The organism is Flavobacterium reichenbachii (genome assembly GCF_002217435.1).
Lineage (GTDB): Bacteria > Bacteroidota > Bacteroidia > Flavobacteriales > Flavobacteriaceae > Flavobacterium > Flavobacterium reichenbachii.
In genome coordinates this window covers 1-230,686 of sequence record NZ_MUHF01000002.1, presented here as the reverse complement: position 1 = coordinate 230,686, position 230,686 = coordinate 1, and the positions used below count along the sequence as shown (strand labels likewise).

The following is a 230,686-nucleotide window of genomic DNA, read 5'->3' as shown; positions in this document are numbered from 1 at the left end:
TTTAGAATATGTGATTGCAATATTCAAAAATAGTATCCTTTATCCAAATCCGAACAATGCTGTTATTTTTAACTTAGATGGAAGTTTTAAGAAGGTTATTCGAATCCCTAATTTTAAATCTGAAATCATATTACAAGAAATAAAAAGAGGTAAAAAATCAAATCCTCCTTTAGATAATGATGAATTATATTTTTCTAAATACAGCCGGCATATTGATAAAGAAGGTATTGAAATCGATATTTTAGATATTAATTACTCTTTAGAATACAGCGAATCACAAATTCTGGATTCTGAAACTTTAGAATTAACTGATTTTTTAAAAAGTCGTTTCGACCGTAATTATTACTGGAATGACAACTACAAACCATAAAAAAACCTGGCAATAAAAATTGCCAGGTTCATAATGCATTCCTCAAAGTGAAAACCAAATAACAAATCACCTCGATTCAAAGCATTTATTCGAAATAAAAATTAGATTAAAAAATAAATAACCAAACTCAATTTTAACCCTCCCACCTTTTTATTTCTAAATTTTTAATCCTTATATTAATTTAAAAAGTTCATTACTTTGACCGATTTTTTGTTTCCTGCTTTGTCTGTTACGACCACTAAAAACAATTGTTTAGAAGAAAAACTGTGATGCTGCAACAGCACTTCTTTATTGTTCTGAACATTTCTGTGACTTACCAGATTTTGTCCCATAAAGTTGAATACCTCAACCTGAGCGACATCTTGGTTATCATTTGTAACTGACAATGTATTATTTGTAAAATACGCCATGACTACATTGTTTTTTGAAGAAATAGTATCGGCAGCTAATGTTTTTGCTGCAGACTGCGATGCAAAATAAGCGGCGTAAGCTTTAGATAATTCAGATGAATTACCACAAGAAGATGCATCCCAGTTTACAGACCAAGTCATTAAACCTCTTAAAGAAGGATATGGTCCGCCTGGCTGCATAGTGTATGTTCTTCCTGAAAAAGTGGTTCCGGTTCTTAAATAATGCATAGCACTAACTCCTTCTGCCGGTGTTATATAACCGCTTCCTGCTGCACTTGGACAAGCTGGTAATGCAATAAGAACTTTTGAAGGCGGTAAACCATCAAAATGCATTCCTGTTGTAGCAATATTATACCCTTTTATTATCATATCGGTTAGGGCTGTTACCATGTTTGCTCTCTTAGCTGAACCATAATACTGACTATCTAGTCCATTTTCTCCTCCTGTATTATACAATTGTACAGCTAACAAATCTAATTCATTACGCAAGTTTTGAATGATTGGAAGGAAGGAACCAAAAGTATCTGTATAGGTAGAATATCCTCCTTGTACGTATTGTGTTTCCGGAGCTGCAGTTAATAAAAATCCAGGGCCGTAGTAAGCTTTTAATTCTTTGAAAGCATCTACTACGTTTTTTAATCTTGGATAAGCAGAAATACCCGCATAAGAAATATCTCTTAAACCTCCTGCACTAAAATTCATCGATCCGCCTTCAAAATCAATATCAACTCCATCAAATTGATACTCGTCGATAATTGCTTTTAGACCATTAACAAAAATATTTTTTTGAGTTACATTGTCTAAAACAACATGACCATTTTGACCTCCGATAGAAACTATAACCGGAACACCGCTATCTCTTAAGGATTTTATATCATTTTTCAACAATTGTTTATTGAAGACTCCATTGGTCAAATATCTAGTGTCATTTGTAGTTAATACTGGTGTATAACCATCACGATTAACTGTTTCTACAAAAGAATAATCCACTACGTTAAACTTACTTCCCACCATTTGAGAAAAATATAAAAATGGAGCTGCAGTATTTTCCCAAGAGTGTGCATATCCTAAAATAATTTTAGATGGAAGCGGAATGAATCTATTAGTGCTCACTGGAGCAATTTTAATTGTATTGTTTAATGTAGTTACAGCAGCTTTATTATCGGTTGCTTTAATTACAACTGGATAATCCTGATAAGCAGATGGTGTAAAATTATACGTATAGGTATTATTTGCGGCGGCTGTCATATTAAATGTACCTCCGTTTATTGTAATAGTAACACCTGAAACTGATCCGTCACTATCAACAGCTGAAACTGAAATTGGCACTACTTGAAAAGAACTTTGGTTTACAGTAGTATTCGATGGTGAATTCCAAGTAATTACAGGCAATGAATTTGGACAGTTTGCTCCTGAACAACTTAATGTAAAACTATATGTTTTTACATCTGTTGTTCCGTTTGATGCAGTAGCTGTAACGGTTAACGTATGTGTAAGCGAAAACTGATTTGCTGCTGGTGTCCAAATCGCTGTATAAGTTCCCGAAGAATTGGAAGCAGTCAAGCTTTGTCCATCTAAACTAAATACAACAGATGAGATTGTAGTAGCATCAGAAGCACTTAATCCAACAGTTGCAACAAAGTTAATTGCTGCTCCTAAATTTATAGCAATTGCCGAAGCTGTTGGCGCTGTAATAGCAACCACTGGCTTAGTTGCAACCACCGCTTGTCTATTAAAATCATAAACCGTTGGCGTTGTTGGCACTGCAAAGTTTGTCAGGTTATTTGGAAAATAAGCTGCTTCTCCATTCTCCCATGAGTTTAATTTTAAACTTAAAATCTGGGTATAACCAGCTACAACTGAATTATCGAAAGTATAATTTCCTTGTGCATCTGTTGTTGCCAAAACACTTTTCCAGTTGTGTGTATTATCTGTCCAAGGTAAAACTATTTCAACTTTGGCACCAGAAACCGGAGTTGTTCCATTTTTAACTGTTCCGCTGATTAAGTTTGCAGCTAAGATTTTTGCAGTTTTTGCTGCAGCGTTTGTATTAAAATCATAAACAGCCGGGTTTGCAGGAACTGCAAAGTTTGCCAGATTATTTGGAAAATAAGCTACTTCCCCATTTTCCCAAGAATTTAATTTCAAACTTGTGACTGTTGTATATCCTGCTACAACTGAATTATCAAAACTATATTTTCCCTGCGCATCTGTTATTGCAATTACACTTTTCCAGTTATGTGTGTTATCTGTCCAAGGTAAAACTATTTCGACTTTGGCACCAGAAACCGGAGTTGTTCCATTTTTAACTGTTCCGCTGATTTTACTTGCACTAACAGCTGTATTCTGTGCGAAGTTTAAGGTTTTATCTGCATTCAAATTAGAATAAACTGTTGAGGCTGGAGTAAAAGTTTGTCCTGTTAATGCAGCGGTTACAGTATAATTGCCTCCGGAAGGTAAACTCAGCGAGTATGTTCCGCTTGTATTTGTAACTGCTGTAAAGTTTCCTGCTGATGAAGATGCTGTAACTGTTACACCAGAAACCGGAGCTGCATTATTTAAGATTGTTCCGCTTACTGTGTAATTAACAACTGCTGCTCCCTGAATGAAATTCAACGTTTTACTGGCATCAATTGCGTTGTACACTGTTGAAGCCGGAGTATAAGAAAATCCGGTTTTTGCTGCAGTAACCGTAAAATTCAGGCCAGCAGTTAAACCTGCAACGCTGTAAAGACCGCTTGCATTAGAAACTGCTGTTAAAACTGTTGATCCTGCTGTCGCTGTAACAGTTACACCAGAAACTGGAGTCGTTCCGTTAAGAACTGTTCCGCTTACTGTGTACGTTGGCTGCGTCCCGTTAATAACAACTGCTGTTTGATTTACTGTTACGTTTGATAATGTTACGGGTGTAAATGTATAAGTTGCTTTTAAAGCTGTTAATGTATAATTTTGTCCTGAAGTTAAGTTACTGAATGTAAAATTACCCGTTGTAGAAACAACGGTTTGCAAAACAACGTTGCTCGCATTGCGCAATTCTACTGTAACATCTGAAACTAAAGCTGATCCATTTTTTACAGAACCGGCAATGCTGACAGTTCCGACAACAATGCTTCCGAAAGAGGTATCTACCTGATTTAGTAATGCATTAGGGACAGAACCTCTTGTATCCTGAGATAATTCCCAAATCATTCCACCGGCCAGATTTTTTGATTTAATATATTGAACTTTTAAATCCATAGATTGTTTATCTTCATAACTGATAAACTGTTTTAAAGTCGAATTGTATAAATAAGGCACTTTGGTTGTATTGTCAAAATAACGAACCCATCCTGCCGAAGCTGCTGCTGGTGTTACCTGCATTGTATTTGGATCTAAATAAGCGTGCGAATTGGTAACAGGATTACCTACTAAATCGCAGATCTCTATACTTCCTGAACGTTCGCATGCTCCCGAACCATCCCATGTACCTATTGGATTTTGCGGATTTGTACATCCTGGAACAATATCTCGTGGTGCCGAAACGAATAATCCTGGTAAATTTGGATTTGTTCCGTTGTTGGCTACGTGATCGAATTTTTTTCCGTAGAAAGGCAATCCCATGATTAATTTATTGGCAGGAAAACCAATAACATTCAAGTACTGATTCGTTAATTCATCTAATGATTCAGATTGAGCTGCACCATACAGCGGATCGTTTGTATTACCGCTTGCATATAATGGAGCATTGTAACAGGTTTTATCGTACCAGTTTCCGCCAAAATCATATCCGAAATAGGTGATATAATCGCAATAAGTCGAGATATCTTCTGCCATGCCATATTGGGCTCTGTTATTTGGTCCTAAATATTGTTTAGAAACATTTCTAACATTGTTTCCGGCAGCAATTGTAACTAATTTATTTGGCATCGCCTGACGCATGGCTTTTAGTAAATAAACCAAATTTTTATTATCATCAGGGCTGTACTTTTGTGGAGGAACCGGAGAACCGTTTACCACTTCTGTTCCGTCAGTTCCGCCAGAAAGAGGATATTCCCAATCGATATCAAAGCCATCAATAAAAGGATAAGTTGTAATAAAGTTGGCCATGTCTGCAGCCAAAGCAGCTCTTGCTACAGGACTTGCAGCAATTGGAGAAAGATCCTGGCCTTTTGTCCATCCTCCAACAGATATTAAGATTTTTAGGTGAGGATACTTTTCTTTTAATTTCTTCAAATCATAAAAGTTTCCTTTTATCGGAGCATCCCATGGGATTCCGCCTTCCATATGCTCAAAATCAGCATAGGTGTCCAAACAATGTAATTTGGTATTCTCCGGATGGGCAGGATCAAAAGTTGTCCCATAAAAAGAATAATTCAAATGCGTCAACTTACTTCCATCAATTTTAGGAACATTAAAGTCCCTTGCATAAATAGACCATTGTGCATAATACCCCACTACTTTCTTTCCGTGAGCCAGCTGGGCAGACACGAGTAGAGGAAACAATAACAAAAAGAGTAATCTGTAATAATGTTTCATAATTAATAAATATTGGTTAATAGAAAATAAATAATTACCTGCAGTGTCATAAAGACACATGAGTTTCGCTTAACTACAAGTTGGAAGCCTGCAGTCAATTTGAAATAAATTAGATTCTATAGATAAATATTACCATTACTAATTAGTCCATAATCAGTAGTAAGCAGTGATTGATATTTATTTATAATTTCAAAAAAAATTAATCTTAAATACAAATGATAAATTTGGGACGACTCATCAATCTATACTCTGTTTGTCATGTTTTATTCTATTCTTTTATTTGGTTTTTAAAGGTTAATACTGTGGTTATTTTTAATCAGTGCAACATATATTTTTGAAGGTTTTGAAATTTGCTTTTTTTCTCGCCAGAATTATCTCTATCAGAATTCTCCAATAGAGATAAAAATATTATTAACTCTAAATAACAATATAATGGCGATTCAACTATTCAACATAAATTCAAACCTAATTTTAAATCAATTTCTTTAAACTTTCATACACTGCTAACTCAACATCAGCGTCTTCTTTTGTATTGCAGTCTTCTATTATTCTTTTTAAATCATCTTTTTTCAGTGTCGACTTATTATCTAAAACAAGCAGCAAAGCCTGAGAGGCATCATTTAACTTTTTCGACAAAGGTAAAATTGGCTGTACAAGAGGTGCATTGGCGCTAAGCTCTATTAAGCCTTTATTTACTGCTATCCATTTATTAAGATATGCAGTGACTTTTGCCTTATTCTCTGGGGTTTTACCTGCTAAATATTGATTTACTACAGCATCAAAACCTAAAGCATCTTTTGCGTCTGATGTACAGGCATCTGCAAACAAGGTAAACGGAGAATACATTTGATATTCTGTTCCGCCTTTGTTGCGCGTATATCCTTTTAACGGCTCGCAGACATTGGTAAATTCGTTAAGCGATTTTATATTCTGATTATTTGCAATATTTCTTAAGATGACTGCTTTATTCCTGATATGTGTTAATCCTAACTCTTCCAGCCTAAAAGAAATTACATCGAGACGTTTGCGCATACTAGCCAAATCTGTAACCTCTTCTGCAGACCAAAGTCGTTCTGCGATTGCAGCAGTTCTGGGCCAAATTCTGGAATCTATAGTTGATGCTGTTGCCAGTTCTGACCACATTGTTGCTTCTCCGCCTAAAATTCTGGCTTTTTCGTCGGCTGTTAGTGTGGCATCTTTTGGCATTGGATCATTCAGATAATGACTTCCTACAGGATACATTAAATCAATATAATAACCGTTTGACAAAACTGTTTTATATCCTTTTTTTACCGCATCTACTAATGACTGCCCGGCGACCATGCCTTCGTTTGGACCTCTCCAGGAATGAATGATCGCATCTTTAGACATATTTTTGGTCATAATTTCTTCCCAGCCCATCAATTGCTTGCCGTGTTTTTTAAGCATCGGAACCAACTGCATCGTAAAGTAAGTCTGTAATTCGTGATTGGTTGCCAGTTTATTTTTCTTTTTAAATTCCTGTATTTTTGGATTTGCATCCCAGTCTTTGCCTTCATTTTCATCTCCCCCGATATGAAAATAAGCTCCAGGAAACAAAGGACAAACCTCATCAAAAATTTCGCTTAGCAATTGATAGGTTTTAGGATTTGAAGGATCTAATGTCGGCGAGAAAATACCTGCATTCCTTTCGATTCCGTAAGTTGCAATCGCAGAACCCTGAATGTTGTTTTCTGCAGTTCCTCCTTTGAGCGTGATTACCTTACTTCCTATTTCCGGGTAAGCCGTTAAAATAGCAGATCCGTGACCGGGAACATCAATTTCCGGAACTATCAAAATACCTCTTTCATCTGCGTATTTTACAATATTTTTAATTTCTTCCTGTGTATAATAAAGTCCGTCCGAAGCTAATTCTATTAGTTTTGGGTGTTTTTTCATTTCGATTCTCCAGCCTTGATCGTCTACCAAATGCCAGTGAAAAACATTCATTTTCATGGCTGCCAATCCGTCAATATTTCTTTTGATTACATCAATAGGCTGAAAATGCCTCGCTGCATCTATCATTAAACCTCTCCAAGTAAATCTTGGGAAATCTGAAATTTGTGCTGCCGGAAAATAAAATGAAGTGCTTGTATTCTGGAGCATTTGCAGCAAAGTTTCAAGTCCGTGTAAAGCCCCCAAATCACTAACGGCATTTATTGTAATCTGATTTTGTTTAATATCCAGATGATAACTTTCATCTTCATACAAGCCTATTTTACCGCTCTTTGTACAGTTTATTTGCAATTGTGCAGTCGGAACTTCATTTAATCTTGAAATAAAACCCTGCTCGAAAAACATTCCTGTTCTACCATCCAGCCGGCGCAAAAAACGAGTTACTCCTCCAAAAATTCTTGGATTGGGATTTCCGACAATGTTTACTTTAAAATCTCTCTTTAAGGTAAAAATTCCCTCGTTTACAGCAACAGTTTGTGGCCATGGCATTAGGTTTAGCTCTTCTTTTTTGATTTGAGCACCAGCTGTCAGACCTGCTAATAGTAGTACAAATAGATATTTCATTTTTAATGGCGTTGAAAAATATTATCACTGATAATATTAAATTTATAAAAAGACAAAAATTCAGAAGATCTGCTGCTTCTCACTAATCGCTGTAAATTATCTGAATCCTGTCATTTGATTTGGTTTAAAACAAATCGTAGAAAGTAATTTTAATAATCAAAACGTTTAAAGGCTTCGATTGCTTCATATTCAGCCAAACCTAAATCATCGTATAGGATGGCTGTATTTTTATTGCGGTCTTCTGCCCTCACCCAAAATTCGCGAGAATCATTTCCCTGAAACATTACTCTGTCTTTTTGAGATTGATGGTATAAGATCGCGTGTCGTTTTAATAATACTTCTGAGGGACTCAGCGGTACGGCCATGTCTATTTCGTGAATGTCCCATTCGTGCCACGCACCTCTGTACAGCCACAGCCAGCAATCGTCCATATAGGGTTCTGATTTCAGCTCTTTTAGTGCCGCAAATATGGCATTCAGACAAACTTCGTGCGTACCGTGCGGATCTGCTAAATCTCCTGCTGCAAAAACCTGATGCGGTTTTATTTTTGCTATAATATCTTTTACAATCGCAATATCTTCTGCGCCCAGCGGGTTTTTCTTTATCTGCCCTGTTTCATAAAAAGGCAGATCTAAGAAGTGCGTATTTTCGTCTTTAAGACCAATATATCGGGTTGCTGCATAGGATTCTCTTCTTCTTATGAGTCCTTTTAGTTTTCGAACTTCTAAGGAATCTATTTGATTTTCTGATTTATTATTCAAAAATTCAATTACAGCTTTAAAATTTATAGAATTTGCGCCGGCGTTTGTAAAGTCACTGCCTACTTCGGCAAATTTTAGAGCTTCATCATCGGTTACGGCAATATTTCCTGAGGTTTGATATACTACATGTACATCGTGGCCTTGTTTTATCAATTTTGAAAAAGTCCCGCCCATAGAAATGACATCATCATCTGGGTGCGGACTAAAAAGAATGACTCTTTTTTTTGCCGGATTGGCTCTTTCTGGACGAAAAGAATCGTCTGTATTGGGTTTTCCTCCCGGCCATCCGGTAATGGTATGCTGCAGGATATTAAACATATTAATGTTAAGATCGTAAGCAGAACCTTCTTGTGCCAAAAGATCAGACATTCCGTTATTGTTATAATCTCTGTCTGTTAATTTTAAAATCGATTGTTTTGTTTTCTGGCATAACCAAACAATTGCTTTACTTTTTAATTCTTGTGTCCATAAACATTCTCCAACGAGCCACGGAGTTTTAAAACGCGATAATTCTACTGCTGCAGATTGGTCTAAAACAAAAGTTGCATTGGGATGATTTTGCAAAAATGTTGCGGGAACTTCTGAGCTTATATCTCCCTGAATGGTTCTTTTGATGATATCGGCTTTATTTTGCCCCCAAGCCATCAGTACGATTCGTTTTGATCTCATAATAGTCGAAACTCCCATTGTAATGGCCCTTTTAGGCACATTATCAATTCCGTTAAAATCGGATGAAGCATCTATTCTGGTAATATGATCGAGTGTAATAATTCTTGTGCCGGAATTAATGTGAGATCCGGGTTCGTTAAAACCAACGTGACCTGTACGTCCAATTCCTAATAATTGAAAATCAAGTCCGCCTGCATTTTTAATATTCATTTCGTAATCAATACAGTATTGATTTAATTCTTCAATAGCAATAGTACCGTCCGGAATATTAACATTCTCTGGTTTGATGTCAATATGATTAAAAAGATGCTGGTGCATGAAATAGTAATAGCTTCGATTATCCTCTTTTGTCATCGGATAATATTCATCGAGATTAAAAGTCACTACATTCTTAAAGCTTAATCCTTCTTCTTTGTGCATTCTTACTAATTCTTCGTATACTTTTATCGGAGAAGAACCAGTTGCTAAACCTAATACACAAGATTTGCCTTTTTCTTGTTTAGATCTGATTAATTGAGCGATTTCCTGTGCTGCTATTACCGAAGCTTCAGTAGAACTTTTGAAGATTTCGTTATGTATTTTTTCAAATCTTGTTTCTTCAAATTTTCCGGCGCTCTTATAACTGATATCTGGTTTTATTTCTAAAGCACTTTTCATTTCTTATCTTTTTATAGTATTTACCCTTTTGGTTTTTGAAATGGTACAAGCAGCTTTCGCCATTTGTACCATTTACTAACCAAACTTATATTTTCTTAATCTTTATTTTTTAGAAATTGGCAGCAGCAGTGTCCCACCAAAGTCTGGTTCCGCCAGTATCAGGACCGCCAAGTTTGGCTATTCCTGAATCTACACCTCCTTTATTTAGAGATATTTCAGATTGTACAAAATTGATTCTTCGTACACCTAATAAAGTACTTATTTTACCACCACTTGTATTCTTAAGCACCGGAAACAACTTTGGATATCCTGTTCTTCTGTAATCAGACCATGCTTCTTGTCCTTCAGGAAAACCAGCAATCCATTTTTGGGTGATGATTTTTTGTAATTTAACTTCATTGGTTGCCGCAGCATCCCAAGCAATAGTAACATTATTTACTGCTGCAGCATTATTTACCGGAAAATTAGGATCAACATATGCTTTAGCTGTTTTTACATTATCTGTAATATAAGCAGCGGCTCCAGAAGCACCACGCTGATCAAATGAAGTTGTAATTCCAGCTTCATATAATGCTTTTGCATCTCCATTCATATTCCATCCTCTTAATGCTCCTTCTGCTCTTAAAAAATAAGCCTCTGCAGCAGTCATTAGAACGATATTTTTAGATCTTACAACAGCTCCGATACCTGAAAAATCCTGGTGATCTCCTTTGGCTGTAATTTCGATACCTGTACGAATACCTTTGTATTCCCCTGGAAATTGAGCAGATGTATCAAAATATGTTGCAATACGTGGATCATTATAACCTCCTAAAATTGATTCCATATCTGCCCCCATACGAATATCTAACCAAGAACCACTAATTGTAGCAATAGGGTTTGTATTTACAGGAGATTGAATCTGAAATAAATCAGCATTTGTTTTCATTACTCCAAATTTTTGAGCAACTGCTTTTTCAGCTTGAGTTTTAGCCAATGCTGGATCTACTTTTACAATACGCATCGCTAATCTTAAACGTAATGTATTAGCAAACTTAATCCATTGTTCAAATTTCCCTGCGTAACCTGATAAATCCGTTTTACCAAAAGAAGCAGTTCCATCATCACCAGAGTCAACTCTTTTTGTTAATTCGGTAACAGCAACATCTAATTCAGAAAACATCTGATTGTAAATATTTTGCTGAGAATCATATTCAATTGTAGCGTCAGTTGTTCCATATTTCGAATATATAATAGGTCCAAAAGTATCTGTTACTCTGTGCATTCCTTCAACTTTTAATATTAAAGCTAATGCGTAAAACTGATCATATTTGCCCTTTGCTAACTGTTCAATATTATATGCATTATACATAACATTTGAATATGCAATACTCCAAACAAAGCCATTCCAGTTATCATTTAAATTATAAGTTGTGTTGTTTGACCCTCCAAAAGGTGTTGGTGTAGCCATATATCCAGACCAAATATCACTATTCAACCCTTGCTGCAATTGATATTGCCACTCTAATTGACTTGTTATAGTTTGAATATTATTAAAAATTGGCGCAAAACCACCTTTGATATGATTAAAATCCTGTTGAAATAATTCAGGCGTAATACCATTATTATTGGTATTGATATCTTCAAAATTATCTGTACAACCTACTGTTGCAAGTAATGATAAGCAGATAGCTGTTTTTGTTATTTTATTTAGTTTCATGTTTTTAATTTTAGAAAGTTACATTTAAATTAAGACCGATACTTCTAGTAGATGGTAAACCATAAATATCTACTCCTTGTAAACCTTGACCTGTACTTAATGCAATATTCGGATCAAATGGTGCATCTTTATAAATAAAGAATAAATTTCTAGCTATTAACGAAATAGAAGCTGATTGAATAAATGGTAAGTTTTTTGGACTAAAATTATAGCCTATAGAAATCTCTCTTACACTTACATTTGTTGCGTCATACATATATTCTCCGGTTGCACCTTCTCTACCTGCCACACCTTGAGTAAAATAATATGATTTAGCATCCATTGTGGTTACAGCAGTACCGTCGGGCATAACGGCATTTACTTTAACACCGCCTGCATTTCTTGCATCTCCTGTTGCTTTAGAAACTCCGAAAAAATCATTCTGAGATTCTGTCAAACTCATTACTTCACCGCCAAAACGTCCGTCAATTAATACATTTGCAAAGAAAGATCCTATTTTGAATGAGTTTGAAAAACCTAGCATAAAGTCAGGGTTGGCATTTCCAATTTCTTGAAAACCTGTTTTTTGAATTTTCCCATCTGCATCTAATAAAATTCTACCTTGATCATCTTTCAATATATTTTTACCTTCAATTACTCCAAATGGTCTTCCTTCAATAACAGCATATTGATAGCTGTTTACACCCGGATCAGTAAGGTTTACTCTTCCTCCTAATTCTTCTGGAATTTCTTTTACTTTGTTTTTATTTTGTGAGAAGTTAATTGCCGAATCCCAAGAAAATTTATCTCCTCTAAAAATACCCGCATTTAAAACAAGTTCAAAACCTTTGTTCTCAATACTTCCTGCATTAATTCCGTAGAAGCTGTATCCATTCACATTTCCTTCAAGTGCTTTTACCTGTATATATTGGTTTTTAGTTTCAGAACTATAATAAGACACTTCAAAACCTAATCTATTATTAAACATTCTCCACTCTGTACCAAATTCAATTTCGCTCTTTAATTCTGGTTTTAATGTTTCTCCTGGTTTTGGTCCAACAGATGGTTTTGGATCTTCAAATCCTGGTCTGTAATAGTATGTAGGAGAGGTTATAAAAGGATAAATATCATTACCAACCTGAGCATAAGTTGCTCTTACTTTACCAAAGTTAATCCAGTCTGGCAATGTTGCCATTTCACTAATAAGAGCTGTTAAACCAACAGAAGGATAAAAATATCCTGATTTATCAGTATTAACTAATGTAGATGACCAGTCGTTTCTGGCAGCAACATCTAAAAACAACATATCTTTATATCCAAATGTTGTAGCAGCAAATACAGATTGTACTTCTTTTTGAGAATCTACAGTTTGATAATTACCTGAATTAGAATTGAAGTTATGCAATGTAAACCAGTTTGCATATTGCAGACCTGTACCAATTCCTGAATCTAAAATTGTTTTTTGATTACTCAGCGTATTCGTTATACTTGTACCAATGTTAGCTGTAAAATTAAAATCAGTACTAATGTTTGTATTGATTGTAGCTATTAAATCAGCGTAACGTTGTGTACTTAAAGCGCTCTCGTTTATATATCTACCATTTATGTGAGATAAAGTTCCTTGTGTTGTAGCATATATTTTTTTATCAAAATTGCTTTCAACTCTATTGTAGCTATATCTTGACGCAATACTTAACCAATTATTAGCTTTGTAAGATACTGCCAGAGCACCATTAAAATAATTATTTTTATCTTCAGATTTATTTCTATTAATTGCCCAATATGGATTTTGCATAATATCTCTATTAGTCATCCAGTTTTGAGCCATTAAGTTTCTATTTGGATCAAAAACCTCGTAATTATTTTTGTAATAATCAAAGTCATTTCCTCTTGGCATCAAATAAACTCCTGTTAATGGATTAAAATAAAGACCATTAACTGGTTTGTTAATAATATTTTGGCTTGTATAGTTTGCATTTGCAGCGATGCTTAATTTATTATCAAAAAACTTAGCTGTCTGACGAATACCAAAATTATTTTTCTTAATACTATTTCCTGGCATAATTCCAGAACCAGAAGTATTAGCATACGAAAGCGAAGTAGATGAATTTTCAGATCCAGCAGAATAGCCTAAAGATGTAATTTGTGTTGTACCTGTATTAAAGAAATCCTTTACGTGATCCTTTGTTTTTCCAGCAGCTCCCCAAGTTTCATCAGCTCCCGCATCAGCAATATAATCACTTTGAAATTTTGGTAAATAAGCAGCTGTTTCAAAAGTAGTTACTGATGATGCTGAAATATTAGATTTACCAGTTTTAGCTTTTTTAGATGAAAGCAAAATTACTCCATTAGCTCCCTGACTACCATATAATACAGAGGCTGCAGCACCTTTAAGAACTGTCATTCCTTCATAATCATCTGGGTTAATTAAGGAAACAACATCACCACCGTCACGGTTACCTCCAGATAAACTACCAAAAGTTTCATTTGGCTGTCCTGAACCTGCGTTCAACATCGGGATACCATCAATAACGTACAATGGCTGGCTGTTTAACAAAGATGAATTACCACGAATAACCACTTTTGTAGATCCGCCAGTTCCACCAGAACTCTTTGTTACGGCAACACCGGCTATTTTACCAGCAATTGTATTGATAAGGTTAGCATCTTTTACACGAGTTAATTCTTCTCCTTTTAGCTCCTGTGCTGCATACGTTAAAGATTTTCTTGTTTTCTTGATACCTAATGAAGTTACAACAACTTCATTTAATGCATTAGATTGCGCTTGTCCCATTTTTACATTAATAGTAGCGGCATCTCCTACCACTATACTTTGCGATTCAAGACCAACATAGCTAAAAACTAATGTTTGTCCTTTTGACGCCTCAATTGAGTACAATCCATCAAAATCGGTAGTAGAACCTCTTTGACCGCCTTGTACAGCAACAGATGCCCCTGGTAACGGCATCCCATCAGAATCTGTAATCACACCTTTAATACTTTTTACCTGGGCAAGAGATACTTGCGCAGTAAAAGCAATCATAAAGATTAAGAAAATTTTTTTCATGTTTATATATTTTGTTAGTTATGAGGTAAAATTATTCTTAACGTATTGTTAAAAAAAATAATTTAAACCAACAACTCTAAACTTTAAACAAACGACATAAAACATTCAATAATGGGTTTTACGAAAACGTTCTATCTCATAAATAAATTACCATTTTATATTTTTTATAAAATTTTATTCAAAAAAATTGTCATTTACCAAGTAATTGTTTAAAGTTGCAGAATATTATTATAGCCCTAAGATTCCAAAATCACTTTAATTGAAAGAAATTCAGAAATTAAAATTTAACATAAAACTTCAAAATCACTTTTGGTTTTGGGGAAGCTATTTTACTCTTAATTTTTTAAGATGGGGTGCTTATTTTAATGATTATCCGTATTCATTCAAGTCCAATTTAATAGAGTTTTCACTGCATATTCCGCTAGTCTATTTTAATCTTTTTGTTTTAGTTCCAAAATTCGTTTTAAAACAGAAATACATTCAATTTACCTTTGCACTTCTGGCAAGTTTGTTTGGAATTTATTTACTAAAAACTGCACTCACATACTATATTATATCTGAAAATATCTGGCCGGAAGCCAATAGAGAATATCATCCGTTCGAAATTAATCACATCGTCGCAGTATGTATCGGAGAATTGTACGTACTTGCAATGGCTTCTTCTGTTTATCTCACACTGACCTGGCTTCGAGAACGAGAAAGAAACCGCTCCTTAAGAGAAAATCAATTTAAGATAAAATTGAAATATCTGGAGAACCAGATTCAGCCGCATTTTTTCTTTAATACCTTAAATAATTTATATGCCCTTTCATTAGAATCTTCAAACAAAGTTCCCGATGTAATAATCAAGTTGTCTTATTTGATGGAATATGTTTTATATGATGTAAAAGGCACCAAATATGTCCCGTTGATCAAGGAAATAGATTATATTCAGAATTATATTGAGATTGAAAAACTTCGTTTTAATAATGTAGAAGTGACCATAAATCTCGAATCGAATATAGAAGATGTTGTAGTGCCGCCGCTAATATTTATTTCACTCGTAGAGAATGCCTTTAAACATGGCGGTTTAAATAATCCAAACCTAAAAATCAAAATCAATTGTAAGATTACAGACAATAAATTACTGGATTTTGTAATCCTAAATAATTTTGTAAATTCACAAAATCTTAATCACAAAGGCGGTATAGGATTATTGAATACCAAAAAAAGATTAAAGTTAATTTACAAAAACAATTTCAGTTTAAAATACTCAACAAAATTTAACTACTATATAATCCGTTTACAAATACCTATTGATAATGAAGATTAAATGCGTGTTGATTGATGATGAGCCGTTAGCTATCAAAGTCCTGCAAAATTATTTTACTAATTTTACCGACTTTGAAGTAGCCGCTACATTCAATAATTCTTTAGAAGCGCTTGATTTTTTAAACAGCACTCCGGTAGATGCTGTTTTCTTAGATATCAATATGCCTATGATGACCGGTTTTGAATTAATTAGTTTAATCGAAAACAAAACCAAGGTCATTATTACAACTGCATTTAGAGAATTTGCTGCAGAAAGCTATGATCTTGATGTTTTAGATTATTTAGTAAAGCCGATCCCGCTTCCGAGATTTATAAAATGTATCAATAAAATCACAACCGAATACAATTTAAAAAACAATATAAAAGTAGAAACGGCAAAAGGCGATTCTCATATTTTTATTAAAGTTGATAAAAAAATGATGAAAATTAATATTGAAGAAATATTATTCATCGAAGGAATGAAGGAATATATTAAAGTCGTAACCCCCGAGAAAACCTATATTACGCATAAATCACTCACTTCTTTATCGGAAGAATTACCTGCAGATCGCTTTCTGCGAATTCATAAATCTTATGTAATTGCGCTAAATAAGGTCAAATCTATAGAAGGAAACCGCATTCAGATACAATCTTACACGATTCCTATTGGCAGAAACTACAGCAAAGAGGTGAAAAATAAGATTTTAGAATAAAATGCAATTATAAACTTCGTTTTTTAAAGCCTTAAAAATTAACACATTGTTGAAAAAATAGTGCCGTTGGTTTAAATTTAACATTATTTATGTCTAATAATTTTTTTTTGATACCTCTAACAAATATATTTACGGTCTTCAAAAAACATTATTTTTAAAAAAAAATTAACCTTACTCCACTATTATGAGTTCAGAAAATGTACAAACCAAATGGGGACAGTTTATCTCTTTGATAATCGTCTTCTTTTTTTGGGGATTTGTCGGGTCAGCCAATGACATCCTAATCCCTGTTTTCAAAAAAGTATTTACTTTATCACAAGTTCAATCACAATTAGTGGCGTGGGCTTTTTATGCTGCATACTTTGTAGGATCAATTATCTTCTTTTTAGTATCACTAAAATCAGATGTTTTACAAAAATTTGGGTATAAGAAAACATTATCAGCCGGATTAATTCTTTCTGCAGTTGGTTCATTTTTGTTTGTTCCTGCCGCAACAATGCAAAGTTTTCCTTTCTTCTTAACAGCTCTATTTACAGTTGGTTTAGGATTTTCTATTCAGCAGATTGTTGCAAACCCGCTTGCCATCAAAATGGGAAGTCCGCAAACTGGTGCACATAGACTAACATTAGCTGGAGGTGTAAACTCTTTTGGTACTACAATTGGTGCAATCTTGTTAGGAATCGCATTATTTGGAATGGGAGATAACAAAAAAACAAATCTTTCTTTAGAAGATATCAAATTACCATTCATCATCTTAGGTATTGCCTTTATTGCTGTGGCTATCTTTATGTATTTTTCTAAAATTGAAGATCCTGCAAAAATAGAAGAAGCTGCAATCGAAAATAAACATGCCAAATTCAACATTCTGGATTATCCGCAATTGTATTTAGGAATGTTAGCAATCTTTATTTATGTAGGAACAGAAGTTACCATAATTAGTAACTTACCTGCATTACTTCATACTAACGAATTCGGGAAAATTCTCGAAGATGCTGTTGCTCCTTTTATCGCATTATACTGGGGAAGTTTAATGATCGGCCGTTGGAATGGCGGGGCGAATGTTTTCAACACATCAAACCTAATGAATATTGCACTTAAATTTATTGTGCCAGCTTTAGGATTTGCTGTTATTATTGGAGCAAACATCTTTGCTGCACACGATGTTTCATCATTTTACATCTATCCATTCTGGATTTTACTTTTTATAGCGGTAAGTTTTGTAGGTGGTAAAAACGCAGGAAAAACATTAATGCTTTTCGGAATCTCAGGTTTACTTATGATGGCATTAGGATTAGCATGGCCAGATCCGGAAATTGCAAAATTCTTCTTCATCTCAGGAGGTTTATTCTTATCTATCATGTGGCCGTCAATCTTCGATTTAGCAATTGCAGGTTTAGGAACAAACACAGGAAAAGCATCTTCATTCTTAATTATGATGATTTTAGGTGGTGGTGTAATTCCATTAGTACAAGGAAGTATTTGTGATTTAGACGCTGCAAATCCAAACGGAATATTTGGTATTACATACACTCACTTCTCGTATATTGTACCGCTTATCGGTTTTGCTTATTTAGCATTTTACGGTTTCTACTGCCCTAAAATTTTAAAGAAACAAGGAGTAAGCCACGTAATCAGCGAAGGTGGCGGACACTAAATCTTTATAAAAATTTTAAATTTTAAAATCCAAATTCCAATGATATCAATAATTGGAATTTGGATTTTTTTTATTGCTATCTTAATTCTATTTAGCCGTCATCACAGCTTTTAAGTTCTTTTTAAAAACAGCCTTATTTTGATCAGACAAAGTATACACTACATCTTTATCAGCATGAACGATTATTTTATCAATATGAGCTTTTAAAAGCGTTTCAGGATCTTTTATTCTCAAAGTACACGCACCATCAAAAAAGCCATCATCTTCAATTACCTTTTTTGATTTCAAAACAGTTCCGTCACTTAATACCGCAGAAATCGTCATCTCCTTATTAAGTGTTTTCGAATAAAAACCATCCATTACCAAAAGAATCCGATAAGAATTTCTCATCTCAGGCCCTCTAAACTCGTGTCTGGTAATATTATACCGTAAACCTTTTGCCAACGTCTGAAACTTAACCGAACAATCCAGTTCATAAGTTGCTACATCTCCAGCCTCATTTACGCTCGTTATTACTTTAGCTTGCGAATTGATCTGCGAAACAGCCGAAAAAAACATCAAAAAAATTAATAACTTTTTCATATACAGAGTTTTACAACTATAAAAATAAAAAAAATCGCCGTCTTTCTAATGAAAAACAGCGATTATTATATTATTTTATGTAAAAACTACTTGTTACCTTTCTCAAAATCAGCAATAAACTGCGCCAATCCGATATCTGTCAATGGATGTTTCAACAAACCGTAAATTGCAGAAAGAGGTCCAGTCATAACATCAGCACCAATTTTAGCACAATTTACAATATGCATCGTGTGACGAACAGAAGCCGCTAAGATTTGAGTTTCATAACCATAGTTATCATAGATTTCTCTAATTTCCTGAATAAGGTTTAAACCATCTGTAGAAACATCATCTAAACGCCCGATAAACGGAGAAACGTAAGTTGCTCCAGCTTTTGCAGCCAATAAAGCCTGACCAGCAGAAAACACAAGAGTAACGTTAGTTTTAATTCCTTTATCAGAAAAATATTTAGCAGCCATAACACCTTCTTTTGTCATTGGCAGTTTTACTACGATTTGTTCGTGTAACTCAGCAAGCTCTTCACCTTCTTTAACCATTCCGTCAAAATCCAAAGCATTAACTTCAGCACTCACATCACCTTCTACAAGATTACAAATATCAACGTAATGCTTCAAAATATTGTTTTTTCCGGTAATACCTTCTTTCGCCATCAAAGACGGATTTGTAGTTACACCATCCAAAACACCTAAAGCTTGTGCCTCTTTAATCTGAGCTAAATTAGCTGTGTCAATAAAAAATTTCATATTTATTTATATTTAATTGTGTTATTATCTGGGCGTGACCCCATTTACAAAAGGCGCACTCACCAAGCCGCACATACGCGCCTTTTACAAATGCGGTCGGGCTATACACACTACTTCGGTAGTTTGCTCCTATCCCTCACGCAAATCCAGCTGCAAAATTACAACTTATAATTTTTCTAAAATTAAAATCTAAAAAATAATTACAGTCCGTAAGCGCATTCTTAGCCAATAATTACAATAAAGCATAAAAAAGTTGTAATTTTAAAAAATAAAAATACCCTGTCTAAGTGCTACAAGAAAACTTTAAACAAGACATACTTAACATTGAAAAAATTTCAATTATTCCCAATTTACTCAATGTAATATGCCAAACTACTGGAATGGGTTTTGCCGCAATAGCCAGAGTAACAGAGGACCGATGGATCACTTGCAGCGCCGTTGACAACTTACAATTCGGCTTAAAAGTTGGCGATGAATTAGAAGTAAAAACAACACTTTGCGACGACATAAGAAAAAATCCAAGAGCTATTATAATTGACAATGTGAGTGAAGATCCCGAATATCACAATCATCATACTCCAAGAATTTACAAGCTTAAGAGTTACATATCTATCCCAATTATTCGTAGAGACGGAACTTTCTTTGGTACTTTGTGTGCCATTGATCCCAACCCAAACAGTTTAAAAGAATTTAAAGTTCAAGAAATGTTCCGTTTATTTGCCGAACTAATTTCTTTTCATTTAGAAACAATCGAACAGGCACAAGCAGACAAAATACTTTTAGAAAAAAAGAATAGTCTTATTGAAGAAAAAGAGGTTGAAAAAAATGAAGCCTATAAAATACTTTCTGAAACCGAGAAAAAACTGATCGAAAAAAACATTTCGCTTGAAAAAATGAATCACGAATTGGAGGCATTCAATTACATTTCAAGTCACGATCTTCAGGAACCACTGCGAAAAATTCAGTTTTTCACAGATATAATTGAGCGAGAGGAAGAAAATAAACTTTCAGACAAAGCCAAAACTGCGTTTACTAAAATTCGAAGTTCAGCATTTCGAATGCAAAATTTGATTAACGACCTACTCGCTTATTCGAGAACAAAATTTGACGAAAGAAAATTTGAGAAAAAAGATCTCAATATCATAACAAAAGAAATTATTGAAGATCTTGTTGAAGAGACAGAAAACAAAAATGCACAGTTTGACTTGCTAGATTTGGGAAAATTATCAATAATAGAATTTCAGTTCAGACAATTGCTCTACAATCTGATGTCAAATTCTTTAAAGTTTGCCAATCCAGAACGACAATTAGTTATAAAATTATCTTCTGAAATTATAGTCGGATCAAAATCAGAACACGAAAAACTATCTAGTGATAAGAATTATAGTAAGATAACAATTGCAGATAACGGAATTGGATTTGATCAAATGTACAGCGAAAAAATATTTGGGCTTTTTCAGTCCCTGCATACCAAAACGCTAAAAAGCACAGGTATCGGACTTACAATTGTGAAAAAAATTGTAGAAAATCACAATGGGTTTATCAAAGCAGAAGGAATATTAAATCAAGGAGCAAAGTTTGAAATTTTCATTCCAGTCGAATAATTTCAACTTTGCCTCTATACTTCTAAAAATGACAGCTATTAATTAGACGAATTCTTTCTGTTTAATTCTTTCAATTCATTTCTAATTTCTTCCAAAACTTTTAAAGTATCTTCTTTATAAACTTCTGCATTATTTATTTTATCACTTATCGATGCAAGAATTCTGCGAATTACAAACCAAATAATAAGCAAAAACAAAACACCAAAAATAGGAGGCAAAAACTCAGAAAACTTATCCATAATTTTATAATTTATAATGGTTCATAAGCATCTTCTCGTAAACGGTGTCCGGAAGAATTCGTTTTAATACAATTGAAAATTTCTGCATAAACACACCAACTTTGTAATGCACATTGGGCTTCTTGGTCTCAATAATTTTGTAAATAGCTTCTGCCATTTCATTCGGGTTACTTCCCGCATCTACATGTTCGTTCATCGTAGACAAAGTATCTCCGTAAACTTTTTCATAAGCAGAACCTGAAATTACAGGCGCATGATAACGTCCGGCTGCAATATTGGTTGCAAAATCTCCTGGCGCTACATTGGTGATATTTATTCCGAAAGACTTCACTTCCATACGTAAAGCTTCTGTTACCAGCTCTAAAGCTCCTTTTGAAGCCGAATAAACACTTCTGTACGGCAGTCCCATATATCCAGCAATAGAAGTAATATTAATAATTAATCCCGTTTTCTGATCCCGCATTTGCGGCAGAACCGCTTTCATAACCTCGATTGGACCAAAGAAATTAGTTTCAAAATTATTTTTTATTTCTTCCATCGGAATCTCTTCCAAAGGTCCGGTAATACCAACTCCGGCATTGTTTATCACAACATCAAGCCGACCAGTTATTTCAATAATTTTATTTACAGCAGTTTTAATTGACTCAGTATTACGAACATCTAAAGCCACTAAAGGAAAAACAGAATTCAGTACTTTTTCTGGATTTCTACTTGTTCCGTATACTACGAAACCTTTTTTATGCAAAAATTCTCCAATAGATTTTCCAATCCCTGATGATCCTCCGGTAATTAAAACGACTTTATTCATTTTTACGTTAAATGTGATTAAGTTAAATGGTATCAATACTAAAACCTGTGGAGTTATAATAATTTTAACCGCAAAGTGCGCTAAGGTTTAATTTTACTTTACGTATCGAAAACACATCCCGAAGTCTCGGGACGCAAAGCTAGATCAAGACAAAGCTTTGCGTCCCGAGACTTCGGGATGTGTTTTTTTTTAAAACCACTCCTATAAAAAATCTTAGCGCACTTTGCGGTTAAATTCACAGTTTTTTGTATTAATCCGTTAAATGTGATTGTCTACGATTAGATTGGATGTATAAGTTTTAAACTTCTAACCTCTTATATCTAACAGGGGTAAAAATAAAAAAATCTTCCATAAGGAAGATTACAAATTAAATTTATTCTAAAAAAAAAAAAAAAAAAATGGCAAGCGACCTACATCGCACCGCTCAACCACGTACCCTTGCTATGTTCCCATCCTGGGGGAGTCTGCAGGAGCTGGTCGTGTAGGACTTGCCGGTGCAAATATACAATCTTTTTATATTTTTGCAAGAGCTTTGCTGCTATAAAAATATCATCGTATATTGGCTTATTCAAATTTTTAACTATGAAAAAATATAACTTCCTAACATTCATTTTATTAGGAATCACATTAATCGGATGTAACGGAGCAAAAAAAGGTGAAAATTCTTTATTTAACATTGATGATTCTGCTTTTCCAGCACATTTTACATCAAAAGAAGCAGTTTCTTTCAACATTTCAAACCCAAATTCGAAAGAAATTGACAGCATTGCTTACTTTGTAAACGACAAAAAAGTAGGGAGTACAAAAGGAACCGAAAAATTCAAATTTGAATTAAAAGATCAAAAATTAGGATACCAATACCTAAAAGCAACTATTTATTTTGGTTCAGATTCATCTGATGCAACCAAAAGAATAGAATTGGTTTCTAATGTTGAACCGAAAGCATTAAAGTTTAAAATTGTAAATACATATCCGCACGATACCAAATCATTTACCGAAGGTTTAGAATTTCACGATGGCGTTTTATACGAAAGTACAGGACAAAAAGGAGATTCTTACATTAGAGAAATCGATTATAAAACCGGAAAAGTACTGAAACAAGTAGATCTGGATCAAAAGTATTTTGGTGAAGGAATTACTTTTATCAACGGAAAATTATTTCAATTGTCCTGGCAGGAAAAAACAGGTTTTATATACGATGCCAAAACCTTAAAACTGGAAAAAACTTTTAAATACGACAAAGAAATCGAAGGCTGGGGAATGACAAATGACGGAAAATATATTTATCAGTCAGACGGTACAGAAAAAATCTGGAAAGTAGATCCGGCAGATCAAAAACATATAGACTACATTAATGTATATTCTGGAAATTCAAAAATAAAAGCTATAAATGAGCTGGAGTTAATTAATGGAAAATTCTATGCAAATGTTTTTCAAAAAGATGCAATTGCTATTATAGATCCTAATTCTGGTGCTGTAGAAGGAATTTTGAATATGGCAGAATTACGTAAACAATTAAAATTTGCAGAACCTGACGTATTAAACGGAATTGCTTATAACCCAGCAACAAAAACTATTTTTGTAACCGGTAAATACTGGGATAAAATGTTTGAAATAACTGTATCAGAATAAATAAAGAGAAAAGATATCTCATAATCACGAATTTCACAAATTCTCACGAATTATATCGTGAGAATTTGTGTTTTAAAACATCCCATATGGTAACATTAATTACAAATATAAAAGAGTTATTACAGGTTCGTGAAACTGAAATTTTAAAAGTTTCGGGTACAGAAATGGCAGTGCTTCCTACCATAAAAAATGCTTTCTTACTTATAAAAGATAATCTTATTGCAGATTTCGGACAGATGAATGAACTGCCGGAACTTAAAGCAGATAAAATTATAGACGCGACAGGAAGAATTATTTTACCTTCCTGGTGCGACAGCCACACACATATTGTGTATGCAGGCAATCGCGAGCAGGAATTTGTAGACAGGATTAATGGGCTTTCGTACGAGGAAATTGCCAATCGTGGCGGCGGTATTTTAAATTCGGCAAAAAAACTTAACGAAACTTCTGAAGAAGAAATTTACGAACAGTCAAAACTGCGTTTAGAAGAAGTAATGCATTTAGGAACCGGAGCAGTAGAAATAAAATCAGGTTACGGCCTTACAGTCGAAGGAGAATTAAAAATGCTTCGTGTTATTAAAAAACTGGCAGAAAATTATCCTATTACCATAAAAGCAACCTTTTTAGGCGCACACGCTTTTCCTTCTCATTTTAAAGAAAACAAAGCAGGTTATATTGAAGAAATTATAACTAAAATGCTGCCGGAAATCGCCAAAAACAAACTGGCTGATTATATTGATGTTTTTTGCGAAACAGGATATTTTTCTGTTGAAGAAACTGAAAAAATCATGGAAGCCGGAATACAATACGGTTTAATTCCTAAAATTCACGTTAACCAGTTTAATTCTATTGGCGGCATTCAAGCCGGAATCAAATTTAAGGCACTTTCTGTTGATCATCTTGAAATAATGACCCCAGAAGATATTGACGCTCTAAAAGACAGCGAGACAATGCCTGTAGCACTGCCTTCTTGTTCTTATTTTTTGAGTATTCCTTATACACCTGCAAGAGAAATGATAAAAGCAGGTTTACCAATTGCGCTGGCAACCGATTTTAACCCCGGCTCTACTCCATCTGGAAATATGAATTTTGTAGTCGCTACAGCCTGCATCAAAATGAAAATGACTCCGGAAGAGGCAATAAATGCAGCTACAATAAACGGCGCATACGCGATGGGAATTTCTAAAACTCACGGAAGTATTACAAAAGGTAAAAAAGCGAATTTTATACTAACAAAACCAATCTCATCTTATTATCAGATTCCGTATGCTTTTGGCAGTAATTTAATCGAAAGTGTTTTTGCCGAAGGTGAAATTCTGACATAAAACTAAGTTAACATTTTAGATATAAAAAAAGGGCTGTGAAATTTATTCACAGCCCTTTTTTAGTGGTATTTTTTTTAAAGTCTTATCTTAAAGAAAAACTAGTTTTAGAAACTAATTCATCATTATCAAAAACATTGATAAAATAAGTTCCTTTTGCAAAATCTTTACCTGGAAGATCTTGTACTACATTTACAGATTTGTTTTCGTACTGAACAGTAGTTTTAAAGCTGTAAGTTAGTGTATTCTCACCAAAGCTTTCTGTTTTCTTATCACCTAAAACATTGCTTTTAGCATCAATAACCTGCACATAATATGTTTTATCTCCAGATTTTGCAATTTGATTTTCAGCAATTGTAAAACTAATTTTTAAAACATCCGCGCGGCTTGCTTTGTCAGTCTCAACTTGTTTACCTGAGCTTCTTAATTTGTAAGCTGCAGTTTTTGTATTCAAAATTGATAATTTAGAACCTTTTTCAACAGTTTTAGCCAATTCTTCGTTTTGACCAACTAAAACCTCATTGAATTTTTTAGACTCTCCCAAAACGACTATTGTGCTATCTCTCTGAACTGTTAAAACACCATTTTGTTTTTTCAATTCATCGTTTTCAGCAACTAAAGTTTTCATTTTACCCTGCATCGCCTGAACCTGAGATCTGTATTTAGATACATCTCCTTTAGATTTATTCAAATCATCCATTAGAGCTACTACTTTATCTCTTTCCTGAATTAATTCATCAGACATTGAAGTGTTTTCAGCGATTGCAGCATCATAAGTAGCTTTTAATTCCTGCAAATCTTTCATTACAGATTCTTTTTCTGTTAGTGATGATGTAAGTTCTGTTTTAACTACATCTGAATCAGAAGAAAGTTTAAAAATGTAGACTAAGCTACCAATCAATAGGACTGCTAAAACTGCGATTACCGCTTTTAGACTTGAGTTGTTGTTCTTTGGGTTTTCCATATTTAAAAAAATTTTTCTTTAAAACAAATTTAAGAATTAATATAAGCTTATAACGTAACTTAGTACAATTATATTATTTTTGGAAAATATTTTTTTACATGGAGAAGTTAATCCCTTTTACTGTTAACGATTTAGCAAAAGTCACAAATCATCGCAGCGGTGAAATAAAGTTTGGAGAAAAAATGATTATCATTCCTAAAGGAGTTGATAAAGTCACTTTTTTGACAGAAAGCGAAGCCAGATATGTTCTTTTGGGGATTCCGGAAGATATTGGCGTGCGTGCCAATTACGGAAGACCAGGCGCAGCATCTGCTTGGGGAAGCGCCATAAAAAGTATTGCTAATATCCAGCATAACCGTTTTTCTAAAGGAAGCCAGATTATTGTCTTGGGCCAGATTGATGTTGCGGAAGAAATGCGTGATGTAGAAAACCTTGATTTTAATGATATTGACGACCGTTCTAAATTGAGCCAGCTGGTAGAAAAAATAGACAAAGAGGTTTCGCATATTATTTTTACTATCATAAAAGCCGGAAAAACTCCAATAATTATTGGAGGTGGCCACAACAATGCTTACGGAAATATCAAAGGAGCTGCTTTAGCAAATGGTAAACCCGTAAATGCCATAAATTTTGATGCTCATTCTGATTTTAGAATTTTAGAAGGACGCCACAGCGGCAATGGTTTTTCTTATGCTTACGAAGAAGGATTCTTAAAAAAGTATTTCATCTTTGGCTTACACGAAAACTATACTTCTAAAAGTGTTCTGGACATTATAAAAAAACTAGAAGACCGAGTGCGTTATAACACATACGACAGTGTAAATATCCGCAAAGAAAAGGAATTCAATATCGAAATGATTCATGCGTTAGATTTCATAAAAAATGATGCTTTTGGAATTGAAATTGACCTGGACGCTATTCCAAATATTGCCAGCAGCGCTATGACAATAAGCGGATTTTCTGTAGAAGAACTAAGACAATTTGTATCCTTTTTTGCACAGCACAAAAATGCTGCTTATCTGCATATCTGCGAAGGCGCACCAGATTTGGACAACTCGCCAAACAATAATCTAATTGGTAAATTGATTGGTTATTTAGTAACCGATTTCATAAAAGCAAATCACGAAAGAGACTAATTTTGATCGGATTAAACACTGATAATTAGCACTTTTGCCAAATAAAAGTCAATTCAATTAAACGATTGACTGAATAAACCTATCTTTGCACAGAATTTTAGTGCTTAAAACTAAAATTCTTAACACATAATATATGTTATTCGAAGATTTATCACTTTCAAAAAGTATACAAAAAGCCGTATTTGAAGAAGGCTACCTTAATCCTACCCCAATTCAGGAACAATCTATTCCGATCGTTTTAGCGGGAAGAGACCTTATTGGCTGTGCGCAGACAGGAACAGGAAAAACTGCTGCATTTGCAATTCCGATCATACATCAATTACACAGAATTGTTGGTTCATCAAAAAAAGCCAAACAAATTCGTGCTCTAATAGTTACGCCAACACGAGAATTAGCAGTTCAGATTGGAGAAAGTTTTGAAACTTATGCAAAATATACCAATTTAACACAACTAACTATTTTTGGTGGTGTTTCTCAAAATCCGCAAGTTGATACTTTAAAAAAAGGAATCGATATTTTGGTTGCAACCCCTGGAAGACTGCTTGACTTACAAAAACAAGGTTTTATAGATTTAGATCATCTGCATACTTTGGTTTTGGACGAAGCAGATCAAATGCTGGATATGGGTTTTATAAACGATGTCAAGAAAATCGTAAAACTAACTCCTAAAAACAGACAAACTTTATTGTTTTCTGCAACAATGCCAATTGCGATTCGCGAACTGGCTGAAATGTTTCTCCAGGATCCAGCAAAAGTAGAAGTTTCTCCAGTTTCCTCTACAGCAGAAAATGTAGAACAGCGTGTTTATTTTGTGGAGAAAACTGAAAAACGAAATTTATTATACCATTTGATAAAAAACGAAAATTTAACAAATATATTGGTGTTTTCAAGAACTAAGCACGGTGCTGATAATGTTGTAAAAGCACTTCGTAAAAAAGATATACCAGCAGAAGCAATTCACGGCGATAAATCTCAGAATGCGAGACAGCGTGTTTTGGATGCTTTTAAAAATAAAGAAGTCGGCGTTCTTGTTGCTACAGATATTGCTGCCAGAGGAATTGACATTGATCAATTGCCTTTTGTAATTAATTTTGACTTGCCAAATATTCCTGAAACTTACGTGCATAGAATCGGAAGAACTGGTCGTGCAGGAAATGGAGGAATCGCAATTTCGTTCTGCGGAAAAGATGAAGAACCTTACTGGAAAGATATTAAGAAACTGATAAAAGTTGACGTAAAAATAATTACAGATCATCCTTATCAATGGCATTCTGGAAGCCCTGAAGCTGAGGCAGAAAAACCTAAAAATTCAAACCGAAGCGGCGGTGCTCATAAATCGAGAAAATCCAATGCTTCTAAACAAAATAAAAAACGCTGGTATTAACCAGCGTTTTGTGCTTTATTAATTAAATAATTTAGAATACTAAATAATTTAATCGGCTCAAAAGGTTTAATAATAATATCATTTATACCAGAAGCCATGGCTTCATCCTTAATCTCATCTTTATCAAAAGCGGTCAAAGCTACAATTGGCGTTTTAATTCCTTGCTGGCGAATTCTCTTTGTAGTCTCAAAGCCATTCATTAAAGGCATATTAATGTCCATCAGAATAAGATCAAACGTTTCTGTTTCTAATATTCTTAAGGCACTAAAACCTTCATCAACAACTGTACAGATGTAATTATTCTTCTCAATTATTTTTCTCGTAACCATCTGGTTAATCAAATTGTCTTCTACAATTAAAATTTTGCAAATTTTTTCTGATGTCAAATCCACTTCTATTTCGTTAATAATGTTTGTCGTTTTTTGAGGATCGTGTTCAAACGGAATTACAAATGAAAACGAAGTTCCTTTTCCAATATCACTTTCCAGACTAATCGTGCTGCCAAAAAGTCCCAGCAATCTTTTTACAATACTAAGTCCCAATCCTGTTCCTTGATAATCTTCTTCTTTTCTTCCTACCTGAACAAATTTTTCAAATATTTTACTCTGATCTACAATTGCAATTCCAACACCATTATCCTTTATAAGAAAATCAAGAAAATACAATTTACATTCTATTTTGCTAAGAATTACAATAATTTCAACTTCTCCATTTTTGGTAAACTTCAGCGCATTACTTACCAGATTAATTAGAATCTGAGCAAGCCTAAGCTTATCTCCAATTAAATATTCAGGAATATTTGCATCTATATCAATTGTAATTTTATTATTATTTTTTTCTGATAAAAAAGAAAGGGAGTTTTTTATCATTTCAATTTCATCAGAGATATTAAAAGTCATGTTTTCGAGCACAACTTTGTTTTCTTCAATTTTATTGATTTGAAGAATATCATTTACCAGAGACAATAAGTATCTGGCAGAAAATTTTAAGGAACTTAAATGCTGGCTGCGCGCCAGTTCTTTATGTTCTTCGAGAATCATATTCGTAATGCCGACTACTCCATACAACGGCGTGCGCAATTCGTGGCTTATAGTAGAAATAAACTGTGTTTTGAGCAGAGAAGCTTCTTCTGCAATTTCTTTTGCCTGGAGCAGCTCTAAATTGTGTTTTTTCTTGTATCTAATGTTCTTAACCAGCGTGATAATTAAAAAAAGAAGAATAAATGAAATCAGCACAAACAAAATTACAATAATCCTGGATTTTTTAAGACTTTGATATTGTGTTGACTTTTCTCCTTCAATTTTATCAATCTGTCTCTTATACTCATCTAACTCGAGATTAAATCCTGCGATTGATGCTTTTTTAAGCTTTTCCTGACTGTATAATTCTTCTGATATCTGATGATACAAAACAAGATTTTCGTAAGCTTCCTTATATCTTTTTGTCTTTGTTAAAAACTTAGAATACTCTAAATGAGAAAAAGATAAGTCAGATTTTTCTTCGCTGGTTTTTCCTGCCGCAATAGCATTTTTAAAATAAGCATCAGCTGCATTATCGTCATTCCGATAATTCGAATACATCCCGTTTAGCATGTTTACGATAATCTCTGTAGATTCATCACCGTACTTTTCTATATTGGTGCCAACAAATTTTAGATATGGATATCCTTCTTCAAATTTGCCAATATCAAAATATGCCCAGGCTATGTTTACGTTTGTAAAATATACTTGCGGCATATCATTAATTCGCAAACTGTACGCTATTGCTTTTTTATAATAATTTATTCCTTTATCAAACTGTTTTTTTTCAAAACAATACATGTTACCAAGATTGTTATGAAGACTTGATTTTAAAGTATCGTTATTGGTTTTATTTGCATAAAATATAGCTTTATCGTAGAAAAAAACAGCTTTATCAAATTCAGATAATTCGCTGTAATTTCCAGCTATAATTTTATATGATTTTGATATTAAATAATTATCCTTTAAGCTTGTAGCGTAATTTAATGCTACACGAGAAGTAATTAAGGATCTTTCAAAATTAGAATCTTTATAATCGTTCCAGGCTTGATCGACAAGTTTTTTGATTCTATATTCAGAAATAGGGTCAGACTGTCCTATTGCTGTATTGGAAACGCAATTCAGCAATAAAAAAAACAATAAAAAAATCCGTTTTAGGGGCATCAATCGGCTAATTTTATCAAATATACGGTTAAAAATAAAAAAAAGCCGTATTTCTAAAAAATACAGCTTTTTATCTAGTACTATTTCCTTTATTTTGCTGGTCTTTTCATCAAATAAAGGTTTGAAATTTAATTTTCTGATAAAGCTTCCTCTATTCCATCTTCTTTATTATTTTCCCATTGTCCTACAACAGAAGTTGCTAATGCATTACCTAAAACGTTAGTAGCACTTCTAAACATATCGCAGAAATGATCAATTGGAAGAATTAAAGCAATTCCTTCAATAGGAATATCGAACATACCACAAGTAGCTGCAACAACCACCAAACTTGCTCTTGGTACACCGGCAATACCTTTACTGGTTAACATTAAAACCAAAAGCATAGCCATTTGAGTTCCTAAATCCAGATGAACTTTGTAAAATTGAGCTATAAAAATACTGGCAAAAGTCATGTACATCATACTTCCGTCCAGATTAAAAGAATATCCTAACGGCAGCATAAAAGATACGATCTTATCTTTTACACCAAAACTTTCTAATTCTTCTGTCAATTTAGGAAAAACTGCTTCACTGCTTGTAGTTCCAAAAGCAATTGCTAATGGTCCAGTAATACGTCTTAGCAATTCTGTCATTCGTCCCTTTAAAAAGATATAACCAACTGCAATTAAAACAACCCACAAAGTAGCAATTCCGATTAAAAATGATCCGAAAAATTTGAAATAAGTAATTACTAATTCTTCTGCATCTCTAATAGCAAAAACTCCTGCAATGGCTCCAAAAACTCCAATTGGTGCAAAGTTCATTACATAATTTACCATTTTCAAAACGATATGCGATGTTTTATCCAATGCATTAATAACAGGCTTTACAGTACTTCCTAATGACGCTGCCGCTAATCCGAAGAAGATAGAAAATATTACGATCTGCAAAATTTCATTGGTTGCCATTGCTTCAAAAATACTTTTAGGCACAATATGCTCAACAAAATTTTCAACAGACAGCGTTTTTGTTTTAGCAGTAACTTCAGATGCAGCTGCCATATCTACATGATCTAATTTTAAACCTACTCCGGGTTCTAAAATATTCACATAAAATAATCCTATTAATAAGGATATAAACGAAGCTGTAAAAAACCATCCAAGTGCTTTTCCTCCAATCCTTCCTACCGTTTTTATATCTCCAAGTTTAGCGATTCCAACTACCAAAGTTGTAAATACCAAAGGCGAAATAATCATTTGCACCAATCTGATAAAAATGGTAGCCAGCATCTTTATTTTATTACTAAAAGACTGTGCTGCTTCCGGCGAAATTGAATTGTGCAGAATAATTCCTAAAATTGCTCCAAGAACCATTGCGACAATAATCTGCCCTGTTAATCCCGAAAGAAATGATTTTTTTTTAGTTTCTGTAATTTGCATTAATTTATTTTTTGTTAATAATTAAATATAAGACCCTCACTGTCTTACAATTTATTAATATGTTTTATTGATTAAATAAAAATCAGCCAAAACAATCGCTGCCATTGCTTCAACAATTGGCACTGCGCGAGGCACTACACAAGGATCATGACGGCCTTTACCTGTCATAGGTGTAATATTTCCTTTATTATCTAATGAATCTTGTGTCTGCATAATTGTAGCTACAGGCTTAAATGCAACTCTAAAATAAATATCCATTCCGTTACTTATTCCTCCCTGAATTCCTCCAGAAAGATTGGTTTGTGTAGTTCCGTCAGGATTATATAAATCATTATGCTGACTTCCTTTCATTTCAGAACCAGAGAAACCGCTGCCATATTCAAAACCTTTCACCGCATTAATAGAAAGCATTGCTTTTCCTAATTCTGCATGCAGTTTATCAAAAACAGGTTCTCCTAAACCAACCGGAACATTCTGTATTACACAAGAAACAATTCCACCAACGGTATCTCCCTGTTTACGGATGTCTCTAATATACTCTTCCATAATTGCTGCCGATTTTTCGTCGGGACAACGCACTGGATTACTTTCTATTTTTGAAAAATCCAAATCCTGATAAGGCGTTTCCAAATGAATTGGCCCAACAGAAGATACATAAGCATTAATTTTAATTTCAGGAAGCATCTGCTTTGCAATTGCACCTGCTACTACTCTGCTTGCAGTTTCACGAGCAGAACTTCTGCCCCCGCCGCGATAGTCACGAAATCCATATTTTTGGTCGTAAACATAATCAGCGTGGCTTGGTCTGTAATTATCTTTGATATGTGAGTAATCGTCAGATTTTTGATTGGTATTCGGAATAATAAATCCGATTGGCGTTCCGGTAGTTTTACCTTCAAATATTCCGGATAAAAACTGAACTGCATCTGGTTCTTTTCTTTGAGTCACGATTGCAGACTGTCCTGGCTTTCTGCGAGCCATTTCTACTTCTATCGCTTCAAAATCAAGTTCTATTCCAGACGGACAACCGTCAATGATACCGCCCAAAGCTTCGCCGTGAGATTCTCCAAATGTTGTTACTTTATATAGGGTGCCGTAGCTGTTTCCTGCCATTGTAATTTGTTTTGAGCAAATGTAAGTTTTATGAATTAAATTAAAAAATTTAAAATTGTTATTATTAACTAAACGTTAACTCGTTTAAAAATTACAATTTATTAAAATTATACCTGATTTGATAACCTTTTCGTAAAATAAATCCAACGCAGGTTTACTTAATTTGTAAAACTTCAAATCAGGAAAAATTGAAAAAAAGAAATATTGAACTGGTCATTATTTCAGATGTCCATTTAGGAACATACGGCAGCCATGCCAAAGAACTAAACAACTATTTATCAAGTATTAAACCTAAAACTTTAGTATTAAACGGTGATATTATTGATGCCTGGCAATTTAGAAAATCTTATTTTCCGAAATCACATTTAAGAGTTATTCAGCGCATAATCGGAATGGCTACTAAAGGTACAAAAGTGTATTATGTTACTGGAAACCATGACGAAATCTTGAGAAAATTCAGTGATATGAATATGGGGAATTTTGCTTTGGTCGACAAATTAGTTTTAGAATTAGACGATAAAAAAGCTTGGATTTTTCATGGAGATGTCTTTGATGCTTCTGTACAGCATTCTAAATGGATTGCAAAACTGGGCGGATTAGGATACGATTATCTTATTCTGGTAAACCGATTCGCTAATTGGTGTTTAGCCAAACTGGGGCGTGAGCCATACTCTTTTTCTAAAAAAATAAAAGCCAGTGTAAAAAAAGCGGTTAAATTTATTTCTGACTTTGAAACAACTGCAACCGATCTTGCTATCGAAAAAAACTACGATTATGTAATCTGCGGTCACATTCACGAACCAAAAATACTGACTAAAGAAAACAAACACGGATCTACTTTATACCTAAACTCGGGGGATTGGATCGAAAATTTAACTGCTTTAGAATACCATAAAAAACGCTGGAAATTATATTCGTATGCGCAAAGCAATTTTACCGAAGAGGAAAATTTATTTGAAATGGAAGATAATTTTTTAAGCAATCAATTGATTACTTCTATATTAAAACAAAAATAAATATTCTGATAGTTTATACTAAATTTTAGTTCAATAATCTGCGAAGCCACATAAATAGGGGTCAAATGTAAATTATATAATTTATTAAAATAATTATATACATTTTGAGTTTTATACAAATAGTACATTTGAATAAATTAATTAACCCTATTATGAAAAAAATCATTTTATCAGCCATAATGTTATTCGGATTAGCATTTACGGCTCAGTCTCAGGAAATTGCTAAGAATGCTTTAGGTTTACGATTAGGAGACAATGACGGTTTTGGTGCTGAAGTAACGTATCAAAGAGGAATATTTAAAAACAACCGCCTTGAGTTTGATTTAGGATGGAGAAATAGCAGCAATGTTGATGCAATAAAAGCCGTAGCCCTTTATCAATGGGTTTGGAATATCGATGGTGGTTTTAACTGGTACGCCGGTGTTGGTGGAGGAGTATCTGCCTGGGATTATAATTATGACGGACCTGGTGACTTTGACAGAAGCGGTACTTACGTTTTTGCTGCAGGAGATATCGGTATAGAATATGGTTTTGACAAAGTGCCAATTTTATTATCTCTTGACTTAAGACCAGAAATTGGTTCTGGATATTACGACGACGACAACTTTGGATTTGACGTAGGTTTAGGAGTTAAATACAGATTCTAAAACCGATCTATATATATGTAAAAATCCTGTCATTTTGAGTGACAGGATTTTTTTTTGCTTAAAAGAAAAAAACTATTTAATAATTATCTCTTTCTTAGAGTGAATTTTTACAACTGTATAAGGATATGAAATTACCTGCATCACCATTGCATCTGGCGAAGGTCCGCTTTCCTTTACTGTGATAATAATATTTTTATCCGTTTCCTCTACTTTTTCAACTGCTATAGAATAGCCGCTTGTATTCTTTTCGCCCATGTTTAGAATAACATAATTTGATGTATTCGTATCGCCTTCTTTTACTTTAGAAGCCAAAAGCGGGTCATTTTCCAACATTTTGATTTCGTTTGGCTCCGTCAAAATTTCAAAAAACTTAATATTACCGCCGCCATCAGACTGTGTAGTCAAAACTTCGTACAATGCACTAGAATTTACTGCTTTTTTGGCTCCACAAGAGACTAAAACAAAAACTGCTAAAACCGAAATTACTTTTTTCATCTGCGTATATTTTAAAATTACTATTTCTATTCTTTATAATCATCAATTGCTCTTTGGTAAAGAGCTTCATATTTTGGTAATATATTTTTGATGTCAAATTTCTTTGCCACTTCCAAAGCATTCATTTTAAACTGATTTAAAACAGCATCGTCTTTTAAAATTTTTAAAGCATTTTCTGCCATTTCTTCAACATTCCCCACATTGCTTAAATACCCGGAAAAACCATCAAAATTTACTTCTGGCAAACCACCCGAATTACTAGAAATAACTGGGACACCGCTAGACATTGCTTCTAAAGCCGCAAGACCAAAACTTTCTGTTTCAGAAGGAAGAAGGAATAAATCGGTCATGCACAAAATCTTATCAATTTCGTTACTGTTCCCAAAGAAAATTACCTTATCTAAAATACCCAATTCCTGACATAAAATCTCCGCTTTTTCTTTTTCAGGGCCATCACCAACCATCATTAATTTGGCTGGAATCTCTTTCTGAATGATATAGAAAATTTTAATAATATCCGGGATTCGTTTTACTTTTCTAAAGTTACTGATATGCGTAATAATTCGCTCATTTTCTTTTGCCATCACATAACGATGACAAGGTGCAGTCGGGTCTTTTACAACTTTATCCAATTCAATAAAATTCGGAATTACTCTGATTTTATTCTTGATTTTAAACAATTTGAGTGTATCATCTTTTAAACTCTGAGAAACAGAAGTTACATAATCAGACTTATTGATACTAAAAGTTACCGCAGGTTTATAAAAAGGATGATTTCCAACAAGCGTAATATCTGTTCCGTGCAGCGTTGTAATCATCGGGAGATTAATCCCTTCATTTTTCAACATCTGCTTCGCCATATAACCTGCATACGCATGTGGAATCGCATAATGCACATGCAAAACTTCAATCTTATATAATTTCACCATATCCACCAATTTGCTTGACAAAGCCAATTCATACGGCTGATAATGAAACAAAGGATATTCAGGAACATTTACTTCGTGATAATGAACATTGGCATTCAAAAGTGCCAGCCTCACAGGCTGACTGTATGTAATAAAATGTATTTCGTGTCCTCGTCTGGCTAATTCAAGACCTAACTCAGTGGCTACTACCCCACTACCGCCAAACGTTGGATAACAAACTATTGCTATTTTCATGTATTAAATTTAATACTACGAAAGTACTCAAAAATCACATTTAATTGGACTTTTAGAATGTTAGATTTTTGACAATTTTAGAGTAATTCTATTTTACAATCGACATTTAATACTTAGATAATTATTTTTTTAAGAGCAGAAAATTATTCTTTTTTCCACGACCAGTGTTCCCGCTGTCCGCTATATCTTTTATGGCGAACACCGCCATAAAAGGATGCCGCTTCCATCGGGGCTGAATAAGATATTTTTGTTTTCATAAGTCATGCGTAATGGCAGCTTTATCAAAGTTTTAAACTTTCACAAAGTTCACTTTACACAAATATTGCACAGCGAAACCCGACAGATTTAAAAACCTGTTGATTTTACTCAATCGTCAATTAAAAAATAAGCTCTTTAAAATTTGGAATTTTATCTGCGTTATTCCCTTCCCAGCTCCTAAATACATAATCTTGCAATTTCTGCAAAACTTCTTCATCGATTACAATAGTAGTCTGGTTTTAAAAGTGCTAGTATTCCTGTATAGCCTACAATCGTTGGATTTGTATCCATAAAGGGTTTTCCTTCTAATCCATTTATTGTAACAGTCCAAAAACTCGAACTATTTAATAGTACAAATTCAAGACCTTTTCTCAATCCTAATTTCCAATCTTCCAAGCCGTCTGTACCAATCTCAATTGAATTATTAGAAAAACCATCGCCGGAATAGTTTTCTATAATTTCATTTCCGATTTCATTCTTTTCAATAGATAAATTAACAACGGCAAAATGTAATCTTCCATTTTTAACTTTCATCCAACGGAAATCATCATCAGATTTTCTCATTATTATGCAATTACAATTAGCAAGTATCTTATTTACAAATATTTTTTGATCACAAACTTTGACAAGTAAAATGCAATCTTATCATCCTAACAGAGCAAGATTACAAGAGAAACTAAACAAAGATTAACAATTTTGCATACAAGCTCCGAGTGTGATTCTTCGTTCCTCAGAATGACAAACAAGCTGTAAAAAACAAAAAAGGCATAAAATCTAAATTTTATGCCTTTCAAATATACTATAATATCTTTTAGAAAAATCGACTGTGCCAGCTGTCAGCAGCAGGAACTTCCCAAGATTCGTTGTATTCTTCTATATTGTTTACTAAATTATTGAAAACAATTGTATTTTCAGAAACCGATTTATCTTTAACCATTTTCTTAAAATCAATTAATGGTTTGTGCGCGATATGTTCTCCAAGTTTAAAAGTAACGTTCATTTTATCTAGTAAATCAACATTATATTTTTTCTCCAAACTCTGAATAAATTCTACCGAACTATCGATAGAACAACCAGTCGCTGCCTGCACATCCTGATTTACAGCCAAGATTATAAAACGGTTGTATTTTAGCTCAAACGAAGCTTCTAAACTTGTTCCGTGCGCGGCCCATTCTTCTACAAAAGCTTTCAAATCAGTTTCGATTTCAGAAAACTCTTCCTCAGAAAATTTTCTGTTCGATTGATAAATCCAAATTCTGGATTCACCAGGTAAATTTTCGAAAGGTATATACATTTTAATTTAAATTTTTAGTTTGTTTTAGGTTTTGATGTTTCAGGTTTCAGGTTTCAGGTTTCAGATTAAAACCTTTGTCCCTTTGAACCTCTGCCGCTTTGAACCTCTATAATCAAAGATCTTGCGCATTTGCAATTAGCTCGGCAATATCCATAACTTTTACAGAACCTTCTTTTTCTTTGTTTTTAATACCGTCAGTCAGCATCGTATTACAAAAAGGACAACCAGCTGCAATAATGTCAGGCTGTGTCTCTAATGCATCTTCTGTACGCTCTATATTAATTTCTTTGTTTCCTGGTTCAGCATCTTTAAACATTTGTGCGCCTCCGGCACCACAACATAAACCATTTGCTTTAGAACGTTTCATTTCGACCAATTCAACATCTAATTTCTGAATCAAATCTCTTGGAGCTTCATAAACTTGATTTGCTCTTCCTAAATAGCAAGGATCATGAAAAGTAATTTTCTTTCCTTTAAATTGTCCGCCTTCAACCGTAAGCCTTCCTTCATCAATCAATGATTTTAAAAACTGCGTATGGTGAATAACATCATATTTCCCTCCTAATTCAGGGTATTCATTTTTTAAAGTATTAAAACAATGCGGACAGGCGGTTACAATTTTTTTTGCTTCGTAGGCATTCAAAACCTCTATATTCATCATGGCCTGCATCTGAAACAAAAATTCATTACCCGCACGTTTTGCAGGATCTCCGGTACAGCTTTCTTCTGCACCAAGTACTGCAAAAGAGACATTAGTACGGTTTAAAATGCGTACAAATGCTTTTGTTATTTTTTTTGCTCTATCATCAAAACTTCCCGCGCAACCAACCCAAAATAATACTTCTGGCTGTGTTCCCTGGGCTAGCATTTCTGCCATTGTAGGCACTACTAAACTTTCTGACATCTTCTTTTGTTGTTAAATCGGTTAATCGTTAAATTGGTTAATCGCACTCTTTACTATAACCTCACTAAAAAACCCAAATATTTTATTCGATTAAACAGTTAAACAAATGACCATTTAAACATTTAATTTTAATTTTCGTTTTTCCAATTCAATCGATCCTGCTGGCTGTACTGCCATGGAGCTCCATTGTTTTCAATATTGGTCATCATTGCGTTCAAAGACATTGGCGCAGCACTTTGTTCCATCACTAAATAACGACGCATATCCATAATAATAGACAACGGACTGATATTTACCGGACACTCTTCTACACATGCGTTACAAGAAGTACAAGCCCACAATTCTTCTGGTGTAATATAATCGTTTAATAATGTTTTATTATCTGGAACAAAAACACCTTTATTTGCATCAATATTTTTACCTACTTCCTGCAGACGATCTCTTGTATCCATCATAATCTTACGCGGAGAAAGTTTTTTTCCTGTTTGATTTGCCGGACATGCAGATGTACAACGCCCGCATTCTGTACACGTATAAGCGTTTAATAACTGTACCCAATTTAAATCCTGAACATCACTTGCGCCAAATTTACTTGGAGCTGCATTTTGATCAACTGGTGCTGCAGCAAACGGATCTGCATTTGGATCCATCATTAATTTCACCTCTTTTGTAACGGACTCCAGATTATCAAATTGACCTTGAGGTCTTAAGTTCGCAAAATAAGTATTTGGAAAAGCTAAAAGAATATGGAGGTGTTTTGAAAAATACAGGTAATTCATAAAAACCAAAATACCTGTAATATGCATCCACCAGAATACCTCAGACAATAAGGCAACCAATTCATTCGACATTCCATTAAAAATAGGTGCAATAAACTGGCTTACAGGAAAACTTCCTGCTTTATGAAAATGAGAAAAACCTCCTGGAACATTCTGCAAATGAAAATCAGAAGCATTCATTAACAAAAATAATGTCATTAAAACCATCTCAAAATATAAGATGTAATTAGCATCACTTTTAGGAAACCCATTCAAATCTTTATTAATAAAACGCTTTAATCGAATAACATTTCTTCTGATCCAAAATGTTATAACTGCAACTAAAACTAAAAGTGCTAATATCTCAAAAGAAGCTATTAAAACATCATAAACTACACCTAGATAAGGTGCAAAAATTCTATGAGTTCCAAACAGCCCGTCTATAATGATTTCGAGCAATTCTATATTAATTACAATAAATCCAACGTAAACAAAGATATGCAGCACTCCCGCTACAGGTCTTTTTACCATTTTTGACTGCCCAAGAGCAATCAATGCCATGTTTGCCCAACGTGCTTTAGAATTATCTTTTCGGTCTACATCTACGCCCAAATTTATATTTCGGATAATTTTTTTTACACTCATTGCAAAAAAACCGAAACCTGCTATTAGGAGTATGGCGAATAAAATATTATCTAAATAACTCATACTAATTATTTTTTATCAGTTGAATTTGTGTTTTGTGCTGGTGCTACATAAGGTTTGTTTTTCTTTCCAAAAAGAGAAACATTTACATAACGTGTTGGATAAAGACGTACATCCTGCAATAACAACTCAAGTTCTTTTGATGTTTTGGCAAGATTATTATATAAAGCATCGTCGTTAAGCAATTTACCAGCCGTACCTTTTCCTGAATTTAAGTTAGTCATTAATCCGTCTACTTTTGCTAAGGTTTGGTTTAAGCTTCTTACAGTTTTTCCTAAGTTAGCTCTTTTCAGAGAATCAGAAATAGCTGCAAAATTACCCGACATTTTATTCAAATTGGTAACGGCACTATTCAGCTGTGCTTTGTTTCCATCTAAAATGGTATTAAGTGTACCCGAAGCTCTATGAAACTGCTCCATTGTCTGGCTTAATTCTGCCAAAGTTTTCTTGATATCTTCTTGTCCTTTTTTATCTAAAACATTGTTTAAGCCTGTTACCAATACATCAATATTGACAAGCATTTTTTCAAGTTTTTGCTCAATAGGTTCAATTTTACCGCCCAAAGACTCTGTTAATCCCAACTCAACTGCCGGAGTCAAAGCCTGGCCTTCTTCTGCTAAATCTTTATCTGCCAAATTCGGCACAATCTTAATTTGTTTTCCGCCAATTAAACTTGGAGAATATAATGCCGCTTTACTTGTTTTAGAAATTGGAAAATCTGTTTTAAGCTGAAGTTCAACTAATAATTTACCAGTTACTTCGTTAATTGTAATTTTACTTACTTTACCTATTGCAAGTCCGTTTAAGGTAACGGGAGCCGAAGCTGATAAGTCTTCAACATTATCATATTCTACAAATAATGTTTTATAATTTGTAAAAAGGTCTTTACCTTTTAAAAAACTGTATCCCCAAATAAATAATAATATTGACGCGATGACCAATATAGCCGTTTTAATTTCTCTTGTTATTTTCAAAATTCTAAGTGTTTCTACAAAATTAATATAAATATTCGAACTGGCGCTTATTATTTAATTGCGTCTTTGATATCGATCTTTTCTCCATCTTTAGTAGCAGTCAAAAAAGCGGCTCCATAACCTTTACTTTTAGCTTCTTGCAAATATTTTTTAGCAGCGTCGTAATCGGCTGTTTCTTCATAGAAATATTTGTAAATGTTGTTTTCGTACAACATCGTAACATTTTTAAGGCCTTTAAAGTTCTTAGGTTCTAAGGTAGTCTTTTTAATGCTGGCAATAAGCTGTACTTTAAAAAAAGTACCTTTTGGTGCACTTTTAGCTGGCGCAGAAGACACAACTGCTTTAGGTTTAGCAGTATCTTTTACCGGTTTAGCTTCGACTGCTTCAGGATTTCCAGAACCAAAATATTCTCTTTTATAGCTTAAAATGGCTTCTGCAATTGCTTTTGCGATATCGTCCTGCCCTTCTTCAGAATTTAAAATATTTCCCTCAGTCGGGTTAGAAACAAATCCTGTTTCAACCAAAACTCTCGGCATATAGGCTTTATGAAGAACCATAAATGGTGCTTGCTTTACACCGCCCTGACGTAATTTTTTGCCCAGTTTTTCAAAATTATCTTCAATTTTACTGGCTAAGGAAATACTATTATCCAGATATTCTTCCTGCATTAAAGTTATTCCGATCAAAGATTCTGGCGAGTTAGGATCAAAACCCTCATACTTGCGTTTGTAATCTTTCTCTAAGGTAATTACAGAGTTCTCTTTTCTCGCAGCTTCAAGATTAGATGCTGTCTTACTCAAACCCATTACATAAGTTTCAGTTCCGTCTGCGGCCGTGTTTTTGTTTGCATTACAATGTATTGAAACAAAAATATTAGAATTTGCTCTATTGGCGATATTGGCTCTTTCGACCAAATCTATAAAAACATCTGTTTTACGAGTATAAATAACATTAACATTGGGATTAAGTTCTAATATTTTCCCAACTTTTAAAACAATAGCTAAGGCGATATTTTTTTCTATCCGCCCGCTGTAAACAGCACCAAAGTCATGATCTCCATGCCCGGCGTCTAGAGTTACTTTAAAAACATTTGACTGACTGTACGCACAAAAAGACAGTATTGTTAGAAAAAAAGTAACGATTACCTTAATTTTGTTCGATCTTCTCATAAATATAAAAGTTAATTTTAATAAAACGCAGTTAGTATAATTTTCACAATTGATTATTTTTGACAAAAAATTATATGTAAGTTTGACATGTCAAAAAACAAGCCATAATTTTACAAAAATAGCATTTAAACCTTTGCATACAAACTTATTTAATATCGTTTTAATATCATTTTTCCTGACTATAGGATGTGGTAATTTATATTCGCAAGAGATAAAAAACAGCAAAAAGACCTTACCCGCTGTAAAACAAACAGATAAACCCGCCATTTCTATTACAGATACCATAAAACTTGACACTGTTAAACCTAAAAAGACTTTTTTGGACGGAAAGGTTAAATACATTGCGAAGGATTATGCAAAAATTGATCAGAAAAAAAAACTGATTACTTTGTACAATGAAGCGGAATTATACTACAAAGATGTTGAATTAAAATCGGGCATCATTGTTCTGGATTATGAAAAAGATGAAGTTTATGCTGGAAGAATCAAAGATTCTGCAGGAGTTTTGTCTCAATATCCAAACTTCAAACAAGGAGGAAGCGAAGTACAGCCTGATTCTATTCGTTTTAATTTCAAAACCAAAAAGGCTTTAATCTATAATTCAAGAACCGAACAAGGAGAATTTAAAATCAAAGCTGCTGTTACTAAAAAAGAAAATGATTCGGTTTATTTCTTAAAAGGAGCGCGTTTTACAACTTCTACCGATGTAGACAATCCAGAATATTACTTTCAGACCAATAAAGTAAAATTTATTCCCGGCAAAAAGGTAATTGTTGGTTTGACAAACATGGTTATTGCCGATGTTCCGACACCTATTGCACTGCCTTTTGCTTATTTCCCTATGAGTGAAGAAAAAAGTGTATCAGGTATAATAATTCCAAGTTATAATGATTCTAATACGCGAGGATTTTCTTTGCAGAATATGGGATATTATTTCGCTTTAAGCGACAATTATGATTTAACAGTTTTAGGAGATTATTACACAAACGGAAGTTATGCAATGCGCTTTGAATCGGCTTATGCGAAAAGATATAAATACCGCGGTAATATTAACATCCGTTTTGAGAACCAGATTACCAGCGAAAGAGGTTATCCGGATTATCAAAAAGGTAATATTTACAATATTCAGTGGTCACACTCAAAAGATACGAAGTCGAATCCTAATTCTACTTTCTCTGCTTCTGTTAACATGGGTAGTAGTAAATACTTTAAACAATCTATCAATCAGGTAAATATTGGTTCTACACTGAATAATACTTTAAATTCATCGATCTCTTACAGTAAAACTTTTAATACAGTACCTCAGGCTCGTATTTCGATATCTGCAACGCATAATCAAAATACACAGACAGAAGATATTGTAATGACATTACCTACACTACAAGGAAGTATTGATCGTATTTATCCTTTTGTTGGAAAAGACGGCGTTAAAAAAGGTTTTATTAAAAACATCAACTTACAATATAATTTAAGCGGTAAAAACGAAATCACTACAAAAGATTCGTTGTTTTTTAAACCACAAATGTTTAGTGATGCAAAACTAGGGATGCAGCACACTATTCCTATTAGCACAAACTTTAAGGTATTACGATATTTGAGTGTAACAACAGGAACAAATTATACTGAAACGTGGGTTAACAAAACAATAGAAAAAGGGTATGACAGCTCTAAAAACGCAGTTGTAGATCAAACCATAAGCGGTTTTGATTCTTATCGATCTTACAACTTCTCGACGAGTATGTCGACAACTATTTATGGTACGTTTAATTTTGGGGCTGATAAAAAAATTCAATCTATACGCCACGTCTTAAAACCTAATATTTCGTACGCTTATACGCCTAGTTTCGAAAGATATTATAACACTTATATTATTGATGCTGCTGGTACATTTTCTCCAACATTATACTCTAGATTTGACAATGGCCTTTTTGGATCTCCTCCTGGAAAAAGCAATTCAAATATTGTTGGTTTCTCTTTAAACAACACTTTTGAAGCCAAAGTAAGGGACTCAGACAGTACAAAAACAGAGCCTAAAAAAATAATGCTGCTAAACAGCTTAAACATTCAGACCAGCTACAATTTTGATGCTGACGGTGTGCAGACTCTTGCATGGCAGCCACTTGCACTTAGCGGCGGAACACAATTTTTTGACAATAAAATGAATGTTAATTTTGGAGCTACACTAGATCCTTATGCTCTTGACAGCGGAAACAACATCATTAACAAATTCAACATAGATAACGGAGGAAGTCTATTTAGACTAACCAGTGCCAACTTAACAATGAACTACTCTTTTTCTAATAAAGGCACGAAGGAAACCAACACCCAGAGCCAGCGGAACGGAGGGCGTAATGATGATTTATTTGGTACAAATACAGATTTGAACGATACAAGACACAGCCAATTTGCAGAGGAACCAGAGGGAAAGGAAGATGCTATTAGTGAATTTTTTAATTCAAAAATACCTTGGGACATGACCATGGCTTATTCTCTTACTTATACAAACTTTAAAAGAGAAAGTAAAATTACCGGAAACTCGATCATGGTTTCTATCAATATGGATATTACTCCAAAATGGAAAGGTGGTGTTTCTACCGGTTATGATTTTGTGCAAAAAGGGGTAACTTTTACTCAATTTCGTTTCGAAAGAGATTTATTAAGCTGGAGAATGGCTTTTAACTGGAGTCCGCTTGGTGTAAACTCTAACTGGAACTTCTTCATCGGAATCAAATCTGGTGTACTTAGTGACATTAAATGGAATAAGCGAAGCACTTCAAATCGATAAAATCCAATAAAAATTAATTTATTATGAAAAAAATAATCTTTACAGAGAAAGCGCCGGCTCCTATCGGTCCTTACAATCAAGCTGTATTATCAGGAAATACACTTTATGCGTCTGGTCAAATTGCTATTAATCCTGCATCAGGAGAAATCATTACAGACAACATAAATGACGAAACGAATCAGGTTATGCAAAACATCGCTGCGATCTTAGAAGCAGCAGATATGACTTTTGAAAATGTAGTTAAGGCTACTATTTTTATTATGGATATGAATAATTTTGCAGCTATTAATACCGTTTACGGATCTTACTTTAACGAAAAAACCGCTCCAGCACGTGAAACGGTTCAAGTGGCATGTCTGCCAAAAAATGTAAATGTTGAGATTTCTATAATTGCTGTGCAATAGCATCTAATAATAATTGTGCCGTTGCTTCGTTTGTTGCCAGCGGCACATTATGTACATCGCATACACGAATCAGCATATTAATATCAGCTTCGTGAGGATGACTTGACAATGGATCTTTAAAAAAGAAAACCATTTGTGTTATACCTTCTGCTACCCTGCCTGCAATCTGCGCATCACCGCCCAGAGGTCCGGAAAGCATTCTTTGAGTTTTAAATCCCGCAGCTTCTGCCTTTCCTCCCGTTGTTCCTGTACCAATAAGTCTTATTTTTTCATGATGCAAAACAGCTTCATTTTTAATCAAAAAATCGATTAAATCAGCTTTTTTTCCATCATGTGCAATAATTGCAATTTCCATAAAACCAAAACTATTGATTAGCAACATGGTATGCAATTAATCCATCAATAGGTCTTCTTAAAACATTCCCTAATTGAAGTTCGTATTTATCAAATGTTTCTTGTAATTCGTCTTTTAAATAAAAAGCAATAGATCCAACAAAATGTACCGGAACTTCTTTACAATTATCAAATTGCTTAATGTAATTCTTAACAAAAGATTTCATCCCTTTGAAGATGATTTTTCTACAGAATTCAGTGTCTTTATGTTTGATTAAGAACTTTGCAAATGTCGCCAGATAAGCGTTTGGATTAGGTTCTTTGTATAATTTATTTTTAATAAAATCAGCATCTAGATTATATTCTTTTTCAAATTCTACTGCCAGTTCTTTAGGCATTTTATTGAAATAATATTTTCTGATCAATTCTTTACCGAAAACATTTCCACTACAATCATCCATAGCAATATATCCTAATGATTGTACTTTTTGATGCAATACTTTTCCATCAAAATAACTACAGTTAGAACCTGTTCCTAAGATACTTACAATTGCCTCTTCTCCTTTTGGAGTTGTAGCATAAACTGCTGCGTATGTATCTTCATGAACTTCTACAATTGCATTTACAAAATATTCTCTAAATATTTCTGTCAATGCTTTCTGCATTCTTTCTGTACCGCATCCTGCTCCGTAAAAGAACAAATGTGTAGCATTTTTTTTATTTTGTAAAATATCAAAACGGTCATTTAATCTTGTTATAATTTCCGGACCGTCAAGAATTTCAGGATTTAATCCTAATGTTTGTGTCGTGAATAATACTTTTCCATTATCATCAATTGCAATCCAATCGGCTTTAGTAGACCCACTATCAACTATTAATTTCATTTTGTTTTTTGTTTTTGGATTAGTTTTTCTTCAATAAGTGTGTTTTTTACATTAATTAAAGACATAACAAAATAAGAAAATCCCGTTATTTGGAGATAACGGGATTTTGTAAAAATATAAATTATTATTTTAAACCTGCAATATGTACAGATAAATCGATCAATTTACTTGAATATCCGTACTCATTATCGTACCAAGATACCAATTTGAAGAAAGTTGAATTTAAACCAATTCCAGCAGTAGCATCGATGATAGAAGTTCTTTTGTCTGAGATGAAATCTTGAGAAACAACTGCATCTTCAGTATATCCTAAGATACCTTTTAATTCGTTTTCTGAAGCTTTTTTCAATACAGCCATAATTTCTTCATAAGAAGTTTCTTTAGCTACTTTTACAGTTAAATCTACTGTAGAAACGTCTGCTGTTGGTACACGGAAAGCCATACCAGTTAGTTTTCCATTTAATTCAGGAATAACTTTTCCAACCGCTTTTGCAGCACCTGTTGAAGAAGGAATGATATTGATTGCAGCTGCACGTCCACCTCTCCAGTCTTTTCTAGAAGGTCCGTCAGCAGTCATTTGAGTTGAAGTTGTAGCATGAACAGTAGTCATTAAAGCTTCAACAATTCCAAAATTATCGTTGATAACTTTAGCTAAAGGAGCTAAACAGTTTGTAGTACAAGATGCGTTAGAAACAACAACGTCTGAAGCTTTTGCAGTTTCGTGGTTTACACCCATTACAAACATTGGGGCATCTGCAGATGGAGCAGAAATGATTACTTTTTTAGCACCACCTTTAATGTGCTCATTTGCAGTTTCGATAGTTGTGAAGATACCAGTACATTCTGCAACAACATCAACATCAACTTCGTTCCATTTTAAGTCAGCAGGATTTCTTTCTGCAGTAATACGGATATTTCTTCCGTTTACGTAAAGTTTTCCTTCTTTTACTTCTACAGTTCCGTCGAAACGACCGTGAACTGAATCATATTTTAATAAGTACGCTAAGTGATCAACATCTAATAAATCGTTGATTGCTACTACTTCTACATTATCTCTATTGAAAGATTCTCTAAAAACGATTCTTCCGATACGTCCAAATCCGTTTATTCCTAATTTTACTTTTGACATTTTACTAAATTTTTGCTTTTGTTTTTATTACACTATTTTCAAAGTCTAATTTCCTCACAATAAACTTCTTTTCTATTAAACTTTTATATTTTATGTTGACATGATATCAGAAACTCTTAAGAGCTCTCTGTCAATTTCAGATTTTCCTTTGATTGCTTGTTCTAATGGAGTCAAAATAACTTTATCTTCTTTAAGACCAACCATGTAGTTTGATTTTCCTTCTATCAAAGATTCTACAGCTTTTACACCGAGACGACTCGCTAAAACACGGTCAAAACAAGATGGAGAACCACCTCTCTGCATATGTCCTAAAACAGAAACACGCACATCGTATTCAGGCAGATTGGCTTCTACGTAGTCTTTTAATTCAAAAACGTTTTTACCAATTTTATCTCCCTCAGCAATAACCACTATACTTGATGATTTTCCTGATGCTTTACTTTTTTGAAGAGAATCTAATAATCGTTCTAATCCTAAATCTTCTTCTGGAATAAGAATTTCCTCTGCACCTGCTCCAATACCTGCATTAAGCGCAATGTGTCCGGCATCTCTACCCATAACCTCCACAAAAAACAAACGATTATGCGAACTTGCAGTATCTCTAATTTTATCAATACAGTCTACAACGGTATTCAATGCAGTATCATATCCAAGAGTAAAACTTGTACCGTAAATATCGTTATCAATTGTTCCGGGAATTCCCATTACAGGAAAGTCATATTCTGAATTAAAGATCAAACCGCCGGTAAAACTTCCGTCACCGCCAATTACAACCAAAGCATCAATTCCAGCTTTTAGAAGATTTTCGTGTGCTTTCTTTCTGCCTTCCGGAGTTCTAAACTCTACAGAACGAGCCGATTTCAAAATCGTTCCTCCTTTATTTACAATATTATTTACGCTTCGAGGGCCCATTTCTTTAAAATCGCCTTCAATCATTCCTTGATACCCTCTATAAATTCCTATGCATTCTATATTATGATAAGCGCATGTTCGAACAACTGATCGTATTGCGGCGTTCATTCCTGGTGAGTCTCCTCCTGAAGTTAGAACACCAACTTTTTTTATTGTTTTTGGCATTATTTAAGTATTAAAGTGTAAAATTAGCAAACATTCATCACTTTTCAGGTGAAGATTATCATAAATAAGTAAAATATGTTAAATTCAAACGTTTTCGTTAATAAGTTTTTTACTGGCAAAAATTTCATTTAAAATAATAAAAGGCCTATATTTTAATTAAATCTCTAAAATTAACAATACTCAATTGAAGTGTTACAAAAATACTATTTTAATCTTTTTATAAATAAATAGATTAAAAAGCTAAATTTAAGAATAAAAAACCCATTATGAAGCATAATGGTTTAGTATAAGATATTTTTAACAATAAACTAAAAATCGTCATTGTCCGGAATCAAACCTTGATTATTGGAATTTGACTGCGACTGCTGTTTTTTCTTTTCTTCTTCTTTCTTACGCTCTTCTTCCTTTTTTCTCTCTTCTTCTTTCTTTTGAGCCTGTTTTTTGTTCTTATCTGATTCTTTTTTAGTGGTAAAATTCATGTACTCTGGATTTAGAGATGAATCTTGTACATCACTAGATGATTTTACTGCCTTTTGAATTTTATTCTCTTTAAATATTTTATTGACCAATTCACTAAAAGTGTCAAAATCTACCTCATAAGAAATACCGACACCTTGTGTATAACCAATTCCCTGACCTATATAATTAATGTCATTTTCTTTATTAAACAAACGAAGGTTCATCGTTCCGTCTTCGTTCACTCTATATAAAATTTCAATATCCCCAACAATAGCAGATTCGTTAACTCCTCCAACAGGAACTCCCAGCTTTCCGTTTATAGAAATTCTCTCATTGATCTGCGATGAAATATTGGCTTGAAATCTACCGTCTACTTCCTGCCCCAATCTTCTATCTGCAGTAACGTAAGTAAAGTCTACATTGACCTTATCACTTTCTGATTTAATAATACCACCAAAAAGACTCGAAACAGTTTCTGAAAGTGTTCCCGAAAAATCACCCTGGCTAAATCCGTCTGTACTCATAAACGATCCCGTAGACAAAAGATACAATGCCTGTGTCTGACGAATATCTTTGTCATCTAATTTGTACTGTATCTCTGATTTTAAAACATTACTGACAGATGGAAACTGAATATCAAAATTAGGTTCAGGGCTTGTCAAATCTCCTCTTAAACCGATTACTACTTCTACAGGCACTTTTTTATTGAATGAAGAACTGTTATCTAACAATACAGCAGGATTTGCAGTCGTTTTATAAACAGCTTCCAGATTTAGCTGCGCTTTCATCGGGTTACCTTCCCAAATAATTGACCCGCCTTTTTTTACTGCAAACTTCTTATCAATCAGACCTCCATATTTAAAATTATAGGTTCCTTCGTATGCCTGGAAATCTCCCCACATATTAAATTTACCCAGCGTATTAATTTTAAACAATAACGAACCGTATCCTTTTCCTTTCATACCATGTCCGGAATTTCGATCCAAAATAACCTCTACTTCTGCATCTGGCGTAATATCAAAATCAAATTCCAATTCCAGACCATTATAGTTCTTGGTTTTTTCGGCAATACCATTGGCCAGATTGTACTTTTCTTTTTCTGTTACAAAATGAATCCAGCTGCTTTCTCCTACGCTTTGTGCATTGTTAATCGGAATCTTAACTTCTGTTCCTTTTTCTGATTTAGCATCAACTTTTATAAATAAACTTTCCGTTGGTCCTTTTATACTTGCCGTTCCGTTGATAAATGCAGTTCCGTAGTAAGCCGCATCTTCGCTGTCTTTGGTATGGAGCGCCAGCAGTCGTTTGGAGGTAATGGTCAAATCAAGTTTCCAATCTCCAAAATTATGATGTTCTATACTTCCGTTTAAAAGTCCTTTTGTTCCAAATTCTGTATCTGTTAACTGATTATTCCTAAACAAAAATTTCTCATTAGTCAAATCAATTACAGTTCTGTCGCTTAAAGCATAATCAACATTCAAATACGGAATAGTCATTCCGGCCTTTTCGACATACAATCTTCCGTTTATCTCGGGTTTATTAATATTACCGACTACTGCTGCATTTCCAGAAACAGAACCTCTAATATTAGACAAAACGTCACCTCCAACGGTTCCTAAAGTCGCAAGATTAAACCCTTCCAGCTTTAAATTCAAATCTAAAAAGGTTTCTTTATTTTCGACTGCAAAAGTTCCGTTAGCACGAAATGATTCTGTAAAACCATTTTGTATAGAAGAGTTAATCGTAAACTTTTTAAAACTTTCATCACCGGAAATATCAAAATTCAGCGTTCCTAATTCTGTTTTGTTTAAGTTAAGATGATCAATAACTATAGAGGCCGTGGGCTGGTAAACCTGCTTATTTTGTTTATAATTAACGCTTCCGTTTAGATTACCATTAAATACAAATTTTGAATTTAGAGGCGTAATTTTATTAATATCAACATCCTCAAAATTCAAGACGAGATCTTTATAATCGGTTCCTTTAATTACACCATTCAAATCAATTTTCTGATTTTCGTGAGAGAGTACAATATTGTCTATTGAAAAGTTTTTAAAATATTGATCAAAAACAATTTGATTGTCATTTCCAGCATCTTCATTCAAATACCATAAATAGTCCTTAAATTTCATTTCGGATTTTTTGATTCCGATAATATTGTTCTTGTTTTTATCAATGGTATGATACAAATCCAGATTGTAATAATCCTCTCCTTTATTCCCTCCTTTAAATTCAGAGCGTACAAACAAGGTATCTTTTGCGGTAACATTGATTAAGTTAAAATCCCGGATTTTATAATAGGGCGTTTTTATACTGTCCAGCTCGATAAAAGCATTATAAAGCGCATTTTTATTATCAATATTGATTCGGATATTATCAAAAGTATTTTTAGCCTGAGTAATTTTCTGAGAACGGAATCTGAATTTAAATTCCTGAAGATCTGAGTCAATTTTCCCACGCACAACTGTACTCGAATCGATTTTTATGTCCGGATACAACATTTCGACTACCTTATCGTATACATGGAAATTGAAACGTAAAAATTGTCCTTTTTTAACTTTATAAGGTTTGTAATTTGTATAAAGACTTCCAACAGAATTCATTACCAGTTTGTCTAATTGGGCAAACTGGAACTTTCCAACAATTTTTCCGTCTACAACATCATTAGAATTAATTGTTATGGTACGGAGTCTATCCTGATCAAAATTGGAATTAACTGTTATTTCATCAAAAGCGTAAGTTGCTTTTGGATTTTGATATACTGCATCTTTAATATAAACATTTCCCTGAAGATTTTCAATAGAATTTCCGGTAAGCTGCACGACAGCATCACCTTTAAAATAAGAAATTGAATCTTTTACAAATTTAAGTTTTCGTAAATCTGAATTTTCTATGTTAATATGAAAATCATATCTGCTTTCTTTCTTGCTTAAATCAACCAAACCATCAAACACTAAGGTAAGATTTGGATCATTAACAGAAACCTGTCCTTTATAATAAGGCAGTTTAAAATTACCGTTTACAACAATATTATGATAGGTATATTTATTATAATCTAATGTTGCAATATCACCTTTAACAATAGTGTTCAAATATTTTTCTGTAAAACCAACTCCGTCAACATCTAAATCTAAAGTGGTTTTACCCAGATCTTTTCGATTTAAAACTGCTCCTACATCAAAATTTTCTAAAACTATATTTCCTGTATAAGAAGCTTTATCAATAAAATCCATATTATTCAAATGGAGATCTACTTTTCCGTTTCCTACATCAGTAATCATTTTAAAATTAGCTTCTAAAGCAGTTGTAGAAACTTTTGCTTTTCCGACTATATTAAATGTACCAATACGTTTCATTTCTTTAGGAAGCTTTTTTCCTAAAACAACAGGAAGAAGTGCAGTCAGATTATCATAGCTCGAAACTAGTTTATCAAACTTTCCATCCATAGAAAACTTTTGAGTTTTGTTTCCTAAAAGATTTCTAAAATTAATATTTCCGACGATTTTAGAACCGTTGGTATCACTTAATCTAAGACGATTTAAATTTAAATTATTAAGCGTTCCTTTTATCTTGGTTTTTAACTTAAAATGCTGATTTTTTCCTAATCCGTCATAAAAATAGCGAATATCGTTTGTAGCAATCGAAGCCGAATCTAAAACTACATTAAACTTAACTTTATCTGTAAAATTTAAGAAATCCTCTACTTTATAATTTAAAACAGCCAATCCGTAAATTGATGATCTTTTAGTTTTTACAGCCAGATTTTCTACTTTAATCTGTTTTTTGCTGTAACTAAATTTCCCCGCAAAATTTGAAACATATAAACCACGATGATCTAAAAAAGAAAAGCGATGAATTGTTGTACTTACATCTGGACCATAAATTTTAAAATCACTGATATAGGCATTTAACTTTTTAAAATCCAAAAATCTCTGATTGATTTTATTTTCATCAATAACAGAAAATGCACCTTGAGAGATATACGCATTTCTGGCGGTCATTAGGAAATGGCGTTTAGATTTTGAAGGTTTTCCGCTTTCAAACAATTTAACAAACTTGTTAATATTGTTTTCGTTTTCGTTTTTATAGGTTTTCAAGTTAAAAATTAAACCTGTCAGACGAATATCTCCAAAAATCAAATCTCCGTCAAAAAGTCTTTTTAGACTTAAAATATCGGTTGAGATAATTTCAGAATAAATCATTGTTTTATTATGATGATCTAAAACAACTACTTTTTTGAGTTTAACACCACCAAAAATATTTATGGCAACTTTATCAACACTAATGTGGGTTTTAAAATCTTTGCTTAAAGATTCTGTAGCGTAATGTGCAATTTTTGTCTGAACTACAGGCAATGACAATACAATAGCAATTAGCAGCAAAAGTAAAATTAACCCAAATAGGGTTCGTGATATTATTTTTTGTACTTTTTTGATAGCTGCTTTTATTTTAGTTTTCTTTTAAATTTATTTTGAACAGACAAAGGACGGCTGTTTTGATAAAAATTCTTTAATTTTGGCATCTGCTTTGATCAAAGAAATCATAAAATTTGATTTGTCAAATATAATCCAAAATTCGTGCCTTTATATGCAAAATTCAGAGGTTTTTATTCTAGCCATCGAAAGTTCATGCGATGATACTGCCGCCGCGGTTTTACATAACGATAAAGTGCTCTCAAATGTTGTAGCCAATCAATTAATTCACAATCAATATGGGGGTGTTGTTCCAGAATTGGCTTCAAGAGCACACCAGCAGAATATTGTTCCTGTAATTGATGCAGCACTCCGTAAAGCAAATGTACAAAAAGAACAGTTAAGTGCCATAGCCTTTACACAAGGTCCGGGACTTATGGGTTCTTTGCTTGTTGGAACTTCTTTTAGTAAATCTTTATCAATAGCCTTAAAAATTCCGTTGATTGCTGTAAATCACATGCATGCACATATTTTAGCCCATTTTATAGAGGAAGAAGGTTTCGACAAACCCGAATTTCCTTTTCTGGCATTGACAATTAGCGGCGGACATACACAAATTGTAAAGGTAAAGGGCTTTTTTGATATGGAAATCATCGGCGAAACTACTGATGATGCAGTGGGCGAAGCTTTTGATAAAAGCGCAAAAATATTAGGTCTTCCCTATCCTGGCGGACCTCTTATAGATAAATATGCAAATTTAGGAAACCCAAAAGCTTTTACTTTTACAAAACCAAAAGTTCCGGGATTAGACTTTAGCTTTTCTGGTTTAAAAACAGCTATTTTATATTTTATTCAAAAAAACAAATTAGAGAATCCAAATTTCATCGAAGAAAATCTGAATGATATTTGTGCATCAATCCAGCATACGATTATAGAGATTTTGATGGATAAATTAAAATTGGCCGTAAAAGAAACGGGAATTACACAAATTGCAATCGGAGGCGGTGTTTCTGCAAATTCAGGAATTAGAACCCGATTAAAAGAAAGTGAAGGCAGATACGGATGGAAAACTTTTATTCCGAAATTTGAATACACTACAGATAATGCCGCAATGATTGGAATTGTGGGTTATCAGAAATATTTATCAAATCGTTTTGAAACTTCTGCGGTAGTTTCTAAAGCTCGAATACAATTTTAATTATGCAGTTATTTTACAATCCGAATATAGACGAAACTACCGAATCTTTTTCTTTTGATAAAGAAGAAAGTCGTCACATCATCAAAGTTTTACGAAAAAAAGATTCAGATATTCTGCACGTTACAAATGGTTTGGGTTTATTGTTTGAAACCGAAATCACTCTTGCTTCTGATAATAAATGCATTGTTAAGATTCTCTCTATAAAACAAACTGAAGCACCAAAATTCAGCCTGCATCTGGCTGTGGCGCCCACAAAAATGAATGACCGTTTTGAATGGTTTTTGGAAAAAGCAACTGAAATTGGAATTCAGGAAATTACACCTGTTTTCTGTGATCGTTCAGAACGAAAAGCAATTAATCCGGAACGTTTTGAGAAGATTATTTTGTCGGCCATGAAACAATCAAATGAAACATATCTACCTAAATTTAATGAGGCAATTTCGTTTAAGGAATTTGTGAAACAACAAAATGAAGGTTTACAATTGATCGCGCATTGCGAAGAAACGGATAAAAAATCATTGAAAGACGTTTTAAAACCAAACGAAAATGTGACCATATTAATTGGCCCGGAAGGAGATTTTTCTGAAAAGGAGATTGCATTAGCTTTAGAAAATAAATTTCAGCCGGTTACGTTAGGAAATACACGCTTAAGAACAGAAACTGCAGCAATTGTTGCTTGTCACAGTGTTGTGTTTTTTAATGAATAAATTGACCGCAAAGTTGGTCATCCTGAGGAACGAAGGAGGACAAAAGAAAGTTTCTAAACATATCTGACTATTACAATTATTATGAAAAGAATATTTTACTTATTATTACTTCTTTCCGTTTCATCATTTGCACAAGAAATTGCTTTGCTAAAATACAGCGGCGGTGGTGATTGGTACGCAAATCCTACTTCTCTGCCTAACTTAATTAGTTTTTGTAATTCTAATATTAATACAAGGATAAAACCTAAACCTTCTACAGTTGAGCCGGGAAATCCCGACCTGCTTTCGTATCCTTTTGTGCATATGACCGGACACGGAAATGTAGTTTTTAGCGATTCTGACGTTACTAATCTTAGAAATTATATGACGGGAGGCGGTTTCCTGCACATTGATGATAATTACGGAATGGATCAATACATCAGAAAAGAAATAAAAAAAATATTCCCTAATAATAATTTAGTGGAGATTCCTGCCAGTCATCCTATTTTTCAGAAACCTTTTCCTTTTCCTAACGGATTGCCTAAAATTCACGAACACGACGGCACTCGTCCGCAGGCATTTGGAATTTTTATTGATAATAAATTAGTCTTATTATACACCTACGAATGCGATCTAGGCGACGGCTGGGAAGATGCAGAAGTGCATAATGATCCCGGAAACGTTAGAGACAAAGCGCTAAAAATGGGCGCAAACATTATTAATTACATTTTTACCAATTAAAAAAATGCAGCTGACTCACGAAGAAAATCAATTTGAGAGAAAGACATTTCCCATTACTTTAGTTTGTGATCACATTTACTTTCAGCAGAATATTGGTTCACTTTTTAGAATTTCAGAAGCTCTTGGAGTTGAAAATATTATCTTTTTAGGCAAAGATATTCCGCTTACTCCCCGTAAAATAAATAAAACTTCGAGAAGTACACATCTTTATGTACCTTATACTATAATAGAAGAAACAGCAGATCTTACTATTTATTTAAAAGAAAATAACTTCGAAATTATATCATTAGAAATAACCAGCGACAGCAAACCCCTAAGAGAAGTAGTAGTTCCTAAAAATCAAAAAATCGCATTAATTATTGGAAATGAAATTAATGGAATTTCTGATGAGCTTTTGAAAATTTCAAATCAAATTGTACACATAAATATGTTCGGAAATAACAGCAGCATGAATGTTGTACAAGCTGCAAGTATTGCACTTTATGAAATTACTTCTTTATAAAAAATATTTTTTATCAAACTCAGAAGAATATACACTCTGGTTAATTACATCTGGAGAATTCTTTTTATTTCAGCAATTAAATACATTTTGGAAATTATTCTTTGATAGAAATCAAATTTTTTATTCTTTTTTAAATATACATCACAAAATTCAAAAATTTCAATTTAGAATTTTCTTATTAAGGCATTATTTCTGTTTTGAAACATTTTTATTTTCTTAACATTATCGTTAAACGACAAATAATACCGATAAAGTACATCAAAAAAAATAAAAAGAAAGTAAAATCCTAATAATATTTTTATATTAATTTTTGTAAGAACCAGTATTTGTAAGGGTTGTAAAATTCTCACAAAAATTTTAACTGTAAATATTTTTCTACAATAATGTTTTGTTATAAAATTGCGTTATCATTTAACTAAAGTGAATTTTTATAACAAAAACCCCAATTATTATGAAAAAGTTTCTATTATCTGCATTTACTGCAATGATGTTATTTTCTTGTCAAAATGACCAAAACGAAGCTTCTGGCTCAGAAGTTAATGCGATTGCCCGTCGCGGATGCGCATCGCAAGAAGTGTTGGAAGCTCAGCTCAGAGCAGATCCAACATTAGCAATTAGAATGAATGAAATTGAAGCATTTACCTCCAAACAATTGCTTTCTAATTTTACCGGCCGTTTAGTAAATGGCAAAATCGAAATACCAGTGGTAGTAAATGTATTGTACAGAACTACAGCGCAAAATATTTCTGATGCTCAAATTCAATCTCAGATTGATGTATTAAACAAAGACTTTAATGCATTAAATACTGATTACAGCAGTGTTCCTGCTCTTTTTTCTGGCGTGAAAGCTAATGTTGGAATTACGTTCAAATTAGACCAGATCATCAGAAAATCTACTACCAAAACCTCTTGGGGTACAAATGATGCCATGAAAAAAACAGCTCAAGGCGGTCTTGCTCCAACTTCTCCAACAACAAAACTTAACTTATGGTCTTGTGCCATTGGCGGCGGTATCTTAGGTTATGCTCAATTTCCTGGAGGTGCTTCTTCTACTGACGGAGTTGTAATTGATTCTAGATATTTTGGATTATCAGGTGCTGCAAATGCTCCATTTAATTTAGGCAGAACAGGGACTCACGAAGTAGGTCACTGGATGAATTTACGCCATATTTGGGGAGATGCAACTTGCGGAAGCGATTTAGTATCTGATACTCCAACTCATAATGAAGAAAACTATGGTGTGCCTGCTTACCCACACTACAGCACTTGTTCTGGAACTCCTGTAGAAATGACAATGAACTACATGGATTATGTTGATGACAATGCAATGTATATGTTTTCTAATGGTCAAAAAACCAGAATGGCTGCAATTTTTGCAACTGGAGGACCAAGAGCTGCATTCGGAATTTAAAAAAAATGTAATAAATTGTAAAAGCGGTATATTTTATATGCCGCTTTTTTTGTTAGCACCAATAAATACAAAAGATTTTTATACATTTATAATCTAAAACATAATCATGATAACATCAAAAGTGATCTCTAACGGGATTTTACGAGCTTTAAGCACGATATTAATTATTGGTATAATTCTCTATTTTTTATACGAAATACAAACCGTAATTGTATATTTATGTATTTCACTTTTATTATGTTTAATTGCAAATCCTTTGGTGCAGTTTTTAAAAAGCAAATTAAAATTCAGCAATTCCTTAGCTGCGGCAACCACACTGATTATTTTTATATTGGCTATTGTGGGTTTTATCTTTTTGTTTGTTCCCTTAATTATTTCACAGGCCAACAATTTATCTCTATTAGACACCAATCAGCTGCAGCATCAATTTGTTGAAACAGAACTTAGTATAGAACGTTATTTTAATATTCAGCACATGGATTTGAATAAAGTTCTTAGAGATTCAAAAGTAACATCGATGCTGGATTTCAGCTACTTTACAGGATTTCTAAATTCTATTTTAAATTTTATGGCCGATATGGGAATGGGATTAGTTTCTGTATTCTTTATTACATTTTTCTTTGTAAAAGATCAGGATTCCTTCAAAATAACTGCGAGAAAAATTCTTCCGGATAATAACGAAGATAAAATTATCAATTCGGTTACAAAAATTAATCATTTTCTGACCCGTTATTTTATTGGTTTACTATTACAGTTGACAGTTGTTTTTATTCTTTATTTAATCGTGCTTATTATTTTTGGAAATAAGAATGCTTTTGTAATAGCGTTTTTATGTTCCATCTTAAATATTATTCCGTATTTAGGACCAATTATCGGTACAGTTTTGGCTGCCATACTTACAATGATTAGTTTAATAGGACAAGATTTCCGTTCAGAAATTTTACCTACAACAATTTATGTTGTCATAGGCTTTTTGATCGTTCAGGCAATAGATAACAACATCAGCCAGCCGATAATTTCTTCAAAAAGTGTAAATTCGCATCCGTTAGAAATATTCTTACTTACCATAATCAGTGGTATACTATTTGGAATTGTCGGAATGATTATCGCAATTCCTGTTTTTACAATGGTAAAAGTAATCTTAAAAGAATTTTTTCCTAACAACAAGATTGTCTCCGTATTAACTGAAAGGATTTAACATTGAACTCTTCTATTTTAAAACAAAATATTCAGGAATTTATAACTAAAAATAGTGGTGCCTCGGTTTCTAATTTAGCGCTTCAGAAAAATCCATTTCCTGATGTGGAATGGATTTTAATTTTAAATCAAATCGAAGCAAAATCAAAGGCAAAAGAAAAATTACCAACCTGGTTTTCTACAGAAAACATTATTTATCCGAGTAAAATTTCTGTAGAGCAGACTTCTTCAGAAAAAACAGCTGCCTACAAAGCTTCTTTGGTTTCTGGAGATACTCTAATTGATCTTACTGGTGGTTTTGGTGTTGATGATTATTATTTTTCTAAAAAATTTACTTCCATTGCACACTGCGAAATAAATGAAGATTTGTCTGCAATTGTAAAACATAATTTTGAACAGTTAAAAGTTAAAAACGCTGTTTTTTATGCTCAGGATTCTACAATCATTCTAGAGGAATTAAATAAAAAATGGGATTGGATTTATATTGATCCGTCGCGCAGAAACGACTCTAAAGGCAAAGTTTTTATGCTGAAAGACTGTCTGCCGAATGTACCGGAATTATTAGATTTTTACTTCGAGAAATCGAATTCGATTTTAATTAAAACCGCACCTCTACTGGATCTTTCAGCAGGATTATCTGAATTAAAATTTGTAAAAAACATTCATATTATAGCTTTAGAAAATGAAGTTAAAGAATTGCTTTTTGAAATTCACAATCAGTATTCGGGTGAAATAACCATTAAAACGGCCAATATTTTAAAAGACAAGACTGAAACATTTGATTTTGTTTTAGGCAATGATAATTCATTTCCATCGTACACAGCACCGCAAGAATTTCTTTATGAACCTAATGCTGCGATCATGAAATCTGGAGGTTTTGATGAAGTAAGTTCTTTCTTCAAAATAAATAAACTTCATAAACATTCACATTTATACACTTCTGAACAATTAATTGATTTTCCCGGAAGAAGTTTTGAGATCGAAAAAACAATTTCATATAATAAAAATGAAATGAAAACGGAACTTTTAAATCAGCAGGCAAATGTTACAACAAGAAACTTTCCTGAAACGGTAGAAAACATCAGAAAAAAATGGAAAATAAAAAATGGAGGAAATGTTTATTGTTTTTTTACAACTGATAAAAATGATAACAAAATAGTTTTAATTTGCAGAAAAATAACTTAAAAATGAAACAACTAATTACACTAACTTTTTTTCTGTTAACGTTTACCGCTTTTGCCCAAAAACCATGTGAATACAGTGTTAATGTAAACGACTCTATTGGTTCTTATAAAATAACCAATGAATATATGATGAGCGAGAAATATTTTGGAGGAAGCTTCAGCTATATTTTCTTTGCGCTTGCTCAAACAGACGGAATGCCTACTCTTAATGTACAGCTTATCCAAAAAAGCAAAGATTTTATAAAAGCAAATTGTTTTGACAAAAATTCAAAAATTTTCCTTCAGCTAGAAAACGGAAAGATTGTGACTTTAATGCACATCAATCAGGAAAGCTGTGGTACACTTGTGCGTGATGATAAAGGTTTTGATAATAGAATCAATACAGGAATTTTTATGTTTATGAAAGATAATTACGAAGAGCTAAAAAAATCTCCTATTGCAATTATGCGCATAAAATACCTGACCAATATCGAGGATTACATTGTAAAAAGAGAGCTGGTTTCTGAGTTGAATGGTAAGACCAGCCACCCAAATACTTATTTTATTGAAAACATTAGATGTATAGAATAAATTAGTTACAATCCCATTTCTGATTCGAAACTTTATCTTTTAAACCAGTTTTTAAATTATAATGCCACCATTCTGAATCGAAAGAATTGAAACCATTTTTTATCATTACTTCTTTAAGATATTTTCTATTCGCAAGCACTTTTTTAGGAAGTTTAGTATAATTGTGGCTTGCCTGAAAACCAAAGAAATCAAAAGAAGTACCCATTTCTACTTCAATACCATTGGCATCAACCAAAGAAATATCAACGGCTCCTCCTCTATTATGAATGGAGCCTTTTTTTGGATCTGCCACATAAGAAGGATTCGACACAATCTCCCACATTTTTTTCTGAATCGACAAAGGCCTGTAACAATCGTAAAGTTTGATTTTGTAACCTTTCTTCATGAAATCTATATTAGCAGCGACTAAAGCCTGAACGGTTTTTAAACGCAAAAGACATTCGGCACAATCATACACTTTTGCCTTTAAGAAATTATCTTCGGTTGCATATTTCATGTCGTACACAAAATCTTTGCTGTACTCTTTTAAGTTTACAAAACTCGTGTCAGAAACCACAGGATCTGATGTATAAGCTTCCTTTTGAGCATTAGCAGAAACAAGAAAGAAAAATGCATTAAGAAGGAAAAAAGTTCTAAGCGATGAAATCATGAAATTACCGTTATAAATTACTATAAGACGATTACGAATTTAATCAAATTCCCTTACAAATTCTAAATAGTATTATAATAAGAAGCAAAACATTAATTTTCAATGCACATTTAGTCCCGCTATTCGCTGTATCTTTTGTTTTTAAAGAAAAAACAAAAGGATGCCGCTGCTATCGGGGCTAGACCAGAAATTTTCGTTTTTTAAAGAAATCTCAAATTTCGCCCGTCATCATTATATTTTCTTTTACACCTTTATTCTTCAACATTCTAAAGTGTGAACGAACAGCGTGATAAAAAGGATACGACGTATAAGGAAGATTATACGCAGCTGCATAACGACGGATTATCGGTGTAATATAAGGATAATAAGTATGTCCAACAGAGGGAAAAAGATGATGTGCAATATGATGTGTGAATCCTCCGTATAAAAAATTTGCCAGTTTACTTTCTGTACTAAAATCCTTTGTTACAATCATTTGATGCATTGCCCACGTAGCCGAAAGGTTTCCGTCTTGGTCGGTTTCGGGAAAATGAGCATCCTCATCAACATGGGTAGAAACCAGTGCCACTACTCCAACCACACTTGCCGCCATATGCATGGCAAACCAAGCGCCCAGAACAATATACCAAGGATGCTTTAAGACGATCATCGGAATAAAAAGCAGATAACAAAGGTTTATAATTTTTGCAGCGAAAAGGAGATAAATTTCTTTCTTAGGAATATTTTCAACCACTTTCCGAACATAGTTATTTTTAGTTCCAAAAAAATCTCTAAAATCTCTAATATAAATCCAGTTCAGGCTGTAAAACGGATAAATAAGCCACATGTAAATATGCTGATATTTATGATAATCAAAGACAGGACTGTTTGGGAAAATTCTAATAATACCACTTTGTTTGATATCAATATCCCAATCGGGAACATTGGGATAAGCATGATGCAGACCAATATGCCGCCGCATCCAGAGCCAGTGATTACTTCCAAACAGTTCTAAGATGTACAGGAATAATTTGTTATGTTTCGATTTTTTAAACAATGCTCCGTGTGCTGCATCGTGAAAAGCATTTATAAAAACAACAATCATCGTGACACCGCTCAAAATATAGAAGAAGAACAGTAAATAAGTATTGCCGCCAAAAAGCAAAATACAGGAATATAACAAAAAGAACAACAATACAAGTCCTAAAGACTTAATGATATTAAAGAGGTATAGCGAATAATTATTTAAAACAGTTTCATTCACTTCTTTGCGAATCTTTTTAAAAAAATCATCGCTTCCAGGTTTAAGATATACCGGTCGTTTCAATTCTTTCATAACGATTATGAGCTAGAAATAGTGAATCAAATTTAATAAAAATCTCAAACACTTAATAATCATTAAGTTAAAACAATTGTAATTTTATAAATAACTTAAAAAGACTTATCTAATCCGTAATCTTTTTGCATCAATTTTTCTTTTATCAACTGAAGTTTAGCTTCAATATCACTTATATCGCCAAGAACACTTATGCCATATCTTTCTCTTGGTTCATTCACCATATCAACGTTTTCGCTTTCCTCTTCAAAAAGATCATTTAAATCTATTTCTGGAAAATGCTTAATAAGACTTGTCAAAAATTCAGGGCCAATACTTGCCGTACCATGAAGATATCTACCCATCATTGCGGGACTGAATCCCAAAATTTCACCAACTTCCTTTTGCTTTAATCCTTTCGCCTTAAAGAAAGTACCTAATTTTTCGTTATACATATTTTTTAAAATTGTTACAAAACATAACTTTATATACATTTAATAGTACAAAATACATGCTTTATATATTATTTTTCTTACTTTTACATTTCTAGCGCCAAAATTAAGTAATAAATAATAAACTTATGTCAAAATTAATCAAAAATAACAAGGAAGAGGATTTGTATTCACATAATGAACAAGCTTATAAGTTCATAGAAGAGCATTTACCTTACACATATGTAGAATTAGCAATAACTTGTTTAGTCAATAAAGGTTATAAAACTCCAAGTAAAGCTTTAATTAGAAATGTAAAAAACAAGACCATTTTTAGAAATGATATTTTACTCGCATTAGTTGAAGTAGCAGATGATAACAAGAAAGCTATAGAACGTATTAAACTTTTGACTTCATAAAACACTATAAATAAACTTCTATCACATAAAAATATCCGTATAAACCAAAAGCCACTCAAGAGTGGCTTTTGGTTTATAAAAATTAGAAATATTAGAAAATACCCATATTTTCTGGTTTGAGCACAAACCCCAAACGGAGCATACTTTTATGTTCTTTATAATCAATTAAACTTTCTGTGTAGCCCACAAACCATTGAAGGGTAAAATAATAGTTTTGATTTTTGTAAGGTCTCCAGTTTACTTGTGTCTGCAATGATCCGTAATTAATAAGACCGCTTCCTTTTCTAAAAAGAACGTCTGCGCTCCATCTTCCCGGTTTTATCTGATAACTGGCACTTGCTTCGCCATATCCTACATATTGTGTGAGCTCAGGATTATCGTCTTTGTCAACAAGCGGAATCCATCCTCTTAGTCCAACAGTCCATCGTGGTGAAATCTGCGATTTTAGTGAGAATGCCAGCATGTTCCAGGTTCTGGAGTAAATAGAATCTCTTCCGTTTGATTCGTGTTCTAAAGAAATTGTTCCGTAGGTTAATCTTCCGCCTTTTAAATAAAACGGGCGAACAATAGCAAAACCAGGATTAAAATTAATTTCTGAAAATGGTTTTGAGTTTGCATAAATATCCCAAAAAGCTTTTTGGGTATACATTAAATAAGGAAAAAAACCTCCCAGTAAGGGTTTGGAACTTAATCGTTGTTTAAAACTAACCTGATATTTTACATCTGCTGTGTTACGTGTAATATCGGTATCCAGCGGTACACCTGTTAAAAAATAATTATCCCGATGGACCGAAAAACTTGATTCTTTTAAAAGTGAATCTGCTGCCCGAAAATCTTTATCATGTTCTAGTAATTGTGAATTTGCTTGTATTGAGAACAAAATACAACAAATCAATACGTATTTTAAATACATTCTTAATGTTTATTGAAGTTTATTATAGTCTTTATTTAAATATACGCTATTTTTATGACTTATAATAGGAATGGTAAAGATTCTGCCAACATCAATTGAATATCTAAGAAAATATTTTAGCGAATGTATTTCTGTTTAAAGAGATTTAAAATAGTAAAGGAGAAGATTTGATTCTATTTAAGTATTACAAGTAAAGATAATTCCGGAGCGATCAATCTGTAATTGTACTAAAGCATCTTTTAAATTAGATCCAAGATTTGAAGTAATGTAACGCAGTATGTATTTTAAATCGTTAAAATCATTTGGTTTTACAAAATAGCAGATGGATCCAAGATTTGACGCAATTTCCATATCGTTTTTATAGGAAGATGTTGAGATCATTATCACGGGGATTTCTCTATATCTTTCGTCGCTTTTTAGCATCTTCAGACAGTCCCAGCCATTCATAACAGGCATATTAACATCAAGAAAAATTAATTCTGGATTTTTGTCGAGCTCACCAAGTATTTTTAATGTTTCACTGCCATTAAAAGCACAATGACAAATAACATTTTCGTTTACATCTTCTAATGCTTCACAAAACATTTCTGTATCATCCCTGTCATCATCGGCCAATAAAATCACTTTTTTCTCCATTTTAAATATTATTTTCTTTTTGTTTTATCGGAAGCATAATGATAAATTCTGCTCCGCCGTTTATACTGCCAATTGCGGTAATTGTACCGCCATGTCGTTCTACTATTTTTTTGCAAAGTGATAATCCTAAACCAGTACCTTCGTAACTGTCTTTAGAATTTAATCGGGAAAAAGTTTCAAATATACGTTCGGCCTGATCAGGAGCAAAACCAATTCCATTATCTTTTACGTTTATCAAAACAAAGTTTCCTTCTTTTATTTCTGATCCAATCGTTATTTGCGGCGGTGTATCAATTTTAGCAAATTTAATAGAATTATTGATAAGATTATAGAACAGCTGGTATAGAAGTACCAAGGCACCTTCCAGCTTTGGAAGATTATGATAATGAATTTTTCCTTCTGTTTTTTGCAGAGAAACTTCCAAATCGATTTCAATATTTTTTATAACTTCATTTAAATCTACCAACGTATTCTGCTGCAAATCTGCATTGATTTTAGAATACGCAAGCACTCCATCAATCATATTAAACATACGGTCTGTCGCGACATGAATTCTTTCCATATAACGCATTGCAGTTTTGTCTAATGTACCATCAAGATGTTCTTCGAGACGGCTGGTAAAGGTTTTTATTTTACGCACCGGCTCTTTTAAATCGTGAGAAGCAACGTGAGCAAACTGCTGCAGATCTTCATTTGATCGCTGTAATTCTTTAGTTCTATCGGTAACCAGACTTTCTAATCTCTCTGTAATAGATCTCTGCTCGTGAATATCGGTACAGGTACCAAACCACTTCGTGATAATACCTTCCTTGTCTCTTATAGGAAGCGCTTTCCCTAGAAACCATTGATATTCATTAGTACGGGCATTTTTTATTCTAAATTCGTGTTGAAACAAATTGCCGCTTTTAACAGATCCATACCAGGCATCTATTGCCGATTTCAGGTCATCTGGATGTGTAAATGGTTCCCAGCCTTTTTCGACAGCCTCTTTTTCATCTACCCCAACCAGTTCGTACCATCTTTTATTGTAATAATCAAGATATCCATCTGGTTGTGCGGTCCAAATGATCTGTGGTACAAGATTAGCAAGCTGCCTGAATTTTTCTTCACTTTCTTTAATAATATCCTGTAATTCTTTTTGAGGGGTAATATCGCTTGTTGCACCAAACCATTCTATGATATTATTCTGATCATCTAAAATTGGTATTGCTCGTGAAACGGCCCATTTTATTATACCACCGTCACTAATAATTCTATGTTCTAGTTCAAAAGTAGTTTTATTTGCTATAGCCTCTTCAATAGTTTTGACCACCTTTGCACGGTCATTAGAGTGAATATAATTTTCCATCCAATTTACGATTGGATCTCCTGCATCAGATATAAAGCCGCGTCCTTCGAGATTACGCATTACTGTGAAGTCTGCATTTATTCGATATACCACATCTGAAGACGCGTTGACTAAGGCGCGGAAACGGGTTTCACTTTCTTCTAGTTTTTTTCTCGCCATTACTTGCTCGGTAACATCAATAGCGACCTGAATCATACCGGTAATCTGTTTGTCTTCAATCAGAGGGCGATAGGCGAGATTGTAATAATAATCATGTATAACTCCTTTTCGGTTGTGCGGCACATGAACTTCACTTTGATGAAAAGAAATTCCTTTTCTGTAAACATTTTGAACCTGTTCCCAGACATACTGCCCTTTAAGTTCTGGCAGCACATCTATCAATGCCATACCAACGATTTCTTCCCCGCGTCCAATCATTTTGAGCATCGGTTTATTGATCTGTTCTATAACCAGATCATCGCCCATCAAAACTAATGTTGGTGCAGGTGTCTGATCAATCATCGATTTTAATCTGCTTTCACTGTCTTCTAACTTTCTTCTGGCCAGTACTTGCTCCGTGACATCGACAGCCATATGCAAAACAGCACTACTTTCATCTGTTTCCTGAATGAAGTCATATGAAAAATTAAAGTAAAGACGCTCAAGTCTGCCTTTAATCAATAAATCGACCGGCATCTCGTTCCCTCTAAAAGAAACTCCTTTTTTTTGCACATTGATAACGGTTTGGAGTACCGGCTGCTCCGTAAGTTCGGGCAGTACTTCAATCATTTTTTTTCCAAGCACCTCATCAGCGCTGCTTTTATTCATAAGTTGCAGCATCGGCTTATTTACACTTTCAATAATAACATCTTCTCCTTTAGAAAGAAGCATGGCTATGGGTGACTGCTCGATCATAGTCCGAAAACGAATTTCGCTTTTCTGCAGCTTATCTCCTGCCTGTTTTATTTCGGTAATATCTCTTGTTGTTCCTGCAACAGCTTCTACTTCGCCATCTTCATTAAAAACAGGAGCAAGAATATAATCATAAACTCTACTGCCTAGTTCGGCATGCGGAAACGATACGGTTCCTCTAACTCTTTTTTTAGTGGCAACTACTTCATCAATTTCTCGTTCATGCATTAGTGCGTGCCATTCTTCGTAACCATTTTCCCTTAAACCATATCCAATAGCATTTTCTGCTGTTTTGCCCCACATCGAGAGTAAAGCTTTGTTGGCATAGGTAAACTTGTAAGAGAGGTCAAATACATACACAAGATCTGGTGTATTGTTTGTAATCGAGTCAAAGAGACGTTTTTGTTTTTCGGCTTCAACAGGCGTATTATCGAGTAATAATGCCGCTTGTTTTTTTTCTGTAATATCTTCTGTAGTTACAACTAATAATTGATCCTGTTTTATAACAGTAAATTTAAACCACTGTTTCTTATCAATACTATTATAGCTGCTTTCAAAATTAGATGTGATTCCCGTTTCAGATGTCTCAATAAATTTTTCCAGAATATCAGTTCCTTTTACCTGCGGATAAATGTCACTATATTTCCTGCCTTTATAATCTATATTGCCAATCAAATTGAGTGCAGAAGAATTTAAAAACAATAGCGAAAAATCTTCTATAGTGCCTTTATCATTGTAGACAGACTGCATCACGATAATACCATTTGATACAGAGTTAAAAACGGCTTCAAAAAGATTTTTATTCTCTAATAGCTCCATTGTGCTTTTTAATTTTTAATAAAGCATAGCTGCTTCTCTATTTTTTGGTTTTAAAATCTAATTTTTATACAAAGCCGATAGAAGAAAACTACTACAGACACTAATTTGTATAGCTAATATAATATTTATTATTGCAAGATTAAATTATTCTGAAGTATAATTTAAAAGCTCATTAAAGAAGTAGTTTCAAAAATCTATCGAAGTTTTTTAGTAATTATTTTTTTTGTGCCGAAAATGCTAAGTGCTGCTTTTACTATATTTACAACAACCAATAAATATTGCCAGACTTTAAGCCAATTTATGCCGGTAAATATAAGCCGTCTAAACCCTATCAAGAATGAAAAAAATTCCTTTTATAATCTGTACCATTTTAATTTTACTATTCAGCTGCAAAAAAAATTATGAGGAACGAAATGATCTTGATTCTCAATATGTCAAACTGCTCTGGAAAAACAAGCAGTTTGAATGGATACCTACCACATTGGCTGCAAAAAACAAAACGTTATATTTTGGCAATAGCAACAGGGAGTTTTATGGCGTCAATTTAGAAAATTCAAAAATTATTTTCAAATTTAAAAGTGATTACAATCCGTTCCATATGCCTTTAATATCAGATCAAAACTTATTTTTAACTGAATATGGATCAGATTTAATCTGCGTTGATACTTTGGGAAAATTGAAGTGGAAAATTGATGGTGAAACAAATCTCAGAAATGATTTGACTGAAAATGATAATTATCTATATGGCTCAGTTAAAAATAAAGGTTTCGGTAAATTAAATAAAACAGATGGAAGTGTAATTTGGTCTTTACCTCAAAATTCAATTATTACAGACACAAACAAACCAGCTTTTTTTAATGATAAAGTTTATCTGGGATTATCACAGCATTATGCTTGGCTACAAGCAATTAACAAAGAAACAGGAAAAATAATCTGGGAAAATAAATATGAAAATTTTTCGCATATAAATCAAGTTGAAACGCAAAATGGGCTTTTGGTCTGTCTTGATAAAGATTTAAAAAAAGGAAAAATTCTGCTGCTGGATTATGAGAGCGGTAAAGAAATTTGGTCTCAAGATTTAAATTGTGATACGTATTATCTGCCTTGTGTTGTAAACCAAAACATCATTTTGAGTACCAACAATAACGAAGTTGTTTGTATAGATAGTAAAACGGGCAAAAGAAACTGGGTTTTAAACTTAAAAAATGATCCTGCTGCAAGTGAAATTGTAAATTTTAAAGAAAATATATATTTTGGAACAAAGGACAGAAATTTATATTCCGTAACTATTCAAACAGGAAAAATAAATTTTACACAGCAATTTTATTATGGTTTGTCTACACCAATAGTTGATCATAATAAGATTTATTTTCCGACAGGAGGAAGTGAAATGTGGGTGCTAAAATAAAAGCTCCTGCTTTGTGATCTTATTTTTTTACAACTGCAGACTTAAAATAAGCCTGCAGCGTAAAAAAAATAAAAAAAAACAACACTATTACCAGCATATTGAATCAATTGATTACACTGGTATATTCTTTTAATATATTATTTCGAAGATTATCCAATAAAGCCGGGGCAACCTATTTCTGTCACTTTATTTTTTTATTTCAGTATTGTAAATTACTTCGCCTTTTTCGTTAACCGCTTGTACATTTAACGAGTTGGCTAAAACTGAAAAGACCATAAAACCATATTCTGAAGAAGCCAGTTTACTAATTGGCAAATTGTCGATAACAGTAGATTCAGACGCTGATCCTGAAACAAAATAATTGGTTTTGCCTTCTGGCAGTAAATGCTGTAAATCATGATCGTGTCCGGCGATATACGCATCTACCTGATATTTATCCAACAAAGATTTTAATGATTTTCTTACTGCTTTGGTATCGTAACTTTCTCTTCTTTTTAGAGTTGCCGTAAACAAGGGATGATGTCCAACAACCAATTTCCACTTCACGCTTTTAGGTGCATCTGACAAGGTTTTAATAAGCCATTTCTTTTGAGCAGTGCTGTCTTGTGAAATTACATTTTTACCATAAACGTCATTTTTATAAAATTCTGGAATTAATGCATTTGTATCGATAAAAGCGATTAATACCTGCTGGTTTGAATCTCCATTTATATTAAACGTTTTGCTGTAATATCTGGCGGGCATGTTCCAGCGTCGGCTTATTTTTGAATAGGCTACCTGAGCATCTGGATTACCGGCATAATCATGGTTTCCTAATACTGGATACCAGTTCCAGTGGAGTGAAAAATCGGTATAAATGTCTTCAAAAGATGATTTCCATTGTGGGTCATATTCACTTGCAACACCTATTGGGTAGAAGTTATCACCCGTAGAAATTATAAAATCACGATTAATCTCTCTGGCAGTAATACCCATTTGTTTTGCTACAGGAATCTGATGATCTTCTCCAAACCTGCCCCAATCTCCCATTACAATAAAGTTTAGCGCACCAGGATATTTTTTGACACTATTGTCTTTTGTCTGAGCTGAAGCAAAACTGATAGAGATTGTAAAAATAAATACATAAAATATCCCTTTTTGCATTATTGGTGTTTTCATTTATTTACATTTAAAAAATTGAAGGCTGCTCGTATCTTATTAGAAAGAATACTAACAGCCTTCATATTATACTTATCTGGATTTAATATCCTTTATTTTGTACTAAATACCCCGGAGTGTTAGAAGCTCCGTCAATTGCTTTTTGAGGAATTGGGAACAATCTATGATTTACATCAGTATCTGTTTTTTCTGTCCATTTATCTTCAAAATGGCCAAAACGAATTTGATTGGTTCTTCTTAAGCCTTCCCAGTAAAATTCAAAACCATATTCTCTGTATAAAATATCCAAATTAATAGCTGGGAGCGCAGCAGGAATTGGAGCACGAGCAGTTCTTGAAGTTCTTACTATATTCATGTCTGCCAATGCACCTCCAGTATCTCCTTTTCTTAATTTAGCCTCGGCACGCATCATAAAAATTTCAGCATATCTTAGCAGTACCATATCTACACTGCTGTAATAATTTCCGTCTGGAGATGTGTGACTAAATTGGTATTTAGAAACTCTGTATCCAGAATAGTGCATACTACCTTCTTTAGTAAAATCAACTTTCTCTGTCAGGTTGACATAACCCACATTTTTATCAGGTCCGTTTCCTTTAATTTGTTTAACTGGGTAAATTCTATATCCTCCGTCACATTTAAAAAATGCTCCATTAGCATCTTTTCTTGCTGCCCAGGGAATACCTCTCATAATTCCTCTGTCGATTTCGAACTCCTCAGCTTTCACACAATAGTAATGGTTTTCGTCATTTAAAGGAGAAAATCCTGTAAGGTCTTTCAAATTTGCCGGCACTTTTGCATTGTTCTTATAAAATCTAGAATCGGCATCTGCAGGATCTACAGATCCATAAGCCTGAACCCATGTCTGATAAAAATCTGAAGTAATAGCAGGTCCATCTGTACCATCTGCATTAATATATTCTGGTCTAGGAAACATTGATCCCGGAATTGACCAGTAAGCCCAACGGTTGTTTTCATCTTTTAAAACACCGCGCTGATCCATAGCAAAGATTAATTCTTTGTTTGAATTATTATTATCATCAAATAAATCAAAATATTCTGGAGATAAACTGAATTTACCTGAGTTAATAATATTATCGGTATATTTAATCACCTTATCCATATCTGCTGCTGCAAAGACTGGTTTACCATAAGGATCACGGTAAACTGCTGCATTCAAATATAATCTGGAAAGAAGTCCCCAAACTGCAGCCTGCGTCATTCTGCCCGGTCCTTTGTTTGTATTGATTACATCAGCCACAGACAACAATTCACTTTCTATATAAGAAACAGCTTCTTGTCCTCGAATTATCTGAGAGTTTATTGACGATGATTCTTTTTTAAACACAATTCCCCAGCTGTCTAAGGTCATCATATGCAAATAAGCTCTTAATGCTTTCATTTCATAAAGTGCGCCTTGTGCTTCTGTATTTCCATCTTTTGCAAGAGGAGTCAATACTTCAATTGCTGATAATGTTCTGGAAATATTTATTGTAAGTTCATTCCAGGTACTTCCAACCAAATCATTTGTAGGTGTTGTAGTATGTGCGTGTACAGCTAAATATTTACCTCCATCATACCAGTCTGTTCCTCCTCTGTAAGGTAAAATACCTTCGTCACTTGCAATTAACTGCAGACCAAAATTGTTAGTATGAATCCAGGTTGATTTTAATTGACCATATGCTGGAGCAATTGCTCCGTTAACCGCCTCTGCTTGTCCGATTCCGTTTAAAGATTCATCTAATACTTTCTCTTCTAAGTCTGTACAACTCCAAGTAAATAATAAACTGAATGCCAGCGCTCCTACTATTATTTTATTTTTCATGTTATATTATTTTTTATTAAAATGCAACGTTTAAACCAAACAAAACGGTTCTGCTTCTTGGATAACTGAAGTAGTCAATTCCAAAAGACTGAATTTCTCCAACTGAAGTTCCTGTATTTATCTCAGGATCATAACCGCTGTATTTAGTTATAACAAGTAAGTTTTGTCCAGTTACAGAAAGACGAATGTTGTCCATCACATTATCAAGTCCGATCATTTTTGGGCTCAAATTATACCCTAGTGTAGCATTATTTAATCTTAAGAAACTTCCGTCTTCTAAGTATCTTGTAGAAACGGTGTTAGAATTTGTAGAAGCTTCATTTAAATATTCTGAAGCTCTATCAGTCGTATTGAAAGAATTTGCTAAATTTCCTCTGTTGAATGAAGACATTGCAACGTGGTTGTAAATTTTATTACCGCCAGCTCCATTAAAATTAGCTCCGAAATCAAAATTCTTATATTTTAAATTCAGATAAAAAGCATAAACGTAATCTGGTAATGCACTTCCTGCAACAATACGGTCATCATCAAGAATTTGTCCATCTCCATTTGTATCTGCAAATTGATTTAATCCGTCAGGACCAATTCCTACAAAATCAAGCATATAAAAAGAACCAATTGGCTGATTGTTGATAATTCCGTTTATAGTTGCTCCAGATTGTCCGCCTCCTTGCGCACCTCCAGTTGTTAATATTTTGTAAGCTGATTTTTCAACTCTGTTTTTTGTAAAAGATACATTTCCTCCAATACTGTATGAGAAATCACGACTTTTGTCGCTGCTGTAATCCAAAGCAACTTCAATACCGTTGTTTTTAATTTCCATATCAGGAATGTTTGTATAATACATTGGTACAGGCTGGATAGGATCTGTAGGAGCTATTTGAAGTAATAGTTTGCTGGAAACTTTGTTAAAATAATCAACAGTACCAGATAATCTATTATTAAATAAACTAAAATCTAAACCGATATTGGTCTGTGTAGAAACCTCCCACTGAATATCTGGACTGGCCAGACGTGTAAAAATTGTTCCGTATGGATAACCTCCTAAATCTATAGCAGATGGATCTAACGGATAAGTATTGTTTCCTGTGTTACTTTCTGTATAACTAGCTTTTGTAATTTTTGAAGGGATTTCCTGAGAACCTGTCTGCCCCCAGCTAGCTCTTAATTTAAGATTGTTAAGCGTTTCAGATTCGCTTAAAAAATCCTCTTTTGTAATATTCCATCCTAAAGCAACAGAAGGAAAATATCCATATCTATTATTCTCACCAAATTTTGACGAACCATCGGCACGCATTGTTGCAGTAAGAAGGTATTTATTATCGTAACCGTAATTTATTCTGCCAAAGAAAGACTGAAGTTCATTTTCTACAGCTGATGAAGACTGCGTTGTACGCTCACTTGCTGCTCCAATTTGATTTTTTGGTTCAACTCCATTATTAGGGAATCCAGATAAATTAAAACTTTTTTGATTTACCTGAATTTTTTGGTAAGACTGACCTCCAAGAATAGTGAAATTATGATTTCCTTTATTAAAATTATACGTCAATGTATTTTCGTATAAAATATTATTATTGTTTGTCACAATATTGTTCAAAGAACCTAAAGTCGTATTGGTAGCTGTTGCATATGGCAAAACTTGAATATCTCTTTGTGACATCGAATAATCAACTCCAAGATTAAACTTATAAGTCAATCCTTTTATAAACTCATAAGATGGAGCAATATTTGCCAAAATACGATTGTTAGTGGTTTCATCAGAATATATTCTTTGACTAATCAAAGGATTTAAAACATCATTACTTAAATTAACATTTGGCTGCCCATTAACATAAACTGCATCCGTAGGATTCATTGTCAACATATTACCAACTAAACCTCTGGCATCTGGTCGAGAATTATCAAGTTTAGTCCCTGTTAAATTAAAAGCGATATTAAACTTATCATCAAGAGCTTTTTGATTTAAATTTAAACGACCTGAGTAACGTTTCAAATCACTGTTTCTTAAAACACCTTGTTGATCGTCTACACCTAATGAAGCTGCATAAGTTGATTTTTCTGATCCTCCGCTCATCGATAAATTAAGGTTTTGAGAAATACCTGTTCTCGTTAATTCATCCTGCCAGTCTGTATTTGCTCCGCCGTCCTGCAAAGTTCCGTTTACAGCCGCAACCTGTTTTCTAAATTCATCAGCACTAAAAACATCAACTTTGTTGGCTAATGTTGAAACTCCAGTAGTCATAGAAAGATTTATTTTGGTCTGGCCTTTAGCTCCTTTTTTTGTTGTAATTACAATTACTCCGTTTGCCGCTCTAGAACCATAAATAGCAGAAGCAGATGCATCCTTAAGAACCTCAATACTTTCGATATCCTGCGGATTAATAAAGTTCATCGGATTTGATGCAACACCAGTACCAGAATTATCTAATGCAAATCCGTCTACTACATAAAGCGGTGTTGTTCCAGAACGCAGACTTCCAGCTCCACGAATAATAATATCTTGATTAGCACCTGGTTCACCACTTGCTCCTGTTACATTAACACCGGCAACTTTACCCTGAATCAGCTGTCCTGCATTTGCTACGACACCTTTGTTAAAATTTTCACTTTTTACAGATCCGATAGATCCGGTTACATCAGATCTCTTTTGAGAACCATAACCTACCACTACTACTTCGTTTAGAGTACTTACTTCTTCTGCCAGGGAAACAGTTAATTTTTGAGTCCCAGAATAAGCAACTTCTTTTGTTTTAAATCCTACATAAGAAAAAACTAAAATACCTTCGTTTTGCTGTACTTTAATTTTAAAATTCCCGTCAAAATCTGTTGTCACAGCTCCTTTTGGCTCTCCTTTTATATAAACAGAAACACCTGGTACAGGTATTTTTTCAACATCAGAAAGCACAGCTCCCGATATTGATCCCTGCGCATGAGAATATGACATACATCCTAATGCAAGAATTAACAATGCGTAAATTTTTTTCATTTAATTACTTTTTTATGTTTTGCCAAAAGTATTTTAAGCAGCTTGCTTAATAGGGCACTTTTGATTCATAAAAGAGGATTTTGGATTCAAATTGGGATAAAATTGACCACAAAAAAGGGGTGTTTTGTTTCCTAACATTCAACTAACTTTGTGTAAACCCAAGCCTAACAAACTTTTAGGAGAATGCTTTATATTCTTTAGGACTTTTTCCGAAATATTTTTTGAAAGAACGTCCAAAATACTTCGGATCGTTGTAACCGCATTCAAAACTAATCTCAGAAATATTTAATTTTTTGGTTTTTAATAGTATTTCTGCCTTTTGCAGCCTTAAAGAAGTAATGACATCAGAAGGAGATTGATTTAATGTTTCTTTGAATATACGGTAGCACTTTACTCTCGAAATTTCTAAATTTTCTACAAGTGTTTCTACATTAAAAGAAGGGTCTTGCAGTTCCTTTTTTATAATTTCTAAAGCCTGTTTTACCAGTTTATCATTATTCGTTATCAGAGGATCATCTTCTGTCAAAATTTCAAATATTTTTTGCTGCATTGCATTTTCCTGCTGCGTCTCTCTGTTTTTATCTATTAGAGAAGCTATTTTTTTTGAAATAAATGAAGCGCTGGCTGGTAACTGAATAAGCGTGTCAATGCCCAGCTCTAATAATTGCTCATGCAGCTCGTAGTTAATATCTTCAGAAATATAAATCATAGGCATTTTAAGACCCAGCATTTTTTTATTTGACTCTAAAAAATGAACCAGCTCTTTTGAAAATGTTGCCTGATAAAATACCAAAGCTGAAAAATTGAGCTGTTTTATGGCTGAGTTTAAATTTGCTACCGAATTTTCAAAAAGCAAATGATGATTACTATTCTCCAAAACCTGATTTGCAGCTGTATAATCAGACTGGTCGCTAAAAACTAAAAACAATTCTTTATCTGAGGATAATTCCTGGCTGTTAAAATGCTTCCAAGAAATTGTTTCTTTAATTTTTAAATTTTCGCTGGCAAATTCTAACGGAATTCGTAAAGTGCTCTTAAACTCATCTTCTGAACTATCAGAAAATTCACCGTTTAAATCTTCCAGCAATACTTGTAAAGCTTTAAAATAAGGACTGTAATGTAAAATATTGTACCAATTGTTTTTTAAGATCACGCTGTCTGAAACTACAGTTACAACTAAGTAATCATTTTCATAACCTATTTCGATATTTAAAGTACTCTCTACCTCAGAATATTTACTGATATCATTGAAAAAATACTGCAGCAGTAATTTTAATCTTAATACATCGATGGCCACAAAATTGACCGCATTGTCAATTTCGCAGTTTAAATTTACCTGATTGCGCTGCAGGTCTTTTTTTAATTTTTCAATACTATTCTTTAAAATAGGAAACAAATTAACTGCAGATTTTTTCAAAGAACCGATATCCTTAACATAACTTAAATAATTCCAGCTCGAAATGAGATTTGCCAGTTTACCCGATTCTAAAAGTAAATCCCGCTGCACTTCGTTATCTTTTTTGTGCGCACTTGAAATTTTAATAATCTTAGCGATAGGATCCTGAAATTCTGCCAGCATAAATGCTTTGAATTTTTCTATTTCAAAATTTTCATTTTTGAGATTACTGTGCAGCTCTAAAAGTTTTTCTTTCTGCTCTATTATTTTCTTGTTCTTTTCATCCAGTTCTTTATTAATTGCTTCCAGATCTTTTTTCTGATTTTCAATCACAGCAGTACGATTTCGTATCTTTTCCTCCAGATAATCTTGTTTTGCTGCTGCACTTTTATTTTTAAAATAAATCAAGAGCATACAGCCGATTAGTATTAAAACCGAAAATAAAATGTAAAATAAAATTGTCTCATAAAACGCTTTACTGATATGAAGCGTAAAAAATACAGGTTTCGCAAGTCCGTTTTCTCCCTGTTTAATTAGAAAATTATAATCTCCTGAAGATAAATTGGAGTATTCTATTTTTTGAGTATCTTTTAATAAAATCCAATTTTTATCTCTTCCTTCTAACTTATAATAAATATCAGAGTTATTGTTTTTTGGAAATACAATCGGAATTATTTCAATTTCTAATTCATTATCAGTGAAACTCTTTTCTATTACAGGCAGATAATTCTCTTTTCCATCTACAGCTAATTTGATTTTTCCACTGCATTGAATCGCCTGAATGTTATTAGGATTGAAGTAATTAAGCCCGTTTATACCACCAAAAAACAAAATTCCTTTTGTATCCTGATAATAAGCTCCTTCTGAAAATTCTGTTGCCTGCCATCCGTGATCTGGATTAAAAGTGGTGATCTTAAAATTATTTTTAGCAATAGATGCAATTCCTTTTGTGGTACTAATCCAGACTTTATCTCCGTTATCGATAAGACCATAAACCATATGACTAGGAAGACCATCTGCTTCTGTAATATTTTTAACCAAGCCCTTTTTTTTATTATAAATACTGACTCCTCCCAAAGAAGCAATCCAATAATTTTCAGTGGCTTTGTCAATAAGTACAGAATAAATACTATTGCCTAAAATACCTTTTTGTTTTGAAATTTGATTTATAGCATTAGTCTCCAGATTAAGGTTTACAACACCATCGCTTTCGGTGGCTAAAATCAAATTCTGCTTGTCTTTTTTTACACATCTGACGTTGTATTTGCTGAGTGCTTTTTGTCCTTTAAAACTCTCAAATTTTTCAGCGGCCAGATTAAATTTGGCTACACCTCCCCAACACCCTATCCAAAGTATTTTATTTTCATCTTCACAAATAGAATAGGATCTGTTATTGGGTAATTCCTCAATTTTTCCAGCCTCATAACAAGTATATTTACCTCCGGAAATCCGTATAATTCCTTTGTAAGTTCCTACCCAAATCGTTCCGTCACTAGCCGTAAATAAATTCCGGACTCTTTCCCAATCCGAATTTGAAGCGGCTTCACTTATTCTGAATTTTTGGTAGGAATGACTATTTTCATTATAATAATAAATTCCATTTGTATAATATCCAAGCCAGATTTTTCCATTTGAATCTTTCGTAATAGCCCGAATTGTTTCAGTCGGTAAATTAGGATATTTTACAGGATGCGGCACAATAGTATTAATTCTTTCTGAACCCGCGTACGCCATACTCAAACCGCCGTCTTTTTGTCCCAGCCAAATGTTTCCAAAATCGTCTTCGTGCAGCGTTTCTATCTCATTACTATTAAAAGAATAAGGTAAGTATAAATCAGAAGTAAAATGTGCAATCGTATTTTTGCCTGCATTTGCAGAAATAATATATATTCCGTCCTTTTGAGTAGCGTACCAAATATTTCCTAATTTATCTTTTAAAACATCATTGATAACAAGTTTAGGATATTCCCGGAGCAGTATATTTTTAAGGTTATTGAGATTTGTTTTTTTTACAGCATTGTAAGGTACTTCTACAAAAGCTCCATTTTTAAATTCGTAATAAGCAGCAGTGGTTTGCACAATGATATCCCCTTTTTCAGAAAGAAGAATATTTTTTGGAATACTTTTAAACTTAAATGAAACAAATTTACCATTTCCAATATATTTATTTATATCACCCTCTTTGCTAATCAGCCAGATAAATCCATCATTATCCTTTTTTAATTTAATGATATAATTACTCGATATTGATTTAGGATCATTAGGATTGTGTTTAAAGCTCTTAAAGTTATGACCATCATAATAATTTAATCCATCCCAGGTAGCAACCCAAAGTCCGCCGTCTTTATCATTTTCAATATCAATTACCGAATTATTTGATAGTCCTTGATTAGTAGTAAAATTCTCGAACTTTATTTGCTGTCCAAACGACTGTAGTGTAATAAAACATACTATAAATAACCTTGTAACCATTTGTTTGCTTTTAACCAGCAAGGATACAATAGGAAGTTTACTTGAACATAAATTGTATGTTAAGTTAAAAGTGATTATTCAATCAGATCATTTTATGCCGTAATTCTTTGTATTTAGAACGGCCTACTGGCAGTAATTCGGCATTTTTAAGCAGCATACTATATTTTCCTCCAGCTTCTACAACAAGCTTATCTGCTTCATACCAGCAAAGAATATAGGATTTATGGATTCGCTCGAAACTTGGAGGTAATAGTTTTTCGAGAGATTCGAGAGATTTATCATGAAGTTCCATACGCCCGTCAGATAAATGCAATTCGGTATAAATTCCCGCGCCCTTAATATATCTGATGTCTTTAATATCTATAAGTTTAATAACTTTTGCTTTTTTTACAGCTAAAAACTGAAGATCCCGACCCGATTGTTTTTCTGGTTTTGTAAAACGCTCAAAGGCTTGTGACAGCCTGATTACATCAAACGGTTTGGGAACAAAATCCAGTACTCCATAAGCAAATGCTGTAATTGCTTTCTCTGTGTAAGCCGAAATAATGATAGTTTGAAAAGATTTTGCCACAACAGACTGCAGCACATCAAAACCATCTTCACCATTCAAATTCAAATCCAGCAGCAAAAGATCTATTGGCTGACTTTCAATAGCATTTGATCCATTTTCTACCGAATCGCAAAGTAAAATCTGAGCTTCTTTATCAAAAAAATCCCGAGTCATTCTTTCGATTCGTTTGGCAATTCGCGCCTCGTCTTCAATAATTAGAATCTTCATTTTTTATCAAAAATTTTAATAATAGTCAGCCAGCCCTGTTCGACTGCGTGCGATTCAAAATGCCAATTATCGCCATAACTTTCGTTCAATCTGGCTTTGATATATTTAAAACCTGTTCCCGTGCTTCTGTCTTTTCTTGTCTGGCGGTTTTTTGCTTTAGTAAGCAGCGTATATTCTTTATAAGTGACTTCCTTTCTAAAATTCAAACTAAAACAAATACAACCTTCAGACGGAGTAAGACTGTGAGTGATTCCGTTTTCTATAATTGTATGCAGAATGGCGGGCGGAATACTTTCATTTTCCTCAATATTATTTTCCTGCCAATCGTAGCAGACCTCTTTTCGGAAAGACATAACTTCCAGATGCTTTCGGCATAATTCTATTTCTTGTCTAATGGGAATAAGTGTAACTTCAGAAATAGAATTCATAATATCAAACTCGTCTGCCAGCGCGCGAATAAATACGACTCCCTGCTGTGGTGATTCTTCTACCCAATCAATTAATGAGGTTAATGTATTGCGAAGAAAATGCGGCTGAATATTTTTCTTGAGCAGTTCCAGCTGCAGTCGTGATGACAAAAGCAGCGATGCATCGTGAGCTTCTTCTATTGCTTTGGTACGAATGGTATGCAGGTAAAGCATAGAAAGTACAATGATGGTAAAAGTGATAAACAATCCAAAATCATACACCAGAAAGTAATTTACAATTGCACTTGCCAGCAAACCTGCCAAAACGATTAATCCGCCTTTAATTTTTCTAAATACCGCGCTAGCTGCAATTACCAAAGCCGCAAACCACATAGCATAACTAAAACGCATGGCGGTAATGTCATAATGATGATAATTTAAAATGTAAATAGCAATAAGAGTTACGAATAAAAGCAGTAAAATCAACCGCTTTTTTTCGAAGCCAAATTGCAGCATAAAATACCACGGAACAAGCATTGAAATAGCAAAAGTAAGCCAGCCGACGATTTCTAATCTCGTGTAAAATTGTGTGTATGGAATGTCGATATAAAACTTTACATATTCCATAATCAGCAGGATAAAGAAAAGCAGGCATATTATTCCAAAAAGCAAAACAGCTGCCTGACGATGACTGCTATTGAGGTACAGGAAAAAATAATAAATTGCCGCAATAAGAAAAGCGCCTGCCATCAGATTCATAAAAGACATGATGATAAGCGGAAAACGAAGCATTCTGAGGTAACTTTCGGGTTTAATATCAATGCCTCGATAAGAATCTCTCAATTCAGATTGTGTTCCGACTACTGTAACAACATGTTCGCCTAAATTGGAAAATTTCTCAGGTATTTGGTAATAGGTCGTTTCGGTTCCAGGAATTTCGGGTTGACCTGATCCTGCCATTCGGCCATTTGTACCTAAATAAACTCCATCCCAATATACTTTAAAAGCTCCAAAACCATTCACCTGCAAGCCCAAAGGTTCAGATTTGTTGCGTTTCAGCAGTTTTAAACCCAGCTTTGCATGAAAAGCCGAATCTCCTATTTTCCCAGGATATTCTAGCGGCGTTCCTTTGCCTGTCCAATATTCGGGCTTAGATTCTGAATAATCGATATCCTGTTTACATGATGTAAACAAGAGCAGCAAAAAAGCGATAAAAAGTAAAAACCGATACATGAGATAAAGATAAGATAAATATCGAATGAAGAAATGCATTTCAAAAGCTCTTAGAGCCGTTGACATGTTTTATAGAACAGCGTTGTTTTTTATCTGCTAATCTTGCAGTATGAAAACACTAATAACCAACCTTCTTATCCTGTTTTGCTTTGCGGCCAATGCACAGCAAGCTAGTATATCTGGCGAAATACAGGATAATACAACCAAAGAAACACTGCCGTATGTAACCGTAACAGCAAAAGACAGTGCTCTCCAAACTATAACTATCGCCATTACAGATGAACGCGGGATTTTTAAACTACAGAATTTGCCCGTTGGTCCATTGACGCTGACTTTTAGTTTTATGGGGTATCAGCCTTTTGTTCAAAATTTGGAAATTACTTCAACTTCACAAAAAATGGAGCTTGGAATTATCCGTTTACAATCAGATGCGATACAACTGAATGCCATTGAAATTAATAGCGAAAAACCAAATATCAGCTTAAAGCTGGATAAAAAAATCTTTGAGGTGGGCAAGGATGTGCTTTCGCAGAATGGTTCTGCTCATGACGTCTTAAATGGAGTGCCATCTGTAGCGGTAAGTCCAACCGGAGCAGTGAGTCTTCGGGGGAATAGCAGTGTTTTGGTGCTGATTAATGGACGCCAGTCCGGACTTACCCAAAACAATGCACTGGATCAGATTGCCGCTGATCAGATTGAGCGGATAGAAGTAATTACAAATCCATCCTCTCGATATGATGCTTCTGGTTCGGCTGGAATCATTAATATTGTATTAAAGAAAAACAAAAAAAGCGGTTTTAGCGGTCAGGTTCGATTGGTTGCCGGTTCACCAAATGATACTCGTTTTAATCCCAGTATCAATTATAAATCGGATAAAATTAGCCTCTTTTCAAATTTTAGCGTTCGTTCTTCTGATTACGTAGGACTTTATACTTCTAACCAGTCCAGCATCAATAACGGATCGCCGGTCTTGATGAATCATGTTCAGAATGAAGATCGTCATGACAATGGTAAACTGCTTTATTTTGGTGCTGATTTTTTCATCAGCGAAAAGCAGACTATAACAGCCGCTTTTTTGAAGAATGCTACGCATGATAATGATAAAACACATTTGCTGTACGATTACAAAAATGCTGTAAATAATGTTCAGGACAGTATTTTAGAACGAAACGGAAAATCATTAGAAAAACGAGATTATAATCAATTGGAATTTAATTATACCCGAACTTTTAAAAAAACAGGCAAAAAATGGACTGTTGATGTGCAGTACGACTGGTGGAACAGTGATAAAAACTGGAATCTTTCTACAAAGCGTTTAGCGCCTGCGGTTGTCGATTATCCGGGTATTCGAACAAGTTCAGTCGGTCAAAGCAAAGATTTGCTTCTTCAGACCGATTTTATCCAGCCGATTGATAGTATTTCAATATTGGAGTTCGGAATCAAAACGGAAATTAGAAAAGTTACAAGTGATTTTTTAGCAGAACAACAAAAAGAAAACAACTGGGAAATCTATCAAAATATTGATAACAATCTAAATTACAAAGAAACTATTGCAAGTGCATATGCACAATTTAGCAGCAAAATTGGGAGGTTTAATTATATGGCAGGTTTACGTACAGAACTGACGCGAATTGCTATAACCGATCTTAAAAACACCTACAGCGCTGATAAAGAGTACAACAAACTGTTTCCAACGCTTAATATGAGTTACAAATTTAAAGCTTCGACTTTGCAGCTCAATTACAGCAAACGAATTAACCGTCCATCGTTATACGCTTTATATCCTTTTAATGAACTGACCGATTTAAACGCACAATATATTGGCAACCCAGAATTAAATCCGTCTTATTCTGATGTTTTTGAGCTGGCTTTTCTCAAAACCTGGAATAAATTTACGTTGAATCCTTCTATTTATTATCAGCGTGAGAAAGGATACATTCAGGATTTTACCTATCGCGAAAATGATATTTTTTTCGCAACGCCCATCAATATCGATCATGAAATACGCACGGGCATAGAATTATCTACACTATACAATCCGCTGAAATGGCTGCAGATAAATGCCGAAATGAATTTTTATCGTTTTGAGCAAAAAGGAAATTATAGGGGAGAAATTTTAGACTATAACGGTGAAACTTTTACCTGTCGTTTGAACACGCAGCTTAAACTGCCGTCTAAATTCAGTTTTCAGGGACGTTACAACTTTCGCGGGGAGCAGCGTAATGCGCAAACAATAAACAATTCACTGCAATCTATTGATTTTGGTTTGAGTAAAATTTTCTTAAAAGACAAAGCGACTTTAGTATTCGATGTAACGAATGCCTTCGGCCTGCGCCAAAATAAAAGTACAACAATAGGCACGGATTATTTTTTTACAGAAAATAGTATTCCGAACGCTGCCCGATACCGACTCAGTTTCGTTTATCGTTTTAATTTAACCGATCCTAAAATGATCCGGCAGGCTAATAGCGCCAATCGGAATTGATAGAATAATTTTATTTAAGAAGTTTTAAAGCTATAATTTACAAACCTTTTACTGGAAAATTTGAAACTTTTTGCCGACTGCTTTGAGGATGTTTTGTAATGTAAAATAATCACTTTAATAAATAATGCCAATTTTATTAATTTTATAAGAATAATTGTATATATATCATTTTAATTTGTACTTTAGTATAACATAAAATACTGAAAATTAATCGTGTAAGCATAAAATTAATATATAACAGATCTACTTAATTTTTTTTGAAAACACAATCTATATATTGATTTTACGGAAGTATAATCTAATTTAAAAAGAGGCGTCGATGAAAATAAAAAACAAAATTTTTGTAATTTTTGCTTTATTAACTACAGTAATTCTAACTCAGGATACAATTGCCTGTACAAGGGTTGTATACAAAGGATTAAATGGAATGATTATGACAGCACGTTCTATGGATTGGAAAACAGATATTCCAGCCAATCTATGGATTTTTCCCCGAGGAATCGAAAGAAATGGTGAAGCTGGGATTAATTCTGTAAAGTGGAAATCTAAATACGGAAGTGTTATAACCAGCTCTTGGGATATAGCATCATCAGACGGAATGAATGAAAAAGGTTTGGTTGGCAATCTTTTATGGCTGGCTGAGTCAGAATTTCCTAATTTCGAAAAAAATGGGACTAAGAAAGGTCTCACAGTTTCTCTTTGGCTGCAATATACTCTTGACAATTTTGCTACAGTATTAGAAGCAGTAGATGCATTTAAAAAAATTGATTTTTCAGTTGTCTCTTCTCATATTCCTGGAACAGATATTTTTGCAACAGTTCATCTGTCTATTTCTGATCCCACAGGAGACAATGCTATCTTAGAATATATTAAGGGCAAATTAGTAATACATCATGATAAAAAATTTGTTGTAATGACAAACTCTCCTATTTTTGAAGAGCAATTAGCAATAAACAGCTATTGGAAAGAAATTCCCGGTACTGTTATGCTTCCCGGAACCAACAGAGCAGCCGACAGATTCACAAGAGCATCTTATTATATTGATGCTATTCCTAAAACTGATAATACAAGAGCAGCGACCGCCAGTGTATTTAGCGTTATTCGAAATTGCTCTGTTCCACTTGGAATTTCCTCTCCAACCGAACCTAATATTTCTTCGACCAGATGGAGAACCGTTTCAGATCAAAAAAATCTTATTTATTACTTCGATAATATTTTAAATCCAAATGTAATATGGGTAGAGTTTAGTAAAATAGACTTTAGTGAAAAGGCTAAAACAAGAAAGCTCAGTTTAGAAAATAACGAAAACTATTCCGGAGACTCTTTAATCAACTTTAAAGTAACTCAACCCTTTAAGTTTGCAGGTCTCGAATAAGATAAGCCAATAAAGGTTTACATCAAAAACATTCTTTACTCCATATGGAATAAAATGGGCGTAACATTTTTTTAATAGCAGCAGTACATACAATTCTTTAAGTTGTCACGGATTATTTTTTTTATAGAAAATAGCATTCCTAACGCTGGCCGATACCGACTGAGTTTCGTTTATCGTTTTAATCTAACCGATCCTAAAATGATCCAGCAGGCTAATAGCGCGAATCGGAATTGATAGAATGATTTTTATTTAAGAAGTTTTAAAGCTATAATTTCACTTTTGGTAAATGCTGTAAACAAAAAAGCCACTCGATTGAGTGGCTTGTTGTGAACTTAGAAGGAGTGAATTCCAACCTTTTACTTGAAGATCTAAAAATATTAGCTGAATCTTTTGAGGATTTTTTGTGATACAAAGTTATTGAATTATAGCAATTTTCAAATATCCGTTTTAATGAGCAAATAAAATTTAAGACATTTTTTTTTCTCGTCAATGGTTTTTGTTGAAATATCGATCCAACTAACCATAGAATAAAATTTTACTATGGCAAGTAATGATTAAGTAAATCTTTAACTTCAAATAAATTTAAATTTGCTTTATCAACATCATTAGGATGAATTACAATTATCAGTTTATTTGAAAAAATATTATCTTCTGATGCATTTAGAAATGATTGTGCAATAATCGCTATCAATTTTTTACGTCCTATTGAAAGCCTACCAAGTCCTGAACCAATCAAGGGAATTACTATATCCTGTTTTTCACCTTTATTTTCTATAAATTCCCATAGACCGTCCAATGCCTGATGAACATTTTTCAAAGTCGTTTTAGCATTATTATTATAATTCAAATCAGACATGGCAAACCAATAAAAAAACTGATCGGCATGCCTTAATTTAACAGTGGCTCCAAAATCATATCGCTTTGTCTTACCTGACTCTTTCTGTATCTCTGTAAATGAATAACCCGCCAAACCATCTTCAATTTCTTTATCCAATTTAGGAACATCTCCGGGATAGTACTTTTTTGTAAACTGTCCCTGAAGACTTTTTTCTGAAATAATTCCGCTTGCCATATCTGTATCAAAAGTAGTATTTGTACTTATGATTTTCTGTCCATTCACTGTAAACAAATCATCAATGCACACTTCAATGGTAAGATCTTGTCCCGGATATTTGTATTTTATTTTTTTTACCGGTCTTCTTGTAAAAATAACAACTAATAATCCCGATAAAAAAAGACATATCAAAAACCAAAATGGCAATTTCTCTTTGTTGACAAAATGCCAAGAGCTTAAGATATCAACTAATGACCAAGCGCCACCGACTACTGCTATAAAAGTTGTCATTGAATCAATACTCAAAAGTGCATAAATCCAGTAGGATTTTGTCCTCAGTGATTTTAAATAATAATTCATAATCAATAGCCAAGTTGTGAATAAACTGAATTATAATAGTGATAACTACCCGAAACACCCTGCGATCTATAATTTCTGTGCGAATAAGGCCAATTAGTAATTGCATAATTTACTATATCCGGGCTGAAAGGAACATGAATTGCTAAAGTATCTCTTAAAATCGGAGGACATAAATCATAATTAATTGCTCTGCTGTTATCCAAATTTATTGCAATTATAGGCAAATTCATATCAATTGCAACTTCAATTTCCCATCGTACAAATTTATAGAGGTATCTGGTACTTCTTCCAATTAAAACCACAAAGACATCACTTGCGTTTAATCGTCTTCGCAAGCTGCGTTTAATTGTCTCTTCAGTACTGGTATCACGCACCTGTTCCAAATCATGAACATTATCGAACCTAAAATTGAATTTTCCATTTTTATGCCATGCTTTCATTAAATTATAGTAATGCATATCAGTATCACCATCAAAACAGGTATAACAAGCAGTATAAGCCATTTTTTATTTTTTAAGGTTAATATATATCTTTATAAAATGCTATTGGGTTTTGATTCTTTTTTCCAAGGATTAATTCAACAGCAATAATTTTATTTGCTTCTCTTTTAGCTGCATGCTTCCTTAACAACATTTCCAAACAACTTATTCAGACTTTGAAATGCATTTTCGGAAAGTTCCTGTGTAAAAAGCAGGCACAGTCTCTTTTGCGGTCTTGAACAAGCGACATAAAATAGATTTCTATTTCTTTCAAATGAATCTTGCCTTCCTTCTGGAATTCCAGCATTCATCCATTCTAAAAATTGATTCCAATTATACTGGTTCCATCCTCTGCCTAAAACTATAATTACATTTTCAAATTCAGCACCTTTCACACCGTGTTTTGTAGAATACAATGTTTTATCATCAATGTAGTTTGATACATTTGCAATTTCAGAATACGGAATTGATCTAATCGAGTTGATTTTGGAAGCAAAACTCCTATCCTCTTCTTCCCAGTCTTTTTCCTCAACAGCTTTAATTTGTGTAAAACGCTGCTCTTTCTCTTCAATCTTCTTCGGTAATTTTGGTTTACTTGTTGTTTTTAATAAATCTAATACTTCCCCGATAGTTCCGCCATTACTGAGCGTAAGAAGTTTAGTCATATCATCAAACCAAACTTTCTTGTCTGCATGCTTTCGGATCTTGGGTGTTCCTGCATTAAATGCCTGAATCATTTCTCCGTACTTTTTATTTAGGAATGCTTCACAACCTATTTCTACCGTATCTATAAGAAATGCCATATAATCATTATTCTTTTTTAGATAATCATCGTTATCAGAAAATGCATTTGCAACATTCTGATAGCCTTGTTCGGAGGCCAGTACATTGTTAGTTAACATTAGAATTTTTGTTGTTTCGGAACTAATATTCCAATCTCCTTTATTTAATTCTTCCTTGGTCCATTCCAAATAATCATGTGCAATGTCTTCTGGCAAGTCACCACTCCAATGTCCTCCTGTTCTACGTTCCCCTTTCCAGTTATTGCTATGAAAAACAACTATTTCTCCTTCAGATTCTGGATTATACTCAAACTGCTTAAGTTCAGGTCTCATTTTATTTAGAACTGAGACAATATTTTTATCTGACCGAAAATTGGCCTGTTTGCCGATAACTTCCATTTTTCCTTCCGTTGCCTCAATAAAACCGCAAGACTCCGTTCCATAAATCTTCTGCCAGTGATCCCCAAAAAAACCTAAAATTAGATTAGACTCTTCTTCTATAAAATTGGTCACTAACGCATCCGCTAAGCCTTTATTTGTGTCTTGATATTCATCAATTAGAATTATCGGATACCTGCTTGAAAAAATCTTTTTAAACTTATCGTCATACAAAAGAGATGTAAATAATTTGATAACATCATTGTGATGTAAAGATATCTCGGTCGCTGTTATTTTTGGATATCCTAAACTATATACAACCTTTTGCGATGTAATTCCTCCAGCCTCTGCAATCCTTTCCTGCCATCTATCACCCAATTCTACCATCCTATCACGAAGTCCTTTTTGAAAATTTTGAATGGCTTCCCATGCGAAGGCGTGTATGGTGTCGGCTAAAACTATAGGATGATTATCTGTTCTGGAACGAATTTCGTCTTTAGCCACATTAGTATATGTGATACAGGCAATTTTCCTGCTTGTCTTTAAATATTCTACATCATACTTACTAATAAGATGTTTTAAAGCTTTAATTAAAGTATAAGTTTTTCCTGCACCTGCACCTGCTTCAACAAGAAAATGCTTTTTTTCATCAATAGCCTTAAAAACTCTGCTCAAACATTCAATTGATGCATTTTCAGCAGGACTTATTTCTAAACTTTCTGCCATAATCTTATTTTGTTGGTTGTTTAACATCTTCAGCAATATACATTTCAGGCGAAACAGGCTTAACTGCAAGCCAATCAAGACCGTCAAGAATATATTTAGGAGCATTCCATTTCGTGTTTTCCAGTGAATATTTTAAAGCAAATTCAGTTTTCTTCTTGTTTTCTGGAGCAAATTTTTCAGCACTTACCTCAGCATCATTTTCACTAATTTCCGAAATTCCAAAATGCTCTCTGTTCGCCAAAATAAATGCTTCCTCAAAGCTTCTTCCAATCGCTGTCTTTCCTTCCTCAGCAATTTGAAAAGCAATTCTTCTCGATCCTGAAACTTTAGTTTCTGCTGTCTGAGCAAGACAATCTGGAAGCAGATAATGTCCTTCTGTACCTTTGGCAAACCAATTTTTTATACCTGCATTTGAAGTATGCGAGCCATTTTGCACTAATGAACCTGGGTAAGTAGTTTTCTCTCCCTTTGTCATCAGCACCGAATCTAAATCAGTGATAACCAAACATTGCAGTTCAAGAAAATCTAAAAATTTATAGAAATGATGTGCAAAAGCTCCGCCTACCTCAATGGCTGTAACATACTGCAAACCAAGCTGTGGTTTGTTTAAATCCAGCTCATCTCTTTTAGCTATAAGCAGAGGCATCATTAACCTTTCTGCCGGACCTTCAAAAAGAATGGCTTTATCTGCAAAATATAAGTCACATTTTGTGAGGGTTAAATATTTATGTAAAAATTCTTTATCTTCCTTAAGATCATCAGTCCTAAATTCCTTTCTTAAATCTTTTACTACAGTGTGTCTTTCCGCCCCGCTTGAAGTTAAAAAATAACGAATTGCTTCGAATTCAGCCTCGTTAGCCATATGTGTAGAATGTGTTGTGACAACAAATTGAACTGGCCAAGGCTTCCCATCGTTCAAAGTCTTTGAAAACTCATTTGCAATCTCATATAATTTTCTAATAAAAATCTGCTGCATCTGCGGATGCAGATGTGCTTCAGGCTCTTCAATAAAAATAATATCTAAACTATTCGAAATCTGTCTGCTTTGATATCTTCGAAAAAACTCAAAGAGCTGGAATAAAATATAAATTAAATTCCTTGATCCCAATCCATTATATGTTTCCGGCAGAAAAAGATTATTACCCTGACCATATCGGATTTTTGTATGACTCTCTAGAATATTAGATATGTCTATGGTCGTTTCAGTACTCAGATTAGGATCAGAAAGCCCAGGATAACCAAACAGACCGAGTGCTGGCAAAAGTTTGTTTAACTGGGTATTAAAATCAGTATCGACCTTATTTTGAATATCGTCAACTATAACTTTTAATTCTGCTGAATTACTTTTCATGTCGTCGGGAGCAGCATTCGATTGAGAAGTTTTAAAAAGCTGCGCTAAAACCTTTCCCAGCACATCTTTTTCAGAATGAGTAACATCATCAAGTCCTCTCTGAGCATTTATAAAGCTGGCACCTAATACAGACCTAAATTTGGAATACTCAATTGGAGCTGTATTTTCAGGATCTGTAGGATCAACAGCTGTTATATGGGTTTCAAAAAGACTAGGAATCCTTTCCTTGAGAGATTTCATAAAAATCTTTAGGCTTCCTTCATCCATATCTGCTACTCCTTCGAAAAGAGATTCAATTTTGCCATTTTTCAGAGCATATTTAACAGCTATAATCGCTACATTACTTGCAGGATCAAGATCTATAATAAAATCACCTAATATTCCCAGATCCTCAAGATCGACTGGATATTCAATGGTGATTCGAATTTCAATATATGGAATTTCTGCTCTTATTTCATCATCATCTCTTCCTTCAAGTTTAAAATGAAGTGCTTTCACAAAACCCTGCATTGCAGAGAGACTAAAATCATAAATTGAAAATGATGGATTCTTATCTCCTATAAGTCTTCGAAAAATTTCAGTCAAAGAGGTTTTACCTGAGTTATTTCGTCCAACAATAACCGTGGTGTGGTCTTCCAAAGAAAGGGTTACATTTTTTAATAATCTAAAATTTTTTATTTCAAGAGTTTTAATTTTCATTTCAGTTTAGTATTATTTATTATCGTTGAAAATATTAATGTGACTAAGTCAACTTGCTATTCTGCATCAGATCAATTGGACGCCTTAAATTTGTTTTTTTCTTGTTAAGGTTTCACTTCATTTATAAAATTATTCACTTTCATTGACTGAATTATCTTTAGCTTCCTCTAAAATATCTTCAATATCCAGTTTTAAGGCATCCCCAATTAATTCAACTGCTTCGTTCTGTGGCAATAGTTCTACTTTTCTCAAATGCCTTTCTATTGCTCTTGATCTGGTTCCTGCTGAATCTATTGTATTTGTTGCTTCTTGTAATTTCTTTTTAGTCTTATCAAGCATAGTCCCAAATTTTCCAAATTCAGTTTTCACCGCACCTAAGATCTGCCAAACTTCGCTTGATCTTTTTTGAATCGCTAATGTCCTAAAGCCCATATTTAAACTGCTTAAAAAAGCAACTAAATTTGTCGGACCAACAACAATTATTTTAAATTCTCTCTGCAGTCTTTCAAATAAGCCGGTTCGTCTCAGTACTTCTGCATACAGCCCTTCAGTCGGAACAAACATAATTGCGAAATCAGTCGTAACTGGCGGATTAATATACTTATCGCTTATATCTTTCGCATTCTTTCTGATGGCATTTTCAAACTGTCTGTTTATTACTTCAAGATCTTTTGCATCAATTGTTCCGACATTATCATAAGCTTCTAATAACCTCTGGTAATCTTCATTTGGAAATTTTGAATCAATTGGCAGGTACAATGGTGTATTGTCTTCATTTTGACCAGGCAGTTTAACAACGTATTCTACTCTTTCCTGAGTTCCGTTTTTAACAATCTTATTATGCTCAAACTGCTCCGGTGATAAAATCTGTTCTAAAATTGCTCCCAACTGGATCTCACCGAAATTTCCCCTTGTTTTAACATTAGTTAGCACTTTTTTCAAATCGCCCACACCAACTGCAAGTGTCTGCATTTCTCCCAAACCTTTATGCACTAATTCCAGCCTGTCACTAATAATTTTAAATGAAGCATCAAATCTTTTTTCAACGGTCTCCTGTAATTTCTCATCAACAGTATTACGCATTTCTTCAAGTTTTTTTCCATTTTCATCCTGAAGTGTCTGAAGCTTCTGTTCTACAGTTTCCCTAATCTTTTCGAGTTTCGCTTCCGTTTCTGACTTTAACTGCTCCTGTTTTACTATTAACTCGTCAAACTTCTGTTTTTGCAGTTCATTAAAATCTTTAACATTTTGAGTAAATTTATCTTCAAAAGATTTCAATGACCCTGCTTGCTCATCTCTATTTTCTTTTGCTGAAGTATTAAGCTGGTCATTAAGTTCTTTAGTTTTTTGATCAAAAGAGATAAGGAGTTTATCTGTTTTTTCTTCGCTGCTTTTCAATGAAGCTGCCAATTCTTCTTTTGCTGACTTTGAAGATTTAACAAATTGTTCTGTAAATTCGGTCTGTTTTTTGTCATTTGACAAAATCAGCTTTTCAATTTTATCCTCGTTACTTTTTGTTAAAGTTTGAAGCTGATCAGAAAAATTACCAAACTGATCCCTCTGTGCGTTAGAAAGATCATTAATATTTTTAGTTAAAGTCTCTCCAAATGTTTTAAATGAGTTTGCCAACTCCTCTCTTGTCTGTCTTGAATTTTTTTGTGCTTCCTCTCTATTAGTGGAAAATTCGGAACGGATAAGCTGATCAATCTTTCCAAATTCCAAAACATGCTTTGCCAATTCCTCTTTAAAATCATTATTTTGCTTTGGCTTCTTAAATACTGATAAAAAAATATTAATAAGCAGTAAGACTATAATTATTATTAAGACTGTTAAATTCATTTTTTATATTGTTTTTAAATTATTTGTTGTATTGACATACTTTATTCTCAGCAAATAACATTAATAATTTCAAAATTTAATTACGGAAAACCATAACAAATAAATGATTTTCAGAATTATAAACACTAAGTATTTATACTCTTTTTTCATTTCAGAAGTTTTTTAGAATTGCTAAAAATCATCAAACAAATTTCAGATCAATCCCTAATTTATAAAGTTGCTCAGTAAGAAAAATAAGAATAGATCTATGAATCTATATTTTTCATCGAAATCACCAACACACATAACTACTTAATTACTAATTAGTATAACAAAAAACTACTGTTTTTAGTAAATTTATATGAATAATTGAGACTCCTGTACATCCTCCTTGATAAAGAGCTTAAAAACTAAGACGCTGTTTTACTATGAAAAATGCTTATTTATATGTCAGAGTAAGTACTGACGAACAAAAAAGAAAAGGCTACTCCTTGCCTGAGCAGGAGGAAAGATTATTGAAATATTGTAAATATTACGATATAGAAGTCAAAGGAATCTATCGCGAAGATTTCTCTGCGAAGAATTTTAATAGACCCGAATGGAACAGATTATTTTCAGAAATTAAAAAGAAATCATCAGGAAACGACAAAAACATATTATTTATCAAGTGGGATCGATTCAGCCGTAATATTGAGTATGCTTATGAAATGATTGGCAAGCTTAGAAAATATAAAACAACAGCAAAGGCTATTGATCAGCCACTTGATTTTTCTGTGCCGGAAAGTACAGTTATGCTGGCTGTATATCTAGCAGTCCCAGAAGCAGAAAATACCCGGAGAGCTCAAAACACTTCAAACGGCATTCGACGAGCGAAGTTGATGGGAAGATATCCTAACAAGGCACCATTAGGTTTTATCAATTTAACATCAATGGATGGTAAAAAAGGTATAGCTCCTAAAGAGCCTGAAGCTGAAATCATAAAATGGGCTTTTTATCAAGTTGCCAAGAATGATCATAGAATAACTGAAATCATAAAAATAGCTAATAATAAAGGATTAATTTGTTCAAGATCACACTTTTTCAGGATTTTACACAACCCTGTTTATTGTGGACTTATACCGGTCAAACTTGAATCTAGCGAAGAGAAAGTGGTAAAAGGATTACACGAACCATTGATATCTGAAACTTTGTTTAATCAGGTTCAGTCTGTTATTAATACTAAAAGAAAAACTACTGCTAAAAGAAATGATTTGCAATCAACATTTTTCCTCAGAGGTTTTTTAACATGTCCTGTCTGTAATCGAAAACTTAGCGGAAGTATATCAAAAGGAAGATCAAAAAATTATCCATATTATCATTGTCATAATGGCTGTAAAACAAGGATAAATGCTTTCTTTCTCAATGATTGTTATCAAAATAAACTCCAACAATTGATACTCTCAAATAGTGCGATTGAATTATTTAAAAAAATTTTAGAAGAGCAGAATATAAACACACAAAAAGCAAGTTATTTATACACCCAAAAAGTATTAGCGAGGAAAATAAAAGAAGAGGGTATAACCCTTTCTCAAGGCAGAAAACTTTTTATAGCCGGAGTATTAAAAATTGATGATTATAATGAATTAAAAAAAGAGACTCAAGTCAGCACCAAAAATCTTAAAAAGGAAGCACATGATGTTGCTGTTAAATTAAAAGCTATTGATAGAAAAAATCAAATCGAAGAAAAAGCATTGGTTGAAATTTTTAAGAGATTTTCTGAATTTGAGGCCTCGGATAAAAGACATTTGGTAAATCTTATTCCACCAACCGACATTAACTTTAAAACAGGTGACCTATCTTTAGATTTAAATCAGGCGCTTTTAAAAATTTTATCAAAAAAAAGCAACCAAAAAAAGTAGAAAAAATGAATTTCATTGAGAAGAATGTTTCAGTAGAAAAAGCCGTTATTATTCTTTCCAAGAACGGCATTCAGATAGATGAGAAGGAGGCAAAAATTATTTTGGAATTACTATATTTAGTGTCAAAAAATTACGACAAACCAAAAGAGAAAAAAACTCTATATCCTTAACGGGATTTCGAATCATCATTCAGCTTCGATTAAATCTCTAATAAAGCCAATTTTAGACTGTTTATTTCAAACAGACTAAGAATTCCTTGTGAAAAATTCGAACCGTAAAATATTACGCCGAAAAGGCTTGAAAAACCTACATATTCGTATAAAAAAATGAGACAACTATTGACTAGTTGTCTCATTAAGTGATCCCAGAAGGATTCGAACCTTCGACCTACGCATTAGAAGTGCGTTGCTCTATCCAGCTGAGCTATGGAACCAAAATAGGATTTTTATTAAAAAATCTTAAAAAAAGTCGGGGTGGCAGGATTCGAACCTGCGGCCTCCTGCTCCCAAAGCAGGCGCGATAACCGGGCTACGCTACACCCCGAAGGCAAAATTTAAGCGGAGAGACAGGGACTCGAACCCTGGCGACGGTTACCCGTCGACAGATTAGCAATCTGCTCCATTACCGCTCTGGCACCTCTCCAAGCTCAAGGAAACATGTCCTATTTTGCGGTTGCAAATGTAAGACAACATTCCATATCTCACAACTATTTTGGTGCTTTTTTTTATCTTTTTTCAAACTTTTTTTTAAAACACTTCACAATCAAACGAATAGAATTGATAAAAATTTCATCTTAATTTAAAATCTATCCTAATTAAACCAAAATTTGAATTTATTTAAATAATGAGTAAATTTGCTAGATTAACTAATATTACACAGAAAATGAACAAAAGAGTTGTTATCGTTTCTGCCGTTAGAACACCTATCGGAAGTTTCATGGGAGGTTTATCTACCGTACCCGCACCAAAATTAGGTGCCGCCGCTATTAAAGGCGCACTTCAAAAAATTAACCTAGACCCAAAATTAGTTGATGAAGTTTTCATGGGAAATGTAATTCAGGCTGGAGTTGGACAAGCTCCGGCACGTCAGGCAGCACTTTTTGCCGGCCTATCTGAAGAAGTTTCCTGCACAACTGTAAATAAAGTTTGCGCCTCTGGAATGAAATCTGTAATGTTAGCAGCTCAGGCAATTGCCTGCGGAGATGCAGAAATCGTAGTTGCCGGAGGAATGGAAAACATGAGCTTGATTCCGCATTATGTACAAATGCGAAGCGGAAATAAATTTGGCCCGGCAACAATGCTGGACGGAATGCAAAAAGATGGTTTGACAGATGCTTACGATAACAACGCAATGGGAGTTTGCGCTGATTTATGTGCATCAGAGTATAAAATTACTCGCGAAGAACAAGATAATTTTGCTATCCAATCTTATGAAAAAAGCGCAAAAGCTTGGGATGCCGGAAAATTTGATAACGAAGTTGTTCCTGTTGAAGTTCCTCAAAGACGCGGAGAACCAATTATCTTTTCAAAAGATGAAGAATATACTAATGTGAAATTGGATAAAATTCCATCTTTAAGCGCTGTTTTTACAAAAGACGGAACAGTAACGGCTGCTAACGCATCGACAATTAACGACGGAGCTGCAGCTTTAGTTTTAATGTCTGAAGAAAAAGCTAATACATTAGGATTAAAACCTCTTGCTTACATAAATGGCTATGCAGATGCTGCACAAGAGCCAAAATGGTTTACTACAAGCCCGGCAAAAGCATTGCCAAAAGCTTTAGACAAAGCAGGAATTTCGATATCAGATGTTGATTATTTCGAATTTAACGAAGCCTTTTCTGTTGTGGGATTAGCGAATGCTAAAATCTTAAATCTAGATAACGATAAAGTAAACGTAAATGGCGGCGCTGTTTCATTAGGTCATCCTCTGGGATGCTCAGGAGCGCGTATTATTGTAACTTTGCTAAATGTTTTGGAACAAAATAATGCTAAAACCGGAGCTGCTGCAATTTGCAATGGCGGCGGCGGTGCATCTGCAATTGTTATCGAAAGAGCCTAAATATTATAAAATTTGGAGTTGTTGCAACATATAACTCCAAATTTTCAACTTATAAATCACCCTAAATGTTCGGAATTTGCAATCTTGCCATAGTACCTGTTCGATCTGAAGCAAGCGATAGAAGTGAAATTGTCACACAGCTTTTGTTTGGAGAGCACATCGAAATATTAGAACGTCAAAATCAATGGTCTCGAATCAGGATTCAGTTCGATGATTACGAAGGCTGGGTTGATTCTAAACAATATCAGATAATTTCTGAACAGCATTTTAATCAATTAAGTAAAGAAGCCATTATCTTAAACGCCGATTTAATTGATTATATCACAGCACCAAATAATCTTTTATTGCCGATTCCTTTAGGTGCTTCGTTATCTTTTTTAAACAACACCGAAATCAATACTTCAAATTTTGATTTTGAAGGAACAAAAACCAGTGGCATAAAACCGAAAAGCGCACTTATTAAAACTGCTTTTATGTATTTAAACGCACCCTATTTATGGGGCGGAAAAACACCTTTTGGCATCGATTGTTCTGGTTTTACTCAAATGGTTTACAAATTAAACGGGTATAAAATTCACCGTGATGCCTCTCAGCAGGCGCTTGAAGGAGAACCTTTAAGTTTTATTGAAGAAAGTGAAGCTGGTGATTTAGCCTTTTTTGATAATGAAGAAGGAAACATCATTCATGTCGGAATTATTATGGAAAATAATTATATCATTCACGGAAGTGGAAAAGTCCGCATTGACCGCTTAGATCATTTAGGAATTTACAATGCTGAACTCAATAAACACACACATAACCTTCGTGTAATCAAGAAGATTATTTAAACACAAATTAGCGCAAATTAAAAATCCTTTTAATCTGTGGCTGAAAAAATTCGTACAAATTCGTGCAATCTGTGTTTATGCACTAATCCGAATCGTTTTTCTAAATTCCGAAGGACTATTTCCTCGTTGTTTCTTAAAGAATTTATTAAAGTGGCTTTCATCCGTAAAACCAAATTCATACGCAATTTCATTTATGCGCTTATCGCTGAATTGCAAACGATGTTCAATCAGTTTGGTTTTGTAATTGCTGATATATTGCTGCATCGTTTCATCAGCATGTTTTTTAAAATAACGCCCTAAATACGTATTCGAAATTCCGAAATAATCACTGATCGATTCTGCTTTAATTTTTTCAGGATAGTAAATATTGTTCTGAATGTATTGCAAAATATCCATAGCTTTAGCTTCAGTACCAATATTAACCTGCTCAGGAAGATATTTCGCAATATTTCTAGCCACAATAATAATCAGCGTATTCACCAATTGCTGAATCAATTCCTGATTGTAAACATCTTTATCCTGATGTTCGCGACAAATCGCTTCGACCATAACTTTGACCAGACATTTATCGGCATCGTTTTTTAAAATACAGCCCGGCTGATGATTCGCGTTTTGCAGAATATATTCTAAACGCTGAATATTTTCATTCTGCAGACTAGAATTCTTCAAATAAATATCATTAAATCTCAAAAAGAAAAACTTTGTTTCGGTTTCGATAGTGAAATTATGACAATCTTCCGGCGTCAGTAAAAACATATGTCCGGCATCATATTCAAAAATATTTTTGTTGATGCACTGCCTTCCTGTTCCATTCAAAATATAAACCAATTCAAAGAAATTATGACGATCTCCAACATCTGGATATTCATCTAAAGTTTCAAAGGAAACGGTAAACGGCTCGTATAAATTTTCTTTTTTCATAAGTGCTAAAATCAGTTGAAGTTGCAAATTTACATAAAAAAGACAAATATATACAAGTTAACAGTCTTAAAAATGGTATAATTTTGTCAAGTAAAATTTAAGATATAAAATTACAACATTATGGAATATAGAAAATTAGGCATCTCAGAACTTGAATTATCAACTATTACATACGGTGCTTTTGCCATTGGTGGCAACATGTGGGGCGGAAACGAAAAGAAAGATTCAATCGACTCCATTCACGCATCAATCGATCATTGCGTAACTACAATAGACACTGCTCCTTTTTACGGATTCGGATTAAGTGAAGAAATGATCGGCGAAGCTTTAAAATCTCACGATCGTTCAAAAGTGCAATTGTTAACCAAATTTGGTTTGGTTTGGGATGGAAGCAGCAATGGTAAAGGTGATTTCTTTTTTGATGCTGACGATAACGGTAAAAAAGTTCCAGTTTATAAATATTCATCAAAAGAAAATGTAATCAAAGAAATCGAAGAAAGTCTAAAACGCCTTAAAACCGATTATATCGACTTACTTCAAATTCACTGGCCAGACTCTACAACGCCAATTTCAGAAACCATGGAAGCTGTTGATACTTTAATTCAACAAGGAAAAATCAGAACTTTTGGAGTGAGTAATTACAGCATTCCACAAATTCAGGAAGCGCAAAAAACAGTTCAGATTGCTTCAAATCAGGTTGCTTACAGTATGCTGAACCGTAAAATCGAAACCGATTTAATTCCTTTTACAGCTGCAGAAAACATCGGAATCATCGCTTACAGTCCAATGGAAAGAGGTTTGTTGACCGGAAAATATTTCATCGACAGCAAATTAAAAGAAAACGATCATAGAAATGGTTATTTCGGTCAGTTTGATCTTCAAAAAGTAAAAACTTTAGTTGAAGAATTAAGTTCGTTAGCTAATACAAAACACATTTCGATTTCACAGTTAGTTTTACGCTGGACGACTTTACAAAAAGGAATTTCTATAGTTTTAGCCGGAGCCAGAAACGCAGAACAAGCCATTTCCAATGCAAAAACAATGGATTTCGATTTGTCAGTTTCAGAATTGGAGTTCATTAATCAGGCAATTTCGAAATTAAAATAAATGTTTTAACACATAGAAACATAGTTTTCACTAGGTCTAAAAGGCGTTTAACGTACCTAAACAAACATAGTCAACTTAGTTTGTCATTTTGAGAACTATGTGTGAGAAACTAGTTTCTTTCAATTACCTTTTTTTTAGAAAAGAAAAACCTATGTTTCTATGTGTTTAAAAAACAATCTCAAAAATTAAATAATCAGAATTTGGGCGTGCCCCTCCGGGTCGGGCTATTCGTTTCAATCTTTTGTGCTCCCGAAGCCTCGGGACACAAAAGGATTTCCACTACTATCCCTCACGCATCCATTTTCAAAAGAAATAACAATTTTAAAATGAAAAATATATTTATAATTAACGGCGGACAAAAATTCGCGCATTCAGGCGGTAAATTCAATCAAACCGTTCAGGACTGGACCATTGAATTTCTTTCTAAAAACAATAATTACGAAATAAAAACAACTCATATCGAAAACATAATCGACCTTCAGGAAGAAGTAGAAAAATTTGTTTGGGCCGATTTAGTTATTTATCATACACCTGTTTGGTGGTTTCAAATCCCAAATCTTTTCAAAAAATATATCGATGATGTTTTCACGCAGGGACACAACAACGGAATCTACAAAAGCGACGGAAGAAGCCGTGTAAATCCCGATATTAATTACGGAACCGGCGGACTTTTACACGGACGCAAATACATGCTCACAACAAGCTGGAATGCACCGGCAACTGCTTTTACACTGCCGGGTGAATTCTTTGAAGAAACTTCTGTAGATGACGGCGCAATGTTTGGTTTTCATAAAATGAACAAGTTTACTGGAATGGAAAAAGTAAACGGATTTCATTTTCATGACGTAGAAAAAGGTGCTACACCAGAAAATATCGTTATCTTTAAGGACAATTATATGAAACATTTGGAAGCAACTTTTAAAAACTTATAATTATGATTTCAATTACCGCCATCTTAAAAAGCAAACAAGAGAACTTAATTGAAGTTCAAAATATGCTGACTCATTTAGTTACCGAAACTCGAAAAGAAGCAGCCTGCATTCGTTACGATTTACACACTACAGACAATGTTTTTATCATTTGGGAAGAATGGAAAGACCAAGCTGGTTTAGATTTTCATAACAGTCAGTCTTATTTGCAGGAATTTATAAAAAAAGCCGAAAATCTGGTTTCAACTCCAATTCAGGTTTACAAAACCGTACAGATTTTATAAAATATTTTTTCGCCACGAATTACACAAATTAATTTTTTAATATCAAAGAACAAGAATTTGTGTAATTCGTGGCGAATATTTTTTTCTACTTAATCCCTCCAAAAGCACCAAAGCACATATTTTTGTGCAAAATTTCAACTTTAGAAAAACCCACTTTCTTCATCAAATCCAATTGATAATTCATAGATCTGGGCGTATCTTCTTTTTCTATATAATCAAAAACTTTTTGTCTATATTCCGCTCCTCCTATTCCTTCCAAATATTCCCCATAACGCTGCCACGTATATTCATTTAATAAATCGGTATCTTGTGTAATCAAATCAGAAATCATGAAACAGCCGCCTGGTTTCAATAATTTAAATAATTTAGAAAAAGTCGTTTCCCAATCTTTATCATCGCGCAAGTGATGCAAAACGGCACCTGCCAAAATAATATCAAAACTATTTTCCTCCAAATCGACTTCGCGAATGTCACCTTGTTTAATTTCAACTTTTCCGTTTGTTTCCACCGAAACTCTTTCAAAAGCACGATTTAACATCGGTAAACTCAAATCGACCAAAGTGCAGTTTAAATTCGGCACTTTAGACAACATCATTAAAGTATAATTTCCGGCGCCGCAGCCTATATCCAAAACATTTTGAGCATTCGGAACAATTCTCTTTGAAGCTTCCGTTATTAATTCTAAAGAAATTTTAGCATCGATTGTAGCGACTTGCCCAGTTTCTAAATTCGAAAATCGTTCGACATCTTTATCAAACCTTTCCTTGATCTCTGTAATAGTTGATTTTTCCATAGTTTTTTGTTTTTACTTTTCACGCAGATTTGGCAGATAAAGNNCTTTATCTGCCAAATCTGCGAGAGAATTATTTTTTTTCAAAACTATTCTTTTCATAAATACTTTGAAAATACTATTTTTATCAATTAATAATACTTTAAAAGTATCATGGAATTACGTCATCTAAAATATTTTTTGGCTGTAGCCGAAGAATTAAACTTTACAAAAGCAGCAGAAAAACTCTTTATTTCGCAGCCACCATTAAGTCGGCAGATTATGGAATTGGAAGAAGAACTTCAGGCAAAGCTTTTCACCAGAAACAACAAAAAAGTAGAACTAACCGAAGCTGGGAAATATTTCGAAAAAGAAACAAAAGCGCTTTTTCAGAATTTGGAACGCATGTCTGCGAAGGCAAAAAAGATTGCAGACAATTTTTCGGGCGAATTTAGGATCGCCTATATCAGTTCTATTTATTCTTCTGTAATCTCCGAATTGATTAAACATTTAAAAATACAATTTCCGTATGTGAATTTTAAACTTTTTGAAATATCTACTACAAAACAAATCGATGCTTTAGAAAAAAGCAAAATCGAAATGGGTATTATTAGATCGCCCGTTCAATCTCCAAAAATAAAATCACAATTATGGTTCAGAGATGGATTTTCATTGGTTTACAATAAAAAAGCTATTCAAATAAAATCAGAAAATGAAATTCTGAAATTGAAAGATCAAACCTTCGTATTCTTCAACAAAGACTACGCTCCGCATTATCATGAAGTTTTATTAGAACTTTGTGCATTTTATGGCTTTACGCCAAAGATTATTCACGAAGCCAATAATATTAATTCGATTGTGCAATTGGTCAAAAATGGATTAGGAATTTCAATAGTTCCTTCAAACATTGCAAAAAACAATCAAGATCCTGAAATTGGTTTTATGGAGTTAAAAAAGGTGAATTTATTTACTGATGTTTCTCTGATAACTTCAAAAGAAGACGATTCTGAAATCACAAAATCTGCAGTTGATTTTTTATTGAATAATATTAGTTCACGTTAGGCGTTAAAATTAACCTCGCAAAGGCGCAAACGCGCAGAGTTTTTTTTGTTTTTGATTATGCGTTTAGTTTGTCATTTCGAGGAACGGGAAATGACATAAAATGAGACAAATCTTTGCGTCTCTGCGTCTTTGCCAGATTAAATCAAAAACAATTAGTGAAATTCGTGACTTCGTGGCTATAACAAAAATTCGTTACAATTTATTACAGAAATCCACATTATAAAAAGCTAACTTTTAAATACCTTAGCAAATTATAATTCTACTTAATAAATTCAATAAAAATGGCTGAACAATCTTCAATTCAGTGTCCAAACTGCGGAACTCCTATCGACGTAAATGATGTTTTAAAACATCAGCTGGAGGATAGTATCCGTAAAGAATTTCAACAAAAAGCTACTATTCAAAATAAAGAATTAGAGCTTAAAAACGAACAATTCGAAAAAGCCAAAACCGAATTTGAAGCCAAAAAGAAACAGGAAAATGAACTTTTTGCCGAGCGTTTGGAACGTGAGAAAAAAACAGCAGAAAAAGAAATTACCGAAAAACTAAAAACAAAACTCGAAGAAGAAAATAAAGATCGTATGCTTTTGATGGAAAAAGAACTTTCTGAAAAATCGGAAAAACTTCGGGAATTAAATAAAATGGCAGGCGAAATCGCTAAACTCCAGCGTGAAAAACTGGAAATGAAAGATGCCATTGAAGCCGAAGCGCAAAAACAATTAAACGATACTTTGGTTTTAGAACGAGATAAAATTCGTAAGCAGGAAGAAGAAAAAAACGAATTAAAAATAAAAGAATACCAAAAACAATCTGACGATCAGAAAAAGCTGATTGAAGAAATGAAACGCAAGCAGGAACAAGGTTCTATGCAATTGCAAGGTGAAGTAATGGAATTGGCAATCGAGGAATGGCTGGCAAATAATTTTCCGTTAGACACAATCGACGAAATCAAAAAAGGCGCTAACGGAGCAGATTGTCTTCAAATTGTAAACACACGTGAATTGCAAAACTGCGGTTCGATTTATTATGAAAGTAAAAGAACAAAAGCTTTTCAGCCTTCGTGGATCGAGAAATTCAAAAATGATATTCGGACTAAACGAGCCAATATTGGAGTTTTAGTTACCGAAGTTATGCCTTCTGGAATGGAAAGAATGGGAATGCGCGATGGTATCTGGATTTGTACATATGAAGAATTTAAAGGATTAAGCGCCGTTTTGCGTCAATCTTTGATTCAGGTAAGTCAGGCAGTTCAGGCGCAGGAAAACAAAGGCGATAAAATGTCTATGTTGTACGATTTCCTGACAAGCAACGAATTCCGCTTGCAGATTGAAGGAATCGTGGAAGGATTTACTCAAATGCAAAGTGATCTCGATTCTGAAAAAAGAGCAATGCAGCGAATCTGGAAACAACGCGAAAAACAAATCGAAAAAGTGGTGCACAATACTTTGGGAATGTACGGTTCGATTCGTGGAATTGCCGGAAATGCAGTTCAAACCGTGAGAGCTCTCGAATTGGACTTTATTGAAAGTGATGAGGAAGATCCTAAAGAATTACTAGAATAACAAAATAAAAAAGGCTTCGAAATTAATCGAAGCCTTTTGCTTTTAATTGTCTTTTTAAATTAACCTTTTTTAAATGACATTGTAAGCCCAAACTGATTAGAAAGATAAAGCTTATTATTCTCTATAGAATATCCAGAAGTTGTTCTTAATAACTGCAAAAATTCACCTTCTTTTTTTGCATCACATTTTTTGGTTTCTGAAGAAAAATTCGGAAACTGAAGTTTTCCTGCACCGTGTGACTGCAAATTTCCTTTGATAGCGTTGCATCCTGTTGATCCAGAAAAATTTGATGAAGTCATTTGAATTTTTGGAAAGCTTGAAAAATCTTTTTCAGTCACTATTTTCCCGTTCAAATTCTCTAAATCCAAGTTTTTTGTAATTTCTTTTCAATTGAGTTTTCATTAACTACCGCTGTAGAATTTGTAGTTTTACTTGACTTGCAGCTATAAGTCAATGATACTGCAATTAATAACATTAAAATCTTTTTCATGTAAAATAAATATATAAGTTTTATTTTACAAAATATCCCAGCTTTAAAGCATCCTCATTTGTTATAAGTTATTTTTAAACCATTTTAAGACATTTTAAAATTTAGATTTTAATCTACTTTCTTAAAAACAATCAATTTTCCGGAAGGATTTGACAGCGTTAATCTATTATTTTCTATAGAATAGGTTGTCGAACTTTGCAGGGTTTTCAAAAATTCGCTTTCTTTATTTCCGGGAGCACAAGCCATTAAGGTAGAAACCACTTTAGTAAAACGAAGTATGTCTTTCTCAAAAAAGATTTGGCCCGTAATAGAATTACAGCCGCCAAAACCTGAAAACTGATTTTCAGCCGCATTAATTTCAATTCTTGGAAACTCTTTCTGAAAATCAGTTACAAAAACTTTAAAACCATTTAATTCCTCTAAGACCCAAATATCATGCAGGCGATAATCTGTGATATACTTACCGCATCCTGCTAGTTTTTTTGGCTGCAGGTCAGAGTTATTTTTAATTTCAACTTTAGCACTGTATGGAGAAACTGCACCCGACATTGAATCCTGACAATCTAACTGCTGAATTGTAACTGTCGCAGAAGCTTTATCATTACTTAGGTTATACATTTTAACATTAGCATCCATTGCAGGAATCGCTGTAACCGAATCAAAAGTTAAGCTCTCCATTCCTTTTATCAATGAAGTAAAAACAGTTTTATCCTTCCCTATTTTTATTCCCCAGAAAGGCTCGTTTCCATTTGCTTTAAAATAATAATTCATGTCATCTTCCTGTTCAGTAACAGAGACAGATTGTTTTGTATCAGAACTTTTGCCTGCCGCAGTTTTACAGCTTACCATCAGAGAAAGTAATAGCAATAATAAAAATATTTTTTTCATAAGATTTCTATTTAGGAATGTTTTAAGCAAAAAACAAGTAAAATTCTTATGAATTTACGATATTATTTTGGAATTATTATTTAGAATCTTTTCAAATTTTAAAAAAAATATCGTTAATCATGCTCTGAAAACCCTCACTACGTAAAAGATTCCGACAAATACGTAGTTATTAAAACCTGTTAAATCCATTAAAAATAAATTTAATACGTATTTTTATAAGTATAAATACTTATATTTGCGTAGTAATACTTAATTAAAGAAATCATGGTTAGAGTAATAGTAGTTGGAAACGGCATGGTTGGATATAAATTTTGCGAAAAATTCATTGCAAAATCAGGACAGGAAAAGTATCAGGTAACTGTATTTGGCGAAGAACCAAGACGCGCTTACGACCGTGTTCACTTAAGTGAATATTTTGGTGGAAAAACCGCAGACGATTTATCATTATCAACCACCAGCTGGTATGCAGAAAACAACATTATTCTCAACACATCAGAATTAATTACAGATATTAATCGTAATGAAAAGACAATTCATACGCATTTAGGAAAAACACATACGTATGATTACTTAGTATTAGCAACAGGATCTTCTGCTTTTGTACCCCCAATTGACGGAGTCGAAAAAGAAGGTGTTTTCGTTTATAGAACCATCGAGGATTTGGATGCAATTATGGGTTACGCCAAAAAAATAAAACAAAAAGGCGCAACCGAAGCAGCTGTTTTAGGAGGAGGTTTACTTGGACTTGAAGCTGCAAAAGCCGTGAGAGATTTAGGACTGAATCCGCATGTGGTAGAATTTGCTCCTCGTTTAATGCCCAGACAATTAGATCAAGGCGCAAGCGATATGCTCCAGTCTAAAATAGAAGAATTAAATATTGGGATACATCTTAATAAAGTAACACAATATATTGAAGGAAAAGAAAGTATAACAGGAATGATGTTTGCCAACGACGAATTGCTAAAAGTTGACATGCTGGTTATATCTGCCGGAATTAAACCTCGCGACGAACTGGCCAGAGTTTCTGGACTTGAAGTTGGTGTAAGAGGCGGAATCGTTGTCAACAATCAAATGCAGACCTCAGATCCTTCTATCTATGCGATTGGCGAAGCGGCGCTTTACAACCAGAATATTTACGGACTTGTTGCTCCAGGTTACGAAATGGCAGATGTCGCCGCTGAGCAAATCTTAAACGGCTCTAAAACCATGAGAGAAACCATCGATATGTCGACCCAATTGAAATTAATTGGCGTTGAAGTAGCCAGCTTTGGTGATCCTTTTATAGAAAATGAACATGTAACCGCTATTGTTTATGAAAATAAATTAAGCGGTATTTACAAAAGAATCAATGTAACCAAAGATTCAAAAACCTTATTAGGGGGCATTTTGGTTGGAGATTCGAGCGATTACAATGCTCTTTATCAGATTTTCAGCAATGCAATGGCATTACCAAAAAATCCTGAAGATTTAATTTTAGGTTCTCGAGATGGCTCTGAAGGTTCTTCTTTAGGAAGTGTTATGGATCTTCCCGATACCGCTGTAATCTGTTCTTGCGAAAATGTTACCAAAGGATCAATCTGCTGTAAAATTTTAGACGAATCCTGTGCGACTTTTTCTGATGTTGTCAAAGCAACCAAGGCAACTTCGGGATGTGGAGGTTGTAAACCAATGGTTTCAGATTTAGTAAAAGCGACTCAAAAATCACTCGGCAGAGAAGTAAAAGAAGTAATCTGCGAGCATTTTAGTTATAACCGTCAGGAATTATTCGATTTAGTAAAAATCAACAAATACGATAATTTTTACGACGTAATTGATCATCACGGAAAAGGCGATGGCTGCGAAGTCTGCAAACCTGTTGTAGCTTCCATTTTCTCAAGTATCTATAACGATACTGCCAATAAACACGTAACAACGCAAGATACAAACGATAGATTTTTGGCCAACATTCAGCGAAACGGAACATATTCTGTAGTTCCAAGAGTTGCAGGAGGCGAAATTACTGCCGAGAAATTAATCGTTATTGGCGAAGTGGCCAAACAATTTGATTTATATACCAAAATTACCGGAGCTCAAAGAGTGGATTTATTCGGAGCACATTTAAGTGATTTACCTAAAATCTGGAAAATCTTAATCGACAATGGTTTTGAAAGCGGTCACGCCTACGGAAAATCCCTCCGCGCCGTAAAAAGCTGTGTGGGAAATGCGTGGTGCCGTTACGGAATGGACGACAGCGCCGGATTTGCAATTGAACTCGAAAACAGATATAAAGGAATTCGTTCTCCACATAAATTAAAAGGCGGTGTTTCGGCCTGCATTCGCGAATGCGCAGAAGCCCGCGGAAAAGATTTCGGATTAATCGCTGTGGAAGGCGGTTGGAATTTATACATCGCAGGAAATGGCGGTGCAAATCCAAAACATGCTGTTTTATTAGCCGAGAAAATCGATAAAGAAACCGTAATCAAATACATGGACAGATTCTTAATGTATTACATCCGCACGGCTGGCCCGCTTATCCGAACTTCAACTTGGTTAGAGAAATTAGACGGCGGTTTAGAATATTTAAAAGAAGTTATCATCGAAGATAGTTTAGGAATCTGCGAAACTTTAGAAGCCGAAATGCAGACTTTGGTAAATACTTTTGAATGCGAATGGAAACAAGTATTAGAAAAACCAAGATTGTTAAAACGTTTTAATCACTTTATAAACTCAGACGAAAAAGACGATAATGCTGTTTTTGTGCCGCTTAGAGATCAAAAGGCGCCAAAAGCGTGGTCGTGAAAATAAATTTAAACACATAGAGACATAGATTTTAAAACTAAATAAAAGACGTTTCACTTGCATAAACAAACATAGCTATTGCGAAGAATGGCGGATTCAAAGATTTTTAATTCTCAATTTTTAATTTTAAAAAAATCTATGTTTCTATGTGTTTAAAAATAACAGCTCCAAAAAAAAAGAATAAATATCACAAAAACGTTTGCTGTCCTTCTTATCCTCTTTTTTACTGCGCCATCAACTCTCTTGATTGTAAAAAGAAGGATAAGAAACAGGAAATCAAAACTCAATCAAAATGGAAGAAATCTTAAATCAATACGAAACAGTTCATGCGAGCGATGCAACAATTTGGTTCAAAGCCGGTAAAGTAGAAGATTTTCCAACCAATCGCGGCGGCTGTATTAAATATAAAAATAAACAGATCGCTATTTTCAATTTCACACGCCGAAACGAATGGTACGCCTGCCAAAACGCCTGTCCGCATAAAATGGAAATGGTGCTTTCAAGAGGAATGACAGGATCTGCAGACGACATTCCAAAAATCGCCTGCCCGATGCACAAAAAAACATTTTCATTAATAGACGGTTCTAACCTAAATGGCGAAGAATATAAAATCGCAACTTACCCAATCAAAGTAGTTGAAAACGAAGTATTTGTTGGGTTTGTAGATTAGCTTTTTTAGATGAAAGATGCAAGAAGCAAGATTTGAAAAACTTTTATCATCTTGCTTCTTGCATCTTTCATCTCACTTTAACCTTTCGACTTTTCTACTTAATTCCTTATCTTTGAAATTCTATTACCTGACCCAAAAAAAATGACTACACCTTTTCAAAAAGCAAGCGAATGGATTGATGCCGAAAACGCTCAGGATCCAAACATTGAAACCGACCATAATACAGAATATCCAAAAGAATTATTGTATTCAAACCGAATGTATGAAAGGCTGATGCAATTTGAACCTGAAGCATCAGAACAAGTTCAGATCGCCTCAAAAGCACAACACATCTGCAGATGGAAAGTAGCCCGTGAATCGTACCCAATGGACCGCGTAGGTTATTTAAAATGGAGAGAAGATCTTAAAAAATTTCATGCAAAAACGACTGCCGAAATTCTACAAAGAGCAGGATATAACGAAGATTTTATCGCAAGAGTTTCTTTCCTGATCGAAAAGAAATTACTTAAAAAAGATGCGGAAACACAATTATTAGAAGACGTTATCTGTTTGGTATTTTTAGAATATTATTTAGAGCCTTTCGTTGAAAAACACGACGAAGAAAAACTAAAAAACATCATCAAAAAAACCTGGGATAAAATGTCTGATAAAGGACATCAGGAAGCCTTGAAAATCAATTATTCTGAAGAAAATTTAAACCTAATAAAAGCTTCTTTAGGATTGTAATTTAGTATATGAAAAAAAGCAGTCAGGAAGAAGATAAAATCACGTTCAAAAATTTACGACGACTGTATTTTTTTGCACTTCTTACTATTGCATTCACTATAATTGTTAGTCAGGTTTTAGTACAATACAATCTAAATCAACAATTAAGTGATTCCAAAATCATTAATTTCTCGGGCAAACAAAGAATGCTGAGTCAGAAAATCGTCAAAGAAGTTCTTATTCTGCATTACGTTTCTGATACCGCTTCTCCTAAACAAATTTCGCATTTAAATGACGTTTTAGCCCTTTGGAAGAAAAACCAAAACGCGCTAGAAAACGGCAGTGACAGCATGGCTTTTCCAAAAGAAAAATCAGAAACACTTCGTAAATTATATCTCGAAATCAATCCGATTTTTAACAAAATTGCTCAGACAACAGATTCGTTTATAGTAAATTTAAAGCAAAAAAAACAAGCCTCTGAAAATCAAAAACTAGTTCAAACTATTCTCGAAAACGAAGGTGTTTTCCTTTCTAAAATGAATCAGATTGTAACGCAGTACGATCTCGAAGCACACGAAAAAGTAACCGAACAGCGCACAATAGAATATTGGATTTTTGGTTTTACACTGCTGGTATTACTTTTAGAATTCTTCTTTATCTTCAAGCCGACGAATAAAAAAATCGAGAGATTAATCGCCAAACTTTTAACTTCAGAAAAGAAAGCATTAAAACTAGCGTACGATACCGAAATCATCAGCGAAATAAAAGAAAACTCCGTAAAGGAATTAAAATCGCTCAATTATGCGATGGAAAATACGTTGTTGTACTGTAGAATTGCGCCTGATGGTTCAATCATTCATATCGGAGAAAAATTTGCCAAACTTTTAAATTATACCAAATTTTTATCCAATAAAAAATTCTCCGAAGTTCTTACTGCAGACGAAAAAGAACAAGTAAATTTTGATCGTCTGATATTTGAAAAACAGCGCAGCGGCTGGCAGGGCGAAATCAGCATCATAAACAAAGAAGCACAAACTATCTGGCTCGATTTATCGATGGTTCCTGTAATGATTAAAAAAGATGAACTTGAACTTTTAATCGTTTGTTTCAACATAACCGAACGCAAAAAAGCACAACGCGAGGTAGAACGTCTGAACCTCGAAAATACAACCGAAAAAATCAATCAGCAAAAGATTATTTCAAGCAAAATAGTAGAAAATCAGGAAAACGAACAAAACCGAATTGCCAAAGAAATTCACGACGGAATTGGCCAGATGCTTACTGGTCTGAAGTTTAGCCTGGAAAGCATCAATTTAGATGACAGAGAAAAATCAGAACAAAAAATTGAGTATTTAAAAAAATTATCACTCGATATTATCAAAGGTGTTCGTACCGCAACTTTCAACTTAATGCCGCCGGAATTAAGCGATCACGGCATCGTTTCTTCACTCGCAAAACTTACACAAGAACTTTCAAAACTAACTGGAAAAGAAATACTCTTTTACAACAAAACCGACTTTAATCAGCGTCTAGACTCTTTAATTGAAATCAATATTTACCGCCTCACGCAAGAAGCTATAAACAACGCCATTAAATACGCCGAGTCATCGCATATTATTGTGGGCCTTTCGCACAGCGACACACTTTTAAGCATCGTAGTAGACGACAACGGAAAAGGTTTCGACATCAATTCTGTCGACAAAAAGCGTAACAGCGAGTCAGGAATGGGACTTTTATTCATGAAAGAAAGAATCCAATACATCAACGGACGCGTTTTCATGAACTCCATTCCGGGCGAAGGAACGAGGATTACTTTTAATATTCCGATTCTAAAATGATGTGTTAATGTGGCAATGTGGCAATTTGATAATTTGAGAATGTGGCAATGTGGCAATTTGATAATTAGATAATTCCTTAAAGCATCTTCATCAATTTTCTAATTATCTCATTTTCTCATTTTCCCATTTTCTAATTATCTCATTTTCTAATTATCTCATTTTCTAATTATCTAATTATCTAATTTTCCCAAAGGACAACAACTTTAAGGTAAAAAACTTTGAGTAAATTAAAACCGAACCTGCAATTTGAATTCAACCTTCTAATGTTATTTTAATATTGGAATTTACTTTTTAAAAAAAGTACGTATATTAGCATCTTCTTTTTAGATGAATATACGTAAAAATCCAGAATCAAAATTAAGTAAACTATGAGTAATATCATTCGTGTAGTGCTGGCAGATGATCATGTTTTTGTAAGAGACGGAATCAAATCCTTACTCGAAAACGAAGCAAACATTGAGGTTGCAGGAGAAGCAATTGATGGTGCAGATGCGCTGGAAGTAGTTGCAGAAACCAAACCTGACTTACTTATAGTAGATATTCGTATGCCCAACTTAACCGGTATCGAAGTAGTAGAAAAACTTAGAAGCGAAAATAATAACGTAAAAATCATCATGCTTTCGATGCACGAATCAGAAGAGTATGTGCTGAAATCTATAAAAGCCGGAGCCGATGGTTATTTGCTAAAAGGTTCAAGCAAAGAAGAATTCCTAAAAGCACTGCATAACGTTGCTGCCGGCGGAAAATATTTCAGCGGTGATATTTCTTCGATTTTAATCAGTCAATTAACAAATTCAGCATCATCCTTAGAACCTAAACAAAATTTAGGCGAAGAAATGATGATTACCAAAAGAGAGAAAGAAATCCTAACGTTATTATTATCCGGTAAAGGAAACAAAGAAATTGCAGAAGCGCTTGATATTAGTAAAAGAACAGCCGAAGTTCATCGTTTTAATTTAATGAAAAAGCTAAAGGTCAAAAACTTAATGGAACTTTCTAATAAAGCGGCAGAATATTCACTTTTATAAAATCTGCTCAAAAGATAAAAATCATAATCTAAAAATAGCATTTTCACAAAATAAAGAATCAATTTTATGATCTTGACAAATCGCTGTAATTAGATAAAAATACTTAATTTAAAATACGTATTAATACTTACATGTACTTATATTTGATAAAACAAATCTAGGTACTATGAAAAATACAAATTCTTTATCACAATCGCACAAGATTCTATTCTTGAACACTTTGGCCTTTACGGTATGCTTTGCATGCTGGACATTAAATGGGGTATTAGTTACTTTTTTAGCAGATAATGGAATTTTCCAGTGGAGCGTAGTTCAGATCGGCTGGTTACTCGGAATTCCAATCCTGACCGGTTCCATAATGCGTCTGCCAATTGGAATCCTAACCGATAAATTTGGAGGTAAATATGTTTTTTCGTTTTTACTGCTCCTCTCTTCTATTCCTTTATTTTTATTACCGCTGGCAGATAGTTTTTTAATGTTTGCTCTATTAAGTTTCCTTTTCGGAATGGTCGGGACAAGTTTTGCGGTAGGAATAGGCTATACTTCTATCTGGTATCCTAAAGAATGGCAGGGCCGCGCGCTCGGAATTTTTGGAATGGGAAATGCCGGTGCAGCAATCACTACCTTTTTAGCCCCTTCCCTATTAAACTATTTCTCTGCAGAAGATCCTCAGAATGGCTGGAAAATACTTCCTATTCTATATGCTGTATCACTTTTAATTATTGGAGTTGTTTTTTTAATCTTCGCAAAAAACAAAAAAATAGAAAACCAGACAAAATCGGTTTCACAAATGCTGGGATCACTAAAAAGTGCACGTGTTTGGCGCTTTGGTGCCTACTATTTTTTAGTTTTCGGATGTTTTGTAGCCTATTCACAATGGCTGTTACCTAATTTTATGAATGTATATCAAACCAGCTTGGTCATGGGCGGGTTATTTGCAACACTTTTCAGTCTGCCGTCGGGTGTTATAAGAGCGTTTGGCGGTTATTTATCAGATAAGTTTGGCGCAAGAAAAGTAATGTATTGGGTTTTAAGTTCTTCTGTAATATTGAGTGCTTTGCTAATGATTCCGAAAATGGAAATTACAACTACAGGTCCTGGAGTTCTAGCAGCTAAAAAAGGAATAATTACCGCTGTTTCAGACCAAAATATTAAAATTGGCAGCACTGATTTTGCAGTTGCACAGAAAAAAGAAAATCTAAATCAAGATGGAATTTTTCCGACCACAACATCATGGCAGCAAGTTGTAGTGAAACAAAATCAAACTGTTAAGAAAAAAGAATTACTTGCAAAAGGAATCACGGTCATAAAATTTGACGCAAATATGTGGGTATTCTTAGTTTTAGTAATCCTGATCGGAATATCGTGGGGAATTGGCAAAGCTGCTGTTTATAAACATATTCCGGAATATTTCCCGTCAGAAGTTGGTGTTGTCGGCGGTATGGTTGGCATGATTGGCGGTCTAGGCGGTTTCTTCGGACCAATTATTTTTGGTTATCTCCTCACTGCAACAGGAATATGGTCCAGCTCCTGGATTTTTATATTAGTTTTTTCATCAGTTTGTTTAATTTGGATGCATTATACAATTACTAAAATAATGAACGAAAAACAACCTGTGTTAGCACAAATAATTGATAGGAAATAAAAACAAATAAATGATTTTTGTCAGAAAATGTATGAAAATTAATTCTTTAATTTGGGCCATCAAAAAATCAAATATGAAAAAATTGAAAACTATCATTTTATGTCTTCTGGGGGCAATAAGCGTTCAAATGCAGGCTCAGGAATTAGATGTAAATTTACAAATCAGACCACGTTTTGAATATCGCAATGGTTACAAAACTTTACTCCCTTACGGCCAGGAAGGAACCTCTCAGGTTTCGCAGCGTTCAAGATTAAGTTTTGATTACAAACAAGATGAACTGAAAGTAAAACTAACACTTCAAAATACCAGAACCTGGGGAGATGCTGTACCGGCAACAACCGCAGATAAAAATGGAATTGCAGTTTTTGAAGCTTGGGCACAATACAACTTTACCGAAAAATGGAGCGCCAAATTAGGAAGACAAGTTCTTTCTTATGACAACCAGCGTATTTTAGGAGAACAGGATTGGGGACAGCAGGCACAAAGCCACGATGCAGCAACAGTATCGTTTCAGGGAGAGAACCAAAGATTAGATTTTGGAGGAGCGTACAATTCTAATGCAGAAAATGTTTTGCAGACCCCTTATACTGTTTCCAGTTACAAAGCAATGCAATTTGCGTGGTACCACAGAAAATTTGAAACGCTAGAAGCAAGCTTTTTACTGCTGAACACAGGTTACGAATATGCAAACGCGGATGCTAAATTATTAGTAGATTACAAACAAACCTTTGGGCCTTATTTAACTTTTAAACCTGGGAAATTAGATTCTAATCTTTGGGTTTACGGACAAACAGGAAAAAATACCGATCAAAAAGTAAGCGCATGGAATGCCGGAGCGAATGTAAATTATATGTTTACCGAAGCTTTTAAAGCTGGTTTAGGATTTGAATTCTTATCTGGAAAAGATAGGAATGACGGCAGTTCGGTTATCAAATCTTTTAATCCTATTTTTGGAACAAACCACGCTTTTAATGGTTTTATGGATTATTTTTATGTTGGAAATCACTTAAATAATGTTGGTCTTGAAGATGCCTATTTGAAATTAAATTATACCGTAAAAAAATGGCAGTTTGCTTTGAGTCCGCATGTGTTTTTGGCTCCAAACAAAGTTGTTACACCGCTTAATGAGGAATTAGATTCTTATTTAGGAACCGAAGTAGATTTTTCTACTACCTTTAATTTCAAAAAAGATATCGTTTTAACAGGAGGATATTCTCAAATGTTTGGTACTAAGACTTTAGAATTTATTAAAAACGGTGATGCCAGCCATACTAACAATTGGGCTTGGTTGATGATTTCTGTTAATCCAAGAATTTTTAGCTGGAAAAAATAATTTTTCTTCAAAATTAACTTCTATATTTTACCCTTTTCCTATTTCGGAAAAGGGTATTTTTTTTAGTTTCAAAAAATGCATTGTATTTCCTTTAATTAGTTATATTTGAAACGATTATGAACCCCAAATTCTATCCTATGAAACCATTTCTAAAATTATCAATGTTAACTCTTATCGTAACTCAAACTAGTGTTGATCAAAAAATAAATGATGCTTTAATTTCAAAAGGATCAGAAATAAATTTTGCAAAAACACAAAAAAGAGGAATCAAAAAAAACAACATTATTTATTATGTTGAAAATGATTTACAAACAATATCTGCCTACAAAAGAAGCAAATTAAAATGGCAGACCAATGTAATTTCTGTTTGTGGAAAACCAAAAGTAGGAGAACCCGAAATAAGATATATAGGATATAATACAAACAAACTGCTAATCGTTATGGGAAAACATAACTTTGCAGAAATTGATATTAATAGTGGTATAACGACGCTTGTTGGTTAAGATAAATCTATTTAATAGTTAGTCAAAATTGCATTATAAGCTGCTCTTTTTCTGTTTTGAGAAGGGGCTTTTTTTTGCGAAGAAATTTCGTTTTAAATTTTGCTATAGTATATTTGTTAAAACCAAAAAAAATAAATACGAATGATCTCTTTAAATAAACATGTTTCTTTCAGAAATATCCTTTTCTTCTTACTGTTAAGTTATCATGTGCAAGGGCAGAAAAACAACAGTAATGCCTATGACCGGATATATGATTTTGAAGAAGGTTTAGCAAACGTTTTGGGATTTAATTCAGAAGAAGGATACATCGATAAAAATGGAAATGAAGTTATTGCTTTGGGAAAATACAAATACTCAGGTCAATCTTTTTCAAATGGACTAAAAACAATTAGAGTGCCAGGCGAAGGTCAGACAAAATATGGCTTTATTGATAAAAATGGTACTATCAAGATAGAACCTATATATGAAAATGCATATCCTTTCAAAGATGGTTTAGCCGCCGTTCAAAAAGATGGGAAATGGGGATATATTGACACAAGTGGAAAAACTGTTATTAATTTTAAATATAAAAGAATTAGTTTTTTCCGTGAAGGCTTAGCAAGTGTAGCACTTGATGAAGAATATGGTTTTATAAATCAGAAAGGAGAATTAATTATCCCGTATCAATACGAATGGACATTTGGGTTCACCGAAGGTTTAGCAAAGGTTAATGATGGATACAAAACATATTACATCGATACTAAAGGAGAACGTAAATTTACAGATGATACTAATGATGTAAATAATGGCGAATTTTCTAGCGGTCTGGCAATAATTAAACAAAATGATAAAGAAGGATTTATTAATAAAGAGGGAAAGACAGAGATTGGTCCCCAGTATGATAAAGCCTATAAATTCAGAGGCGACATCGCAATTGTAATCATAAATGGTAAATATGTTTTAATTAATAAAAAAGGTTCTCTAATATCCAGTCAATCTTATGATAATGCATATTATTTTCAGGATGGACTTTGCTCAGTTAAATTAAACAAAAAGTGGGGATGTGTAGATAGCACTGGTAAGATTATAGTTCCAATAATTTATGATGAAATTGGATTTTTTTCTGAAGGGTTATTGAGCGTCAATTTGAATGGAAAAAACTTTTACATTGATCAAAACAATAAATGTAAGATTTTCTGTAATTAAAATTTTGTTATTCTGTAAAATTCCAAATATAAACCATGAACAACTGGACACAAAGATGGGACGACCGCTACAGCAGCGAAGAATTTGCATACGGTACAGCACCCAATAATTTCTTAAAAGAACAAATCCAAAAACTAAATCCAGCAGCGATTCTTTTTCCTGCTGAAGGCGAAGGAAGAAATGCCATCTTTGCTGCAAAGTTAGGCTGGGAAGTCTCTGCTTTTGATATTAGTGAAGAAGGAAAAAATAAAGCTCTTAAACTCGCCGAATCCAGCAATGTTTCAATTGATTATAGAGTTGGTGAATTGGAAACTTTAGATTTTAAAAAAGATCAATTTGATGCAATCGCATTGATTTACGCCCATTTTCCAGCAGAAATTAAATCTCTTATTCACAAACAACTGAATCAATATCTAAAGCAAAACGGCATTATCATTTTTGAAGCTTTCAGCAAAAAACATCTGGAATATTTAGCCGTAAATGAAAAAGTCGGCGGACCAAAAGATATCGAATCTCTGTTTTCTATTGAAGAAATTCAATCTGATTTTCCAGATTATGAAATTTTACAATTAGAAGAAACAGAAATCGAACTCAGCGAAGGTTTATTTCATAATGGGAAAGGTTCTGTAATTCGGTTTATTGGAAGAAAAAGATAGTCAGACAACAAATTAAAATTGAATTATGCTTCATAAAATTATAGTCCTTTTTCTATTGATCAGCATGCAAAGTTTTGCACAAGAAAGTACTGCGATTACTCATAAAGATCTCTATTCTAAAGATGGACTTATTTATAAAGCTTCTAATGATTCAATTTTTTCAGGTTCTATAGAAAACCGCAGATGGACAAACAATATATTATTATCAAAAGAAGATTATAAAGACGGTTTTATAATATTGGTTACCGAATATTATAACAAAAGCAAAAAAGGAATTCCGTATATGAAAACCTATTTCCATGACGGCCTGTATTTTAAAAAGAAAAAACAAGATCGCCTGGATTTCGACGGAACTATAGATTCGACTATTTATTTTGATGAAAACGAAAACAAAATATTAGAAGAATTCTTTTCTAAAGGCAAATTAATTCACAGCTGCGAATATAAAGACGGAAAGAAAAATGGAAAACAATTCTGTATTTCGAAAAATGGAGAGGAACTAAATTTTATTTATAAAAATGGGAAAAAAGTTCAATAATCAATTTATCTAAAAAAACCCATCAGAGACTCCCAGTTCTTAACAAAACCAAGAATCAAATCGCTGTAATACAATCACACAGTATACTTTCGCTGTTGTGACCTAAATCTAATTTTAAAGCTTTCAAAAAAACCAATTAGGTTTTAATTGAAAGCTTATTTCTTTTATTCAGTTCTTAGTGGCTGGCTTTGCAAATAATAAAAATATTTTTAAACAAAATTACGTATTAATACGTAAAAATACGTATTTTTGTTTCTATAGAATTAAGTGATTTACTAAAGAATTAAGTAATTCATGTTTCTGTACTTAAACAAAAATGTAATGCAAAACACCAAAATCAAAACTACCTGTTCCTATTGCGGCGTTGGCTGTGGCATAATCGTAACCAATGATGCTAAAAATGGCGTGATGGTCGAAGGCGACAAAGACCATCCTGTAAACAAAGGTATGTTATGTTCTAAAGGTATGAATCTGCATTACGTAGTTAACGATACATCAGACCGAATTTTATATCCAGAAATGCGAGGCAGTAAATCGTATCCGCTGGAGCGCGTAAGCTGGGACACTGCTCTCGACCGAGCTGCAGCTGTATTTTCTTCCATCATAAAAAAACACGGCCCGGACAGCGTTGGCTTTTATATTTCAGGACAATGTTTAACAGAGGAATATTACTTGGTCAACAAACTCGTAAAAGGTTTTCTTAAAACCAATAATATCGATACCAATTCCAGACTTTGCATGAGTTCTGCTGTCGTGGGATATAAAAAAACTTTTGGAGAAGATTCTGTACCTATTTCTTATGATGATATTGAGCTAGCCGATACTTTTTTGATTACAGGCGCAAATCCGGCGTGGTGTCATCCTATCCTATTCAGACGGATTGAAAAACACAAAGAGAAAAATCCGAAAATAAAAATAATTGTAATTGATCCGAGACGAACAGATACTGCCGCTTTTGCCGATTTACATCTGCAGATTATTCCGGGTTCTGACATTATTTTGTATCATGCCATTGCCAAACGCATTATCGAAAAAGGTCATGTAGACCACGATTTTGTAAAAAACAATGCAGAAAATTTCAAACAATACAAAGACTTAGTTTTAAGTACTTCTTTAGAAAAAGCTTCAAAACTTTGTGGTATTTCGGTAAACGATATCAAACTTGCTGCTGATATAATAGGAAAGGCAAAAGGTTTTATTTCGCTTTGGGCGATGGGATTAAACCAAAGTGCCGTTGGCGTTGATAAAAATACGGCGCTGCTCAATTTATCACTATTAACAGGACAAGTTGGAAAACCTGGTTCAGGACCTTTTTCCTTAACTGGACAACCCAACGCAATGGGCGGACGCGAAGTTGGCGGAATGGCAACACTTTTGGCAGCGCACAAAGACATTGCAAATCCAGAACATCGAAAAGAAGTTGCCGATTTTTGGGGCGTTGATTCTATTTCGGATAAACCGGGTTTAACCGCGACAGAAATGTTTGAAGCGCTGGAATCGGGTAAAATGAAAGCAGTATGGATTATCTGCACCAATCCTTTAGTGAGCCTCCCGGATTCAAGACGTATTGAAAAAGCACTTCAAAATGCAAAATTTGTTGTCGTTCAGGATATTTCGCATAATGCAGATACTGCAAAATTTGCCGATTTATTATTGCCTGCTGCAGGATGGCTGGAAAAAGAAGGAACGATGACGAACTCAGAACGTCGTATTTCGTATCTTCCTAAAGGAATAAATGCTCCAGGTGAAGCCCTTCCAGACATTGAGATTTTAATTCGCTTTGCGAAAAAAATGAATTTCAACGGATTTAATTACAACAGTGCCGAAGATATTTACAAAGAACACTGCGCACTTACTAAAAATACCAATATTGATATTTCATTCTTAAATTATCATCGCCTAAAAACCGAAGGAACTTTTCAGTGGCCCGTTCCAGATTACGGACATCCGGGAACTCCGAGATTATTTACCGATAAAAAATTCTATACGCCTTCGCAAAAAGCAATTTTCAATCTTCCCGTTTCGATAGAAAATACATCGGTACAGCCAAATGCCGAATTTCCTTTTATCCTAACGACAGGAAGAATTCGTGATCAATGGCATACAATGACTAAAACTGGGAAAGTATCCAGATTGTTAACACATATTCCGAGTCCTGTCTTAGAAATAAACCCAATTGATGCTTTTAAAAACGAAATTAAAAATGGTGATATTGTTACGGTTACCAGCAAAAATGGCGAAGTCCGCGTAAAGGCAAAAGTTACAGATTCAATTAAAGAAAAAGTCCTTTTTCTGCCAATGCACTGGGGAAAACAGCTTGAAAATGATTTAAACCGAACCAATAATTTAACGAATACCGTTGTCGATCCTATTTCAAAAGAGCCAGATTTTAAATATACTACCGTTTCGATTACCAAATATGTAAAACCGTTTCAGAAAATTGCCATTGTTGGTGCGGGCGCAGCATCATTCCGATTCATTCAAAATTATCGCGAATTCAATACAACCGACGAAATTATTGTTTTTTCGAATGAAGTAAATCCGTTTTACAACCGCGTCTTGCTTCCAGAATACATGACGGGAGAATTCAGCTGGGAACAGCTTTTAAAAGTTAAAGATGGCGAAGCTTTCAGTAAATTAAAAATTACTATGAAAGCCGGAGTTGCAATTGATAAACTGGATACCAATAATAAAACAATTTTAGACAGCCAAGGTCAAATCCATACTTTTGATTCCTTGATTTTAGCAACCGGAAGCCGTCCTTTTGTACCAGAAAATGCACAGCTCCATCTTCCCGGACGTTTTACAGTAAGAAAAAAAGAAGATGCAGACCGATTAAAGAAACATCTTGACAGCACCAATCTCCCTCCAGAAGAACAGCATGTCGTTATTATTGGCGGCGGTTTATTAGGCTTAGAATTGGCTGCAGCTTTAAAACATAAAAAGATAAAAACTACGATTGTTCAAAGAGCTTCGCGTTTGATGGAACGCCAATTGGACTTAATATCGAGCAAATTATTGGCCGAAGAAGTACAGCTTCGAGACATTCAGATTTACTTTGATAACGAAGTAAGTACGGTTTTTGAAACAGATAATGAAAATGAAATAGAAATCGCCTTAAAGAGCGGTAAAATTATTACCGCAAATGCAATTGTATATACGATTGGAACAATCCCGAATATTGAAATTGCACGCGAAAGCGGACTTTCATGCGGACGAGGCGTAAAGGTAAATCAGTATTTGCAAACTTCAAATCCAGACATTTTTGCTATTGGAGAAATAGCTGAATTCAAAAATAAATTATTCGGAATCACTTCTGCTGCAGAAGAACAAGCTGCTATTCTGGCTAACTTTTTAGCAGGTGATATCAGCAGTTACTACAAAGGTTCTATTTTAATGAATATTTTAAAATTAGAAGATATCAACCTTTGCAGCATTGGCGATATCCAAATTCCGGAAAACGACGATTCATATGAAGAAATCGTTTTTTCAGACTTGAAAAAACGTTATTATAAAAAATGCATTGTAAAAGATGATCTTCTTGTTGGAGCGATTTTAATGGGTGATAAAAACGAGTTTGCCGAATTCAAAACCATGATCGAAAGCAAAATAGAATTATCAGACAAACGGAATTTATTACTAAGAGGAAGTTCAACTGCCAAACCCGTTCTCGGAAAACTAGTTTGTTCCTGCAGTCAGGTTGGAGCAGGAAATATTGAAGAAACGATCAAAAGCGGTGTAAGCGATTTTACCGATTTATGTAAAAATACCGGAGCCGGATTAGGATGTGGCAGCTGTAAAACAGAAGTAAAGGAAATATTGGCAAAATGTAGAGTTTAGTTTATTTTGTTTAAGGTTTCACGTTTCAAGTTGTTGATTGTGCTGATCTTAACGTAAAGTTCACAAAACCAAGCAGTAAAGCTTCTATCCAAAGCTTTGCGAACTTTAGAAACTTATTAAATAAAAACTAAAAACTTTGCGAAACTTTGCGGTAAAACTTTATGTTCAAAGTAAAAAACCTGAAACTTTAAACCTGAAACCTGAAACAAAAAAAAATGGAGTTAACAAGATTAATAGTAAAAGGAGGCGTTATTTCGCCGGGAGAATTACGAGAAGTAGTAGATATTGCTTTAGAAGAAGGTCTGGATTCCATTTCATTTGGTTCAAGACAAGACATTATTTTCCCGCAGGGTTTTAAATCTTTAGACAAAAATACTTTAGGCAGACATCATTTTGTTTATCCCGATCAGGAAAGCGGCAATAATATTGTTTCTTCTTATGTTTCTACAGATATTTTTAGAAATACAAATTGGCTTACAGGAAATCGGTTTTTATATGTTTTGGAAGAATTTAAAGAACAGCCAAAACTAAAAGTAAATATTACAGATCCAAAACAGCAGCTGGTTCCTTTATTTACCGGACATTTAAATTTTATTGCTTCAGAACACGAAGATTATTGGTATTTGTACATTCGTCTTCCAAAATGGGAACGAATAGAAGTATATCCTGTTCTGATTTACAGCTGGGATTTGGCCAAAATATATTACGAAATAGAAAAAATTACAGAAGAAGATTCCGTTGACATAGAAATGCTTTTTACTCTAGTCAGCGAAGAATTGGATACCAACAGCAGAACGATTGACAAACCTTTGAACATTCCTTTTTATCCTTTTCCATATTACGAAGGAATGAACAGAATGGGAATCGACCAATATTGGCTGGGATTATACTGGCGAAATAATCAATATGATTTGGGTTTTCTTAAAGAAATGTGCGATTTGTGTTTTGAATGCAAAATTGGGAAAATCTGTATCACGCCCTGGAAATCATTCATTATAAAAGGAATTCCGAAAGACCGAAAATTAGAATGGGAAAAATTCTTAGGAAAAAGAGGAATCAACGTTCGCCATTCTCTGCTGGAATTAAACTGGCATTTACCAGTAGCAATGGAATGGGCGCTGAACTTAAAAACCTTTTTAGTGCGTACGCTTGATCAATTTGACATTAGTACTTACGGACTAAACTTCGGCATATCAGAGTACAATCGGGACGGGCATTATTTTACTTCCATCGTAATCGAAAAAAATGAACTTCCGGCTGCTTTAGAATCTATCAAAATCAGAGATACCTATAATGTATTGTCTGCCAAAAATTTTGATCCAAATACTCGCGAATATATAGTGCATTCTCAAGACATTGATAAACTCGAACTGCCTGGAATTTTAATTGAATTAAGCAGAAAATATTTTGATGAACTCGGAAATTCAACATCAGAAACCTCAGAAAACCTGCAGAAAAAAGAAAAACCGCAATCAGATATTTACCAGTGTCAGGAATGCTTAACGCTTTACAAATCAGAATATGGAGATGAAAGCCAAGGTATTCCAAAAGGCATTTTATTCAACGATTTGTCTGATACTTATTGCTGTTCATTATGTGAAGCGCCAAAAAGCAATTTTAGAGTTTTGGAAATTGCAGAAAATTAAAATTTATTACCCGTTGGGTGTAATTAGTAAAAAAATTAATTTAACACATAGAAACATAGATTTTAAAATATTTAGAAAAGATAATTTTAAAAAATCTTGATTTTCAAACATAGTCCCGAAGTATCGGGATGTGTTAATACAAGTGAAACGCCTTTTTTAAGTTGACAAAATCTATGCCTCTATGTGTTGAACATAATTACATGCAACGGGTTGAAATTTATTTTAAATAATTATTATAAGCTATTTCCAGCTGTCCGCTCTATCTTTTGTTTTTTAAAGAAAAAAACAAAAGGATGCCGCTTCCATCTGGGCTAGAGCAATCGTTTTCAAAAGAAAATATTTGAGTACTCTTTGTTTTACAACCAATATTTTGCATCTCAACTTTGTCGCTTTACGCACATTTATACAGCAATTTCTTCTATTTTTTCAAGTAGAATTGTTAAGAGATTTACACTTTTAATTTCAGCCATAAAATTAGTTGTCTAAAATTCAATACTTTAAGTTAAATTTTTATCTAAAAGCTTAACATTGGATAACTTGTTTTATAATTATCTTTACTTAACCGAAAGTTAACAATTTAGTTACATTGTTATAAATATACTCATCCAAAAAGCACATTTATATGGAAAACAAAACAGAAGAAACTCCTGAGAAAATTGACTCTCCTGCTGCAGAAAGTACACAAACTACAGAAAGTGTAAAGCCAGTTACAGAAAATCCCGTAACTCCAAAAACACCGACTGCCAAAGCGCCTGTTCGTAAAACAGCTCCTGCAAAACCTGTAACTGCAGCAAATGCAAAACCAGCCGCAAAAACGACAACTCCTGCCGCAGCAGTAAAACCAACGGTACCAAAAACTCCTGCAAAAAAAATAACTGCACCTGTAGTTAAACCAGCACTTATTGAACCAATTGCTGCAATAGAAGAAGAAAATACAACTGCAGAAGCAGTTAAAAAATCTAATGATAAAAAGAAGAAAAAAGTGAAAGACAAGGAAAAAGAAAAGGCAAAAAAGAAATTAGCAAAGAAGAAAGATAAAGCTAAAAAAGACAAACAAAAGGAAAAAGCTAAAAAAGCAAAACTAAAAGCTGCAGCTAAGAAAAAAGAAAAAGCAAAAAAAGCTAAGGATAAAGCTAAAGCTAAAAAAATTGCAAAAAAGAAAGTAAAGTCTAAAAAGAAGGCAAAAGCTAAAAAGAAAAAATAAAAATTGAGAAGAAGGTTTAACTTAGAAATAAGTTGAACCTTTTTTTATTTAATTTCTCTAAATTGTACATACTATCTTTGTCAAAGTTTAAAACTTTGACAAAGATTCTCTAGAGCCTCATCCTCCAATTGCAATCATGCTGCGATTATCAAAATGTTTTGCAGGATCATCCATTTCGTCAATCGTGACCATTCCGGCGCGGACTTTCTTTTTATTTTGAATCGATTGAGAAATCAAATCTGTAAGAGATTCTCCATTTCTAAAAGCCGCCAATAAATCAGTTTCTGCATTAGAGAAAAGACAGTTTTTTATTTTTCCGTTAGCCGTCAGGCGGATTCTGTTGCAGCTGTCGCAAAAAGGATTTGTAATTGAACTTATAATTCCGAAATTGCCTTGAAAACCTTTTATTTTATAAGTTCTTGCAGTGAAGTTTTTTTCGTCCTCCAATTTTTGAATTTCATCTGAAGAAAAAGCATCTTCAACCTGCGATAAAATCTCATTTTGCGAAACCATTTTGCTTCTGTCCCACTCGTTTCCGGCAAATGGCATAAACTCAATAAACCGAACTGAAATTGGAAGAAATTGGGTCAGTTTAACGAAATCAATAATTTCGTTATCATTAAAACCTTTAATTAAAACTACATTTACTTTTACCTGAAAATCATTATTGAGAAGCAAATGAAGATTATCAATTACTTTCTCAAATTGATTTCTGAGTGTTATAGAATGAAATTTGGACGCAATTAAAGTATCTAAACTCAAATTGATTTTATTTACCTTAAACTGCTTTAAAACTTCAATATGACGATCAATCAGGATTCCGTTTGTTGTCATAGAAAGAGAGATATTTAAACTCGATAATCTAGAAACAATCTCCGGAAAGTCTTTTCTTAAAAGAGGCTCACCGCCTGTTAATCTAATTTTATCAACACCATTTTCTACGAAGGTTTGGGCAATAGCAAAAATTTCATCAGCCGTCATTAAACTGGCTTTTGGAGACAATGCTATTCCGTCGGCAGGCATGCAGTACGTACAACGCAAATTGCATTTCTCCAATAACGAAATACGCAAATAATTATGTTTGCGCCCAGAACCATCCGTCAAAATAGTGTTAGAGGCTGTCATGATTTTTTCCTTTTAAAATATGAAAAACGTGCAGTAAATGCGGAAAAACAGCATCCATAGATTCTCTTGCGCCGTTTGCAGATCCTGGCAAAGCCAAAACTACTGTTTTGCCCAAAGTTCCTGCTACAGTTCTAGATAACATGGCATACGGCATTCTCTGCTGTCCGTAATTACGAATCGCTTCTTCGATTCCGGGAATTCTGCTTTCTAATAATGGCGACAAAGCTTCTGGTGTAACATCTCTTGGCGATAATCCGGTTCCGCCTGTAAAAATAACCAGCTGATTTTCTTTAGCAAAAGCTTTTGTCTTTTCCTGAATAACCTCCAATTCATCCGGAATTATTTCGTAATGAGAAGTTTCAACTCCGTGAAGCTCTAACTTTTCTACAATAATTTTTCCGGAACGATCTTCTTTATCACCTGCAAAAATAGAATCGGAACAAACAAAAACGGCTGCTTTAATAGCATTCGGAAATTTATTTTTGAAAGACGATTTTCCGCCTTCTTTATTGATTAATTTAATCGTTGAAATTTCGATTTCTTTATCAATTGGTTTCAACATATCATACATTGTAAGCGCTACAATCGATGCGCCATGCATAGCTTCTACCTCAACTCCGGTTTTGTAAACGGTTTTTACATTAAATATAATCTGAATGTCTAAACCTTCAATTTTATATTCAACCGAAGTAAATTCAATTGGAAGCGGGTGGCAATCCGGAATAGACAAATGCGTATTTTTTACTGCAAATAATCCAGCGGTTTTTGCCATTTCGAACACATTTCCTTTAGGAACCAAATTATTCACCACAGCGTCAATTGTTTCCTGCCTGCTGACTTTTACAATTGCGGTTGCGGTTGCTTTTCTTAATGTGCTTATTTTATGCGTAATATCTACCATTTATATTTTCTTAGGTATTTTGTTTCCAGGTGAATGTGTCATTTTCAAAAATCTCTTTACCAAAAATCGGCACATCTGTTTTGATCCAGTTTACAATGGCTTCTGTAGCTTCATAAACTTGTTTGCGTCGCGTTGCCGAAACAAATACAAACAAACAGATTTCGCCTGCTTTTACTACACCCAAACTGTGGTAAATGTGCATGCAGGTTAAGTCGAATTTTGCAAACGCTTTCTCGCGAATAGTATGCAAAGCCTCGTTTGCCATGTCTGTATATGCCGAATAATCAATAGCAACAACGGTATTGTCGTGAATCACATCGGCACGAACTTGTCCCAGAAAAATATTGTGCGCACCAATTGTATGTTTTGATTGATGTTTGGCAATCGACTCGGCTATAAATTCAGGAGCAATTGGTCCTTCTACAAATACATTTTTACTCATTATTTTTTATCTTTTTGCCACGGTTTGTGTGGATTAAAATGATTTTCTATTTTGCCACTAATTTCGCGAATTAGCATGAATTAAAATCTGCAGCAAGGAAAGTCAACCTCAATATTGTCATTTCGACAAAATCATCACCTATTTTTAATCTGCAGTTATACTTTAATCTCTTCTTTTAATAATTGTTTCATTGCTAAAACTCCACCAAAAATACTTTTCACGTCTTTAAATTGATGCCTTTGAAGCAATTCTAAAGCAATTTTACTTCTAATTCCGGATTGACAGAAAACATAAACAGCTTGATTTTTATTCAGCTTTTCAATTTCATTTTCTAAGTTCTTTAACGGAATTTGGATTTGATTTTTTAAACTAATTTTTGGCAGTTCATCTTCATTTCTAACATCCAAAAACAAAACTTTATCACTATTTATTTCATTCAAAATTGATTTAAAATTTATTTCTTCAACTTCAGATTTATTATATTTTTCTTCGAATACTGCACTGTTTATGTGTTCAATATAACTTTTATCGAAATCATATTTTTGCTGTTCATTATTCAAAATATTGTAAACCAATATTTTTCCGCTTAAAACAGTTCCAATTCCGAGAATTATTTTTATCACTTCATTGGCTTGAAACATTCCAATAATTCCAACCGAAACTCCAATAACGCCGGCATCTTCACAATTTAATGCATTTGAATTCTCATCTGGATAGAGACATCTGTAAGTTGGTCCGTTTTGATAATTAAAAACCGAAACCTGACCCTGAAACCTAAAAATAGATCCGTAAACCATTGGTTTATCAGCAATCAGACAAGCATCGTTTATTAGATATTTAATCGAAATATTGTCTGTTGCATCAACGATAATATCATATTTCTCAAATAATGAAAGCGCATTTTTTCCGGATAATTTTTCAGGAAAAGCATTCACTTTTATGTTTGGATTTAATTCAGAAATCATCAATTTCGCTTCTTCAGCTTTAGATTTTCCAACAGCCGAGCTCTTGTAAATCACCTGACGATGCAGATTCGAAATCTCAATTACATCATCATCTACAATTCCGATTTCGCCAACACCAGCTCCGGCTAAGTAAGGCATAATTGCTGCTCCCAAACCTCCGGCACCCACTACCAAAACTTTCGCTTTCGATAATTTATACTGACCTTCCTCTCCTATTTCAGGAAGTATTATCTGTCGGTTATATTTTGATGATTCCTTCATAAAAGTACATTTATCCTCCTGCAAATGGAGGTAATAAAGCCACGACATCTGTTGTCTGCAAAGTAAAATCTGCAGTTTTTGAAACTATTTTTTGATTTACAGCTACGCTGAATGTCAATGATTCGAGCTTGTATTTTTCATTTAAATCCTGCAATAATTTTTGCAGTGACACTTCAGAAAAAGATATTTTTTCGAATTCACAATTTGTCTTTTCAGCGACGGCTCCAAAATATTTAATCTCGATCATTTTTATAAATTTAAATTCTGAAAAATAAATTCATCTTCAAAATGTTCCTGAAAATAGGAAATCCAGCTCGATGTTGTTCTAACCACTTCACCAATCACAATAATGGCGGGCGATGATATATTTTTTTCAGAGACTAATTTAGTAATTGTACTTACAGTTCCCACTACTTTTTGTTCCGAATCTTTGGTTCCGTTTTGAATTATGGCGATTGGCAGATCGTCATTTCTGTTTTCCTGATAAATAGAAATGATCTCGTCTAATTTATGCATTCCCATCAAAATAACTACGGTCGCAGCAGATTTTGAAGCCAGATGAATATCTTTGGATAATTTATGATCTGAAGTGGTTCCGGTAATAACCCAGAAACTTTCGGCAATTTTGCGTTGTGTCAAACTGATTCCAACCGAAGCCGGAACTCCTAAAGCCGATGAAATTCCGGGAACAATAGCGGTTTCTATTCCATATTGTTCAGCAAACTCAATTTCTTCACTTCCTCTTCCAAAAACAAAAGGATCTCCGCCTTTTAAACGTACTACATGCCCGTATCGATTTGCCATCGAAACAATCAATTCATTAATCTGATCTTGAGTGTAAGCGTGACATCCCAAACGTTTTCCAACAAAAACAATTTCTGCATCTGATGCATATGCTAACAATTCTTCGTTTACCAAAGCATCGTACAACACTACATCAGCATTTTTTAACGCTTTTATGGCTTTCATCGTAATCAATTCAACATCGCCTGGGCCTGCGCCTACAATCGTCAATTTTGGTATTTTTAAGTTTTGCATCATGTAATTAACTTAAATTGATATTCAGATCATTTAATTCGTCGGTTGAATTAATATTGGTTAACGGAAAGTTTTCACTTTCTTCTATATTGATAATTTGATGCGGTATTTTTGCCAGCAAATCCATCATTTTCAGTTCATCAGCTTCAATTGCACTTTTAATAACAGGAAGTATTCTTTTTGAATAAATTCCGATTAACGGATGTATTCTGCTTTCTGAAGCAAAAACTGTAATTCCGGCTTCTTCAGTATGTTTTGAAATTAATTCCTGCAATAATTCGTTTGAAATAAGCGGAATATCACAACTCAAAATCAAATTAAATTCGGTTTCAGAATGCGATAATGCTGTATAAATTCCGCCCAATGGACCTTTATCTAAAATTAAATCCGGTATTTTTTCATATTCCAGATAATCGTATTCTTTTGATGTCGTAATTAATTTTATCTGATCTGTAACAGGCAGAATCGCCTGAATAATATGGTCGATAAATGGTTTATCCTGAAATAAAACCAATCCTTTTTCTGACTGCATTCTGGAGCTTTTTCCGCCGCAAAGAATAAATACTGTTAGTGTTTCCATGATTTTATTTTTGTTTCAGGTTTTTCTTTGTTTGCTTCGCCAATTCGGCTAAAGCCTCGGGTCAGGTTATTTTACCGCAAAGAGCGCTAAGATTTTTTATTCATTTGTGACTTTAAAATTAAGTTCGCAAAGCTGGATCTATAAAAAGCTTAGCGAACTTTGCCATCTCTAATCTTTTTCAGGCAAAAAACCTTGCGTGCTTTGCGGTTATTTTTTGCTTCAGGTTCCTGGTATTAAACTCATTATCTAATTGTCTAATTTTTCTATTCTCAAGGAAAAATCAATTTAACGCTTGCCATTAAAATAACGGTTCCTAAAACCATTTTTAATGTTCTGTTCGAAAAAGAACCGCTTCCATAAAATCCACCCAGAATGCCGCCTACAACTGCAATTGGAACTAAATAAAAACTTTCTATCGGAATTGTTTTTCCTCCTAAAAAGAATCCCAGCATTCCTGCAAAAGAATTTACAAATATGAATAAACTCGAAACCGCCGCCGATTCTTTAACCGAAGCCCATCCTAAAAACAATAAAATCGGACTCAAAATTATTCCCCCGCCAATTCCCAGCATTCCTGATAATAAACCAATTGCAAACCCAATTGCTAAAGCAAACGGAAGATTTATTTTTACTTCTTCTTTTTCTTTAAAATTAAATACTCCAAACAGTCTTAAGGCCGCAAAAACCAAAACTATTCCCAAAATAATTTTGTAAATCGTATTATCCAAAGTTACAAAACCTCCTATAAAAGCTGCAGGAATTGAAGCAATAGCAAACGGATAAAAGAGCTTGGGTTTGAAATAATTTTTTCTATAATAAAATAAAAACGAAATACTCGAAACAAACAAATTCAACAACAAAGCCGACGGTTTCATGATGGAAATCGGAAACGCAAATATGCTCATCAAAGCCAAATATCCTGAAGCTCCGCCATGTCCTACGCTTGAATATAGAAACGCAATAATAATTAATGCGAAGCTGAATAATACTATGTTTTCGGAACTTAATATGTTCATTTTTTTTGTTTCAGGTTTTCTTTGTTTCAGGTTTTCTTTGTTTCAAGTTTCAAATTGCCTAGCCATATGTTTTTATTTACATACTGCTTTTCATCTTTAATACTCAAAAATCTATTCTCTTTCCTCTTTCTTCTATCCTCTTTCTTCTATCTTCTATCCTCTTTCTTCTATCTTCTATCCTCTTTCTCCTAATCAATTGGCAGTAATGTTACTAACTGGCCTTTCTTGTAATTTTCTATAGTTTCAGGAACGACCAACAAACTATTCGCCACGGCAAATGTATTGAGCATTGCAGAACTTTGGCCTTCTAAAACTGTTACGTTTGTTTCGTCGTATTTTGCTTTTAAGAACAATGTTTTTCCTGTGTTATTTTTAATTTCAGAATTTAATTTTCGAACTATTTTCGGTTTATGAATTTCAGAAAATCCCATTTTGTTTTTTACCGCTGGAGAAACATAAATATAAAAATTTGTCAGCGATGAAGCTGGATTTCCCGGAAGAGCAAAAACTAAGGTTTCATTTTTAGATCCAAAAAACATTGGTTTTCCTGGTTTCTGATTGATTTTATAGAAAAGCTCTTTTACATTGTTTTGTAATAATGCTTCTTTTACAAAATCATAATCACCAACAGAAATACCGCCGGAAATTAATACAATATCGTATTTTTTTAAAATCGTTTTTAATGCTTTTTTTGTTGCTTTCAGATTGTCTTTAACTCTGTAAACTTTCGTTTTTTCAATTCCGATTGTTTGGAGCGCCGCTTCAAGCATAACCGAATTACTTTCGAATATTTTTCCTTTTTTAAGTTTTTTACCAGGTTGTATTAATTCATTTCCTGTTACTAAAATGGCTGCTTTTGGCTTTTTGTAAACGGCAACTTCTGTAATTCCTAAGCAGGCTAAAAATCCTACGGCGGCAGGAGTTATTAATGTATTTGCTTCAAAAACTACCTCATCTTTACGAATTTGCTCTCCTTTTGGACGAACATTGGTGTTTTTCTCCGGCATTGTGGCAATTAAAATTGAATCTTTGCTAGCCATAACATGTTCCTGCATCACCACGGTATCAGCATCATCAGGAACATATGCGCCAGTAAAAATTCTGACTGCTTCGGTTGATTTTAATTTTACATTTTCATGATCTCCAGCTTGAGAAATACCAACAACATCATATTGATGTCTAATACTGTGCGTAAAAGCGTATCCATCCATTGCTGACTGCCTAAATGGAGGCATATCTATCGGCGATATTACTTTTTCTGCTAAAACATACCCCAATGCTTTGCGGACCGAAATATGCTTTATGGGCATTTTAGTACTATTCGCTTCAACAATCCCTATGGCTTCTTCAACTTTAATCATTTTGGTATTTTGTTATTAAAGCAAAAAATACTTATTACAAATATAAGTATTTTTACTTAGTTTCAAACATTAAGTATCTAAATATTTTAAAAATATAAATTTAGCTTAATTCTTTTAAATACTTGCAGAAAAATTGAATGCCTTTTAAAATTCCAGAAATATATTTTTTTTCGTTTAAAACTTTCTTTTGTGTGCAAAATGAATCTGGCTAATTCTTTGCTGAAAACTGAAATAGATTTTCATAAAACATATCATAAATAATTAGTTATAAAATGATTTTCAAAAATGCGATATTCTAATCATAAATTATTTTTTTTGTTTTAGTACGACATTTTTAGCATTATAATTTCATTTTATAAGCCTGATAACGAATAAATAAGTAACATTTAATGTGGTAAAATACTACAATTTTAATTTGTTTTAAAAAATATTTTAACATACAATGGATATTTTATCAAATTATAAATAACTAAATATCAGTACTTTAAGCATGTAAAGATTTAATACACATACTTCTATTTACTGCTTTTAAAAAAAAATATTGATAAATTTTTGGTTTTTATTATATAAAAATTAACTTTGTCTATAGGATTAGTAGAGTTTAGAATCATATTTGAAACCAAAAAAACTATATTTTGAAAACAACCGAAAGAAATACGTCTTACATTCTTCTTAAAAACTACACTTATAGCGCTTCTTGTTGTATGTGTATGTGTTGTTAATAAACCACTTCCTAATTTGTTTTGGTCTATTCATCTAAAACGAATTTCTAAAATTCATCATCGATTTAATTAAAAACTGCAAAATCTATTTGATAGTGAAACGCTGTCAAAACGATTCTTGAAACGATATCTATTATTCAAAAATTAAATAACTAAAACTAAAAAATAACTAAAATGAAAATAATGCAAACACACTGCTGTAAATAAAAAAAGCCATTTCTGCGGCAACAGAAATGGCGAGGCTTAAAGAAACATTTATCACTAAATCAAGGAAACATTTAGAGGGCTGAAAATTCAGTTCTCAGGGCGCCTTGTTAATTACTTAAAACCAATACAAAGAAATGAAAAAATATTTAAACATATACTCATTACTGTTTCTTCTGCTTTTATCGGCAGGAATTAATGCTCAGAATACAACGCCGCTCATACAGTCTAAACTAGACGGAACGGTTGTCGATGACCTTACCAATCAGCCAATTATAGGAGCTTCGATTACTATAAAAGGTACTACTCACGGAGTGGTAACCGATTCTGAAGGTAAATTTTATTTTCAGACGGGTCAAAAATTCCCTTACACCTTAATCGTAAGTTATATTGGATATAAAAAAGCTGAAGTAATTGTCGAAAAAAATCCTGTTACAATCAGTCTTAAAGAAGAGCGCCAGGAACTTGACGAACTTGTAGTTGTGGGTTACGGAACTCAAAAGAGAAAAGACATTACAGGATCTGTAGCTTCTGTTCCTAAAGCAAATCTGGCACAAGTTACCTCATCTGCAGACAATTTATTACGAGGCGCGATTCCGGGTGTTGTAGTTACACAAAGTTCGGGACGTCCCGGAGCTTCTTCTAGTGTGCGTATTAGAGGAGGAAACTCTATAACTGCAGGTAATGAACCGCTTTATGTTGTAGACGGAATTTTAATTTATAACGATAACAGCAATAGTACAGCGGGTGTGCAATATGCAGGGGCAACTGTAAATGTGCTTTCGACTATTAATCCCGGCGATATAGAATCTATTGAAGTGCTTAAAGATGCCTCTGCAACAGCCATTTATGGATCAAGAGGTGCAAATGGTGTTGTAATTGTAACTACAAAAAAAGGAACCAAAGGGCAGGATATTATTTCGTATCAAGGATATTTTGGAGTACAGTCGGTTTCAAAAAAATTACATTTAATGAATTCTTCTCAGTGGGCAAGTCTGCGCAATGATGTTCAGGCGAGTATTGGTCAGGCTCCATCGTTTTCTGCAGCTCAGATTGAAGATTTTAAAACCTCTGGAAATTACGATTGGCAGAATGCCGCTTTTGTAAAAGCAGCTCCGGTTCAGAATCATCAATTGTCATTTTCAGGAGGTGATGAACGCTCCAGATATTCCGTTTCTGCAGGATATTTTGATCAGGAAGGTGTGGTTTTAGGATCTGATTTTAAGAGAATTTCGCTTCGTGCCAATTTAGAAAGAAATTATTCTCAAAATTTTAAATTTGGCGTCAGTGCCAATTACAGCAACTCGACATCAAATGGTGTGGGTACCTCAGGCAACGGAAGACAGCCAAACCCAATTGTGAGTGCTTTACTTACAGCTCCGGTTGTACCAATCAAAAATGCAGACGGAAGTTACAATGTAACTCAAAATATATATGCTACTTCTGTAAATGGTTATGTGCCAAATCCTATTAATGATTTGGAAAACACTACTAATGAAACTAAAATTAACAGAATCCTGACGAGTTTGTTTGGTGAATATAAAGTAACTAAAAAACTGGTTGCTAAAATTGCCGTAAGCGGTGATGTATTAGATACTAAACAAAACTACTACGCACCAGCAAATACAACAACGGGTGCAGGAACAAAAGGTCTGGCTTCTGTAGGAGATCGTTTGGTAAGCTCTATTTTAAATGAAAATACCTTAAACTACAATACAAATTTTGGCGAAAATCATAAATTCTCTGCTTTAGGAGGTTATACATTACAATATACAAAAGGCGAAGTGGTAAATGCAGGCGCTAATTCTTTTGTAAATGATGCAAATACTTATAATGCGCTTCAGGATGGTGTTGCTGTAAAACCCTATAGTGATGCTTATGAAAGCGTATTAAAATCCTGGCTGGCAAGAATAAATTATTCATACAAAGGAAAATACAATTTTACACTTTCAGGACGTGCAGATGGTTCTTCCAGATTTGGGTCTAAATCGCTTTGGGGTTATTTTCCATCAGCAGGATTTTCATGGAATATTACCGAAGAACAATTTGCTCAAAACATTAAAGGGGTAACAGAAGCTAAATTAAGATTAAGTGCCGGAACAACTGGAAATCAAGAAATTGGAAACTATCTTTCGCTGGCGTCCATGGGTTCTGTAAACTATTCTTTTGGAGGTACACTGCAAACTGGTTTGGCTCCTACCCGATTGGCAAATCCAGATTTGAAATGGGAAAAAACAGATCAGTACAATGTTGGTTTAGACTTATCATTATTAGACCGAAAAATAAATTTTGTTTTTGATGTTTATTATAAAAAAACAAACGATTTACTTATAAATGTTCCTATTCTTCTTAGTTCTGGTTATGCTTCTGTATTACAAAATATTGGCGGTGTCGAAAATAAAGGTATCGAAATCGGATTAACAACAGAAAACTTAAAAACAGAACATTTTGCATGGAATTCTAATATTGTTTTCTCTGCCAATAAAAACAAAGTAACTTCTATAGGAAACGGGGTAGATCAATTCTTTCCTGTGGTTCCAAACGGTTCTTTATTGCAGCAACAGCCTGTAACTGTAAAAGTAGGTCTTCCTCTGGGAACATTCTGGGGATATAGAACAAACGGTATTTTTCAAACTCAGGAAGAAGTTAATACACAGCCAAAAATAAACAGTCTTGCAAACACGAGAGTGGGCGACAGAAAATATGTAGATACTAATGGAGACGGAATAATTTCTGCTGCAGACAAAGGTAATTTAGGCACTTCTCAGCCAAAATTTGTTGCAAGTTTTGGTAATACTATTTCTTATCGTGATTTTGATTTACAAGTTAATTTTCAGGGATCTTATGGCGGTAAAATATTTAATGCTTTAAATCAGCAGTTAGAAATTTCTACGCTTGGCACCAACGCCGCTTCTACTCTGGAAGATCGCTGGACGGCAGCGAACCCAAGTAATGAAATTCCGAGAGCTTCAAGTTCACCGCTTGGAATCGTGTCCGAAAGATATGTTGAAGATGCTTCATTTGTGAGATTAAAACTGGTAACGCTTGGTTATACACTTCCAAAAAGTTTATCTAAAAAACTAGGAACAAAAAGTGTAAAGTTTTATGTATCTGCAGAAAATCTAATTACATGGACAAAATACACCGGATTTGATCCTGAGGTAAGTTCTTATGAACAAAACAATTTATATCCTGGAATTGACTTTGGTTCTTATCCAAATTCGAGAACATTCATTTCTGGACTAAACGTAACTTTTTAAGTAAAATAACAATGAAAAAGATCATCATAATATTCACATTAAGTGCCCTAATTTTTACATCGTGCACTGAACTTGAGGTAACTCCAACCTCTTTTGTAACCGAAGATAATTATTTTAACACTCAAGATGATGCCATAGCAAGTGTAACTGCTGTTTATGCGTCGTTAAGCCTTGATCCGGGTGAGCAGAGTTTATTTGGAAGAAATTTATATTTCCTTACCGATATGGCTTCAGATTATGCTGCAGCGGGAGTTTCAGCAACAAATCCGCAGGTAAGAGCTTTGAGCAGTTTAACGCACGATGCTACTTCAGACCGTGTTCAGGTAGCATGGCGCCAAATTTATGCCGGAATAAACAGAGCAAATGTTTCCATAGATAATATCCCAAAAGTATCGGCATCAGAAACTGTAAAAACGCGATTGATTAACGAAGCTAAATTTATTAGAGCGTTACTGTATTTTCAGGCAGTTCGTCTTTGGGGCGGTGTGCCGATTGTTTTGCATGAGCCGACTACAATTGAGCTTGAGAGTTTAAAAACGAAAAGAAGAACTGTAGACGAAGTATATGCGCAGATTATTACAGACTTGACAGATGCCGAAAATCTGCCTGCTTCTTATGCTGCAGCTGATGCCGGACGTGCTACTTCTGGAGCTGCAAAGGCAATTTTAGCCAAAGTATACTTAACGAGAAAAGATTATCCAAATGCGATATTAAAAGCCAATCAGGTCATTAATGGAGGTTATGGATATGGTTTGTTCGAAAGTTTCAGCGATATTTTTACAAAAACAAAAAAGAACGGAAAAGAACATATATTTTCTGTTCAGTTTGAACCAAATCAAGCCGGAAACGGCTCGAGCGGCAGTACTTTTCAGTCGACCTCTTTTACTGGTTTTACAGCCACTGAACCAGCAGATATAATTTCTGACGTCGCATTATTTTATGATATTTATGCAGCGGGCGATACCAGAAGAGATGTGAGTTATGCTAAACAATTAGTAAATCCGGCGACAGGAGCTCTTTATACTTTTCCGAAACCAATTTTCAAGAAATATTTAGACTTGAGTAATCTGGCAACTCCTGCGAATGTTGCAATTAACTTTCCTGTTATTCGTTATGCCGACATTTTATTGTCTTTAGCGGAAGCGATAAATGAACAGTCCGGTCCTACAGCCGAAGCTTATGAAGCTTTTAATCAGGTAAGAAGAAGGGCTTTTGGCAAACCAATTGCAACACCCGATGCCTCTATAGATTTATCAGGATTAACGCAGGCTTCTTTTAGAGCTGCAATTCAGGAAGAACGCAAAAAAGAATTTGTACAGGAAGGACAGCGCTGGTTTGATTTAGTTCGCTGGGGAACATTGGTTACAGAGATTAAAAAAGTTACGGCCAAAAATTCTGTTACAGAAAGAAATAATTTATATCCGATTCCGCAGAGCGAAAGAAGCATTGACCCAGCTGGTTTACCACAAAATCCCGGCTATTAACTACAACCACAACAAAACTATTAAACATGAAAAATTTTAAAATCAATAGCACAATCAAAAGTCCTAAAAATGGGCTTTTGGTTACTGCTTTCCTAATTACGCAATTGGGAATAGCACAAGAAAAATCAGAGTTCAAAGGAACTATTGGTAAAACTTTGGCCGATTCTAAAGAATATTGGCCGGAGCCTGTAAAAGCGCCGCAAGGTGCTCCAAACATTGTCTGGATTTTACTGGATGATGTTGGATTTGGAGCCGCAAGTACTTTTGGAGGTTTAATCAACACACCAACATTTGATAATCTGGCAAATAATGGTTTACGTTACACCAACTTTCACACCACCGCTATTTGTGCTCCAACCCGCGCGGCATTATTAACCGGAAGAAATTCGGGAAGAGTTCACGTAAGCGGTTTTTCTCATACTATTTTATCAGCAGGTTTTCCTGGCTGGGACGGCAGGATTCCGTCTGATAAAGGAAGCATCGCAGAGATTCTTCGCACGAATGGGTACAACACTTTTGCAGTTGGAAAGTATGGCGTTACACCAGACGAAGAGGCTTCTGATGCAGGACCATTTGACAGATGGCCGACCGGAAAAGGTTTTGATCATTTTTACGGATTCTTAGGTTCTCAAACCGATCAGTATAATCCTGATTTAGTCGAAGATCAGGTACACATTAAACCAGACGGCCGACATTTGAATGAATTGATTACTGACAAAGCAATTAATTACATCCAAAAACAGCAAAAAGCTGCACCTGGAAAACCATTTTTCTTATACTATGCACCCGGAGCGGTTCATGCACCTCATCAGGTTGCTGAAAAATGGGTTGAACCTTACAAAGGAAAATTTGATGAAGGCTGGGATGTATACCGCGAAAAAGTAATTGCAAACCAGAAAAAACTGGGAGTGATTCCTGCCAATGCCGTTTTACCAGAGCGTAATGCACTAATTACAGAATGGAAAAAATTGACTCCCGACCAAAAGAAAGTATATGCAAGATTCATGGAAGTTTACGCCGGATTTTTAACGTATACGGATTATGAAGTTGGCAGAGTGGTTAATTATCTTAAAGAAAGCGGACAACTTGATAATACTTTGATTTTTGTTGCCATTGGAGACAACGGAGCAAGTAAAGAAGGAACGCTGCAGGGAACTATCAGTCAAAGTTTATTTTCTCAGGGAAAAACAGATGAAGAAAATCTTCAAAGCAATTTGAATAATATTGGTGAAATCGGAACTGCAAAAGGTTTAAATACCAATTATCCTTTAGGCTGGGCGCAGGCAACCAATGTACCTTTTAAAAACTGGAAACAAGACGCACATTCTGAAGGCGGAACAAGAAATCCGTTGATTGTTTTTTATCCAAACGGAATTAAAGATAAAGGCGGTATTAGAAATCAATACAGCCACGTAACCGATATTCTGCCGACAACTTTGGATATTGCCGGAATTAAGGCACCGGAATATATCAAAGAAGTAAAACAAGATATCATTCAGGGTTCAACGTTCAAAGCTTCTTTGGAGAATCCAAAAGCAGAATCGTTACATAAAGTGCAATACTATTATATTTTTGGAAACCGAGCTATTTATAAAGACGGATGGAAAGCCGCAGCTGCACATTTACCAGATTCATTTGCTGTAAAAAAATCTTTAGGTAAAAATGAAAAACCTGCTGAAAGTAATTTTGATACTGATGTTTGGGAATTATATAACCTAAACGAAGATTTTAACGAACGTAATAATCTGGCAAAAAAATATCCTGAAAAACTGGCTGAACTTCAAAAATTATTTGATGAGCAGGCAAAAGAGAACAACGTTTACCCTTTGATCGACTGGCAGGATGTGTATAACAGAAGAATTCACAATACTGGTGCTGATAAAGGAAAAACAGTTTCTGATTTAATCAAACAAGCTACTAAACCCGGAGATGCTGAAACCAATAAATAAGGATTACCAACCTGCAAGGTTTTTAAAACCTTGTAGGTTTAAATAACCGAAATCATTGATTAAAATTTTGAAAATCATACCTGCAAAGTTTTGGAAACCCTTTAGGTTTAACAACCAAATCATTGATTAAAATTTTGAAAATTACATCTACAAGGTTTTGGAAACCTTGCAGGATAAATTAAAAAAAGAAATTATAACAAATTACAGAAAAATTAAAAAATAAAACTCTATTAAAACTATAGAATTAATAGCTTTATTTATTTATTTTTACATTAAGTATTAAAATTCAGAGAGATATGAAACGAGTAGACTACGAAATTATAGGAAAAAAGATTGCCGTTGGGATAATCTTGTTTTTGGTTCCGCTGGCAATTTTGGCTGGAGGATTAACATTAATTAATCAATTTTTAAAATAAAAAATCATGGCAGTAGTTCAAAATTCAAAACTGACGAGAGATTTAAGTATAAGTCTTTTAATTTACGCATTGCCTGTGCTGGCAATCTATCTTTATTTTAAACTGGGCAATGGCGTTGTGAGCGAATCGCATGTTACATTACCCTCATTTTTAGAATTTATACAACCCGCTTTTGCAAACATCAGAACTTGGGGATTAACCGTGTTTATGATTGTTTTGGGACTTATTGAGTTTGGAGCAGGTTTATATGATGACCAATGGACGGGCGAAGAACGCAAAATTGATATTGTTTCTTTTTTGGCTCCAAAATTAATTTTACCTCCTGTTATTGCTTTTTTCAGCTTAACAGCTTTGCCTTATTTACTTCCAAATCTGGCCAATACATTATCGTGGGTTCCTTTTTGGGGAGGATTTTTTCTAATCGCAATTGCCGACGATTTAACTCAATATTGGTATCATAGACTTCATCATCAGGTTCCGTTTTTATGGCGTTTTCACAGAACGCATCATTCTGCGCCTTATATGGGAATGGCAATGGCTTCGAGACAAAACTTTATCTATACCATTTTCTTTTCTCAAATATATCTGACTGCGACTTTAACTTATTTAGGTCTGGGACTGCCTGCATTATTTGTTTTGGTAATTAAAAGTTTCATCACTTTAGGCGCGCATTCAAGTATTGCGTGGGATAAACCATTTTACAAATACAGAGTTCTACACCCGATTGCCTGGGTTTTAGAAAGATTAATTTCTACTCCAGCCACTCACCACGCACATCATGCAGATACAAGCGGAGACGGTGTTGGACATTTTAAAGGAAATTTCGGAAACATGTTTTTTCTTTGGGATGTAATCTTCGGAACAGGATTAATTACACGCAAATTCCCGGAATCTTACGGAATGAAATCATACAAACAAGAAGAATGGTACGCACAGTTTCTTTGGCCGATATTCAAATCTAAAAAAGAAGGAAGTGCACTGGCAGACGGGGTTTTATCTGTGCCACTAAAACCAAAAGCAGTTTCTTTTGAAGAAATTCCTGCTCCAATATTAGAACAGGTTCAGTCTTAAAGTATGAAAAACAGAAAGTTTAAATTCAGTTTAACAGCAATTGTATTTCTAATTACAATTGCTGTTTTTTCTCAGGGACAAAGTGCTAATGTTTTGCTGGATGCTTTTTACAGTAAAATTAAAAGTCAAAAAAATCCGCAGATTATTGATGCCAGAGGTCCTGAAGAATTTGCGTTAAATCATATTGAAGGCGCTCTAAATTTCAATACCAAATCAGAAGATTATGAAAAACAGACTGCTGCTTTAAATCCGTCACAGCCAGTATTTATTTATTCTATTGCCGCTTACCGAAGCGGACTTTTGGCAACCGACTTGTCAAAAAAAGGATTCTCAGAAGTTTACATTTTAGAAGGCGGAATTGCCAGCTGGATCGGAGGCGGAAAACCTTTTTACAGCAACTTAAAGAGTAAATTATCATTAGCCGCATACAAGAAAATAGTAGCCGAAAATGAATACGTTTTAGTAGACATTGGCTCAAAATATTGTGCCACGTGCAAAACCGTAAAACCTATTTTGGAATCGATTAGAACTCAATATAGAGAAAAACTAAAAATCGTAGAAATTGAATTAGAAGAAAGCCCGCAAGTAATTGCCGATTTAAAAAACGTAAAGGTCTTCCCTACTTTGATTTTATATCAAAAGGGTAAAATCATTTTCAAAAAAGACGGTTTAGGCGATTTGAAAAACGATGTTGATACAGCTTTAGCCCACAATTAAAGTTTTTCAAAAATAAATTGCAACTCATTACCTCAAATAAACTAACCTTATGGCATATAAAAAAATAACCAAAATTGTTGTCCCCATCTTAATAGTGCTGTTTCTTTTGGCACTATTTCTTTTCTGGCCGATTAATACCAACGGAAAATTAATTGAACCCGATACAAAATTAGCAGCAGGCAAAGCAGCTTTTCTGGCAGAAAAAGACAGCTCTAAAACTTCATCAAAAAAACCAAATATCATTATACTTCTTGCAGACGATTTAGGCAAATATGATATTTCGCTTTACGGAGGAAAATCGACTCCAACACCGCAGATTGATTCTTTGGCTACTTCGGGTGTTACTTTTTCAGATGGATATGTTTCGTCTTCTATTTGTTCACCTTCGCGTGCCGGACTAATCACAGGCCGTTATCAGGAACGTTTTGGACACGAATATCAGCCTGGAGACCGATATCCGAAAAACAATCTTGAATATTATGCCTTTAAATATTTAATGAACACCAACAGCTGGAGACTGAATCCGAAAATTGAATATCCAAACGAGGCTTCAATTGCTACACAAGGACTTCCAAAATCTGAAATTACATTTGCAGATTTAGCCAAGAAACAAGGATACAGCACCGGTATAATAGGAAAATGGCATTTGGGACATAACAAAGGGTTCTTCCCTTTAGACCGTGGTTTCGATTATCATTATGGGTTTTATCAGGCATTTTCGCTTTTTGCTCCAGAAGATGATAATCCGGATATTATCAATCACCATCATAAAGATTTTACCGATAAAATGATTTGGGGAAAAGGCCGTGTCGGAATCGGACAAATTCGACGAGATACCACCATCATACAGGAAAAAGCTTATCTGACCGAAAAATTTGCAGAAGAAGCAGAAGCTTTTATCGATAAAAATAAAACGAAGCCTTTTTTACTTTATGTTCCGTTTAATGCACCGCATACTCCTTTTCAGGTTCGCAAAAAATATTATGATCGTTTTCCGAATGTAAAAGACGAAAACAAACGTGTTTATTTTGCTATGATCAGCGCTTTGGATGATGCCATAGGAAGAATTCGCGAGAAAGTTAAAAAAGAAGGTTTAGAAGAAAATACATTAATCATTTTTGCCAGTGATAACGGAGGTGCCGATTACACTTTTGCAACAACAAATGCACCGCTGAAGGGAGGTAAATTTTCTCATTTTGAAGGCGGTATAAATGTTCCGTTTGCACTTTCGTGGAAGGGAAAAATCAAACCTCATACGGTTTATAAAACTCCGGTAAGCTCTCTGGATATTTTTAGCACAATTGCTGCTGCAATACATTCTGGTCTTCCAAAAGACCGTGTTTACGATGGTGTAGATCTTGTAAGTTATGTAAACGAAAATAAAGAAGCGCATAAAAACCTATACTGGCGTTCCGGCGATGCAAAAGCGATTAGAAGCGGGAATTATAAATTAATTATCAGCGGGAAAACGCATGAAACCTGGCTGTATGATTTAGCCAAAGACAAATCTGAAACCACAGATTTAGCATCCAAAAATCCTGAAAAAGTAAAGGAATTACAAACTGCTTTACAAACTTGGGAAAAAGGGCTTATAAAACCTTTGTGGCCAAACCTAACCTATTATGAATTCGACTTTGGCAGGCAGAAATACTTTGTCGATTTGTAATTACAACCAAAATACTCCTCCTGCAAGGTTTCCAAAACCTTGTAGGTTTATTTTTTATTCAACATCAATAATTAATACCTACAAGGTTTTGAAAACCTTGCAGGAAATCAAAAACAAATGTCAATTCAAACTAAAAAAAATACAATTCACGAAGACTGGACAGTCGTTATTCTCGGATTTATAATAATCGGAATTTCGCTTTTTGTTTTTCTTCCCGAAGTTCCTGTTTTTTCATGGTCAAACAGCTCCGAGTTATTTACGAAAGTATTTGACTTTAAAAACCTTAAAATCCTTTTAATTCAATTTTTATATCTAATATCTATTGGCACAATCGGTGCTTTTTTAATTGGAAAATCAGTAAAATATTTTCTTTTTACTTTTCCGATAGTGTATCTTCTAACATTGATCGCACTTATTCTCGCAGGAAATTCGGCAATAAAATCTATTAATTTAGAAGCTGTAATTTTTAGTCTGGCAATTGGTTTAGCAATTGGAAACTTCTTTAAACTTCCTGAATGGTTTCGTTCTGCGCTTTCTACAGAAGTTTTTGTAAAAATCGGATTGGTATTATTAGGAACCAGCGTTATTTTTTCAGACATTTTAAAAGCAGGTTCACTTGGATTAATTCAGGCATTAATTGTCGTTTTATCGGTTTGGTATTTTGCTTTTTGGCTTTGCCGAAAATTAAAAGTTGATGATGAATTAACTATGATGATTTCGAGTGCCGTTTCAATCTGCGGGGTTTCTGCAGCAATTGCAACTTCTGGCGCTATAAAAGGCGATTCTAAAAAACTTTCGTATGTTATTTCGATGGTTTTGGTGACTGCTGTTCCCATGATGATTTTCATGCCGATAATCGCCAAATATTTCAATTTCCCAGAAGAAGTAACCGGAGCCTGGCTTGGAGGAAGCATCGATACTTCAGGCGCAGTTGTCGCTTCTGGAACTTTGGTTGGCGAAACGGCTTTAAAAATCAGTACGATTGTAAAATTTTCGCAGAATGTTTTATTAGGATTAGCCGCGTTTGCAATTTCGGTTTACTGGACTTACACTCATAATAAATCTTCAGATGTTACAGCATCTAAACCAACTTTAAAAGTCATTTGGGAACGCTTCCCGAAATTTGTAATCGGATTTATTGCTGCTTCTTTGATTTTTTCATTTTTTATAACTCCCGAAACAAGAGATGAAGTAAAAGACAGTTTGAAGAATCTGCAGGGTATTTGGTTTGCCCTTGCTTTTACTAGTATTGGTCTGGAAACCAATTTTAAAGATTTATTTGTAACCAACAGTAGAAAGCCTTTGTACGCTTTCTTAACCGCTCAGTTTTTCAATATTATAATTACACTTTTAATTGCCTTTTTGCTTTTCAGCAAATAAGATTGCCAAATTTTTAAAACAATGAAAAAAACACTTATTACGCTAAATTTACTATTGTCTGCAATAGTTTCTGTACAGGCGCAAAATAAAACTGCCGAGAACTCAAAGCCCAATGTTATTCTAATTTTGGTGGATGATATGGGGTATTCTGATTTAGGAAATTACGGTTCTGAGATTAAAACGCCCAATGTGGATAAATTGGCCAGTGAAGGTTTGCGCTTACGCGAATTTTACAATAATTCGATTTGTGCGCCAACACGAGCTTCTGTCCTAACCGGGCAATATCAGCACAAAGCCGGAATTGGTTATTTTGATGTCAATTTAGGGCTGCCGGCTTATCAGGGTTATTTAAATAAAGAATCTCTGACACTTGGCGAAGTCTTCCGTTCCGGTGGTTACAGTACTTTGATTTCGGGCAAATGGCATGTAGGTTCAGAAGATAAAGCGCAATGGCCTAATCAGAGAGGATTTGATAAGTTTTACGGTATTTTAAAGGGCGCATCAAATTATTTTGATACCAAACCACTTCCTTTCGGAAAAACTCCCTATCCTGTAAAATTAATCCGTAACAATGAAGAGCTGCATCCAAAAGATGATTCGTATTATTTTACAGATGAAATAGGAAACAATGCGGTTACTTTCTTAGACGAACAAAACAAAGAAAACAAACCATTCTTTTTATACCTCGCTTTTACAGCACCGCACTGGCCGCTGCAGGCAAAACAAGTTGATATCGCAAAATACCGAGGAAAATTTGACGAAGGCTGGGATGTTTTGAGAGAAAAAAGAATTAAGAAATTAAAGGAAAGCGGTATTCTTCCGGCAAACCAAACGATCTCGCCAAGAGATCCTGAAGTTCCGGAATGGGATAAACTCACTTATGACGAAAAACAATTCTGGAAAGCCAAAATGGAAGTTTATGCCGCAATGGTCGACAATATGGACCAGAATGTGGGTAAGGTTTTAGAAAAACTTAAAGCCTTAAAAAAAGATAAAAACACTTTAATAATTTTTATTGCAGACAACGGCGCTCAAGGCGGATTTAATACCTATAATCCTTTAAATCGCGCTTTAGTTCGCAATGACGGGCCAGTTGGAAGTTCTGGATCTTTTGATTATCAGGAACAAAACTGGGCGTACTTGTCTAATACTCCTTTGCAGGAATATAAAAATAATATGCATGAAGGCGGTTTCAGCTCGCCATTTATTGCTTGGTTTCCATCTAAAATTAAAGCGGGCCGAATTGATAAAGGAACGGGACATATTATTGACCTTGCTCCTACTTTTTATGATTTGGCCGGAATAGAATATCCAAAAAATTATAACGGAGTGGTTTCGAATCCGCTTCCGGGGAAAAGTCTGCTTCCCGTTTTATTTGATAATGTTTCTGAAGTGAACCGAGGTGAACCTTTATTTTGGGAAAGAGCAGGAAACAGAGCAGTACGAGAGGGAAAATGGAAATTGGTTTCTATTTATCCTTCTTATCAATGGGAACTTTATAATCTGGAAACTGATCGCGGCGAAACAACCAATATTGCACAGCAAAACCCGGGAATTGTAAATGCTCTTTCGGCAAAATATTTTGACTGGGCAGATAAAACCGGAGTGGTAGAATACAGCAAATTCAAAGCAAGAAATGAGCTCATGCCCGGTGCAGCTCCAAAGCGATAATTACTTTTTTTTGATATTTTAAAGTAATTATAACCAAAGGCGATTGTTTCTTAACAATCGCTTTTTTTGATGATTGTACTTATTATTCCCCAATATCAAACGCATTTCTTCTCAAAAGATTTTTTCCTTAAATTATATTATAGCCAGTAAAGCTGTTTTATTTTAAGAAAAAGATTTTATTTCAACTGCATTGTTAAAAATCTAACAATAATATAATAACGAGTGATTTTGATTGTTAATTTATTGTTATTTATTAACATATTTTTAAGATATTTGATAATAAGTAATCTAATAAAATATGACAAATGAAAATTAATTTTAACTTTAAGAGGTTTGGGGCCTTGATGTTTTTATTATTCATTCAAACAGCTTTCGCCCAAGGAATTACGGTAACAGGAATAGTTACCGACAAAACAGGAATGCCGGTTCCTGGAGCAAATATAGTTTTAAAGGGTACCAAAGAAAGTACTCAGACCAATTTTGACGGAGAATTTACGATCAATGCCAGAGAGGGACAAACATTGGTAATCTCTTATTTAGGAATGAAATCGGTTGAAGTTTCGGCTTCCAAATCGGTTAAAGTAAAACTGGAAGATGCTTCAAACGAACTGGAAGCCGTTTTAGTTGTAGGTTATGGTACACAGACCAAAAAGAATTTAACCGATAATATTGCCCGCGTTACGGCAAAAGATATTCAGCAGGTACCGGTTTCAAACTTCCAAAATGCATTAGTAGGTAAATTGGCAGGGGTTCAGGTAACGCAGACTAATGGTAAAGTCGAAGGCGGAATGAACATTAGAGTACGTGGAGCTGCAAGTATTAGTGCAGGAACACAGCCGTTGTATGTATTAGACGGAATACCATTAATTAATGATGACGATGACTCAAGCAACGGAGCGGCAACCAATCCGCTATTGACGTTAAGTACAAACGAAATCGAATCTATTGATGTTTTAAAAGATGCTTCTTCTGCTGCAATTTATGGTGCGAGAGGTGCAAATGGTGTGGTATTAATTACTACTAAAAAAGGAAAAGAAGGAAAAGGAAATTTTTCCATAAATATATCTCAGGGAGTTAGTGAAGCTACTCACAAAAAGAAATGGCTGGATTCAAAACAATATGTTGAATTATTGCAGGAAGCAGGCCGAAATGTGGACGATCTTGAATCTGTAGAAGACGAATTAGAATTTTTATCGCAGGGAACAGATTGGAGAAACGGCGCCATAAATACAGACTGGCAAAAAGAAGCCTTAAAAACCGGATACACCACAGATGCAGATTTTTCTCTTTCGGGAGGTGATGAAAAAACAAAATACTTTTTCTCGGGAGCTTACAATAATACTGTCGGAATTGTGGACAGCAACAGTTTAGAAAGAATTACGGCAAGAAGCAATCTGTCTCACAAGGTATCAGATCGTTTTACAGCCGGAATGAATCTTAGTTTTTCCAGATCTGCAATAGATCGTGTTCAGGATGATAATTCATTTGTAACGCCATTACAGTCTGTAGCTCAGGCGCCAATTTCGCCGGCAAGATTAGCAGACGGAACTGCAAATCCAAACACAGAATATGCTAATTATCTTTTGGCAAAAGACAATTCCTTTTGGAAAACAATAATGAGAAGAGTGATCGGAAAAGTATATGGAGAATTAAAACTATTCAAATCTTTAAAATTCAATTCTGATTTTTCTTATGATCTTTTAACTCAGACAGAAGATTACTGGCAAGGTAAAAATGCTCCTTTTATGGCAACAGACGGTGCTGTATTTGCATCTGCTCAGAATAGTGAGAGTTATGTTTTTAGTAATTATTTTACGTACGATCAAACCTTCGCTGAAAAGCACAACCTAAATGTGGTTGCGGGTATGGAATTCAACAAATACAACAGAAGATATCAGGATGTAAACAGTATTTATTTCCCAAATGATTCTTTTGAGACGATAGATGGCGGTGCCGAAGTAAATGAAGGACACGGCAGCCAGACCGATTATGCATTTGTATCTCAGTTTGGAAGGCTTAATTATAGTTTTCAAGGCAAATATTTGTTTAAAGCCAGTATTCGCCGTGATGGTTCTTCCCGCTTTGGAAAAAATGAAAGATTCGGAGTTTTTCCTGCTTTGTCTGCAGGATGGGTAATGTCTCAGGAAAATTTCTTAAAAGAAAATAAGGTTTTGACTTATTTAAAATTAAAAGCAAGCTGGGGTAAATTAGGAAATGCAGAAATCGGAAATTTTGCTTCCCGCCAATTGTACCAGCCAAATCCTTATAATCTTAAATCAGGCTTAACTTTTGATCAGGCTGGAAATGACAATCTTAGCTGGGAAAAATCTACACAAACCGATTTTGGTATTGAAATAGGTTTCTTAGATAGAATTTCTTTTGAAGCAGATTATTACCAAAAAGATACTGATGGTTTATTATTTGAAGTACCGCTGCCTTTAAGTTCTGGAACGGATTTAATCAATAAAAATATTGGAAAAATTAGAAGCAATGGTTTTGAATTCACTTTAAACACCAAAAATGTTGATACAGAAAATTTTAAATGGAATACAAGTTTCAATATTACGACCAACGAATCAAAAGTAAAATCGCTGCCAAATAACAATACTGATATTATCAATAATTTCACCATTAATAGAGTCGGCGAAAACATATCTTCTTTTTATTTAGTTGAATATGCAGGAGTTGACCCAGCAAACGGAGATGCGCTTTTTGTAAAAAATGTGGTTAACGATGATGGTACAATTGACAGATCTACTACTAATGATTACAGCAAAGCAAAAAGAATTATTGCCGGAAATCCTTTCCCTACATTAATGTCTGGATTAACCAATACCATTTTGTACAAAGGAATTGATTTTACATTTACTTTTCAGGGAGAATGGGGAGCCAGCATTTATAACACAGCTGGAATATACCAATCTACAGTAGCAGATTATTTTGACAACCAGACTGCAGATCAGTTAAACCGCTGGCAGAATCCCGGCGACATTACAGATGTACCTCAGGCAAGATTTGGAGGAGCAAACGGAACTCAGGATTCTACACGCTATCTGGATGAGTCAGATTTTATTCGTCTAAGAAATATAACGCTTGGATATACATTACCAAAACAAACTGTAAGTGACATGGGAATGAGCAGTTTGAGGATATACGCAACAGCAGTTAACTTACTGACTTTTACCAACTATAAAGGTTACGATCCTGAAGCAAGAAGAGATGATGGAGTTGGAATTGGAGAGGATTTTTACTCTGCACCTCCGGCAAGAACGATAGCATTGGGAGTAAATATTAATTTTTAAAAAAGGACATGATGAAAGCAAATAACGTATTCTTATTTATAATTTTCGCAGTATTTTTTACAAGTTGTGAAAATGAATTAGACTTAGATCCTAAGCAAAGAGAAGATGCTTCTGTTACTTTAAGTACCGAAGCCGGAATAACAAATGTACTTACCGGAACTTATGCTTTGGCAGCAAATGGAAATGCCTACGGAGGAAGAATTTTACTTTATGCCGATTTATTAGGTGTTACAGGCGTACTTAACACAACCGACTTAAGATGGAGAGGAACTTATGCCGAATTAAGACAAATGTATCTTAAAGACATGCAGTCTGACAACGTAATCATTGAAGGAACCTATGCAAGATGTTACGAAATAATAAATGCTGCAAATACCGTAATTGATAATATTAGTGTCGTAAAAGATCCGGAAAGACAAGCCGTAATGATTGGTGAAGCCAATTTTTTAAGATCTCTGGCTTATTTTGATCTGGTACGCTTTTTTGCAAAACCATATGTGAGTGGTCAAGCCAATAATCAGCTGGGAGTTGTAATCAGGCCAAATGCCATTTATGATTTTAATGCAGATCTTTCTAAACAAAGAAGTACTGTGGCAGAAGTTTACCAAGTAATTATCAATGGTTTAAATCTTGCCTATACTAATCTTCCGGAAGAAAATACTTTTTATGCAGACAAATATGCTGCACAAGCCTTACTAGCACGTGTTTATTTGCAGCAAGGAAATTATGCAGGCGCAAGAGATGCAGCCGATGACGTTATTGAAAACAGCGGTCACGGATTATCTTCAAATTATGCTGCAGCTTTTAACCATGATACCGATCAGACCGAAGATGTTTTTTCTATTCAAATTACAAAACAAACAGGTTTAAATGATGTAAACACGTTTTACGAATCTGAGAACAACGGAGGACGTGGCGGTGATTTTTCGATCAGAGATGCTTATTTAGAAAAATTCAGCGATCCTGATGACAGAGCTGTATTTTATTATGAAAACGAAGCAAACGGAAGAATCCTGACATCAAAATATACGGATCAATTTGCTAACGTCGGACTTATTCGTCTGGCTGAACTATATTTAATCAGAGCCGAAGCAAACTTAAGACTAGGAACTGCTGTTGGAAATTCGCCACTCGACGATATTAATATCATCAGAAATCGAGCAAAAGCAGATGAATTATTAGCAGTTACACTTGATGATATTTTGCTGGAAAGAGAACTTGAACTTGGAATGGAAGGATTCTTAATTCACGACATCAGAAGAACGCAGCGTTCTATAGATATCAGCACCGATGGAGACGGCTCAAAATTGCTTCCTTTTGATGCCGACAACCTAGTATTTCCGATTCCGTTAAAAGAAACAGACGCCAACAAAAAAATAACTCAAAATCCAGGATACGGATCGTAAACCAAAAACCATTTTTAACCAAAAAAACCATTCGCAAAACGAATGGTTTTTTTTACCTAAGTAAAATAGCAAAAAGTAAAATAGAATGTAAGTAAATTATATTTGGATCAAGGATATTATTATGCTGCTGCAGGCTCTTTTTTTACTGAAGCTTGTGCAATAGCCAAAGTAATCGGATCTAAATTGCCCGCGTAAAAAGTATCTAATAATTCCTGAAATATAGGATCAGCATTTTCTACCTGAGAGAAAAGACTCAAAGAAGAACGCAATTTGCGTGCATCTAAATCTCCAAGAATAGATTCGATAGATTTTTTTTTGTACTGCAGTAAAAGCTGTGCAATTTCGACTAAATGTTTGGATAAAATTGGATGGTTTAAATAAGCCTTAGCTTCTTCAAGATCTGCAATTGCATAATGTTTAGCAATGTTACTTTTTCCTAATCCTTTGATCTGAGGAAAGATAAACCACATCCAGTGTGTTTCTTTTTTTCCTTTTTTTAATTCAGAATATGCGGTAAGGTAAAGTTTGTTTTGTGCATCTAAAAAGCGTATTAAATCATTATTTGCGTAAGCCATCTGATGTTATTTTATAAAGGTTCAACAAAATTTTGCTGTCTTAAATTATAATTCAAAACTACTCAGGAACTCCATTTTTAAATTATATAATTATTCGTTAAATGTTATATAATTTCTATTTACAAATAAAAACAGCCGCATAATTATGCAGCTGTTTTAACATATTCGATCTAATTTTTAATTACATTTTGAAATCATTCAGCGACTTCTCAATAATTGCAAGACAGTCATAAATCTGCTCTTCTGTTATAACCAAAGGCGGTGCAAATCTAATTTTGTTTCCGTGTGTTGGTTTTGCTAATAATCCGTTGTCTCTAAATTTCAAGCAGATTTCCCAAGCCAGATCAGAATCTTCTCCGCTGTTAATTACAATTGCATTTAGTAAACCTTTACCGCGAACAAGTTCTATTAAATGGTTACGTTCTGCAATTTCGTTTAATCCTTTTCTTAAAATTGCTCCAAGACGTTCTGCATTTTCAGCCAACTTTTCGTCCTTTACTACTTCAAGAGCTGCAATTGCAACTGCTGCCGCAACAGGATTTCCTCCAAAAGTAGATCCATGCTGTCCGGGTTTTATAACATTCATAATCTCATCATTGCATAAAACCGCAGAAATTGGATAAACACCTCCAGAAATTGCTTTTCCTAAAATCAATATATCCGGCTGTACATTTTCATGATGAACGGCCAATAATTTTCCGGTTCTGGCAATTCCGGTTTGAACTTCATCTGCAATAAATAAAACATTATGCTTTTCGCACAGCGCTTTTGCTTTTGCCAAATATCCTTCTGACGGAACATAAACTCCAGCTTCTCCCTGAATTGGTTCAACCAGGAATCCAGCAATATTTTCAGATGCACTTAAAGCTTTTTCAAGAGCTTCAAGATTATCATATTCAATTTTTATAAATCCATCTGTAAACGGTCCAAAATTCTTTCGGGCTGTTTCATCATTCGAAAATGAAATTATGGTAGTCGTTCTTCCGTGAAAATTATTTTCGCACACAATAACCTGCGCCTGATTTTCTGGAATTCCTTTTACTTCATAAGCCCATTTTCTGCATATTTTAAGAGCTGTTTCAACAGCTTCGGCTCCCGTATTCATCGGAAGCACTTTGTCAAAACCAAAATATTTAGTTACATATTCCTCATACTCACCCAATTGATCATTGTAGAAAGCACGAGAAGTCAATGTTAGTTTTTGAGATTGATTGATCATGGCCTGAATAATTTTTGGATGACAATGGCCTTGATTTACTGCCGAGTAAGCAGATAAGAAATCATAATATTTTTTCCCGTCTACATCCCATACATATACTCCTTCTCCTCTTTCTAAAACCACAGGAAGCGGGTGATAATTATGAGCTCCGTATTTATTTTCTTTTTCAATTAAAACTGCTGCTTTGTTTGAAAGTTTGTTTTCAGTATGAATCATAATCTATTTATTTTAAGCAAAAGTATTAAATATTTATTATTACAATACAACAAAACCTAAATATTGACTTTAAAATACTCTTTTTGAAGTCAAATACACTAATTTAGACTTAAAAATAATAAATACAACACAAACCTGAATTGAATCTTTGAGTCTTTTATAAAAAAATAATTACTTTTATAAATATAAAATCAGGTTTCCAACTCAAATTAAAACAATGGAATTATTAGACGAATTTGATATCAATATTATTAAAGAACTGGAAAAAGACGGAAGAATGGCTTTTTCTGCAATTGCTGCCAATCTAAAAATTTCTAATACAATGGTGCATCAGCGTATTAACAGATTGATGGAACAAGGCATAATTGGAGGAATTAAGCCTATAATTCAGGAAAAGAAAATTGGTTACGACTGGGCTTCTTTTACTGGAATTTCTCTAAACAAAGATTCTGATTCTGATCGTATTATTGAGGCCTTAAAAGAGATTCCTGAAATTACAGAATGTTATTATGTTACGGGTTCGTTTACTTTATATATCAAAATTATTGCTAAAAATCACGAACACATGCGAAGCATTCTTTATGAAAAAATCGACAGCATTCCCGGAATTTCCAAAACCGATTCGATTATAGAATTAGGATGTGCTTTTAAACGAAATATTATATTGTAATTTTTTCCTTTACATTATTCATTAAATAATAAATCAGCAGCATTATGAATAAACTTTTCAAATTTTCTTCGACGCAGTTTATCGTTATTTTGATATTCGCATCTTTAAGCTGTCTGGCACAAAATCCGAAAGGAAAATTATTCATAATCGGCGGAGGCGATCGCTCTGATAATTTAATGAAACAGGTTTTGGCTGTAGCCGAATTATCTCAAAAAGACTATATCGTAGTTTTACCAATGTCGAGCGAACAACCCGACAGTTCTTTTATTTTCTTCAAAACTCAAATGGTAAAATTGACAAAAAATCCAATTGTGATGCTGAATTTTAATAAAGAAACTGCTCAAAACAAAACGCTTGCAGATTCCGTTCAGAAAGCAAAACTTATTTTTATAAGCGGAGGCGATCAAACGCGTTTTATGAATATTATACAGAACACTCCAATAAAAACGGCTATTTTAAAAGCATACGAAAACGGAAGCACAATTTCTGGAACGAGTGCCGGCGCCGCTGTAATGTCTGAAAAAATGATTACCGGAAACCAGAAATTACAAAAAGAATATTCGGGCACTTTTGATAATATCAGATACGATAATCTGGAAACCAGCGACGGTCTTGGATTGTTAAAAACGGCGGTAATTGATCAGCATTTCCTGAAAAGAAACCGTTATAACAGATTACTTTCTGCTTTGGTTGAATTTCCTGATTTAACGGGAATCGGAATTGACGAAGAAACTGCAATAATTGTGAGGAACAACCAGGTTGAGGTTGCAGGAGAAAGTGAAGTAATTGTAGTAAAGAAACCAAAGGGAATTTTAAAATCTAAAAAAGGCAATTTGATCTCAATTGAAAAACTGGAAATGAGTATTTATAATGCCGGACAAAAATTTAATATCAAATAATGTTAGTAAACTATTCTAAAATTTTAAAAACGGTCTTTTTCATTTTTTGTGTTAGTTTTTCTTTAACCGCACAAAAAATAAATTCGAAAGAAATTCTGCGTCTTGAAGAAGCGGCACAGCAAGTTGAGATAATTCGCGACAAATGGGGAATTCCGCATATTTACGGTACAACAGATTCCGACGCTGTTTTTGGGTTATTGTATGCACAATGCGAAGACGATTTTAAACGCATTGAAATGAATTATATCGAAAAACTGGGTCGACTTTCAGAAATAAAAGGCGAATCTGTTTTATACAATGATCTAGAAATTAGACTTTTAATAGATGCCGAAGAAGCAAAAACAGATTATAAAAAAGCACCATTGTGGCTGAAGAAACTTCTCAACAGTTATGCAGACGCCATCAATTTTTATTTATACAAACATCCTGAGGTTAAACCCGCGCTCTTAACTCATTTTGAACCTTGGTTTCCGCTTTTATGGACCGACGGAAGTATTGGCGCTATCAGCACTGCAGATCTTTCTACAGGAGAATTGAAAGCTTTTTACTCTGGAAATAATGATAAAGTGGCGTACGTAGAAAGAGAAAAAAACGTGCAGACTGGTTCTAACGGTTTTGCTTTGGCACCATCTAAAACCGCCGATGGAAATGCAATTTTATATATTAATCCGCATACTACTTTTTACTTTAGACCAGAAGTTCAGATTACCAGCGAAGAAGGTTTAAATACTTATGGAGCCGTAACTTGGGGGCAGTTTTTTATTTATCAGGGGTTTAATGAAAATTGCGGCTGGATGCACACTTCATCAAATGTGGATGTTGCTGATATGTACGTAGAAAAAATCACAAATAAAAAAGGGAAATTATTCTACGAATTTGACCAAAAATTACTGCCTGTTATAGAAAAAGAAATCACGATTAATTATACTGAAAAAGGAAAATTAATTCCAAAAAAAATAAAAACATATTTTACCAACAACGGTCCGATTATGGCCAAACGTGACGGAAAATGGATCAGTTTAAGATCTATGAATCGATCAATGACGAGTTTAATTCAGAGCTGGATAAGAACAAAATCTAAGAATTTTGACGATTACAAAAAAGCAATGGATCTAAAAGCTAATACGTCCAACAACACCGTTTATGCCGACAGCAAAGGAAACATAGCCTACTGGCACGGCAATTTTATTCCGATAAGAGATAAAAATCAAAATTGGTCTAAAGCAGTAGACGGATCAATTTCTGCAACACAATGGAAAGGACTGCACGAAGTAGACAAAACTGTGCATTTATATAATCCTGTAAATGGATGGATTCAAAATTGCAATTCGACACCTTATACGGCAGCGGGCGAAAACAGTCCGAAGAAACAAAATTACCCGCCTTACATGGCGCCGGATGGAGAAAATTTTAGAGGAATAAATGCTGTCAGGATTTTTAGCAAAGGCACCAATTATACTTTAGAAAAGGTAATTACAGACGGTTACGATTCTAAATTATCAATTTTTGAAGTTTTAATTCCGGGTTTAGTAAATGTGTTTAATCAGGTTCCAAAATCAGATACTTCAGAGTACAAATCATTGTCAGAAGCGGTTTCAATCTTAAAAGATTGGGATTATTATGCCAAAGAAAATTCGATCGCAACAACGCTTGCAGTTGAATGGGCTTACAAATTAGATCCTATTATTCTAAAAGCATATATTGACGAAGGTGAATTGGATCAGGTAGAAAACACCAAAAATTTTGCAAAAAATGCTGTAATAACACAAATGATTCCACAATTAGAAGGAGTTATAAAAGACCTGCAGTCTAAATGGGGAACGTGGAAAGTAAACTGGGGCGATGTTAACCGTTTTCAGCGTTCCAGCGGTGATATCGATTTAAAATACGACGACAGCCAACCAAGCCTTCCGATAGGTTTTGGTCCCGGTTCCTGGGGAAGTCTTCCTTCTTTTAAAAGCAGTTATCAAAACGGATCTAAAAAGCGATATGGTTATAACGGAAACAGTTTTGTTTGTGCTGTAGAATTTGGTCCAAAAATAAAAGCAAAATCTTTACTGGCTGGAGGAAACAGCGGTGACATAAACTCAAAACATTTTTATGATCAAGCAGAAATGTACCAAAAAGGACAATTTAAAGACGTATTGTTTTATAAAGAAGATGTTATAAAAAATGCAGAAAAGACGTATCATCCCGGCGAATAATTTTTGCGATTTATCTTTCAAATCTTAAACCTCAGAAGAAATTTCTTTTGAGGTTTTTTTGTATCGTAATATTTCTGATATTTGTTTAAAATTGTAAATACCATGAAAAATCCTATCTTATTTTTATTCGCTTCTATACTGTTTTCCAACACTATAAGCGCTCAATTAAAACCTGTAAAATACGCAGACGGAAATCAGCAGCTAAACGGTTTGTTTATAAAATCTGCCAAAAAAAGCAGTCAAAATCCTGGAATTTTACTTTTGCCTGCCTGGCTGGGAATCGATAATGCGTCTAAAGAAATTGCCTCGAATTTATCTAAAGAAGGCTACAATGTTTTTATTGCAGACATCTATGGCGAAGGTAATTATCCTAAAAATACCGCTGATGCCGGAAAACAGGCCGGATTTTATAAAAAGAATTATGAAGCGTACCAGAAACGCATTAACGCAGCGCTGCAGGAATTAATAAAAGCAGGAACAAATGCAGACAATATTGCTGCGATCGGCTATTGTTTTGGCGGAACTGGTGTTCTTGAAGCTGCCCGCGGACATTTGAATGTAAAAGGTGTTGTCTCTTTTCACGGAGGTTTAGGCAAAGATGCCACTCGTCCTGCAGAACCGATTTCTACAAAAGTTTTAATTTGTCACGGTGCAGATGATCCGTTTGAATCTAAAGAGGAAATCACTGCTTTTCAACAGGAAATGCGTGATACAAAAGCCGACTGGCAAATGATTTATTATGCTAATGCAGTTCATTCTTTTACTAATCCAGAAGCTGGAAATGACAATTCTAAAGGAGCAGCGTACAACGAAAAAGCTGCTAAACGATCTTTTGAACATTTAAAAATCTTCCTGAAGGAAGTGCTGAAAAAATAGCCCTGTAACTAACCAAAACTAAACCAAAACCAATGTCGCATAGTAAAATAAGAGAAGATAAAACCTGCCTCAACTGCAGGCATGTTGTAGAGCAAAAATTTTGTCCCAATTGCGGACAGGAGAATTCAGACAGCAGAAAAACTTTTCATCATTTATTTTTTCATTTCTTTGAAGATCTAACGCATTATGAAAATGCTTTCTGGAAAACGATTCGAAATCTGCTTTTTAAGCCCTCGACTTTAACCAAAGAATATCTTTCGGGAAAACGGTTGTCTTACCTGGCACCTGTACGTTTGTATATTTTTATCAGTTTTATCACTTTTCTTTTAATCGCACTTTTTCCAAACGAGGTAAATGACGAAGTGGTAATTGCTGATAAAAACACTAAGGAACATAAAAAAGAAATTCCAAAAAACATTTATACCGGAGAACTCAAAGACCTAAATATAGGAAGCGATTTTAATAAAATAACTAGGAATGTTGATTCCATACAAAAACATGCCCCAAAGGAAAAGCGTCTGGACAGTTTCAGTTATTGGATGATCCAGAAACTAAAATATGTTGTAGATCATAACTCAAAAGGTGAAATCGTTAAAAAATTTACGGAATCTTTTGTTCATAATCTTCCGAAAATACTAATTCTCATTATGCCGTTCTTTGCCTTCTTTTTATGGATCTTTCATAATAAAAAGAAGTGGTATTATTTTGACCACGGCATTTTTACACTTCATTACTTTTCTTTTCTTCTTTTAATATTCCTGATTTTATTTGTCATCCGGAAATTTATCGGACTATTTGGCGAAGACAATCCGCTCACTTTTATTTCAGACATTACTGATTTTGTGGGATTTATCTGGATGTCTTATTATTTTTACCCTGCGCATCACAGATTTTACGGAGAATCCAGATTTGTCTCATTTGTAAAAAGTGTACTATTGTTTTTTATTAACTCGTTTTTTATTCTATTTTTACTAATACTTTACGCCTTTTACACATTCATTAATTTACATTAAATAAAAAATGAAAAAAATAATTGTTCTATTATTAATTGCTGCTACTGCGTTTTCATGTAAAACAACGCAGCTGGCTGCAGCCAAAGATAATTCAGATCCAACAAAATATATGGATCTTATTACTGAGAAAGATTTAAAAACAATGCTTTACGTAGTTGCTTCTGACGAAATGGAAGGACGCGAAACAGGATCTCCAGGCCAGAAAAAAGCGGGTCTATATATGATCGAGCAATACAAGAATAATGGTATTTCGTTTCCTAAAGGAGCGACAGATTATTACCAGCATATTCCTGCAGCTTTCCTTAATGCAAAATACAAAGAAAACCTTCCGGATTCTGAAAATATCTGGGCATATATAGAAGGTTCTGAAAAACCAGATGAAGTTTTGGTCATTTCGGCTCATTATGATCACGTTGGAATTAAAAAAGGCGAAATCTACAATGGCGCTGATGATGACGGTTCCGGAACAGTTGCCGTTATGGAAATTGCGAAGGCTTTTGCGAAGGCTAAAAAAGACGGCCACGGTCCAAAACGTTCGATTTTATTTCTTCATGTTACCGGCGAAGAACACGGTTTACACGGATCTCGTTATTACTCAGAAAATCCATTGTTCCCGATTGCCAATACTATTACAGATGTCAACATCGATATGATCGGCCGTCGTGATGTAGAACATGCAAATACCAATAATTATGTTTACGTAATTGGAGCCGACAGATTATCATCTGATTTACACAACCTTGTAGTGGCTCAAAACGAAAAATATACTAAAGTAGATTTAGATTTTAAATTTAATGATCCTAAAGATCCAAATCATTTTTATGAGCGTTCTGATCATTATAATTTTGCAAAACATGGTATTCCGGCTGTTTTCTTCTTCAATGGAGTTCACGCAGATTATCACGGAAAAGGCGATGAACCAGAAAAAATTGAATACGATGCTTTAACAAAAAGAACAAAATTGGCTTTTGTTGTAGCATGGGACTTAGCCAATAGAGCTGAGAGACCTGTAGTTGATAAACCGCTTAAATAAGGTTCAAAGGCTCAGAGTAGCAAAGGTTCAGAGGTTTTTTTCTAAGGGACTGAGGGTTCTGAGGGACTAAGTTTCTAAGGTTAAAAAAAAAAGGGATTAGTTTTTAAAAACTAATCCCTTTTTTTATAATATTAAGTGTACTAGAGAAAAACCTCAGAACCTCAGTCACTCAGAACCTTTGCAACTCTGAACCTTAGTCCCTCAGAACCTCAGCACCTTTCCTTAGTCATTCATAGAAATCAAAAACTCCTCGTTGTTTCTGGTTTTTTTGAATCGGTCGTTTACAAAATCCATAGATTCTACAGGATTCATATCCGATAGATATTTACGCATAATCCACATTCTTTGTAATGTTTTTTCGTCTAATAAAAGATCGTCGCGACGCGTGCTTGAAGAGGTTAAGTCGATAGCAGGGAAAATACGTTTGTTTGCAATCTTACGATCCAATTGCAGCTCCATATTACCTGTTCCTTTAAATTCTTCAAAGATCACTTCATCCATCTTAGAACCTGTTTCTGTCAATGCAGTTGCGATGATACTCAATGAACCTCCGTTTTCTACATTTCTGGCAGCACCAAAGAAACGTTTTGGTTTTTGCAATGCATTAGCATCAACACCACCACTCAAAACTTTTCCAGAAGCTGGCTGTACTGTATTATAAGCTCTTGCCAAACGTGTAATTGAATCTAATAAAATCACAACATCATGTCCGCATTCTACCAGACGTTTTGCTTTTTCCAAAACGATATTAGCAATTTTCACGTGTTCTTGCGGTTCTCTGTCAAAAGTAGAAGCAATAACTTCACCTCTAACACTTCTCTGCATATCGGTAACCTCTTCAGGACGTTCGTCAATTAGAAGAACAATCAGATAAACTTCAGGATGATTTGCAGCAATGGCATTAGCAATGTCTTTTAATAACATTGTTTTACCCGTTTTTGGCTGCGCTACAATCATACCACGCTGTCCTTTTCCGATTGGAGAAAATAAATCGATAATTCGGGTTGAAACTGAACTGCCTTTTTCGGCTAATTTGAATTTTTCTGAAGGAAAAACTGGTGTCAAGTGTTCAAAAGAAACTCTATCGCGAACCACTTGCGGGTCGTGTCCATTAATTTTTAAAACACGTACTAAAGGGAAAAACTTCTCGCCTTCTTTTGGAGGACGAACCACTCCTTTTACAGTATCTCCGGTTTTAAGACCAAATAATCTGATTTGTGAAGTTGATAAATAAATATCATCTGGAGAGGCTAAATAATTATAATCTGATGAACGCAAAAATCCGTATCCGTCCGGCATCATTTCAAGTACGCCTTCACTTTCTATAATTCCATCAAATTCAAAATCTGAATCTCTGAAATTATTATTCTTTTTATTTTTATGATTTGGATTCTGGTTGTTGGTATTGGTATTCCCGTTTCCATTTCCATTTCCGTTCCCATTTTGATTTGGATTTGGATTCTGAGCTTGAACCTGATTTGGATTTGGATTCAGATTCTGGTTTGGATTTGTGTTCGGGTTTTGATTTTTATTTTGATTCGGATTGATCTTTTTTGCAGAAGGTGCTATTACAGGTTTCTCTGCTTTTGGTTCCGTAGTTATGTTTTCTGCACTTTCTTCGGCACTAACTTCTTTTACCTCATCTTTTTCCTTTTTCAGAGCAACTTTTTTCTCGTAAGCCGTTTTATTAAACTTTACAATTTTTGGCTCTTTTTTATCAGCTGTCTTACTTTCTACAACTTCTGGAGCAGTATTTTCAGTTTCTGTTAAAGCTTGAGGAGTTATAGTATTCTGAGAAGTTTCTTCTACTTTATCAAATTCAAGAACTGGAGTGCTTTTTGCATTAGCTGCTTTTTTAGCCGGAGTAATTTTTGCACCAGTGATTCTGGTTCTCTTGGCTTTATCATCTTTGACCTCTGCTGCTGCTTCGGTTTTTGGTGCTTCAGCCGGCGCATTGCTAGTTTCCTGATGAGCCAAAATCTGACTAATTAAAGCCTCTTTTTTGACGCCAGTAATCTTTATTGTTTTAGCTAATTTAGCTATTTCTTGAAGCTCAGAAAGCTTCATTTCTTTTAATGCAGAAATATCAAACATGAATGTTCTATGAATTTAATTATTTTAAAGGAAACTGTAAAAAGAATAAGGTAGATAATAATTTGAAATTGACCGCAGTATGAAGTGCTTACGGTATTATGATGCAATAATACGAATAAAATTTAATCATACAATAGTATTTTAAAAAAAGAAAATATATTTTTGTAAAACAATTATTGAACATGATACAAAGAATTCAGACTGTATATTTATTTTTTACCTTTGTAGTAACTGGGGTTCTAATGTTTTTTATTCCACTTTGGACATCAAACACAGGAAAGCCGTTCTATTTTATGCAGGACCAATTTTACACCATATTATTAGGTCTAAGCACAATGCTGAGTGTAATCAGCATTATTACATTCAAAAAAAGACAAAATCAGTTTGTTATGAACAGACTAAATATAATATTAAACTTAATTTTATTAGGATTGTTTGTATATCGATCACTAAACTTATCTGGAGAAACTACGGTTTCAGAGAAAGGTATTGGGATGTTTCTTCCGATTGTTGCTATCGTGTTATTAGTTTTAGCTAATAAGGCCATCAAAAAGGACGAAGATCTTGTAAAATCTGTAGATCGTTTGAGATAAACCTATAAACTTAATTTATTTGTGTGAAAAAACCCGGATTCTATATCCGGGTTTTTTTGTGGATACAATTCAGATTTACTTAAAACACTGCCAAAATATAGGTTAAAACAAATTTTGTAAGATATTTTTCATAATTTTGACACCATTCAGATTTCTAGAAAATTATGATCCAAAAAATAAAAATTCATCTTGCAGATGATCATCAGGTCCTCATTGACGGGCTCACCAACTTACTACAGACTGTCAGCGACTTTGAAGTTGTTGGCAGTTCTCTTGATGGAACTACTGTATACGATGATGTTTTAGAAAATAAAGCCGACATTTTAATACTAGACATCAGTATGCCTAAAAAAGACGGCATCGAAGCCTTGAAAGAATTTAACCAAAAAGGTTCTTCGTGCAAAGTCATTATTTTATCCAGTTATGATGATCTTAAAATAATTAAGGAAGTCATGAAATTAGGCGCAAAAGGGTATCTCACAAAAAAAAGCGCAGGCGAAAATATAATAGAAGCCATTGAAGCAGTTTATCAAGGACAGGAATATTTTAGTGATGCCGTAAGAGAGAAAATATTTAACGCATTTATACAGAACAATCCAAAATTACAACCTCATCCCTATCAGGAAAATCAAATCTTAAGTCCGAGGGAAATCGAAATTATTAAGCTGATAGCGCTTGAATATAGCGGAAAAGAAATAAGCGAAGAGCTTTTTATAAGTTCCAATACCGTCGAAACGCATAGAAAGAATATCATGAGAAAACTAGATATCAAGAGTACAATCGGTTTGGTAAAATATGCCATAAAAAACAATTTGATAAATCCTTAATCAGCATCAAGGAACAAAAATTTACTGCTATGTTTGGTTCAAGAATCTTTATTCTGTTTTTTCTTTTAATTTCACAATGTGGCCATTCCGTTTTCAGCCAGATGCAAGTTCCTGCAAAAGAATCTATAGTAACTGTTGTTGAAAATCAAAAAAACAATTCATCCGAACTTCGCAAAGTAGAAAGTGTACATAACAAAAAAGTGGTCAGCTTATCTGTTGTTCTTGTAATTATATTGTTCTTTCTTTTTTATTTTTTTTATCAGAATAATAAATTAAAGCAAAAAATAAAACGAAAGGATACCAAACAGAAAATTCTTTTAGACATCATTAATTCCGGAATTGACAGTCAGGAAAATGAAAGAAAAAGAATAGCTTCTTTTTTGCATGACAATATTAATTCGCTTTTGTCCTCTGCAGGACTGCATCTTAATGTATTTACAGCACAAAATAACATTAAGGCAGAGGAAATTCAGAAAACCAAAACAATATTAGCCGAAGCACATGATCTTCTTCGGGATATGTCGCACGATTTAGTCCCTTCCCTTTTGGTTCGTTTCGGTTTAATGTATGCTTTAGAAGATTTATGCGAAAGAAATTCTAATTCGAGTATTCATTTTGAATTTTCGAGTACTATTGCTGTAGAACAACGGTATGTCGAAAAATTTGAAATGAAAATTTATTTTATTGTATCTGAATTATTTAACAACATTATCAAACACAGCGCTGCAAAAAAAGCCGAAATTTCGCTTCAAGAAAACCAAGATCAATTTATAATTTCGATCCACGATGACGGGATTGGATTTAAGACCGATAAACTAAACAAAGCCGAAGGTTTTGGTTTAAACAGAATAAGAGCGAGAATTAAAAAATTTAAAGGAAGTTTCAGCATTAAATCAAAACCCGGCAAAGGAACTTCAATTAAAATACAAATTCCCCTTCCTCATTAATTCCTTACTTCTTCCCTATTTCTACAATCTCTAAATCTTTTATTTTATCATCATCGATTACAAAACGAAGCATTGTTCTCATCTGATGAAAACCGCTTTTTCCTGCTGCTCCGGGATTCATATGTAATAAATTATTCTTTTTATCAAACATAACTTTAAGAATATGTGAATGCCCGCAGATAAATAATTTAGGAGGATTTAAAGCCATTTCTTCCTTAATATTTGGATTGTATTTTCCGGGGTAACCTCCAATATGCGTGATCCAGACCGAAACATTTTCGCACATAAAACGATTGTGCAGCGGAAATTCCAATCTTGCCTTTGCATCATCTATATTTCCATAAACGCAGCGCAGCGGTTTTAGTTTTTTTATCGTATCGGTAACATTCAAATCTCCGATATCTCCGGCATGCCAAACTTCATCTGCTTGATTTACATATTTTAAAATAGTATCATCAATATGGCTGTGAGTGTCGGAAAGGAGGAGAATTTTTTTCAATTTACTAAAGGTTCATAGGTTTTGAGTCACAAAGGTACAAAGGTTTTTTTTAAAGGTTCTGACATACTAAGGTTCTAAGTTTTTTTTTAATTAAATCTATCTTAATACTTTTTTTATGAATGGGAAGATACTTTACCTGTTTTAATAATGTATTTTACTAATCTCGGCTCAGACGCGCTGCAGTGCATCTCTACAATGTAGACTTCGGGATAGTATCTCAGAATCTTAGCATCTTCAAAAAATCCTTTGTACCTTTGTACTTCAGAACCTCTGTCCCTAAAAAATGAGATATTTTATCCACTTCGCATATAACGGCACACATTATCACGGCTGGCAATTTCAACCTAACGCATCTTCTGTTCAGGAAACTTTAAACAAAGCTCTTTCGGTTTTGTTAAATTCTGAAATTAATGCAATGGGTGCAGGTCGAACAGACACTGGAGTTCACGCAAGGGAAATGTATGCTCATTTTGATCATGAAACTCCGATTGACGTACCGAATTTGGTGCATAAACTCAATTCTTATTTACCTAAAGACATTGCTGTTTTTGATATTATTTTGGTTGACAATGAAGCACATTGTCGTTTTGATGCAACTAAAAGAACTTATGAATACCACATTAATACTTTTAAAAATCCGTTTCTGGAAGAATTGAGCTGGTATTTTAATCAAAAATTAGATGTAGCTTTGATGAATGAAGCTGCAAATATCTTATTGAAACACACCGATTTTCAGTGTTTTTCTAAAGTCCATACCGATGTAAATACTTTTGACTGCACAATTTTTGAAGCCTATTGGAAACAAGAAAACAACAAGCTGGTTTTTACCATTTCGGCAAATCGATTTTTAAGAAATATGGTTCGTTCTATTGTTGGAACATTAGTAAATATTGGTCTGCATAAAATTTCTCTGGTAGATTTTGAAAACATAATTGCGAGCAAAAGCAGAGAAAAAGCCGGGTTTTCGGTTCCGGCACACGGATTATATTTAACCGAAATTTATTACGATTATTTATAGCTGTAAGCTGTAAGCAATAGGCTTTAGTGTTGAGTCTGCTGCCGAAAGCCTAAAGCTTAAAGCATATAAAAAACAAATGAAAGCAAAAGCATTCGATACCGGATTATTCAAAAGAATTTTAACCTATACCAAACCTTATAAATGGCGCTATTACGGCGTTATAATTTTTGCCATTTCTCTTTCAGTTTTTGCAGCTCTTCGTCCTTATTTATTAAAACAAACGGTGGACGGCTATATCAAGACGCACGACAAATACGGTTTATTGATGTATATTGTTTTGATGGGCGTGGTTCTCCTGATGGAAGTTTTTTCTCAGTTCTATTTTGTTTTCTGGGCAAACTGGCTGGGACAAGATATCGTAAAAGATATTAGAAATAAGCTTTTTAAACATATCTTGAGTTTTAGGATGAAGTATTTTGATTTGGTTCCGGTTGGACAATTGGTAACCAGATCTGTCTCTGATATTGAATCGATCGCCCGTATTTTCAGTCAGGGATTGTTTATGATTATTTCTGATTTAATGAAAATGATTGTAGTCTTGCTTTTTATGTTTTACATGAACTGGAAACTTACCTGGATTGTAGTAATCGCCATGCCTATCTTAGTTTACATAACAAGAATTTTTCAGCGTAAAATGCAGGTTGCTTTTGAGGAAGTTCGAACTCAAATCGCCAATATGAACTCTTTTGTACAGGAGCGCGTTACGGGAATGAAAATCGTGCAGCTTTTTAACCGAGAAAAAATAGAGGCAGAAAACTTTAAGGAAATCAATAATAAACATAAAGTAGCGTGGATCAAAACGATCCTTTATAACTCCATATTTTTTCCGATTGCCGATATAATTTCGTCTATTACTTTAGGCTTGGTTGTTGTTTACGGCGGATTTAGGATTTTGAATGGGGATCAGTTTACAACTTTTGGAGATTTATTTTCGTATACGATGTTTATCGGAATGCTATTTAATCCGCTGCGTCAAATTGCAGATAAATTTAATGAGATGCAATTGGGAATGATTGCTGCCAATCGTGTTTTTGATATTATTGACACACAAGATCATATTCAGGATACAGGAATTCTTGAAGCGCCAATTTTTGAAGGAATTATAGAATTCAAAGACGTACGTTTTAGTTATATTCCAGAAGAAGAAGTTATAAAAGGAATTGATCTTTCTGTGGCTTCCGGACAAACAATTGCAATTGTTGGTTCTACAGGTGCCGGAAAATCGACTATTATTAATTTATTAAATCGTTTTTACGAGATTAACAGCGGCACTATTTTTATTGACGGTCAAAATATCGAAGATTACACTTTAGCTTCTTTACGTAAACAAATTGCAGTGGTTTTGCAGGATGTTTTTTTGTTTGCAGATACCATTTATAACAACATTACACTGCACAATGAAGAAATAACCCGCGAACAGGTTTTAGACGCAGCCAAGAAAATAGGTGTTCATGACTTTATTATGAGTCTTCCGGACAATTATGATTTTGATGTAAAAGAACGCGGTGTTATGCTTTCTTCTGGCCAGCGTCAGTTGATTGCCTTTTTAAGATCTTATGTAAGCAATCCAAGTATTTTGATTTTAGATGAAGCAACATCATCAATTGATACTTATTCTGAGGAATTAATTCAGCGTGCTACAGAAACGATTACAAAAGGAAGAACTTCGATTATCATTGCACATCGATTGGCGACTATCGTAAATGCCGATAAAATTATTGTAATGGATAAAGGTTTAATTGTCGAAGAAGGAACACATCATGAATTACTTCAAAAAGCAGACGGTTATTACAAAAACCTGTATGATTCGCAATTTGTGGCCGCAAATTAGATTTTGAGCAGATAAATTCTAATTAAAAAGTTAAAATTGCGTTATAGGAATCATAAAACTGCATTTCACAACCAGCACTTTAACATAGTCTTTTTTGGCTTTTCGTTATCTTTGAGATTATAATTAAATGAAAAAGAAAATGCCACAAACAAGATTTTATCCAAATGAAGAATTCAAAGAAATAGATATAAACGCCTCATTGCAATTACGATATGCCATTTCAAACAAAGGACGTTTAATTAGTTTTACAGACGAAATAGAAAACGGACGCCTTTTAAAAGGAGGTTTAAGTGATGGTTATCCAACTTTTAGATTTAAAGTTAAAATAGATGACAAAATCGTTAACAAATATCTCTTCCTATACAAATTAGTCGCACAGTATTTTATTACAAAACAATCCGAAGAACAAACTTATGTACTTCATTTAGATTACAACCGAAGTAATGATGACGCCAATAATTTACGCTGGGCAACAAAAGCAGAAATGATGGCGCACAGCCGAAAAAGCCCGCGTGTCATTCAGGCCAAAAAGAATTTGATCGAACATAACCTAAAATCAGACGGAAGAAAATTAACGACTACCAAAGTAATGTTAATTAAAAAAATCCTGGCAAGACCAGAACAAAAAACACGTCTTAAGATGATTGCCAAACAATTTGGTGTCAGCGAAATGCAGATCAGAAGAATTGCAAGCGGTGAAAACTGGGGACACGTAAAGGTGTAAAAAGTTTTTGTTTCAGGTTTTTACTATGAATATAAATAGTTTGCCACGAGTTTTACAAAATTCCACTAATTTTTAATTTTAACTAGTGGGATTTTGTAAAATCCGTGGCAATTTTTTTTAAAGCAATCTGCTTGAAAAATCTAAACACAAAACTTGAAACCTAAAACCTGAAACAAAAAAACAAATAAAAATTTAAAATAAATCCTTAAATTCGCAAACACAAATAACAAAGAGATTGAAATTGAATTTCGGAATTATTAAAATTCATTTTCGATAGTAAATACTAAAAACCAAAAAAATGAAATACGACGTTATTGTTTTAGGAAGTGGTCCTGGCGGATATGTAACAGCTATTAGAGCTTCACAATTAGGCTTTAAAGTAGCTGTAGTTGAAAAAGAAAACTTAGGTGGTGTATGCTTGAACTGGGGATGTATCCCAACAAAAGCATTATTAAAATCAGCTCAGGTTTTTGACTATTTAAAACACGCTTCTGACTATGGATTAAAAGTTTCTGAATTCGATAAGGATTTTCCAGCAGTTGTACAACGCAGCCGTAACGTTGCAGAAGGAATGAGCAAAGGTGTTCAATTCTTAATGAAAAAAAATAAAATTGACGTTATTGAAGGTTTTGGAAAACTAAAACCAGGAAAAAAACTTGACGTTACAGACAAAGACAATAAAGTTACCGAATATAGCGCAGATCATATTATCATTGCAACTGGTGCCCGCTCTCGTGAGTTACCAAATTTACCACAAGACGGCGTAAAAGTAATTGGTTACCGTCAGGCAATGACTTTGCCAACACAGCCAAAATCTATGATCATTGTAGGTTCTGGAGCAATTGGTGTTGAGTTTGCACATTTCTACAACTCAATGGGAACTGATGTTACCATTGTAGAATTTATGCCAAATGTTGTACCGGTAGAAGACGAAGATATCTCAAAACAGTTTGAAAAATCTTTGAAAAAAGCAGGTATTAAAGTTATGACTAGCTCTTCTGTAGAAACGTTAGACACTTCTGGAGCTGGTGTAAAAGCAACTGTAAAAACAGCTAAAGGAGAAGAAATTCTTGAAGCTGACATCGTACTTTCTGCAGTTGGTATCAAAACAAATATTGAAAACATTGGTTTAGAGGAAGTTGGTATTGCTGTTGACCGTGATAAAATTCTGGTAAACGCTTACAACCAAACTAATATTCCTGGATATTATGCAATTGGAGATATTACTCCAGGGCAGGCTTTGGCACACGTAGCGTCTGCAGAAGGAATTAACTGTGTTGAAAAAATTAAAGGTTTACATGTAGACCCTATCGATTACGGAAACGTTCCGGGTTGTACTTACGCAACTCCAGAAATCGCTTCTGTTGGTTTGACTGAAAAACAAGCAAGAGAAAAAGGATACGATTTAAAAATTGGTAAATTCCCATTCTCTGCTTCTGGAAAAGCAAAAGCAGCTGGTGCTTCTGACGGATTCGTAAAAGTAATCTTTGATGCAAAATATGGAGAATGGTTAGGATGCCACATGATTGGTGCTGGTGTTACAGATATGATTGCTGAGGCAGTTGTAGCTCGTAAACTAGAAACTACAGGTCACGAAATCCTTAAATCTATTCACCCTCACCCAACAATGAGCGAGGCTGTTATGGAAGCTGTTGCAGATGCTTACGGCGAAGTAATTCACTTGTAAAAATATCATGGAGGCGCATTCCTAAGCGACTCTGCGGTTATATATAATTTTCAATTTAAAAAATCCGATTTGTGAAAACAAGTCGGATTTTTTTATTGCTGCAGTTGAAAACATTCTTAACTATTCTATAGACATTTGATTCATTACAAAATAATAGTTTGTTTAAAAAAATAGTATTTGAATAAACATTACAATACATCTAAGAAGATCAAAAAATCCATACTAAAAATCAAACAACAACTTACAAAACAGTAAAATTCAATACTTATTTAATATTTAGCCTTAATTTGTTAAAAAAATGATGCAAAAAAGCATTGCAATTATCTTATAACTCTTATTTTTATTTCTTTTAAATAAGAATTCATGAAACTACCTTTTATTGAAATAATCGAAGCCGCAACAAGTGATCCTAATTTACTAATGTGGAAATTTTATGATGAAGATAAAGAAATTAAAAACGGAGCAAAACTAACTGTTCGCGAAAGTCAGCATGCAATGCTTTTAAATGAAGGACAGCTTGCAGATGTTTTTTCGCCTGGACTTCACACTTTGTCTACAGAAAACATTCCTATTTTAAGTAAACTTAAAGGCTGGAAATACGGTTTTGAAAGTCCGTTTAAAGCCGATGTTTACTTTTTCAATACACATCAATTTATCAATAATAAATGGGGAACTCCTGCTCCTATTCTGCTTAACGATCCTCAATTCGGACAAATCAGGGTTCGTGCTTTTGGTAGTTTTGATATTAGAATTATTGATGCTGCCAAATTTTTCCGTCAATATGCAGGGACTTACAAACAACTTACGATTTTTGAATTACAAAATCAATTAAGAGATTTTGTAGCGCCAAAATTTGGAGAAGTTCTGGCAAACGAAAATATAACTGTTACGGACATTGCCGGAAACATTACACAATTGGGTCAAAAAATAGAACCGTACTTAAAGCCTTATTTTGAACAATTAGGAATCGAATTAACGCAATTTGTCATAACAAGTGTAACATTACCAGAAGAAGTAACAGCACATTACGATAAAATTACCAATATGAATATGGTAACCGATATGGATAAGTTTACCAAATTTAATACTGCAAATGCAATTGGTGATAAAGGAACCGCGCTTCATGACGCAACCCAAAATGCCCTAAGCATGGGAATTCTCTTAAATCAATTACAGCAAAATAAAGAAACACCAAAGCAAGAAATCACAGACGATTTAACTTCTAAACTTCAAAAGCTAAAATCTTTATTTGATGCCGGTTTAATTGACGAAGACGAGTTTAAAAACAAGAAAACCGAATTATTAAGTCAATTGTAATGGAAGAGAAAAAAGTTACTTCGTTTTTAGACAAACTAAAACAAAAAGCGCAAAACCAAACCAATTACGGCGGTGAAACCGAAATTAACGAAGCGCAGATGAACACCAGAGACTGCCCAAGCTGCGGTGCCGGAAGAGCCAAACAAGATGGCGTAACGCATTGTGCTTATTGCTCTTTTGAGTTTTTATCTGTAAAACTTACAGACGGAGTCTACATTAAAAAAGAAGATAATTCAATTTAAATACAAAATATAGTGTTCGGATTATTTAACAAACAAAAAGGTGAAGAAGCTCTTCCAGAATGGTATTCAGAACTTCAGGAATCACAAGAAAGATGGTTTATTTTTTTAGAAAAATTAGACGCCAAAATGGAAGAATTTGCCACTGCAGCGATTCCGGAACTTAAAGAAATTCTGCAAAGTGATGATGATTTGTACAAAAGAACTTTCCACAGAGTTTATTCTGGTGTAAATGGCCAATTATCAAATATTAGGGAAAAAGCCAGAGATACATACGAAGAAAAAATACTAAACGTTTATTACCATTACAATTCGCAGATTTCTGTATTGAGTAAACATCACAATCTGGTTTCTGATTTTAGAAACAATTGTTCTGATCGTTATAATGATTTTGAGAACAGATATGAATATTGGAGAACCCAAATTGAAAAAACTCAGGAACGTGATCTCGAAATCGAATATCAAAAAATATTAGACGAGTACGAAGCCATTAAAAACAAATTCAACTGTACACAATGCGGCGGGAATATTCAAATCGAGAAAATCTTTTTAATCGAAACCTATATTTCATGTCCGTATTGCAAAACGCAAAATACATTTGCTCCAAGCACACAAGCAAGAAATCTGCAGCATATTGCCAGAGGTCTGGCAGAACAAAGAACGGTACACTTATATGAAGAATTTGAAACCGAAAACAACAAAGAGCGCGAATTGTACCATGAACGCCACGAATTAGGTTTAAGTAAGATTCATGAATCTGATAAAAAGGTTCTAAACGAAATTCAGTCAAAAATGGATGATCTGGAACAACAAAGACAATTTGTTATTAAAAATGCTCCAAAACTGCATCAAATTTATCTAAGGGCGATGTATGACGAATGGAACAAAATTACGCCGGATTTAAAGGAGCACAACGAAAAAATGTATCAAAATCAATTACAACACTTATAATTTATTAACGCTAAAATTTTAAAAATGTTTAAAAAACTTTTTGGATCTCTAACTGGAGACAACAAGACGGAAAATCAAAATCATGAAGCACAAACTTCTAATGACAATTTTAAAAATGATTACGAAAATGAGGATCAAGAAGTAGAATACGATCCTGAAACACTGCACGGAACACATTATTCTGTTGAAGATTTTGATAATGAAGTTGCTGAAAGAGCTGAAGCATGGATTGCAGACGAACGTGCAAGCGGAGAAAATCTTGAAGACAAAGACATCCAAAACATCTATTTTAATTACAGAAGAGCAGTTTATACCGAATGGAACAATTGTGATTCAGATCAAATGATTCGTTTTGAGCACGCCAATTCTTTAAAATACAGCGGAATTCAGACTTCAGGATTTGTAAAAGTCGAAGACAATAATCCGTTTCTTGAGCCTGTTCACGGTGTAGATTTAAGAACTTATACTGCAATGTGTCTTAAAATCAGTGCTGGAATCGACTATCTTGAAGTTTGTAAAGCAATGGGATTTGAGCCGGTAATCTGGGAAGAATTAAATACAATCTGGCCGCAGCGTATGGGCGAAGATACTTCGTTTACAGTTACAACTTTGTTCGGACAATATTATGCTGAAAATGTAACCGTTCCGCAATTAGAAAACCTAAAAGCTGAAATTTCAGAAGAAGGCGCTGCTAATCTTGAAAAAATTAGAACAGACCGTTATTTCTACGAAGAACTTGCAGGTGCAAGACAAGCTGCTTACGAATACGGAATTGACGGCGCACAATGGATTTTAGATAATTTTGGAATTAATATTGCTGATTTCCAATCTGTGGCAATGCAATGGATGACAGAGCAAAACCAAAACTGGAATTCTGAAAACATTATGGAATTCTCTAATTATCAACAAGAAAAACAAAAAGAATATGCAGCAAAATTTGCAGCAGAACAAGGCGGAAATATTGCAGATGATGTAAATTTCTAATTGAATTTCTTTTCATGATAAAAAACCGATTTGCAAAACAAATCGGTTTTTTATTCGTTTAAAATCCCAAAGAATTTTTAAAAACTTATAAAAATATACATAATGGAAAACACACCCATATTCTTCGCCGACGGAGAAAATCCAAAAATGATCGAAGCTTTTCAAAAAGCACAGGAAACCTTTAAATATTTCTGGAGAGAATTATCATGGGAATACCGCCGAATCATTCCGGGACTCGACGTTGCCTGCGTAAAGGTGGCTTTTACTCAGGAAATAGATAATGAAACTGTAGTAGAACATATGTGGATCAACGAAATCAATTTTGACGGTGAAAATATTTATGGCATTTTAGTAAACGATCCTGGCGAACTAACCAATGTGAGCAATGGAGACGAAGTAGCAATTCCGATTAATCAAATCAGTGACTGGTTGTTTGCAAGCCAGGGAAAAACCTACGGAGGTTTTACCATACAAGCTATGAGATCTGAGATGAGCGAGGACGAAAGAGAAGCACACGATGAAGCTTGGGGAATGGATTTTGGCGATTATAATGATATTCTGGTTGTCTTTGAACAAAAAGAAAAACCAGAAAATTTAATCGAGCATCCGATGAGTAAAAACATGAAAGAGAGCCTTGTCGATTTTATAAAAAATAATCCGAACGAAATTAACGGGAAAGATGAATTGGGTTATACTTTTTTACATCGGGAAACGATTGCAGGAAACAGTACCTCTGTACAAATTCTAATAGAATCTGGCGCCGATAAAAATGCAAAAACCGTTCATGGTAAAACTCCATTAGATTATGCTAAAGAACTGAAATGGGAACATTTAATTCCGTTATTTTAATATTCAAATTTAAAATCCGATTTGTGAAAGCAAGTCGGATTTTTTCTTTCAGAGCCAATACGAAACTACTTTTTGTATATTTGATTTGACTTTAAACTCCTTAAAATCAAAATAATTTAATTTTTATCGACTGTAGTTTTATCAAAAAAGTTAGGAATGACAACAGATATTATAGAATTAAACAATTTCATTGTATTGATAGAACAGTCTAACGCTGAGAAATCTTTTGTTCAGAAATGCGAAATAGACGGCGACGCAGTCGGTTTTGCATTTTATGGTTCCGGCAATGTCGAATTAGAAATAAAACATAATAATCAGACGAAATACTTAACGAATACAACTGGTCTGGCGATTTCTTTTTTCGGAAATCAAAAAGTAGAATTTGCGCATAAAATTGCTCCAGACAAACCTCTGCAGTCTATCAGTATTTTTGCAAAACTAAAAACGCTCCATTCATTACCACAAGTCGAAAAAGAAATTTTTGAAAAGCTGCTGCCGTATTTATTAAATCCGGAAGAACATTTTGTAAAAGGTCCTACACATTTTATGACGCTTGATATGCAGCTTGCCGTTCAGAAAATATTTAATACAACCTATTCCGGCAATACCAGACTTTTGTTTTTAAAAAGTCAGGTAAATGAATTATTAGCGCATTACTTTGCTCTTTTGTCCAGCGATAAAAAAAATGAACTGACTGATAAGGATAAGGAAAAGCTTTTTAAGGCTAAAGACATCGTGAGCACAAATTACTCTAAACCTCCTACTCTTTCTGAATTATCTAAGCTCATTGGCCTTAACAGCAGTAAGCTCAAAAAGAATTTTAAAGAATTATTCGGCATTCCGGTTTACAAATATATTCACGAAGAACGTTTGAATAAAGCTTATGAAATACTTTGCAATACTGAAAAAACGGTTCAGGAAACGGCTTGGGAAGTTGGTTATGAAAGCTTAAGTTCTTTCTCTAATGCTTTTCAGAAAAAATTTGGATCGAGACCCAATGCAGTAAAAAAACAATTCCTTTCAAACAAATCTTAATTCCTTTCCGACAAATGTTTTTATAAAGACAGCTGCATCTTTGTACCATCATTAATTAAAAACAACATTAATCATGGAAACAAAAAAAATCTTATTACTCGGCGGAAACGGAAAAACAGGCCGCAGAGCAGCGCATTTATTAGATAAAATAAATAACGTTGAAGTTCGAATTGGTTCAAGAAACGAAAATCCTTCCTTTGATTGGGAGAATCCAGAAACCTGGCTGGAAGCAATAAAAGGAATCGACACGGTTTATATCACTTTTCAACCCGATCTGGCACTACCAGGAGCACCAGAAATTATTCGAAAATTTACAAAACTAGCTTCAGAAAACGGTGTCGGAAAAATGGTGCTGCTTTCTGGAAGAGGCGAAAAAGAAGCCCAAATCTGTGAAGAAATTGTAAAGTCTACAGCAAAAGAATGGACGATTGTAAGAGCCAGCTGGTTCAATCAGAACTTTAGTGAAAGTATCTTTTTAGAACCTATTTTAGCAGGCCGCGTTGCTTTACCTCAAAGTCATATTCTGGAACCATTTACCGATGCCGACGATATCGCAGCTTTGGTGGTTGAAGCACTTTTATACGAACAGCATAACGGAAAAACATACGAACTTACAGGACCAAGATTACTTAATTTTGAACAGGCAGTTGCAGAAATAGCAAAAGTTACGGGTAGAGAAATTATATTTCAACCGATTTCTATAGAAGAATATGTAAACATGCTCCGCGAATATCAAGTTCCAGAAGATATGATCTGGCTGGTAAATTACCTGTTTTCTCAAGTTTTAGACGGCAGAAACTCTAGTATTACCAATGATATTGAAAAAGTTCTGGGCCGTAAAGCACTTGATTTTACTGAATATGCCAAAAAAACGGCTCACACTGGAATCTGGAACGAAGTAAATGAGTTGTCCTGATTTTTTCGAACTCTAAAATCAATTTTCAATAATACTTATGTAGATTTTATAATTTTATTTGAAGCGGAATTTAAAATCATAAGAAAATAATGCCGCATCTAAAATCCGATTTGTTATACAAATCGGATTTTTTTATTAGAATGTTATTTTTACCAAAACCATAAAATATTCTATTTTTTGATCCCAAATTATGGACCGATTTTAATAATAAAATATTAGTTTTACGGCACCCAAAATTAAAACCTGCCATGAAAAAAATATTTTTCATTATTACACTTTTACTTCTTTTTTCCAATAGTTTTTTTGCTCAAACCAATTCAGAAACAAAAAATATTTTTGCAAAATCGTATGATTACGTAAATGACTTTGAAAAAATTCTGACTACAGAGCAAGCACAGACTTTAAATACAAATTTAAAAGCGTGCGAAACGAAAACAAAAAGCAAAATTATTATTGTAAGTACTTCTTCAATAACTCCTTATACAGATATTACAGATTACTCTCTGGAGCTTGACAAATATTTAAACGTTAATTTAAAAATAGACGCCTCTATTTTAATCGTAATAAGCAAACAATTAAGACAGATACAAATTCGGGGTGTTGGTAAAATTCGAAATAAATTGAGCGACACCGAAATAGAAAACATCATCTCGACCTTTGTTATTCCCGAATTAAAAAAAGGGGATTACTATAAAGGTTTGTACGAGGGTACATCAAAAATTATAAAAAAGCTGGAATAGCAATTCCGAAATTAAACATTGCTTCCTAATACTTTCTACGGTTTAAAGAATTGCCCCTTTAAATTGTTAAAACCCAAAAAACCAATCATAGTTTACAGCGCAAAAAATCGTGTCAGAAATTGACAATTCCAACGATATAAAATCAGATTATTTTTAACATTTTATCTTCAAATCAGGTAAATGTTAATTTTAAAATTATTTTATTTTAATAGGAAAAAATTCTATTAAGTTTGCTGCATAAACTAAAATAACTATGACTGAAATTACTTCTTATTGGTGGGTTCTCTTAATTGTGTTCTTCATCTTATTTTACAAATTTGTATTGCGTGTCTTCTTCGGAATGGTTATCGTACCCGAAGATAAAATTGGACTCGTAACCAAAAAATTCGTTCTTTTTGGTACAGACAAATCACTTCCCGACGGAAGAATTATCGCTACAAAAGGCGAAGCAGGTTACCAAGCCAAAACTCTTGCTCCAGGTCTTTACTGGGGAATGTGGATCTGGCAGTATATCGTTGACATGACGAGCTTTACCTTGATCCCAGAAGGTAAAATCGGACTTGTTTTGAGTAAAGACGGAAAAGAAATTCCGACGGGTCGAATCCTCGCCCGAAAAGTAGACAGCGACAACTTTCAGGATGCAACGGCTTTCTTAAACAACGGCGGACAAAAAGGGCGCCAGACTGCGTTTATTACCACTGGATCGTATCGAATTAATACGTTCTTATTTGAAATTGTGATTGCAGATCAAATCAAGATTTACGAAAACATGATTGGTATTGTGACCGCTCTCGATGGCGAACCGATTCCGCAGGGACAAATTGCCGGAAAATTTGTTGAAGGACATAATAACTTTCAGGATTTTGATAAATTTCTGGACAAAGGCGGCAACCGTGGTTTACAGCCTCAGGTTATGCTTGCCGGTTCGTATTACATCAATACGTGGGGAATTTTAATAGAACAAAATCCAATGACCGATGTGCCAATTGGTTACGTTGGTGTTGTGATTTCGTACATTGGTGAAGACGGACAAGACGTTACCGGAGATACTTTTAAACACGGAAATATTGTTTCGAAAGGACAACGCGGTGTTTGGATGGAACCTTTTGGACCTGGAAAATACGCGTTGAATAAATATACGACAAAACTAGAAGCCGTTCCGACAACAAACCTTGTCTTGAACTGGGCAAATGCGAGAAGCGAATCGCATGATTTAGATAAAAATCTGTCTACAATTACCGTTCGTTCAAAAGATGGTTTCCCTTTTAATCTGGATGTAGCACAAATCATTCACGTTCCTGCAAACGAAGCTCCAAAAGTAATTGCTCGTTTCGGCAGCATGAACAATCTTGTTTCTCAGGTTTTAGAACCAACAATTGGTAACTATTTTAGAAACTCGGCTCAGGACAGCGATGTAATTTCGTTTTTATCCACAAGAAAAGAACGTCAGGAATCGGCTAAAAATCATATCAAACTGGTTTTAGACGAATATAATGTAAACGCTGTTGATACTTTGATCGGAGATATCGTTCCGCCAGATTCATTGATGAAAACTTTGACCGACAGAAAACTGGCCGAAGAGGAGCAAAAAACATATCAGACCCAAAGAATGGCGCAGGAACAGCGTCAGGGAATGGAAAAAGAAACTGCAATTGCCGATATGCAGAAAGAAATTGTACGCGCTTCTCAAAGTGTTGAAATCGCACAACGTACTGCAGATGCAACCGTTAAGAAGGCAGAAGGAGATGCAACCAGTTTAAAACTAAACGTAAATGCTGAAGCAGAGGCTACAAAAATGCGTGCAAACGCAGAAGCAGAAGCTACAAAAGCAAGAGCGGGAGCACAAGCTGAAGCGACAAAACTTACTGCAAGTGCAGAAGCCGAAAGAATCTCTAAAACAGGTTTGGCAGAAGCTGAAAAAATCATGGCAATTGGTAAATCAACTGCAGAAGCATATCAATTGCAAGTTACTGCGATGGGTGGTGATAATTTTACCAAATACAAAGTAACTGAAGAAATTGGTAAAGGAAACATAAAAGTAATTCCTGATGTATTAATTACCGGAAATGGCGGTTCTGATGGTTCTATCAGTGGACTTTTAGGATTAAAACTAATGGAAATGATGGATACAGATAAAAATGTAAAGAATCCTAAAAAATAATTTTATTTAGATTTCAATATTAAATCCGATTTGCAACAGCAGATCGGATTTTTTTTTGATCACTATAGTACTGTTACATTTTCTGTCTGCTTCTCAAAAAAACAAGGGTCTCCTCGTACAATTGTTTCCGGCTGGTTTCTAAATGGGCAACATGGGTGCCTGTATCAAGAGTTACATATTTTTTTGAAGCTGCATTTTTGAGTGATTTAAATAATTTTTGGGCATCTGCATCATTAGGATATTGATCCCAGCTTCCTCTTATTATTAATGTTGGAGCTTTTATATTTTCGGGTTTATAATAGGGTTTATGGTGTAATAAGTCTTCGACATCCTGATTTGGACCAGACGGAAAACGAACTTTTCCATTTTCTTTTTTAAACAACGGATCACTCTCTTCCCAAATTTTACCCCAATTCATAAATACTTCTTTTTCTAATTGACAAGATTTTCCATTGGGAGTCAGCAATTTCATAGCATCAATTCTTTGTTCTGGAGTCATTTCAACAAAAGAACCTTGAATTTTTTCTGCTTCATATTTTTCATTTCTAGCGGTTATTGTCGCAAATAAAACAAGCTTTTCTATTTTATCTGAAAATTTTGAAGCATAAAGTGCGGACACGCTTCCGCCCCAGGAATGACCAATTAAATACACTTTGTCTTTACCTGATTTTTGCAAAACCAGAGCAACAGCTTTTTCTACATCCAAAACCACCTCTTCTGCCCTGCCGACAACGCGCTCATCAATAGAGTTATTTTCCATTTCGGGATAGCGATCCGAATATCCGTAACCTAAAAAATCAAGCGAATATACATCATATCCATTCTCAGATAAATTTGTCATCCAGGATGTATCATCCATGTAAAACCCGAAAGAAAGTGCTGTAGGAAATGACGAACCATGAAGAAAAAGAACAGGAAAATCATCTCCTGCTTTATGAGATTCAATGTAATGAATTGCAATATTTAAACTATCAATATGACTTTGCGTTTCTAAAATTTTCATATTATTTTTTGTAAATGACTTAGCAATAATGTTCTGTGACTTTGCTTGATTGAATCCAAGAAAACAAATACACATCATTATTTTATACTTTTTCATATTATTATTTTGAACAAAAATAAATCCTCAGCATTACCAATACTTCAATCAACACTTAAGTATGACTGCTAATAAATAAGCCAGATTTTTTTATGATTTATTAATTATTTTGTAATAAAAAAGCTATAAATTTGACTTTAGTTAAAAATCAAAAATAACTTAAAAGAAAGAAAATGAAAAAGATAAACTTATTAATGATTATGGTAGTTTTTTCGGCTATGAGCTGTAAAAAACAAGAGCAGAACAAAGCTGGAGAAACAGATAAAGATTTAACTTCTTTAGAAAGATTGACAACTGGAAATCAAAGATTTTTAGATCAAAAAACACTTCATCCTCATCAAAACAAACAAACAGTTTTAGCAAATCAAGACGGACAGAAACCATTTGCTGTTGTTATAACATGCTCAGACAGCCGAGTTTCTCCCGAAATTGTTTTTGATCAGGGACTTGGAGATTTATTTGTTATTAGAAATGCCGGAAATCTAATTTCAGATATTGACATGGGGAGTATCGAATATGCTGTAGAACATTTAGATACAAAACTAATCGTCGTTTTGGGTCATACAGAATGCGGCGCCATAAAAGCTTATGTTGCAGATAAGAATAATTCATACAAAAAACACCTCAGTCATATCGACAATATTATAGAAACAATTTCGCAGGAAAAAGAAGAAGTTGAAGCAGGAAAAGCACATTCAAAAGAAAATAATTTATTAGGATGCATCGATGCAAACATCGCTCATTCGGCAAAACTTATCAGAGAAAATCCTATTGTTAAAGAACATAAGGTGCAAATTGTATCGATGCGATATGATGTACATACAGGCCAAGCTGTAAAAATGTAATACTGAAAAAACCATAGTAATTGTTAAATCCGACTTGTCAATACAGGTCGGATTTTTTTGTACCTAACAATTTATTCAAAAGAAAAAGTATTTTTTTGAATCAAAAATCAATATATTGTACTTTAATTATAATCCTTTAAAGCAGGTAAAAAATGACATTAGAAGAATATAAAAAAGAATTTTCAGAAGACGATGCTGTAGGCTGGTTATCAATAGATAAAGAATTCGATCGCCTTTACCCTAATCAGGAACCCAAACATTATGCGCCGGCAATAAGCTATATGCTGGGAGGAGAAAGTCCGCTTGACGGCGTTAGTATTTACGAAAGTACCAAGGAAACGGAGCATTTTCATTTTATAACTTATGGTTTCTCTGAACTCTATTATAATGAAGAAAAAGTAGATGGAGAATTTAGCAAATGGGGATTTGAACTTACGTTTCGATTAAAACCTTTTGCCGAAGACAACGGAAACCCAAGCTGGGCAATTGCATTATTGCAAAACATTGCTAAATACGTTTTTAGCAGCGGTAATTGGTTTGAAGAATTTCATTATATGCCGGCAAACGGACCAATACGTCTGGATACTGAAACTGAAATTACAGCATTAGTTTTTGTAAAAGATCCCGAAATCGAAAAAAAGCAGACACCGCATGGCGAAGTTTCGTTTCTTCAAATAGTTGGAATCACATCTGAAGAATATAACGACATTCTGGAAAGTAGAAAAACAGTCGAAGAAATAGTCGATCATTTAAAACAAAACAATCCATTATTAATTACCGATTTAACCCGAAAAAATTAATCAAAACAGCAGTCAAAAAAATGAAATTATTTTCGACCATAAGCTTATCTCTTTTTACATTATTATCTTTTTCTCAAGCAAAAATGAAAACCGTAAACGAATTAATAAACGATAAAGATCCAGGCTGGAAACTGGTAAAAGAATGGATTGGTGCTGCCAAAAATAAAGTTGAAATTCTGCCTGCTGATCCTCAAAAAGCAAAAGATGCTTTGTATAAAATACAAGTTACTACTGCTTCTCCAATGGGTGCGATCGTTTACATGACCGGAGGACTTTTAATAGATAACGGCTGGATCAGAATTCTGGGTTCTGGCAGCACAAAACTAAATCGAGCTCTTCCTGATTGGAACAAAGGAAAGTCTTTTGCAGAATTTGGAGAGGCTCCTGCTTTTCTATTAGTTGCAGATGATGCGCTTGGTGGTTTTTATTTATTAAACGGAGGCGCATTGGGAACAGATCTTGGCAAAATCTATTATTTTTCGCCAGACAGTCTCGATTTTGAACCACTTGATATCACGTATACTGAGTTCTTACAATTTTGTTTTAATAATGATTTGGATAAGTTTTATGCCGGCAGCAGATGGAAAAACTGGAAACAAGAAGTTTCTATTTTAGAAGGTGATAAAGTTTATAATTTTTATCCGTTTTTATGGACAGAGGAAGGAAAAGATATTGATAAAGTTTCACGAAAAGTGATTCCTGTTGAAGAACAGTACAGTCTGAATATAGATTTAAGAAAACAGCTAACCAAGTAATGCTAAAAGCAGGCAGGAAAGTTTTGATTAAAATAAGTGTCAATTCTAAGCAACCATTTGACAAAACATTTGTCTTTCTATTAAATAATTGTGTCAAAATCCAATAATTAAACTAAAATCATGAAAAAAACTGCTCTGCTGTTTTCCTTATTTTTACTATTATCTTCCTGCAGTACGACTAATAAAATTGGTTCTGCTGAAAACGCATTAAACGGAAAATGGAATTGGGTAAGTTCATCGGGTGGCTTTATAGGAAAAACAATAACTCCGGCTTCTGAAAATAAAAAAACGATACTCGAAATTTCTAATTCGACTATTAAAAAATATGAAAATGGAAATTTGATATTCGAAAGCAAATACGCTATAAAAGAAGAACCTTCTATTTATGGAAATGAACGAAAAATGATTCTTTTTGAAAATGATATGCCAAAGCAGTCTTTTGAAGTTAAGGATAACAAATTGTATTTGAGCGAAGAATGTAATGACTGCTATCAATCAGAATATGTTCGGCTGAAATAAAGTTTTGTTTTTAATAATGGATAATAATTTTTTCAACACATAGTCCCGAAGCTTCGGGATAGATTCTTTACACTTATAAAAGGCGTTTTACTTGTATTAACAAACATAGCTATGTGTGAAATCAAGATTTTTAAAATTATCTTTTATAAATATTTAAAAATCTATGTTTCTATATGTTAAATTAACTTTTTTGCTAATTATACCCAATTGGGTTAATGTATCTTCATTTTATTTAATAACAAAAACACAAAAGAAGTATATTTGATTCTTAAATCTATATAATTCCAAACAATAAATGAAAACTGTAAAAATTTTATTCGCCTTTAATTTTATCTTTTTTTTCGCCTACGCAGCTCCAATAAAAAACACGGTTGTAAGCAATTATAATCCTAAAGAAATTTCATTTGACCAAAGTGAACTAGCTAAAAAATGGCTTATAAAATCAGTCGAAAATTTCTTTAAACAGGAATTTCCAGACATGAGCAAGATTACCACAAAATCATACAATGAGTATAAAACTGACGCTATGAACATAGATATGGGTACAGACGGAAGTTTGACTATGGAGCAGTTTAATAAAAAATGGAAGAAGAAATATGATGTAAAATATGTTGGAGCAGATGGTTTTTTAATTTCTGCTCAGGATTGGGGTAAAGTAACGGTTTCTAAATGTGATTTATTATCTTCTAAAGATAAAACATATGTTTTTCAGGTTATTATAAAAGATGTTACTTATAAAGGCACTTATAAAAGAACCATAAAAGTTATTGAATCCGGAAAATCTTTTTTAATTGATGATGTTAAAGAATTGAACTAAAATTGATTCTAAACCTTTTAAAAACGAATGATAAACATTATAGCATATAACGAAAATCATTTACCCGATTTAAAAAAAATATTCCTGCAGGAACGTCGTCGCACATTTACGTGGGTTGATCAATCAAAGTTTAAACTGATTGATTTTGAAAGAGAAACAAAAGGTGAATCTATTTTAACTGCTGTTGAAAATGATATAATAATTGGTTTTATTTCAGTTTGGATGCCAAATAATTTTATTCATCATTTGTATGTTGCTGAAAAACATCAGGGAAATGGAGTTGGAACTCAATTGCTGAATGCTGTAATTAATAAAATAGGTTTTCCAATTACTTTAAAATGTTTAGAAAATAATACTCAGGCCGTTCATTTTTATACAAAGAAAGGATTTAAACAAAAAGAAAGAGGACTTTCTGGTAATGGCGGTTATATTTTATTCGAATTGACTGATTAGGTCTGAGTTATATTTCACTTTAATCAATTATTAATTATGAAAAAGATTATAATTGTTGAGTTTCCATCGAATCTTGGTTTAAAAGAACCGCATCCGGGAAAAGAACCCGGAGTAAAGAATCTGCCGGAATGGCTGCGCCAGCACAATCTTCATAAAGCTCTTAATCCAGAAAGTGTTTTAAGGCTTGAAGCTCCGGATTACACTAATTTTCGAGATCCTGAAACACAAATTCTAAACACCGATTCTCTTGTTGCTTACGCTGTAAAACAGTCGCAATTAATAAACAGCGTTTTAACAAAAGATCAGTTTCCGTTTATTCTTGGCGGCGACTGCAGTATTTTGCTGGGATCTGCGATCGCTCTCAGGCAAAAAGGCAATTACGGATTATTTTACCTTGACGGACATACTGATTTTATGGATATTTCTTTGTCTGAAACCGGCGGTGTCGGCGGTATGGCGGCATCGATAGTAACAGGAAATGGACATAAAAAACTGACTGACATTTTAGATTTATGTCCGTATATCAAAGAAGAAAATCTTTGGTGTGCAGGAAATCGCGAGTATGATGATGAGTACGAAGACGAAATTAGGAAATCTAAGGCGACGTATCTTAGTTTGAAAGAATTGAGAGAAAGAGGCATTACAGAATGTGTACAATTATTTCTCGCTGCAATTGAAAATCTGGATGGTTTCTGGCTTCATATAGATGTTGATGTGCTGAATGATTTGATTATGCCGTGCGTGGACAGCCGTACTCCCGATGGTTTAACATATGATGAGTTTAACGAGCTGACTTTTATTTTGTTTAAAAGCAACAAACTCGCCGGCCTTGAGATTACGATTCTAGATCCTGATTTAGACTTAACCGGAAAATATACTGCGACTTTTGTCGAAAATATAACTGCTGTATTTAATAAAGCAAGACAGCTCTGAAAAATCTTCTTATAAAAGAATAAATTTCTGGTTTAGCCCCGATGGAAACGGCATCCTTTTTCCTGCTTCTTTAGCAGGAAAAAGATATAGTGTACAGCGGGACAGGTGGTCTTGAAATACTCTTATTTGTGCTCCTGAAAAATCTCAAAATCTAATGAGAAGTAATGTATTAATTTACTAAAAACAGCGAATTGCTGAATAATAAAATTCCGTTTTCCCAGAAACCTCTAAATAATGGATTGTCCATCATATAAATAACGACTCCATCTCCTTTTTTGTCTACTGCAAAACTTACGGTTTCGTTTAATTTATTTTTAATATCGTGGCCCACAAAACCATAACTTACATATCCTTTTGGTATATAAGCTGCGTTGACAGCACTTTTTAATAAAGAAAAAGATCTTTCGTTGCTTTTTAGACTGAAATAAGTATTTCCTAAACCAAATGCAAGCGGATAAGTTTTGTCTAATTTATTCTCGATAATTGCACCTGGAATTGTACCCGAAATTTCGCGTCTTTCTACACCTTCATAATCTAAAAATCGCTTTTTGAGCTCGATGTCTTTTTCTTCTTTCTCTGATTTTTCTTTGTCTTCTTTGCTCGCAAATAAACTTAAAGCATAGCCTTCGCGATCTTGAAATAAAGAAATTGCGCTGCTCATGGCAATTACTTTTCCGCCATTTTTAATCCATTCGTCAATTTTCTTTTTTTGATCTTCTGAAAAATCGTAAGAACCGTCAGAAAGAATTAAAGTATTGTAGTTGTACAATTTAACTCTATTAAAATTCGCAGTTTCGACGATGCTTACAGGATAACTTATGGTTTCGTCTAAGTAAAACCAATTGGCTCCAAACTCTGTCGAAGCAATTCCTTTTCCGGACAGCATTAATATTTTTGGTGCTTTAAGCAGTACAAAATTTTCGCTTCCGATATCTTTAGAATTGGTTGAAAAACCAGTGGTTATAAAACTATAATCTGATTTTACTTTGATAATATCTCCAACCGTTTTCTCAAAATCGGCTGTTTTTGGATTATCGGCTCTGCTGATAATTATACCGCCCGGTTCGATAGTTATATCTCCAAAAACTGCTTTTTTCATTGCCGATCGTACTTTTATTCCGGCCTGATGCAATTGCGAAACGACTTGTGCCGAAATTCTGTTATTCCACGGAACATAAAACGCATAAACACTTGCAGGAATGTTTTTTGGTGCAGTTTCTATTTTGCTTTTTGTTTTTATCTGCAAGGTATTTTTTACTGCAAAACCTTCTACTCCATACGCCAAAGGTAAAGCCCAAGCCGTAATATCATAAGATAAACTGTCATTAAGTTTTTGATTGGGTTCAAAAAGTACCTGTGCCAGAACCGATCTTGGCTGATCTGCTTTTATGATTAAATCGTTTGGTTCTATTTTGAAACTTTCATTCTTTTTGGTCTGATAATGAAATCCAGATGCTGATGCTGATGCGTCTGCGTATGTAAATTCTATTTCGTTTTTTGTCAGCATTTCTGCCATTTGCACCAGTTTTGGATTGTTTTTTAAGACATAAGTATTGTAAACTCCTTTTGCTTTTATTCTGGCATTGCTGTGAAAATCTCTAAAACCTTTTAGAAGTACCTCTTTTTGAGAAGCAGCACTCTCTACCACCGTCAAAACTGCAGTTGCATGATGTGCTAAACGGTCTTTTATTGTAACATTAGCGCCATTTTCCATCGTAACTTCACGTCCTGCCCCTATTCCGCCCTGCTCCAGCGTAAGACCGACCGCACCGTTGTAAGTTGGGTAGGTATCGCCGTAACTCGGATAAAACAAATCAAATCGTTCTCTGGTATTGTACATCCAGTTTTGCTTGTCGAATTTCTGCGAAATATTTTTGCCTAAAACATTATGAAAATCTCTTTGGTATTTTTCTATAAACTCATGCAAAGGTTCTGCTGCAGGCGGAAAAAAGTATGGTGAATTGTAACTCATTTCATGTACATCTGTATGCACCTGAGGCATCCATTGATTGTATAATTTTATTCGCTGTGCAGATTCTACTTGTGTCTGCCAAGCCCAGTCTCGGTTTAGATCAAAAAGATAATGGTTGTATCTGCCTCCAGGCCAGACTTCCATATGTTCTCTGTCGTACAAACCGGGATGTGTTTTTTTTCCGGAGATTTCTCTTAACCAGTTTCCATAACGCGAATACCCGTCTGGATTAATGCACGGATCCAGAATTACAATTGTGTTTTTAAGCCATTGTTTTGCGGTTTCGTTTGATGGATTCAAAAGTTCGTATGCCACTGTCATTGCACTTTCTGTTCCGGCAAATTCATTTCCGTGTACGTTAAAGCTCAGCCAGACTATAATCTTGTCTTCAACTGCTGCAGATTTTGAAGCCGGAAGCCCGATTGATGCCAAATTATTATTTCTAATTTGTTCCAGATTCGCCAGGTTTTCTGGTGTAGAGATGTAGTAAACATTCAGATTGCGCTGCTCGTTTGTAACTCCGTATTTTTGTTTTTTAATAGATTGCGATTGCTCTGTCAGGTAATTAAAATAATCTTCAACCTGATGATAATACGTAATTTGTTTTCCGTAATTGGGTATAAACTCCGAGGGATTTTTGAGTTGTGCAAGAGCAGAAAAAGAAACGGTTATCAGTAAAACTGCGGCGCAAAATATTTTGTTCATGGCTGAGTGGATTTTGTAGATGGTTAAAAATAAGAATTAAGTTTAAACCAATCTAAGAATCTAAATAAATATTCTTTTTTACTGCAAATTAATCGGATAGAAAATCTTGAATGCTTTTAAAAATCTGCTTATTAACCGTTAAGAAAATCATTAGCAAAAATTTGTATTTTCGTTTTGTAACTCAACCTTAATCAAAAGCTATGGATATTTCATTATTTTGAACAAATTAATGAAATTCCTGAGAAAATTAAATCAGCAAAAAAATAGACACTTAAATTCAATGATAAACAAACAAATTAGCATTCGGCTCGCACTTTTAATAAGTATACTTTTAAATTTATCCTGCCAAAAAGATATAACCAAAGAATGTAAACAACTCAAAAACGGTCATTTTTTTTGGAAACGAGGTAAAAGCATTCTTTAGCAGGAAAAAGATATAGCGTACAGCGGGACGACTGGTTCTGTTGAAAATAATTTTTCTGCTCCTGAAAAAAAGAAAAGACCTATAAAGTTAGAGTTTCTCTACAAAAAAAGGCGATATATTTTTAAGTAGCTATTTATAATATGTAATAAAAAACTTATATTTGATTTTAAATATACAGTTAATGAAATATTTTGTTTACATTTTACTTGTAATTTTTTTTTCCTGTCAGAGTAAACAAGAAAATATAAAGGAAAAACCAGTATTACACGAAGATTTAATTTATACTAATTTACGTTTCATGGCAGATCTTGGTGATGAGAACTGGGAAAAATTACAACCTCAAACCAATAATAAAATTGAGCCGAAATATCTGGATGACATCATTTATATTTCGCAGCTTGTTGATGCAAATGCCTGTGGGAATTATGTGGGAGATATTGAAATAAAAAAAGATTCAATTTACTTGATTTGCAAAATGACATCTAAAGAGATTTGCACATCAATGGCGATATACAAAGCGACTTATATTATTAAAAATCCTGAAATAAAAAAATATAAAATGGCTATTAAATATGAGTAAGTTCAAGATTATTTTAGTGTTTTTTATTTTAACGCTAACCTTTAGCTGCAAGAAAAACTATGAAAATAAAGACCGTTTTTCTTACTACGAACCAATTAGCACAAAAGAAGAAATTATAGAAATAATGTATATAAAATGGGCAGCTACAGACCGCCCAAAATTTATCAAAAAAGAAAATTATAATGCAAAAAATGATGATTCATTGATTGAAGATTGCTTTTATCTGGATACTAAAGACAGCCGGATTCAAAAAATTTCAGGAAAGGATCGTCAAAATTTACACGACGGAAAAACAATTAGTCTATCAGGAAAATTTTATAGAACCAAAAGGTTTGATGATTTTTTTTCCGTATAAAGAATTCCACCCATACAGCTTTACATCTAAAAATGGATACTTTATCGTTTTTGCCTATGATACTGTTTTATAATTCTGTCCTAAACACCCCTTTTAATTGTCTTATAAAAACCTAACTAATTGATTTTTAAAGAATAAATTTGAAACACTAATTTTATAAATCAAACAAAATGAGTGTACAAGATTTTACCACAAGTATAGTAATAGATCAAAGTCCCGAAGAAGTTTTTAATGCCGTAACCAATGTTCGAGGATGGTGGTCTGAAGAAATTGAAGGCGATTCAGCAAAGCTAAATGATGAATTTGATTATCATTATGAAGATGTGCATCGATGTAAAGTAAAATTGATTGAAGTAATAAATAACCAGAAAATCGTCTGGCTGGTCGAAGAAAACTATTTTAAGTTTACAGAAGATGAAACCGAATGGACGGGCACAAAACCTACTTTTGAAATCTCAGAAAAAGATGGAAAAACCGAACTTCGTTTTACGCATTTTGGCTTAGTTCCGGATTACGAATGTTTTGATATCTGCCGTGATTCCTGGACAAATTATATGCAGAACAGTCTTAAAAAACTAATTACAACCGGAAAAGGCGAGCCGAATGCCAGCGGTAAACCTCAGACAGAAAACGAGAGAAAATTATCTTCAAAATAAATTATGCGATTTTACTGCATCTTTTTTAGACTACGATAATAATAGATTTGGCTACAGCGATTATTTTGATGTTACGCAACTTTGTATCATCAAAACAATCATATTATGAAAATTACAATTACAGGTTCTTTAGGGAACATCAGCAAACCTCTGGCACAGGAATTAGTGCAAAAAGGACATGAGATTACCATAATTTCGAGTAATCCAGAAAATCAAACCGAGATTGAAGCATTAGGAGCAAAAGCTGCGATTGGATCTGTAGAACATGCAGGATTTTTAACCGAGATTTTTGCAGGCGCAGATGCCGTTTACTGCATGATTCCGCGTGCAAATTATTTTGATCCGAATTTGGATTTAGAAGCTTTTACCCGTAAAATCGGAAATAATTATGCCAAAGCTATTAAAAATTCTGGTGTAAAACGTGCTGTTTTTCTGAGCAGTATTGGAGCGCATTTAAAAGAAAAATCGGGTATTATTCTTCGTTATAACGAAATTGAAGCAGTTTTAAATACACTTTCAGACGTTTCTATAACGTTTATGCGTCCCACTTCTTTTTATTACAATCTGCTGGCTTACATTCCGATCATTAAAAACAAGGGTTTTATTGCGGCCAATTATGGTGCCGATGAATTGATTCCGTGGGTTTCTCCAAATGATATTGCAAATGCTATTGCTGAAGAACTTACAACTCCGCTTGACGGAAAAAAAATACGTTACGTGGCAAGTGAAGAAGTATCCGGACATCAAACTGCAAAAATTCTGGGTGAAGCAATTGGAATTCCTGATTTAAAATGGAATTTAATCAGCGATGAAGAAACTCTTACTGGTTTGCTAAACGCCGGAATGCAGCCAAAAATCGCAGAAGGGCTTATAGAAATGTACGCAGGACTTTACAACGGCTTACTGGCAGAAGATTATTACCGTAATAAACCAGAAATGGGTAAAGTAAAACTGGCCGATTATGCTAAAGAATTTGCTCAGATTTTTAACCAAAAATAAGTAACTTGTGCTATGGCAAATAATCAACCGCATCGAATAAAAAGCATAAGCGAATTTCATGAATTTAGAAATTTGCCAAAACCAGAGCATCCGCTTATTAGTGTTTACAATTTTGAAGATCTTAAATATCTCAATAAAGAAGAACCCAAAAGCCTGATGCTTGATTTTTATTCGATTGCGTTAAAAAGAAATGCCAATGCCAAAATGCGTTACGGGCAGCAGGAATATGATTTTAAAGAAGGAGTTTTGATTTTTCTTTCTCCGGGACAAGTTTTTTCTATAGAAGGTAATGCCGAATTACAGCATACAGGATGGTCTTTACTGATTCATCCTGACTTTCTGTGGAATACGCCGCTGGCGCAGAAAATTAAGCAATATGATTATTTTGATTATGCCGTAAACGAGGCACTACATCTTTCTGATAAAGAAGAAAATATGCTTATTGATATTGTCAGAAACATTCAGCAGGAATACCAGTCTAATATTGATAAATTCAGTCAGGACGTTATTATTGCCCAAATCGAATTATTTCTCACTTATGCAGAACGCTTCTACAACCGTCAGTTTATTACCAGAAAAATAAGCAGTCATCAGATTTTGGCGCGTTTAGAAAAATTGCTTCACGACTATTTTGTAAACGATTCTTTGGCAAAAATAGGATTGCCAACTGTACAATATATTGCCGATAATCTAAACGTTTCTCCCAATTATTTAAGCGGATTGCTTAAAATGCATACCGGTCAAAGTACTCAGCAGCACATTCATGATAAATTGATCGAAAAAGCAAAAGAAAAACTTTCTACAACTAATTTATCGATCAGTGAAATCGCTTTTGAACTGGGCTTTGAACACCAGCAGTCTTTTAGTAAATTATTCAAAACCAAGACAAATGTTTCGCCTCTTGAATTCAGACAATCCTTTAATTAAAAAAAATTCATACATTCGTTAGACTAAAAATCGAAGAATTATGAATCCTGTTTTAAGAAATATTTTGGCTGTTATTGCCGGGCTTTTTATTGGAACTGCTGTAAACGGAGGTATTATTTCGATAAGCGCCTCGATAATTCCGCCGCCAAATGGCGCAGATGTTACCACAATGGAAGGTTTACAGAATACAATGCATTTATTTCAGGCTAAACATTTTATTATTCCCTTTTTAGCACACGCCATCGGAACTTTTTCCGGCGCGGCAACAACCGCACTTCTTGCCATCAATCACAAAACAAAATTAGCCTTAATAATTGGTGCATTCTTTTTGCTTGGCGGTATTGTTATGGTTTGTTCTGTTCCCTCGCCTATGTGGTTTACCTTCTTAGATCTTGTTTTGGCTTACATTCCTCCAAGTTATTTAGCTTTGAAATTGTTCAAAAAAAAGCGCAAAACCCTTACTTCCATTTAAATCATTCAATTATGGAAAATAAAACGACCAGCCTAAAACCAGCAAAAATGTGTTACGAGCATATTGGCGGAAAACTTGGACAGCTTTTGGCAGAAACTTTTATAGAAAAAGGATGGATTGCCAAAAAAAATCCGTCTGATAAAAATTTTTATATTACCGATTTAGGTCAAAAAGAATTTACAGCATTAGGTATAAATATCAGCGAGATAAAACCTGAAATTTTATAAATTCTAACTCAAATTTCGAAATCTTTTACTTCAAAAAATACTTTTAAATTTCATAACTTAGTTAGCTTTTAAATTTTAAAATCATGACTAAGAAATATATTGCAAAAGACTTTTTAAAATTAGCCGCCAAAGGGCATTCACATGAGGCATTTCGGCTGTATATAGGTAAGGATTTCAAACATCATAATGTTTATTTTAAGGGAGATGCTAATACTTTGATGCTTGCTATGGATGAATCTTTTAGATTAAACCCAAATAAAACCCTTGAAATTCATCACGCTATCGGCGACAAAGATATGGTTGCCGTACATTCTCATATCAAACAAAACACAACTGATTCTGGTGTTGCTGTTGTTCATATTTTTAAATTTGAATCGGATAAAATAGTAGAACTTTGGGATTTAGGACAAGCTGTTCCCGCAGAAATGATTAACGAAAATGGAATGTTTTAATTTTTTAAACACGATTAAATTATTTTTTTAAACTTCAACCAAAAAATACATAACCAGACAATGAACTCTATTTTTAGAATCTTTCCTTTTTTATTTTTACTATTTATCTTTTCTAATTGCAATACTTTTGCTCAAAAATCAGAAAATTACACTTTACAAATTGACAGCATTATTCAGAATAATTCTCCAATTTTCAACGGTGTTGTATTAATTTCAAAAAACGGAAAAACATTATATTCTAAAGTAAAAGGCTATTCTAATTTTGAAACAAAGAAACCTTTAAAATTAGACAGTCAATTTGAGATCATGTCCAACACAAGACAAATTACAGCAGTTTTAATTTTAAAAGAAGTAGAACAAGGACGAATCAAGCTGCAGGCGCCTATTAAAAAATACCTGCCGGAACTCAAGCAGACCTGGGCCGATTCTGTAACCGTTCATCAATTATTAAATCATACTCACGGAATATCAGATTTAAATAAACCGCTTTTATTTAAACCCGGAACAGAGTTTAAATATGGAAACTTAGGCTACAGTCTGCTTGGTAAAATAATTGAATTTACTACTAAGAAAAGCTATTCAGAAACAGTAAATGCTTTTTTTAAAGATCTTAAAATGAAAAATACATTTTGTTATGATCCCGCTAAAAAACAAAATATAGTTTCAGGTTATATTAATACAAATAATAATATTGAAATTGTAAAAAACACCATAATTACTCCGGAAAGCAGTGCTTCTAACGGAATTGTTTCGACTGCCGGCGACTTAGCAATTTGGAATGAAAATTTACATAAAGGAAAACTTTTAAAACCAGAGAGCTATCAGTTAATGTTTAAATACAATATCACAGCGCAGCACAGCTTTTTTGGAAAAGAAAAAGAAGGTTATGGTTACGGCATTCGAATTATTGAAAAAGAACCCATAAAATATGTTGGACACACTGGTTTGGGAGATGGATTTTCTTCTGTAAATTTGTATTTTCCCGAAAGTAATATCAGCTTGATTTTTATAGAAAATCAGATGAATAATGACTCTAATTTATTTTATGCTGCCGAAGTAAAAATTAAAAACATTCTTTTGAAAAGTAATTTATTAAATCAAAAATAATATTGAAATGGCAAAAAATAAAACCACAGAAACCACAGACAGTGTTACTGATTTTATTAACGCTGTTGAAGATCAGGCAAAACGAAATGATGCTTTTGAACTTCTAAAAATAATGCAGGAAGAAACTGGTTTTGAACCAAAAATGTGGGGACCGGCAATTATTGGTTTTGGAAGTTATGATTACAAATACGATAGCGGCCACGAAGGCAGTGCACCGCTCGCAGCGTTTTCTCCCAGAAAAGCAGCTATTTCGCTTTATTGCTACACCCCGGAAAACAGAGAAGAATTACTTTTGAAATTAGGAAAACATAAATCGGGAAAAGGCTGTATTTACATCAAAAAATTGGCTGATATTGATCTGGAAATCCTCAAAAAAATCATTTCGCTCTCTGTAGAGAATTTAAACAAACTATATCCCAAAAACAAAACATGATCATCACTTTTATAATACTCGCCTTTTTGGCTGTTTTTCTTTTTTTACAAGATCCCAGATTTGGAAAAGCGCCGGCTGGTGAGCGATTGCAGTTAATTAAAAAATCGCCAAATTATAGAGAAGGCCGATTTCAAAATATAAATTTCACTCCGGATCTTACAGAAGGATATACCATGACCGGAGTTTTATTTGAATTTATCTTTAAGAAAAAAGAACGCAGAACTCCTGCACAACCTCTTCCATCAATAAAAACAAATTTGCTGCAGCTTTCTATAGAACAAGATGTTTTAGTATGGTTTGGGCATTCTTCCTATTATATTCAAATTGAAGGAAAACGAATTTTAGTCGATCCGGTTTTCAGCGGTAACGCGTCTCCTATTCCGGGAACTACAAGATCTTTTAAAGGAACAGATATTTATACTGTTGATGACCTTCCGGAAATTGATTATTTATTGATTACTCATGATCATTACGATCATTTAGATTATAAAACGATTCTTAAACTAAAGCCCAAAACAAAACAAATTGTATGCGGTTTGGGCGTGGGTTCTCATTTTGAATCGTGGGGATTTCCTATTCAAAAAATAATAGAAAAAGACTGGAATGAAAAAATAGAACTCGATCAAAATATTACACTTTACACGGCACCTGCAAGACATTTTTCCGGCCGCAGTTACATACGCTGTAATACGCTTTGGCTTTCTTATATTTTAGAAACACGAGATTTTAAAATGTATTTGGGCGGTGACAGCGGTTATGATACTCACTTTGCTGAAATTGGTGCAAAATACGGTCCGTTTGACCTCGCTTTGATGGACAACGGGCAATATGATAAAAAATGGAAATACATTCACAACTTACCCGAAAATGTTATTCAGGCCGCAAAGGATTTAAAAGCAAAACGTGTATTTCCCATTCATTCCTCAAAATTTTTATTGGCCAATCATCCGTGGGACGAACCTTTAGAAAAGATTACAACTCTCACACAAAATGACGAAAATCCGATTTCGCTGATCACACCGATGATTGGAGAATTAGTGGAAATCAGAAATGAAAATCAGCTATTTAAACAATGGTGGAAAGGGATTAAATAAATTTTCGATTGCAGATTTTAGATTGATATTATAACTTGAAGTAAAAGAAAAACGTGAAAAAACAACTCCTCCTAATAATAGTATTTCTGGTAACGTTGAGCGGATTTTCGCAAAATACTTATGTCTTTTTAGGATCTTATAATCGCGATAAATCTGCAGAAGCTATTCAGATTTATCAATTGGATACTTTGAATGGGAAATTGACAAAAATAACTGGGGCAAAAGACATTATAAATCCTTCTTACTTAACGGTTTCTCCAAACGGAAAATATATTTACGCCTGTACAGATACCAAAACTCCAAATGCAGGAAGTGTAAGCAGTTTTGAATTTAATGCAGATCAAAAAAGCTTAACTTTTTTAAACAAACAATCCAGCGGAGGTGAAAATCCGGTTTATGTTTCGGTACATAAAAACGGTAAATGGCTTGTAAACGGAAATTACACCGAAGGAAGCGTTTCGGTTCATCCGGTTTTAGAAAATGGAAAAATTGATTCTATTGCGCAAAATTTCAAATATTCAGAAGGAAGTATTCATCCCGAAAGGCAAAAAAGTTCGCATGTGCACTCCACTATATTTTCACCTCAATTTGATTATTTATTCCTGCCCGATTTAGGTGCTGATAAAATACACTGTTATCAATTTAATGAAACTAAAAAGCAGCCCTTAACAGAAGCAGCAATTCCGTTTACAAAAACAGATTTACAAGCAGGTCCAAGACATTTTACTTTTCATCCCAATCAAAAATACGGTTATTGCATTGAAGAAATGTCCGGAACAATAAGCGTTTATGAATATGGAAATGGCACTTTAAAAAAGATTCAGCGAATTAAAACCCACAAAGACAAGTATGAAGGTTTTTCTGAAAGTTCAGATATTCATATTTCGCCCGACGGAAAATTTCTTTATGCCTCAAACAGAGGAAAAGAAAACAATATTGCTGTTTTTTCTATTGATGCAGACGGACTTTTAAAAAACATTGGCTATCAATCGACTTTTGGGAAACATCCGCGGGTTTTTGCCATTGATGAAAGCGGAAAATTTTTAATCGCTTCAAATGTCAACACAGGAAATGTGATTGTTTTTAGAAGAAATCAAAAAACAGGACTGCTGAAAAAAACAGGAAAAGAAATCAAAATGCAAGACGTTTCTTGTGTGCAGATTAAACAGATTTTAAAAATAAAATTGCTTTAAATCCTATAATTAATGGCAAAAAATTATGACTACAAATAACTTCAATTTACAGCCCGATTTTCTGGAAAATGAAATCATAAAACTGATTCCGTTAGAAAAAAATCATTTTGAAGATCTTTACAAGGTAGCTTCAGATCCCCTAATTTGGGAACAGCATCCCAATAATAACCGTTATGAAAGAGAAGTATTTTTAAATTTCTTTGAAGACGCAATCGAAAGCAAAGGAGCTTTTATAATTTTCGATAAAACCAAAAATGAGATTGCAGGAAGTACGCAATTTTATGATTTCGAACCAGCCAACAATAGCATTTTTATTGGATGCACTTTTTACGGAAGAAACTATTGGGGAACTGGTTTTAATGCTCAGGTCAAAAAAATAATGCTCGATTATGCATTTCAATTTGTCAATAAAGTTCAATTTTATATTGGCCCCAAAAATTATAGATCTCAAAAAGCAATAGAAAAATTAGGTGCTCAAAAAATAGACGAGGTTAATGTTGATTATAACAATGAACCTTCACGACATAATTTTGTTTATCAAATAAAAAAATAAAGAATCATGACATCAAACTTCAACTTACAGCCAGATTTTCTAGAAAATGAAATCACAAAATTAATTCCGTTAGAAGAAAAACATTTTGAAGCATTATTTGAAGCAGCTTCCGACCCGTTAATTTGGGAACAGAATCCTGTGAAAGACCGATATCAAAGAGAAGGTTTTAAAACTTTTTTCGAAATCATAATTTCAAAAAGTTCATTCCTAATTCTTGATAAACAAACCAATGAAATAATGGGAACTACCAGTTTTTACGATTACAATCCCGAAAAATCGAGCGTTGGAATTGGCTACACCTTTATTACACGAAAATTTTGGGGCGGTCCTTATAATAAATCAAACAAAAAAATATTGATAGATTATGCTTTTCAGTATGTTGATTCGGTTCTTTTTCACGTTGGAGCAGAAAATTTCCGTTCTCAAAAAGCCGTTTTAAAACTCGGAGCAGAAAAAATCAATGATATGGTATTTCAGATTAATGGAGTCGATGTGCCTTATTTTGAATATGAACTTCGTAAATCCTGAAATTTGAGAGGAAATAGTAAAGAGTAGAAAAAAGAAAATTCTAATTTCCAACATCTAACATTTTACTTCTAATATATAACACAATTAAAATGAAAAGAATAACCGTTTTCTGCGGATCCAGTTTTGGTACCGAAGAGATTTATAAAGAACAGGCAGCATTACTTGGAAAGGCATTGGCAGAACAAAATATAGAATTAGTTTATGGCGGTGCAAATGTGGGTTTAATGGGAGCTGTCGCCGACGGAACTTTAAATGCAGGCGGAAAAGTGATCGGAGTTCTTCCTGATTTTCTTCGTTCTAAAGAAATTGCTCATACCAACCTTACCGAATTAATTTTGGTAGAAAGCATGCACGAAAGAAAAACCAAAATGAATGATTTATGCGATGGCGTAATTGCGCTTCCGGGCGGTTTTGGAACTCTGGAAGAATTATTTGAAATGCTGACATGGGCACAATTAGGTCTTCATAAAAAACCAATTGCGATCTTAAACATAAACGGCTTTTACGATTCTCTAATCGAACTTACAAAAGTTATGGTCGAAAAAGGTCTATTAAAAGATGTAAATCAGGAGATGCTTTTGGTAAGCGAGAATATAGATGATTTATTGTTAAAAATGAAAAATTATGTTCCGCCCGCAGTTGGAAAATGGATAGAGAAAAAGGAGGTTTAAATATTTAATAACCCTCTGGGTGTAAGTATCAAAAAAGTTAATTTAACACAGAAGTTTCGGGATCGGAACTATGTATTGAAATAATTACACTCAACGGGTTTAATTAAAAACTTTGTAAAAAATTCCCAGCATATTTTTCAAGTATTTAGATATTAAACACTTTAAAACAACCCAGAAAGAGCTTTACATAAATTGATAAAGCTCTTTTTTTATTCAGTCTACTTTTTTCGTAAATTACAGCTCCAAATTTTTTTGAGGTTTGAGTTATCAAATCTCACCTTGTATTTAACATCTAACTATAAGAAGATGAAAACAGAAAACAACAAATTCGCAAAAGCCGAAATGCTGATTAGAAAACCTGTTTCAGAAGTTTTTCAGGCTTTTGTAAATCCGGAAATCACGAGTAATTTTTGGTTTACAAAAGGTTCCGGAAAATTAGAGGAAAACCAAAAAACCGAATGGACTTGGGAAATGTATGGTTTTTCACTTTCGGTTACTACACTGGTTTTACAGGAAAACAGAAAAATTGTAATTGAATGGGGGAATCCAGATGAAAATACTTTAGTCGAATGGTTTTTTAGTCCGTTAAACGAAAATGAAACTTTTGTAAGCATCACCAATTCTGGTTTTAAGGGAGATACGGATAAAATAATCGATCAGGTAAGAAATTCGACTGAAGGTTTTACATTGGTTTTAGCAGGCGCAAAAGCATATTTAGAGCATCATATTTTACTGAATTTAGTTTTAGATCGCTTTCCTAAAGGTCTGGCTTGAAAAAAAGTTTCAGGTTTCACGTTTCAGGTTTCAAGTTTCAAGTTACCATAGAGAACATGAAACCTGAAACTTGAAACAAAAAACAAACAAAAATGAAAAAACCCGAAAATATCAGCGAATACATTGGCTTGTTTCCTAATGACGTACAGGAAATTTTGGAGAAAATCAGAATGACGATTCAAAAAGCGGCGCCGGATGCTAAGGAAAAAATTAGTTATTCGATGCCTGCTTTTGAGCAGAACGGAATTCTGGTTTATTTTGCTGCGTTTAAAAATCATATTGGGTTATATGCGTTACCAAGCGGTCATGAGAATTTTAAAGAAGAACTTTCTAAATATAAAACAGGCAAAGGTTCTGTACAATTTCCTTTAAACCAACCTATGCCTTTTGCCTTAATCACTAAAATTGTAAAATTTAGAGTGAAAGAAAATGCCGAAAAAGCGAAAAAGAAATAAAATTCAATGAATCTAAACGAACATTATAAGGAACTTTATAAAAAATCTTCCGAAGCAATTTTATCCAAAAATTATGTTTTGGATCAACAGATTAATGACGCTTCCGATTCCAGATTCGGAATCACGCTTCTCATTCGCCCAAGTGAAAAAATAAAATCAGAAATAAATCTTTTATTGAATGAATTAAAAGAAGTAGATTCTGACCAATATTTTTATCCCGATTCAGACATTCACATTACTGTTTTATCTATTATTTCCTGTCATGAAGGTTTTGATTTAAATCAAATTTCACCACACGATTATATCGAAATTATCTGCAAAAGCCTTGTTGATATAGATAAAATTAAAATAGCATTTCGAGGCGTGACTGCTTCTTCGTCGGCGGTTATGATTCAAGGTTTTCCGCTAGACGATTCTATAGATATTTTAAGAAATAAACTTCGGGAAAACTTCCAGAATACCAATTTGAAGCAAAGTATCGACAGCCGATATACCATTTCTACAGCACATTCTACTATTATGCGTTTTAAGGAAAACCTTAAAGATCCTGAAAAATTAATAGCAGTTACAGAAAAATTTCGTGATTATGATTTTGGAGAATTTACAGTAGAAAATTTAGAGCTGGTTTATAATGATTGGTATCAGCGGGCAGAAAACACAAAGGTTTTAGGAGAATTTAGATTATAACCCGTTGGGTATAATTAGCATAAAAAGTTAATTTAACACATAGAAACAGAGATTTTTAAATATTTTAGAAAAGATAATTTTAAAAAATCTTGGATTTTCACCCAACGGGTTAGATTATAATATTTTATTTCTTAAACTCTCCAAAATGCCACAAGATCCCCGACGGATCATGAAGAAAACATTCTCTTCCCCAATCTAAATTCTGAATTGGAACTAATTTGACAGCTGCATATTTTTCTGGAAGGTTTAAATCTGAAAGTTTTTTGTAGTAAGAATCGACATCGCTGACTTCTAAAAAAATCATAGAATTATCAATCCATTCTTTAGCATAATAATCCTGAAGATAAAATGCAATTTCATCGCTCTTAAAAACAGAAAAATTGGGTGCCAAAACAGTTTCTTCAAAGCCTAAATCACGATAAAAACTTCTAGATAATTCAAAATCTTCTGCACCTATAAAAGGTCGGATTGATTTAATTTTGCTTTCCATATATCACAAACTTATATCATTATAATAAATCAAAAACCATTTGCCGTCGATTATTTTAAATTTTCTTTCAACTTGAAATCCGCTGTTTTCTATCCAAAATTTCTCAATAATCAACGTATCACTTTTTATCAAACTGTGTTGATATTCATCTATCTTATTTTGTTCCGAAACGGGAACAATTTGAAATTCCCAATTCTTTTTTGTCCAGTCATAATGTTCAAAACCTGAAACATGAGTTCCTTCAATCGGAAAATCAACTCTTGAAATTTGAAAAACAGAATCGGAATGAAAGCGTTTATTAAATTGATCGAAATTTTCAATTTGTCTGCCTTCTTTTTCTAAACTTAATTTATGATTGTTTTTATTTTTATTACAAGATAGAATAGTAAAAATGAATGCAATAATAATTATTGGGCTGGCATATTTCATAAAGATTATTTTTAGTTTTTAATCCCAAAAAAATACAGTTTTTACAAAAATACAAATCTCAAGTATTTAATTCTTCTTCAAAATATTCCCCAATCCTCTGCTGATTTGTTCAAATGCTTCAAGGCTTTTGGTAAGCGGTGTTGCAGTAAAATCTTCATAAGCATCCATCGCACTTTCTTTACGATCATCCTGCGGATAAACCAGAATCACATTGTTTTCGCTAAATGATTTTTCGAATTTTTGAGGCAGTCTGTCAAAAATAGACTGATAAGAAACAGACCCTTTTCTGGATAAATTAAAGACCACTAAATCTGTTGGTTTAATTTCGTCTGAAATCGCTTCAAAATCTTCCCAATCCAAAACACTTTTAAATGCTAATTTTGCATTTAGTTTTAATTTAGCCGCAATTTGCTGAACAGCCTGATGCGTTTTATACTCTGCGTAAACTACAATCGGAATGCTTAGTTCCTGAGACAATCTACATATTTTTTGTAATAAAAGCTGAAATCCAATTCCTCTTTCTGAAAAAGGCGGACAGATAAATACCAATCTTTTTTCTTCAATAAAGTTCTTTTCGAAACGGCAGATAAATAAATTTTTATCTACATTATTGATTATAGAATCTACATTTTCACCAAAGATTTTATCCAGGAAACCTGTTTTTCTCGGCCAGCCGACAATTACAATATCCGACATAATTTCCTTAGAAGTTCTCGCAATTCCGCTCGCAGGATTATGATCAATTCTGGCAATCGTATTAATTTTTACTTCTGATGCCGAGCCTTGAATTACAAATTTATCAACCGCTTTTTTATATTTTAAAATATTAATTTCTGCCTGATCGTTATTAGGAACAATGGTTAAAAGCGTTACGGGATTGGAGGATTTTTTATCTTTAATTAAAAGCGCAAAATCCAGTAAGCTTGCTGTTGCAGAAGTTTTTGCAAGGGGAATTAAAATATGTTCATCTAAAATCTGATCTTTGTCTGCATCTTCATGAGAAACCTCTTCTTCGCAGATTGCAATTTTTTTGGCTGCTTTTTCGGTTGCAAAAGAAGCGACAATACAAGTTATTAAAATCAGGATAATAGTTCCGTTTAAGATATTTTCATCTAAAATTTTTGCTTTAAATCCGACCAAAATTACGGCCAGCGTAGCAGCGGCGTGCGCACTGCTCAACCCGAAAATAAGCTGTCTTTCGGTTTTGGTATATTTAAAAACGACCTGCGTAAAAAAGGCGGCAATCCATTTTCCGAAAATAGCAACAACACTCAAAGTTCCGGCAACAATTAAGGCTGTCGGTCCGCTTAGAATTACACTGATATCCACCAGCATTCCAACAGAAATCAGGAAAAAAGGAATAAAAAGTGAATTCCCAATAAACTCAATTCTGTTCATTAACGCAGAAGAATGCGGAATTAAAGGATTTAAAGCCAAACCAGCTACGAAAGCTCCAATAATTGGCTCCACTCCTGCTACTTCTGCTAAAAATGCCGCAAAGAAAACTACAGAAAGTACAAAAATATAATGGGCATGTTTTTCACTTTCTAATTTCTTGAAAAACCATTTGGCAATTCGCGGAATTACCAAAAACATAATCGCTGAAAAAATCGCCAGTGAAACTCCTAATTTTATCCAAAATGCCTGATTTAAATTCCCCTGACTGCTTCCCATAATGACCGCAAGAATAATCAAAACGGCTGTATCGGTAAGTATCGTTCCTCCAACGGTAATTGCCACAGCCTGATTTTTGGCTATTCCTAATTTGCTTACAATGGGATAAGCTACCAAAGTGTGTGTTGCAAACATACTGGCTGTTAAAAAACTAGCATTAAAATCGTAATTCAGCAAATAAAAACAAACCGGAAAACCAATTGAAAGAGGCAGAATAAACGTAAAAAAACCAAAAAGTAAACTTTTGTTTCTATTGGCTTTAAACTCATTCATATCCAATTCAAGACCTGCAATAAACATTATATACAAAAGTCCTATTGTGGAGAATAAATCGACCGCTGAGTTTTTTGCCAAAATATTAAGTCCATGAGGACCAATGATAACGCCAGAAATAATCAGTCCGATAATTCCGGGAATATTGATTTTTTTCAATAAAATGGGAGACAGCAGAATAATAAAAAGTATCAAAGAAAAAATCAATACTGGGTTATTAAGAGGTAATTCGAATTCGTGTAAAAAATGCCTGAAAAATTCTATCATATTGTAATTTTAACTTCTTGTGGTATTAAAACTATCGTAAAAAGACATTCCAGAATTAAAACGAAATCACTGAAGGTATTATAATTTAGAAAACTAAAAATATCACGTTATTTTAAGTATTTCCCGCATTACAAAAATACCTAAAAAACGTCAACTTTCTACGAAAAACGCATATTAAGAATTTAAATTTATTTCATTGATATATTAATAAAATTTAATATGTTTTTTAACAAATACGCAACTTTAATAATCGAAATTAAAAGTTCATTGCATTATTCAATTATCTTTGTCCTAACAAAAATTGAACAATGGAAGAATGTATCTCTGTTTTTGATATGCTTAAAATTGGGGTCGGCCCATCAAGCTCACATACTTTAGGACCTTGGAGAGCTGCAGAACGTTTTTTAGAAGAGTTAAAAGAAGAATCTATTTTAGACCAGATTAAGCGTGTAAAAGTAGATTTGTACGGTTCTCTTTCCTTAACCGGAAAAGGCCACGCTACAGATCTATCTGTAATGCTGGGTTTAAGCGGTCAGGATCCAGAATATATTCCGGTAGAGAATATTGCCGGCATTATAAAAACCATTGAAGAAAAAAACGAAATCATTCTGGCAGACCAATACGCCGTTCCGTTTTATTTTCTTCAGGATATCGTTTTCAATAAAGAATTTCTTCCGTTTCATGCTAACGGATTAAAATTTACTGCTTATAAGGCAGATGATTCTGAATATGAATCTACTTTTTATTCTATTGGCGGTGGTTTTGTTGTAAAAGAAGAACGCACCAATGCCAAAATAAAAGAAGAAATAAAATGTGCTTTTCCGTTTCCGGTTCAAAATGCCGTTGAGCTTTTAGATTATACTATTTCTGAAAATAAAATGATTTCTGAAATCGTTTATGAAAATGAAAAATCAATGCGTACTGAGCCAGAAATTCATTCTGAATTAATGCGTATTTGGAACACGATGTTAGAATGCATGTATATAGGATGCCATTCTGAAGGGATTCTTCCCGGCGGTCTGAATGTGCGCCGAAGAGCATTTGACATGCACCAAAATCTAATCGGATTATCAAATTACAATTCTCCTCAAACCTGGTTAGAAGAAATTAGAAAAACCGAAGTAAAATTTCGTCAGATTCTAAAATGGGTAAGTTGTTTTGCACTTGCCGTAAACGAGGTGAATGCTTCGTTAGGTCGTGTTGTTACTGCACCAACAAATGGCAGTGCTGGCGTAATTCCTGCTGTATTAATGTATTATCTGGTAATCGAAAATCATGATGCTGGCGAAAAAGAAATTAAACAATTCCTGATGGTGGCGGGCGAAATTGGCAGTATCTTTAAAAAAGGATCTACAATCTCGGCGGCAATGGGCGGATGCCAGGCAGAAATTGGTGTTTCGTCTTCAATGGCTGCGGCGGCACTTTGTGAATTAATGGGCGGAAGTCCGGCTCAGGTTTTAATGGCTGCCGAAATTGCAATGGAACATCATCTCGGTTTAACCTGCGACCCTATCGGCGGTTTGGTTCAGATTCCGTGTATTGAAAGAAATACGATGGGCGCTATAAAAGCCATAAACGCTGCAGAACTGGCGCTTGAAACCGATTCTAAAAATGCGAAAGTGCCTTTAGATAAAGTCATAAATACAATGTGGCAAACTGCAAAAGACATGAACTCCAAATACAAGGAAACCTCAGAAGGGGGATTGGCAATTGCCGTAAATATGGCCGATTGCTAGAATATTATTTTCTACAGATTAAAGCATTTTAAATCTTTGAATTTGTAAAATTTGTGGCAAAACATCAAAAACTACATGAAAAAAATCTACTTTATAATTGCATTATTTTCTTCTGTTTTATTGCATTCTCAGGAACGATATTTTATTAATTCAGATACGCGTTTGTACACTGCCGCAAATACCTCCAATTTCTTAGGTTATTTTAAATATGGTGCAGAAGTTCGATTATTATCTGAAAATCAGAAAGGCTGGTATAAAGTGCAGGCTGATAATTTTAATGAAGGATATATTCCGAGTAAATTCATATCTGAATCATTAAATTCCGACGATATCAAAACCACAGATAAGGAAAATCCAATTATTTTTGGCGGCGACAATTATCATGGCAGCAATCATCTTTTTGTTTTAGTAGCCGGATTAAAAGCGAGGGCACTACCTGATAAAAATTCTAAAATCAGGGAAGTTTTATTTACTGGTGATGCTGTTACTCTTAATTATTTTCCAAAAAATGAAGATGAATGGGTAAATATAGCCGGTAGTTTTAACGAAGAATATGCCAAGTTTACGCTAAGAAAATTTCTTGGTAAAAGACCTGATTTAAACGTTCTCATTAAAAACTTTGACAAATTAGACGTAAATAACATTACTGAACGCAAAACCATCAGCGAACGCATTGTTGAGTTAGCCTGGAATAGTGATAGTACAACTTTGATTCCTGCTTATGAAAGATATTATGAGGTTGTAAAGCAACTAAACGATCCAAAGCTTCTTGCTGAAACCGAATTAAATATTGCATTGGTCAAAGCTTTGGCTAAATCTAAAAAACCCGAAGAAATTTTTGCGTTTTCTAAAAAAGCGGAATTTCTTTTAAAAGGAATAAAAACTAAATCACTGTATTTATCTCAAACTAATCTGGTAAAAACATTGGGTAAACCAACTAAAAAAGCTAAAGTTGACGATGGATGCGGAATTTATTTAAGCGACTTATTTTACTATTATCCGGATTTAGAAGTTTCTGTTGATGAAGCAAAAAATCAGGCACAAATCGTTAAAGTTTTTATTAACGAAAACAACAAATTTATAATTAACCCGAGTGTTGTTTTAGATAATACATTATCCGAAAAAGCTTTCATTGAAAAATACGGAACTTACATACAAGCTTCTTTAAAATCACCACATTATTATTCTATCTTCATTATGGATGACAGTCAGTTCATACTACAATTTAAAGACGGGAAGCTATTTTGTGTCGAAATATTCATCGATTGCTGATTTCAATCTATAATTATTCAATACTTTTACATCTTCAAAAAAAAATAAAATGTCAGTAGCAAAAAAAGATTATAAAAGAATCACAACAAAGTCATTAATCGAAATGAAAAGCAACGGAGAAAAAATCTCTATGCTTACGGCTTATGATTATACAATGGCTAAAATTGTAGATACAGCAGGTGTCGATGTGATTTTGGTAGGCGATTCAGCTTCAAATGTAATGGCCGGTCACGAAACGACTCTGCCTATAACTTTAGACCAAATGATTTACCATGCTTCGTCTGTAGTTCGCGCTGTCGAAAGAGCTTTGGTTGTTGTAGATTTACCTTTTGGAAGTTACCAGTCTGATCCTAAGGAAGCTTTGCGCTCTTCTATCAGAATTATGAAAGAAAGCGGCGGTCATGCAGTGAAACTTGAAGGCGGAAAAGAGATCAAAGAATCTATTAAAAAAATATTAAACGCAGGGATTCCGGTAATGGGACACTTAGGTTTAACTCCTCAGTCAATATATAAATTTGGAACTTACAGCGTACGCGCCAAAGAGGAAGAAGAAGCAGAAAAATTAATTGAAGACGCCAAAATGCTTGAAAAAATTGGCTGCTTTGGAGTAGTTCTGGAAAAAATCCCTGCACATTTAGCCGAAAAAGTAGCTCAGAGTATTTCGATTCCAGTTATTGGAATTGGTGCCGGAGGCGGTGTTGACGGACAGGTTCTGGTTATTCACGATATGTTAGGAATGAATAACGAATTCAGCCCTCGTTTTTTACGTCGCTATTTGAATTTATACGAAGAAATGACAAAAGCAATTGGTCAATATGCTGCTGATGTTAAGTCGAGTGATTTTCCTAACTCAAGTGAGCAGTACTAGATTGTTGGATTTTTCGACTTTTCGATTTTTGGAAACAACTAGTTAAATAAATTTAAATTATAATGCACAGATTTAAAGATTTGGAAATTTGGAAATCAAGTAGAAAATTCTGCTCTGAAATTTATAACATTACATCAAATTTTCCTGATTCAGAAAAATTCGGTTTAACAAATCAGCTTCGTCGCGCTTCTGTTTCTGTACCTTCAAATATTGCTGAAGGATGTTCACGAAGCAGTAACAAAGATTTTTCAAGATTTCTTGAAATTGCAATCGGTTCAATTTATGAAATTGAAACTCAACTATTAATTTCTTTTGATTTAGGTTATATAAACCAAGTCAAACTAGATGAATTATGTTTTAATCTTGATAGAATTGTAAAAATGACATCAAAATTTAGATCGAGTTTGATTTAAGTCTAGTCGAACAATCTAAAAATCCAATAATCTAAAAATCGATTTTGAAAGTACTTTCCAATAAAAACAACCTCCAAATCCTTCACGAAGACAATCACATTATTGTGGTTAATAAGCGTGTGGGCGATATTGTACAAGGCGATAAAACGGGAGATAAACCCTTATCTGATGTTGTAAAAGAGTATATAAAAGATAAATACAATAAACCTGGCGACGTTTTTCTAGGAGTGATTCATCGTTTAGATCGCCCGACAACCGGAATTGTTGTTTTTGCCAGAACAAGCAAGGCTTTAACGAGAATGAACGAAATGTTCAGCAATCGTGAAACGCAGAAAACCTATTGGGCAGTTGTGAAGAATAAACCCATTGAAACAACTGCCAAATTGGTTCATTATTTAAAAAGAAATGAAAAAAATAATACTTCAAAAGCACATTTAAAAGAAGTTCCAGACAGTAAAATTGCAAGTTTGGATTATACGATTATTAAAGAACTTCAAAACTATACTGCTTTAGAAATCAATCTTCATACCGGGCGTCATCATCAGATTCGTGCGCAGTTAGCTGCCATCGGTTCTCCTATAAAAGGCGATTTAAAATACGGTGCTGATAGAAGTAATCCTGACGGCGGGATTCATCTTCATGCCAGAAAATTGGTTTTTGTTCATCCTGTTTCTAAAGAAAACATCGTAATTACTGCACCAACGCCAGATGAAACAATTTGGAATGCAGTATGATTTTATGATATAATTCTTATTTTTTTAATTTTTATCGATTAACTTGCATAGGCAAAAAAACAAGCTGATCATAAAATGGAATACAAAACCGACATTGGATATAGAAAAGAAACTCTTAAAAAGTTATTGCATAACATTAAGAAAAGCGAAGATTTAATTGCGAAGGCTTTGTATGATGACTTTAAAAAACCGGAGTTTGAAGCTGTTTTAACCGAAACAAATTATGTAATTTCAGATTTAAAAAATACCATAAAAAACATTCAAAAGTGGGCAAAACCCAAACGTGTTTTCCCTTCCCTGCTCAACTTTCCTTCTACAGACCGGATTTACAAAGAACCTTACGGAAATGTATTGGTAATTGCTCCCTGGAATTATCCTTTTCAATTGGCATTATGTCCCTTGATAGCTGCAGTAGCTGCAGGAAACAGAGTCGTTTTAAAACCATCAGAACTTACACCGCATACTTCTGCCATTATTGCCAAAATCATCGAAAAAACTTTTCATATCAACCATGTAGAAGTTTTTGAAGGCGGTCTGGATGTTTCTAATAAATTATTGGCGCAGCGCTGGGATTATATATTCTTTACAGGAAGTGTCTCTGTAGGCAAAATTGTTGCAAAAGCGGCTGCCGAAAACCTAACGCCTGTTACCTTAGAGTTAGGCGGAAAAAATCCTTGCATTATTGATGAAACTTCAGATTTACGATTGGCAGCAAAAAGAATCGTCTGGGGAAAATTTATAAACGCAGGTCAAACCTGTATTGCTCCGGATTACATATTGATTCAGAAAAACATGAAAGTCAATTTTATCACTTTTATGATCGAAGAAATTATAAAAGCGTACGGTAAAAAAATTGATAAATCTCCAGATTTTGCCAGAATCATCAATACCAAAAACTGGCTGCGATTAATGGCAATGATTGAATCTGAAACTATTATTTTTGGAGGAGAAAATGATGCCAATAAACTGTACATCGCACCCACTATCCTCGATGAACCATCTTTAGAAAGTCTGGTTATGAAGGAAGAAATTTTTGGTCCGATTTTACCAATTCTCACTTACGAATCTGAAAATGATATACACAATGTCGTAAAACGTTATGAGAAACCTCTTGCTTTTTACATTTTCAGCGAAAATAATTCGTTTGCGAAGAAATTAATTGCTGCTTATTCTTTTGGAGGCGGCTGTATAAACGATACCGTAGTCCATTTTTCTAATAAAAGACTGCCTTTTGGCGGTGTAGGCCACAGCGGGATCGGCGCGTATCACGGTCAATTTAGCTTTGATACTTTTTCGCACCATAAAGCAGTTGTAAAAAAAGGAAACTGGATCGACTTACCCATGCGCTACGCACCTTACAAAGATAAATTAGCCTCAATAAAACGCATATTAGACTGGTTATAAAGAACAAAACAATTTCGCAATGTTTTGTAGATTTTCATAAGGAATTGATTAAAAATATTATATTTACGTCAAGTTAATTTTAATAAATTTAAGAATATAAAACAATTCTACCTAGAAAATGAAATCTACACATGACCAAATTGAGGACATCAAAAGAGATGGCTATACTATTGATTTTGCAACTGTTTTTAATCACGCTTTCGAAAACTATAAAAAAATTGCACTTTATTCCGGACTTATTATTTTAGTCTTTTCTGTTGTATTTTTTATCGCGTTTATGGGTGTTCTAGTGGCATTTTACGGCGCGCAAAGTATCAGTGAGGAATTCATTAAAGATTTTGGCAATCCAAAACAAACTTATATCCAGCAGCTATTTTCTATGGTTGGTATTGCGGCCATATCTGCTTTATTTGCTCCATTTGGTGCCGGATTTCTTAAAATGGCAGATTGTGCTGACAAAGACGAAGAATTTAATGTTTCTACTATTTTTAGTTATTACAAAACGCATCATTTTATTCAGATATTTACTTCTGCTTTTATTGTAGCCGTTGTGGGCGGTGCAATTGGATCTGTTGTAGAAAGTTACTTTCTAACAGAGCCTTTACTTTTATTTGTAATTTCATTCACGATCAATATATTCATCTCTTTTTTTACGTATTTATCTGTTCCATTAATCATATTTGGAAATTTAAAAGCATTAGATTCCTTAAAAACATGTTTCATAATTATTGGTAAAAATCCACTATTAATTTTCGGTCTGTTTATCGTTGGTTTCTTATGTTCTGGACTGGGTTTGTTTGGATGTTGTATCGGAATAATTTTTACAATTGCTTTTCATACTTCTATGACATACGCTACCTATTTTTCATTGTTTGGCGCAGAACCCGAAGAAGATTCAATTGATTCAATCGGAAAATCAGATTTAGAATAAAAAATAGAGATTTCTAAAAAAAAAGAGAGACTAACCAACTCTTTTAGAAAAATCAAAAGCTACGTAACAAACCAACATCTTAGAATTCTATGGCAGCTGACTATAGTTTTTTCAATGCATTGCTTTCAGGAATTGCTAATTTTGGCGATAACCTGAAAACAATGCTTGCGAGCTGGTATGTGTTTAATTCAGAGATTATTTTCTACAACAATCCCAAACTCATTATTTTAGGATTATCCCTGTTTGGTTTTCTTGGTTTATTGGTCTATCAATTTTTTAGGATTAAAGCCAAGATTGGATATTTTATAGAAAGAAGAAGAGAATCTGAAACGACTACAAAAGAATATCAGCTTTATATTTTATTTTTTGGAATTGCGGTTATTGTTATAGAAATCATCAATGAAATCTTTAAAATCAGACCCAAAAGCTTACTGGTTTTAAACTGCTCAATTGGTATTTCGGTTCTTATTTTTTACGTTATAACAGACAAACTAAAATGGCTGCGAGATCGAATTCAACCGCTATTTATTTTCTGTTTCTTCATTTATATTTCTTATGTAATTAGCAATATTATCATGCTCACCAATGATGTTGTGCCGATAATAGTCTTTTTAATTTCATTTTTCTTCTCTTACAACATTCTCAAACCCATAAAAATTTACTGGTTTTTTGTCGCATTGGTTTTTGCATTCTTAATTGTAACCGTTTCTTTTACATTAATTCCGATAAAATCATCTATTTTACTGATCAATTTCTGTATCCTGATTTTTATAATCAATCAGGTAAAATATGCTGTTTTATTAAACAATCGTGACAATTTTAGGTTTGCCAACGAAATCGTTCACAAAGGAAATTCGCTAACAATCGCAACCAATCAAAAAGGTGAAATTTTATTCTGCAGCGAAACCATAACCTCAATTTTAGGTTATCATCCGGATCAGGTTATGGGACTTAATTTTTGGAAATTAACCAAAGATGAAGAATTTTTATCTAAAAAAAACATCATTAACCAGGAAGAAAACAAACTCTACATGAGGAAGTTAAAAGCCGAAAATGGAGAGTATAAATACATACAATGGAAAGACAAGAAATTTTCTGATGATCTAATTATCAGTATAGGACAAGATGTTACGGAACAGATTATTGTACAGGATCAATATAAAAACCTAATTCAGACTGCAACCGATATTATATTTGAAATCAATGCCGAAGGATATTTTACTTTTGTAAATGAATTTGCATATTCACTTTTAGGATATTCAGAAAACGAGATTATCCAGCAGCATTTTTCTAATTTTATTCATATCGATTATTTGAGAAATGCTGTAGAATTCTATGAAAAATTACAAATTGACGAAAATAATTTTCCTTTAATTGAAATTCCGATTCTAAAGAAAAACGGAGAAGAATTATGGGTTTCTCAAAAAATTATAATCCGCAAGAATGATTTTGACCAAACAATTGGTTATGCAGGAATTGCACGCGATATTACAGAAATAAAGAATATCGAAAATGAGAAAAAAAGACGTCTGGAGAAGATTGAAGCTTATAATAATTCGACAAAAAAATTATCGACGACAGACTTTAGCCGATACGACAATTTGAATTCTGTGATCGATTATATTATCAAAGAAGCTGCAACAGTCAGTCAGACAAATCGTGTGAGTTTCTGGAAATATTATAAAGATCTAATTACCTGCAAAAACTTATTTAGTGTTGACAATCAAAACTTAAGCGATAAAAACATTCTTAATAAAGAATCGTATCCCATTTATTTTGAAACCTTAAAAAACAAAGCCATTATTAATGCGCCCGATGTATTTAACAAATTAGAAACATCAGAATTCGAAAAACTCTACTTTACCAAAAATCACATTAAATCGATGCTCGATGTTCCGATCTTTTTAAGCGGACAGCTGGCAGGTGTAGCATGTTTTGAAAGTACAGAAAATAAAAGAGAATGGGACAATGAAGACATCAATTATGCCAGAACCATTTCTGATGTCATTTCCTTAGCAATTTCTTCTCAGATGCGTTTAGAAGCCGAACGCAGATTAGAATTTAAAAGCCAGCTGCTTTACGCACTTTCGCTTTGTACAGAGAAATTTTTACTAAGCAAATCTACACAGGAAATGTTTCAGGAAACCTACGATTTAATTGGAAAAGCAGCCAAAGTAGATCATATGTTTTACTACGAAAAGGATTTTGCAACCAATACAATAAGTCAGAAACACAAATGGTCAAGAGAAGGAATTGAGCATCAGATTACAAAGCTTAGAAATTTTACAGAAGAAAATTTTAAAGAAATTTATGAGGTCGCTCAAAATAAAAAAATCTTAAATACATATACCAGAAAGCTTGAAGATGGTTTTTTTAAACAACTCCTGCTTCATAATCAAATCAAGTCTATTTTGATTCTGCCGCTTTTTATAAATGATGTATTTACAGGATTTATTGGTTTTGATGACTGCGAAAAAGAAAGAAGATGGTCTGAAGAAGAAATTTATATTTTTCAGGTCTTGGCCAACAATATTTCATCGGCATTAGAAAGAAATCGAAATGAGAATAAAATTATTGAAAGCGAAGAAAAATTTAAACTGATTGCCAATAATATTCCGGGAACAGTTTATTTGTCAAAATTTGATGCACTGTCTACTAAAATATTTTTAAACGACGAAATTTTAAACTTAACCGGATATTCAAAAGCAGAATTTATTGAGAATAATTTATCGTTTTTATCCCTTATTCACCATGAAGACAAAGACGAAGTTGTCAGCAGTCAAATTAACAATTTAAACAAAGGCGAACCTCTTCATAATACGTATCGCATTAAGAGGAAATCAGGTGAATACATTTGGGTAGAAGAATTTGGAGACGTTATTAAAAAAGATGATGAAATTGAATTTGTCGGAGGTATTTACTTTGACATCACCAACAAAAAAGAGACAGAAGACGCCATAAAAGCCAAACAATTGGCAGAAGCGGCCAATAAGTCAAAATCTGATTTTCTCGCCAATATGTCGCACGAAATCAGAACACCTCTCAACGGTATTATCGGTTTTACCCATTTATTGATGAAAACGGAGCTTGAAGAAATTCAGGAAAAATACATGACAACCATAAATCAATCGGCACATTCGCTGCTTGAAATTATAAATGATATTCTGGATTTTTCTAAAATTGAAGCAGGAAAACTAGAACTTTTTATAGATCTGTACGATATCAAAAAAGTACTGGGTCAGGTTTTTGATTTAATTGTCTACGAATCGAATCAAAAAAATCTGGAATTGGAACTTAATGTTGATCCCGATGTTCCTAAATACATCTGGACCGATATTGTCCGTATTAAACAGATCTTAATTAACCTGCTTTCTAATGCTGTAAAATTTACCAACGAAGGTTCGATCAAACTAAATGTTTCAGTTTTAGAAAAAAGCAAAAGTAACAATTGCACAATCCGTTTTTCTGTGGTTGATACCGGTATTGGAATTCTCGAAAAAAACCAAAAGAAAATTTTTAAAGCATTCTCTCAAGAAGACAGCTCTACAACAAGAAAATTTGGAGGAACAGGATTAGGATTAACAATTTCGAATCAACTATTGGCTTTAATGGAAAGCCGATTACAGCTGGAAAGTAAAATTGATATTGGAAGTAATTTTTATTTTGATTTAAGCCTAAAGACAAGCAATCAAAGTATTAACGAAAAATACAATGCTGAACTCAAAAAAATGAACTTAAATTCTAATTTAAGTGAATCTGAGCTTCGCAGCCAAACTATAACTTTTTTAATTGTAGAAGATAATAAGGTTAATATGCTGCTGCTTAAGACGATTATTAGAAATTTGTACAATAATGCTTTTATTTATGAATGCGAAAATGGCTATGAAGCCATACAGCAGTTTGAAGCCATAAATCCGAGTCTTGTTTTTATGGATATCCAAATGCCGATTATGAATGGTTACGAAACAACAAGAGCCATTAGAAACACCGTATTTGGTAAAGATATCCCAATTATTGCCGTTACTGCAGGTACTGAAAAAGAAGAAAGAAATAAATGTATTTCTGCCGGAATGGACGATTATATCTCCAAACCAATCATGAAAGGAAGTGTTGAAGAGACTTTAATAAAGTGGCTTAAATAATAAAACTAATTTGATTTAGATAACATTTTATCATTTTAAAATACATAAATTCGTACAACAAAATTAAAAACTAAATCACAATACATATGAAATGGTTAGGAAATAGACAAAGTGATAATGTAGAAGACCGAAGAGGTTTGTCTGGAGGAAAAGTAGTTGCAGGAGGTGGAATTATTGGTATTATCATTTTATTAGTAAATGTTTTTGGAGGTGAAAATGCGCAGCTTATAACACCAGTTCTTGAGCAATTACAAGGCGGACAGCAGCAAACCGAAACTGCAGCACCTTTGAGCAAGGAAGACGAACAAATGGGAAATTTCGTTAAAACTATGCTTGCTTATAATGAAGATACTTGGAGCAAAATTTTTGCTGAAAATGGCATGACATATGAAAAACCAAAATTAGTGCTTTTTACAGGTTCAGTTCAAACTAATTGTGGTGGTGCTACATCTGCATCCGGACCTTTTTATTGTCCCGGTGACCGCAAAGTTTATATGGATATGGCTTTCTTTGAAGAATTAAAAACCAAATTTGGAGCAAAAGGCGGTGATTTTGCTATCGCATATGTTATTGCACACGAAATTGGACATCATATCCAGACTTTATTAGGAACTTCAGACAAAATGCGTGAAGCACAGCAAGGAAAAAGCGAAGCAGCAGCTAATAAATTATCTGTAGCTTTAGAATTACAAGCCGATTTTTATGCTGGAGTATGGGCTCACGACAACCAGCAATATCTTGAAGCTGGCGATATAGATGAAGCATTAAGTGCCGCAAATGCTGTAGGAGACGATGCAATTCAAAGTAAAATGCAGGGACATGTTGTTCCTGACTCTTTTACCCATGGTACTTCTGAGCAGAGAATGTACTGGTTTAAAAAGGGATTTAGTACAGGAGATATCAAACAAGGTAATACTTTTGATAATATCAGATAATACAATTAACCAAATATAACAACCAAATAGAGCATGACTTAACCGTCATGCTTTTTTTTGTTTGAATTCTAAAAACGAAAACCCAAATTCTAATTTATACTTGTATTTTATCCGCAAAGTACGCTAAGATTTAATTTTACTTTACGCATCGATAAAGTTTACAAAGCCAGATCAACACCAAGCTTTGTGGACTTTGTGTTTTTTTAAACCACTCCTATAAAAAATCTTAGCGCACTTTGCGGTTAAATTCATTTTTAATTTTATAGTCCTACAGGTTTTAGCATTAATCCTAATTTGGAATTTAAATTAATGGCACAAAAAAAGCCTTGAATTTCTTCAAGGCTTTAAATTTCTGGGTGGCTGACCGGGTTCGAACCGGCGACCCGCGGCACCACAAACCGCTACTCTAACCAACTGAGCTACAACCACCATTTTTACTTAGCGAGTGCAAATATATAACAAAGGTTTACTTCTACAAAGAAAAAAATGAAAAAATTATAACAAATTTTCTAAGCTATTGACTGCCAAACACCTTTCTACAGTAAATCCTTCTGCAAAATCTGTTCCAACCAGTCTTCCTAAATCCTGCGCGCGATAATTTAAGCTTTCCAGAAAGTTTTTACTAGTAATTGGCGTAGCTGGTTCTTTTGAATCTGCATCATAAAATTGTGTTTTATAAGCCAGAACTGCTTCTATTTTTTTATTTTCAAAACCTGTAATATCAACTACAAAATCTGGTTCAATGTTTTTCCACTGAATGTAATGATAAACCACCTTTGGCCTCCAATGTTCTTGTTTTACTCCATCAAGAAAAGTTTCGATCTTCATTAAACCAGATAAAAAACAGGCATCAGAAACCAATTTACTTCCTTTTCCGTGATCAATATGGCGATCGTCAACGGCATTGCATAACACGATTTGCGGCTTGTATTTTCGGATCATTTTAATAACTTCCAACTGATGCTTTTCGTCATTTACAAAAAAACCATCGCGCATCGCTAAATTTTCACGAACTGCAACACCTAAAATCTTTGCTGCATCTTTGGCTTCCTGATCACGAATTTCTGCAGAACCACGCGTGCCTAATTCACCACGGGTTAAATCTACAATACCTACTTTTTTACCAAGCGAAACTTCTTTTAAAATGGTTCCCGCACAACCCAATTCTACATCATCTGGATGCGCACCAAAAGCTAATATATCTAATTTCATTTTTTTGTTTGTTTTGTTTGTTTCAAGTTTTTTGTTTCAAGTTTCAGGTTTCAAGTTGTCAGCAGAACGTGAAACTTGAAACCTGAAACTTGAAACAATTTATAAACTATTTTTTTAAAACCCTTTTCATCGTCATTGATTTATTGACGCTTTCCTCCCACTCTTTTTCCGGAATACTTTCTTTGGTAATGCCGCATCCCATATACAAAATGGCTTTATTATCCTCAATCTGCATGCTTCGTAAATTTACAAATAAATCAGAACTTACTTTAGCGCCATCAAAACTGCTGTTTAATTCGCCCAGAAAGCCAGTATAAAAAGTACGGTCGTAATTCTCGTTTTCCAGGATAAATGCTTTTGCTTTTTTCTTTGGCAAACCACAAACTGCCGGAGTTGGATGCAAAGTATCAATCACCTCTTTTAAAGTTGAATTGTCTTTTAAAACTCCCGAAATATCTGTTTTAATATGCCAGATCGATCCGGCTTTTAAACTATAGGGCTCAGAAACCACAACCGAAGCGACAAATTCTCTAAGGCGTTTTACAATAAAATCGGTTACATACTGCTGTTCGTCTTTTTCTTTTTGCTGCCAGACAATTTCAGTTTCCAGATTATCTTTCTGCGTTCCTGCCAAAGCCATGGTTTCAAAAACATTTCCATTTGCTTTGAGAAGTTTTTCTGGAGTCGCGCCCATCCAGAGTCCAATTTTTGGATGAAAAAAACAATAACAAAAAGTAGCCGGATACAATTGCACCAAATGCTGAAAGGTTTGAATAAAATCAAATTCAGCCAAAGGCACTTCTTCACTTCTTGATAAAACTACTTTTTTGAATTCTTCATTTTTAATAGCTTCAATTCCCTTTGCTGCCAAATATTCATATTGAAATTTAGCTTCTGGATCAAAATTCAAATCGTCAATTTCAAAAGCATCAAAAGTTGTAACTTCTTTTTCGGCAGTAATAATTTCCGATTCATTTTCAGGAATTAAAACCAGCTGTTTTTCATCAAAAGAAGCAAAAACAAATCCTTTTTCGCTGTAATCCGAAATATTATATAAAGTATTATTTTGCTGTAAAATCCCAATAAGATATGAAGTATTGGGTTTTGAATAAAGTACAAAGGGTAAATTTTGTTCTTTATGATTTTTAATTTTAGAAAAGAAATTATTCATAGTTTCAAATTAACTTTTCTTTCTGTCCAGAACCATATTCGTCAGTTTGCAAAGCGAAATCAAATTTCCCTGTTCATCTGTAATTTTGATTTCCCAAAGATGAAGACTTCTGCCTTTGTGAATGATTCTTGCTGTACCAAAAACAAAACCTTCGCGAATACTTTTAAGATGATTGGCAGAAATTTCGATACCTCTTACCTCCTGCTCCTGCGGGTTTATAAAGAAAAAAGAAGCTGCACTTCCTACACTCTCCGCCAAAGCCACCGATGCTCCTCCATGAAGAAGTCCCATTGGCTGGTGAACACTCGGATTTACTGGCATTTTTGCTGTCAAAAAATCTTCTCCGGCATCTATATATTCTATTTTCAGCGTCTCCATTAATGTGTTTTTAGAAAACTCATTGCAGTGCGCTAAAATCTGTTCTTTTGTATAATTCATTAAAATAAGCTTTAAAATCGTAAAATTAAATAAAAGATAAGATACAAATTAGAAAATCCAATTCTAAAATTAAAAATCATTTATGAAGCTGTCAGATTTTTGTTATTTTTACAAAAAAACAATTCAGATGCGTCATTATTTTGCACTCTTTATTTTCGCGGTTATTTTAGTTTTCAGTTCCTGCAGAACAGATTTTGATACCGTTGCAAGTTCAGGCAATTTAAAATTTTCCAGAGACACCGTTTATTTGGATACTGTTTTTAAAAACATTGGTTCCAGCACTTATCAGCTTAAAGTCTACAATAAAAGCAAAGATGATATTTCGATTCCGATTATCCAGCTCAAAAAAGGACTGGCTTCTAAATACCGCATGACGGTTGACGGCATGAGCGGAAATCAAGGCAAAATTTTTAACAATGTAACGTTACTGGCAAAAGACAGCTTATATATTTTTATAGAAACAACGGCTGATATTACAGATGCTGACCCGACTGATTTTTTGTACACAGACGAGATTGAATTTGACAGCGGAGCTAATCTTCAAAAAGTGGCTTTGGTAACTTTAATTCAGGACGCAATATTTTTATATCCAAAACAAAATCCTGACGGAAGCAAAGAAAAAATCAAGATTGACGGCAAAGATGTTGATGGCTTTTATCTGGAAGAAAACGATGCTGTAAACGGAAATGAATTGCTTTTTTCAAACCAAAAACCTTATGTAATTTATGGTTATGCAGGTGTACCAAAAACAAAAACAGCTGTTTTTGAAGCAGGTTCAAGAGTGTTTTTTCATGCCAATTCGGGACTCTTTGTAGATTCTGACGCGGCTCTTCAAATCAATGGAGGTGTTTCTACGACTGAAAAATTAGAAAAAGAAGTTATTTTTGAAGGCGATCGGTTAGAATCTTTGTATTCTGATATTCCCGGACAGTGGGGCTCCATTATTCTCGCAGAAGGAAGCGTAAATCATTCAATCAATCATCTTACTTTAAAAAATGCCACAATTGGTTTAGACCTAAAAACTACTACAAATACTGCAATAAAAAATACGCAGATCTACAATTGTGCTCAGTACGGAATCTTGGCTGAAAATGCTCAAATCACTGGAGAAAACATTGTAATAAATTATGCCGGTCTGGCAAGTTTGTCCTGTGTTTACGGAGGTAATTATAATTTTACGCACTGTACTTTTTACAACAACTGGCAGAGCAATTCGCATTTTGCTGTTAGTTTGAGCAATAGCCTAAGCGGAAAAGTTCCGGAAACAAATCCGCTGACTCAGGCAACTTTCAATAATTGTATTATTTATGGATCAAATACCAACGAATTGAATTTGAACAAAAATACCAATGCTGCATTTGTATATCAATTGAGTAACTGCCTGTTAAAGTTCAGCAGTTCTTCAACAAATCCTGATTATCAATTTAAAACCGATACGCAGCATTACAATAGTATTATTCTAAATGAAAGTCCGAAGTTTTATAATGTATCTCAGAATAAATTTAATATTGATAAAACTTCTGCCGCTTTCGCGAAAGGAAATCAGGCGTATATAATTCCAGTAGATATTATTGGAAATACCAGAACTTCTCCACCGGATTTAGGCGCTTATCAGAGCAAAGATTTTTGAGGTAATGTAGCATCATAAAAATCATTCAAAATAATATTTCAAAATTCCTAAAATGAAATTTCTTTACAGAATATTTTTACTACTTACAGTACTTTTTTCCAGTTATAGTTTCTCACAAACTACTCCTAAAATTATTGGAGAATGGTCAGGAATAGATTCTGATGGAAATCAGGGTATACTTATTTTTACTGAAGATAATTATGCCTCAATAACATTGGGAAGCGAATTTATAAAGGGGAAAAATAATATAATTAAAGGCGGAAAATACGATGGAAAATCAAGCGAATTAAAATATGCTATCGATTATTCGAAATCCCCATTTACAATTGATTTTATTGCATTTATAGAAGAGAATGAAAAATTTGTTGAAAAAGGCAGAATTCTGGGTCTAATAAAATTTGTAAACGATAATGAAATGCTTTTTTCAGCCACTCGTTCAGGTAAAAGAGATGCAGATTTCAATGGAGAAAATATGAGTACCACAATGACACTGAAAAAAAAATAATTGACTTTAACAATATAATTTCAATTCCCATTTTAGGAATTCCGAAAACTTCTCGTGATTTGGCGCTTTTCAAAGCAAAGATTTTTAAATCTATCGTTTCGTAAATTATAACTGTTATTTAATCTAATGAAAAGAACTCTCTTAACCACAATTTGTATTATAATTTTTATAAACGCTTTTGCTCAAAAAACAACTACTGTTAAATGCGATGCCATTTATAAAAATAAAGGAATATCTATAAAACTTATCACATTTGACGAAGAAAAAGAAGGTTATGACAGAGAGAAAAATTCGATTTTAATCATCAGTCAAAAATTAAATGGTAAAAATTCAATTTTAGTAAAAGATTCTATTTTTAGTTTTGTTCAGAAAGTGGAGTTTCAGGATTTCAATAATGACAAAATAAAAGACATTCTGGTTCAAAATATTTCTGATGCCAGAAGTAATTGGACTTATAATTTGTATTTATACAATGCTAAAACAAACAGTTTTAATAAAGTAATTGGTTTCAACGAAATAAAAAATCCAAGTTACAATGCAAAATATAATATTATCGAAAGTCATGTAAATTCGGGTACCAATTGGGCTGCATTTTATAAAATAAAAAACAACAAAGCTTACAGTTACAATATTGAGATAACAGACGACGGCAGCAGCAAATCTGAAAAAGAATATCGTCAGGCCATAAAAAAGATTTTAGCAAAAAAATAAGCAAAGTCTTTAAAAACTATAAATATTGATTCGTAAGAAAAATAGATCAAAATTTAAAGATCAGTTAATACAGCGTATTCATAAAAGTAGTAAATTTGATACAATACAACGTTAGATTATTAATAATCAATTTATTAAAACTCTAAATTTTATTATTTCAAACAAATCCTAAAACTACTTTTTATGAAAAAAATCTACTCTTTATTCTTTTTATTTTGTTTTACAGCGGGTTTTGCCCAAATTCCTTCTGGTTATTATAACACTGCAACAGGAACGGGTTATACTTTAAAAACTCAATTGTATAATATTATTAAAGACCATACCAATAATGGTTATGCAGGTTTGTACACAACATATCTAACTTCTGATGTTGATAATTTTTACGAAAACGACGGAACAATTTTAGACATGTATTCTGAAAATCCATCAGGAACAGATCCTTATAATTATACCACAGGAACCACTCAAAGATGCGGGAATTATTCTGCAGAAGGCGACTGTTACAACAGAGAACATATTATTCCGCAGTCGGTTTTTAATGAGCAGTCACCAATGGTTGCCGACGCGCATTTTATAACGCCAACCGACGGAAAAGTAAACGGAATGCGTTCTAACTATCCACACGGCACTGTTAGTACTGCAACTTACACTTCTCAGAATGGAAGTAAATTAGGTTCTAGTTCTGTTTCCGGATACTCAGGAACTGTTTTTGAACCAATTAATGCTTTTAAAGGAGACATAGCAAGAATGTATTTTTACTTTGCTACACGATATGAAAATACTGTTTCCGGATATTCATACGCTATGTTTGATGGTTCAAGTAATAAAGTTTTTACAACTGCTTTCTTAAATTTATTATTGGCATGGCATGCTCAGGATCCTGTAAGTGCCAGAGAAATAGCTCGAAACAATGGAATTTATGGACGTCAAAATAACCGAAATCCTTATATCGATCATACGGAATATGTAAATCAGATTTGGGGCGGAACTTCATCTACAGATACTCAGGCACCAACTGCTCCAACAAGTTTGGCTTCGACTTCAAAAACCGCAGCTTCGATTACACTTGCGTGGAATGCTTCTACAGATAATGTTGCCGTTACGGGTTATGATGTATACGCCAACAGCGTTTTAAAAACAACTGTTTCAGGATTAACTGCAACAATTACTGGCTTAACAGCTTCTACGAGTTATTCTATTTATGTAAAAGCAAAAGATGCAGCAGGAAATGCTTCTGCGTCCAGCAGCACAATAGCAGTTACAACGAACAGCAGTGGAACAGGAACAGCTACAGATTTGCTTTTCTCTGAATATATTGAAGGTTCTGGAAATAATAAAGCTTTAGAAATTGCAAACAATACCGGAAGTTCTGTTAGTTTAGCAGCTTACACCATAAAAAAACAAACAAATGGCGCAGGCGCATGGAGCACAGGTTTGGCCTTAACAGGAACATTAACAACAGGAAGTAAATTTGTAATTGTAAACAGTTCTATTTCTTCAACTTGTTTTTCTACAAGCGCTGCCAATATTTCGACAACGGCAACCGAATTGACTTTTAACGGAAATGATGCTGTGGGTTTATTCAAAAATGGCGTTTTGATTGACATCATCGGAACTTTTAGCGGCGGGACAGCTAATTTTGCTGTTGATGTTACTTTAAGAAGAAAATCGACTGTAACTTCTCCAAGTACAACTTTCAATTTAAGTGCACAATGGGATTCATTTACTACCGACACTTGTAATAATTTAGCAAGCAAAAGAGCTTATGCGATTGAAGAAGAAGTTGTTGTTTCAGAATCAGATGAAATTATCATCTATCCGAATCCTTCTGACGGAAACTTTAATATTGGTTTAGGAAATTCAGAAACACCGTTCTCTATTGAAATTATTTCATTTGCAGGACAAAAAGTTTTTGAAAAAGAAAACATAACTTCTTCTGAAGTTTCAGTACAAAATCTATCGTCAGGAATCTACGTTATCAAAATTATCGAAGGAGAAAAAACAACGTTTAAAAAGATAATAATTAATTAAAAATTTGATTATCATGAACCAAAAAGCGGCAGACTGCCGTTTTTTTTTATGTTTAAGAGGAAATTTTATCAAGATTGATTTTTTATTTACTCCAAAATTTTGCAAAATTGTTCTTCCAAAAGATGTTACTTTTTGATTTTGATTCTTTCTGATAAAGTTTATTTTTCTCTTTCAAATTTAAGTTATGCAGTAGATTATATTACTTGTATTCTTTAATAAATCCGCAAAATTTGCGAGAACGGAATCTTCTTAATTTTGCTTATTTTTAGTAACAAAATGCAATAAAAAGGCAGCTTTATTTTTTTTCAAAAGAGTTTGTTTTCAAATTTGCGCTTACTATTTATTTACACTAAATTTGCACCTTCAATACAACAAACTACACATCACAATGATCCATTTCTTTGAAAACCAAAGCAAAACTGTTTTTGCCGTACAAACGCAAAACGAAATTTCGGCTCAAGACATTTCAAAACTAAACTGGCTTTTTGCCAACTCTTATAAGATCGAAAAATCCGCCTTGTCGGATTTTTTTGTTGGTCCACGTGCCACTATGATAACTCCTTGGAGTACAAATGCTGTAGAAATTACTCAAAATATGGGTATTCCGGGCATTATCAGAATTGAAGAATTTCATCCTGCAACGGAAGATTTCACTGATTTTGATCCGATGCTTTCACAAAAATTCAATCAATTAGATCAGGAAATTTTCACAATCAATGTTCAGCCGGAACCTATTTTGGAAATCGATGATATCGCTGCTTATAATAAAGTTGAAGGTTTAGCTTTAAGTCAGGAAGAAGTAGATTATTTAGACAATCTTGCTGTAAAACTAGGAAGAAAATTAACGGATTCCGAGATTTTTGCTTTCTCTCAAGCGAATTCGGAACACTGCCGTCACAAAATTTTCAACGGAACTTTTGTTATTGACGGTGAAGAAAAAGAAACTTCTCTTTTTAAATTAATCAAAAAAACATCACAGGAAAATCCTAACGATATTGTGTCTGCTTACAAAGACAATGTTGCTTTTGTAAAAGGACCAAAAGTGCAGCAATTTGCACCAAAATCTGCCGACAAACCAGATTATTACGAGATAAAAGAATTTGATTCGGTTTTATCTCTAAAAGCAGAAACACACAATTTTCCAACAACAGTTGAGCCTTTCAACGGAGCTGCAACAGGTTCTGGAGGAGAAATTCGTGACCGTTTAGCAGGAGGTCAAGGTTCGTTGCCATTGGCAGGAACTGCGGTTTACATGACTTCCTATTCTCGTTTAAACGACGATAGAAAATGGGAAAATGCAGTTGAAGAAAGAAAATGGCTGTACCAAACGCCAATGGATATTTTAATCAAAGCTTCAAACGGAGCTTCTGATTTTGGAAATAAATTCGGGCAACCGTTAATTACAGGTTCAGTTTTAACTTTCGAACATTCAGAAAACGACCGTAAAATTGGTTACGATAAAGTGATCATGCAGGCGGGCGGAATTGGTTACGGAAAATTAGATCAGGCAATCAAAAAGAAACCACAAGAAGGAGATAAAATCGTAATTCTTGGTGGAGAAAATTATAGAATCGGAATGGGTGGTGCTGCAGTTTCTTCTGCAGATACTGGTGCTTTCGGTTCAGGAATCGAATTAAACGCGATTCAGCGTTCAAACCCTGAAATGCAAAAACGTGCTGCAAACGCGATTCGTGGTTTGGTAGAAAGCGATCACAATCCAATTGTTTCGATTCACGATCACGGTGCGGGCGGACACTTAAACTGTCTTTCTGAATTGGTGGAAGAAACTGGAGGTTTGATCGATTTAGACAAATTACCGGTTGGAGATCCAACACTTTCTGCAAAAGAAATTATTGGTAACGAATCTCAGGAAAGAATGGGATTGGTTATTGGTCAAAAAGATATCGATACTTTGCAAAGAATCGCCGACAGAGAGCGTTCGCCAATGTATCAGGTTGGAGATGTAACGGGCGATCACCGTTTTACTTTTCAATCAAAATCTAATGGTTCAAAACCGATGGATTATGCTTTGGAAGATTTCTTCGGAAGTTCACCAAAAACAATCATGAACGATAAAACTATCGATAGAAAGTATGCTGACGTTTCGTATTCAGCAAATGATTTCGAAAGTTACTTAAAAGACGTTTTACGTCTTGAAGCTGTTGCCTCAAAAGACTGGTTAACGAATAAAGTGGACCGTTGTGTTGGTGGAAAAGTGGCGAAACAGCAAAATGCAGGTCCGTTACAATTGCCATTGAATAATGTTGGCGTAATGGCTTTGGATTATTTAGGAAAAGAAGGAATTGCAACTTCTATCGGGCACGCTCCTATCGCTGCTTTGATTGATCCGGTTGCAGGAAGCAGAAATGCTATTGCAGAATCGTTATCAAACATTGTTTGGGCACCAATTAAAGATGGTTTAAAAGGAATTTCATTATCTGCAAACTGGATGTGGGCTTGTAAAAACGAAGGCGAAGACGCTCGTTTGTACGCTGCTGTTGAAGGTTGTTCAGAATTTGCAATTGAATTGGGAATCAATATTCCGACAGGAAAAGATTCACTTTCGATGAAACAAAAATATCCAAACGACGAAGTAATCGCGCCGGGAACGGTTATTATTTCGGCTGGAGGAAACTGTACAGACATTAGAAAAGTGGTTGAACCGGTTTTACAGAAAAACGGAGATTCTATTTATTATATCAATTTGTCTCAGGATGATTTCAAATTAGGAGGTTCATCTTTTGCACAAATCAGAAACACAATCGGAAACGAAACTTCTACCATTAAAGACGCTTCTTTCTTCAAAAATGCATTTAATACCATTCAGGAATTAATCGGCGAAAGCCAGATTTTAGCCGGACACGATATCGGAAGCGGTGGTTTGATTACTACTTTATTAGAATTGTGTTTTGCTGATGTAAATCTTGGAGCAAAAATTGATTTCTCTGCATTTGCTGAAAAAGACTTATTGAAAATCCTTTTCGCAGAAAACATCGGAATTGTTTTTCAAGCAAAAGAAGATTCGGCTGTTGAAGCTAAATTGAAAGCTAATAATATCGAATTCTTCAAATTAGGAAAAGCGACAACTACAGAGACTTTAGACCTTGGACTTTGGACTTTGGACATAAAAGCTTACAGAGATATCTGGTTTGAAACTTCTTATTTATTAGATCAAAAACAATCTAAAAACGGAAGAGCTCAGGCACGTTTCGAAAATTATAAAAATCAGGTTTTACAATATACTTTCCCAGCGCATTTCACAGGAAAAAAACCAGAAATTGACAATTCTAAACCAAGACCAAAAGCAGCTATTATTCGTGAAAAAGGAAGTAATTCTGAGCGTGAAATGGCAAATGCAATGTACTTGGCAGGATTCGATGTAAAAGACGTACACATGACAGATTTAATTTCTGGTCGTGAAACGTTGGAAGATATTCAGTTTATTGGTGCAGTTGGAGGATTCTCTAACTCAGATGTTTTAGGTTCTGCTAAAGGCTGGGCTGGAGCTTTCTTATACAACGAAAAAGCAAAAACAGCTTTAGATAAATTCTTTAAAAGAGAAGATACTTTATCTGTTGGAATCTGTAACGGATGCCAATTGTTTATGGAATTGGAAGTGATTAATCCGGAGCATGAAGTTCACGGAAAAATGCTGCATAACGAAAGCCAGAAACACGAAAGTATCTTTACTTCTGTAAAAGTTCAGGAGAATAATTCGGTTATGTTATCAACATTGGCTGGAAGTACTTTAGGCGTTTGGGTTTCTCACGGAGAAGGAAAATTCAATTTGCCTCTTGCTGAAGAAAACTACAACATTGTTTCGAAATATGCTTACGAAGGATATCCTGCAAACCCAAATGGTTCGGATTATAACACCGCTATGATGTGTGATAAAACCGGAAGACATTTGGTGATGATGCCTCATATTGAGCGTTCGACTTTTCAATGGAACTGGGCTCATTATCCAAAAGATAGAAACGACGAGGTTTCGCCTTGGCATGAAGCTTTTGTAAATGCAAGAAAATGGATTGAGAAAAACTAAAAAATACCTTTTGGGTGTAATTATATTCAACACATAGAAACATAGATTTTGTAAACTTATAAAAGGCGTTTTACTTGTATTAACAAACATAGCTATG

General features: G+C 33.9%; 187 protein-coding genes, 4 tRNA genes and 1 other RNA gene (1 of these 192 cut by a window edge). 119 read left to right on the top strand and 73 right to left on the bottom strand.

Annotated elements, in window-relative coordinates; genetic code table 11:
• Positions 1-370, top strand: the 3' portion of a protein-coding gene (locus B0A68_RS03165) for a hypothetical protein (RefSeq protein ID WP_035683205.1). It extends 212 nt beyond the left edge of the window; the window shows 370 of its 582 coding nt (coding positions 213-582); its start codon lies off the left edge, out of view; it ends in the stop codon at positions 368-370.
• A gap of 176 nt (positions 371-546) precedes the next feature.
• Here B0A68_RS03165 and chiA read toward each other — a convergent pair whose 3' ends face one another.
• The 5 genes from chiA to B0A68_RS03140 form a co-directional block, all read right to left on the bottom strand.
• Positions 547-5,295: a T9SS-translocated chitinase ChiA gene (gene chiA, locus B0A68_RS03160; RefSeq protein WP_035683203.1), complete on the bottom strand. Its 4,749-nt coding sequence runs from the start codon at positions 5,293-5,295 to the stop codon at positions 547-549.
• Positions 5,296-5,766: 471 nt separating this feature from the next.
• Entirely contained in the window at positions 5,767-7,833 is a 2,067-nt protein-coding gene (locus tag B0A68_RS03155; protein ID WP_035683201.1) for a beta-N-acetylhexosaminidase, read from the bottom strand.
• Between the two features lie 149 nt (positions 7,834-7,982).
• Entirely contained in the window at positions 7,983-9,920 is a 1,938-nt protein-coding gene (gene nagB / locus B0A68_RS03150; protein ID WP_035683199.1) for a glucosamine-6-phosphate deaminase, read from the bottom strand.
• Between the two features lie 109 nt (positions 9,921-10,029).
• Positions 10,030-11,619, bottom strand: coding sequence for a RagB/SusD family nutrient uptake outer membrane protein (locus tag B0A68_RS03145; RefSeq protein WP_035683197.1), 1,590 nt, complete (start codon positions 11,617-11,619; stop codon positions 10,030-10,032).
• 10 nt (positions 11,620-11,629) lie between these two features.
• On the bottom strand, positions 11,630-14,665 hold the full coding sequence (locus B0A68_RS03140) for a SusC/RagA family TonB-linked outer membrane protein (RefSeq protein WP_035683196.1): 3,036 nt from the start codon (positions 14,663-14,665) through the stop codon (positions 11,630-11,632).
• Between the two features lie 259 nt (positions 14,666-14,924).
• Here B0A68_RS03140 and B0A68_RS03135 point away from each other — a divergent pair, with 259 nt between their 5' ends.
• The 3 genes from B0A68_RS03135 to B0A68_RS03125 all read left to right on the top strand — a co-directional run bounded on the left by B0A68_RS03135 (position 14,925) and on the right by B0A68_RS03125 (position 18,322).
• Positions 14,925-15,977, top strand: a complete 1,053-nt coding sequence (locus tag B0A68_RS03135; RefSeq protein ID WP_035683193.1) for a sensor histidine kinase — start codon at positions 14,925-14,927, stop codon at positions 15,975-15,977.
• Positions 15,967-16,668 (top strand): LytR/AlgR family response regulator transcription factor, encoded by a 702-nt coding sequence (locus tag B0A68_RS03130; RefSeq protein WP_035683191.1) that lies wholly within the window; start codon positions 15,967-15,969, stop codon positions 16,666-16,668. Before B0A68_RS03135 ends, B0A68_RS03130 begins: the two co-directional genes overlap by 11 nt.
• 184 nt (positions 16,669-16,852) lie before the next feature.
• Positions 16,853-18,322 carry an MFS transporter gene (locus B0A68_RS03125; protein ID WP_035683190.1) on the top strand — a complete coding sequence of 490 codons (1,470 nt, stop codon included), beginning with the start codon at positions 16,853-16,855 and terminating at the stop codon, positions 18,320-18,322.
• A gap of 87 nt (positions 18,323-18,409) precedes the next feature.
• Here the strand turns inward: B0A68_RS03125 and B0A68_RS03120 are convergent, their stop codons facing one another.
• Both B0A68_RS03120 and fsa read right to left on the bottom strand, forming a co-directional pair.
• Positions 18,410-18,904 carry a hypothetical protein gene (locus tag B0A68_RS03120; protein WP_035683189.1) on the bottom strand — a complete coding sequence of 165 codons (495 nt, stop codon included), beginning with the start codon at positions 18,902-18,904 and terminating at the stop codon, positions 18,410-18,412.
• Between the two features lie 86 nt (positions 18,905-18,990).
• Positions 18,991-19,647 (bottom strand): fructose-6-phosphate aldolase, encoded by a 657-nt coding sequence (gene fsa / locus B0A68_RS03115; RefSeq protein WP_035683188.1) that lies wholly within the window; start codon positions 19,645-19,647, stop codon positions 18,991-18,993.
• 287 nt (positions 19,648-19,934) lie between these two features.
• Between fsa and B0A68_RS03110 the strand changes: the two genes are divergently transcribed.
• Positions 19,935-21,251, top strand: a complete 1,317-nt coding sequence (locus B0A68_RS03110) for a GAF domain-containing sensor histidine kinase (RefSeq protein ID WP_262486742.1) — start codon at positions 19,935-19,937, stop codon at positions 21,249-21,251.
• A gap of 38 nt (positions 21,252-21,289) precedes the next feature.
• Here B0A68_RS03110 and B0A68_RS03105 read toward each other — a convergent pair whose 3' ends face one another.
• From B0A68_RS03105 to ffs, 3 genes are all read right to left on the bottom strand, one after another.
• Positions 21,290-21,490 carry a hypothetical protein gene (locus tag B0A68_RS03105; RefSeq protein ID WP_035683187.1) on the bottom strand — a complete coding sequence of 67 codons (201 nt, stop codon included), beginning with the start codon at positions 21,488-21,490 and terminating at the stop codon, positions 21,290-21,292.
• Positions 21,491-21,494: 4 nt separating this feature from the next.
• On the bottom strand, positions 21,495-22,298 hold the full coding sequence (locus tag B0A68_RS03100) for an SDR family oxidoreductase (RefSeq protein ID WP_035683186.1): 804 nt from the start codon (positions 22,296-22,298) through the stop codon (positions 21,495-21,497).
• 396 nt (positions 22,299-22,694) lie between these two features.
• An RNA gene (gene ffs / locus B0A68_RS03095) (signal recognition particle sRNA small type) lies at positions 22,695-22,792 on the bottom strand.
• A gap of 88 nt (positions 22,793-22,880) precedes the next feature.
• Here ffs and B0A68_RS03090 point away from each other — a divergent pair.
• Entirely contained in the window at positions 22,881-23,930 is a 1,050-nt protein-coding gene (locus B0A68_RS03090; protein WP_035683183.1) for a glutaminyl-peptide cyclotransferase, read from the top strand.
• Between the two features lie 86 nt (positions 23,931-24,016).
• Positions 24,017-25,255 (top strand): imidazolonepropionase, encoded by a 1,239-nt coding sequence (gene hutI / locus B0A68_RS03085; RefSeq protein ID WP_035683181.1) that lies wholly within the window; start codon positions 24,017-24,019, stop codon positions 25,253-25,255.
• Positions 25,256-25,337: 82 nt separating this feature from the next.
• Here the strand turns inward: hutI and B0A68_RS03080 are convergent, their stop codons facing one another.
• Entirely contained in the window at positions 25,338-26,216 is an 879-nt protein-coding gene (locus tag B0A68_RS03080) for a hypothetical protein (protein WP_035683179.1), read from the bottom strand.
• Between the two features lie 98 nt (positions 26,217-26,314).
• Between B0A68_RS03080 and B0A68_RS03075 the strand changes: the two genes are divergently transcribed.
• Together B0A68_RS03075 and B0A68_RS03070 are read left to right on the top strand one after the other, a co-directional pair.
• Positions 26,315-27,352, top strand: coding sequence for a formimidoylglutamase (locus tag B0A68_RS03075; protein ID WP_035683173.1), 1,038 nt, complete (start codon positions 26,315-26,317; stop codon positions 27,350-27,352).
• Between the two features lie 133 nt (positions 27,353-27,485).
• Positions 27,486-28,736 (top strand): DEAD/DEAH box helicase, encoded by a 1,251-nt coding sequence (locus B0A68_RS03070; RefSeq protein WP_035683169.1) that lies wholly within the window; start codon positions 27,486-27,488, stop codon positions 28,734-28,736.
• On the opposite strand, the gene B0A68_RS03065 is transcribed toward B0A68_RS03070, so the two are convergent.
• From B0A68_RS03065 to aroC, 3 genes are all read right to left on the bottom strand, one after another.
• The gene (locus B0A68_RS03065) at positions 28,733-30,919 is read right to left on the bottom strand and encodes a response regulator (RefSeq protein WP_035683166.1); all 2,187 of its coding nucleotides are present in this window, start codon (positions 30,917-30,919) and stop codon (positions 28,733-28,735) included. The two genes, B0A68_RS03070 and B0A68_RS03065, sit on opposite strands and share 4 nt — an antisense overlap.
• A gap of 128 nt (positions 30,920-31,047) precedes the next feature.
• Positions 31,048-32,337 (bottom strand): dicarboxylate/amino acid:cation symporter, encoded by a 1,290-nt coding sequence (locus tag B0A68_RS03060; RefSeq protein ID WP_035683164.1) that lies wholly within the window; start codon positions 32,335-32,337, stop codon positions 31,048-31,050.
• A 54-nt stretch (positions 32,338-32,391) separates the two neighbouring features.
• Entirely contained in the window at positions 32,392-33,450 is a 1,059-nt protein-coding gene (aroC, locus tag B0A68_RS03055; protein WP_035683163.1) for a chorismate synthase, read from the bottom strand.
• Positions 33,451-33,638: 188 nt separating this feature from the next.
• Here aroC and B0A68_RS03050 point away from each other — a divergent pair, with 188 nt between their 5' ends.
• Both B0A68_RS03050 and B0A68_RS03045 read left to right on the top strand, forming a co-directional pair.
• Positions 33,639-34,466, top strand: coding sequence for a UDP-2,3-diacylglucosamine diphosphatase (locus B0A68_RS03050; protein ID WP_035683162.1), 828 nt, complete (start codon positions 33,639-33,641; stop codon positions 34,464-34,466).
• 152 nt (positions 34,467-34,618) lie between these two features.
• On the top strand, positions 34,619-35,113 hold the full coding sequence (locus B0A68_RS03045) for a hypothetical protein (protein ID WP_035683161.1): 495 nt from the start codon (positions 34,619-34,621) through the stop codon (positions 35,111-35,113).
• Between the two features lie 72 nt (positions 35,114-35,185).
• Here B0A68_RS03045 and B0A68_RS03040 read toward each other — a convergent pair whose 3' ends face one another.
• The 8 genes from B0A68_RS03040 to B0A68_RS03005 all read right to left on the bottom strand — a co-directional run bounded on the left by B0A68_RS03040 (position 35,186) and on the right by B0A68_RS03005 (position 42,833).
• Entirely contained in the window at positions 35,186-35,608 is a 423-nt protein-coding gene (locus B0A68_RS03040) for a protease complex subunit PrcB family protein (protein ID WP_035683158.1), read from the bottom strand.
• A gap of 26 nt (positions 35,609-35,634) precedes the next feature.
• Positions 35,635-36,771 (bottom strand): N-acetyl-alpha-D-glucosaminyl L-malate synthase BshA, encoded by a 1,137-nt coding sequence (gene bshA, locus B0A68_RS03035; RefSeq protein ID WP_035683155.1) that lies wholly within the window; start codon positions 36,769-36,771, stop codon positions 35,635-35,637.
• Between the two features lie 471 nt (positions 36,772-37,242).
• Positions 37,243-37,593 carry a hypothetical protein gene (locus B0A68_RS03030; RefSeq protein ID WP_035683152.1) on the bottom strand — a complete coding sequence of 117 codons (351 nt, stop codon included), beginning with the start codon at positions 37,591-37,593 and terminating at the stop codon, positions 37,243-37,245.
• Positions 37,594-37,840: 247 nt separating this feature from the next.
• On the bottom strand, positions 37,841-38,323 hold the full coding sequence (locus B0A68_RS03025) for a hypothetical protein (protein ID WP_035683150.1): 483 nt from the start codon (positions 38,321-38,323) through the stop codon (positions 37,841-37,843).
• Between the two features lie 112 nt (positions 38,324-38,435).
• Positions 38,436-39,227 (bottom strand): (Fe-S)-binding protein, encoded by a 792-nt coding sequence (locus B0A68_RS03020; protein WP_035683146.1) that lies wholly within the window; start codon positions 39,225-39,227, stop codon positions 38,436-38,438.
• Between the two features lie 128 nt (positions 39,228-39,355).
• The gene (locus tag B0A68_RS03015) at positions 39,356-40,693 is read right to left on the bottom strand and encodes a (Fe-S)-binding protein (protein WP_035683144.1); all 1,338 of its coding nucleotides are present in this window, start codon (positions 40,691-40,693) and stop codon (positions 39,356-39,358) included.
• A gap of 5 nt (positions 40,694-40,698) precedes the next feature.
• The gene (locus B0A68_RS03010) at positions 40,699-41,664 is read right to left on the bottom strand and encodes an MlaD family protein (RefSeq protein ID WP_035683142.1); all 966 of its coding nucleotides are present in this window, start codon (positions 41,662-41,664) and stop codon (positions 40,699-40,701) included.
• Between the two features lie 50 nt (positions 41,665-41,714).
• The gene (locus B0A68_RS03005) at positions 41,715-42,833 is read right to left on the bottom strand and encodes an N-acetylmuramoyl-L-alanine amidase family protein (RefSeq protein WP_035687977.1); all 1,119 of its coding nucleotides are present in this window, start codon (positions 42,831-42,833) and stop codon (positions 41,715-41,717) included.
• 82 nt (positions 42,834-42,915) lie between these two features.
• On the opposite strand from B0A68_RS03005, the gene B0A68_RS03000 reads away from it, so the two are divergent.
• Positions 42,916-45,618, top strand: coding sequence for a putative LPS assembly protein LptD (locus B0A68_RS03000; RefSeq protein WP_035687975.1), 2,703 nt, complete (start codon positions 42,916-42,918; stop codon positions 45,616-45,618).
• A 23-nt stretch (positions 45,619-45,641) separates the two neighbouring features.
• Complete coding sequence (locus B0A68_RS02995; RefSeq protein WP_035683140.1) at positions 45,642-46,022, top strand: Rid family detoxifying hydrolase; 381 nt, start codon at positions 45,642-45,644, stop codon at positions 46,020-46,022.
• On the opposite strand, the gene B0A68_RS02990 is transcribed toward B0A68_RS02995, so the two are convergent.
• The 5 genes from B0A68_RS02990 to B0A68_RS02970 form a co-directional block, all read right to left on the bottom strand.
• The gene (locus tag B0A68_RS02990) at positions 46,003-46,377 is read right to left on the bottom strand and encodes a methylglyoxal synthase (RefSeq protein ID WP_035687973.1); all 375 of its coding nucleotides are present in this window, start codon (positions 46,375-46,377) and stop codon (positions 46,003-46,005) included. The genes B0A68_RS02995 and B0A68_RS02990 overlap by 20 nt on opposite strands.
• Positions 46,378-46,387: 10 nt before the next feature.
• Positions 46,388-47,239 carry an N-acetylglucosamine kinase gene (locus B0A68_RS02985; RefSeq protein WP_035683138.1) on the bottom strand — a complete coding sequence of 284 codons (852 nt, stop codon included), beginning with the start codon at positions 47,237-47,239 and terminating at the stop codon, positions 46,388-46,390.
• Between the two features lie 124 nt (positions 47,240-47,363).
• On the bottom strand, positions 47,364-48,368 hold the full coding sequence (gene gap / locus B0A68_RS02980) for a type I glyceraldehyde-3-phosphate dehydrogenase (RefSeq protein ID WP_035683135.1): 1,005 nt from the start codon (positions 48,366-48,368) through the stop codon (positions 47,364-47,366).
• A 90-nt stretch (positions 48,369-48,458) separates the two neighbouring features.
• On the bottom strand, positions 48,459-49,445 hold the full coding sequence (pfkA, locus tag B0A68_RS02975) for a 6-phosphofructokinase (RefSeq protein WP_035683134.1): 987 nt from the start codon (positions 49,443-49,445) through the stop codon (positions 48,459-48,461).
• A gap of 308 nt (positions 49,446-49,753) precedes the next feature.
• Positions 49,754-54,286, bottom strand: a complete 4,533-nt coding sequence (locus B0A68_RS02970) for a translocation/assembly module TamB domain-containing protein (RefSeq protein ID WP_035683133.1) — start codon at positions 54,284-54,286, stop codon at positions 49,754-49,756.
• Between the two features lie 205 nt (positions 54,287-54,491).
• On the opposite strand from B0A68_RS02970, the gene tsaD reads away from it, so the two are divergent.
• From tsaD to B0A68_RS02925, 8 genes are all read left to right on the top strand, one after another.
• Positions 54,492-55,514, top strand: a complete 1,023-nt coding sequence (tsaD, locus tag B0A68_RS02965; protein ID WP_035683131.1) for a tRNA (adenosine(37)-N6)-threonylcarbamoyltransferase complex transferase subunit TsaD — start codon at positions 54,492-54,494, stop codon at positions 55,512-55,514.
• A gap of 2 nt (positions 55,515-55,516) precedes the next feature.
• The gene (locus B0A68_RS02960; protein WP_035683129.1) at positions 55,517-56,221 is read left to right on the top strand and encodes a 16S rRNA (uracil(1498)-N(3))-methyltransferase; all 705 of its coding nucleotides are present in this window, start codon (positions 55,517-55,519) and stop codon (positions 56,219-56,221) included.
• Positions 56,222-56,302: 81 nt separating this feature from the next.
• Entirely contained in the window at positions 56,303-56,941 is a 639-nt protein-coding gene (locus B0A68_RS02955; RefSeq protein ID WP_035683127.1) for a DUF4159 domain-containing protein, read from the top strand.
• A 4-nt stretch (positions 56,942-56,945) separates the two neighbouring features.
• Positions 56,946-57,443, top strand: a complete 498-nt coding sequence (locus B0A68_RS02950; RefSeq protein ID WP_035683125.1) for a TrmH family RNA methyltransferase — start codon at positions 56,946-56,948, stop codon at positions 57,441-57,443.
• Positions 57,444-57,894: 451 nt separating this feature from the next.
• A complete protein-coding gene (locus B0A68_RS02940) occupies positions 57,895-58,854 on the top strand; it encodes a zinc metalloprotease (RefSeq protein WP_035683121.1) in 960 nt (319 codons plus the stop codon).
• A gap of 106 nt (positions 58,855-58,960) precedes the next feature.
• Positions 58,961-60,052 (top strand): AI-2E family transporter, encoded by a 1,092-nt coding sequence (locus B0A68_RS02935; protein ID WP_035683119.1) that lies wholly within the window; start codon positions 58,961-58,963, stop codon positions 60,050-60,052.
• Between the two features lie 2 nt (positions 60,053-60,054).
• Positions 60,055-61,236 (top strand): THUMP-like domain-containing protein, encoded by a 1,182-nt coding sequence (locus B0A68_RS02930; RefSeq protein WP_035683117.1) that lies wholly within the window; start codon positions 60,055-60,057, stop codon positions 61,234-61,236.
• 2 nt (positions 61,237-61,238) lie between these two features.
• Positions 61,239-61,805, top strand: coding sequence for a hypothetical protein (locus B0A68_RS02925; protein WP_035683115.1), 567 nt, complete (start codon positions 61,239-61,241; stop codon positions 61,803-61,805).
• Position 61,806: 1 nt separating this feature from the next.
• On the opposite strand, the gene B0A68_RS02920 is transcribed toward B0A68_RS02925, so the two are convergent.
• The 3 genes from B0A68_RS02920 to B0A68_RS02910 all read right to left on the bottom strand — a co-directional run bounded on the left by B0A68_RS02920 (position 61,807) and on the right by B0A68_RS02910 (position 64,203).
• Complete coding sequence (locus tag B0A68_RS02920; RefSeq protein WP_035683113.1) at positions 61,807-62,454, bottom strand: M15 family metallopeptidase; 648 nt, start codon at positions 62,452-62,454, stop codon at positions 61,807-61,809.
• 211 nt (positions 62,455-62,665) lie between these two features.
• Positions 62,666-63,769 (bottom strand): fatty acid desaturase family protein, encoded by a 1,104-nt coding sequence (locus B0A68_RS02915; RefSeq protein ID WP_035683111.1) that lies wholly within the window; start codon positions 63,767-63,769, stop codon positions 62,666-62,668.
• A 95-nt stretch (positions 63,770-63,864) separates the two neighbouring features.
• Positions 63,865-64,203, bottom strand: coding sequence for a helix-turn-helix domain-containing protein (locus tag B0A68_RS02910; protein ID WP_035683109.1), 339 nt, complete (start codon positions 64,201-64,203; stop codon positions 63,865-63,867).
• Between the two features lie 125 nt (positions 64,204-64,328).
• Between B0A68_RS02910 and B0A68_RS02905 the strand changes: the two genes are divergently transcribed.
• Positions 64,329-64,598 carry a hypothetical protein gene (locus B0A68_RS02905; protein ID WP_035683107.1) on the top strand — a complete coding sequence of 90 codons (270 nt, stop codon included), beginning with the start codon at positions 64,329-64,331 and terminating at the stop codon, positions 64,596-64,598.
• Between the two features lie 91 nt (positions 64,599-64,689).
• Here the strand turns inward: B0A68_RS02905 and B0A68_RS02900 are convergent, their stop codons facing one another.
• The 3 genes from B0A68_RS02900 to B0A68_RS02890 all read right to left on the bottom strand — a co-directional run bounded on the left by B0A68_RS02900 (position 64,690) and on the right by B0A68_RS02890 (position 69,205).
• Complete coding sequence (locus tag B0A68_RS02900) at positions 64,690-65,511, bottom strand: phospholipase A (RefSeq protein ID WP_035683105.1); 822 nt, start codon at positions 65,509-65,511, stop codon at positions 64,690-64,692.
• 177 nt (positions 65,512-65,688) lie between these two features.
• Positions 65,689-66,147 carry a response regulator gene (locus B0A68_RS02895; protein ID WP_035683104.1) on the bottom strand — a complete coding sequence of 153 codons (459 nt, stop codon included), beginning with the start codon at positions 66,145-66,147 and terminating at the stop codon, positions 65,689-65,691.
• A 1-nt stretch (position 66,148) separates the two neighbouring features.
• A complete protein-coding gene (locus B0A68_RS02890; RefSeq protein WP_051892507.1) occupies positions 66,149-69,205 on the bottom strand; it encodes a PAS domain S-box protein in 3,057 nt (1,018 codons plus the stop codon).
• A 337-nt stretch (positions 69,206-69,542) separates the two neighbouring features.
• Here B0A68_RS02890 and B0A68_RS02885 point away from each other — a divergent pair, with 337 nt between their 5' ends.
• Positions 69,543-70,613 (top strand): outer membrane protein assembly factor BamB family protein, encoded by a 1,071-nt coding sequence (locus tag B0A68_RS02885; protein ID WP_035683101.1) that lies wholly within the window; start codon positions 69,543-69,545, stop codon positions 70,611-70,613.
• A gap of 186 nt (positions 70,614-70,799) precedes the next feature.
• Here the strand turns inward: B0A68_RS02885 and B0A68_RS02880 are convergent, their stop codons facing one another.
• The 6 genes from B0A68_RS02880 to B0A68_RS02855 all read right to left on the bottom strand — a co-directional run bounded on the left by B0A68_RS02880 (position 70,800) and on the right by B0A68_RS02855 (position 82,934).
• Positions 70,800-71,771 (bottom strand): purple acid phosphatase family protein, encoded by a 972-nt coding sequence (locus tag B0A68_RS02880; protein ID WP_084679016.1) that lies wholly within the window; start codon positions 71,769-71,771, stop codon positions 70,800-70,802.
• Between the two features lie 82 nt (positions 71,772-71,853).
• Positions 71,854-73,596: a RagB/SusD family nutrient uptake outer membrane protein gene (locus tag B0A68_RS02875; RefSeq protein WP_035683099.1), complete on the bottom strand. Its 1,743-nt coding sequence runs from the start codon at positions 73,594-73,596 to the stop codon at positions 71,854-71,856.
• 16 nt (positions 73,597-73,612) lie between these two features.
• The gene (locus B0A68_RS02870; protein ID WP_051892505.1) at positions 73,613-76,582 is read right to left on the bottom strand and encodes a SusC/RagA family TonB-linked outer membrane protein; all 2,970 of its coding nucleotides are present in this window, start codon (positions 76,580-76,582) and stop codon (positions 73,613-73,615) included.
• Between the two features lie 175 nt (positions 76,583-76,757).
• Positions 76,758-80,450: a two-component regulator propeller domain-containing protein gene (locus B0A68_RS02865; RefSeq protein WP_035683097.1), complete on the bottom strand. Its 3,693-nt coding sequence runs from the start codon at positions 80,448-80,450 to the stop codon at positions 76,758-76,760.
• Between the two features lie 82 nt (positions 80,451-80,532).
• Positions 80,533-81,228: a LytR/AlgR family response regulator transcription factor gene (locus B0A68_RS02860; RefSeq protein ID WP_035683095.1), complete on the bottom strand. Its 696-nt coding sequence runs from the start codon at positions 81,226-81,228 to the stop codon at positions 80,533-80,535.
• Entirely contained in the window at positions 81,225-82,934 is a 1,710-nt protein-coding gene (locus B0A68_RS02855; protein WP_051892504.1) for a histidine kinase, read from the bottom strand. Before B0A68_RS02855 ends, B0A68_RS02860 begins: the two co-directional genes overlap by 4 nt.
• A 43-nt stretch (positions 82,935-82,977) precedes the next feature.
• Between B0A68_RS02855 and B0A68_RS02850 the strand changes: the two genes are divergently transcribed.
• Both B0A68_RS02850 and B0A68_RS02845 read left to right on the top strand, forming a co-directional pair.
• Positions 82,978-85,353: an outer membrane beta-barrel protein gene (locus B0A68_RS02850; protein WP_035683093.1), complete on the top strand. Its 2,376-nt coding sequence runs from the start codon at positions 82,978-82,980 to the stop codon at positions 85,351-85,353.
• Positions 85,354-85,672: 319 nt separating this feature from the next.
• Positions 85,673-86,728 carry a linear amide C-N hydrolase gene (locus B0A68_RS02845; protein WP_035683091.1) on the top strand — a complete coding sequence of 352 codons (1,056 nt, stop codon included), beginning with the start codon at positions 85,673-85,675 and terminating at the stop codon, positions 86,726-86,728.
• A 538-nt stretch (positions 86,729-87,266) separates the two neighbouring features.
• Here B0A68_RS02845 and B0A68_RS02840 read toward each other — a convergent pair.
• From B0A68_RS02840 to rmuC, 5 genes are all read right to left on the bottom strand, one after another.
• Positions 87,267-88,142: a macro domain-containing protein gene (locus B0A68_RS02840; RefSeq protein ID WP_035683089.1), complete on the bottom strand. Its 876-nt coding sequence runs from the start codon at positions 88,140-88,142 to the stop codon at positions 87,267-87,269.
• 2 nt (positions 88,143-88,144) lie between these two features.
• Entirely contained in the window at positions 88,145-88,645 is a 501-nt protein-coding gene (locus B0A68_RS02835; RefSeq protein ID WP_035683087.1) for a TIR domain-containing protein, read from the bottom strand.
• Positions 88,646-88,749: 104 nt separating this feature from the next.
• Positions 88,750-90,507, bottom strand: a complete 1,758-nt coding sequence (locus B0A68_RS02830) for a UvrD-helicase domain-containing protein (RefSeq protein ID WP_035687961.1) — start codon at positions 90,505-90,507, stop codon at positions 88,750-88,752.
• 4 nt (positions 90,508-90,511) lie between these two features.
• A complete protein-coding gene (locus tag B0A68_RS02825) occupies positions 90,512-92,557 on the bottom strand; it encodes an ATP-dependent nuclease (RefSeq protein ID WP_035683086.1) in 2,046 nt (681 codons plus the stop codon).
• A gap of 129 nt (positions 92,558-92,686) precedes the next feature.
• Positions 92,687-94,396 (bottom strand): DNA recombination protein RmuC, encoded by a 1,710-nt coding sequence (gene rmuC, locus B0A68_RS02820; RefSeq protein ID WP_051892502.1) that lies wholly within the window; start codon positions 94,394-94,396, stop codon positions 92,687-92,689.
• 407 nt (positions 94,397-94,803) lie between these two features.
• Here rmuC and B0A68_RS02815 point away from each other — a divergent pair, with 407 nt between their 5' ends.
• Both B0A68_RS02815 and B0A68_RS02810 read left to right on the top strand, forming a co-directional pair.
• Complete coding sequence (locus tag B0A68_RS02815) at positions 94,804-96,273, top strand: recombinase family protein (RefSeq protein WP_035683084.1); 1,470 nt, start codon at positions 94,804-94,806, stop codon at positions 96,271-96,273.
• Between the two features lie 5 nt (positions 96,274-96,278).
• Complete coding sequence (locus tag B0A68_RS02810) at positions 96,279-96,443, top strand: hypothetical protein (protein ID WP_035683082.1); 165 nt, start codon at positions 96,279-96,281, stop codon at positions 96,441-96,443.
• 189 nt (positions 96,444-96,632) lie between these two features.
• Here B0A68_RS02810 and B0A68_RS02805 read toward each other — a convergent pair.
• The 3 genes from B0A68_RS02805 to B0A68_RS02795 all read right to left on the bottom strand — a co-directional run bounded on the left by B0A68_RS02805 (position 96,633) and on the right by B0A68_RS02795 (position 96,915).
• A tRNA-Arg gene (locus B0A68_RS02805) sits at positions 96,633-96,706 on the bottom strand.
• Positions 96,707-96,741: 35 nt separating this feature from the next.
• Positions 96,742-96,816: transfer RNA gene (locus tag B0A68_RS02800), tRNA-Pro, on the bottom strand.
• 15 nt (positions 96,817-96,831) lie between these two features.
• Positions 96,832-96,915: transfer RNA gene (locus tag B0A68_RS02795), tRNA-Ser, on the bottom strand.
• 240 nt (positions 96,916-97,155) lie between these two features.
• Here B0A68_RS02795 and B0A68_RS02790 point away from each other — a divergent pair.
• Together B0A68_RS02790 and B0A68_RS02785 are read left to right on the top strand one after the other, a co-directional pair.
• Positions 97,156-98,334 carry an acetyl-CoA C-acyltransferase gene (locus B0A68_RS02790; RefSeq protein ID WP_035687956.1) on the top strand — a complete coding sequence of 393 codons (1,179 nt, stop codon included), beginning with the start codon at positions 97,156-97,158 and terminating at the stop codon, positions 98,332-98,334.
• A 65-nt stretch (positions 98,335-98,399) separates the two neighbouring features.
• A complete protein-coding gene (locus B0A68_RS02785; RefSeq protein ID WP_035683080.1) occupies positions 98,400-99,161 on the top strand; it encodes a C40 family peptidase in 762 nt (253 codons plus the stop codon).
• 75 nt (positions 99,162-99,236) lie between these two features.
• On the opposite strand, the gene B0A68_RS02780 is transcribed toward B0A68_RS02785, so the two are convergent.
• Positions 99,237-100,082 (bottom strand): AraC family transcriptional regulator, encoded by an 846-nt coding sequence (locus tag B0A68_RS02780; protein ID WP_035683078.1) that lies wholly within the window; start codon positions 100,080-100,082, stop codon positions 99,237-99,239.
• Positions 100,083-100,202: 120 nt separating this feature from the next.
• Here B0A68_RS02780 and B0A68_RS02775 point away from each other — a divergent pair, with 120 nt between their 5' ends.
• The 3 genes from B0A68_RS02775 (at position 100,203) to B0A68_RS02765 (ending at position 102,402) form a co-directional block, all read left to right on the top strand.
• Positions 100,203-101,189, top strand: a complete 987-nt coding sequence (locus tag B0A68_RS02775) for an aldo/keto reductase (RefSeq protein ID WP_035683076.1) — start codon at positions 100,203-100,205, stop codon at positions 101,187-101,189.
• Between the two features lie 326 nt (positions 101,190-101,515).
• Complete coding sequence (locus B0A68_RS02770) at positions 101,516-102,121, top strand: NAD(P)H-dependent oxidoreductase (RefSeq protein WP_035683074.1); 606 nt, start codon at positions 101,516-101,518, stop codon at positions 102,119-102,121.
• 2 nt (positions 102,122-102,123) lie between these two features.
• On the top strand, positions 102,124-102,402 hold the full coding sequence (locus tag B0A68_RS02765) for a putative quinol monooxygenase (RefSeq protein ID WP_051892500.1): 279 nt from the start codon (positions 102,124-102,126) through the stop codon (positions 102,400-102,402).
• Positions 102,403-102,487: 85 nt separating this feature from the next.
• Here B0A68_RS02765 and B0A68_RS02760 read toward each other — a convergent pair whose 3' ends face one another.
• On the bottom strand, positions 102,488-103,195 hold the full coding sequence (locus B0A68_RS02760; protein ID WP_035683070.1) for a class I SAM-dependent methyltransferase: 708 nt from the start codon (positions 103,193-103,195) through the stop codon (positions 102,488-102,490).
• Between the two features lie 150 nt (positions 103,196-103,345).
• On the opposite strand from B0A68_RS02760, the gene B0A68_RS02755 reads away from it, so the two are divergent.
• Both B0A68_RS02755 and B0A68_RS02750 read left to right on the top strand, forming a co-directional pair.
• Positions 103,346-104,233, top strand: a complete 888-nt coding sequence (locus B0A68_RS02755) for a LysR family transcriptional regulator (protein WP_035683068.1) — start codon at positions 103,346-103,348, stop codon at positions 104,231-104,233.
• A gap of 281 nt (positions 104,234-104,514) precedes the next feature.
• Positions 104,515-105,795, top strand: coding sequence for a DUF2130 domain-containing protein (locus B0A68_RS02750; RefSeq protein ID WP_035683066.1), 1,281 nt, complete (start codon positions 104,515-104,517; stop codon positions 105,793-105,795).
• Between the two features lie 59 nt (positions 105,796-105,854).
• Here the strand turns inward: B0A68_RS02750 and B0A68_RS02745 are convergent, their stop codons facing one another.
• Both B0A68_RS02745 and B0A68_RS02740 read right to left on the bottom strand, forming a co-directional pair.
• On the bottom strand, positions 105,855-106,148 hold the full coding sequence (locus B0A68_RS02745) for an META domain-containing protein (RefSeq protein WP_262486759.1): 294 nt from the start codon (positions 106,146-106,148) through the stop codon (positions 105,855-105,857).
• 245 nt (positions 106,149-106,393) lie between these two features.
• Complete coding sequence (locus tag B0A68_RS02740) at positions 106,394-107,173, bottom strand: META domain-containing protein (protein ID WP_035683064.1); 780 nt, start codon at positions 107,171-107,173, stop codon at positions 106,394-106,396.
• 264 nt (positions 107,174-107,437) lie between these two features.
• Between B0A68_RS02740 and nirB the strand changes: the two genes are divergently transcribed.
• From nirB to B0A68_RS02670, 14 genes are all read left to right on the top strand, one after another.
• Positions 107,438-109,951 (top strand): nitrite reductase large subunit NirB, encoded by a 2,514-nt coding sequence (nirB, locus tag B0A68_RS02735; RefSeq protein ID WP_035683063.1) that lies wholly within the window; start codon positions 107,438-107,440, stop codon positions 109,949-109,951.
• 292 nt (positions 109,952-110,243) lie between these two features.
• Positions 110,244-110,621, top strand: a complete 378-nt coding sequence (gene nirD, locus B0A68_RS02730; protein ID WP_035683061.1) for a nitrite reductase small subunit NirD — start codon at positions 110,244-110,246, stop codon at positions 110,619-110,621.
• A 141-nt stretch (positions 110,622-110,762) separates the two neighbouring features.
• On the top strand, positions 110,763-111,347 hold the full coding sequence (locus tag B0A68_RS02725; RefSeq protein ID WP_035683059.1) for a DUF4202 domain-containing protein: 585 nt from the start codon (positions 110,763-110,765) through the stop codon (positions 111,345-111,347).
• Positions 111,348-111,355: 8 nt separating this feature from the next.
• The gene (locus tag B0A68_RS02720) at positions 111,356-113,164 is read left to right on the top strand and encodes a PAS domain-containing sensor histidine kinase (RefSeq protein WP_035683057.1); all 1,809 of its coding nucleotides are present in this window, start codon (positions 111,356-111,358) and stop codon (positions 113,162-113,164) included.
• Positions 113,165-113,532: 368 nt separating this feature from the next.
• Complete coding sequence (locus B0A68_RS02715) at positions 113,533-114,192, top strand: response regulator transcription factor (protein ID WP_035683053.1); 660 nt, start codon at positions 113,533-113,535, stop codon at positions 114,190-114,192.
• Between the two features lie 166 nt (positions 114,193-114,358).
• Complete coding sequence (locus tag B0A68_RS02710; protein WP_035683051.1) at positions 114,359-115,837, top strand: MFS transporter; 1,479 nt, start codon at positions 114,359-114,361, stop codon at positions 115,835-115,837.
• 73 nt (positions 115,838-115,910) lie between these two features.
• Complete coding sequence (locus B0A68_RS02705; protein ID WP_035687951.1) at positions 115,911-117,170, top strand: alginate export family protein; 1,260 nt, start codon at positions 115,911-115,913, stop codon at positions 117,168-117,170.
• 137 nt (positions 117,171-117,307) lie between these two features.
• A complete protein-coding gene (locus tag B0A68_RS02700) occupies positions 117,308-117,673 on the top strand; it encodes a hypothetical protein (RefSeq protein ID WP_035683050.1) in 366 nt (121 codons plus the stop codon).
• A 141-nt stretch (positions 117,674-117,814) separates the two neighbouring features.
• A complete protein-coding gene (locus B0A68_RS02695; RefSeq protein ID WP_051892496.1) occupies positions 117,815-118,858 on the top strand; it encodes a WG repeat-containing protein in 1,044 nt (347 codons plus the stop codon).
• Positions 118,859-118,893: 35 nt separating this feature from the next.
• Positions 118,894-119,514, top strand: coding sequence for a class I SAM-dependent methyltransferase (locus B0A68_RS02690; protein ID WP_035683048.1), 621 nt, complete (start codon positions 118,894-118,896; stop codon positions 119,512-119,514).
• A gap of 25 nt (positions 119,515-119,539) precedes the next feature.
• Positions 119,540-120,052, top strand: coding sequence for a hypothetical protein (locus B0A68_RS02685; RefSeq protein WP_123947472.1), 513 nt, complete (start codon positions 119,540-119,542; stop codon positions 120,050-120,052).
• A gap of 321 nt (positions 120,053-120,373) precedes the next feature.
• Positions 120,374-123,892 carry a nitrate reductase gene (locus tag B0A68_RS02680; RefSeq protein ID WP_035687946.1) on the top strand — a complete coding sequence of 1,173 codons (3,519 nt, stop codon included), beginning with the start codon at positions 120,374-120,376 and terminating at the stop codon, positions 123,890-123,892.
• A gap of 215 nt (positions 123,893-124,107) precedes the next feature.
• Positions 124,108-125,538 (top strand): rubredoxin, encoded by a 1,431-nt coding sequence (locus tag B0A68_RS02675; RefSeq protein WP_035683042.1) that lies wholly within the window; start codon positions 124,108-124,110, stop codon positions 125,536-125,538.
• A 622-nt stretch (positions 125,539-126,160) separates the two neighbouring features.
• Entirely contained in the window at positions 126,161-126,742 is a 582-nt protein-coding gene (locus tag B0A68_RS02670; RefSeq protein ID WP_035683040.1) for a hypothetical protein, read from the top strand.
• 117 nt (positions 126,743-126,859) lie between these two features.
• On the opposite strand, the gene moaA is transcribed toward B0A68_RS02670, so the two are convergent.
• From moaA to B0A68_RS02625, 9 genes are all read right to left on the bottom strand, one after another.
• On the bottom strand, positions 126,860-127,867 hold the full coding sequence (gene moaA / locus B0A68_RS02665; RefSeq protein ID WP_035683036.1) for a GTP 3',8-cyclase MoaA: 1,008 nt from the start codon (positions 127,865-127,867) through the stop codon (positions 126,860-126,862).
• Positions 127,854-128,768, bottom strand: coding sequence for a bifunctional molybdenum cofactor biosynthesis protein MoaC/MoaB (gene moaCB / locus B0A68_RS02660; protein ID WP_035683033.1), 915 nt, complete (start codon positions 128,766-128,768; stop codon positions 127,854-127,856). The genes moaA and moaCB overlap by 14 nt, the downstream gene beginning before the upstream one ends.
• Before the next feature lie 10 nt (positions 128,769-128,778).
• On the bottom strand, positions 128,779-129,210 hold the full coding sequence (locus B0A68_RS02655; protein WP_035683031.1) for a molybdenum cofactor biosynthesis protein MoaE: 432 nt from the start codon (positions 129,208-129,210) through the stop codon (positions 128,779-128,781).
• A gap of 155 nt (positions 129,211-129,365) precedes the next feature.
• Complete coding sequence (gene moeB / locus B0A68_RS02650; RefSeq protein WP_035683029.1) at positions 129,366-130,436, bottom strand: HesA/MoeB/ThiF family protein; 1,071 nt, start codon at positions 130,434-130,436, stop codon at positions 129,366-129,368.
• 10 nt (positions 130,437-130,446) lie between these two features.
• Complete coding sequence (locus B0A68_RS02645) at positions 130,447-130,683, bottom strand: MoaD/ThiS family protein (RefSeq protein ID WP_035683027.1); 237 nt, start codon at positions 130,681-130,683, stop codon at positions 130,447-130,449.
• Positions 130,684-130,685: 2 nt separating this feature from the next.
• Complete coding sequence (gene cobA, locus B0A68_RS02640; protein ID WP_035687943.1) at positions 130,686-131,474, bottom strand: uroporphyrinogen-III C-methyltransferase; 789 nt, start codon at positions 131,472-131,474, stop codon at positions 130,686-130,688.
• A gap of 7 nt (positions 131,475-131,481) precedes the next feature.
• On the bottom strand, positions 131,482-132,054 hold the full coding sequence (locus B0A68_RS02635; protein WP_035683025.1) for a molybdenum cofactor guanylyltransferase: 573 nt from the start codon (positions 132,052-132,054) through the stop codon (positions 131,482-131,484).
• 269 nt (positions 132,055-132,323) lie between these two features.
• Positions 132,324-133,070: a sulfite exporter TauE/SafE family protein gene (locus tag B0A68_RS02630; protein ID WP_035683023.1), complete on the bottom strand. Its 747-nt coding sequence runs from the start codon at positions 133,068-133,070 to the stop codon at positions 132,324-132,326.
• A 188-nt stretch (positions 133,071-133,258) separates the two neighbouring features.
• Positions 133,259-134,431, bottom strand: a complete 1,173-nt coding sequence (locus B0A68_RS02625) for a molybdopterin molybdotransferase MoeA (RefSeq protein ID WP_035683020.1) — start codon at positions 134,429-134,431, stop codon at positions 133,259-133,261.
• Positions 134,432-135,494: 1,063 nt separating this feature from the next.
• On the opposite strand from B0A68_RS02625, the gene B0A68_RS02620 reads away from it, so the two are divergent.
• The 10 genes from B0A68_RS02620 (at position 135,495) to B0A68_RS02575 (ending at position 153,679) form a co-directional block, all read left to right on the top strand.
• Complete coding sequence (locus B0A68_RS02620; protein WP_035683017.1) at positions 135,495-138,617, top strand: SusC/RagA family TonB-linked outer membrane protein; 3,123 nt, start codon at positions 135,495-135,497, stop codon at positions 138,615-138,617.
• Between the two features lie 11 nt (positions 138,618-138,628).
• Positions 138,629-140,101 carry a RagB/SusD family nutrient uptake outer membrane protein gene (locus B0A68_RS02615; RefSeq protein ID WP_035683014.1) on the top strand — a complete coding sequence of 491 codons (1,473 nt, stop codon included), beginning with the start codon at positions 138,629-138,631 and terminating at the stop codon, positions 140,099-140,101.
• A 26-nt stretch (positions 140,102-140,127) separates the two neighbouring features.
• Positions 140,128-142,050 (top strand): arylsulfatase, encoded by a 1,923-nt coding sequence (locus B0A68_RS02610; RefSeq protein ID WP_035683012.1) that lies wholly within the window; start codon positions 140,128-140,130, stop codon positions 142,048-142,050.
• Between the two features lie 422 nt (positions 142,051-142,472).
• A complete protein-coding gene (locus tag B0A68_RS02605) occupies positions 142,473-143,537 on the top strand; it encodes a sterol desaturase family protein (protein ID WP_035683011.1) in 1,065 nt (354 codons plus the stop codon).
• Between the two features lie 3 nt (positions 143,538-143,540).
• The gene (locus tag B0A68_RS02600; RefSeq protein ID WP_035683008.1) at positions 143,541-144,254 is read left to right on the top strand and encodes a thioredoxin domain-containing protein; all 714 of its coding nucleotides are present in this window, start codon (positions 143,541-143,543) and stop codon (positions 144,252-144,254) included.
• Between the two features lie 49 nt (positions 144,255-144,303).
• Entirely contained in the window at positions 144,304-145,920 is a 1,617-nt protein-coding gene (locus B0A68_RS02595) for a sulfatase-like hydrolase/transferase (protein WP_035683006.1), read from the top strand.
• A 117-nt stretch (positions 145,921-146,037) separates the two neighbouring features.
• On the top strand, positions 146,038-147,300 hold the full coding sequence (locus tag B0A68_RS02590; protein ID WP_035683004.1) for a YeiH family protein: 1,263 nt from the start codon (positions 146,038-146,040) through the stop codon (positions 147,298-147,300).
• 21 nt (positions 147,301-147,321) lie between these two features.
• Complete coding sequence (locus B0A68_RS02585; RefSeq protein ID WP_035683002.1) at positions 147,322-148,971, top strand: arylsulfatase; 1,650 nt, start codon at positions 147,322-147,324, stop codon at positions 148,969-148,971.
• 305 nt (positions 148,972-149,276) lie between these two features.
• Complete coding sequence (locus tag B0A68_RS02580) at positions 149,277-152,273, top strand: SusC/RagA family TonB-linked outer membrane protein (RefSeq protein WP_035683000.1); 2,997 nt, start codon at positions 149,277-149,279, stop codon at positions 152,271-152,273.
• 11 nt (positions 152,274-152,284) lie between these two features.
• A complete protein-coding gene (locus B0A68_RS02575; RefSeq protein WP_035682998.1) occupies positions 152,285-153,679 on the top strand; it encodes a RagB/SusD family nutrient uptake outer membrane protein in 1,395 nt (464 codons plus the stop codon).
• A 119-nt stretch (positions 153,680-153,798) separates the two neighbouring features.
• Here the strand turns inward: B0A68_RS02575 and B0A68_RS02570 are convergent, their stop codons facing one another.
• Entirely contained in the window at positions 153,799-154,254 is a 456-nt protein-coding gene (locus tag B0A68_RS02570) for a DUF1810 domain-containing protein (RefSeq protein ID WP_035682995.1), read from the bottom strand.
• Positions 154,255-154,435: 181 nt separating this feature from the next.
• Positions 154,436-155,689 (bottom strand): ornithine--oxo-acid transaminase, encoded by a 1,254-nt coding sequence (gene rocD / locus B0A68_RS02565; RefSeq protein WP_035682992.1) that lies wholly within the window; start codon positions 155,687-155,689, stop codon positions 154,436-154,438.
• 217 nt (positions 155,690-155,906) lie between these two features.
• Here rocD and B0A68_RS02560 point away from each other — a divergent pair, with 217 nt between their 5' ends.
• The 6 genes from B0A68_RS02560 to B0A68_RS02535 all read left to right on the top strand — a co-directional run bounded on the left by B0A68_RS02560 (position 155,907) and on the right by B0A68_RS02535 (position 162,384).
• A complete protein-coding gene (locus tag B0A68_RS02560; protein WP_035682990.1) occupies positions 155,907-156,359 on the top strand; it encodes an Lrp/AsnC family transcriptional regulator in 453 nt (150 codons plus the stop codon).
• Between the two features lie 44 nt (positions 156,360-156,403).
• A complete protein-coding gene (locus tag B0A68_RS02555) occupies positions 156,404-157,258 on the top strand; it encodes a cyanophycinase (RefSeq protein ID WP_035682987.1) in 855 nt (284 codons plus the stop codon).
• A complete protein-coding gene (locus B0A68_RS02550) occupies positions 157,258-159,462 on the top strand; it encodes a penicillin acylase family protein (RefSeq protein WP_035682984.1) in 2,205 nt (734 codons plus the stop codon). Before B0A68_RS02555 ends, B0A68_RS02550 begins: the two co-directional genes overlap by 1 nt.
• A gap of 102 nt (positions 159,463-159,564) precedes the next feature.
• Positions 159,565-160,338, top strand: a complete 774-nt coding sequence (locus B0A68_RS02545) for a dienelactone hydrolase family protein (RefSeq protein ID WP_035682981.1) — start codon at positions 159,565-159,567, stop codon at positions 160,336-160,338.
• 32 nt (positions 160,339-160,370) lie between these two features.
• Positions 160,371-161,351 carry a DUF3667 domain-containing protein gene (locus B0A68_RS02540; RefSeq protein ID WP_035682979.1) on the top strand — a complete coding sequence of 327 codons (981 nt, stop codon included), beginning with the start codon at positions 160,371-160,373 and terminating at the stop codon, positions 161,349-161,351.
• A gap of 7 nt (positions 161,352-161,358) precedes the next feature.
• A complete protein-coding gene (locus B0A68_RS02535) occupies positions 161,359-162,384 on the top strand; it encodes a M28 family peptidase (RefSeq protein ID WP_035682976.1) in 1,026 nt (341 codons plus the stop codon).
• A 222-nt stretch (positions 162,385-162,606) separates the two neighbouring features.
• Here the strand turns inward: B0A68_RS02535 and rho are convergent, their stop codons facing one another.
• A complete protein-coding gene (rho, locus tag B0A68_RS02530) occupies positions 162,607-164,478 on the bottom strand; it encodes a transcription termination factor Rho (RefSeq protein WP_035682974.1) in 1,872 nt (623 codons plus the stop codon).
• 182 nt (positions 164,479-164,660) lie between these two features.
• On the opposite strand from rho, the gene B0A68_RS02525 reads away from it, so the two are divergent.
• From B0A68_RS02525 to B0A68_RS02515, 3 genes are all read left to right on the top strand, one after another.
• Positions 164,661-165,071, top strand: coding sequence for a DUF4293 domain-containing protein (locus B0A68_RS02525; RefSeq protein WP_035682971.1), 411 nt, complete (start codon positions 164,661-164,663; stop codon positions 165,069-165,071).
• A 164-nt stretch (positions 165,072-165,235) separates the two neighbouring features.
• Positions 165,236-165,898 (top strand): response regulator, encoded by a 663-nt coding sequence (locus B0A68_RS02520; RefSeq protein WP_035682970.1) that lies wholly within the window; start codon positions 165,236-165,238, stop codon positions 165,896-165,898.
• Between the two features lie 29 nt (positions 165,899-165,927).
• Positions 165,928-166,845, top strand: coding sequence for a sensor histidine kinase (locus B0A68_RS02515; RefSeq protein WP_035682966.1), 918 nt, complete (start codon positions 165,928-165,930; stop codon positions 166,843-166,845).
• 4 nt (positions 166,846-166,849) lie between these two features.
• On the opposite strand, the gene B0A68_RS02510 is transcribed toward B0A68_RS02515, so the two are convergent.
• On the bottom strand, positions 166,850-167,344 hold the full coding sequence (locus B0A68_RS02510) for a metallophosphoesterase family protein (RefSeq protein ID WP_035682964.1): 495 nt from the start codon (positions 167,342-167,344) through the stop codon (positions 166,850-166,852).
• A 283-nt stretch (positions 167,345-167,627) separates the two neighbouring features.
• Here B0A68_RS02510 and truA point away from each other — a divergent pair, with 283 nt between their 5' ends.
• From truA to B0A68_RS02440, 13 genes are all read left to right on the top strand, one after another.
• Complete coding sequence (gene truA / locus B0A68_RS02505; protein WP_035682961.1) at positions 167,628-168,362, top strand: tRNA pseudouridine(38-40) synthase TruA; 735 nt, start codon at positions 167,628-167,630, stop codon at positions 168,360-168,362.
• Between the two features lie 76 nt (positions 168,363-168,438).
• Complete coding sequence (locus B0A68_RS02500; RefSeq protein WP_035682959.1) at positions 168,439-170,193, top strand: ABC transporter ATP-binding protein; 1,755 nt, start codon at positions 168,439-168,441, stop codon at positions 170,191-170,193.
• Positions 170,194-170,332: 139 nt separating this feature from the next.
• On the top strand, positions 170,333-170,917 hold the full coding sequence (locus B0A68_RS02495; protein WP_035687939.1) for an NUMOD4 domain-containing protein: 585 nt from the start codon (positions 170,333-170,335) through the stop codon (positions 170,915-170,917).
• Between the two features lie 298 nt (positions 170,918-171,215).
• The gene (gene lpdA, locus B0A68_RS02490; RefSeq protein ID WP_035682957.1) at positions 171,216-172,604 is read left to right on the top strand and encodes a dihydrolipoyl dehydrogenase; all 1,389 of its coding nucleotides are present in this window, start codon (positions 171,216-171,218) and stop codon (positions 172,602-172,604) included.
• 363 nt (positions 172,605-172,967) lie between these two features.
• Positions 172,968-173,921, top strand: coding sequence for an SPFH domain-containing protein (locus B0A68_RS02485; RefSeq protein ID WP_035682955.1), 954 nt, complete (start codon positions 172,968-172,970; stop codon positions 173,919-173,921).
• Complete coding sequence (locus B0A68_RS02480; RefSeq protein ID WP_035682952.1) at positions 173,921-174,163, top strand: hypothetical protein; 243 nt, start codon at positions 173,921-173,923, stop codon at positions 174,161-174,163. The genes B0A68_RS02485 and B0A68_RS02480 overlap by 1 nt, the downstream gene beginning before the upstream one ends.
• A gap of 12 nt (positions 174,164-174,175) precedes the next feature.
• Positions 174,176-175,111, top strand: coding sequence for a hypothetical protein (locus B0A68_RS02475; RefSeq protein WP_035682951.1), 936 nt, complete (start codon positions 174,176-174,178; stop codon positions 175,109-175,111).
• 24 nt (positions 175,112-175,135) lie between these two features.
• A complete protein-coding gene (locus B0A68_RS02470; protein WP_035682950.1) occupies positions 175,136-176,095 on the top strand; it encodes a DUF6620 family protein in 960 nt (319 codons plus the stop codon).
• A 102-nt stretch (positions 176,096-176,197) separates the two neighbouring features.
• Complete coding sequence (locus B0A68_RS02465) at positions 176,198-176,944, top strand: DUF2314 domain-containing protein (RefSeq protein WP_035682948.1); 747 nt, start codon at positions 176,198-176,200, stop codon at positions 176,942-176,944.
• Positions 176,945-177,100: 156 nt separating this feature from the next.
• A complete protein-coding gene (locus tag B0A68_RS02460; protein WP_035682946.1) occupies positions 177,101-177,979 on the top strand; it encodes an AraC family transcriptional regulator in 879 nt (292 codons plus the stop codon).
• Between the two features lie 73 nt (positions 177,980-178,052).
• The gene (locus tag B0A68_RS02455) at positions 178,053-178,895 is read left to right on the top strand and encodes a Rossmann-fold NAD(P)-binding domain-containing protein (protein WP_035682943.1); all 843 of its coding nucleotides are present in this window, start codon (positions 178,053-178,055) and stop codon (positions 178,893-178,895) included.
• 248 nt (positions 178,896-179,143) lie between these two features.
• Positions 179,144-179,635 (top strand): TPM domain-containing protein, encoded by a 492-nt coding sequence (locus B0A68_RS02445; protein ID WP_035682938.1) that lies wholly within the window; start codon positions 179,144-179,146, stop codon positions 179,633-179,635.
• 253 nt (positions 179,636-179,888) lie between these two features.
• Positions 179,889-181,796: an SPFH domain-containing protein gene (locus B0A68_RS02440; protein ID WP_035682936.1), complete on the top strand. Its 1,908-nt coding sequence runs from the start codon at positions 179,889-179,891 to the stop codon at positions 181,794-181,796.
• Positions 181,797-181,869: 73 nt separating this feature from the next.
• Here the strand turns inward: B0A68_RS02440 and B0A68_RS02435 are convergent, their stop codons facing one another.
• Entirely contained in the window at positions 181,870-182,799 is a 930-nt protein-coding gene (locus B0A68_RS02435; protein ID WP_165571327.1) for an alpha/beta hydrolase, read from the bottom strand.
• 269 nt (positions 182,800-183,068) lie between these two features.
• On the opposite strand from B0A68_RS02435, the gene B0A68_RS02430 reads away from it, so the two are divergent.
• The 7 genes from B0A68_RS02430 (at position 183,069) to B0A68_RS02400 (ending at position 188,017) form a co-directional block, all read left to right on the top strand.
• Positions 183,069-183,740 (top strand): carbonic anhydrase, encoded by a 672-nt coding sequence (locus B0A68_RS02430; RefSeq protein WP_035682931.1) that lies wholly within the window; start codon positions 183,069-183,071, stop codon positions 183,738-183,740.
• A gap of 152 nt (positions 183,741-183,892) precedes the next feature.
• Complete coding sequence (locus B0A68_RS02425; protein WP_035682929.1) at positions 183,893-184,540, top strand: suppressor of fused domain protein; 648 nt, start codon at positions 183,893-183,895, stop codon at positions 184,538-184,540.
• 20 nt (positions 184,541-184,560) lie between these two features.
• Positions 184,561-185,295, top strand: coding sequence for a DUF2625 domain-containing protein (locus B0A68_RS02420; protein ID WP_205623779.1), 735 nt, complete (start codon positions 184,561-184,563; stop codon positions 185,293-185,295).
• Between the two features lie 120 nt (positions 185,296-185,415).
• On the top strand, positions 185,416-185,814 hold the full coding sequence (locus B0A68_RS02415) for a hypothetical protein (RefSeq protein ID WP_035682927.1): 399 nt from the start codon (positions 185,416-185,418) through the stop codon (positions 185,812-185,814).
• A gap of 295 nt (positions 185,815-186,109) precedes the next feature.
• Positions 186,110-186,631 carry a hypothetical protein gene (locus B0A68_RS02410; RefSeq protein ID WP_051892490.1) on the top strand — a complete coding sequence of 174 codons (522 nt, stop codon included), beginning with the start codon at positions 186,110-186,112 and terminating at the stop codon, positions 186,629-186,631.
• Positions 186,632-186,658: 27 nt separating this feature from the next.
• A complete protein-coding gene (locus B0A68_RS02405; protein ID WP_084679009.1) occupies positions 186,659-187,084 on the top strand; it encodes a GNAT family N-acetyltransferase in 426 nt (141 codons plus the stop codon).
• Between the two features lie 36 nt (positions 187,085-187,120).
• On the top strand, positions 187,121-188,017 hold the full coding sequence (locus B0A68_RS02400) for an arginase family protein (protein ID WP_035682924.1): 897 nt from the start codon (positions 187,121-187,123) through the stop codon (positions 188,015-188,017).
• Positions 188,018-188,186: 169 nt separating this feature from the next.
• On the opposite strand, the gene B0A68_RS02395 is transcribed toward B0A68_RS02400, so the two are convergent.
• Positions 188,187-190,694 (bottom strand): M14 family zinc carboxypeptidase, encoded by a 2,508-nt coding sequence (locus tag B0A68_RS02395; protein ID WP_035682921.1) that lies wholly within the window; start codon positions 190,692-190,694, stop codon positions 188,187-188,189.
• 605 nt (positions 190,695-191,299) lie between these two features.
• On the opposite strand from B0A68_RS02395, the gene B0A68_RS02390 reads away from it, so the two are divergent.
• From B0A68_RS02390 to B0A68_RS02305, 18 genes are all read left to right on the top strand, one after another.
• Positions 191,300-191,698 carry a hypothetical protein gene (locus tag B0A68_RS02390; protein WP_035682920.1) on the top strand — a complete coding sequence of 133 codons (399 nt, stop codon included), beginning with the start codon at positions 191,300-191,302 and terminating at the stop codon, positions 191,696-191,698.
• The gene (locus tag B0A68_RS02385; RefSeq protein WP_035682918.1) at positions 191,691-192,053 is read left to right on the top strand and encodes a hypothetical protein; all 363 of its coding nucleotides are present in this window, start codon (positions 191,691-191,693) and stop codon (positions 192,051-192,053) included. The genes B0A68_RS02390 and B0A68_RS02385 overlap by 8 nt, the downstream gene beginning before the upstream one ends.
• Positions 192,054-192,223: 170 nt before the next feature.
• Entirely contained in the window at positions 192,224-192,709 is a 486-nt protein-coding gene (locus tag B0A68_RS02380; protein ID WP_035682916.1) for an SRPBCC family protein, read from the top strand.
• Between the two features lie 105 nt (positions 192,710-192,814).
• On the top strand, positions 192,815-193,708 hold the full coding sequence (locus B0A68_RS02375; RefSeq protein WP_035682915.1) for an SDR family oxidoreductase: 894 nt from the start codon (positions 192,815-192,817) through the stop codon (positions 193,706-193,708).
• Positions 193,709-193,720: 12 nt separating this feature from the next.
• On the top strand, positions 193,721-194,635 hold the full coding sequence (locus B0A68_RS02370; protein ID WP_035682913.1) for a helix-turn-helix domain-containing protein: 915 nt from the start codon (positions 193,721-193,723) through the stop codon (positions 194,633-194,635).
• Positions 194,636-194,675: 40 nt separating this feature from the next.
• Positions 194,676-195,107: a hypothetical protein gene (locus tag B0A68_RS02365; protein WP_035682910.1), complete on the top strand. Its 432-nt coding sequence runs from the start codon at positions 194,676-194,678 to the stop codon at positions 195,105-195,107.
• A gap of 11 nt (positions 195,108-195,118) precedes the next feature.
• The gene (locus B0A68_RS02360) at positions 195,119-195,334 is read left to right on the top strand and encodes a hypothetical protein (protein WP_035682908.1); all 216 of its coding nucleotides are present in this window, start codon (positions 195,119-195,121) and stop codon (positions 195,332-195,334) included.
• 83 nt (positions 195,335-195,417) lie between these two features.
• Entirely contained in the window at positions 195,418-195,786 is a 369-nt protein-coding gene (locus B0A68_RS02355; protein ID WP_035682906.1) for a nuclear transport factor 2 family protein, read from the top strand.
• A gap of 60 nt (positions 195,787-195,846) precedes the next feature.
• Complete coding sequence (locus B0A68_RS02350) at positions 195,847-196,893, top strand: serine hydrolase domain-containing protein (RefSeq protein ID WP_035682903.1); 1,047 nt, start codon at positions 195,847-195,849, stop codon at positions 196,891-196,893.
• Positions 196,894-196,900: 7 nt separating this feature from the next.
• On the top strand, positions 196,901-197,326 hold the full coding sequence (locus B0A68_RS02345; protein ID WP_035682902.1) for a DUF1801 domain-containing protein: 426 nt from the start codon (positions 196,901-196,903) through the stop codon (positions 197,324-197,326).
• On the top strand, positions 197,323-198,420 hold the full coding sequence (locus B0A68_RS02340) for an MBL fold metallo-hydrolase (RefSeq protein ID WP_035682900.1): 1,098 nt from the start codon (positions 197,323-197,325) through the stop codon (positions 198,418-198,420). The genes B0A68_RS02345 and B0A68_RS02340 overlap by 4 nt, the downstream gene beginning before the upstream one ends.
• A gap of 53 nt (positions 198,421-198,473) precedes the next feature.
• Entirely contained in the window at positions 198,474-199,613 is a 1,140-nt protein-coding gene (locus B0A68_RS02335) for a lactonase family protein (RefSeq protein ID WP_035682898.1), read from the top strand.
• A gap of 25 nt (positions 199,614-199,638) precedes the next feature.
• Entirely contained in the window at positions 199,639-200,166 is a 528-nt protein-coding gene (locus B0A68_RS02330; protein WP_035682896.1) for a GNAT family N-acetyltransferase, read from the top strand.
• Between the two features lie 6 nt (positions 200,167-200,172).
• Positions 200,173-200,694, top strand: coding sequence for a GNAT family N-acetyltransferase (locus tag B0A68_RS02325; protein ID WP_035682894.1), 522 nt, complete (start codon positions 200,173-200,175; stop codon positions 200,692-200,694).
• Between the two features lie 89 nt (positions 200,695-200,783).
• Positions 200,784-201,365 (top strand): LOG family protein, encoded by a 582-nt coding sequence (locus B0A68_RS02320; protein WP_035682892.1) that lies wholly within the window; start codon positions 200,784-200,786, stop codon positions 201,363-201,365.
• A gap of 306 nt (positions 201,366-201,671) precedes the next feature.
• Positions 201,672-202,139, top strand: coding sequence for an SRPBCC family protein (locus B0A68_RS02315; RefSeq protein ID WP_035682889.1), 468 nt, complete (start codon positions 201,672-201,674; stop codon positions 202,137-202,139).
• A gap of 92 nt (positions 202,140-202,231) precedes the next feature.
• Complete coding sequence (locus tag B0A68_RS02310; RefSeq protein ID WP_035682887.1) at positions 202,232-202,594, top strand: iron chaperone; 363 nt, start codon at positions 202,232-202,234, stop codon at positions 202,592-202,594.
• A 6-nt stretch (positions 202,595-202,600) separates the two neighbouring features.
• Positions 202,601-203,281 carry a 2'-5' RNA ligase family protein gene (locus B0A68_RS02305; protein WP_035682885.1) on the top strand — a complete coding sequence of 227 codons (681 nt, stop codon included), beginning with the start codon at positions 202,601-202,603 and terminating at the stop codon, positions 203,279-203,281.
• Between the two features lie 124 nt (positions 203,282-203,405).
• Here the strand turns inward: B0A68_RS02305 and B0A68_RS02300 are convergent, their stop codons facing one another.
• The 3 genes from B0A68_RS02300 to B0A68_RS02290 form a co-directional block, all read right to left on the bottom strand.
• The gene (locus tag B0A68_RS02300) at positions 203,406-203,771 is read right to left on the bottom strand and encodes a VOC family protein (RefSeq protein ID WP_035682882.1); all 366 of its coding nucleotides are present in this window, start codon (positions 203,769-203,771) and stop codon (positions 203,406-203,408) included.
• Positions 203,772-203,774: 3 nt separating this feature from the next.
• Positions 203,775-204,200 (bottom strand): hypothetical protein, encoded by a 426-nt coding sequence (locus B0A68_RS02295; protein ID WP_035682878.1) that lies wholly within the window; start codon positions 204,198-204,200, stop codon positions 203,775-203,777.
• A 66-nt stretch (positions 204,201-204,266) separates the two neighbouring features.
• Positions 204,267-206,414 (bottom strand): cation:proton antiporter, encoded by a 2,148-nt coding sequence (locus B0A68_RS02290; RefSeq protein WP_035682876.1) that lies wholly within the window; start codon positions 206,412-206,414, stop codon positions 204,267-204,269.
• A gap of 308 nt (positions 206,415-206,722) precedes the next feature.
• Here B0A68_RS02290 and B0A68_RS02285 point away from each other — a divergent pair, with 308 nt between their 5' ends.
• From B0A68_RS02285 to ypfJ, 9 genes are all read left to right on the top strand, one after another.
• On the top strand, positions 206,723-208,150 hold the full coding sequence (locus B0A68_RS02285; RefSeq protein ID WP_035682873.1) for an L-serine ammonia-lyase: 1,428 nt from the start codon (positions 206,723-206,725) through the stop codon (positions 208,148-208,150).
• Between the two features lie 75 nt (positions 208,151-208,225).
• A complete protein-coding gene (locus tag B0A68_RS02280) occupies positions 208,226-209,422 on the top strand; it encodes an SH3 domain-containing protein (RefSeq protein ID WP_035682872.1) in 1,197 nt (398 codons plus the stop codon).
• A gap of 49 nt (positions 209,423-209,471) precedes the next feature.
• Positions 209,472-210,290 carry a 3-methyl-2-oxobutanoate hydroxymethyltransferase gene (gene panB / locus B0A68_RS02275; protein ID WP_035682870.1) on the top strand — a complete coding sequence of 273 codons (819 nt, stop codon included), beginning with the start codon at positions 209,472-209,474 and terminating at the stop codon, positions 210,288-210,290.
• 62 nt (positions 210,291-210,352) lie between these two features.
• Positions 210,353-210,703: a four helix bundle protein gene (locus B0A68_RS02270; RefSeq protein ID WP_035682868.1), complete on the top strand. Its 351-nt coding sequence runs from the start codon at positions 210,353-210,355 to the stop codon at positions 210,701-210,703.
• 44 nt (positions 210,704-210,747) lie between these two features.
• Positions 210,748-211,437, top strand: a complete 690-nt coding sequence (locus B0A68_RS02265; RefSeq protein ID WP_035682865.1) for an RluA family pseudouridine synthase — start codon at positions 210,748-210,750, stop codon at positions 211,435-211,437.
• A 75-nt stretch (positions 211,438-211,512) separates the two neighbouring features.
• Positions 211,513-212,841 carry an aldehyde dehydrogenase gene (locus B0A68_RS02260; protein ID WP_035682863.1) on the top strand — a complete coding sequence of 443 codons (1,329 nt, stop codon included), beginning with the start codon at positions 211,513-211,515 and terminating at the stop codon, positions 212,839-212,841.
• 118 nt (positions 212,842-212,959) lie between these two features.
• The gene (locus B0A68_RS02255; RefSeq protein ID WP_035682861.1) at positions 212,960-213,772 is read left to right on the top strand and encodes a DUF2189 domain-containing protein; all 813 of its coding nucleotides are present in this window, start codon (positions 212,960-212,962) and stop codon (positions 213,770-213,772) included.
• Positions 213,773-213,861: 89 nt separating this feature from the next.
• On the top strand, positions 213,862-217,914 hold the full coding sequence (locus B0A68_RS02250; protein WP_035682858.1) for a PAS domain S-box protein: 4,053 nt from the start codon (positions 213,862-213,864) through the stop codon (positions 217,912-217,914).
• 86 nt (positions 217,915-218,000) lie between these two features.
• Entirely contained in the window at positions 218,001-218,849 is an 849-nt protein-coding gene (gene ypfJ, locus B0A68_RS02245) for a KPN_02809 family neutral zinc metallopeptidase (protein ID WP_035682856.1), read from the top strand.
• 355 nt (positions 218,850-219,204) lie between these two features.
• Here the strand turns inward: ypfJ and B0A68_RS02240 are convergent.
• The 4 genes from B0A68_RS02240 to B0A68_RS02225 form a co-directional block, all read right to left on the bottom strand.
• A tRNA-His gene (locus B0A68_RS02240) sits at positions 219,205-219,278 on the bottom strand.
• A 66-nt stretch (positions 219,279-219,344) separates the two neighbouring features.
• Positions 219,345-220,061, bottom strand: coding sequence for a bacillithiol biosynthesis deacetylase BshB1 (bshB1, locus tag B0A68_RS02235; RefSeq protein WP_035682855.1), 717 nt, complete (start codon positions 220,059-220,061; stop codon positions 219,345-219,347).
• Between the two features lie 106 nt (positions 220,062-220,167).
• Complete coding sequence (locus tag B0A68_RS02230) at positions 220,168-221,232, bottom strand: chorismate-binding protein (RefSeq protein WP_035682853.1); 1,065 nt, start codon at positions 221,230-221,232, stop codon at positions 220,168-220,170.
• Positions 221,233-221,241: 9 nt separating this feature from the next.
• Entirely contained in the window at positions 221,242-221,670 is a 429-nt protein-coding gene (locus tag B0A68_RS02225; protein WP_035682852.1) for a PaaI family thioesterase, read from the bottom strand.
• A gap of 127 nt (positions 221,671-221,797) precedes the next feature.
• Between B0A68_RS02225 and B0A68_RS02220 the strand changes: the two genes are divergently transcribed.
• The 5 genes from B0A68_RS02220 (at position 221,798) to purL (ending at position 230,589) form a co-directional block, all read left to right on the top strand.
• On the top strand, positions 221,798-223,300 hold the full coding sequence (locus B0A68_RS02220) for a right-handed parallel beta-helix repeat-containing protein (RefSeq protein WP_035687930.1): 1,503 nt from the start codon (positions 221,798-221,800) through the stop codon (positions 223,298-223,300).
• 52 nt (positions 223,301-223,352) lie between these two features.
• Positions 223,353-223,805, top strand: a complete 453-nt coding sequence (locus B0A68_RS02215) for a hypothetical protein (RefSeq protein WP_035682851.1) — start codon at positions 223,353-223,355, stop codon at positions 223,803-223,805.
• A 126-nt stretch (positions 223,806-223,931) separates the two neighbouring features.
• Positions 223,932-224,516, top strand: a complete 585-nt coding sequence (locus tag B0A68_RS02210; RefSeq protein ID WP_035682849.1) for an XAC2610-related protein — start codon at positions 223,932-223,934, stop codon at positions 224,514-224,516.
• Between the two features lie 183 nt (positions 224,517-224,699).
• Positions 224,700-226,547 (top strand): endonuclease, encoded by a 1,848-nt coding sequence (locus B0A68_RS02205; protein ID WP_035682846.1) that lies wholly within the window; start codon positions 224,700-224,702, stop codon positions 226,545-226,547.
• A gap of 388 nt (positions 226,548-226,935) precedes the next feature.
• Positions 226,936-230,589, top strand: coding sequence for a phosphoribosylformylglycinamidine synthase (purL, locus tag B0A68_RS02200; protein ID WP_035682843.1), 3,654 nt, complete (start codon positions 226,936-226,938; stop codon positions 230,587-230,589).
• The last annotated feature ends 97 nt before the right edge of the window (positions 230,590-230,686 follow it).

Excerpts from the sequence above, each read along its gene's own strand:
- B0A68_RS02295 (WP_035682878.1), bottom strand. The coding sequence starts at position 204,200 with ATGAAATATGCCAGCCCAATAATTATTATTGCATTCATTTTTACTATT.
- B0A68_RS03045 (WP_035683161.1), top strand. The coding sequence starts at position 34,619 with ATGAAAAAAATCATTTTATCAGCCATAATGTTATTCGGATTAGCATTT.
- B0A68_RS03015 (WP_035683144.1), bottom strand. The coding sequence starts at position 40,693 with ATGAGTTATTTAGATAATATTTTATTCGCCATACTCCTAATAGCAGGT.
- bshB1 (WP_035682855.1), bottom strand. The coding sequence starts at position 220,061 with ATGAAATTAGATATATTAGCTTTTGGTGCGCATCCAGATGATGTAGAA.
- B0A68_RS02600 (WP_035683008.1), top strand. The coding sequence starts at position 143,541 with ATGAAAAACAGAAAGTTTAAATTCAGTTTAACAGCAATTGTATTTCTA.
- B0A68_RS02395 (WP_035682921.1), bottom strand. The coding sequence starts at position 190,694 with ATGAACAAAATATTTTGCGCCGCAGTTTTACTGATAACCGTTTCTTTT.
- tsaD (WP_035683131.1), top strand. The coding sequence starts at position 54,492 with ATGCAAAATTCAGAGGTTTTTATTCTAGCCATCGAAAGTTCATGCGAT.
- B0A68_RS02720 (WP_035683057.1), top strand. The coding sequence starts at position 111,356 with ATGAAAAAAAGCAGTCAGGAAGAAGATAAAATCACGTTCAAAAATTTA.
- ypfJ (WP_035682856.1), top strand. The coding sequence starts at position 218,001 with ATGAAATGGTTAGGAAATAGACAAAGTGATAATGTAGAAGACCGAAGA.
- aroC (WP_035683163.1), bottom strand. The coding sequence starts at position 33,450 with ATGGCAGGAAACAGCTACGGCACCCTATATAAAGTAACAACATTTGGA.
- B0A68_RS02515 (WP_035682966.1), top strand. The coding sequence starts at position 165,928 with ATGTTTGGTTCAAGAATCTTTATTCTGTTTTTTCTTTTAATTTCACAA.
- B0A68_RS02715 (WP_035683053.1), top strand. The coding sequence starts at position 113,533 with ATGAGTAATATCATTCGTGTAGTGCTGGCAGATGATCATGTTTTTGTA.
- B0A68_RS02685 (WP_123947472.1), top strand. The coding sequence starts at position 119,540 with ATGCTTCATAAAATTATAGTCCTTTTTCTATTGATCAGCATGCAAAGT.
- B0A68_RS02270 (WP_035682868.1), top strand. The coding sequence starts at position 210,353 with ATGCACAGATTTAAAGATTTGGAAATTTGGAAATCAAGTAGAAAATTC.
- B0A68_RS02350 (WP_035682903.1), top strand. The coding sequence starts at position 195,847 with ATGAACTCTATTTTTAGAATCTTTCCTTTTTTATTTTTACTATTTATC.
- B0A68_RS02860 (WP_035683095.1), bottom strand. The coding sequence starts at position 81,228 with ATGAAGATTCTAATTATTGAAGACGAGGCGCGAATTGCCAAACGAATC.
- B0A68_RS02705 (WP_035687951.1), top strand. The coding sequence starts at position 115,911 with ATGAAAAAATTGAAAACTATCATTTTATGTCTTCTGGGGGCAATAAGC.
- B0A68_RS02940 (WP_035683121.1), top strand. The coding sequence starts at position 57,895 with ATGAAAAAGTTTCTATTATCTGCATTTACTGCAATGATGTTATTTTCT.
- B0A68_RS02470 (WP_035682950.1), top strand. The coding sequence starts at position 175,136 with ATGTTTAAAAAACTTTTTGGATCTCTAACTGGAGACAACAAGACGGAA.
- nagB (WP_035683199.1), bottom strand. The coding sequence starts at position 9,920 with ATGAAAAGTGCTTTAGAAATAAAACCAGATATCAGTTATAAGAGCGCC.
- B0A68_RS02855 (WP_051892504.1), bottom strand. The coding sequence starts at position 82,934 with ATGTCAACGGCTCTAAGAGCTTTTGAAATGCATTTCTTCATTCGATAT.
- B0A68_RS02835 (WP_035683087.1), bottom strand. The coding sequence starts at position 88,645 with ATGGCTTATACTGCTTGTTATACCTGTTTTGATGGTGATACTGATATG.
- moaA (WP_035683036.1), bottom strand. The coding sequence starts at position 127,867 with ATGACAGCCTCTAACACTATTTTGACGGATGGTTCTGGGCGCAAACAT.
- B0A68_RS02365 (WP_035682910.1), top strand. The coding sequence starts at position 194,676 with ATGAATCCTGTTTTAAGAAATATTTTGGCTGTTATTGCCGGGCTTTTT.
- B0A68_RS02840 (WP_035683089.1), bottom strand. The coding sequence starts at position 88,142 with ATGAATTATTATTTAAAATCACTGAGGACAAAATCCTACTGGATTTAT.
- B0A68_RS03100 (WP_035683186.1), bottom strand. The coding sequence starts at position 22,298 with ATGAATAAAGTCGTTTTAATTACCGGAGGATCATCAGGGATTGGAAAA.
- B0A68_RS02415 (WP_035682927.1), top strand. The coding sequence starts at position 185,416 with ATGAAAAAAACTGCTCTGCTGTTTTCCTTATTTTTACTATTATCTTCC.
- B0A68_RS02915 (WP_035683111.1), bottom strand. The coding sequence starts at position 63,769 with ATGAAAGAATTGAAACGACCGGTATATCTTAAACCTGGAAGCGATGAT.
- B0A68_RS02260 (WP_035682863.1), top strand. The coding sequence starts at position 211,513 with ATGGAATACAAAACCGACATTGGATATAGAAAAGAAACTCTTAAAAAG.
- B0A68_RS02375 (WP_035682915.1), top strand. The coding sequence starts at position 192,815 with ATGAAAATTACAATTACAGGTTCTTTAGGGAACATCAGCAAACCTCTG.
- B0A68_RS02545 (WP_035682981.1), top strand. The coding sequence starts at position 159,565 with ATGAAAAATCCTATCTTATTTTTATTCGCTTCTATACTGTTTTCCAAC.
- B0A68_RS02950 (WP_035683125.1), top strand. The coding sequence starts at position 56,946 with ATGCAGCTGACTCACGAAGAAAATCAATTTGAGAGAAAGACATTTCCC.
- B0A68_RS02210 (WP_035682849.1), top strand. The coding sequence starts at position 223,932 with ATGAAAAGAACTCTCTTAACCACAATTTGTATTATAATTTTTATAAAC.
- B0A68_RS03090 (WP_035683183.1), top strand. The coding sequence starts at position 22,881 with ATGAAAAAATATAACTTCCTAACATTCATTTTATTAGGAATCACATTA.
- B0A68_RS02595 (WP_035683006.1), top strand. The coding sequence starts at position 144,304 with ATGGCATATAAAAAAATAACCAAAATTGTTGTCCCCATCTTAATAGTG.
- B0A68_RS02890 (WP_051892507.1), bottom strand. The coding sequence starts at position 69,205 with ATGGAGCTATTAGAGAATAAAAATCTTTTTGAAGCCGTTTTTAACTCT.
- B0A68_RS03120 (WP_035683189.1), bottom strand. The coding sequence starts at position 18,904 with ATGAAAAAGTTATTAATTTTTTTGATGTTTTTTTCGGCTGTTTCGCAG.
- B0A68_RS02695 (WP_051892496.1), top strand. The coding sequence starts at position 117,815 with ATGATCTCTTTAAATAAACATGTTTCTTTCAGAAATATCCTTTTCTTC.
- B0A68_RS02775 (WP_035683076.1), top strand. The coding sequence starts at position 100,203 with ATGGAATATAGAAAATTAGGCATCTCAGAACTTGAATTATCAACTATT.
- B0A68_RS02540 (WP_035682979.1), top strand. The coding sequence starts at position 160,371 with ATGTCGCATAGTAAAATAAGAGAAGATAAAACCTGCCTCAACTGCAGG.
- B0A68_RS02615 (WP_035683014.1), top strand. The coding sequence starts at position 138,629 with ATGAAAAAGATCATCATAATATTCACATTAAGTGCCCTAATTTTTACA.
- B0A68_RS02305 (WP_035682885.1), top strand. The coding sequence starts at position 202,601 with ATGAATCTAAACGAACATTATAAGGAACTTTATAAAAAATCTTCCGAA.
- B0A68_RS02675 (WP_035683042.1), top strand. The coding sequence starts at position 124,108 with ATGGAGTTAACAAGATTAATAGTAAAAGGAGGCGTTATTTCGCCGGGA.
- B0A68_RS02380 (WP_035682916.1), top strand. The coding sequence starts at position 192,224 with ATGAGTGTACAAGATTTTACCACAAGTATAGTAATAGATCAAAGTCCC.
- B0A68_RS02205 (WP_035682846.1), top strand. The coding sequence starts at position 224,700 with ATGAAAAAAATCTACTCTTTATTCTTTTTATTTTGTTTTACAGCGGGT.
- pfkA (WP_035683134.1), bottom strand. The coding sequence starts at position 49,445 with ATGCCAAAAACAATAAAAAAAGTTGGTGTTCTAACTTCAGGAGGAGAC.
- B0A68_RS02560 (WP_035682990.1), top strand. The coding sequence starts at position 155,907 with ATGGAATTATTAGACGAATTTGATATCAATATTATTAAAGAACTGGAA.
- B0A68_RS02790 (WP_035687956.1), top strand. The coding sequence starts at position 97,156 with ATGAACAAAAGAGTTGTTATCGTTTCTGCCGTTAGAACACCTATCGGA.
- B0A68_RS02215 (WP_035682851.1), top strand. The coding sequence starts at position 223,353 with ATGAAATTTCTTTACAGAATATTTTTACTACTTACAGTACTTTTTTCC.
- B0A68_RS03005 (WP_035687977.1), bottom strand. The coding sequence starts at position 42,833 with ATGAGAAGATCGAACAAAATTAAGGTAATCGTTACTTTTTTTCTAACA.
- B0A68_RS02370 (WP_035682913.1), top strand. The coding sequence starts at position 193,721 with ATGGCAAATAATCAACCGCATCGAATAAAAAGCATAAGCGAATTTCAT.
- B0A68_RS02425 (WP_035682929.1), top strand. The coding sequence starts at position 183,893 with ATGACATTAGAAGAATATAAAAAAGAATTTTCAGAAGACGATGCTGTA.
- B0A68_RS02310 (WP_035682887.1), top strand. The coding sequence starts at position 202,232 with ATGAAAAAACCCGAAAATATCAGCGAATACATTGGCTTGTTTCCTAAT.
- B0A68_RS02740 (WP_035683064.1), bottom strand. The coding sequence starts at position 107,173 with ATGAAAAAAATATTTTTATTATTGCTATTACTTTCTCTGATGGTAAGC.
- B0A68_RS02990 (WP_035687973.1), bottom strand. The coding sequence starts at position 46,377 with ATGGAAATTGCAATTATTGCACATGATGGAAAAAAAGCTGATTTAATC.
- rocD (WP_035682992.1), bottom strand. The coding sequence starts at position 155,689 with ATGATTCATACTGAAAACAAACTTTCAAACAAAGCAGCAGTTTTAATT.
- B0A68_RS02870 (WP_051892505.1), bottom strand. The coding sequence starts at position 76,582 with ATGAAAAAAATTTACGCATTGTTAATTCTTGCATTAGGATGTATGTCA.
- B0A68_RS02315 (WP_035682889.1), top strand. The coding sequence starts at position 201,672 with ATGAAAACAGAAAACAACAAATTCGCAAAAGCCGAAATGCTGATTAGA.
- B0A68_RS02220 (WP_035687930.1), top strand. The coding sequence starts at position 221,798 with ATGCGTCATTATTTTGCACTCTTTATTTTCGCGGTTATTTTAGTTTTC.
- B0A68_RS02955 (WP_035683127.1), top strand. The coding sequence starts at position 56,303 with ATGAAAAGAATATTTTACTTATTATTACTTCTTTCCGTTTCATCATTT.
- B0A68_RS03065 (WP_035683166.1), bottom strand. The coding sequence starts at position 30,919 with ATGCCCCTAAAACGGATTTTTTTATTGTTTTTTTTATTGCTGAATTGC.
- B0A68_RS03060 (WP_035683164.1), bottom strand. The coding sequence starts at position 32,337 with ATGCAAATTACAGAAACTAAAAAAAAATCATTTCTTTCGGGATTAACA.
- B0A68_RS02780 (WP_035683078.1), bottom strand. The coding sequence starts at position 100,082 with ATGAAAAAAGAAAATTTATACGAGCCGTTTACCGTTTCCTTTGAAACT.
- B0A68_RS02850 (WP_035683093.1), top strand. The coding sequence starts at position 82,978 with ATGAAAACACTAATAACCAACCTTCTTATCCTGTTTTGCTTTGCGGCC.
- B0A68_RS02430 (WP_035682931.1), top strand. The coding sequence starts at position 183,069 with ATGAAAAAGATAAACTTATTAATGATTATGGTAGTTTTTTCGGCTATG.
- B0A68_RS02285 (WP_035682873.1), top strand. The coding sequence starts at position 206,723 with ATGGAAGAATGTATCTCTGTTTTTGATATGCTTAAAATTGGGGTCGGC.
- B0A68_RS02785 (WP_035683080.1), top strand. The coding sequence starts at position 98,400 with ATGTTCGGAATTTGCAATCTTGCCATAGTACCTGTTCGATCTGAAGCA.
- nirB (WP_035683063.1), top strand. The coding sequence starts at position 107,438 with ATGGTTAGAGTAATAGTAGTTGGAAACGGCATGGTTGGATATAAATTT.
- B0A68_RS03105 (WP_035683187.1), bottom strand. The coding sequence starts at position 21,490 with ATGGATAAGTTTTCTGAGTTTTTGCCTCCTATTTTTGGTGTTTTGTTT.
- B0A68_RS02960 (WP_035683129.1), top strand. The coding sequence starts at position 55,517 with ATGCAGTTATTTTACAATCCGAATATAGACGAAACTACCGAATCTTTT.
- B0A68_RS02810 (WP_035683082.1), top strand. The coding sequence starts at position 96,279 with ATGAATTTCATTGAGAAGAATGTTTCAGTAGAAAAAGCCGTTATTATT.
- B0A68_RS03140 (WP_035683196.1), bottom strand. The coding sequence starts at position 14,665 with ATGAAAAAAATTTTCTTAATCTTTATGATTGCTTTTACTGCGCAAGTA.
- B0A68_RS02680 (WP_035687946.1), top strand. The coding sequence starts at position 120,374 with ATGCAAAACACCAAAATCAAAACTACCTGTTCCTATTGCGGCGTTGGC.
- B0A68_RS02480 (WP_035682952.1), top strand. The coding sequence starts at position 173,921 with ATGGAAGAGAAAAAAGTTACTTCGTTTTTAGACAAACTAAAACAAAAA.
- B0A68_RS02440 (WP_035682936.1), top strand. The coding sequence starts at position 179,889 with ATGACTGAAATTACTTCTTATTGGTGGGTTCTCTTAATTGTGTTCTTC.
- B0A68_RS02420 (WP_205623779.1), top strand. The coding sequence starts at position 184,561 with ATGAAATTATTTTCGACCATAAGCTTATCTCTTTTTACATTATTATCT.
- B0A68_RS02580 (WP_035683000.1), top strand. The coding sequence starts at position 149,277 with ATGAAAATTAATTTTAACTTTAAGAGGTTTGGGGCCTTGATGTTTTTA.
- B0A68_RS02385 (WP_035682918.1), top strand. The coding sequence starts at position 191,691 with ATGAGTAAGTTCAAGATTATTTTAGTGTTTTTTATTTTAACGCTAACC.
- B0A68_RS02825 (WP_035683086.1), bottom strand. The coding sequence starts at position 92,557 with ATGAAAATTAAAACTCTTGAAATAAAAAATTTTAGATTATTAAAAAAT.
- B0A68_RS02550 (WP_035682984.1), top strand. The coding sequence starts at position 157,258 with ATGTTAGTAAACTATTCTAAAATTTTAAAAACGGTCTTTTTCATTTTT.
- truA (WP_035682961.1), top strand. The coding sequence starts at position 167,628 with ATGAGATATTTTATCCACTTCGCATATAACGGCACACATTATCACGGC.
- B0A68_RS03155 (WP_035683201.1), bottom strand. The coding sequence starts at position 7,833 with ATGAAATATCTATTTGTACTACTATTAGCAGGTCTGACAGCTGGTGCT.
- B0A68_RS02880 (WP_084679016.1), bottom strand. The coding sequence starts at position 71,771 with ATGAAAACACCAATAATGCAAAAAGGGATATTTTATGTATTTATTTTT.
- B0A68_RS02585 (WP_035683002.1), top strand. The coding sequence starts at position 147,322 with ATGAAAAAAACACTTATTACGCTAAATTTACTATTGTCTGCAATAGTT.
- B0A68_RS03130 (WP_035683191.1), top strand. The coding sequence starts at position 15,967 with ATGAAGATTAAATGCGTGTTGATTGATGATGAGCCGTTAGCTATCAAA.
- B0A68_RS02725 (WP_035683059.1), top strand. The coding sequence starts at position 110,763 with ATGACTACACCTTTTCAAAAAGCAAGCGAATGGATTGATGCCGAAAAC.
- B0A68_RS02815 (WP_035683084.1), top strand. The coding sequence starts at position 94,804 with ATGAAAAATGCTTATTTATATGTCAGAGTAAGTACTGACGAACAAAAA.
- B0A68_RS02690 (WP_035683048.1), top strand. The coding sequence starts at position 118,894 with ATGAACAACTGGACACAAAGATGGGACGACCGCTACAGCAGCGAAGAA.
- bshA (WP_035683155.1), bottom strand. The coding sequence starts at position 36,771 with ATGAAAATAGCAATAGTTTGTTATCCAACGTTTGGCGGTAGTGGGGTA.
- B0A68_RS02670 (WP_035683040.1), top strand. The coding sequence starts at position 126,161 with ATGGAAAACAAAACAGAAGAAACTCCTGAGAAAATTGACTCTCCTGCT.
- B0A68_RS02575 (WP_035682998.1), top strand. The coding sequence starts at position 152,285 with ATGAAAGCAAATAACGTATTCTTATTTATAATTTTCGCAGTATTTTTT.
- gap (WP_035683135.1), bottom strand. The coding sequence starts at position 48,368 with ATGTCAAAAGTAAAATTAGGAATAAACGGATTTGGACGTATCGGAAGA.
- B0A68_RS02555 (WP_035682987.1), top strand. The coding sequence starts at position 156,404 with ATGAATAAACTTTTCAAATTTTCTTCGACGCAGTTTATCGTTATTTTG.
- B0A68_RS02770 (WP_035683074.1), top strand. The coding sequence starts at position 101,516 with ATGAAAAATATATTTATAATTAACGGCGGACAAAAATTCGCGCATTCA.
- B0A68_RS02250 (WP_035682858.1), top strand. The coding sequence starts at position 213,862 with ATGGCAGCTGACTATAGTTTTTTCAATGCATTGCTTTCAGGAATTGCT.
- B0A68_RS02620 (WP_035683017.1), top strand. The coding sequence starts at position 135,495 with ATGAAAAAATATTTAAACATATACTCATTACTGTTTCTTCTGCTTTTA.
- B0A68_RS02570 (WP_035682995.1), bottom strand. The coding sequence starts at position 154,254 with ATGGCTTACGCAAATAATGATTTAATACGCTTTTTAGATGCACAAAAC.
- B0A68_RS02290 (WP_035682876.1), bottom strand. The coding sequence starts at position 206,414 with ATGATAGAATTTTTCAGGCATTTTTTACACGAATTCGAATTACCTCTT.
- B0A68_RS03025 (WP_035683150.1), bottom strand. The coding sequence starts at position 38,323 with ATGTATATACCTTTCGAAAATTTACCTGGTGAATCCAGAATTTGGATT.
- B0A68_RS02225 (WP_035682852.1), bottom strand. The coding sequence starts at position 221,670 with ATGAATTATACAAAAGAACAGATTTTAGCGCACTGCAATGAGTTTTCT.
- B0A68_RS02230 (WP_035682853.1), bottom strand. The coding sequence starts at position 221,232 with ATGAATAATTTCTTTTCTAAAATTAAAAATCATAAAGAACAAAATTTA.
- B0A68_RS02760 (WP_035683070.1), bottom strand. The coding sequence starts at position 103,195 with ATGGAAAAATCAACTATTACAGAGATCAAGGAAAGGTTTGATAAAGAT.
- B0A68_RS02920 (WP_035683113.1), bottom strand. The coding sequence starts at position 62,454 with ATGATTTCATCGCTTAGAACTTTTTTCCTTCTTAATGCATTTTTCTTT.
- B0A68_RS02935 (WP_035683119.1), top strand. The coding sequence starts at position 58,961 with ATGATAACATCAAAAGTGATCTCTAACGGGATTTTACGAGCTTTAAGC.
- B0A68_RS02255 (WP_035682861.1), top strand. The coding sequence starts at position 212,960 with ATGAAATCTACACATGACCAAATTGAGGACATCAAAAGAGATGGCTAT.
- B0A68_RS02605 (WP_035683011.1), top strand. The coding sequence starts at position 142,473 with ATGGCAGTAGTTCAAAATTCAAAACTGACGAGAGATTTAAGTATAAGT.
- B0A68_RS02400 (WP_035682924.1), top strand. The coding sequence starts at position 187,121 with ATGAAAAAGATTATAATTGTTGAGTTTCCATCGAATCTTGGTTTAAAA.
- B0A68_RS02535 (WP_035682976.1), top strand. The coding sequence starts at position 161,359 with ATGAAAAAAATAATTGTTCTATTATTAATTGCTGCTACTGCGTTTTCA.
- B0A68_RS02710 (WP_035683051.1), top strand. The coding sequence starts at position 114,359 with ATGAAAAATACAAATTCTTTATCACAATCGCACAAGATTCTATTCTTG.
- lpdA (WP_035682957.1), top strand. The coding sequence starts at position 171,216 with ATGAAATACGACGTTATTGTTTTAGGAAGTGGTCCTGGCGGATATGTA.
- purL (WP_035682843.1), top strand. The coding sequence starts at position 226,936 with ATGATCCATTTCTTTGAAAACCAAAGCAAAACTGTTTTTGCCGTACAA.
- B0A68_RS02905 (WP_035683107.1), top strand. The coding sequence starts at position 64,329 with ATGTCAAAATTAATCAAAAATAACAAGGAAGAGGATTTGTATTCACAT.
- moaCB (WP_035683033.1), bottom strand. The coding sequence starts at position 128,768 with ATGGTAGATATTACGCATAAAATAAGCACATTAAGAAAAGCAACCGCA.
- B0A68_RS02465 (WP_035682948.1), top strand. The coding sequence starts at position 176,198 with ATGGAAAACACACCCATATTCTTCGCCGACGGAGAAAATCCAAAAATG.
- B0A68_RS02610 (WP_035683012.1), top strand. The coding sequence starts at position 140,128 with ATGAAAAATTTTAAAATCAATAGCACAATCAAAAGTCCTAAAAATGGG.
- B0A68_RS02360 (WP_035682908.1), top strand. The coding sequence starts at position 195,119 with ATGGAAAATAAAACGACCAGCCTAAAACCAGCAAAAATGTGTTACGAG.
- hutI (WP_035683181.1), top strand. The coding sequence starts at position 24,017 with ATGGTAACATTAATTACAAATATAAAAGAGTTATTACAGGTTCGTGAA.
- B0A68_RS02495 (WP_035687939.1), top strand. The coding sequence starts at position 170,333 with ATGCCACAAACAAGATTTTATCCAAATGAAGAATTCAAAGAAATAGAT.
- B0A68_RS02525 (WP_035682971.1), top strand. The coding sequence starts at position 164,661 with ATGATACAAAGAATTCAGACTGTATATTTATTTTTTACCTTTGTAGTA.
- B0A68_RS02865 (WP_035683097.1), bottom strand. The coding sequence starts at position 80,450 with ATGGTTACAAGGTTATTTATAGTATGTTTTATTACACTACAGTCGTTT.
- B0A68_RS02345 (WP_035682902.1), top strand. The coding sequence starts at position 196,901 with ATGGCAAAAAATAAAACCACAGAAACCACAGACAGTGTTACTGATTTT.
- B0A68_RS02630 (WP_035683023.1), bottom strand. The coding sequence starts at position 133,070 with ATGAACATATTAAGTTCCGAAAACATAGTATTATTCAGCTTCGCATTA.
- B0A68_RS02340 (WP_035682900.1), top strand. The coding sequence starts at position 197,323 with ATGATCATCACTTTTATAATACTCGCCTTTTTGGCTGTTTTTCTTTTT.
- B0A68_RS02985 (WP_035683138.1), bottom strand. The coding sequence starts at position 47,239 with ATGAAATTAATAGTTGATAGTGGGTCTACTAAAGCCGATTGGATTGCA.
- B0A68_RS02460 (WP_035682946.1), top strand. The coding sequence starts at position 177,101 with ATGACAACAGATATTATAGAATTAAACAATTTCATTGTATTGATAGAA.
- B0A68_RS02625 (WP_035683020.1), bottom strand. The coding sequence starts at position 134,431 with ATGATTAAAGTTGAAGAAGCCATAGGGATTGTTGAAGCGAATAGTACT.
- rmuC (WP_051892502.1), bottom strand. The coding sequence starts at position 94,396 with ATGAATTTAACAGTCTTAATAATAATTATAGTCTTACTGCTTATTAAT.
- cobA (WP_035687943.1), bottom strand. The coding sequence starts at position 131,474 with ATGCAAAACTTAAAAATACCAAAATTGACGATTGTAGGCGCAGGCCCA.
- B0A68_RS02520 (WP_035682970.1), top strand. The coding sequence starts at position 165,236 with ATGATCCAAAAAATAAAAATTCATCTTGCAGATGATCATCAGGTCCTC.
- B0A68_RS02320 (WP_035682892.1), top strand. The coding sequence starts at position 200,784 with ATGAAAAGAATAACCGTTTTCTGCGGATCCAGTTTTGGTACCGAAGAG.
- B0A68_RS02390 (WP_035682920.1), top strand. The coding sequence starts at position 191,300 with ATGAAATATTTTGTTTACATTTTACTTGTAATTTTTTTTTCCTGTCAG.
- chiA (WP_035683203.1), bottom strand. The coding sequence starts at position 5,295 with ATGAAACATTATTACAGATTACTCTTTTTGTTATTGTTTCCTCTACTC.
- B0A68_RS02895 (WP_035683104.1), bottom strand. The coding sequence starts at position 66,147 with ATGGAGAAAAAAGTGATTTTATTGGCCGATGATGACAGGGATGATACA.
- B0A68_RS02750 (WP_035683066.1), top strand. The coding sequence starts at position 104,515 with ATGGCTGAACAATCTTCAATTCAGTGTCCAAACTGCGGAACTCCTATC.
- B0A68_RS03070 (WP_035683169.1), top strand. The coding sequence starts at position 27,486 with ATGTTATTCGAAGATTTATCACTTTCAAAAAGTATACAAAAAGCCGTA.
- B0A68_RS02645 (WP_035683027.1), bottom strand. The coding sequence starts at position 130,683 with ATGATCGAGATTAAATATTTTGGAGCCGTCGCTGAAAAGACAAATTGT.
- B0A68_RS02300 (WP_035682882.1), bottom strand. The coding sequence starts at position 203,771 with ATGGAAAGCAAAATTAAATCAATCCGACCTTTTATAGGTGCAGAAGAT.
- B0A68_RS02405 (WP_084679009.1), top strand. The coding sequence starts at position 186,659 with ATGATAAACATTATAGCATATAACGAAAATCATTTACCCGATTTAAAA.
- B0A68_RS03040 (WP_035683158.1), bottom strand. The coding sequence starts at position 35,608 with ATGAAAAAAGTAATTTCGGTTTTAGCAGTTTTTGTTTTAGTCTCTTGT.
- B0A68_RS02910 (WP_035683109.1), bottom strand. The coding sequence starts at position 64,203 with ATGTATAACGAAAAATTAGGTACTTTCTTTAAGGCGAAAGGATTAAAG.
- B0A68_RS02755 (WP_035683068.1), top strand. The coding sequence starts at position 103,346 with ATGGAATTACGTCATCTAAAATATTTTTTGGCTGTAGCCGAAGAATTA.
- B0A68_RS02765 (WP_051892500.1), top strand. The coding sequence starts at position 102,124 with ATGATTTCAATTACCGCCATCTTAAAAAGCAAACAAGAGAACTTAATT.
- B0A68_RS02355 (WP_035682906.1), top strand. The coding sequence starts at position 195,418 with ATGACTAAGAAATATATTGCAAAAGACTTTTTAAAATTAGCCGCCAAA.
- rho (WP_035682974.1), bottom strand. The coding sequence starts at position 164,478 with ATGTTTGATATTTCTGCATTAAAAGAAATGAAGCTTTCTGAGCTTCAA.
- B0A68_RS03080 (WP_035683179.1), bottom strand. The coding sequence starts at position 26,216 with ATGGAAAACCCAAAGAACAACAACTCAAGTCTAAAAGCGGTAATCGCA.
- nirD (WP_035683061.1), top strand. The coding sequence starts at position 110,244 with ATGGAAGAAATCTTAAATCAATACGAAACAGTTCATGCGAGCGATGCA.
- B0A68_RS02885 (WP_035683101.1), top strand. The coding sequence starts at position 69,543 with ATGAAAAAAATTCCTTTTATAATCTGTACCATTTTAATTTTACTATTC.
- B0A68_RS02995 (WP_035683140.1), top strand. The coding sequence starts at position 45,642 with ATGAAAAAAATAATCTTTACAGAGAAAGCGCCGGCTCCTATCGGTCCT.
- B0A68_RS03075 (WP_035683173.1), top strand. The coding sequence starts at position 26,315 with ATGGAGAAGTTAATCCCTTTTACTGTTAACGATTTAGCAAAAGTCACA.
- B0A68_RS02655 (WP_035683031.1), bottom strand. The coding sequence starts at position 129,210 with ATGAGTAAAAATGTATTTGTAGAAGGACCAATTGCTCCTGAATTTATA.
- B0A68_RS02485 (WP_035682955.1), top strand. The coding sequence starts at position 172,968 with ATGAAACTACCTTTTATTGAAATAATCGAAGCCGCAACAAGTGATCCT.
- B0A68_RS02435 (WP_165571327.1), bottom strand. The coding sequence starts at position 182,799 with ATGAAAATTTTAGAAACGCAAAGTCATATTGATAGTTTAAATATTGCA.
- B0A68_RS02700 (WP_035683050.1), top strand. The coding sequence starts at position 117,308 with ATGAAACCATTTCTAAAATTATCAATGTTAACTCTTATCGTAACTCAA.
- B0A68_RS02280 (WP_035682872.1), top strand. The coding sequence starts at position 208,226 with ATGAAAAAAATCTACTTTATAATTGCATTATTTTCTTCTGTTTTATTG.
- B0A68_RS02500 (WP_035682959.1), top strand. The coding sequence starts at position 168,439 with ATGAAAGCAAAAGCATTCGATACCGGATTATTCAAAAGAATTTTAACC.
- B0A68_RS02830 (WP_035687961.1), bottom strand. The coding sequence starts at position 90,507 with ATGGCAGAAAGTTTAGAAATAAGTCCTGCTGAAAATGCATCAATTGAA.
- B0A68_RS02875 (WP_035683099.1), bottom strand. The coding sequence starts at position 73,596 with ATGAAAAATAAAATAATAGTAGGAGCGCTGGCATTCAGTTTATTATTT.
- B0A68_RS02325 (WP_035682894.1), top strand. The coding sequence starts at position 200,173 with ATGACATCAAACTTCAACTTACAGCCAGATTTTCTAGAAAATGAAATC.
- B0A68_RS02845 (WP_035683091.1), top strand. The coding sequence starts at position 85,673 with ATGAAAATAAAAAACAAAATTTTTGTAATTTTTGCTTTATTAACTACA.
- panB (WP_035682870.1), top strand. The coding sequence starts at position 209,472 with ATGTCAGTAGCAAAAAAAGATTATAAAAGAATCACAACAAAGTCATTA.
- B0A68_RS02590 (WP_035683004.1), top strand. The coding sequence starts at position 146,038 with ATGTCAATTCAAACTAAAAAAAATACAATTCACGAAGACTGGACAGTC.
- B0A68_RS02445 (WP_035682938.1), top strand. The coding sequence starts at position 179,144 with ATGAAAAAAATATTTTTCATTATTACACTTTTACTTCTTTTTTCCAAT.
- B0A68_RS02925 (WP_035683115.1), top strand. The coding sequence starts at position 61,239 with ATGAAACAACTAATTACACTAACTTTTTTTCTGTTAACGTTTACCGCT.
- B0A68_RS02330 (WP_035682896.1), top strand. The coding sequence starts at position 199,639 with ATGACTACAAATAACTTCAATTTACAGCCCGATTTTCTGGAAAATGAA.
- B0A68_RS02635 (WP_035683025.1), bottom strand. The coding sequence starts at position 132,054 with ATGGAAACACTAACAGTATTTATTCTTTGCGGCGGAAAAAGCTCCAGA.
- B0A68_RS03125 (WP_035683190.1), top strand. The coding sequence starts at position 16,853 with ATGAGTTCAGAAAATGTACAAACCAAATGGGGACAGTTTATCTCTTTG.
- B0A68_RS02455 (WP_035682943.1), top strand. The coding sequence starts at position 178,053 with ATGGAAACAAAAAAAATCTTATTACTCGGCGGAAACGGAAAAACAGGC.
- fsa (WP_035683188.1), bottom strand. The coding sequence starts at position 19,647 with ATGAAATTTTTTATTGACACAGCTAATTTAGCTCAGATTAAAGAGGCA.
- B0A68_RS02900 (WP_035683105.1), bottom strand. The coding sequence starts at position 65,511 with ATGTATTTAAAATACGTATTGATTTGTTGTATTTTGTTCTCAATACAA.
- B0A68_RS03030 (WP_035683152.1), bottom strand. The coding sequence starts at position 37,593 with ATGAGAAAATCTGATGATGATTTCCGTTGGATGAAAGTTAAAAATGGA.
- B0A68_RS02410 (WP_051892490.1), top strand. The coding sequence starts at position 186,110 with ATGAAAACTGTAAAAATTTTATTCGCCTTTAATTTTATCTTTTTTTTC.
- B0A68_RS03145 (WP_035683197.1), bottom strand. The coding sequence starts at position 11,619 with ATGAAACTAAATAAAATAACAAAAACAGCTATCTGCTTATCATTACTT.
- moeB (WP_035683029.1), bottom strand. The coding sequence starts at position 130,436 with ATGAAGGAATCATCAAAATATAACCGACAGATAATACTTCCTGAAATA.
- B0A68_RS03020 (WP_035683146.1), bottom strand. The coding sequence starts at position 39,227 with ATGTCAGAAAGTTTAGTAGTGCCTACAATGGCAGAAATGCTAGCCCAG.